Origin of the sequence: Laspinema olomoucense D3b (assembly GCF_025370785.1) — a bacterium.
GTDB lineage: Bacteria > Cyanobacteriota > Cyanobacteriia > Cyanobacteriales > Laspinemataceae > Laspinema > Laspinema olomoucense.
Map to the genome: position 1 here is coordinate 1 of NZ_JAMXFA010000007.1, position 228,603 is coordinate 228,603.

The following is a 228,603-nucleotide window of genomic DNA, read 5'->3' on the forward strand; positions in this document are numbered from 1 at the left end:
TCGTTGCCTTTCCTCACCGCGCTTTACTACTTTAACTAACCCACCCGGGTTTGTCAAGCGTTTTTGAGGATTTTTTTTGACTTTTTTGGAAAAAAGTCTGAAAGCCATACAGGGAAGGAGTTTCAGGTGGAAAATTTTTTGATGATTCCTGAGTCAGGAAAGTCCAAGGGGGCGATCGCAGTCAATTCTCAAGCGGCCTTGCCCCCTTGGATTGTGTTGGACCCTCTATTCCAGGGTTGGTTATTAGAGGATATTGGTCGAGGCGATCGCACCACTAGCGCTATCTATATAGAGGAGATAGAGGAAGCTCCCCCTGCTCGGGCCGAATGGATTGTTAAAGAACCGGGTGCTGTGGCGGGATTACCTTTCGCGCGTCGCATCTTTAGTCTTTTGGACTCCCGGGTTGAGTTCACTCCCACGATTGTGGAAGGGGAGTATTGCCAACCCGGACAGGTGGTGGCTCAAATCAAAGGCCCCGTGAATGCTCTCCTCAGCGGAGAACGAGTTGCTCTTAACGTGGTGATGCGTCTGAGTGGCATTGCCACCCTAACCCGGAAGTATGTGGAAAAAATTGCAGATTTGCCGGTGCAACTGGTGGATACGCGCAAAACTACACCGGGACTGAGACTCTTAGAAAAATATGCGACTCAGGTTGGGGGAGCTAGAAACCACCGCATGGGATTGGATGACGCCGTAATGATTAAGGACAACCATATTGTGGCGGCAGGAGGAATTGGAGGGGCGATCGCCCGAGTCCGTTCCCAGATTCCCTATCCCTTAACGGTAGAAGTGGAAACAGAAACGTTAAAGGATGTGAAAGAGGCCCTCGAACATGGAGCCGACATTATTATGTTGGACAACATGAGTGTTGAGCAGATGAGTAAAGCGGTCCCCTTGATACGTCAGCATAACGAGCGGATCTCCATTGAAGCCTCAGGCAACATCACCTTAGAAACAATCCGTGCAGTGGGAGAAACGGGAGTAGACTACATCTCCACGAGTGCGCCAATTACCCGATCCACTTGGTTGGATTTGAGTATGAAAATTAGAGGGTAAACCTAAAACAGGCGCTTCAAGCGCCTGTTTTAACATGAGGGAGACTAAAATTTGTCTGGGAGTCTTTCTTCATCTCCTATAGAGAAGTCATCCCTAGAGGAATTGCCTGGGAATCTAGACGGCGAATCGCGACAACGGCTGGTATCGGAGGGTCATTCGGTTGTTTTGTGGGCCAGTTTGAACCCAAGGGGACCTGACGAGTCTGGGTAAATTTCTCTCCCTCTACAGTGAGCATGGCGAACTCCCGAGTTTCTACTGCGCCATTGATCCGGATTCCATTCGTTTCACCGGGATGTTGCACTGCTAAAAATAAGGTTTGTTCATCTGGGGTTAAAAATGGCCCCGTTGTTTCGCACTCCATTGGCCCCAAGCCGAATAAATAGGCTTTTCCCGCATCAGGTCCCGATGTGGGAATGAACCAGATGGAATTATTGCCAAAGATACCGATTTGCTTGGAGAGGGCGATCGCCTGTCCTGAATCATCAACCCGCGTGGGGAGGGCACTATTGAGCCCGCCGGTACTCATATCGGTCACCATCCAGAGATTACCCCCGCGATCAACTAACAAGTTATCTGGGTTAGAGAATCCGACTCCCCCTTGGGTGGGTTCGCCACCTAAAGCCAATTTTTCCCAAGTAAAGCTGAGGGAAGCGGGTTCGTTGTTATCTTCCTTAAGGCGGAAAATCCAACCCAAAGGATAGGGGGTTTCACCGTTGGGTCCGGTAAAGATACGGTTATCGGGGCCTCCTTCCGGTGCAGACCCTCCCGCAGTAAAGGCGATATAGAGGGATCCATCGGGAGCAATGATGGTATCTTCTGGACGGGCGGTGCAGGTGACACCAGCGGCATTAGCCGCATAGTGAGCATCGATTAAAATGGCCCCTTGTTTTTCTTCCGGGTTGCCTACATAGAGGTCATTGAGGGTTTTGAACTGCTGTTTAAAGGACTGGATCTGTTCGTCGCGATCGCTAATAAAATAACCACCTTGGCGTTGATTCTGTTGACTTGCTGGGGTTATTGGTTCTCGTTTGGGTAAAGAGATGACATTCCCGACTAGCTGACTAGGGAGTTGGGGGTCGATCGCCGTTTCTGGAGTTAGGGGAATCCAAGCGCCAGTTCCATCGGGGTTGAATTTCGCCCCATAGAGTTGACCCTCAGCCAATAACTGGGAGTTCGTTTTATCTGTGGGATTGCTGACAACCCCTTGACTGACAAACTTATAAAGATGACCCCCTTGGCGATCGCATCCCGAATAAAACGCCAGGGGTTTTCCCGACTCCACGCGCACTCCTACCGCTTCATGGCGATAGCGTCCCAACCAAGTATGCTTAGTCCCATAATCGTTGGGATCCGCCGGGTCAATTTCTACAATCCATCCATATTTATTCCCGGCTAAACCAAATACATTGCCTTGTCCGTCCAGGTTATCAGCAGCCAAATCAAAGGGTAACTCCCCTGGATCGAAAGAGGTCCCATCAGCATAGACGGGTTCTGTCACCTGGGATTGGAAATTTTCCTCGGCACTCAATACCGTTCCCCAGGGGGTTGTACCACCGGCACAATTTCCAAAAGTGCCAATGATGCGATCGCCCAATCCATCGCGATACCCAAGCACCTGCTCTTTCTGAAAAATCTTCACCCCAGGACCCGTTACCTTTAAATAGCGGCCATCTTTTAACCCAGCAATCCCGGAAATGCGTCGGTCTGCTGGAGAATAGGTGCGTTCCCATTGGCCCTCCGGGGTTCGTCGTAGAGAAATCACCCCGAGTCCTTGATCAATTAAGGCTTCTTCACAAATTTTTTGAATTTGGGCTTTTAAGGGGTTGTTGTCAGCCAGTGCAAAGGCATTAATCCTGGTGGCTGTTTCTCCCTGGGAAGCTTTAGACATTCCAGACTTAACGGCTTCCAGGGGTAAGGGTTTCTGAATGACTAAAGGATAGGTCTGCATCCAAGTGGCAGCACTAATATATTCAAAATTAATGGTGAGATAGCCTTGATTGGGGGCTGTTTCAATGAAAGAGAGATAATCATTGTTGTAGCCAAAACGAGAATCGCCCACAGGGTCTCCCCATTGGGCGATCGCATCATAAGTAAACCCCTCGGGAAGAACCAGATCGTCGAGGATTTCATAGTTCCGGTAGGCTTCAATTTGTTGAGCGGGTGCAATGCCATCGGTGGGAACGGGCAGAGGACCTTTGATCGGCTTAAAATTGAGACTCTTGGGTGATGACTGTAATCCTGGTAAATTGCAAGATTGCAGGGAACTCAGGGCAACAGTACCGGCAAATCCACTCAAAAACAGCAAAAATTCCCGACGTTTGATATTGATCATCGATGACCTGTGACGATATAGGAGACTCGCTGTCCAATATTGGTGGCATGATCGGCCATGCGTTCGAGGTGGCGAATCAGTAATGCCATTAATAACAGCGGTTCGACTACGCCTTTAATATCTCGCTGATTGGCGAGGATGTGATAAAGGTTATGGTAGGCATCATCTACAATCGAGTCTAGTTGCTTCATCCGTTGACCGACTTCGGCATCGAGATCGGCTAAGGCGACGAGACTGGTTGCCAGCATTGCTCTAGCTTGGTGGGACATTTCCTCAATTTCTGCCATACAAGGATGGGGTGGATAGGGAAAGAGTTTGACGGCAATTTCCGAGATATCCTGAGCATAGTCCCCAATGCGCTCTAAGTCTCGCACTAGCTGCATAAAGGCCCCGAGTAAACGGGAATCCATTGCGGCTGGGGCTTGCAAGGTCATGAGCATGACACATTCGGATTCGATCTGCCGATAAAAGCGATCGATTTGTTTGTCGAGTAAGGGAATGGCTTCGGCAGCGGATAAATCTCGGGCAAATAAAGCTTGATGACTTAGACGGAAAGAATTTTCCACTAAGGCACCCATCCGCAAGATATCCCGCTCTAAGCGTTTTACTTTCCGCCTAAAATGAGTCAATCTAGAATTTTTGTTATAGGACGAAGCAGAGAGTTCGGCTTGATTAGCCATTGGTTCTAAAAATAACGCTACAAATGGTTAATGATTTGAGCAAATGGGGTTTTAAAACGGTATTAGAGCATACGATTAAAATCTTGAGAGTGGCAGACACAGAATTTTAAAGGTTTGGATTGAGCAAAGCCCGATCGCAGGGGAGTCGCAGTTGCAACCAGGCTCCCCCAGTCTGGGGATGGTTGCTGGCTTTAATGGTTCCTCCGTGGGCGGTGATGATTTGTTGGGCGATCGCCAAGCCTAGACCCGATCCTGGACTGGTGGCATAGGCTTTCCCCGAGCTTTGAGTCGGGTCAAGGGACTGTCTAGCGCGGGCTGGATCCCCTCGGTAGAGGCGATCAAAGATATATGGCAGATCAGACAGACTAAAGCCTGCTCCTGAATCGATCATATCAATTTGGATGATTTCGTGTTCCAGGGTGGGCTGGGGATGAGGGCTACGATCGCCCACAATTTCAGTGGCAATGATGGCTTGAATTTTGCCCTGGGGTGAACTGTACCGAATACTATTATCGAGGATATTCAAAAAGACGCGATAGAGTTTAGACTCATCGGCTTCTAGGAATACCTGTTCAGGTCCAGAATACTCAAAATTGAGCTGTTTCTGACGGGCTAACGGTTCTAGAGTTTGCCAGACGGACTGAATTAAGGCACAGATATCCACGGATTTGAGGACCAGTTTATTCCCGGGATCGACTTCCAAATGAGTCAGTTCCAGCCAGTCTTGCACCAGTTTAATCAGGCGATTGGTTTCTCCGGATAACCGTTCGACGCGCTGACTCCAGGGAGGCTCCAAGCGGCCTTGTAAGGCTTCGGCAACTAAGCTAATACTGGTGAGGGGGGTTTTCAGTTCGTGGGCTAAATCGTTCATCCAGCGATCGCGATTTTGCGCCAGGGTGACTAAAGGTTGACGATTTTCTAAAAATACCCCTACTTGTCCCTCGCCTAGGGGCCAACTATAGCCTCGTAAAGTTAGCGATCGCGTTTTTCCCATTTCTGACCCATTTTGACAGGCGGGATGAAACACCCACTCGCGCACCTGGGCTTTTTGTTCTTGTCGAGTCTGCTCAATTAGGTGATCCAATTCATAAGACCGCACGAACTTCAGTAACAGACGCGGGGAACTCGGTTCCCACTTGTGAATCTGGAGGATTTCCTGTGCCTGGGAATTGCACCAGACTAATTGATTTTCTTCATCGACTTGGAGATACCCGACTGGAGCAACTTGTAATAATTGTCGTCCCTCTTCTAGCTGGGCTTCTAGCTGTTGTCGCTCTTGTTTCATCCAAGCGATCACTCTGCGCAATCGAGACATGATTGGCATATAGGAGCCAAAGGAATCGACTGTCTGCCCCCCCAACCATTGCTGTAACTGCTGACGCATCCAAAACTGCTGGCACAGCCAAAATCCAATTCCCACAGCTAGGCCTAGGAAAAATGCGACTATAGCCATTTCGCTTCCTCGATATAGAGCGCTTTGGCGTAAGAATGATTGACCCTACAGCGCCATCGGGTTCCGCCATGATAAATCCGGTAGGCTCCAGTGGTTGATGATTTGCTATCAACTTAGGCACTCATTCGGGATGATAGGAATTTCCCCGAACTATCAGGTCGGCGCAATCGCTCTTCGTCTCATGATATAAGCAATGGGGGGAACGCGGCCAGAGGGAGCTTGGGGATACACCGGGTTTAGGCGATCCCGGCTTTTAGCCTAAGCGATAACCAAATCCCCGAACGGTAATGATGTACTCTGGTTGGGAGGGATCCCGCTCTAATTTTTCGCGCAACCACCGGATATGAACGTCAACGGTTTTGCTGTCTCCCACAAAATCCGGACCCCAGACGCGATCGAGCAACTGATCTCGGGACCAAACCCGACGGGGATAACTCATAAACAGCTCAAGCAGACGAAATTCTTTCGGAGATAAGTTAACCTCTTCGGTGGAGACCATGACTCGACACTCTTGGGGATATAACGTAATCTCTCCAAATCGCAAGACTTGCGGATCCATTAACCCATTCAAGCGTTGACGACGAAACAAAGCCCGACATCGAGCAATAAACTCCCTCATGCTAAAGGGTTTGGTCAAGTAGTCATCCGCCCCTACTTCTAAACCTAACACCCGGTCAGTTTCGCTCCCTTTGGCACTCAAAATCAAAATGGGCACGGGGTTGCCTTGTTGACGGAGGAGACGACACAAATCCAGTCCGTTGACTTGGGGCAGCATGATATCTAACACAATTAAGTCAAAGGGAAAATCTGTTGAGACAGGTTCGGCTCGATACAAACTGTTGAGGGCGCTCTGCCCATCTGCGGCAATGCTGACTTCATAACCTTCCTCCTCTAAGGCTAAAACTAGCATTTCCCGAATCAGGTCTTCATCTTCTACTACTAAGATCCGATGATTGTTACTGAATTCTGCCCTAGGAAGGGTTTTGGTTGCTTCCACAGAAAACATGGTTAATGATTGTTGTGATTAATATCATTTCCATTGTTACAACAAAACGGCCATGAAATTTGTTTCGGTCAGGGTATCCAAATTTACCGCTCCAAGGTTAAGGGAGCGATCGCCATTTTCCCTGGCGCTATTTAGCCCTAAAAATGGTAAAATATCCAGGCTTCTGGGAATAAAGGTTTAAATCCCGGGCATCGATTCAACTTGCACTTTTATCACTTTACCCCGCACCCTCATGTTATTGCACTTAAGTACCTGGCCTGAAGTCGAAGCCTATCTCAAAGATAAGAGTGGAATTATTCTGCCGATTGGTTCGACGGAACAACATGGCCCTACGGGACTAATTGGCACCGATGCGATTTGTGCTGAGGCGATCGCCCGAGGGGTTGGCGAAGCAACCCAGGCGATCGTAGGTCCTACAATTAATGTGGGAATGGCGTTGCATCATACCGCTTTTCCCGGCACGATCAGCCTCCGTCCCAGCACCTTAATTCTAGTTATTCAGGACTATCTCACCAGTTTAGCTAAGGCAGGATTTACTAAATTTTTCTTTATTAATGGTCATGGCGGAAATATCGCCACTCTCAAAGCAGCCTTTTCGGAAACTTATCATACTATCGGTGGTTTAAACCTCCCCAATAGCGACTTGATCCAGTGTCAAATCGCTAATTGGTTTACTTGCAGTTCGGTTTATAAACTCGCCAAAGAGTTATATGGAAATGAAGAAGGTTCCCATGCCACTCCCAGCGAAGTTGCACTCACCCAGTATGTTTATCCCGAATCCATTAAAACTGCTCCCTTATCCAAACAAGTTGCTTCCGGTTATCCCATTTATGGGGCGGTAGATTTTCGTCGCAAATATCCCGATGGTAGAATGGGTTCTAATCCCGCTTTAGCCACTCCTGAACATGGGAAGCAATTTTATGATTTAGCGGTTCAAGAGTTAACGCAAGCTTATTTAGACTTTATCAAGACCGAATAATTAATAAAAAGGTCGCCAAATCTTCACGGTTTTATCATGAGATCCACTGGCTAGGAAATGACCATCTGAACTAAATGCTACGGCATTGACGGAATCAAAATGGCCGGTGAGGGTCCCAATCAATTCGCCGGTTTCCAGATGCCAGAGCTTAATGGTTTTATCATGAGAGCCACTGGCTAATACCGGCGATCGCGGACTAATAGCTACGCAAAGCACTTCAGCGGTATGACCCCGCAAGGTCCGGGTAGGAGCGGCTCTTGTGCCTCCTTCCGAAGGGCTTCCCTGGATTTGCCAGAGTTTAATGGTTTCATCCCGACTGGCACTGGCTAAAACATGACTATTAGGGCTTAAAGAAACAGATGTTACTGGGGAATTCCCAATCAAGGTCCGGACTAATTGCTGAGTTTTTAACTGCCAGATCTTAATAGTTTTGTCCGTACTTCCACTCACTAAAAGCTGACCATCGGGACTAAAGGTGACGGAATAAACAAAACTAGAATGTCCGATGAGGGTTGCTAGTAATTCTCCGGTAGAAACCTGCCAAAGTTTAATGGTTTGGTCTCCACTACCGGAGGCCAGAATTTCTCCATTCGGACTAAAGGCGACGGAATAAATGGGGACAGAATGGCCGGTTAAAATATGGAGCCGTCGATTAGTTGGAAGATGCCAGAGTCTAACGGTGGAATCGGCACAACCTGTAGCTAAAAACTGGCGATCGGGACTAATCGCAACGGAATAAATTGAGGCTGAATTATCCGTAATGCTATTGGGTAATCCCTGGGATTGTTCTAAATTTGTGAATTGCCAAATATTGATGCTTTTATCCCAACTTCCACTGATCACCAAATAAGGCGATCGCCGTTCCGGGTCACTATTTTGCTGCCCGAAGGCTACAGATACCACGGAGTCCGAATGACCGATCAGAGTATTGACGCATCGCCAAATGGGGCGCATCGCATTTAGACTCTGCTCTCCACGAGGAACCGGGAGTCCTGTCAGCACCACTGATGCTACAGGTATCCGTTTTCTCTCCGGATTATAACGGCTCGGGGAAAAATTAGGGGGATTTGCTAGATCTTCTTCTACTCTGTCCTGTTTAGGGGGCGAGTCTTCCACGTCCCGACTATTTTCTAACAGTTCTAAAACTTTTTCTACCTTGGGATCCGTTAGAGAAATCCGTTGACTATTGCTCTTTGAAACATCTTCTATCAGGCTAGATAACCCTGAATCTTTATTGTCTAATTTTTGGACCTCTTGATAGAGGGATTCGGCATCAAAATCAATAATTTGAATAAAACTTAAATAGTTTTGAGGGTAATTTAATAGCCTCCTAAGTTGATGAATAACTTTCTTAATATCTTCTATAGTAGAAATTATATCCCATTGAAAAGCTGCAAAATTTTCCGTTTCATCTTCTAAGAAATCTATAAATTCTTGATTATTTTGAACAGTTTCTGATAAAATTAAACTAACACACGGCAACCAATCGGAACGGAAATTATCTCTAATTTTTTCAGGTAAGGCATCAATATAAAGTTCAGACTCAATCTGTTTTTTGAGGTCCTGAAGTTGGCGACTCTGAGTCCGGATATCCAAACGATAAATTTCTTCGGCACTCCCACAAAGCATGGGACTTTGAGTAATATTTTTTAGCCAACATTTGCTTTCATAAGTGCCAAATGCCTCTTGCTGTAAAGCAGTTACCCGCCGTTTTAGCCATGCCTGAACTTGACTGTATTCTGAGCCTTTGATGGGAGCATCCGAGGAAAACAAGTCAGTTTGGTGAAACTTAGAAGGGTGGAGGGCTACAATAATCCCCTTAATCAGGGCTTCGATGAATACCAGACGCACGCGAGAATTTTGGGGAAGAGATGTAGCATTCCGCCAAATGATAAATAAATGGCTTAATTGAGCAAGGGAAAGCTGGCCTAAAATCCCAGAATTTAAAGCACCAGTAATTTTACCTCCTAATAAGGAGGTTCCCCAGATTAAGGCGCTTAGTTCGTCTAGCACGGATTTGTTGCTATTACTCAAGGTGTTGCCATCCAAGTCATTCACGGTTTCGTTCAAGGGAACGATTTACCCCTATTGATGAATTCGGGAAAGGTCACTGCCCCATCTGTGTTAGGGATCAGATGAGCGATGGGATTGAAGTTAGGGGGTTGGCACCGCCACCTTATGGTTAGAGATAGAGAATAGATCTCGCGGTTGCCGATCGCCCCCTCTCTCCTGCCCGGGTTGGAGATCGCATCCAATAAAGCCAGCGATCGCATCGGTTCTCTAATCCGGTAGCCATTCTGGACCACCTATTAGATTAAAAAACGGGATTTTCTGAATCAAAGTCATCATCAAAATCATCGTCAAACTCATTTACAAAGTTGTCAACGTTGGTCTCACCCGGCAGGAGGGTGCTAGACTCGGGGGAACTGGGAGTTTCATCAAAAGCTTGGTTCACCGGACCCGGAATGGCTTCAATGATAGCGTCTAGCACTTTAGAGACAGAAATCACTTCCAATCCCAGATCAGGAGGATTTTGGCCGTGGGGAACGATCGCCCGTTTAAATCCTAGTTTGGCTGCTTCTCGCAGGCGCAATTCTAATTGAGAAACAGGCCGAACTTGGCCCCCCAGGCCAACTTCTCCAATTATCACCGTATGGGGATCGACAATGCGATCGCGAAAAGACGCAACCACGGCGATCGCTACCCCCAAATCAGCCGCCGGTTCACTGACATTCAAACCCCCCACGGAACTAACATAAGTATCCAACTTAGACAGGGGGACCCCCACTCGTTTTTCTAAAACTGCTAAAATTTGCACCAGTCGATTGCTATCTATCCCGGTGGTGGCACGACGCGGAGACCCAAAACTAGCGGGACTGACTAATGCCTGCAACTCCACCACAATCGGGCGGGTGCCTTCACAAGCCACAATCGTAGAGGAACCGGAGGAAAATTCCTCGCGACTACCAATAAACAGCTCAGACGGGTTCGCCACTTCTTTGAGTCCATTCGCCACCATTTCAAAGACGCCGATTTCATGGGTTGCACCAAATCGATTTTTCATGGAACGCAACAGACGGTGACTGGCAAAGCGATCGCCTTCAAAAAACAGCACCGTATCCACTAAATGTTCCAAAACCCTCGGTCCGGCAATCCCCCCTTCTTTCGTGACGTGACCCACAATAAATAAGGTAATATTTTCTCGCTTGGCAACCTGCATCAGCGCTGAGGTGCATTCTCGGACCTGGGCGACGGATCCCGGTGCGGAAGTTAAAGAGGGAAAGTAAATCGTCTGAATACTGTCAATTACCGCCAAATAGGGTTTTAAAGATTCCAGTTCCCGCAGTATTTCTTCTAGGTCCGTTTCCGGCAATAAATAAAACCGAGGTTCTTCTTGCGATTGAGCCGTTTTAGCTTGTTTTAATGATTCCGGTGGCGTTTCTAGAGTCGCCTGGGTTTGCTCTAGTGGCTCTATCTCCTCTGGCTGCTCCATCAGTTGATTGTCATTTTCCCGTAAGGGTTCTGGTACTAAGTCAGGTCCAAAGGGATTTTGAGGGAGTCCCGCAGAGAGGGAGAGCATTTCCTCGTCGTTGCTATTAAATTGTTCTATGTCTACCGTTTCATCGGCGATCGCCGCAAGTTGGGGGGGTTCCTCCTCCAGCACTCCATTGTCCACTCCACTGATTAAGCGCTGAGCACGCAATTTGACTTGCAGTCCCGACTCCTCCCCCGAAACATACAGGATCCGATGGTCTAGGGCCAAGTTGCTCGCCACTTGCAGCAACAGAGTAGATTTCCCAATTCCTGGCTCCCCACCAATCAAGACCAAGGATCCCGGGACAATCCCACCTCCGAGGACCCGATCCATCTCTCCATATCCTGAAGAACACCGAGCGATGCTCTGTTCGGCAATCTGAGATAATTTAAACGACGATCGCGGCTGTCCCTCGGATTTGTTGTGATCTCCCCCGCCCTCGCGCATCCAGGAATTTCCACTTAAACTAGGCCGGGAAGGGTTGCTGCTCGATGCCGGAACTACCTGTTCCGTGAGAGACCCGTAAGTATCGCAGGCGGGACACTTGCCAAACCATTGGGGAAATTCGGCTCCGCACTCGTCACAAATATATTGAGTTCGCTGCTTAGGCATTCGTTATTAATATTGACCCTGAGTAGTGAGTAGAGGCAAAAAACGCGCTTAATGAATGAGCCATGAGCCGTCAGATTACTCTGCTGGCTAAGAGCAAGACAATCCAAATGGTACAGTATTAAAAATTAAAGATTAGATAAGACGCTTAAGGAGCCTTGAGTATCTTGGAAAACCATAAGGAAAAAATACTCGTAGTCGATGACGAAGCTAGTATTCGTCGAATTTTGGAAACACGGCTTTCCATGATTGGCTACGATGTGGTCACAGCGGCAGACGGGGAAGAAGCACTAGAAACCTTTCGGACGGAGAATCCAGACCTAGTGGTACTGGACGTGATGATGCCGAAGCTAGATGGCTATGGCGTCTGTCAAGAGTTGAGAAAGGAATCTGATGTCCCTATCATCATGCTAACAGCCCTGGGAGATGTGGCCGATCGCATCACCGGATTGGAGCTGGGAGCCGATGATTATGTGGTCAAGCCGTTTTCACCCAAGGAACTTGAAGCCCGGATCCGGTCAGTATTGCGGCGAGTTGAGAAAACGGGTGCTTCTGGGATTCCCAGCTCGGGCGTCATTCATGTGGCGAATATCAGAATAGACACGAATAAGCGCCAGGTTTATAAGGGAGACGAGCGCATTCGTCTAACGGGCATGGAGTTTAGCTTGTTGGAATTGTTGGTGAGCAAGTCCGGGGACCCGTTTTCGCGATCGGAAATTTTGCAAGAGGTGTGGGGATACACCCCTGAGCGCCATGTGGATACTCGGGTGGTGGATGTGCATATTTCTCGTTTACGCGCCAAGTTAGAAGATGATCCGAGCAATCCGGAGCTGATTTTGACGGCGAGGGGAACGGGATATCTGTTCCAGCGCATTATTGAGGCAGAGGAGGCGTAAGGAATTGAGGATTTAGAATGTTGAGTTCTAAATTCTCAAGAGTTTTTCTGGCTCTGTTCCCAATCTCTGATGGGATGATTTTTTGAGTATGGCTAAACCGGATGGAAATGTAGTATTGCGGCGCTTACCCCTAGTTGCCGGTGGATTGGGCGGGGTGCTTTTTTTTGCCAATCGGGTTTTAACTGTTGAAGTTACGGATTCCCAGGCGCGATCGGATGTCTTGGGGGTGATTTTAAGTGCGTTGTTAATTTTAACCGGGTTACTTTGGCAACAGGTTCAACCGAGAGTGCCTGAATCGGTGGAGTTGATTGGGGAAGAGGGGTTTGAACTGGCACCGGATTTGCCGGAACGAAGCAAAACGGAACTGGCATGGGCGTCGCTGATGTTGCTGACGAATACGGTAACGCGATCGCTGGTGGTGTGGTATGACGGGCGAGTGCTGCTGCGCCGGGGGATTTTAGGGCCGGAAAAAGAGGTCAAACCTGGGGCGATCGTGCAACGGGCGATCGCCCAGCAGAAGCCGGTTTATTTGGTGGCGCTGAAGTTATATCCCGGACGGATTGAGTTTGACTATTTACCGGAAAATACCCAAGGGGTGATTTGTCAACCCCTGGGCAGTCGCGGGGTGCTGATTTTGGGGGCGAATGCTCCGCGTAGTTACACGAAACAGGATGAACGGTGGATTGAGGGGATTGCTGAGAAAATAGCCGAGAATTTGAGTCATTATTTAGAGAGTGACTAAAAATGGCTCACGAATCACCGTTGAAAATAGCCTTGCAGCCGCATTCATTTAAGAGCTTATGACAATTTTGTATTGGGTACTGATTGCCGTGATGATTTTGGGCGTCATCGGCGCTGTGGTTCCGGGGGTTCCGGGATCAAGTTTAATTTTGGGATCGATTATTGTTTGGGCGATCGTCCAGGGTTTTGGGACCGTCGGTTGGGCATTAGGGGTGGCGATCGTCGTTTTGCTGCTCAGTGTTTGCATCGACTTACTCGCCACCTATTTCGGGGCCAAACAAGGCGGGGCCAGCAAGTGGGGACAAATCGGGGCGATCGTGGGCTTTCTCTTGGGCTTTTTAGGCCTACTCCCCGCCTTACCCATTGGCGGACCTTTACTCGGCATTCTTCTGGGTCCTCTGCTAGGAGCAATCATCGGAGAATACCTCTACCGAAAGGATCTCACCATTGCCGTCAAAGCCGGGATTGCGGTTGTCGTGAGTTCCGTCATCGGCAATTTTATCCAAGGAATCCTTGCCTTAGCGGTCGTTATCTTTTTTGTAGCCACCACCTGGCCGCCCCCGGGCTTAGGCTTATAGAACAAATTGGGAAAAGGACCGAAAACTCCTGTTCTCCGGTCCCTTTCCCCTGATTCCCAGGTTTACCGCGCCCAACCCGTTCCCCGCCAAATCATAAAAAATAGGACACTAGCAACCAACGCCCCCAGATTCCACTTCACCGAATTTTTGAGTAAAGTCTGGCGCTGATTTTGGAGCTGTTGTTGAGATTGAACCTGAACTCGTTCCTTCGCCGTCGGAATATTGGCCAGAATGTCTGCTTTAAGCTGTTCCGTATTTTCTCCATCCACTGGCAAACCCAATCGATTCAATTCCAGGGCCAAAGTTTGCAGTTGTTCCGTAGTTCCCGTCTGAACTTGTTCCTCAATTTGTTGTAATAGAGATAACTCTTGTTGAGCTTGAGCGTTAATTTGAGTGGTCGTGTTGCTATTAATCCGCCCAGTATTAATAATACCTAACGGAAGCATTAGTAGTGATAATACCGCCAGCAGCAGGGTTAACCAAGACAGCAATTTTAAAAGAATATCTTCTAATCCCCTGCGGTTATAGTCTTCCCCAAAAAAAACAAGTGCTAGGCCCAATAAGGGTACAGGCACTCGCTCAACCAAACCTCCCATTGTTTGTAATTCCCAAGCAGGATTCATGAAATTGGGAGCAACAAAAAGCTGGATTGTATCAAATAAGGCTAATACTAACAAGCCATAGCCAATCAACCGAAGCCGACCAATAGATCTCAATTGATCGGCGCTAAACCGCAACAGTTCATCAACGGAACGAGTCAGATCGAAACCTTCAGATTTAGTCATAAATTTTGCATCCCTGTTGAGAAGAGGGTTAAAAGAATTTAAGGCTTAGGAAAACGCGGTTGCCACCAAGCATACCAAGAAACCCAAGCATTTTCCAAGACTGGATAGGCTTGCTCGGCAGTAGTATCCTCTAAGGACACCGACAAAATGGTCCACAGGCACCGGAAGTCTCGTAGTTCTTGCTGTCCAAGCAACCAAGGGACCAAACGAGCAATCTGCAAATCATAAGTATTGCGGTTATTCCGGAATTGTTCCGCAGTAACGGTACTCCCCCCGTATGGGTTGATACAGGAACTGAGGTAGGCTCGCTCTGCTGTTGCTGCAAGACCGTAGAAACCGATTCCTTCTTGGTGATGTATTGTTAGTGTACCAGGGGAAGTCTCGGAATTGAGATGCTTGTTTAGCATAGTTTTGATATCACCATCGGTATCAATGACGTAGCGCATCTCAATATCTAAGGGAATTTTATTTTCCTGATGCTGATACCGATAAAGTTTCGCTGAGACTAAGTTTGTGGCCTTTTTATCTTCAAATGACTCACTTCCTAATGGCTGCCACTCTGCTAGGGGAATGTCTGGGGGGAAACTAAAGTCAGCGGATGGACCTTTTTCGGGACTTGAATAAAGTAGAGATTTTCCTACAACGGTGAGGACGCTGCCGAAGGTCAGAGCTAATAAAAAAATCCGCAAGGGTTTCCAGTACATTTTTTGCATGATCTGCCGATCTAAGGATCGATTTTTAGATTTTCTGGCTCATTTCGCAGGATGAAGAACCAGCAAAATAACCCCAGAAGGAAGACGCCAAACATTGAAAAAATGAGTGAACCGTCTCCATAATGCCAATATTCAAAAGATTCTTTAGTGGAATAGGCAACCAGTAAGGCCATGAGTGCGACCCGAATTCCATTAACAATAAAGCCCAGAATGATAGCGGCCAGGGGAATATATATTTTTTGTTTCACTGTTGTCGGAAACATAAATAAAAATAAAATAGATAATCCCAATAATTGCAGAATGGCACTGTACCCGGAACAGCCGGAGTAAACTTCAATACTTCCCGTGGGTAGGTTAACATAGATTCCTTGGCGAGTCACTGGAAATCCTAAGTACCACAGAAGTAGGGCAGAAAATTTAGCGGTTAAGGGAGAAATATCGAAAATTCGTAATAATAAGCCGGTCGAAATCGACATAAATCCTAAAATAAAGAGTTCCTGCCAGTATTGCCTGAGGCCTTTAATACCGGAAGCAAGTAAGGCTAGGCCGATTCCTGAGATAAACGGAGAAAGACGCAGAAAAATATCATAGCTATTTAAGGTGGCACTTTTAAGAAGGATTAAGGCAACGATCGCCGCTCCTAAAAGGCTAGAAATCGGCCCACTTTGCAGTTTAAAGGATTGGTATCTTTCCCAGATTAAAAATGCAGCACCCCCCCAAAAGAGTAGACTGGTACCTACCACATCTACGGGAGCGTATTTCCACATCAATGTGATGTTGATTGTCATTAATCCGGCGGCGATTCCCAATAACCAATATTTGGGTTCTTGTAGCGTTTGTACAAAAGACATTGTGAATTCCCCACAGCGCGTTAATGTAGGATGAATGCCGAATGCTACCGATGATTGAGCAGGCGATCGCCGTGGGATACAGTCTTTGAATGGCCGATGGCGATCGCCCTTTAAGCAAAAGCAGTTGACACCATTGCCAACTGCTCTATTCTACTAAATTGACCGCTCATTTGGAGAACTTTGTCCTCTCGTGACTGACTTAGGCTTCAGTAGTGCGGCGTTTACGAGAGCGACGAGCGGCAGCTAGACCCGCAGCACCTAATGCTAGTCCACCCATTGTCAAGGGTTCAGGAACTGCTTCTGCGGTCACCGCGAAATCGTTAAAGTCGTTATCAGCACGGGCCCACTTGATATCTTCAAAGCCAATTGAGACAGGTCCACTAAAGGGATTCGCCAACTGGAAGGGAGTGGCCTCAAAAGCTTTGGCTTCTTTTGCTGAACCCGTAGCTCCAAAGACAGTACGCTGTAAGCCGGTATAATTCAGGCTAGATGTACTGTAAACAGTTCCAGCGCTCGCTCCCTTGTAGGTACTGACCAGTCCGAGTGTGTAGATTCTACCGGCCAAAAAGGTAAAAGTCTTGTTGACCTCTTGAACGGCATTGCCTAATGTTCCCAGGAAATCATTTTTAGAACCATTATCCGTCCCTTTCACTTCTTGATAGAGGGCGCTTTTCTCTTCTAAGGCTCCACCCTCTAAGACTTCAAAGATTTTCAGGGTAGATTGGAAAGCCCCCTTAGAGTGGACAAAATTAAATCTTACGTCTTGGTTGGTGTCAAAGCTGATTCCATTCGTACCAAACGTAAAGGCACTGGCAGGACCAGCAACTCCGAACATTGCTGTTGCTGTTGCTGCTGTTATTCCGATAATTAGTGTCGTCTTCACTTGTTGCACTCCTTTGTTTTTAGTGTTGCCTGATTGAAACTTAAAGTTTATATAGCAATCTAATGCGATTAAAAGAGATGGGGTAGTGTCCCTATTTCCCCAAAAAGGGTGGTTTCTAAACTTGCCAACCACTGAATTCCTGTAACAACTGAGTTAGGATTGCTATATCTGTTTCTATAATGACCTACTTTGGGGTCGTCGGCTAGAGGCTTTATGGAATCTTTACAATAATCGGTGGCCTCATAGTTTTTGAGTTGGATAGGTTTGCCCTTATTAAATAATATACTCTCATCCGGGGATAAAAACTGCGATCGCTGCGGCCTGACTTTGTGATCTCGATCGCAAGCTCAGAACAGGCATTTCGGAGTTTACTGACTGAACGAAAAGAGTAGGGAAAATCTCCGCAAAAGTACGGAGATTTACTCACGAAATATTTAGAGTCTTAATCCCTCAATAGGTTTGAAAATTCTGTCCGATCGCCTTTGGGTAGTGAAAAACCCCTGTAAAACTACAGAACTGCTGATAGCGATCGCCTCAGCCATCTGAGAACCCTCACCCCTTAATTCGCGTAAACCTGCCGATAATAGTCCTGGTACTCCGCCGAGAGTAGAGGACGCCACCACTCTTGATGAGTCAAATACCATTGGACCGTTTCGCGCAGCCCCTCTTCCACCGTCACCGTAGGGGTCCAGCCTAACTGAGTCTTAATTTTCGTGGCATCGATCGCATAGCGGCGGTCATGGCCTGGTCTATCCTTGACAAAGGTCATTAAGGTCTCGCAAGGGCGAACGGGCAAATCTGGAGCCAACTCATCCATCAACTGACACAACATCTTTACCAAGTCAATATTTTTGACTTCATTATTCCCCCCAATATTATATGTTTCCCCCGGCGTCCCCTGGTGAATCACCACATCTAACCCTCGGCAGTGGTCCTCCACATACAACCAGTCGCGAATATTTTGCCCATCTCCATACACAGGTAACGGTTTACCCAGTAGCATATTAATGCACATCAGGGGGATCAGCTTTTCTGGGAAATGGTAGGGCCCATAATTATTTGAGCAATTCGTAATCAGGGTGGGAACACCGTAGGTGTGATAGTAAGCACGGGCTAAATGATCACTTCCTGCTTTGGAAGCAGAATAAGGACTATTGGGTGAGTATGGAGTCTGCTCTGTGAACCCGGGATCCTCTGGCCCCAGACTGCCATAGACTTCATCGGTGGACACATGGAGGAAAATCGGTCCCCGTTCTCCCAAGTTAGGAACCGGCAAAGTTTGCCAGTGATTCCGAAAGGCTTCTAACAGGGTAAAACTCCCCACTACATTGGTTTGAATGAATGCTGCAGGCCCTAAAATAGAGCGGTCTACATGGGATTCGGCGGCAAAGTGGGCGATGGTATCGATCGCCTCCTCTTTGAGCAGATTTTCCACCAAGGGGCGATCACAAATATTCCCCTGAACAAACCGATAGTTCTGGTTGCCTTCGAGACTGGCTAAATTGTGGGGATTACCCGCATAGGTGAGGGCATCAAGGACCACCAGGCGATCGCCGGGATAACGCCGAGACCAGTAATGAACGAAGTTAGCGCCAATAAACCCGGCACCGCCAGTCACCAATACTCGACGGGACTTTCGATTTTGAGGGGAGTTCAGACTAGAGGTCATGCAGATAGCTTCTCTATTTCTTAGCAGACTTCTTCAAAAATACCCTGAAAATCGCCGAGAAGAGTGAACCCGATCTTGTAATAGCTCAGTATCTGCACAGTATTGACTATTTCCAAGGGGTTTGAATACAGAGGTGGACTCTAAGCGGATCAATCGCCATTTTCTTAGGGGCCTTACTCTGTCCAACTTCTACCCCTAACATTACCAACTCTATTTATTTGTGTGAGGAGAGGGATTTTGGACGCGCAAAATATCGTGAGTTTAGCAAAGCAAGGAGATCCAGCGGCGATCGCCGTATTGCTGAATCAAGCATTAGGAATCAGAAATATGACGGCCCAAGTGGTTCGTAACGACAATCGGCTGCATATCCTCTTAGAAGCCGATCGCATCCCTGATCGCCAAGCTTATATCACCTACATTCAGGATGGATTAACTCGTCTCAATGTCCGTTCCATTCACTCTGTCCGGGTTTATGCCCGACAAATTGGGCAAAAAGTTCCGGCATGGGATGAAGCCTTTGAGTTCGGTAAAGCCACCATTAGCCCCCTCTCTTCTCCCTCTGGGGTCCCGGAGGAACCGGCTTCAAAACCACTCCCCACTCCCGAATCCTTGCCGATTGCTAAGGACAAACCCCCCATTTCCCCGAATCCTTCCGTGACTCCCATAGAGGCATCGGTACAGACTCCCAGGGAAAGTAGCAACTCTGAGCGCGATCGCCCCCTCGCTGATCCAGTGATTCCCCAACCGGCGATCGTCGCGAGAGACAATCCACCACCGCCAAAGAGAGTCCCGTCTAACCGATCCCGGGCGATCGGTAATACCATCAAAATTGTATTACCCACCGTGGGAATCATGAGCCTGATCCTGGGTACAGGTTGGGATTTCTTCAGAAACGGTGAAAAATTCCATCCTGCTCTTCTTTTATCCAGCGCATCGGAAACTCTAGCCACCGTCAAACTGCCCGAACCCCCAGAATTTCCCTCTTTTGCAACCCGTTCCAACTCTCTCCAACCCTTACAAACGGACAACATTCTCAGCAACTTCCAACAACTCTCTCAACTGGTTGAATCCTCCATTCCCAACCAGCCTATTACTATTAAAGCTGTTGGAGATATTATTCCGGGAGTTGACTTCCCTAGTAATAAACTCCACTCACAGCCTGAGCAACTTTTTGAGGCAGTCACCCCTTATTTACAAGGAGCTGATCTTGTTTTTGGTAACTTTGAAAGTACCTTGACCAATCATCCTTATTCCGGCAAAGATGTCAGTCGTCCCAATGTTTTTGCATTTCGCACTCCTCCCACTTATACCCGCCTATTAAAAGAGGCGGGTTTTAACATTTTAAGTGTCGCCAACAATCATTCATTGGATTTTACTGAACAAGGGTTTGAAGACACTATCAAAAATATTGAAGCGGCGGGAATGGTGGCCGCCAGCCGCAAAGGGGAAATTGCTTATACCACGGTGAATGATATCCCTATCGCCTTTATTGGGTTTAGTACCTATTCCTATCACAACTCCATTCTTGATTTAGAGGCAGCAAAAGCGCTAGTTGCTGAAGCTCAGGAGAAGGCTACTCTAGTTGTAATTTCCTTTCATGGCGGTGCAGAAGGAACCGGCGCTCTCCATGTTAAGAACCGCACCGAAACCTTTTTTAGCGAGAACCGAGGGAATTTGGTAGAATTTTCTCGGGTGATGATTGATGCCGGGGCAGATTTAGTCTTAGGTCATGGTCCCCATGTGCCCCGTGCCTTAGAGGTTTACAAGGGGAAATTAATTGCTTATTCTTTAGGGAATTTTATGGGATATCGCAGTCTTTCCACGGTAGCGGAATTGGGATATTCTTTAATTCTGGAAGCCGAAATTGATTTAGAAGGGAATTTTATAGGGGGTCAGATTATTCCAATTCATTTGAATAGTCAAGGAATTCCTAGCTATGATGCCCAAAATCGCACGGTGAAGTTAATGCAAAAATTAACCCAAAGCGATTTTCCCGAAACTCCGCTCTCTATCGAAGCTGATGGAAAGATTGTAAAGGTAGATTCTCAGTAAAAGGGGAGAGGTAAGAGGGAAATAATCGCTCTGCTAATAGGAGGGAGAGGAAAAGAGGGGATGGGGGTTTCAGATGAGGCCAAATGAGAGGGTTTGCTTCGGGAGGAGCGGGGGCGGGATAGAATTTCAGCGTAGCCAGTGGCGCTCTACAATGAAGAGAGTTGTTTGTATTTATGACAAAAAATTGTATTAAGTGATGCAGGTAACCTCGTCAATCAACACTGAGCCGATACCGGGTGCATACTGGCAATGGGGCGATCGCGCTATTTATTACGTTCGTGCAGGCGATCGCCATCCCGATAAACCCCCCCTGCTGCTGATTCATGGTTTTGGGGCCTCGACGGATCACTGGCGCAAAACGATCGCCGGGTTACAAACGGACTTTGAAGTTTGGGCGATCGATTTGTTGGGATTCGGGCGATCGGCTAAACCCAACTGCATTTACAGTGGAGAACTCTGGCGGGACCAATTACAAAACTTCATTCAAACCCATATCGGCAAACCTACGGTGGTTGTTGGGAACTCCCTGGGAGGATATGCCGCATTATGTTTAGGTGCTCAATGTCCCGAATCCGTTGCCGGGGTTGTTTTACTCAACAGCGCTGGTCCCTTCACAGAAACGGAACCCCTCCCAGAACCTCCATTGCATCGGAAAGCGCTGAATGTTGCCTTGAAATCAGCATTTCGCCAAAATTGGGTGAGCTTCCTGTTGTTCCAATGGACGCGCCGCCGTGCCACGATTCGGAAGACCCTAATGAAAGTTTATCTGGATCCCTCAGCTGTGACCGATCAACTGGTGGAGGAAATTTATCGTCCTTCTTGCGATCGCGGTGCAGCACAGGTATTCGCGGCGATTTTTAAAACGCCACCGGGGGAAAAAGTAGATAGATTGCTCTCTCAGCTTAAGGCCCCCCTGTTAACCCTGTGGGGAGAAGGAGATCCTTGGATGAAAATTCAGGAACGCAGCGATAAGTTTCGCCAATATTATCCCCAGGTTACGGAATATTTTCTCAATGCAGGCCATTGTCCTCATGATGAAATTCCCGATCGCGTCAATGAATTAATTCGCGAGTGGGTTCTGTCTAAAGTGAAGTAATCATCCCCAAAAAGGGAGCGCGTCACCGGCAGTCGCCTTTTGATCCAGGAGAGTTGCGGCGATCGCCCCTTCCTCGTGCGGTGAGCTAAAACGAAAATTTCAAGTGAATTCTGGGGTTGAGCAGAGCATCCACTGGCTCACCGTTTTCTAAATGTTGAACTACAATCACAGGGACATCTGCCGGTGTGACTCGACAATACCAAACATTATCAGGGTTGACTTTAACCGTGGGACCTGAGCTACATTGTCCCAGACAACCCGTACCATTGACGGTCACTCCGGGGGGAAGTGCCGTCTGCTGAAAGGCTTTCAGAACGGCGGGGGATCCGTGGCGCTGGCAAGATTGGTGCTGACAAATCGAAATATTCCGATACAGAGGGTCTGGGGAATTGGGGGGTGTCATAGCCTCCTGGGGAAATAAATCTTTACAATACTGATTCTAACTGCCGCAGTCTGTGGTTTCCAGATGGAGTAACGATCCACCAGAACTTTGACCCTCCTGGTGAAACATCGACTTTTGTCCGGATATCTGAGAAAATCTCCCTTACGGTCACTTAAATTTATAGGTGACCTGAGCGGGCTACAAGTTGGGATCGGGGGAAAAAACAGATCAGGCTGGGTTTAAGCCATCAAGTTCGACCCCACAGATGCATTAGGACTAATAGCTCAATGTTTTAGATGACGGCCACAAATTAGCTTGAGATAAAGATAAAAGAAAATGGCGAAAACAGTTGCGGAGATAATGACCCACGAGCCGATCGTCGTGACTTCAGAGACTTCTTTGGATGAGGCGATTCAGATTATGGCCGAACGGCGGTTCAGTGGACTTCCCGTGGTGGATGCTACCGGAAATTTGATCGGGATTATTTCCCAGGGAGACTTGATGTGGCGGGAAAGTGGGGTGACACCGCCGCCCTATATTATGGTGCTTGATAGTGTGATTTATTTAGAGAATCCAGCGAAATATCAGCGGGATTTACATAAGGCTTTGGGACAAACTGTGGGGGAAGTAATGACAAAAAATCCTCAAACGATTAGACCCGAAAAGTCTTTACGAGAGGCGGCAGAATTGATGCATGAAAAGGGAGTACATCGCTTGCCGGTAATCGATTCAGTGGGTAAGCCTATCGGAATTTTGACTCGGGGCGATATTGTCCGGGCAATGGCAACGGAGGAAGGGTAAGAGTTGACATTTGGAGGGGATAGGTTTGAGGTCAGAAAGGACCAAAGATGGTGAATAATCATCAGGAAGTGACGGATCAAGGGGACTGAAGATCCGGTAAATTTTGATTAAGGAATATCAGATAAGGAACAGATCATAAAAAATGAACGTTACTCCAGAGTCAGTGAGGGAATTACTGCATTCAGAAACAATGGGCGATCGCCTACGCGGAGTGAATCAACTTCGACAGCTTGAACCGGCGATCGCGTTAGAACTGATTTTACCGACGATTCAAGATAGTAGTGCTAGGGTGCGGTATGCAGCGGTGAGTCAGATGGCGAGTTTGGGAAAGATGGATCGCGATGTGGCTTTAACGGTCCTGCGCGATCGCCTTTTAAATGATTCCGAAACGGATGTACAAGCGGCAGCAGCGGACTCTCTGGGAGGTTTGCAATTAACAGAAGCATTTGAAGAGTTGCAACAGATCTATGAGAATACCTCGGAATGGCTGCTGAAACTCAGTATTGTGGCGGCATTAGGAGAATTAGGGGATATTCGGTCTTTTGAGATTTTAGAAGATGCCCTGAATTCTTCAGAAAGTCTTATCAAAACAGCGGCGATCGGCTCTTTTGGGGAACTCGGCGATCAGCGAGCCACTGCATTATTAATTCCCTACGCCAGCGATGCCGATTGGCAAATTCGCCATCGCGTTGCTCAAGCTCTGGGAAGGCTTGGGGGTCCTGAAGTTCGTCCGATCTTAGAAACATTAGCCCAAGATGAAATTCCCCCGGTGGCACAAACGGCACAAGTAAGTTTATCCGCCGTGGTTTGAAGAGGAAAAGGGTGGGAAATTCCCACCCTTTTTCTATCTCTATTAATTAAATGAGGCTCACCCAACCATTCCCGTATCCCTACCCAATTAGTTTGCAGTGATAGCTTTCTCTCAATTTTTACGTCACTGAAACAAAGCAAGATATTCGGGAAAGATTAATTTTGGAAGTTGCCTTACTTGGGCAAAATAAAAATTTTTAGAATCAGGCGATCGCGCCCCGATTCTTTCGCCTGATAGAGCGCTTTGTCCGCAATCGAAATTAGCTCAGAGGGAACCGTACTCGGACAAGGAATCGTAGCAGTCACCCCCAAACTCACCGTAATAAATTCACTCACCGCAGAAGTGGGATGGGGAATCTGTAAATTGCGGATTTCAGTCCGAATTTTTTGGGCCACACTCACCGCCCCTGCTGCATCTGTATTCGGAAGCAAAATCGCAAATTCTTCTCCCCCGTAACGCGCCACCAAATCCCCGGGACGTTGCACCGAGCGAGTCAGAGCCTCTGCAACTTCTTGTAAACATTCATCCCCGGCTAAATGCCCGCAGGAATCGTTGTAGCGTTTAAAAAAGTCTACATCACACAAAATCAAAGACAGAGAGGAAGGATTTTGGACAAAATGAGTATCTGTCCCCGTGTTTTTCGCCGCAACACTTTCCCGAATCAGTCGCCGCCACTCATGTTCTAATGCTTGGTCAAAACCGCGACGATTAGCAACCCGAGTCAACCCATCCAGAAATGCCAGACGCTGCAACTCCTCATTTGCCGCTTGTAACTGTCGATACAGCTGTGCTTGTTCCAGCAACCGTCTAACCCTTTGACGCAAAACTGCCCAGTGAATCGGTTTGGTGACGAAATCCACGGCACCCACCTCGAATGCATGGTCCACCGATTTACTATCCTCCAGACTGGTAATCATTAAGATGGGGGTGTGGGATGCAAAGTCATAGTCCCCGGAAGAATCATCCTCAAACATGGCTTGCAGCCTAGTACAGCAGGTAAAACCATCCATAACCGGCATGATGGCATCGATCAAAACCATATCGGGATGCAGGCGAATATAGGCCTCTAAACCCTGAAGGCCATTTTCCGCCTCGGCTACTCGGTAGCCCTCTTTTTCCATGACTTGACGGAGGAGATCCCGCATAAAACGGTCATCATCGACGACCAAGATCAGCGGCGGTTCTTTATCCGGAGTCGATGATTTTTTACTCACGCCAGCTATCGGATTCTCCATAGGCCTATCATTGACTGCCCTAGTCCATCCCCTTGTGAGTCCCGTCGTTTGGTATTTTAACGATGGCATTTTTATTAAATAACTTCCTTGAGTGTATTATCAATCATCGGTTGCTACCTCGTGAGCGATCGCTGTAGCTGCCGGAAGTGACCCTCCGTAATAGAGCCGGGTGATTTCTATCACCTACACCCGACCCAAACCCAGTGACTTGACCTCGGCAGCAGGGACCCGACGACCCGGGGTTGAAGCCCGAATCAATGGGTATTTCCCCTCCACCGAGAGTGTCTTCCCCAATCCGGTTGTCAAAGACCTGCGTTTAGAGCAGTCATACCTATCCCATTGAGTTTCTTCCTACGTGAGGAAATCAGCACGCCCAACGGTTGGTGACTAAGCTGGCCCGCTTTTATCGCACTGAGTGGCTAGTTGGAGGGTATTTTCACTTCTGTGAGAGCGAGATTCTTTTCTGTCTTTTGGACAGAAAGGCCCTTTAATCTCTTTCCTATAATAAATAACTTAATGGCCAGAAACCTTCTACTATAGGTAGATTTATCAGCGGCTCCCGGGGGTTGTTCTTTGATATTACGTTTCGGCTGTTAATTGGGCTTGATAGGATTACCAATTTTTTCTTTGAACGAGGATCTGTCGCGGAAATAATTAGACCTCTAGCAAAATTCCAAAAAGCCGATATCCTCTTTTAAAAATCAGGGGTGAGCCTTGCCCGGTGGAATTCCCGGGCCAAACCGTCCCCTCATAGGGTTTAAAACGTTGCGCTATGCAAATCAGCGGGAGTGAGATGAGATTGGATGACCTCTCCATCACGAAACATGACAATTCGTTTAGTGGCGCGGGCGACTTCCGGTTCGTGGGTTACCATCACGATCGTCATGCCACTAGCATTAAGTTCTGAAAAAATATGAATGACTTCTTCAGTGGTTTTGGTATCTAAAGCGCCGGTGGGTTCATCCGCTAATAGTAAAACGGGCTGGTTGACGATCGCCCGGGCGATCGCCACCCGTTGTTGTTGTCCCCCAGACATTTGATTGGGCTTATTATTCATCCGATTTTCTAAGCCGACCCGCGTTAATGCCTCCATCGATCTCGCCCGCCGTTCCGAGGGAGAAACTCCCGCATATACCATTGGCAACATGACATTTTCTAAGGCGCTCAGTTGAGGTAATAGATGATACTGTTGAAAAACAAATCCTAACTTTAAGTTCCGAATTTTAGCTAGATTCGCGTCTTCCATTTTTGTAACATCAACCTCATCCAGATAATAATATCCGCTACTGGGTCTATCCAGGCAGCCAATAATATTCATTGCAGTCGATTTCCCAGAACCAGAGGCCCCCATGATTGAGCAATATTCCCCTTCATAAATGGTTAAATTAACCCCTTTTAGGGCTTGGACTTCTGTATTACCCGATCCATAAATTTTGTAAACATCTTTCAGTTGGACGATCGCCGCTTTTTGTTCTGGAATCGGTAGAGTAGATTGGAGTTGATTTTGAGAGTTCATAGTAATCTTTAATTCCCTAAATTCACTGATAAAACAATGACCAATGACCAATGACTAATGACCCAATTCAATTACTCACTTCTTAATGCTACAATCGGGTCGAGCTGGGCTGCACGACGGGCAGGAACTACCCCAAAAAATAAGCCGATGCCTCCAGAGACACTGGTTGCCAGGGCGATCGCCATTCCCGAAACTCCCGCCTCAAAAGGCGTGACTAGGGCAATCAAAAAAATACCCCCCACCCCAATACCAATGCCGATTGCACCCCCCGCCACCGCTAGAATCACTGCTTCTATGATGAACTGAATTAAAATATCTTGCTCAGATGCGCCGATCGCCTTGCGCAACCCTATCTCCTGAGTTCGTTCCGTCACCGATACCAACATGATATTCATAATTCCAATCCCACCCACCAGCAGGGAGATACTCGCCACCGCTGCGAGTAACACCGTTAACGCACCTGTAATCGCATCAAAGGTATTCATTAAATCTTGCTGATTCTGAACGTAGAAATCGTCTTCGTCCGTAATTCGATGCCGTAGACGCAGCAAATTTTCAATTTGAAACTGGGCTATTCCCATCCCTTCTTCATTGGCGATCGTCACCCAAATGAAAGAAAGCGATAGTCCATAAGGCGATTGCCGTCCCAGGATTCTATTCGCCATTGTCGTGATGGGAATTAAAGCGGTTTCATCGTAGTTTGTCCCAAAAGATGCTCCTTTGGGTTTCATCACCCCAATCACTTCTAGGCTGACATTTTTGATGCGGACTTTTTGTCCAATGGGGTTGCTGTCTCCAAATAAAGCAATGGCTAAATCTGAACCTAACGCCACTACTGCATTGCTGCGCTGAACATCTAATTCATTTAAAAATCGTCCCTTTTCTACCTCAAAGCTGCGGACGGTGAGAAAATCGGGCATCGTGCCAAATATCAATGCTGAAAAGTTCTGATTGCCATAGCGCACCAGTTCACTGCCGTTGAGTTCGGGGGAGACTCCATTAATACCGGGAACTTGGGAGGCGATCGCCTTTGCATCCTCCAAAACCAAGGTTTGGGGCGGTCCTCCTAATCTGCGGCTATTCCGATTCCCCGGGGCAATAATCAGCACATTTGTTCCCAAGGATTCTATTTGTCCCCCAATAAAATTTTGCGCGCCTGAGCCAACCCCAATCGTAGCAATCACGGCAGCATTCCCGATAATAATCCCCAGCATGGTGAGGGTACTTCTAGTTTTGTTGGCCACTAGGGTCTTCGCAGCCATGTCCAGGCTTTCCCATAAGTTCATTTTTCTCTATCCTTTCCCTAAAATAAATTTTTGATGTTTTAAGTGTTATTTAGCCTAAAAAAATGTTTATTCAACTTCAAAATATAAAGATGCAGTAAAAGCCGGGATGATTTTCTTTCCAGTTGGACGGCATAAAGAGGGGAAGTTTCCTAGCTTTTATAAAGAAAATTCAACGGCTGCCAAGCTGGAGAAATATCCCGGGTTTTTCCTGGAAAATTGACCCAGTTTATTGAACGGCTCGCCAAATTTTAATCGTTTGGTCCGCACTGGCACTGGCAAGGGCCTGTCCATCGGGACTAAAGGCAACGGAAAGAACTCGCCCTTGATGATTGTTGAAGAGGGTTCGCAGGGAACCATTTTCCACATTCCACAGGCGCAGGGTGCGATCGGCACCCCCACTGGCAAGCAGTTGACCATCGGGGCTAAATGCCACTGCTAAGACCCAATCTGCATGACCCGTTAAGGTACTTTTCAAAGAGCCGGTGTTGAGGTCCCATAACTTGATGGTGTGATCGGCACTGGCACTGGCGACGGTTTGTCCATCGGGACTAAAGGCGATCGCGGTAATGGGGCTAGAATGCCCTTCAATGGAGCGCCACTTTTTCCCCTTGGGCATTCTCCAAAAGCGGATGGTGTTATCGTAGCCCCCACTCACTAAGGTATTGCCATCGGGACTGACGGCAACTGCCCAGACAAAGCTGGAATGCCAGTTTAGGGTTCGCCTTTCTCGTTCCGTGTTGACATCCCACAGGATGATGCTGCGATCGGCACTCGCAGAGGCTAGAGTTAGTCCATCCGGGGTAAAGGCGACACCCCGAACCGCAAAGGTATGACCTAATCGCGTCCCGGTTAAAATGCCCTGATTTACATCCCACAATTTGACGGTGAGATCGGTACTGCCACTGGCTAAACCTTGTCCATCGGGACTAAAAGCGAGGGAATTTACATCAGCGGAATGTCCCAGCAGGGTGCGAATCAATTCGCCAGTGGACCAATTCCAGAGATTGATTGTATGATCGCGACTGCCACTCGCTAGGATGCTGCCATCGGGACTAAATTTTATGGCTTCTACCCAACTGGTATGTCCTTCCAGGGTTTTATCTAAAATAAAAAGGGGTCCGGATTCCTGGTTCAGGCTCTCGCTGGAGGGAGGCTCGATTTGCGAATGGGCCACTTGCGACCGATCCTGGAGGGCGATCGCGAAGGTTAAACTCATTAAGCTAGAAAGTAAAAACCAGCGCCAAGATAATCTCATGTTCAGGGTCCGATCCTCTATATTTCTTTGGGTTGCGATCAAGAAGATACTCTTTTTTTTTGAAAAGTTCATCTTTAATCCATATTTATACCCTTAGAGGGGTTAGTTTTGTGGCATCGGCTCGGTCTTACGGCTCCGCCCTCCCCCCTTCCTTCGTCGGCCTTGTGGATGGGGTAAAAGTTAGACAGTCCTCCTGGATGACCCAGCACCTATCCCTACCTCCTCAAGTGGTTTTTCACCGGCGAACCTTGGCTCTTTTTAGGAGTCTTTAATTCCAATTTCCTATTTTTTATTGTATAACAAAATATGGGAATTTGGGGAAGTGACTATTATTTATTCTGACTAAATAGCTGATATTTAAGGTGAAAATTTGAGTTTTATCCCTTCACTCAATTATGCTCTTTCTAATTTAAGTTAGTCATAGAAACCCCCTCAAATTCATCCAAAATTCACCCTTCATAAGCGCTAGATGCGTTCCAATGGCGAGGGCTTGGATATGGTTTATTTCCTGAAGTAATGGTTTGCCGGTGGTCCTGTGCAGGAGTGAGTGCCTTCACAGGAAGGACTTCTGAGGCGATCGCTGCGGGCTCAGTCCGTAACCCACTCATTTCTTAAAGTCAAAAAGGCCCCTTCAACACCGGATAGTCAAAGGCAACTGATTGAGTCTTTTTCCTCAACAGAATGGATGCCGATCTAAGATCTTCGGCGAATTCTCCGTTTACTTTTATAAATCAAGCTTTGAATGGACACAACTGGACTCGAACCAGTGACCCCCACGATGTCAACGTGGTGCTCTAACCAACTGAGCTATGCGTCCTTGCCAACAGTTTATAAATGTAGCACAAGGTCTCGGAAAAAAGCAAGGGTTTTTTGAAATTTAGGCGATTTTTTCTGAAATCCTTACGGCAACTCGATTTGAGCGGAGTCCTATCCCCATTTACAAGTTACCAACTTATTATATATGAATAATGCACCCGACAGTGAGACAGCTACGGCCCTGTTAACCGCCTATTCCGGGCGCTGTAGGAATTAAAAAAAACACTTGCTTTTTTTTAGCTTTTCCGATAATGTTAATTTTCAGTCAAACAACGGTATCTTGACCAAGTTACCGTAGATTAGAGAAAGGAGGGTATATGGGTCAATGGCAACCGAGCGCAGAGGGAAAAAACCCCTTGGATCAAAACCGCACATTATGGAGTGGGGGGTTTAGGCAAGGGACCCTAGTCCGTTGGTGGAAAGAATTCTTCACCAGTCGAGGGAAGTATCGACAAATCCAAAAATCTGTTTCATTGTTTCTCGTGGGCCTCACTATGAGCGCGGCGATCGCAGCTTGTGGAGGTTCCACAGGTACAGCAGGCGGTGAAAACGTCCAACTCACCCTGGTGTCTTATGCCGTCACTCGTGCCGCGTATGAGCAAATCATTCCGCAATTTGTACAGCAGTGGAAAGAAGAACATAACCAAGAAGTCACCTTTACCCAAAGCTATGGGGGGTCCGGTTCCCAAACCCGAGCTGTCATTGATGGATTAGAAGCCGATATCGTTGCCTTAGCGCTGGCATTAGATACCCAACAAATTGAAAAAGCTGGGCTGATTCAACCGGGGTGGGAACAAGAGACTCCCAACGATGCGATCGTCCATAAATCCGTTGCTGCTTTAGTCACCCGAGCCGGTAATCCCAAAGGCATTAAAACCTGGCAAGACTTAGCCAAAGATGATGTCAGCGTCATTACCGCTAACCCCAAAACTTCGGGCGGTGCGCGGTGGAATTTCTTAGGTCTTTGGGGTGCAGTCACCGAAACCGGGGGGAATGATACGACTGCCACCGAATTTACTCGTAAAGTCTTCCAAAATGTCCCCGTCCTCCCCCGCGATGCTCGCGAATCCAGTGACGTCTTTTTCAAACAGGGTCAAGGGGATGTATTAATCAACTATGAAAACGAAGTGATATTGGCTAAACAAAACGGCCAAGAACTTCCCTATGTGATTCCCGAGGTAAATATTTCTATCGATAATCCCGTTGCTGTAGTTGATGCCAACGTGGATAAACACGGGACCCGGGAAGTCGCCGAAGCCTTCGTCCAGTATTTATTTACCCCAACTGCTCAACGCGAATTTGCCAAAGTGGGCTTCCGTCCTGTGGATCCTGACGTTGCCACGGAATTTAGCAGTCAATTTCCCCAGATCCGAACTTTGTTCACCATTGAAGACTTGGGGGGCTGGGATGCAGTGCAAAGTAAATTTTTTGACGATGGCGCTATCTTTGACACAATTTTGAGCCAAGTCCAGCAATGAAAGTCCGTTATAGTTCACCAAAACAGTTTCTTCCCAGCTTTATGGACGACTAGATAAAATTAGCTCAAGTGGAGAAATTTATGCCGACTCACCCTAATTATCACGCTCAAGTAAACCCGAGTTATCCAGGTTCGCAACCGCCGTCTTTACACCTCTCAACCGATGACTCCCGACCCACACACCTGCGAATTCGGATTCGGGTTCCGAAAGAGTATCAGGAAGAACCCATCATTTCTCGCCTGATTTCTGAGTATGGATTGACCGTTAACGTGAATGCAGCCTTGTTAGCAGCTAATATCAAAAATGATGGGTGGTTTGACCTCGATCTCCGGGGAAAAAAATGCCAGATTGATAGCGCAATGATTTATTTGAACGACCTCGATGTAGAAATTTGGAGTAAGTCAACGGACCCTGATGAGGAGAACTGGTAATTGCCAGGACATCAATTCACGGAATATGATTGTGAGCAGGGGATAAGGTGGACTTACTCCACCTGCCCTTGGCTCGATCGCACTTCTTCATTCTCCTTATCCTTGCTCAAATACCTAGGCTGTCGGTGGAAATGAGTCGCTTTTTGTCCCCAAATTTATTCATCCGGTGGGTCGTTGCTTTCCTATGGGGAGTTAGTCTGAGTTGGGCGCTCGCCGCCTGCACAGGTAATCTGAGCAATCCCAATCCCCTGGAACTGACCCTCGTCTCCTACATGGTGACCCCTTCGGCGTATCAAGAAATCATTCCCCAATTCCTAGAAACTTGGAATCAGCAGCACGATCGCAAGGCAGTGATTCGCCAAAGTTACGGCCCTTCCGGGACCCAAACCCGCACTGTCCTCCACGGACTGGATGCTGATGTCGTCGCCCTAGCTTTAGCCTTAGATATTCAACAACTGGAAAAAGAGGGACTGATTGAACCCGGTTGGGAACAAGAAGCCCCCAATAATTCCATCGTTACTCGTTCTGTCGCTACAATTGCTACTAGACCCAATAATCCCAAAGGCATTCAAACCTGGGCAGATTTAGCCAAAGAGGACGTCCAGATTGTTCTGGCTAACCCGAAAACCTCTGGGGGTGCGCGGTGGAGTTTTCTTGCGCTTTGGGGTTCCGTCACCCAAACCGGAGGAACGCCAGAGCAGGCGCGAGCTTTTACCCAGAAAGTCTATGAAAATGCAGTGGTTTTATCTAAAGACTCCCGGGAAGCGACCGATGCTTTTGTGGAGCAACGTCAGGGAGATGTGTTGGTGAACTATGAAAATGAAATGATTTTAGCGGGACTCAACGATCGCCCCGTGGCTTACCTTGTCCCGCAGGTCAATATTGCGATCGAAAATGCGGTAGCGGTGATTGATGAAAATGTGGATAAACATGGGAATCGGGAACTGGCTGAAGCATTTGTCCAATATTTATTTACTCCCGAAGCCCAAACTGTTTTTGCGCGCTACGGGTTTCGGCCTGTAGAACCTACAGTGGAGAGCAATCAAGGCGATCGCTTTCCTATTGTTAATACCCCCTTTACCATTGAAGATTTAGGCGGATGGGATACCATACAACGACAATTTTTTGACGAAGGAGCAGTTTTTGATGAGATTCAAGCTAGTTTATACCGTCCCTAACATCGCCTCAGTTTGAACGGCATCTGTTCAATCACATGATGCTCTCTAATCCAGCCTTTTATTGACTTCACCCCGCAAGTTGTAATCATGGGAATCTTAATTCAGGACGTTTCTAAAAATTTTGGTTCATTTTTGGCCCTTGATCAGGTCAACCTTGACATTAAGAGTGGATCTTTAGTTGCCCTCTTAGGACCTTCTGGGTCCGGTAAATCGACCTTACTGCGACTGATTGCCGGATTAGAAGCACCGGATCAAGGTGAAATCTATTTAACCGGAGAAAATGCGACCCAAGTCCGAGTCCAAGAGCGAAATATTGGCTTTGTGTTTCAGCATTATGCGCTGTTTAAACACATGACCATTCGCAAAAATATTGCCTTTCCCTTGGAAATTCGTAAGGTTCCCAAGCTCCAAGTGCGGGAGCGGGTGGAACAGTTGTTGGAGTTGGTGCAACTGCAAGGGTTAGGCGATCGCTATCCCGCGCAACTCTCTGGGGGTCAACGCCAGCGGATTGCCTTAGCCCGAGCCTTAGCCGTACAACCGAAAGTTTTGTTACTCGATGAACCCTTTGGTGCATTAGATGCCAAAGTCCGTAAAGAACTGCGGGCTTGGCTTCGACATTTACATGATGAAGTTCATGTCACCACTGTTTTTGTCACCCACGATCAAGAAGAAGCGATGGAAGTCGCCGATGAAATTGTGGTGATGAACAATGGTCGGGTGGAACAAGTGGGGACAGCCAGCGAAATTTATGATCAACCCGCCAGTTCGTTTGTTATGAGTTTTATTGGTCCGGTGAATGTTCTTCCTATTAATTCAGGACTCTGTAAAACTCAGTCTCAGGTTTCATCCTCAGACCAAATATTTTTGCGTCCTCATGATTTATTAATTAGAACCAACCCAGAACCTGAGTTTGTTTCGGCGCAAGTAACCCGCCTGGTTCATTTAGGATGGGAAATTCAATTAGAATTAGTGCTGAAATCGGGGTCAGTATTGACGGCACAATTAAGTCGGGAGCGGTATGATGAACTGCAACTCGAAGCCAATCAGGAGGTGTACGTCAAACCCAAAGAAACCAGAATATTTGCTCCGGTTTGTTAACCCAAGCGCCCAACTTATTCAACCGAATTGTTTCTTATTCTCCAAACCTTCAAATATCCCAAAACCCTCGTTCATCCAAAAACGAAAGCTTTTGTAATGCTTGAGTCTATCAATAAAGAGTAACAATAATTCCCAGGTTATTATGGCAATTTCCTTCAATAATCCTCCCAAAAAATTACTAACCTCCCTCGGTGGCCTCCTCCATCTGTCTTGGCCTTGGCGGATCACGATTGGCTATCTGAGTATCATGCTGTTACTGCCGATGGCAGCCTTGTTGTGGATGTCGGCAACAAAAGACCCCAGTGAGTTTTGGCGAATTGCGACCAGCCCCGTAGCCATTTCCGCTTATGACGTCACCTTTGTTACCGCTTTTGTTACTGCCCTAATTAATGGCGTATTTGGTACTTTAATTGCTTGGGTTTTAGTGCGCTATGACTTTCCTTTTAAGCGGATTATTGATGCAGCAATTGATTTACCATTTGCCCTGCCCACAGCAGTGGCCGGTTTGACGATCGCCACGGTTTATAGTCGAACGGGTTGGATCGGTTCCCTGCTGGAACCCTTTGGAATTCAAATTGCTTTTACCCGTTTCGGAGTAGGCATTGCCATGCTCTTTATCTCCCTTCCGTTTGTAGTCCGAACAGTGCAACCTGTTTTAAGGGAAATAGAGCCTGAAGTCGAAGAAGTTGCCTGGAGTTTGGGTGCTTCTAACTCTCAAACCTTTTGGCGAATTATTATTCCCCAGTTGATTTCACCAATTTTAATTGGTGTAGCTTTGGGGTTTTCCCGGGCGGTGGGAGAGTATGGGTCAATTGTGATTGTGGCCTCAAATATTCCGTTTAAGGATTTAATCGCCCCGGTCTTAATTTTTCAACGACTGGAACAATATGACTACTATGGAGCAACGGTGATAGGGGTTGTACTGTTAGCAGTTTCTTTAGCCATTTTATTCGCAATTAATCTCGTGCAAGCTTGGGGAAGACGGTATGCTTAAATCTATCAGTGATCAGCCAGTTGAGAAGAGTGGCAATTCTAAAAAGCAAGAACAATGGGTGCCGCGGATTGCCATTGGGGTGGCGATCGCCTACTTAGGGCTGGTTCTTTTCATTCCTGCACTGAATGTCTTTTATCAAGCATTTAGAAACGGGTTCGGCCCCTTCTTTACTAACTTTAAGGACCACGACTTTTTAGAGGCGATTAAGTTAACTGTCATCGTTGCCGCGATTGTACTCCCGATTAATACTGTCTTTGGATTATGCGCAGCATGGGCGATCGCCCGCCATAAAATTCCCGGTCGAGCGTTTATTGTCAGCATCATTGACTTGCCTTTTTCCATCTCCCCCGTTGTCGCTGGGTTAATGATTGTTCTACTTTATGGAAGAAATGGCTGGTTTGGTCCCCTGATTCAATCCGCCAATCTTCAGATTATTTTTGCCCTACCGGGAATCATCCTTGCCAGTTTATTCGTGACCCTCCCCTTTGTCGCTCGTTCCGTGATTCCCGTCTTAGAGGAAACCGGACCCGAACAGGAAGAAGCAGCAAAAACCCTGGGAGCAAATGATTGGCAAATCTTCTGGCGGATTACTTTACCCAATATCCGCTGGGGACTGATGTATGGAGTCATTTTAACCAATGCCCGAGCAATGGGAGAGTTTGGTGCGGTTGCCGTCGTCTCTGGCAACTTGATTGGAAAAACCCAAACGTTACCGTTATTTGTAGAGGAAGCTTATAAGCAGTATCAAACCCAGTCGGCATTTTCCGCAGCGGCACTATTAGCCTGTCTGGGATTAATTAGTTTAGTTGCGAAAGAAATTTTAGAGCGTCAACAGGGGAGTTTGCGGCGAAGCGGCCCTCGCAAAGCTTGAGTTTTTTCACCCGATCGCCCGGTCACTCCCTACGCTCAATTCTTTACCTTAGAAACTCGCTTTAAGAGGTTTAATGGGGCTTTTCCTCCCTTCTCAATTATCAAAAAAATCCAGTTTCTCAACTCGTTCCTGCCTCGGTTAAATGCCGAAGCTTTTTTTTGTAAATCCCCAATATTTCGCCCCTATAAAGGGGCGTTAAAGGAGATTTATAGATTTTAGACTAGATTGATCCGAAACACACTGATTGACGCTTGAAGCAGAGGGCATTCCTTCCCCATTCAGCAATGATTGAACCAGGGGAAGCCGGATGCTACTCTAGGACTCTTCTTGAGGACCGAATACCATCTGGAGCAACGTGGGTTCACCCCCCTCCTCGTGATAGCGATCGGCCCACTGGCGGATGACTTCATCCAACTCTTCCATCGCTTGGTCCATGCGATGAGAGGGGATATCCAATTCCTCCAACAGCCGCATCGTTTTAGGTTGCCGTTCCGCCCAATCCTTCATCAGGCGGAAGTATCGTGCGGTATCCTCCACCATGACGTAGGTGCGCTCTTGATCATCTACGGGAGAATAAGAGGCACGAGTCAGGGCGTAAAAGGGCATTCCCCAAGGGGAATTAATCCGCGTTACCGTTCCGGAGTAAACCAACCTCCGCTTGATATGTTCTGCTAAGGCTTCAGAAAGAGGCATCCGTCTGTCTGCGGAAAAATCCTCCTGGGAGCGAGCGTGCAGAAACTCAATCAATTCCATAAACTGGAAGGAGTTGATCAGTTGAGCATCGGGAATATTGTTCGGAAGCTGGCGTTCAATTTGACGTTTTTCTTCACTCGTCAGATTGTTTCCCGGAATGCGAGGCCGTCCCGGTCTCCACGGATACTGTTCCAGCCACACATAAGGAAACTGGATCAGATAGCGAGGCTCCTGGGAACCCAACATCTTCAAGAGCTTGCCTTTTGTTAAGGCTTCTTTAACTTCCTCAACAATGGCTTTAACGCGCTTCGGCTCAATATGGTGCAGGTGACCTGTCATTCGCAGGTTTTCATCCTGCTCCAAATAGGTCATGTAAATGGCACATTTGGCTGCTGTTGCCGCTGCATCCAAAAATGCTCCGTGCCGGTGCCCACTGGTTCTCATGGCACTGAAGGCCAGATATATCATGATCTGATCCATTGCGCTGGGGCTAAGGCTTTTGATCAGATCTAAGTCGTTGCTCATCACATTCCTCAATTACGGATAGGTCAAGGTAGTTGCACCCTTCTCCGTTTATTGTTGTCCATGATGGTTGCAACTCACCGGACAATTGTTTTTGCCGGTTAGGGCTGACTGGACTGCAGCCAAACTCGCAACCTCCGACTCCTTCTGTTGAAGGATTAGGCTGTCGATGAATAACAGTAGCTTACCCTATTCCCCGGGGTAAAAGCATCACCACACTGTCAACTCGCGATCGCTGCTAGAAAGTAGCTCTTGCAAGCCGGGGAGGTACTCATCACTCCCAGGGTTGACAAAGGGTGCGACAGAAACCGCGATAATCTCCCACGCCACGGCCATCGTTGTCAAGACCAACAGATCTTTCCACTCCTGCCGCCTGTCCACTTTAGGAAAAGACGTCTTTTCTAGCCATAAAACTCCATTGTTTAGATGGCTTGGCGATCGCTTCTTGATTGATTAACTGCTTAAAATTATATCTTGCCCTGAATAATCATGGCAACAGAAACTTTTGCTGCTAAAAATCTTGAGCCAAGGGTTGAGCGATCGCATCAAATCGGTTAGGCTTCTATCCGTCTTCCTCATCCTTGAGAAAAATTGGATTCAATCTTATCCCTAATGCTTGAGGAAGACAATAGAAAATTAAGCTCTTAGTTCTTCTACGATTATCCAATTTCCCGAGGAATTCTGGCGGCCCCAAATATTTAAGCTTTGCTCATCCTCGCACTTTTCTAATTGACAGTCTATTTCTGCACGCAAGGTGACGAGACTCCAAGTTTGCCCCGCCATTTCTACCGGGTGAGTCAGAATGAGCGCATACTCTTGCAATCTTTTCTTCTGAAACAAGCCCATAAATGGTTGGCAATTGTTAATAAATGGATAGTGAATTGAGGATTTGATATCTGTTGAGGATGCAGTGTGAGTTTTAGAAAATTCTCCCTGGTTTGGCCGATCGCCACTGAGGGGATAGTGTTCTGGATTTTCTAAATAAAATTTTTGACAATCCAACCAGTCGCCATGTTCAGGAGTCAGATTAAACAGAGGAACCAAAGCTGCTGGGGCGATCGCATCCTGTAATAACGCAATCTGCAATATTCGGACAGGCAAATCCCTGGGTTGACAATTTTTTTCCACACAAAGGGCCGCTGCCAGTCCTGCCGCTTGTCCAATTCCCATCACCACAGGTTGTAGACGAGTGGCCCCATTGGCAATATGGGATACAGAAATATTTTTTTCACAAACTAACAGTCCATCTGTTGCCAACGGCACCAAAGAACCATAAGGAATCGTAAAAGGCGTCCCAGTCCAGCGCCCACCCCAGCGAATGGATTTGGGGCCCAGCTTAAAAGAAGGGTCCAGACTTTCTAAATGGGGATAATGATGATCATTGGCATAATTCCCCAAGGCGATCGCATCGCAGACTCCTGATTCATTTACAGATAAAGGAGCGACGCGCCCCCCAACCGCAGGCAAAATATCCAGTTCTGTAATCGTTTTCACCCCCACCAACCGCCTGCTTTCTCGATAATAAGGATGTAAAGCGTAGGCCCCACCGCCCAAACCAGGGGTTTTAAAAAAATTGCCGTCCCCTTCGACTCCTTTTATAGAGACAGGAAAAATATCCTCAGCCAACCCATAACGAGGTCCCAACTGAGTTTGGATAAACCTTGCAAAACTTTGGGAATGCGATCGCGCCTCTTGGAGAAACTCTAAACGTGATGCGTCCGTTTCCACCAGTCGCCCCACCCCTTCGCCATAATCATTGCCCTGAATTGGCCAATTAATCATGAAGCGATTTCCAGGCAATCTGCCGTAATTGAGAAAAGATTCAGGGCCATAGTTGTCCCAAGCCCCTAAAAAGCGACTGCAATCCTCAACAGGAGGTGCAGGAATTTCCGGGGCAGTCGCCCCTTCCCCATAATCCTGCATCACCACCACCCAAGTAGGCGCTTGTACTGGATATCGTTCTGTTAAAAGATTGGAGGCAACAGGGGCGCTGGGTTCATTCCACTCCCCTTGAAATTCCCAACCCCAACGATAGGGAATTTCTGCCAATGCCAGTAAATCGCCCAGTTCTGTGCCATCTAGAGTAATTTTCGCTTTGATAATCACATCTTGAAAACGAACCCCTGCGATCGCATTTCCATCGCGCAACACTTCTACGGGAACTTGCCCAGAAATCCAGTGCAGATTCGGCAGTTCTTTCACCCAGTTCGCAAAAATTTGGGCCGCAGTGCGTGGATCAAAGGTAAAAAAACTCACCCATCCGTGATCTAATCCGCCCTCTTGCTGACATTGCAGAGATTGCAGGAGTGAACCCCATAGACCTGTTTGAAACGCGGCCAACTCATTCCCATCAGGGGCCGAAACCCCTGCCGCTGTCAGCATTCCTCCCAACCAAGGAAATTCGCTGACTAAAACCGTTTGAGCACCGCAACGCGCCGCTTGAATTGCCGCAGCGGTTCCTCCCGTACTGCCACCCACCACCAACACATCAGATTGGAGTTCATTCATATAGATAGAAAGCAAAAGTAAACATAGAGAGTCTTAGGGGCGATCGCGTCCCAGTTATAGCATTCGGGTAGGGATGCGATCGCCCAGACAAGTCCCAACTTTTCTGTAGGGGAGCGTCAAGTCGATCGCACCTGCGGGAACCTTAGCCCTCGTGTTAGGCTAAATTCATCCAAACTGCCCACCCAACAACCTTTCCGGAGGTAAAAATGTCCAGTTCAAGCACCCAAAGTTTAATTGAATCGGCGATCGCCCAACTGCAACAGCTACCCCCTCAACAGCAGCAACAAGTCTTAGACTACATTGAATTTCTGGCTCAAAAATACATTGAACCCCAACCCCCTCAACCTCGCATCCCTGGCTTGCATCGCGGGATGGGGTGGATTAGCGATGATTTCAACGACCCCATTCCCCCTGAATATTGGAGTGAGCACTCATGAACTTGCTGCTAGATACCCATACCTTTATGTGGTGGTCTTTAACACCTGAAAGGCTTTCCGAACGGGTTAGCAGCTTATTGGCCGACCCCAGCAATGACTTGATTCTCAGTGTTGCCAGCGTTTGGGAAATGCAAATCAAATTGCAACTGGGAAAATTAAATCTAGAGTTGCCCTTGCGGGAGTTAATCGAAACCCAACAACAAACAAATAACCTGCAACTTCTCCCCATCGAAGTCACCCACGTTTGGGCGCTGGAGAATTTACCGATTCCCCACAAAGACCCTTTTGATAGGATTTTAATCGCTCAAGCCACGGTAGAACAGCAAACACTTCTAAGTATTGATGCTATCTTCGATGCTTATCCCGTGAATCGAGTCTGGTAGGGCCTTGTTATGTCCCTCACAACCTTGACGGAGGTCAAAATGTCCACTTCAACCACCGAGAGTTTAATTGAATCGGCGATCGCCCAACTTGAACAGCTACCCCCTCAACAGCAGCAACAAGTCCTAGACTACATTGAATTTCTGGCTCAAAAATACATCCAACCTCAAACCCCTCAACCTCGCGTCTCTGGGTTACATCGCGGTAAAGTTTGGATGAGTGAAGATTTCAACGACCCCATTCCCTCTGACTACTGGAGTGATACCAAATCCAGGTAAAAGTTTTTATAGAGTAGCCTGCGTAGGCAGGCTTTGTCCGTATAGCCCCAGGCTTGACGCTGCGGGTTTTTATTGCAAGTAGGCGTGAATCGAGTCTGGTAGGGTAAGTTAGAGTTTTTTAACAATCACCAACGATGAAAGCACAGGTTTTTAGAGGAGTCAACCAACTCAGTTATGAAGACATCCCCCTGCCAGAACTCTCTTCTGATGAGGTTTTGGTACAAGTCCGGGTTGTGGGGCTATGTCAATCAGATATTAAAAAAATTCGGTATCCACTCTATGAACCCCCGCGAATTTTTGGACATGAAACGGCGGGGGTCATTTCTGCAGTGGGAGAGGCGGTAACAGGATGGCAAGTGGGACAGCGAGTGGTGGTGATGCACCATATCCCCTGTATGCACTGCACTTATTGCTTGAATGAAAACTTTTCTATGTGTGAGGTTTATAAAAATATCACCACCACTGCGGGATTTGCTCCTAGTGGCGGTGGATTTGCCGAATATGTGAAAGTCCCTGGACATATTGTCCGGAATGGGGGGCTGATTCCCATCCCAGATTCCGTCACATTTGAGCAAGCGAGTTTTGTGGAACCAACAAACTGCTGCTTAAAAGCGGTGAAAAAGGCCCGAGTGGAACCAGGACAGACCGTGTTAATTACGGGGGCGGGTCCCATCGGACTGATGTTTGTGATGCTGGTGAAATATTTTGGTGCGAGGGCGATCGCCACAGATTTGCTCCCCTCTCGCCTAGAGAAAGCCTCGGAATTAGGGGCAGAAGCTGCTTTTGATGCTCGTAACCCAGACTTAGCCAGTCAGGTGAAAGAACGAACGGGGGGAATGGGAGTGGATACGAGTATCTTGGCAGTTCCGAGCGAAAAAGCCTTTTTCCAAGCCCTCGACTGTACCCGCAAAGGGGGGAAAATTCTATTTTTTGCCGAATTTCCCGATGAGGTGGAAATTCCCCTTAATCCCAATATTTTATATCGCCGCGAAATTGACTTGATGGGAAGCTACAGTTCCAGCTATCGAGTTCAAGGGTTAGCGACAGATATTGTCTTTAATAAGAGGATTGATGTGGATAAATTGGTGAGTGATAAATATCCACTTAAGGAATTAGCAGCCGCTGTAGAAAGAGCAGTTCAGCCGACCCTTGACACTTATAAGATTTTGCTGTATCCGTAACGGCTATCCCAGCAAATCGCTCTTACATTGAGAGGGCGATATTTTTCTGGGGGTAGGGGTAAGCCACTTATCATAGAAATTAAAACTGTAGTCGCGATCGGTGAGGTATCATGTCTGCTCCTCAATTTGCATTGACAGAACCGACGGAAATTCCCCTTCCACCTACCCAAGATGAACTGCCCTGTGATGACGGTGTTCCAATGGAAACCCTGCGGCATAAACTGCAAATGGATTTATTAGTTGACCCCCTGTGGACTTGGTTGAAAGACCGGGATGCCTTTGTGGGGGGCAATATGTTTGTTTACTATAGTCTCGCCCAAGTGCGCGATCGCGATTTCAAAGGTCCCGATGTGTTCGCCGTCCTAGACGTCCCTCGCGGCGAGCGTAAAAGCTGGGTCCTTTGGGAAGAAGGAAAAGGGCCCGATGTGGTCATTGAACTCTTGTCCAGCAGTACCGCCAAACAGGACAAAACCGAGAAAAAGCAGATTTACCAAAATCATATGCGGGTCACTGAGTATTTTTGGTACGACCCCTACAATCCCGAAGATTGGGCAGGGTTTGTCTTAACAAAAGGAGTCTATGAACCCTTGGCAGCAGACGAACAAGGACGGTTACTCAGCCAAAAACTCGGATTGGCCCTTGTCCGGTGGTCTGGACAGTACCGGGATGTAGAGACTGTTTGGCTACGCTGGGCCACTTTAGACGGAGAATTACTGCCTTCTAAAGATGAACTGGCTGAAACCGAACACCAACGGGCTGAAACCGAGCGCCAACGGGCCGAAACCGAGCGCCAACGGGCGGAAACTGAGCGTGAACGGGCTGAAACCGAGCGTGAACGGGCTGAACGAGCCGAACAACGAGCGCAGGAGTTAGCAGAACAGTTACGGGCGATGGGGATAGAACCGAATCCATAACCCCATCATCCAAAGAAGCCCGCTTAGGCGGGCTTTGGCATTCAAAGGTTCTGGGATTCTTTTGTTGCGGATTACTCCGACAATTGCTGAGATTTGCGGAGAATTACCAGAGCATCACCACGCTCCACAAGTTCGACTGATGATTGCCACAGCGATCGCATATCATGCTAGTTGATGTCCTCAGACAGCAAGTTCAAGCAATATGCAGAACTCCAGGGTAAGTTGTTTTGACGGGACATTTGTTTGGGCGTCGATTCTTAATCTTTTTTATGATAGGCTTTGGGAAATCCCCCTGAGTGCAAAAAAAAATCTGAGCGATCTCCTTTGTTCACTCCAGGCGATCGCCTGCGAAGCCCTCTGTGTCACGCACCACCTGGAAATTCACAAGCTGGCATCATCGACAAAAGTTCTGTAATTTATATCATCCAATTTCAGACCCACCACTGATGATATGACTGAAATTAAAATTCTCGTTTTAGACCTCAAACCCTAGTACGAGCAAATCAAGGTTGAAGTTCAAGGGGCGATTAACGGCGTTTGAGAATCAGGTCAGTTTATTGTATGGCCTGATGTGAAGCTGTTTGAGCAGGAAGTGGCTGAGTATTGGGGGGTGAAGCACCTGATAAGTGTAAATTAGAATCCAGATGCCCTCGTGATTGGCTTGGGGGCGTTAGGAATTGGGGAAGGGGATGAGGTGATTACCACGCCATGCCTCTTTTTTGGCGACAGCGGAATCTATTAGCAAAGGGGGAGCAAAGCCAGTTTTTCCGGAGATTGACCCCAGAATGGGCACTCTTCATGCCCAGGAGATTAAAGCGAAAATTACCCCTTGGATGAAAGCCCTGATGCCTGTCCATCTGTAGGGGCAAGCCGCCGCGATCGGGCAGATTATGGAGATGGCTCCAGAGTAGTGTTTAAGAGTGCTTGTAGATTCTGCTTTAATGCCAGATATTGGGGAACTTGTTCGTCTGGCCAAGGTCATTGCCAGGAATCCACTCTGGAATCCCTGCGAGGGGAATTTATAGAAACCCTTGGCGATGTGGGCGCTTAGTCCTTTTTAGGGTTGCCCCCTTCAATCATCCGAGATATTGTCCATAAACCTGAAAAAAGGCGAAAATGTCATAAGTCCTTGCTTAACGTGAAAAAATTAGGGCAAATTTTAAATATTAACCATTCATCCAGTCCAGAACAAGGTAAAAATGTAATATGTACCCATGCCCAAGTTTTGAGAACATATCCAGAGGAGTCTAGGCGTGCAAGCCAGTGATAGAAAAATTATTATTCGTCCAGGCAATCAGTCTTTAGTGCAAGCAGTAAGGGAGTTTTGGGATTACCGCGATTTACTGTATATCCTGGCTGCTAGGGAAGTTAGTGTTAGGTACAAGCAGACGGCGATCGGCATTGCTTGGGTAGTCTTGCAGCCATTGATGACTACACTCATATTTACTTTGATTTTTGGTCGCTTTGCGAAAATTCCCTCTGATGGTATCCCTTATGCTGTCTTTGCTTACTCAGCATTGGTGTTATGGGGGCTATTCTCTCAAGGACTGACTAGAGCAGGAGAGAGCATCATTGCGGATGAAAGGTTAATTACCAAAGTTTACTTTCCTCGTCTGGTAATTCCCTTCGCAGCGGTGGGTTCCGCGTGGATTGACTTTGCCGTATCCCTGTTTATCCTTTTGCCCCTGACATATCTATATGGACTTAGACCCACTGCCAGTCTTGTGCTAATTCCTGTTGTGATGGTTGTGGTGATGATATTGGCTACGGGTATGGGAACATTATTGGCTAGTCTGAATGTCAGGTATAGAGATTTTCGCTATCTCACCCCATTTCTCATCCAGATTTGGCTATATGCTTCACCCATTGTCTATCCAGTCAGCATTGTTCCCGATTCTGTCCGAATGTGGTACTATCTTAATCCAATGGCAGGGTTGATTGAAACCTTTCGCTTTGCGGTGACTGGACAAGGAAGTTTTAGTGGGATAGGATTTGGGATTAGTGCCTTTACCTCTGCTGTTATGTTTGCTATTGGTTTAACAGTGTTCAGGCAGGTCGAGCGAAGTTTTGCAGATTTTATTTAGGGATGAGCATGAAGCCAATTATCTCTGTTAGAGACTTGGGAAAAATGTATCGCATTCGTTCCGAGGAAAAGAAGCAATATCTAACCCTTCGGGATGAGTTAGCTGAGGGGTTTCGGAAACTTTGGAATGGTAAAGTGGGTCAATCCACAACGGAAGAATTTTGGGCCTTAAAAGATATTAATTTTGATATTTATCCTGGTGAAATAGTTGGTATTATTGGGGGAAATGGTGCGGGAAAAAGTACACTATTAAAAATTTTATCGCGGATTACGCCACCCACTAAAGGAGAAGCCATTTTGGGAGGACGAGTGGGTTCGCTTTTGGAGGTGGGAACTGGGTTTCATCCAGAATTGACAGGCAGGGAAAATATTTATCTTAGTGGCGCCATTCTGGGGATGAGCAGGGCGGAAATTAGAAAAAATTTTGATGAAATTGTTGCATTTGCCGAAGTAGAAAAGTTTATTGATACGCCCGTCAAGCGCTATTCTTCAGGGATGTATGTAAGATTAGCATTTGGAGTAGCGGCTCATTTGGAACCAGAAATTTTGATTGTTGATGAGGTTTTAGCAGTGGGGGATGCTGCCTTTCAGAGAAAATGTTTAGGAAAGATGGAGGATGTAGCTACTACTAAAGGTAGGACCGTATTATTTGTAAGCCATAATATGGGTGCGGTTGCTAGTCTTTGTAAAAAAGTTATTTGGCTAGATGCTGGAAAAATAAAATCGATAGGTTATCCTGCTAATCAAATAGCTAAATATACCGCAGCTATATCATCCTTTTCTGTAAAAGACTTAATGACTCAATCTAATCAACACTCACTGGCCATTATACAAGATATTCGGATTACTAATATTCATAGACAAGAGTGTGAATCTTTTGATTTATTTGAGCCTTTAAGCATAGAAATGGATATTTTACAAAGAGAACTTCTAACTCCACTTCGTATTGTTATTAGAATACGGTCAGAATCAGATAATTCTGTTGTACTTGCAACTACAGATTGGGATAAGGGGAAGCCAATTAACTGCTTAAAAGCTTGTAAATATACGGTTGAATGTCTTATACCAGGTAATTTACTAAACAGTGGTGTATATTTACTATCTGTTGGTATTGATGAACCTCGTGGTTCTATTCATTTTAGACTCGATAATGTTAAACAAATTGTGATTGTGAATAATTCACCTCTGGGAGAAGGAATATATGGTGATAGGGATGGAATAATATCCCCTTATAGAGAATGGAAATTACTTAATATCGCCCCATAGACCAATTAAACCTTATGAATTATCAGAAAACAAGCATTTGTAAACTCTGTAAGGGAAAAACAAACTATCTATTTTCCTTAGAAATCGCTCAATCTATTAACGCTGATTATTATGAGTGTGAAGTATGCAAGACCCTGCAATCCTACCATTTAGATGATATGTCTTCCAACGAATTAAAAAATTTTTATGAATCTACTGATAGTTTAGGTTTAGATAATGGGGCAGCGTGGAGACAATATTGTATTGTCAATCGTTTACAAACTCTTGTTAGACTCAAACTAATTCGTTCTTTCTCATTAGAAGGTTTTAAAGTATTAGATTTTGGTGCTGGTTCAGGATTTGTGTCAAGTAGTTTAAAATTCAAATTAGGCTGGGATGTTTATACATATGAACCATACATTAAACCTTATTTCTCAACGGTTAAGTTTTTAAAAAATATAGATGAAGTAATTGCCAATAAACCTTATAACTTAATCATAGAGAGTGAAGTATTTGAACACTTAAATAAACCTGCTGATACATTGAATATGATGCGAGATATTTTACATAAAGATTGGTTTTATGTTTTTGTTACTACAGGTTTATATATTCCAGGTAAAAGAGATAAAAGTTGGGCTTATTTAGCACCTATGACGGGTCAACACACTACATTTTATTCAACAGAATCTATGAAAAAAGTAGGCGAAATTTTAGGAAGTTCTAGGATTTATCAGATAGGGGCTGAATATGAATGGCTTTTTGCCAAATATCCATCAAAAATGCCCCTATTACATGATATAACCAATATATTTTCTCTAAAATTTTTACAAATGCAAGTAAAATGGGGATTCTTACCCAAAATTGAAGAATAAAAATCACATTAGAGAATAAAATTATGAAAATTTTAATTTGGAATCCCTATCTTAGTCTGGGTGGTGGTTTACGTTTATTGATAAAGTTGACAGAAGCAATATCATGTCAGGCCGATGTTAAATTAGTGAGATTGGCACTTCCTTCTGGTTGTATAAATAACCCTGAAATGCTTAATAATAAAAAAGTGGAAATTCTGGAACTAAATCAGTTCTGGCTAGAAAAACATCAAATAATTTTAGGGATTAAAGGTACAATAAGGATAAAATCACTATTACGGCGTTTATTACCTCAATTTTTAGCTCAAGGTAAACAAAAACAATTTCAAAATGCAGTTGCAGACTGTGATTTAATTTACTGCCCTTGGCCTCACCGACTCACCTTTCCCCTTACCGATAAACCAGTAATTTGTACTTTTCAAGATGCTACACTATTAGAATTTCCGGAAATACTTGGTGGTCAAGTAAGCTATTTAGAATGGCAACTGTCAAAAGTATGGATGGAAAAATCTACTAGGATAGTTGTTTCATCAAATTCCACTAAAGAAAAATTGATTAAGCAATTTGGAAAAATCTGTCAAAAAGCCGATCTAATTCATCATGCTATATTACCCGAAACCCAACAAAACTTACCTTTAGATTGTTCTAAGTTATTAGATAACCTTCCTAAAAAATATGTAATTTTTCCTGCTAATATAACAACACATAAAAATCATTATAATCTGCTTATAGCGTGGTCACGATTTCAACGGCGCAAAGAATTTCCTTTAATTTTGTTGGGTAATGGGATACAAGATTTAAACTACTCCAACCCTTATTTCCCAGAATATTGGTCAGCCGCAAGACTTACTGGAGTGATTTATCGAACTAATCTAATTTTAAGAGAAGATATTTATGCGTTAGGTTATGTTGATGATGCTGATGTTATCAGTCTAATTAGTCAAGCAACAGCATTAATCATGCCCACTTTAGCAGAAGGTGGTGGTAGTTTTCCAGTTGAAGAAGCTTTGACTTTTGGAGTGCCAGTTTTGTGTTCCAATATACCCGTAATGCAAGAGCATCTTTCTTATAGAAGTGCTAAAATTGCTTGGTTTGATCCTGACTGTCCTAGTTCTATTGTTGAAGCTTTGAATACTTTTTTTGAGAATTATGCAGAATATAAGCAATCAGCTATTAAGGGCATGACAGATCCTCGTCCTTCATGGGATGATATTGCTAGTCAATATGTTAAAGTCTTTAATGAAGCATTAAATTAAGTGGTTTTTGAGAGTGTAGTATCCCAATTACAATTATGCACAAAATTCCTGTTTATCAACCATCTTTGGTGGGAAACGAAAAAAAATACGTAAACGATTGTCTAGATGCTAACTGGATTTCTTCAAAGGGTAAATATGTTCAACTCTTTGAAAAAGAATTTGCTAGTTATGTTAAAGTCAATTATGCTACGGGAGTATGTAACGGTACAGTGGCTTTACATTTAGCTTTATTAGCTTTAGGAATTGGTCAAGGAGATGAGGTTATTGTTCCTACTTTAACCTATATTGCTTCAGTAAATACTATCACTTATACCGGAGCAATTCCGGTTTTTGTAGATTCACTTCCTGATACTTGGCAAATCGATCCTGAAGATGTTATTAGAGCGATTACACCGAAAACTAAAGCCATATTAGCAGTTCATCTTTATGGGCATCCTTGTGATCTGTCCGCCTTAAAAGAAATAGCCAAGAAACATCGGTTATTTTTAATAGAAGATTGTGCTGAAGCTATTGGTTCATTATATCAGAATCAGCACGTTGGTACTTTTGGAGATGTGGCTACTTTTAGCTTTTATGGTAATAAAACCATTACCACAGGTGAAGGAGGTATGGTCATAACTAATGATCAAACAATTTTTGATCGTGCTGTTCATTTTAAAGGACAAGGTTTAGCCAAATATCGAGAATACTGGCATGACGTTATAGGATATAATTATCGTATGACTAATCTTTGTGCAGCCATAGGATTAGCTCAATTAGAAAAAATTCAGACAATTATTAAGAAGAAACGTCAAATTGCTGAACTTTATAAAGAGTTACTTCAGGATACAAATTTTAAAGTACATCCTGAAATTGGCGATGTTTTTCACTCCTATTGGATGGTATCAATTCTAGTGGATCAAGCCAATCAACGAGATACAGTTAGAGAACATTTAGCACAAGCTGGAATCGAAACTCGTCCTGTATTTTATCCTGTTCATACTATGCCAATGTATTCTCAAAAATATCAGAAACATCAAGTAGCTGAGGATATTGGATGGCGAGGAATTAATCTTCCTAGTTATCCTGATTTATCCGAAGAACAAATTAAATATATTTGTGATACTTTGAATAAGACAAATTATTAATATTGAGCATAATAAATTAATTTTATGAACTATATAGGTTTTAGATTATTGCACAGTTCTGATGCACAAGATTTAAGTAATCTATTACTAAATAGTTTATCAGAATATGTAAAATATTTTCATCCTTTTGATTTTGAACTATTATCTATTCAAAAAAGACTTGATATTGCTATTAATGATAAATTCTTTGGCATAGAAGTTAAAGATAATAGTTTAGCTCATTCTAAATTAATTGGCTTTTATATGTTAAGAGGTATGGATGAAGGATACACAGAACCGATGTATGGAGTTTTTATTGATCAACAATGGCAAGGTAAAGGAATAGCTAAATTAAGTCTTTATCATGCAGAATGCTTTTGTAAAATCAATTTATATCAACGGATATTACTGAAAGTCCATCATAACAACGACCGCGCCCAAAAACTATATAAGTCTATAGGTTTCCAATTTTTAAGAGAAGATCCGAAGATTAATAATGTAGTTTTATACAAAGATATACCTTAAAAAGGTTCAATTCTTATGAAAATAGGTTATTACTTAGGTAGTGCTAGTTTAGATGGTGGAGGAACTGCTCCTTATGGTTGGCGACTTCTTGAGTTATTATTAAATAATAGTAAAAATTATGATATAGAAATTGTCATTTTATGTACTGAAGAAGTGCAAAAAGGTTCTCTTGAATTAATAACCAAATATCAAGCACAAGGAACAACCGCTATTATCAAATCTTATAATTTTAATTATGTTGAGCGTATAAGTAGAATAGCGGGAATTGCTTTAGCTAAAATTTTAGATAAATTAAATATCGATCAAAAATTCGCATTCTACTTAAATCCTCTTTATCGTTGGTTTGCTTCCTTAGATATTGATTTACTTCATGTTCCTTATCAAACAGCACCTATTTATGATTTTTATGCTTTACCATATCCATTTATTATAACAATGCACGATGTTCAAGAGTTACATTTTCCTGAATTTTTTACTCCTGAAGAACGTGCTTTTAGAGCAGAACATTACTGGAAATCTCTTAAATATGCTAGTGGTGTAGTTGTTTCTTTTAATCATGTTAAACAAGACTTAATCAAATATTTTCATTTACCAGAATCAAAAATTTATGTTTGTCCACCACCTTATACCCAAATAAAATTAGTTTCTTCTACAAAAGAAGAAACTGAAGTTTATAGCAAAAAATATAGTAATTTTCAAGATTTTATCCTTTATCCTGCTCAAACTTGGGAACATAAAAACCATCTATCTTTGATTAAATCTGTTGAATTAATTAAAGCCAAATATAATCGCTCTATTACTGTAATCTTTACTGGTAAAAAGAATGATCGTTTTTTTCCCAAAATAGAGAAATTTTTAATAAAATCAACAGTATCACAACAGGTTATTTTTACAGATATCGTACCTGAAACTGAACTGCATTGGTTATATAAAAATTGTGCTTTAGTAGTTGTTCCTACCTTATACGAAGCCGGAAGTTTTCCATTATTAGAAGCTATAGCTTTAGGTGTTCCCGTTATCTGTTCTTCTGTAACTTCTTTGCCAGAGACTATAGGAGATTCACGATTTATTTTTAATCCCCTTGATCTTGAAGCAATGGCTAATTCAATATTACAAATGATTGATGGGGAGGAGCTTCGTAATGACAATATACTTAATAGTAAAAAGAGAATTCAAGAATTACGAGAAATTAATTCTGCCCCTGCTTTTATTAACGCTTATCGCCAAGTTTTGCGTAACTAAATAATGGCTTTACGGTAGACTGTGATGGCATTTGCAGCACATAATTAGACTTACAAGCCAAGCGGCAGTATATAAAAATCATCAATCAATCCTATTACAACTTGGTAATTGAGTATCGCATCCAGGGCATAGCCAGGGTTTAAAACCCCTGTCTCAAAGCTGAAGCAGTTGAAAACTTGCTCGATGACCAGGATTTTACTATAATTTCAGCAGCAAATATCAGATTCACACTCCTACGTCTGACAGCCAGTGGAGTAATTTTAAAACTAATTAAGGACGATCGCCTCCGAGAAACAATGAGTCAGCAGTGTAGAGCGATCGCTCTTAAAGAATACTGTCTTGAGTTACAGGCGCTTAGATATATCCAACTATATCAGAACGCCTTGAAAACAACTTGTGCTTTCAATAAAAACTGATATTACAATTTGAGTAATCAAGATGTAGCAGCAAATCTTTCTAAATCTCTATTAAGCAAAAAACAAGCAAACAACCGAATTATATTATGATGTTAAAATTGTCAAAAACATATATTAAAAAGGTTTTCTACAGTTTAGGGATAGAAATCCGAAAAGTTGAAAATTACGGGCATTCATATCCCAGAGATTTTATGTATGGGTGTCTGTATCAAGCTGCTAAAAATGGTTTGCAGCCCAAAACTATAGTAGATGTTGGTGCAGCAAATGGTACACCTGCACTATACCAAATTTTTCCAGAAGCTAAACATATTTTAGTTGAGCCTCTCGAAGAGTTTTCTTCAGATTTAGAGCAAATCGTTTCTCAACTTAAAAAAGCTGAATATATAGCTGCGGCAGCATCAAATCAAACAGGGACAACAGTAATTAATGTTCATCCAGACCTTGTAGGCTCATCAATTTATCAAGAAGAAGAGGATTCAGATGTTAATGGATTCGATCGAATAGTTCCTACCGTAACGCTGGATGAAATATGCACAAATGCAGTCGAACCGTTTTTGATCAAAATTGACGCTCAAGGCGCGGAAATAGATGTTTTAACAGGAGGACTACAAACCCTAAAAAAAACAGAATGCGTTATCCTTGAAGTCTCTTTATTTAATTTTTTTAAAGGTGCGCCTGTGTTTGATGAGTGCATAGATTTTATGAAAGAGCGAGGGTTCGTCGTATATGACATATTTGACTTGAAATATCGTTTGCTTGATGGAGCGATGTCTCAGATTGATATAGCTTTTGTTCCAGAAAAAAGCGAACTGAGAAAATTTCATTTTTATGCAACCAGAGAACAACGGAAAAAACAAAATCAACGCTTAAAGAAAAGTGTAGGGAAGTAACTCCATAGCAATTTGATCAACGCATACCTTTCAAAGTTTAATTATGAATGTTCCCAAAATATCTATTGTTACACCATCTTTCAATCAAGCTGAATTCCTAGAGTCAACCATCCAAAGCGTTTTATCACAAAATTATCCAAATTTGGAATATATTATCATTGACGGGGGCTCATCAGATCACAGTTTAGCACTTATAAAAAAGTACGAAAAATACCTACACTTTTGGTGCAGTGAACCTGATGGTGGGCAATATGATGCGATCGACAAAGGGTTTAGCCACTCAACAGGTGAGATTATGTCATGGATTAACAGCGACGACCTATACTATCCGTGGACTTTTAAAACAGTAGCCAGTATTATGTCCGAACTTCCTCAAGTTGAATGGCTAACAACACTTAACCTGGGGGAATGGGATTGGCACGGTTTTTGTAGCGGCTTCACATCTTCTCCCGGATATTCAAAAGAAGCATTTCTTGATGGTCTTTATTGTCCGCAAAACAAAAATTATAGTGGTTTTGTAATCCAGCAAGAATCTACTTTTTGGAAAAGAAGTCTTTGGGAAAAATCTGGAGGTCATCTTTCAACTGAATTTAAACTGGCAGGTGATTTTGAGTTGTGGTCACGCTTTTTCTATTGTGCAGAATTATATAACGTCAAATCACCATTAGGAGGATTTCGCAGACAAATCAATCAGAGAAGCCGTCAAATTGATTTGTATGCCGAAGAAAGTCAGAAAATCTTATTAAAAATGAGTAAAAACCTAGATTATCATTCAAATTTTTTAAAATTTCTTGCCCATCATATGATGATACATAGATTACCAAAAAAAACCAGATCAAAAATTCTTTCAATACTTAGCTTCTGTGGTTATACAGCCAACGAGGTAGTCAGAAAAAATGCAGATTCATCAGAAGCTTACTGGGATATAGAACAGTACAATTTTTAGTTTAATAATTGTATGATCAAATAAATATATGCCTTGAAACCACAAATAACACAACAATGAAACAAAATATTTATTTTACAGGCTACTTACAAATGAGCATTAATAGACATTAACCAATAAATTATCTCTGTTTTTTCGTTGAAGAATCCAAGGTGATTTCCCATTAGAATCCAGAACAATATAAATGGATTACTAAATGTCCCTATTGAAGTAAGATCATTACTGACTAAAACAATAATAAAGAATTAACAAATGTCAGTAAAGGAGATTCTGGTAACACAATAATTTCCTAAGATGTTGCTCAAATAAGCCAATGACTCATGCTCATCACCAATCAAATAAGGATAAATTATATTTACATATGTCAATTCCCAAAATCGAATATTACTGCACAAAACTAGAAAGATCCCAACCTTATTTAAAGGGGGGCAGACGTCTTTTGCCTAATTGTAATAATGAAGAAAAGTGCCATCCTGAAAAGCCTCTGGTCAGTATAGTTACTGTTGTTTACAATGCTGAAATGTACCTGGAGAAAACTATTCAGAGTGTGATTAACCAGACTTACGAAAATATAGAGTATATCATAATTGATGGGGGAAGCCAAGACTTGACTTTAGAAATTATCAAAAAATATGAAGAAAAAATAAGTTACTGGATCAGTGAATCTGACTTGGGTATTTATGATGCGATGAACAAAGGGATCGCATTGTGTAAAGGCGATATTATAGGTATTATGAATGCAGGAGATATATACACAACTGAAGCCGTATCAACTGTAATAAATAGTTATGAAAATAGTCCTATTTCACAAATTATAGTTGGAAACTGTAAAGTAACCCTAGATTTTGAACATTCAAAATGGGTAGTAGTATCTGGAAAAATCGATAAACTTCCATATAAAACCTTGCCTCACCCCTCAGTCTTCGTCACCTTGTCCGTCTATAAGGAACAAGGGCTTTACAATACTTCTTTTAGAATAGCTGGTGACTATGACTTTTTATGTCGCTGCTTTAATAAAAAAGTTAAATTCATTCATGTAGATACAGTTATAGCTATTGCAAGTCAGCCAGGACTTTCCAGTAATTATTATTTAAATGAAGCTGAATGCTTAAGAGTCCGTTTACAGAATCATTTACCTTTTTATTTATCAATTTTTATGAGTATATTTTCATTTGTAACAATTACCCTTCATAAAATTTTAGCGAATTTAGGTTTATGGGCTGTAGTCGAAAGTCGCAGACACGGAACAATCCGTTAATATGATTATAAAATGATTTTCGCTATGACTAGGATAAATACCCTATGAGACATATAAAATATGCATAAAATATTATCTTTATTGTCTTTGTGGACTCTGTTTTCAATAGATTTTTTAGGGTTTTCTCTTTATCCGTCATATCTGCCTATTCTTTTGTTATTATTTAAAATAAAGATTAAATATACTAAATCCATAAAAATATTTATTGTCTGTTTTTTATCCCTATCGTTAATTGCTATAGTTACTAAGTTGCACTTAATTGTAGATGTCGTAAGGGCAATAGTTATGGTGTGTTACTTTATCTATTTAAAAAATTTTTTTACCAAGGATAAAATTTTTGATATAACCGATATATCAGTAGGCATTTTGGTAGCATATGGATGCTTTCAGTATATTGCTTTTTTAACTGGATATGGGGAATACGGAGCCTGGTTACATAATCAAATCGGTTATGAAGGATTAGGGGGGCCGTATGATGCACGAGGTGGCATACCAAGGGTTTCTTCCCTTACTTCAGAGCCTTCATACTTTGCTTTTACCGTTGGAATATACTTATTTATCACAAAAAAAATATTAGTCAAAGTATTATGCATTATTGGGTATTTTATAAGTTTCTCCTTTATTTCAATATATGGTGCATTAGGATTGATTGGTTTTTATATATTACATAAATTATTGAAAATAGATTTGTTTTTATATATGATATTGATATTTATAGTTCAGGTATTATTTGTATATACTTACTACGCAAATTTGGCATATATTGAAACATTTACCGCAAGATATACAGGTTTGAGTGAATATTTAGCATCTTCAAATATTGTTGAACTACTGATTGGTATTCCTGATACCGCTGGTCAAATAATCACGATAAAAAGACCATATTCAAACATTTCTTCTTTAGTCGTTAATTTTGGAATTATTGGCCTAATCGCATATCTTTACTTTATAGCTAAAATAGGTAAGAAAAATAATATGGCTGCCCTGGCAATGTATCTTTACAGCTTTAATTACTATTATTTGACTGGCTGGCCTTCGTTCGTAGTTTTCCTTTACATGATCTATATCGATGGAAAAAGTACCAGTATCAGCAATCGTACCTTGCTTCAATTCAGAAAAGACCATTCTGCGATCACTCAACTCAATCAAAGAACAAACTTATCCAGTTCAAGAAATAATCTGCATAGATGATTGCAGTACAGACCATACCACAACAGTCATAGAGGAATTTATAAGTGATAATCCTTATCTTCCTATCAAACTCCTGAAAAATAATTCCAATCAAGGTCCTAGTTTTTCCAGAAATCGAGGTTGGGATGTAGCTCAGGGTGACTATCTAGCTTTCTTGGATGCTGACGATGCTTGGCATCGACAAAAAATTGCTATTCAATACTCTTGGATGCTTACGAATCCTCAAATATCGGTTTGCGGGCACGCCTATTTGTTAATCAGTTCAGAAGACAGTGAGGATTACTTTAAAATTAAGCCTAACTTTAAAACCTATATCTTTAGTCAAGATGAAATTATCTTTTCCAATCCATTTGTCACTCCATCTGTGATGCTTAAAAGAAACCTAAACTATAGGTTTAACCCCAACCAACGATATTGTGAAGATTACTTATTGTGGCTGCAAATATGCCTGGATGCTCATCAAATTTCTATGCTTGATGTTGAACTAACTTATATTTACAAAAGCTTTGGAAAAAGTGGATTAACTAGAAATTTATGGCAAATGAAATGGGGAGATACTAAAAACTATTGGCAGTTATGGAAATCTAATAGAATAAGTTTTGGTAAAGCAATTTTTTTGATAATGTATTCTTTAATCAAGGTTATTCCACTGATTATTTTCGGCCCTGAATATTATGCAGGGTTAAAACAACGTATGATTATGAATAAATTTGAAAGTTAAGTTATTAAGTAATTATTGAAAAATCTAATTAATTAATTTTTGGTGATGACGCTTAAAATATCAATCATATTGGTTAGCTTTAATAGCCAAGAACTTTTATCAAAATGTCTCACTAGCTTATACTCCTTTTTGGCCGGAGGGGATAATTTTTTTGAAGTAATCGTAGTGGATAACTGCTCGTCCGATAATACCTGTAAAATGGTTATTTCAGATTTTACCAAAACCATATTAGTTCAAAATCCAGTTAATTTAGGATTTGGTGCCGCAAACAATCTAGGATTTAGGCACGCCACAGGAGAGTACATCCTCCTGATCAACCCAGATACAGTTGTAGATGGCAACATTTTAGATGAAACTTTTAAATTTTTTGCCAAACATTCTGATAATAAGAGTGCGTTTGGGGGAATTCTTTTAAACCCTGATGGCAGCGAGCAGCGGGGTTCTCGAAGAAGTTTTCCCAATTTCTTAAATGTGTTCCTTCACTTTACAAAGCTATATAAAGTCTTTGGGTATAAAAAATCCTACGACTTATCTTGGTTGCCCGTTGAAACCCATCAAGTAGATTGTGTTTCTGGTGCCTGCATTGGGATGCCTAAAGCCATGTATGAAGACCTTGGGGGTTTTGATGAGCAGTTTTTCTTACACTTTGAAGATATTGATTTGTGCAAAAGAATTTGGCAAGCTGGTTATCAACTATGGTTTTATCCTAAAGTTAGATTATTTCATGTAAAGGGCGGTAGTTCTAACACTTCGGAAACCATTAAAACTAAAGTTAATAAATGGTTTCTTGACTCTCTGGGTAAATACTTATGGAAATGGGATAAACCTAGTGCAATTATCTTTAGTCCAATATTGGGTGCTTTAAAGTTAGTAGCATGGATTAAAGGCCTATCATTAAAAAACGATTAATTTGTATGAAGATAGTATTTTCTGGTTCAACCTCGGATACTGGTAATCGAGTTTTAAGAAAATTGGTAGAAAAATTTGGGAGTGATGCTCTTACTTGCTTGATCCGACCTACCTCAGATACCAGGTATGTCGAACAACTCCAAGTTAGAACTGTAACAGGCGATGTTACCCAACCAGAAACCCTAAAACAGATACTCAATCCTTCAGTAAGGTATCTAGATATGACACATCCTAAACATTACCACAAATCCCTTGAAGCGGTTGTAAATTCGGGGATAGAAAGAGCATATTTTGTAACCACCACTGGGATTTTTTCTAAATACAATCAATTTTCTCAGATTTATAAAGACAATGAAGCCAAAATCAAAGCTAGTGGGATTGTTTATACCATCTTGCGTCCAAGCATGATTTACGGATCTATGCAGGATAAAAATATGCACAGACTGATTCAGTTTCTAGACCGTTATCCTGTTTTTCCTCTATTTGGTGCGGGCAAAAGCTTGATGCAGCCAGTTTATGGAGAAGACTTAGCAGATGGGATAGTGGCTGCTATTAACCAATCGACTACGGAATACCAAGAATACAATTTAGCAGGACCTACACCTATTAGTTATGAAGAAATTGTTAATACTATACTATTCAAGCTACAACGGCAGGTGTTAAAAATTAATGTGAACACCAAATTAGCTGGTACAGTAACTAAATGGGTTCACCGATTCCCAGGATTTCCAATTACAGAAGAACAAGTATTAAGATTACAAGAAGACAAAACATTTGAGATATTCAAAAGTCGCAAGGACTTAGGCTTTAATCCTAGAAGTTTTTATGAAGGAATTGGTTTGGAAATAGAAGAAATGCGTAGCCTAGGAGTAATTCGTTAAGCGATAAATTTAGCAGGAAATTATTAATCCTTCTGGCTCTGGTTTTAAGTAAAATATTTTTTAGGCATTGTGAAAAATTTAATTTATAAAAAATTATTTTCGTTTCTATTTTTGCTTTTAATTGGTATTTTAGTTTCAAAAATAGCAGTATCTAAAGCGCTTAACGCATCGGAAAACTTCCGCTTTAGTTTAAATGCGGTTCAGTCAGTCTATCAAAACGGTGTTCCCCATACAGATAAGATGGGACGATCACTTATAAACTTTGACGCGGAGCGATCTTTCTTTCCTATCTGCATTTACCATGCTCTTACTGGGGAACACCACGGGCGCAGGTATTCATTAGCTTCTTTAAAAAATGCGAGATTTAATTGCGTTCATACCTGGGAGGGACAAAAATTAGACTCCATCATAGAAGATTTAAGAACCAATGATTTACAACTGATATATCACGGAACCCAGTATTTTGGGCCAACCGATGAAGAGCTGAAAAAATACGCAAATGACCCTAACATCCTTGCTTGGTATCTTGATGAAGAACCGACCGGATCGTACTGGGGTTCTAACATGAATGCCAAGTTTGCTGCATTTCAAAAACGGATGCAGGAAATCAAGGAAGTAGACCAAATACACCCTGTTTTTATCTTGGACGTTGCTTGGATCACGCCTCCTGCAACCGCATGGTGGATCAAGTGGAATACGGCAGGAGACGTATCCTCCCACGACAATTACCCACTCATGCTTCCTGAAACTACTTCCTTGAGCGGCCCTAGAGGAATACCTGAAAGCGTATCATTAGCTGTCGCATCAAACAAGGAGTATAAGCCAGTATGGTTCGTTCCACAGGCCTTTGAAACACCTGGTAGATGGTATTTACCTGATGCGCGAGAAGAACGAGCAATGGTTTATTCTGCAATCGTTCACGGATCCACAGGGATTATCTACTTTGCTTTAGATAGCTGGGTAACTCGTAACGGTAGCGTGATAGGTATAGCACCGGATACACTCATTGAATATCAAGGTGGGGGCGATTCATGGTTGGTTGCCTCTGAGGAATTGCTGAATCAAAGTACCAATCTTTGGAATGAAGTGGTTAGCCTTAACGATGAACTCCAGCAACTTAAGCCTATAATTCTTTCTCCAACTTCTCACCAGGAATACAAAGTGTACATAGAAGGAGAAGGGTACTCAGAAGATCCCATTCGGTCTATGTTAAAGGAAGTTGACGGTCAATTTACATTAATAACAGTTAATTTAGATAAAAGACCGCTACGAGTTAAATATCAGTTTCCACAAAATATTATAGATATACAAACTTTATTTGAAAAAGAGCGAAAGGTAGAAGAAATGAGAGATAAATTTTGGGTAGATACCTATGAAGAATTCGGGGTACATATATATAAGTTTAAATTAAAATAGAGAGACATACCCCTCAACACCCCCACCATCGATCGCCTTCTGGGTTCCCTCGTAGTGGATAGCAGCAAAATCCGCAACACCCTAAACTGGCAACCACCATTTACGATAGATGAGGGTCTCCAGCAAACTTTGCGTCTATAATGCAACTCCCAATTCTATCTTTAATCACCCTCCTCCTCAGCCTCCTCACCACAGGCTGGCTCAAACAACGCTTCAGCCAAAACCTCCTAGACATCCCCAACGATCGCAGTTCCCATAGCCAACCCACCCCACGGGGCGGCGGCTTAGGCTTCATCATCGCCTTTGCCGCCATCACCCTATCAACCCCTATCTTCTCAACCTATTTCCCCAAACTTTTCCCAGAAAACCTCTTCCCCCTCACCGCTTCCCAACCCTTTTTACTGCAACTTTGGGCCATCCTCACTCCCCTCGCACTCATCGGCTTCCTGGACGACAAGCACAACCTCCCCGCCAGTATCCGCTACCTAGTCCAACTCACCGCTGCCAGTATCGCCATCTTCTGTTTCGGACCCTTTCCCCAACCCTGGCTCACCCCCTGGGGAACAGCGGGCCGCATCATCGCCATCCTCCTCACCCTCATCGCCATCACCGCCCTGATTAACTTCTACAACTTCATGGACGGATTAGATGGCTTAGTTGCCGGAGTCACCACGGTGCAACTGGGCTTCCTCGCCCTCTACCTTAACCAACCCCTCTGGTGGCTGCTCGCTGCTGCCCTCCTTGGCTTCCTGTGGTGGAACTGGTCCCCGGCCAAAATCTTCATGGGGGATGTGGGCAGTACGGTCTTAGGGGCTGCTGTCGCCATTGCTCTGCTCAACGCCGATCGCCCCACCTCAGCCTGGACCGCCCTCGCCATCACCCTCCCCCTCACCGCAGACGCCATCTCCACCCTAATTCGCCGCCTCATCTGCCGGGAAAACATCTTCAAAGCCCACCGGAGTCACCTCTATCAACGATTGCAGCAATCGGGGTGGAGTCATGGACAGGTTGCGAGTACCTATATCGGCTGTACCCTGGTGATTGCCCTGAGTATTTTGCTGTGGGGTGGCGTGGGGGCTTGGATTGGATTAGCCCTGGTGGTGGTGGGAATGGCTGGGGGAGAGATGTATTTGGGGAAGGGGTAATCTGGGGGGGGAGAAACCGGGTTTCTTATTCCATTCCCCTCTCCATAATCGGCAACCCTGCGCGATATTGCATCGGCAACCCTGTACGGTCGCCGTTCCTTCAGTCAACCCAACCGTCGCGGCAGCGGTTAGGCTTAAGCATCGCCTTTGCTGGCGATCGCCTCAAAACTCCCCACTGTTCCTTGAGCAACCTAAAATAAAACCAGAACCTTGTCCCGTACAGATTTTAAAATAACTGGTGGCATCGCTATGAAATCAAAATTACCCTTATACGACACAGACTATCAACTTTGGTTAGAGCAAACCATTGCCCAGTTGCAAACTCATGATTTCAGCCATATCGACCTTGAGAATTTGATTGAGGAAATAACAAGTTTGGGCAAAAGAGATAAACGGGCGATTTGTAGCTACCTGATGCGACTGTGCGAGCACTTGCTCAAAGTCAAATATTGGCAACAAGAACGAGAAACTTGTATCCGAGGCTGGACATTAGAAATTAGAAATTTTCGCTTGCAAATTCAACTCATCCTCAAAGATAGTCCCAGTCTCAAAAACTATCTCCAGGAAAACTTTATTCAGGAATATCAGAATGGGCGGAAACTATTTTTCGATGCCACCGGGCTCAATTCAGACCTCATTCCCGAAGACCCTTGCTTCCGTTTAGAGCAAGTTCTGGATGAAGACTGGTTACCCTAATGCGTCGGTTCAAGGGACAAAACACTAGGTTTTTACCCATTGCCAAAGAGGTTTTCAAGAAACCCGGTTTCTAACCAATGGGCTACCAGATTTCTAGGTAGCATCATCATTGGCACAGGCGAGCAAAAAACCTACATAGTCCTCCAAATCTTTGTCAATCAAGGGCTGCAATCGTTCATAAACTGATTTCAAATAATCCAACCGAGACCAGTCATAATCGAAATCATAATAATACCTTTTAAAATGCCGAAATCGTCTTAACTCATCCAGCAGGGTATAAGAGTCCCGAGATAAAACAGCCTTGCGAATACCAGGAACCTCAATCCGCATTTTTCGCAACAACTCCTTATGCCATTGATGAGCATCTAAATGATTCTCAAACACCCTTGATATTCTGAACAAAATAGTTTCGACACAGGTGTAGGTATTGCAAAAAATATCCGCCAACATCACCGCATCCCGGATATCTCGTTTCTGTTCATCCCGGAAATCCGGTTCGTATGCCGCATACAAACCCTGGATATTACCCAGTACAACCCTACTTTCGTGAATCTCGCCGACGAGCAGCAAGAGTTCATCCCTGTTCATAAATAACTTGTCCTTTCATGAGAATAATTTTTTGAAAAGAGGGATGAAGATCCTCCCATCGGATTAAGTCTAGGGGAAAATCAGTCAGGTCCTCAGCCTCTCCCACCAGATTCATAAATGATCTAAAATCTAATCCGGCGATCGCCAAGTCAATATCCGAAGCCTCAGAAAAATGCTGAGGTGCCAAGACCGAACCCCACTGGATAATTCGTTGGGGAGCATATCGGTCGATAATCATTGTTATAATAGTTTGGGAATCTGCTCTAGCTTGCTGCCATAAGCCCAGCCGTTGAGCTTGTAATGCCTGTTGTTTGGCTTGCAAATATTGCCGCGCCGCAGAATAATCAAACATCCTCTCCCCCCAGGTATCCATACAATTCATTATAGACAAGGAGAAGAAAGCGGGTATAGGGGGTATCATGGGGTTGCCAATCTCCCTTCTAACTTTTCATGAAATTGCGATCGGCGCACACCTCAGATTTAATTCATGTTAGTTGGCCTGATTCTGGATAGAGGGTCAGAAACCAGACTTCTTAACCTCATCTGGGTGATTTGCCGCAATTTAGGACAGAAACCCGGTTTCTTGGTTTTGGGTCAAGGTTCAGAAACCGGGTTTCTTAACCTCATCTGGGTGATTTGCCGCAATTTAGGACAGAAACCCGGTTTTTTAGGGCATGAAGTGAGCGGGGGAATTAGGGGCTTTACTCTAACAAAAACTTAAGAATTCCAGGGGATGAAATCGTCAGGTGTTGTTGATGGCCCGAAGGCGATCGCAATTTAATCGTGACAGTATTGCTATTGGGGACACCTGAGATATTTTCAATCCTATACCCTTGCAGGTTGGGACATTTACCCGTTCCCGACTCAGAAAATTCCTGGGATTGTTTTTTGAGAAACTCGTTCCAAAACCGGGAGTCTTCATGTCCTATTAATCGATATTTACAAGCATTTCCTTTAATCCGTTCGGTTTCAATCAAATATCCCTTCTCCTTGGCTCGGTGCATCGTATCCCCAAAGCGATGGCTAACGGTTACTAGATCACTCGGGTAGTGCCACTCCCCATCACTCATCAAAGCCAGCAGTAAATCAATTTTAGTAACTTTCGGTTCGGTCATCTTGTGCCTCGTTGCACCCAGGACGTTTCTGGATCTAGTTTTATGTCAACTAGATTATCGGAACAGGGGTCATTTCAGTCGAGGGAAGAAAAGCGCTCACTCGTGCGTTATTAGGAAGCCCCTCATTTTGGATCTGCCAGAAGGAGCCAGATGAATTAAGTTTATTGACTGACGACGAACACCGGAGGGGATAACGACTGAAGTCGTTACTACGAAAACCGGAGGGGAACGACTGAAGTCGTTACTACGAAAACCGGAGGGGAACGACTGAAGTCGTTTAGGCGGGAATACCTAAGTCCTGATGTAGAACTAACGATGAGTGGGATGAGCCTGTGTCAAAGAGGCTCGGTTCTGATGGCTCCACCTCAGCGGGATAGGGTGCAGGCAAAAGTTCCCAACCTAGTAACAATCCCCTATAATCAACAGAGTTTTAAAGATTTGTTGCAAATCGCCCCTTACCCCCACGTCTGGATCCGTTAATCGGGGATTGAGGGAACTCTCAGCAATCCGGGAAATTCATAGATCTCTATGAAAGTTGCTCTCAAATCCCACGGATCCCAGTCCAAGCATAACGAGCGTTATGGAATTTATACTGTTCCCATGACCCAAAACTGGCTGATAAACAACCTAGGGACTGCCTTTCAGTCCGCCGCTGCTTCTCTCTCAAGGCCCCAGAAACGTCTGATCCTGTTGAGTCTGGATACAGCAGTCTTTCTGGTCGCCATTTATGGGGCATTTGGACTCCGATTCAGCGATCTGTTTCCTGTTCAACAAACCTGGCCCTATCTGTGGCTGATTCTGCTTCTAATCGTGATCAAGCCCTTGGTCTTCCTGGTGACGGGAATGTACCGCCCAGTGCTGCGGTATGCAGGCTTGGAATTTTTATTAACAGCTACCAAAGCGGTCCTGTTCAGTTCGGGAGCCTTTGTCCTGCTCGCCTATTTATTTGAGTTCCTACAACTCCCGAGATCGGTACTCCTCAACGATGCCCTACTCACCCTATTGTTGGTGGTTGGAGTGCGTCTGTCTCTCCGGTGGTTGGTGAATGCCCTTATCGGTCTACCTCGGCAAAATCAAACCCCGGAAAGGATTGTAATTTATGGCGCTGGTTCGGCTGGGTCGCAACTGGCTCAATCCCTCGCTCATCACCCCAGCTACCAACCCGTTGCTTTTGTGGATGATGACCCCTCTTTAGCCAATCAGAATATTCAGGGGCTCCCGGTTTACTCTCCCACCACATTACCAAGACTCCAACTCCAAAAGCCTTTTGATACTATTTTATTAGCAATGCCTTCGGTCGATCGCATCAGAAAGCGGCAAATTTTAGAAGGCTTACAGTTTCTATCCCTGCCGGTCAAAACCGTTCCCTGTATTGGCGAAATTTTATCCGGTCAGGTCTCCATTAGTGAAATTAGAAATATTGATATAGCGGACCTCCTCGGGCGGGAAGAAGTCATCCCCGATCCAGAATTGCTGCGGATGAATATCACCGGCAAAACGGTTTTGGTCACTGGGGCTGGGGGGTCAATTGGCTCGGAATTGTGCCGTCAAATTGCTCAACAACAGCCGAAATGTTTGGTGCTTTATGAATTGGGCGAATTTGCCCTCTATAGCATTGATATGGAATTAGCTGAAGCTTATCCTACCCTCAAGCGTGTGGCTTGGTTGGGTTCAGTCAATGATGAGAAGCGGCTGACTGGAGTGCTGACAAAATATCAGGTGGATACCATTTATCATGCAGCAGCCTATAAGCACGTTCCCTTAGTCGAAGCGAATCCTTCTCCGGGAATTATCAATAACGTGGTCGGGACCTGGACCACAGTTCGCTGTGCGATCGACTGTGGGGTCGCTAATTTTGTGTTGATTTCCACAGATAAAGCCGTTCGTCCCACTAATATCATGGGGGCCAGCAAACGCGTGGCGGAACTGATTGTCCAAGCTTTAGCGGAGCGATCGGGGATTTCCACCCGCTTTACCATCGTGAGGTTTGGCAACGTTCTCGATAGTAGTGGTTCAGTGGTTCCCCGATTCCGCAAGCAAATCGCTGAGGGTCAAGCCATCACCGTCACCCATCCGGAGATGACTCGTTATTTTATGTCTATCCCCGAAGCCGCCCGCTTAGTGATTCAGGCAGGAGCAATGGGAAAACGCGGGGAAATCTTCTTGTTAGATATGGGTGAACCTGTGCGGATTTATGATTTAGCCCTGCAGATGATTCAGTTGAGTGGGTTAGTCCCCGGAAAGGATATTGATATTAAAATTACCGGCTTAAGACCGGGAGAAAAACTACACGAAGAATTATTAGTCGATAGTGCTAAAGCCAGACCGACTCAACATCCTAAAATCTTCTGCGCCCAAGAAGCGAAAATTCACTGGGAATTTTTACAGCCCCTTTTAGAGGCCCTGGTGCAAAAAACTCGCACCGATGATGTGGTAGCCATTCGCGCCGAATTGCAACGCTTAGTTCCCGAGTATCAGCCTTCCTCTCTAGCTTTTCGGTCTCCTCGGTTAACATCCCGCTCCCCTTTAGAAGAACCCAAGGGGATTGGCGCTTCCAAATTGAATGGCTCTGGCAAAAATGAAGCAACGGTGTTATCGAGTCTACCTGTAGACGGAAGAGGGGCTGGCAGTGATAGCGTTACTCTACCGTAACAGTCCTACAGGAATTACGCATCGTTTGAGAACCTATCTTCAAGCCTAGGCTTCAGGAGGGAAAAATCGTTGACTGTAGAATGGGATGAAACCGTCGATCTGGGTCAAATTAAGGGTGTTCAAGTCTGTGATACCGATCGCCCTGTGTTCCCCGGATTTGGCTATCCGACCTCCCCCGGGTTGAGGTCACCCCATCGATTCCCCGAGTTAATTGCTCGGGCATGACCCCAGAAAACAGCAGGGGTTCTTATATCCCCCATCGTTGCTCAATTCCGATTTCCCTACATAAATTCTTAAGCGACAATCCATTTTAAAAAATATGGTCAGTGCAGAGTCCTTTTCTACTCCATCTCATTCCCATCCCTGGTCTAGCACACAGGACCTCAGTCAGCCGATCGCCCACTCAATCTCCGGGTTGACCTTCTCAATGTTGATCGCCCTGACCACAGCACTCCCAGCGATTGCGCAGCCCTCCGTACCACTGGGACAAGAACCCCTACTCTTAGCCCAGGGAGGAGTCTTCCAAGAAGCTTATACCCTCGGTCCTGGCGATCGCATTCAAATTGATATTTTTAACGTCCCCGAATACAGCGGAGAAAATGGTCAACACCAAGTCTTAGTCGATGGCACCTTAAATCTCCCCTTGGTCGGCAGAGTTTCAGTAGAAGGGCTAACCTTAGAGCAAGCAGCCAGTAGACTTAGAAACCTCTATGCCCCCTACCTGCAACGACCAGAGTTCCTGACTATCTCCGTAATGGAGCGTCGTCCTGTTCAAGTGGGAATTTCTGGAGAAGTCAGAAGACCTGGTTCCTATATCATCGGCCTAAATGAAGCCGGTAGCCCCAGGCCCACAATCACTACGGCGATTGAACTGGCCGGAGGGATTACCTCCACCGCAAATATTCGCCAGGTGCAGCTTCTACGACGGACTAGAGGGGGGCCAAATCAACTCATTACCATCGACCTCACTACCCTAGTCCAGTTGGGGGATCTCAGCCAAGATGTGACGATTCGTGATGGTGACACTATCTTTATTCCTCCGGATCCCAACATTAACGCCAACGATGCGCGTCAGCTTGCCGAGGCCAGCATTTCCGGGGATTCCTCTCAACCGATCAATATCGCCGTAGTCGGGGAAATTAATAAACCCGGTTCCTACACCGTAGCGGGAGACGCTGAAACCGGGGGACTCCTGACCCTAACCCGGGCCTTACAAACTGCTGGAGGGGTGACCCAATCGGCAGAGGTTGGTCAGATTCAGGTGCGACGACAACCGAAATCTGGGCCCGCCCAAATCCTATCGGTGAACCTGTGGCAACTCCTAAATGGAGATATCAGCCAAGATATTATTCTCCAACAAGGGGATACGATTTATGTACCCACAGGCAGTGGATTTAGCCCAGTCGAATCCTCGCGGTTAGCCCAGGCTAATTTTGCCGGGGACCCCACCCAACCTGTCAATATTGCTGTAGTCGGTGAAGTGAGCCGACCCGGTTCCTACACCGTCACCCGAATGGATGAGACAGGGGGACTGTTAACCGTAACCCGAGCTTTAGAAACTGCTGGTGGCGTTACACAATCAGCACAGCTAGGCGAAATTCAAGTTTTGAGGCAACCCCAGGCGGGTCCAGCACGACGGATCCCGGTCAACCTCTGGGCCTTGCTCCGGGAAGGAGATCTCAGTCAAGATATCATTCTCCAACAAGGGGATACCATTTATGTCCCTACGGGCACGGGCTTTAATGCTACAGAATCTACCCTATTAGCTGAAGCCAGTTTTGCAGGAAGTCCAAATCAACCTGTCAATATTGCAGTGTCCGGGGAAGTTGCTCGTCCAGGCTCCTACACTGTGACCCGAGTGGATGAGTCGGGTGGACTCCTCACCGTCACCCGTGCCTTGCAAACTGCCGGGGGAGTCACCTTATCCGCAGATATTCGCGAAATCCGAGTCAACCGTCGCCCAAAAGCTGGTTCTCCGCAAACGATTGTGGTGAATCTGTGGGAAATGCTCGATCGCGGGGATTTCAGTCAGGATATCATCCTCCAACAAGGGGATACCATTGAAGTGCCAACGGCGAGTAACCCCAATCAAATAGAAACCGTTCGCATCGCCACAGCTAACTTTGCCGCGAATACCTCTACCCCCCTGAATATTGCGATCGTTGGAGAGGTTAACCGTCCAGGAACTTATACAGTTTCAGGGGAAGATGTCAGCGCTACCGGAGAAGCGCAGAATTTGACTACAGCCAGTACGGGAGGTGCAATTGTAGGACTTCCTACGGTTACCCGAGCCATTAAAATTGCGGGAGGCATCACCCCAACTGCGGATATTCGGCGGATTCAAGTGCTGCGGCAACGCAACAATGGCACCCAACAAATTATTGATGTCAATCTTTGGGAACTCTTGGAGAATGGTAATCTAAACCAAGATGTTCTTCTGCAACAAGGGGATACGATTGTAGTACAAACGGCCACGAATATTGATTTAGCAGAAGCCCCCAGAGTGGCGACAGCCAGTTTCTCGCCCAACCGGATTCAAGTCAATATGGTGGGTGAAATTCAGCAACCAGGGTTGGTGGAATTACCCCCGAATGCTTCCTTAAACCAAGCAATTTTGGTAGCGGGAGGATTTAATAATACCCGGGCAGCAAAAGATGAGGTGGAACTGATTCGTTTAAACCCCAACGGCACCGTGTCTCGGCAAACCATTCCCATTGATTTTGCTCAGGGACTTGATGAAGCGACTAACCCCATCCTCCGAAATAATGATGTGATTGTGGTTGGGCGTACCGGTTTAGCCAGATTCGGAGATAGAATCGGCCCCGTCGGGCAGGTGACCAATTCTGTATTTTCGCTGTTTGGAATCTTGCGATTTTTTAATCTGTTCTAGGGAGTCGGGACGGTATTGGGACGACAAAGCGGGTTTTTTGACCAAATCTCTGCTAATCAGCAACCAATCGGATCAAGAAACCCTATTTCGGGTCCCTTTTATCTCATCCCCTACAAGGGTTTTAGGAACTTTCAAGGGAGGGTTGAGTGCTGGCTCTCTCCAGTTCTCTAATAACCTATCCTGATTCATGGCACAATCCTCTAACGGGACTGCTACGATACGAAGGAATACACCATCACCAGAGATTGACATGGAGAGCGCACCCAATCCTCAGCCGTTAACTCTTCACCACCCAGGCAATCCGTCACAGTTCGTGCCGATGCCTTATATGGCTGAATACCAGGATCCAGATGAGGAAGAGTTGGACCTCGGTCAGCTATTTGCCGTGATTCGTCGTCGAGCCTTTGTGATTCTGGGCGTTGCGACTCTCGTCACAGGTGGTGTTGCTGTCTGGACTGCTAACCAAACCCCAGAGTATGAAGGCAATTTCCAAATTCTAGTGGAGCCAGTCACCAGTCAGGATGATAATTTTTCTCGGATTTCATCTATGGTCGGGGGTCTGGGAGGACAGCTTGTCCAAGGGCAAGGTTCGGGCTTAGATTATGAGAGCCAACTAGCGGTTTTACAAAGTCCCAAGCTGATGGACCCCATCATTCAGCAGATCCAAGCTCGCTATCCCGAACTGGAGTATAACTCGATGATCGGTGGTGAAGGCTCGCCTCTATCGCTCGATCGCTTCAATAAAACTACTAAAATTCTCGAAGTCCGGTACCGAGATGCTGAACCGGAGAAAATTCAATTTGTCTTGGAAACGCTCCAAAATTCTTACCTGCGATACAGCTTAGAAGACCGCAAGAGCAATATTAGTCAGGGGATTCAATTTATTGAAGACCAACTCCCGCAACTGCGGCAGCGGGTGGATACCCTGCAAGAACAACTCCAGAAATTTCGGCAGCAGTACAACCTTATTGAACCCGAGTTACAAGGGGAACAACTGGCTCAACAACTCACCAAACTAGACGACCAGCTTTTAGACGCCCAAGCTCAACTGGTTCAACAGCAACAACTCTATGAAACGTTGCGCCGACAAATCGGACTCGAACCCGGTACAGCGATCGCCGCTTCAGTTCTAAGTGAAGCTCCCACCTATCAAGCTCGACTCACTCGCCTCAAAGAACTCGAAAATCAAATTGCCACTGAATCAACGCGGTTTACCCCAAACTCACCCCAAGTTCAAGTTCTCTTAGAAGAGCGACGAACTATTGAGTTACTGTTAGGACAGGAAGCTTCAGAAGTGTTAGGGAGTCAGTTACCAGGCGGCGTAGTGGGTAACCCCCAAGCTCCCTTCCAAAACTCGGTTCGCACGGGCTTGATTCAGGAAATGGTCAAAGCTGCCAGCCAAATTCAAGTCCTCCAAGTCCGAAATCAAGTGCTTGGGGAAGCAGCGAAAATGTTAAGCGAATACCGCGAACAATTTCCGATTATTCTCCGCCAGTACACGGATTTGCAACGAGAGCTCCAAATTGCTAACACCACCCTCACCGAATTATTAGCCCGTAGGGAAGGGTTGCGGGTGGATGCAGCAGAACGAGAGGTCCCTTGGGAAGTGATTTCCCAACCGACGATTCCTCGGGATGCAGATGGAAATCCAGTACCCGTTTCTCCGAATATGCCCCGGAACCTGGTTTTAGGGGCAATGTTGGGATTAATGTTGGGATTTGGGGCGGCATTATTAGCAGAGCGCTTGGATAATGTCTTCCATTCTCCTGAAGACTTAAAAGATGCGACGCGCTTGCCGATTTTAGGGCTGATACCTGCGAGCGATCGCTCCGTGGCCCTCCCCTCTGCTGATGCTCGTGGGGGTGCTGCCTTCCAAGATGTCCGCGATTTTGGTTTTTTAGAAGCATTCCGAGCATTGAATGCCAATATCCGCTTCTTGACTCCTGGTAAACCCCTGCGCTCAGTGGCGATCGCCTCTGCGATTCCCGCAGAAGGTAAATCCACGGTGGCAGTCAATCTCGCCGAAGCTGCTGCCTCAATGGGACAGCGGGTTTTACTGGTGGATGCAGACTTGCGCTGGCCCCAAGTCCACAAACGATTGGGATTACCCAACCGTCAAGGGTTAACCCATTTGATTGCTACGGAAATGGATATGAATGAGGCCATTCAGCGATCGCCTGTGGAACCCAATCTCTTCATCCTCACCGCCGGTGCTACACCCCCAGACCCCATCCGGTTGTTGTCCTCTGAAAAGATGCACAACCTGATGCAGCAATGGCACAGTTTATTTGACCTGGTGATTTATGACACCCCACCGCTGCTGGGGGTCGTAGATGGTCGAGTGTTAGCCGCCTATACCGATGGAATCGGTTTAGTCGTCAGCATGGGTCAAACCGAAAAACCCGCCATCCAACAAGCGATCGCTGAACTGCAAACTGGCAATACTAGAGTCCTGGGGATTATTGCTAATGGTGTTCAAGGACAAAACAGCGCCTGGGACTATGGCAGGCACTACAATAATGGAGGCAGTCGGGAACTAGAAGCACCGGAAGAAGAGGCGATTTCTCTTTAATCCAAAAGGTGGTAGAGGGGAAGATGGGGGAGATGGGGGAGATATCCTCGTAGAAGAAAGCTGAAGCCGAGTCACGCCCCTTTGGAGGCTCGGCCTTCAGTCCCCCAACCAGGCAGGCGCTTAAGCGGCAAATGGTCGGTGCTACGGCAGAGCCATGACATGAGAAGCACTTCTAGTCCCATCTTCCCCATCTTCCCCATCTCCCCCATCTTCCCCATCCACCCCATCTTCCCCATCTTCCCCATCTTCCAAACTACCCATTAAACAACTCAAAAGTTTGCTGGCAAAAGGTTTTTAACTTGTCCTGGACCTCGGCCACTGGCTCCGTGGCCCCTACAAAGCGCCAGTTTTCCACCGTTGAAAATCGCCATTGTTGTCCTTGATGGTCATAACCGGCTGATTCGACTCCGATCGCCCTGTGATCGCCATCCAAGGGGTCTTCATGGAAGCGAATCTGAACCAAAATACTTCGACTTTGCAATGAGCGACTCCACCCGGGAAAGTGAAATCCAATATCAATGGAATCCGGATCCACCAGTTCTTGGGTATTGGGATCATTGACCCAGGGTTTCAAATCCGCCCGCACGTCAGGAAACTGTAACTTAAAAAGATTAACGACTGCCGCAATCTTGCTGGCGAGTTCAAAATTTTTAACCTGTTCTGCTGCATTCACGCCCAATCATCCTCCACTCACGAATAGATATCGATGTTAAAACGGCTATATTGAGGGTCGTCTTTTACGACTTGGTAAAAATTTCATCGGTTTAAATGAACGGCACGGGGTGGCTTTAGGCCAAAATATTATGTTGATAACGGTATCGCAAGTCTTGACACCGTTTCCGAACGAGTAGGAATCACACCCATGTCTATACCCTGTCAAATCGTTGTAGAAGGAAATCCGGCCATTATCTATGCCAGTAGAAATGGAGCGCCGGAGAAAGTTCGACGCATTCTCAAACCGTTTCTGGGTAAATTTTGCCAAGAACGAGAGGCGGCTGGAGAATACCACGATACACCGGAGTGCTTAGTAGCCCAGATTGTAGTTCGTTTCGGCTTTGAAATCTGTGAAGATGATTTCTCTAACCTCAAAGTCAGCATGACTTACGACCCCAATGCAGAATACATCTACTCGGTAGGAGCTGATTTAACGGTCCATGTTTGGATTCCAGAAGAAGAGTATCGTCAAAATCCCGCTGTGGGATTGAAAGGTTGCCGTCTATTACCCGAGGAAGGTTGGAAAATCGACTAAATGTCAATCGCTCAGACTTGAGAGGAGCGTTACGGTTTACCCCCATCCTGAGGTTAGGACTTCCGCACTCATCCTAGGGAGAGGGGGAACCCTGTGGGTCTCAACCCTTGATGCCTCATGGGTCATGGATGATTCTGTGTATGTTCGCTCTGGCACAAATTCAAGGAGTCTGGGGGTAAGCTGTTCCATCTTTCCTCTGGATCTTTTCTGCCCTCCTAAATCATCAGTACAGTTTTAGATCCCAGGGACCAAAAACCCGGTTTTTGCTCTTTGATACCAAATCCGGTACTCGTAGGTTAAAGCAAAAACCCACAGGCTCAACCGGCGTTCTAGATCATCGGTACAGGGAGAGAAAGAGGACCAGAAACCCGGGTTTTGGCCTCTATTTGTGGCGAAGGGGTCAAGAGAGGAGGAAGAAACCGGGTTGTTTTCCCTCTAGGGTGTCCAGAGGGGGGTGGAATCGGGAACGGCGATCGCCATCCCCTCACTCACCCGGGGATAGGGAACCATTGAGTGCCAGATCCGGTAATGAATTCGGTGCAGGAAGAATACGAACCCGGGCGAATTTGAGGCCAGAGACTCCGGGTTGAGGTTCGACATTGCCAAAGTCAATCTTCTCGGCCACCCAACCTTCCCGGGCTAAATAGCGTAAATACTGTTCATATTCTTCCCATTCCTTGTTGGTTGCGTAGACTACGGTTAACATTCCCGGTTGGGTAATCCGATCGCCGGTTTGCACTTCTACTCCCTTGTCAATTCGTTTTTTGACAATTTCATACCGAGTATCCCGGGTTCCCCTAACATCAAAAAGTCTCTCTGTCTTTTCATCATGAAAAATATCCACAGTGCAATCTTGTACCAAAACCAAATGAGTCACTTCCAGGGTCGTTTGGTAATCTGCTTGTATTCTCAAGGCCACCCGAGCACAATCACAAATTGCCCGAAGTTGTTCATAGCGTAAACTGTGCAAATGAAAGCGCGAAAAGGATGGATTAATCGCTGCTCCTGCATAAATCATGTGATCAATGCCATCGCTACACTCCACATCACAGTAATGAGGAATGATTTTCTGCATTTTCTCTTGCCAAATCTCCCAAGTATCTCGTAAGCGCGCATTAATTTGATTCACGGTCTCGTCATACCGCGATCGCGCCACATAAACGCACTCCTGTTCATTATCACAAGCGGCTCGATAGGTCGCCACGGCCTCGGCTGCTAATGGCGAACAGTTACAAAAATAGTCAAAATACCCTTCCAGATGCTCTTTCAAATACTCGATCGCCGTGACTTCTCCATCCACGGTGACCCCACGTTGGATCGCCTCAATTCGTTCCAGCAGATCCAGCCTGAGTTGTTCAACAAAACTCTGTTCCTCTGCGGCACAAACTGCTTCCACCACAGCTAAACCTAAGTGAAACTGCTCGATTAAATCCGCTTCAATCGCTCGGTTACGCTCGTCGGAGGAGCCGCGAATATCCGAGATGCCATACAAAGGATAAAGTTCGGCAAAGACGATCGCCTCCGGTGGTAATCCCCAGCTGCGCCGTTCTAACTCTTGAATAAACCGCCATTCTACAGATGGATGAATGTTGGTAAATTGGGTCAACTGTTGTTGGACAATTTGTCGCAATGCCACCGTAAACGGCGCAATCAGTTCCTCTCCTCGGCGCATATCGATGGGATGGAAGTGATGGGGATGAGTCTTTGTTAACCCCACTAATCCCACCATTTGCTGAGATTGGGAAGGCGATCGCCGAGCTAATCCGGAATCATTGCCACTCACCTGCACCACCAGAGGAATCAATAATAAGGAACGCACCCCCGCCTCTACCAGTTGCTTTTCACAGGGACCGGTCCAATCTGCACTTAAATCCGTGACATTCCATATCCGATTAGCTTCTGCGGCTTGGCGGAAGTGGGACCCTTGGAGGGAGTCCAGCGCATAACTGGTGACGCTCAAGTTTCTGGATTCGGTTTCTACAAAAAGGCGGACGGGATCTCGTTCGGTACTCAGGATAAAGCTGTTGTCACATCTAAACAGAGATTTGAGGTGCTGATTAATTTGCCGAAAGCGATCGGGACGTAAAATCGAGTGGGTACTAATCAGTAATCGGGAAATCTGCCGAATGCTCTCCCGAATGGTCACATCTATCCCTTCTAGCAGAAGTAATCCCTCGACTCGATAATTCTCCCAGCAGACTCGTTGTTCCAAGCTTTCTAGGGTAGAGAGGTTCGTCAAGCTTTCTGAATTTTCGGGTCGGGAGTGCTGTTCTAGGCGTAAATCTGCAAACTCGTCTTGATCGGGATCGAGGGGGATAATTTTGAGTCCTGCCGCATTCACCCAAAACTCGATCATTCTCGGTTCTGCGTAGTTGGGGCTATGAAAGCTGACGATCGCCGGTTCATCCCCTCCCACCTGAGTGTTGAGGTCAATTCCATAGCGATCGCGTAGAATTCGCAACCGCACCTGACGCCGATATAACTGTTCCAGGCCCTGGCGATCGCGTTCACTCAGACGCTCCTGTAGCAAGTGATGCAACAACATTTGGCGATCGCCCCGGCTGGGTTGATCCAGACTCGGCTGAATTCCCGCCAGTTCACATAACGCGGGGTTCCCATAACAGAGGGTGAAATTTTGGGGTTCAACCGCTGCGATTAACAGTTTCGTCCCCCGCCCCCATCGGCTGAGACACTCTAAATTGTCCTTCCAAATTCTAATTTTTTCCCCTTCCGACGACGCCGGTAAATCCCCAAACAGGCTCTGCCACAGTGCATCCTCCTCGGACAGGGATTCCTGATTGGCAGTCGGAGAAATCTCACCTGAAAGCGGGTCTATCTCCCCATAGGAGTTTATACCTCTATTGAAGATTGACGTAGAATCATTCATGATTTTGGGATAGATGCGGTTTGGGTCTGGTTGTCTTCACCCTAATGCTGTTGGCTGGACCTTAGTTATTTTTTAACCCTGTATTCCCCAGCTTGTGGAGAGACTCCCCTAGTTATTATTGGGTAACTCTGCTCCACCGAACCGGCGTTTAAATTAACCCTGACTTTAATTTATTCTTCTTGACCCAATGCCATTTTCTCACCCAAGTGATATGACCAGCCCATTATATTTTCTTTCTAAGAATGATGATATCCGATTTCGAGGGAAGTGCCAAGGTAGGGTCTTCACTCTGTCGGTAGGGGTCCGCTAAAATTTTCCGGTTATTTCTATTTTGCCCATTTTATTAAGAATACTTGAGCAGCTTAATCCTCAATCTAGCTGTAAAATATTTTTTTAATTAGCCCGCACAGGCGGGCCTTGTTTTTAAAGCTTACACTGTACAGAAGTCAGGCAAGTTTTCATCCTCCAATTTGGTTGAATTTTACACCATTACTTAATTTCATATCCAAATAAGTTGGGATTAACTTCGGCCAATTTTAAATCGGCTAAACCATACTCGGCCCAACGGCGATTAACCATTGCAGCGACCTCGGGATCTGACTCTAACGGTTCTCCCCATTCATGTTCTGTTTCGGGAGGAATTTTGGTAGTGGCATCGATACCCATGCGTCCGCCTAAGCCAATTTTTTCACTGGCAAAATCTAAACTATCAAAGGGAGTATTGGGTAAAATAAAGACATCGCGCACGGGGTCAACTTTAGAGGAAATGGCCCAAACCACTTGTCGGGGGTCACGAATATTAATATCTTTATCCACCACAATTACAAATTTGGTGTAAGTAAACTGGGGTAAGGCACTCCAAAAGGCTAAGGCGGCCCGTCTAGCTTGGCCCGGATAGGCTTTATCAATGGAAATAATCGCCGCTTTGTAACTCAAGGCTTCCATTGGTAGGAAAAAGTCTACAATTTCTGAGACTTGTTGTCGCAAAATTGGGGTATAAATGCGATTGAGGGCGATCGCCATCATGGCTTCTTCTTTGGGAGGACGTCCACTAAAGGTGGTTAGATAAACCGGATTTTGACGATGGGTCATACATTGAAAGCGGACCAGGGGGGAATCTTCAACCCCACCGTAATAGCCCATGTGGTCGCCAAAGGGTCCATCGGGGAGGACTTCTCCCGGGGTAATGGTTCCCTCTAGGACAAATTCTGAGTCTGCTGGGACTTCTAAATCCACGGTTTTGCATTTAGCCAAAGCAACCCCAGAACCGCCATAGAGTCCGGCAAATAGCCATTCGGAAAGGTCTACAGGAATGGGGGTGGCAGCGGCCATAATGATTAAGGGATCGACACCGAGGGCGATCGCAATTTCCAGTTTTTTACCCTGTTCGGCGGCTTTTCGCAAATGTCTGGCCCCACCGCGTACCGATAGCCAATGCACGGTCATTGTATTGTGAGATTGCAACTGTAAGCGATACACCCCGACATTAGGAGTTCCCGTCTCACAATCTTTGGTAATCACTAATCCCAAGGTGATGATTTTCCCCGCATCTTTGGAATAGGGACGAATTAAGGGCAACTGGTTTAAGTCTAAGTCATCCCCGTGAATGACAACTTGCTGACAGGCGGGGAAAAAGTCCCGTCCAGGTTTTGCTTTCAGGACGTCAAAGAGCACTTTGCCAAACTCTACCGCCTGGGCAATTTTTTTCGGGGGTTTAGGCTGTTGTAAGAGGGCCAGTTTTCTGCCGAGTTCCTCTAATTCCAGGGGTTTTTCCATGTTCATCGCCCAACAAACCCGTTCCTCGGTCCCTAACAGGTTGATTGCTACGGGATGGGTCGATCCTTTAACATTCTCGAACAGGAGTGCTGGTCCTCCGGCTTGTAGCATCCGGTTGGAAATCTCGGCTATCTCTAAATCCGGGTCAACGCAGGAGGTAATCCGCCGGAGTTGTCCCCTATTTTCTAGGAGGTTCAGGAATTCCCGTAAATCTCGTGCCATGTTTATCCATCAATCGAGCTATCGTCTTTTATTATGATGGAATACTGTCACTTTCTACGGGAATCGCTATGCGAGACGATTCGAGTTTGACTGATAATCAGGTATTAGAGGCGATCGCGCCATTAAGTCGTTTGATTTCTAAAACCCTTGTAATAGCCTATCAGCGCCATCCCGAATGGCTCAATGAAAAATTTAGAAATTACTCCTGGCATCGCCCCGAATTCCCAGCCAAGTTAGCCGAAAAAATTGCTATCCAACTCCACCACAATAATCAGAATATAGCAACTTTAGCTCATAAGTTCATGAAATTGTTAGAAGCTTTCATGAAGCCTCCATTTTTTGTATCTTATGAATTTTTAGAATTAATCCAAAATTTTCAAACCTTACTTACATTGCCCGATTCAATCCCCCCTGCTGAATCAGCCCTTTCACCTGGGACTCTTACGGTTCAATCAGACCTTGAAACTCAAAGCTTGGAACAATTTGCCCTGCGCTTAGGCTTTAATCTGCCCGAAGCCCTGTCTTTGGGAATGGCTGCCCAATTTAATGCGCTCAACAACTGTGCGGTGGGGGGGATTGCTATTTTACTTTTAGATGCGGAAAATTTATCTTTAGATGAAGAAGCAGAAAAATTTTTAAAACAAGTTTGTCAATATGATTTGCAAATTAAAATTGCTTTTGCCAATTGGCAAAGAATGGGAAAAAAAGATATTCAACTCCACAAACGTCATTATGAGCTGATTCACGTTCCGCCTGGAAAAGATAGTGCAGATGTGAAAATGGCAACGGTGGGGTCATCTATTTTTGTTCACTATCCCAATGCAAAAGAGGTGTTGGTTTGTTCTTCGGATGGGGTAATGACTCATTTATGTACGACGCTTCAAACCCATGGTTTAACGGTCTATTTAGTTCGCAAACAAGGGAAACTTTTAACGGTTTTAAACACGCAGACGGGTAAAACTCAGACTTATGGAATGGAACACATTAGCCCGGTTCTTTCTGTAGAGGAATGCGTTAAAACGTTCAAGGGGATTCTCCAAGGGGAACAGAAAAGAAGTGGCAAACAGTGGATTAAATTTTCCCGGGTTTGTGCGGTGTTCGAGGACCGTTATCAAATCCCCTTGAGTCAAGTGGCGATCGCCTCGGAACCGGGGAAAAAAGCCCGGGATATCTTTTGCGATCGCCCGGATGATTTTGTCGTTCATCAAGTCCCGGGAGATCCCGAACTTTACATTGCGTTATTCGATTATTTAGAGTTCAAATCAAGTCCCGGACTTGACTCTCAACCCATAAGTTTAAAAACCCCTACAATGCCACAGGGTTCCCTTCACAATGGGTTTAATGGCACAGAAGAAGTCGAACTGGCATTAGAACGGGCGATCGCCTCCATGCACCAGAAATATCCCGGAATGGCTATTTCCACCGGAATGCTGGGTTCAGAATTTAAAGAACTCTACGGTCAAAATATCAATTGGATTATTAAAAAATTAGGACTCGGGGGAAATTTTAGTAAATTTTTACAGTCTAGTTCCAGATTTACCCTAACCCCATCTCCCCAGACGGGTGAAGTAATCATCCGGGAAAAACACCCTCATACGCCTAAAGCGTTCTCCCTGACCCCGGGAATAACTTCTCCCTCTTCTTCGGTCATCAATACAGCGGCAGACTTAGAGCAATGTTTAATAGAGTTACTGGTCAGATTAACCCAAAATTCTCCAGGAAATTCTATTCCTCTGTCTTCCCTGGCGAGTGAATTTAATGCCCTCTATGGAATTCCCATTACCCAGCTTATGAAACACTTGCAAATCAAGGGAAAATTAACCCATTTTATAGATTTATCTAAAGCATTTAAATTAAAAAAAATGGGAAAAGCATATCAAGTCGCCCTACTGTCCAGAACGCCTTAATCCCTCCGTTTTTTGAGGAAACGAGTAAAATTAAAGGGCATTAAAGTCATTGAGGGCAGTGATATCGGATTCATGGAAATCGAGCACATTCACTTTTACGTTAAAGATGCTACGGCACAACGGGACTGGTTCGTAGATTGCTTAGGATTTGAAGCGATCGCCAGTTTCACCCACAGCGACACTCACACAGAACTGATTCAAAGTGGTTTAGTCCGGTTTGCACTCTCTTCACCCTTGTCTGTTGCTTCTCCTGTGGCGCAATATCTCGATCGCCATCCTTCGGGAGTCGTGGATATTGCCTTTGCCGTTCAGGATTTAGCATTCTGCTTGGATCAAGCGACTGCTGCCGGTGCAAAAGTCTTACAACCCATACAGGAACACCCCTTCTCTTTTCCGCCCTTAAAATGGGCAAAAATTGCCGGATGGGGAAAACTGAGTCATACCTTAATTCAACGGGGTAACTCCAATGGGGCGATCGCTAGTCTTCCTCATGAGATTTATCCATTCTGGAACGAGGAAAACACGGAAGAGTCAATCTACTCTGATCCCCAAAATACCCTTCACCCTAACTCTCTCCCTATCCCACTCCATAATAGCCTCTATCTCCATATTGACCATTTTGTTTTAAATGTGGAACAAGGAGATTTAAAACCTGCTCTTTCCTGGTATGAAAAGGTTCTCGGATTTCAAGGGAAGCAAACCTTTGATATCCAAACAAAGCGCTCTGGATTGCACTCTCAGGTAATGATTTCTCCCCAAAGTTCCCTGCAGTTTCCCATTAATGAACCCACTTCTAATACCTCTCAAGTCCAAGAATTTTTAGATCTCAATCGAGGCCCAGGAATTCAGCATATTGCCTTAAAAACCCATAATATTCTGGCAACAGTTACTCAGTTACAAAAAAATGGAGTTTCATTTATTGATGTGCCACCGACCTATTATGGAACCCTGCGCCAACGTCTTGGTTTTGATGAAAGATCCGCCGAGTGGCAGGACATTCAAAGGAAAAAAATTTTAGTCGATTGGCATCCTGAAACCCCAGATTCCTTATTACTGCAAACCTTTACTCAACCGATTTTTGAACAACCCACTTTCTTTTTTGAAGTAATTGAGCGTCGAGAGGGGGCGGCAGGATTTGGAGAAGGAAATTTCCAAGCTTTATTTGAGGCGATCGAACGAGAACAACTGAAACGAGAGAAACAACATTCGGCCTAATCTCCCCCAGCGAACGAGGTTTAGATCCACCGTCCAAGAAACCGGGTTTTTGGCCTCAATTTGTGACCCATGGGCAAAGATGGGGGAAAAAACCCGGTTTCTAACCTAGATTGAGCTGCCCAGGAGAAGAAACGGGGTTTTTAGCCTAAATTTGGAAGGCATGGGCAAAGAGGGGGTAAAAAACTCGGTTTCTCACCCCCTGTTAAATCGCCCGGTAGATAAAGCTCAGAGTGGCCCAGTGATCTACATGAAGCGCCCAACGGTCGGGGGAAGTGCTGGCATTGGGGAGACTGGCAATGCTGGCGGTATGGAGGTCCTGTAAAATTGCTTGGGCGATCGCCAGGGAATTGGTTACTGGCATCAGGGGTTGGGCATCTCCCTGGGGACGCAGGACACCGGATAAGGCGGAAAAGGTTTTAGCAAAAGGACTGGATGAAAAAATCACCTGAGTTTCGGTTAATCCCGCTTGACCATGAACCACCCAGGATCCCGTACCCGAACCTGTAGGAATCGTCAGAGTTTCCCCGGGAAGCAGCAGATTTTGTTCTAAGCTGGGCTGAGTTTGTCCCGTAGTGGAACTGTTCACCTCATCAGAGGGATAGAGAACCACTGCATTACCACTGTTATCTAAGGAAAACAACAGGCAGTACAGGGGGCGATCGCTATAATTAAAAGCTCGATAGCGAATCCGACTCCCCAAAGGAATCCCTAACGGACTATTCCCATTGCGCGATCGGGGAACCGCAGATAACTTGGGGGCTTCCCAGGGGGCGCGAGGGGTTTCCCTTTGCACGATCGCCTTCGCTTCGGGTCCCAGGGTTTCCAAGTTAACCCGCACTCCCAAGCGGGAAGACCCTTCATTGGCCGTCAACCGCAATAATTTGTTGGCCAGTAACGTTTGTAGTTGCGGAACTAACCTTTGCGCAGAAGATTTAATCGCTTCTCCTTGTTCTCCCATTGTATTCAGCAGCAAGTTTTTTCCCAGGGAAAACAGCGCATAACTGCCGGGGGGAATGATGGGTAAAGCCGAACTGGGCAGTTGGGCAAACATCGCCTCTTGAGCTCGCCCAAATAAATAGTCGGCGGGTTGTTCGGCGGCAATCACAGTGGTCACTCGGGGAATTGCTGCAAAGGCACTGGTGGCGTCCACTCGTTCAATCCGTTGCAATCCTGCATCTAAGGCAATGGTCAAGTTGATGTTCCGGGCGATCGTCCGGACTTCTTCTTGAACGACTTGACCGACTTCTAGGGGTTGAGAAGACTCCGGTGTTGATTTCTCAATCCCTAAAAGTTGCGCTTTAACGGTTAATCCATCTCGCGATCGCACCTGCAAGCGGTAGGATGGCGCATCAGTTCCGCCTAAAGGAACCGGGGTTAAAATTGAACTGACTTCTAAGGATTCGATCGCCTGGATCGGAAGTCCTCCCAACCACAAAACTGCGGTTTGACCGTTGTCTTCTAGGGCAGTAATTGCACCCTCGGCACTGGGTTGATTAAAGGCAAAATCCGGTAAGGTTTCATCGGGAGGATTGTTCCTTTCCCCAGACGGTGGCGCTTCTAAGGTTTTTAAAAGTTGGGGTTGTTGCAGGGGAAAACCCGCAATCTGCTGGACCGTACCAGCGGCTTTCTGCAGGCTGGATTGCAGGGTATTAGCTGGGGTTGCTAACCACAATTGCTGAGTGAGGGCATAAGTAAAGACTCCGGCACTAAACCCATTCCATCGCCCTTCCGTGGCTAATTGATTAGCACCGGAGGCCGCTAAAACCACCCCTTTCAGGGAGGAGGGCGATCGCGGAAACAATAAGGTAGGTTTGGGGCTAATGCTTTCCAAAAAGGCGAGTTCGGCATCACTGGGATTGCCTGTGGGCACCCCTTGCTGGGAGCGAATTCGGAGATTTCCCTGAAGGTTGGTCCCCGGATAGCTGTAGCTGGTATCCAGGACGGCGATCGCCCGGTCGGTTTTGAGCGATCGCAACAGTTCCCAGAGGGTCGCCTCTAAAATGTCATTGGCCGGTTGTCCCCCACTTCCGCTTCCCCCATCCACAGGCATCAAACTCGTTTGCAATCCCGTGGTGGATTGGTCCCAATTAATCCGACGACCATATCCACTAAAGTGGAATACCACCAAATCCCCGTTCGTGGCTTGCTGTCCTAAGTGATTGACAAATGCCTCTTCAATATTGGCACGAGTGGCTTGTCCATCGGTGAGGGTGACGATATCCCGAGGATTAAACCCAAACCGATATATCAAAAGTTGCCGTTGCAGTTCCACATCGGTGACACAACCGGAAAGGGCATTTAAGCCCGGATAGGCGTTGATTCCCACTAACAACGCCAACTTGCCAGAGGTGGGTGCTGCCAAAGCTTGGTAATAGCGCTGGCTAGATTTCCCGATGATGGACTCACTAATTCCCAACCCGGCTAGGATGCCGCTTGCCCTGCGTAAAAATTCTCGTCGCTTCAGTCCCATTCCCTAACTTGTCCTTCTTACCCTTATAACGCTTATTTTTAAACCGGAATTGACTTGTGGCAATCCGAGGAGCAGCTTTTTTGCGGGGGTGACTCATCCCGGTTGGATCTGGGTCTAATCCTGGGGAGTCCATTCCCGGAGTTAGGTCAGGAGAGGCCCTTGATACCGGGATCCGTTGCGATCGCCCGTGGGGTCTTCCTTCCCGTCCTGTCTCTCCACCGCTCTAGGGTTCAGTGAGGTATATCCTCTCCGGGAACCCGAATTTTTTATATTCTGTTGTTAAGAGAGTCCCGCAAACAGAGCTAAACTTGGCATTTTCTATTGGGCAATTTTGCCCCTATCTTCTTGGCACTTGCCAGTTTTCTTCTAATATTTTCCGGAGGTTCTTTTGCTCTGTGTGTTCCTGCGGTTTCTGTCTCCCCATAAGAACCAAGCGGCCAAATTTTAGCGATTAGTTCGCCATTTTGATGGCGAAAATTATTTATTCTCTTTGTATATGATACCCGTTCCATCGCGCTCGGTCAAAACCACAAGGAGGAATTTTGCTGGCCCTTGCTCTAACTGCGGTTTCATGGTTCGGCGATCGCCCCTGACGGTGAGGGGAGAACAAGGCAGCGCCTTGTCCCTAGGTCCGAGGACCAGAAACCCGGTGATTTTCCCCTCCCACCCCGGCGATTCCTCTAACCGGGCTTACTTAGTAAGACTCCACTGCCACCCGCATCGCCCGGGCGAGTTCAGCCGCCACTTCTGGACGGGAAAACTCCGGCGGAGGTAACTCCCCATTCCGCAGCATCTCCCGCACCTTAGTTCCTGACAGGTGAATCCGCTGATCCGGGGTACTTGGACTCGTTTTTGTCGTTGCCATACTCTTGGTCAACTTACAGAAGAAAGCGTGCTCAAACTTCATCGGCACGATTCCTAATTCCCCGGGTTCAAACTCATCAAAAATATATTGAGCATCATAGGTGCCGTAGTAATCTCCGACGCCCGCATGATCCCGACCCACAATAAAATGGGTACAGCCGTAATTTTTCCGTAACAAGGCGTGGAAAATCGCTTCTCTAGGTCCGGCATAGCGCATCGCTGCGGGGTTAATTGCCAAAATTACCCGGTCTTTGGGATAATATTTTTCCATGAGAATTTCATAACAGCGCATCCGGACATCGGCGGGAATATCATCCCCTTTGGTTACGCCGACTAAGGGATGTAGGAATAATGCATCCACACTTTCCAAGGCGCATTTTGTAATATATTCGTGGGCGCGGTGGATTGGGTTGCGGGTTTGGAAGGCAACGATGGATTTCCACCCTTTTTCCCGAAACAGTTCACGAGATTGAGCCGGGTCGATTTGGTAATTAGGAAATTGGGGATGCGCTTCGCGATCGAGTAACCAAATCGGTCCTGCTAGATTGATAGGTCCTTGTTCGTAGAGGACTTTGACCCCGGGATGATTGTGATCCTCAGTGCGATAGACGTTAACTGCTTCTAAAGCCTTGTTGTAGCGATATTTTTGGGTGAGTTCCAAGACACCTACAAATTTGCCTTCAGTGTCATCTAAGCGCACCCAACTGCCTTCTTTCAAGGGTTCAGCGATTTCTTCGCTCACCGGCAGGGTGATGGGAACGGACCAGGGGAGACCATTCGCCAAGCGCATATCGGTGACGACGGGATCATAATCTTTTTGATCCATGAAGCCCGTCAGGGGGCTAAAACCACCAATAGCAATTAGGATAAGGTCACAGAGTGCGCGATCGCTCAGTTGCAGGCGAGGCATGGTCTCGGCTTGGGCGAGAAATTCCTGCTTTTGAGCGGCGCTGACGATCCGATTAATCAGGTGACCGCCGTGGGGGGCGATCGCATCTGGATGTTGAGTCAAAACGATCCCTCTTTTAAGATATAGTTCAATTCTTAAGCTTTGCTAATTTTTTATCATACTGGTATCTGGGACGTTTGACACGCCTCGATTCGGTGCGATCACCTTCATCCCAAGATTGCCCTAATATCAATAACCCGGCTTTGTTGAAAAACCGGGTTATTGATATTAGGGCTTTTAAATTTTTGATGCCACGAGTAGCAAGATGGGTTAGAAACCGAGTTTCTTCACCCCATCTGTGGCAATTTGCAGCAATTCTGGGCAGAAAGCCGGTTTGGTCCTTGGGGTTAGAAACCGGCTTTCTTCACCCTATCTGTGGCAATTTGCAGCAATTCTGGGCAGAAACCGGGTTTCTGGTGCGATCGCCACAGGATTTTCCTAGGACAACTGTTCGATAATCCCGCCACCGAGGACGCGATCGCCGTCGTACCAAACCGCTGCTTGTCCGGGGGTTACCCCAAACTGCGGTTCATCAAAAACAATTTTGGCGCGATGTCCCCGATCTTCAGGAATCACCGTTACCGGAACTGGCGAGGTCCGATACCGAATCTGAACTTCTGCCCGAATCGGTGCAGTCGGAGGGGCGATCGAGACCCAATTCACCCGATCAACGGTGAAACTCGGTTCTGTCGCTGACTCGCGATCGCCGACAATCACCTGATTCTTCACCGCATCCAATGCCACCACATACAAGGGTTCCGCTGCTGCCACCCCAATCCCTTTGCGCTGTCCAATGGTGTAGCGATGGATTCCGTCATGCTGTCCGAGGACCTTCCCCTGAACATCGACAATATCCCCTTTTTGGGGTTGAATGTACTGTTCCAAAAAGGTCTGCATTGACCCGTGGGCTTCCACCAAGCATAAATCTTGACTTTCCGGCTTTTCAGCCGTTTGCAGCCCATATTCCGCCGCAATCCGCCTGGTTTCTGTCTTGGTGATTTCACCCAAGGGAAACATACACCCCGCCAGCAATTTTTGCGTTAAGTCGTACAAAAAGTAGGATTGATCTTTATTGCGATCAATGGCCCGCAGTAATTCATATCGTCCGGTTTCTTCGTTATAGTTGACTCGGGCGTAGTGTCCCGTGGCAATTTTGTCAACCCCTAGCTCTTCGTGGGCATAACTTAACATGGGACCAAATTTTACAGCCCGATTGCACTGGGAACAGGGTAACGGGGTAAACCCGGCACTATATCCCGCCACTAAGTAATCGACGATTTTTTCTTGAAATAACTGGCGAGTATCGACGATGTGATGAGGAATGTCCAACTCTTCACAAAGCGAAGCAGCATCGACCATCCCCTCAGAGCAGCATTGACCTTTCCCCTTCATTAACCATAGGGTAAGACCAATGACTTCATATCCTTGATGATGTAGGATGGCGGCTGCGGTAGAACTATCCACTCCGCCGGAGAGGCCAACGACGACTTTGCTCATAAAATCCTATAAAAGGCCGCTATCTACACAATTCGGCCAGACAATAATAATCTATTTCTAGGCTAACAGATCGCGTTTGAATTCATGGTCAAATTCCTGTAGATTTTTGGTGCTTTTGGAAAATGGCTTTAATTTCCTGTGCTACAGTGGCTAAAAACCTCATGATTGTGCTTGGTGAGTGGATATCCCTGTATGGAAAATCTACGATTCGGTTCGTTCAGTTCTAGGAATCGTGAAAGGAGTTCGGCGCGATCGCCTTACGACTGGTTAGGAGCGATTTTAGGGCTGGGGTTAACGGTGGGAATCGCTGCTGAGGTGCTACTGCCCTCTAAAGGGGCGATCGCTCAATCACCCCTCCCCCAACTTCCCTCTGTTCAACAATTTCCACTACAACAGCCGCAACAATTCCTCCAACTTCCGGTTCCCGCGCAGCAACCCCCTTTCTCCCCGGGACCGATTCCCCCGTTTGATCTCCCTCCTGCCCCACCCCCGCTTCCTGCGCTACCCAGTTCTAAGCGTTATGTAGTCTATATCCCCACGAATAACCCGGTGGTACTCGCCCAAGTCCAGTTAATCGAACCGGAGGCATTTATCAAGGAGTGGGATGGAAAAGCGGTGATTCAAGCGGGGATGTTTCTGAATAACTCCAATGCCTATCGACGGGCGCGAGAATTAGAGTTATTGGTGGGAATTCGCTCGGCGATCGCCACTATTGAGCCAATCTCTCCGGCGATCGCAACTGCTGTTAGTCCCGGTGACCCTTTGGGCATTTCTAATCCTTATTTTGTGGTAATTCCAGGTAACGCTAATGACTTTTCCCGTATTACTACTCAATTAACCACTGCCGGAATTGCCTTCCAAGAAATCTCTGTTCGGACAGATCCCTTTGGACCCCATTTGGCGATCGGACCTTACCCCAATCGCATCACGGCTCAACAAGAAAGCGGTTATATTCGTAATTTTGGCATTGATGCTCGGGTTCATCAATATGATTGATGGCAAGGCAAATTGGGAGCATCTGGCTCCCAATTTACCTTGAACCCCTAGCTTTCAAACATCCGGGAAGTTCCCCCTTCATTCACAAAATAGGACCGTGACCTCACAACAAAGCCGCCAAAATCAGCTTCATCAATTCATCGTGACTTCAGCGCAAATGAGCGCTATTGAAGGACGACTCTTTGCAGCGGGAATGCCTGTAGCTGCTTTGATGGAAAAGGTGGCCCAAGCTATTTTTAAGCGGGTGATTGCCCTATATCCTCATCCCCGAGTCCGACGAATTGGCGTTTTGGTGGGTCCGGGTCACAATGGCGGGGATGCTTTGGTGGTGGCCCGAGAGTTACATTTTGCTGGATATGAGGTGCTGATTTATCGACCCCTTTCTAAAGGTAAGGAGTTAACGGGTCAGCATGGGGAATATGTGGCGAGTTTGGGGGTTAAATTTCATGACCAAATCGAACCGCTTCTGGATTGCGATTTGATTGTCGATGGATTATTTGGATTCGGATTAGAACGGTCTATTTCTGGGGAGATAGCTGAGGGAATTAACCGATTAAATGCACAGTCTCAACCCGTGATTAGTATTGATTTACCCTCGGGGTTGCATACGGATACGGGAGCAGTTTTAGGAACGGCAATTCAGGCGAATCATACCTTATGCTTGGGGTTATGGAAGTTAGGTTTATTTCAGGATCAAGCGTTGGCTTATGTGGGAAAGGCGGAATTAATTGATTTTGATATCCCTTTGGCGGATATTCAGGCGGTGTTAGGCGATCGCCATCCCATCCACCGGATTACCTCAACGGTGGCGATCGCCCATCTCCCGCTTCCTCGTCCCCAATTGACCCATAAGTATAAAGAAGGACATCTCCTGGCAATTTGTGGTTCGCAACGATATATGGGTGCGGCCCTATTATGCGGGTTGGGTGCTAAGGCATCCGGTGTGGGAATGTTGACGATCGCCGTTCCCAACTCGCTCAAACCTTACATGAGTCAGCAATTAGCCGATGCCTTGGTTGTCGGATGTCCAGAAACGGCATCCGGGGCGATCGCTCATTTGCCCGATAGCATTGATTTGAGTTCCTTTGGGGCGATCGCCTGTGGCTGTGGCTTGACCCTGGATGGGATGGGAGTCGTCCAAGCGGTATTAGAAAGCGATCGGCCCTTGATTTTAGATGCCGATGGATTAAATGCTTTGGCGCAATTGGGGACTATTCCCACCCTCTGCCAACGACAAGCTTTTACCCTGTTGACCCCCCATCCCGGAGAATTTAAGCGGCTGTTTCCCCCGGATCAGGATGAATCTGAGGATTTGGTGAGGGCCGTGCGTCGGGCTTCTGAGCAAACTGGCGCTGTGGTAATGCTCAAACAAGCTAGAACAGCGATCGGCTATCCCGATGGATCGGTTTGGATTAACCCCGAAAGCACCCCGGCATTAGCACGAGGTGGCAGTGGTGATGTTTTAACGGGGTTATCCAGTGGCTTAATCGCTCAGGCGATCGCCCGAAAAATTCCCGTAGAACCCCTCGTGCAAACCGCAGTATGGTGGCACGCCCAAGCTGCTATTTCTGCTGCCCTGGCTCGCACTGAGTTAGGGGTGGATGCGGTGACTTTAAGCGAGTTTTTACTCCAGGTATTGCCGCAGTTCACGCGATCGGGCAATTAGGAATTTCACTCCAATTAAAAATCGGGTTTCCTGGCAACTAACATCCACACCAAACAACACCCAAGACTTACTCGCTGAGTGATTTCCTCTTTTTTGCAATGTTCGCAGTTTCCCTAACTTAAACAGTTTAGGATTATTTCTGCCGAGTCCACTATTTGAGGAAATATCAGCCCTTAGTTTGGGTGTTGTTCGGGTTTTGGTACGAGACAAATGTTAGATTAAACAGCTTGAACCTCTTTAAGCTAATTTGAACTTGGCTGTTGTAATCTGCCAAGGAAGCTCTTTCCGCTTCCATATATTTAATTTAGCACGCTTTTGAGTAATGGCAAGGGAATGATATAAAACTTTACTTAATTTACCCGAGGCTGGGTTACCTCGTAAGTTTATCTGAATTCCGGGCAGAACATGGGATGAATGCTTGTTTCCGGAGTAGATTCTGATTAGGGAGCAGCGCGCTCGCCACTTCTCCTATTCTTCACGAGACTCCATGCGATCGCCCCCAGAGGGATTTTAAAAATTGAGACTGACGGGCAACTGCCCGCCAAACAAAACAACACCCAAGACCGACTTGCTGAGTGATTTCCTCTCCATTTCAATGTTCGCAGGCTGCCTAACTTAAAAAGTTTAGGAGTATTGCTGCCGATTCCACGATTTGAGGAAATATCAGACTTTGGTTTGGGTGTTGTTCGGGTTTTGATACGACGAGACAGATGTTAGATTAAACAGCTTGAACCTCTTTAAGCTAATTTGAACTTGTCTGCTGTTTTCTGCCAGGGAAGCTCTTTCGGCTTCATTTATTAATGTATCATCATTTTTCGGGAATGCAAGCCTTAGAAATAAAGGTTTACATAAATCTGAGCAAAGTATCTCCAAAGTATGAATTTAAGTAAACATTTCTTTCCCACCCGGGATCACTCCTGTGCAAAAGGGTTGCGGCTACCGAGTTGGAGACCTTTCTCTAAAGTATTGGTGTATCAGATGCAAGGCACAGGAAATTGGGGTTCTGCCCTAAAATTTAGGAAGAATCAGCAGGGAGTTATCACCAACAAGGCTCCAGTGGGAGAAAACTGAGCACCCGGCCCCACTCCATTGCTCCAAACCACTCCAAACCGCAGAAATATCAAATATCAGGGGACCCACTCCAGCTATCTACTTCTAAAGAAAGATGCGCTATCCCTGAATTTTTTCCTAGAGTAAGTCCACTTATTATCAACGATCGCGCGGGTTAACTTTGAGAATGGGGATACCCGTGGCAACTTTGTTTTCAGGGTCAGATCAATTCTGACCGCTTTTATTTGGAGGTTTCACAATGTTAAATAGATTTAATAAGACATCCCTTAACAAACGCAGCCCTCTGGTTCGCGGATCTTCCCTGTTTGGAAAGGTTAACGGTGCGATCGCCTTAGGACTGATGCTCCTGGTGCTGCCTGCTTGCGAGGCGGCGGATCAAACAACGACTACAACCACCACAGAAACCGGAACTGATGCCACCACAGAAACCGGAACTGACACCACCATGACTCCCGCGCCGGGAACTGACACCAGTATGACTCCTGCGCCGGGGACTGAGACCACCACAGCAGCGGGAACTGACACCACCATGACTCCTGGGTCGGGAACTACAACCACTCCCGGCATGGAGAGTACCGGAATGACTACGGAGCTAGAGGAAGTTTCAGACAATCCTGACCAGTTTATGGGTCAAACGGTGACTCTCAATGGTGAAGTCGCAGAAGTGCTTGGACCTAATGTTTTCCGGATCCAAGAAGATGAGGCTGTTGGGGGGAGTGATCTGATTGTAATTACTACTGATTCCCAAATGCCGGTGACGCAAGATAGCCAAGTCCAGGTGACGGGAGAAGTTCGGGAACTGGTGATGACTGAAATCGAACGCGATTACAAGCCGGGTTGGGATGATACGACTCGGACTCGCATAGAACGGGAATACACCGATCGCCCTGCAATTGTGGCTCAGTCTGTGGAGCAAGTGACGACTACTCCTTAAATTAGGCTGAGGAGATCGCCTGCGGAGTCTCTAAATAAAAAGAGAAGAGAACCGGAGTTCTCTTCTCTTTTGTGTTGGTGGGGTTTTGGGATGGGTGGCGATCGCCGCATAAAGATTGCCCTTTTAATTTCTTCCGCAACATCTGCTGCTGCTTCTTGAGTTGTCGTTGCCTTGCACTGCCGCCTTTGCCCTTGGTATTTCTCCCCTGACTCCGAGGAGACTCCCAGCTTTTGAGCCGTTGAGCCATTGTCTTAGTCCTTCTGTATGTAATCTTGATTAATCAAACTATCTTACCATTTTAGCTTGGCTTTCCTCGGACTTGTCAAGTCCGCAGTTGAAAAATTGGAACAATCGGTGGTTCTGGAGTTCATACGCAATTCGGTTGTGACAGGTCTATCAAAACCCGCACCCTGAAGGGTCTGGCTCCAGGGACGTAGACGCGCTAGCGGCTTCGGTGAAGGGTAGCCTGCCTGCGCAGGCTAAAAGAGAAAATCGACTTCTACCAACCGGATTTGGTATCAGGTCCCCACCCGCTTGCAGAAAACCACAAAAATAGGGGTTCCCAGCTTTTGACTAAGAACCCCTATTTTATTCTTCCGATTTTAGAGAGTGGGCGAGGCGAGAGTCGAACTCGCACGACCGAAGCCGCCACATTTTGAGTGTGGTGCGTCTACCAATTTCGCCACTCGCCCTTTTTCTCGGTTTCACTACTATAACACATTTTTCCCTTTTGCAACAAAGTTTCATAATCTTTGCTGCTGGCCCAGCGATCAATCTCTCTAGCCCTTAATACAGGCAGAGGATGGGTGAGTTGGCCGGTTTGGGCTTCCCTGAGCAGAAGGCCCAGTTCGGTACTGCTGCTCTCATCGTAAGCCCGCGCTTGGGCGAGAAAGGCATCCAAATTGAGTTGGGGAGCCAGAGTCGGGGAACCCCCGGCCAATTTCATTAGGACCGAGCTCACGACTCGCGAGTCCTGGGTTGCTAATAAGGCGGCGCGATCGCAGCTAAACTCGGCGCATCTGACCCACTGCAAAATTTGACTTTGGAGAGTTTGGGCAATCAAAGCCCCCACCGTCGAAAGTTGTCCTGCCGCTAACATGATCAGATTCGCCAGGGTCAAATAAACCCCATGTTCGCATTTGAGATGTCCGAGCTCATGTCCGATCACCGCCTGGATTTCTGCCGGTGTCAGCAATTCAATCAGCGAGGTGTGAATCACCACAAAGGGTTTTTTGCCCCGCATCGCGAAGGTATAAGCATTCGGCATCGGATGTTGACGAACATAGAGTTCCGGGGTCTCCAAATCCAAAACCTGGCAGGCTTCCTTGAGCAACTGATGCAACTCGGGCAACTGTTGCTCACTGACCAAAACGCTAGAAGCAATATTATCCAGGTAAAAAAATTGTTCCCCAATCGAACCAAGCAACTGGCGGACGATCAGGTCCAGTCCAGGGAGTTGCTTGAGGGATTGGGTTGCTTCTAGATCCAGAGGATGACGAAAGCCATCTGCTTTGAGTCCGATCAGGGTTGTTTTTGGGAAAGCCATACCAGTTTAGGGACTAACGTCTGATGACAGAGAATTTAGAGGTTTTCTTGGCAGAAAAGAATTCCGGAAACCTCATTGCCCTTTCATTTTAGTGCGGATTGAGAAGATTGGATGGGGCTGGAGTTCCCTTCGCTCTCCGGAGGAGCCGGTTCGCGCTTGATCCGAACTCCGAGCTGTTGGAGTTTGAGATCGAGGTTTTCGTAGCCGCGATCCAGGTGCTGCAACCCTTGAATGGTTGTTTTACCCTGAGCGGCTAAAGCGGCGATCGCCAAGGCTGCCGAGGCGCGAAGGTCTGTTGCCATAACCGGAGCACCTGTCAGATGGGGTACACCCCGAACGATCGCCGTATGGCCTTTAACGCGAATATCGGCTCCCATGCGATTTAACTCAGCCACATGGCGCAGGCGATTTTCAAAGACGGTTTCGCTAATCAGGCTATCCCCATTACTCACCGTCAGCAAGGCCATAAATTGAGCCTGCATATCCGTGGGAAATCCCGGATAGGGCAAGGTTTCGATATCTGTTGCCTGAATGATATCTGGTCCAATTACCCGCAGGCGATCGGGGCCTTCGGCAATGATTTGCGCGCCGGTTTGCCGCAGCTTGGAAATCACCGGAGTCAGATGGTCGCTGATCACGGGATACAGACTGATATCCGAGCGAGAAATTGCTCCAGCGACTAAAAAAGTCCCGGCTTCAATGCGATCGGGAATGATGGGATAGTCAGCCGTATGCAGCCGGGGAACCCCTTCAATCACAATGGTTTTAGTTCCGGCACCGCGAATTTTTGCGCCTAGAGCGTTACAGAAGTTAGCCAAATCGATGACTTCTGGCTCTTGGGCGACATTATCCAGGATGGTTTCTCCATCAGCGAGGGTTGCCGCCATCATCAGGGTTTCGGTGGCACCGACGCTGGGATAGTCGAGGTAAAATTTAGCGCCTTTTAAGCGGCGATCGCGTCCCGGGACGGACGCATGAACCATACCATGCTCGATATAAACATTGGCACCGAGGGCTTGTAGTCCGCGAACGTGGATATCCACAGGTCGGGCCCCGATCGCACAGCCCCCGGGAAGGGGAACATGGGCTTCTCCCAATCGGGCCAATATAGGTCCAATGGCAAAGAAACTGGCCCGCAGTTGGCTGACTAATTCGTAGGGGGCTTCTGAAGTCGTGATATCGCGAGCGTTGATATCCAGGACATCGCCATTCCATTGAAGATCGACGCCGAGGGCCGACAGCACTTGACCCATGCGAATCGCATCGACCAGGGAGGGCACGTTCCGTAACCGACAGGGTTCCGGACAGAGCAGGGACCCCGCCATGATGACTAAGGCGGCATTTTTGGCCCCGCTAATTTTGACTTGTCCTTGCAGGGGATGGCCTCCCCAAATGTGCAGGACCGAGGGATCAGATTCGTGAGCGTTGGTGATGTTGAGCGAACCGAGAGAGGCAGTAATAGGTCTATCCTCCAAAATCAGTGGATGTGGTACACCTTTCGATTTGGTTTTGATTCTACCGGAAATATTTTAGTTGTCCAGATTTATACCTAAAAAAATCAATTCCGGTAATCCCTGATCCCAATAAAATCTTACCGTCAGCTATTTTGTGTCCAGTGATGCAGGTTTCACGGCGAGGAGCTCCTCACGGCCCGCATCATTTTGGAGAACAATTTTAGTGGGTGTCTTCTGGTGTACCTTAACTGGACATTCCTCAAAAGTGTAGTAGGTAGATGACGTAATTGGGAAAAAACTTTTTTAAATTGACCCCTTGACATCTAGGAGGAACTGAGGCACTATGGTAAATCGCAGTGCAAAACTGCTTTTTCGCGGAACTGGCGGAATTGGTAGACGCGCTAGATTCAGGTTCTAGTGTCCGCAAGGACTTCCGGGTTCAAGTCCCGGGTTCCGCATCTACACTCCATTTAATAACCCAATGTTGACGAGCCTTCAGAATCCTCTGGTCAAGCAGATGCGGAAGTTGCACGCCGCAAAGGAGCGCGATCGCCAGCAGATGTTTTTGTTGGAAGGGACGCACCTACTGGAGGAAGCCTGTGGGGTGGATTATCCCCTAGAGGTGGTCTGTTTTACCCCGGAGTGGCAAGGGCGGTATCCTGAATTATGGGAAACCGTGACCCAGCGATCGCCCCGGTGTGAACTCGTCAATGAAGCAGTCCTCAAAGCAATGGCGACTACAGTCCAACCCGATGGGGTCGTGGCAGTCGCCAAACGGCGCCAGTCGGCGGTCCCCTCGATTCCCCAATCCGGGTTGACCCTCGCCTTGGAAACCCTCCAAGACCCCGGTAATCTCGGCACCTTGATTAGAACCGCTGCTGCCACTGGAACTCAAGGCATTTGGCTGAGTGCTGATAGTGTGGATGCAGCATCTCCAAAAGTGTTACGCGCCTCTGCGGGACAATGGTTTCGCTTGCCGGTTTCCGTCAGTGCGGACTTGAAAACCGATGTCATCCGCGCACAACAACAAGGGGTGCAGGTCATTTCTACCACCGCCGATGCACCCCTAACCTATTGGGAAATTGATTATCGTCAGCCCACTTTAGTCTTACTCGGCAATGAAGGCGCAGGATTATCCGCCGACTTACTCTCTACCGCTGATCATCAAGTTCGGATTCCCCTGCATTCTGGGGTGGAATCTTTAAATGTAGCGATCGCAGCCGCCTTGATTTTATATGAAGCCCTGCGTCAAACCAGCCATTCGTCCTCGGTTTCTTAAACTGAGGCGATCGGACTCAACATCCTAAATTGATGAATCTTCCGCTTCTGGTTTGTGCAATTCCTTAAAAAATTCATCAATATCAGCCACTGCCTCTTCCAGATCATGGAGGGTAAAAGTCGCCTTCTCTTCTTCTGCAGTCTTAATGGCTTGCCGTTCAGCTTCGCGAGCAGATGCCGCTTTCTGGTCCTCAACCAATTGCAAACGCTCTTGCAATGCATTTAGAGAATCTAAGAATGCTTTCTCCGCTGCCTCCCGGTCTTCGTGCTGATGGTTACTCATAACAAATTGACTCCCAATTGAATATGCACCACCCCAATTACCTCCGATTCCGGAGATGGGGACGAGTCCAAATACTATGCCCTCGGTTGTACAGTGCAGATGCATCCCTAAATTTCTAGAGCATCGGTACAGTTTTAGAGAACAAAAGACAAGAAACCAAGGTTCTGGCCCTCATTTGTTGCTCTGAGGTAGAGAGTTTGTAAAAAACCTGGGTTCTAATCTCTACTGTACCGGCACTCTAGCAGGGTTGGGCAAATTGTTTTACCCCACTGTTGGGAATGTTGCCCTACCCATCTTCTCAAGCCTGATCTAATGATCCCCATTGGGTCCGATTCCGTTCCCCAAATCAAGCTGAGTTTATCGCTTTTTGAGAAAAGTGGTTATTTTGCGATTGCCATCAAGCTACAGTAAGTCGTTAAGCCGGATAGGTGGAGGAAGGTAAAATATCCCTGGGGTAAAAACCACCGCCTCCCCTGGATGTCAGCAATGGGTTCAGGTTGAGTACAAGTTAGCCACCCATTCCCCATAGCCGTTATAAGGAAGGGTGGGCTGATGTTTCCAGGATAAAGCTGGTCCGCTGTCTACAATCCGTTCTGTTGCCTGGGACCAGCGCGGATGAGGCTTAGTTGGGTTAACATTCGCCTCAAAATCGTACTCGCTTGGCACTAAAGTATTCCAATAAGTCGCCGGTTGTTCTGCTAGAAATTCGATTTTAACAATAGATTTTGCCCCCTTAAACCCGTATTTCCACGGGATTACCATCCGTAAAGGTGCTCCATGTTGTTTGGGAAGGGTCCGACCGTAAATTCCCGTAGCAAAAAAGGCCAGTTCATTGGCCATTTCTTCAATGCGTAAACTTTCGGTGTAAGGCCAAGGTAAAGTTCCTAAATGAAACCCGGGTCCGGGCGTGATTTCTGGATCATAAAATGAGGTAAATCGTACAAATTTAGCAGTGCTGGTGGGTTCCACAGCTTCGATGAGACGCTTCATCGGGAATCCAATCCAGGGAACAACCATTGCCCAAGCTTCTACACATCGGAAGCGATAAATGCGTTCTTCTAGGGGAAATTGGGTTTGAATTTCATCAATATCATAAATGCGGGGATTTTTAACCAGTCCACCGACTTCTATTTTCCAATTTTCCGTAGGCAAACTTTGGGCGGATTTCCAAATCGATTTGGTGCCGCCAAATTCATAAAAGTTATTGTAACGAGAGGCAAAGGATTGTTCGGTGATGGGCCGATCGCCTTCTATGAAATTAGGGTTGCGCGAGATATTGGCTAAGGGAGTGGTATTTTGGATGAGTTCGCTTAGGGAATCGGAGTCCGTTTCACTTTTACAGCCAGCGATCGGTAAAACTGTCGCCCCGATACCAGCGGCGATGGCTGTCTTCAAAAAGCGCCGACGGGACAAAAAGGCGGTTTCTGGAGTGGTTTGGTGTTCGGGAATTTCCCAGGATTTGAGAATGCGGATGAGAACCATGATTGATAAAAGTGGCAGTTGCCTTTAGTGTTTTGGAGTTGAATTATCAAGAAAACATAGAACAATTATAGGGTAAACTTAGCAGCCACTGGAGGTGCAATTGATGAATTATCCCTCCAGTGGCGCTCAACAGTGATTCTAAGGTAAAAGTTTAGGGCGATCGCAAGTCGGTGAGTTATCCGAGTAAATTAATCCCTAAATCTTCTGCACTGACTAATTGGACAGAATTCACCAAGTTAAACTGGGAAATATCCACATTCATTACCACGCCCAAAACTCGATTATTAGAATCAATGATGGCAGTATCTCCAATCCCATCGCCATTGACATCTAATGCGCCCAGGGTAAGTTGAGCAATATCAGCAACGTTGACTAATTTAATGAGATCGCCTTCTGCGGCATTAAAATCTAAAAGGCGATCGGCAGTGGCAGCATTTTGATCCGAAACATCACCCCGCAGGATAAAATCATCAGCATCAGCACCGCCGGAGAGAAAATCGGAACCCATATCCCCAATTAGAACATCTCGGCCCGCATCTCCAGATAAAATATCATTCCCTTGACCTCCTCGGATCAAGTCATCTCCTGCGCCTCCTTGGACGGTATCATCTCCTAAATTGCCATTGAGGACATCATTTCCAATTCCTCCATCAATCACATCATTTTCTCTGCCACCCCGGAGAAAATCATCGCCCTCTCCTCCAACTAGGGTGTCATTTCCTTGGTTTCCATTGGCGATATCCGAACCACTACTGCCGAGGATGCGATCGTCCCCCGCCAGGGCCCGTAATCCTCCTTGCCAATTGATATCGTCTAGGGTCATCTCAATTATGTTATTGACGGAATCAGCATCAATAAATCGGCCTAATTGACTTCCCTGAGAGGCTAAATTAATTAATTGAGAAAATCCGGTTTGTAAAGCTCCATTTTGAATGAAGTTAGTATTGACAAAATCGGTAATTTGTGTAGGTGAAATTCGCGAGGTAATTTCGCTGCTGTTGATAAAGTTTTGAAGTTGTCCTGCAACGGAATTAATCAATTGAGTGGGATTGATGTCGGTGGGATTAGATTCAACTAATTGAGTAACTCGATTGAGGAGTTCTGAACCGACTTGGTTGATGTCAATATTATTCACTAACCGAGAAAATAGTGAACTGAGAACAAACCCAGTGGGTCCTAGAGTGATAAATTTCGCTGTTTGGATGGCAATATCTCGGGCCGCCTGATTTTCTTCGTCATTATCTTCTCCGACTCCCGGTAGAAAATCCAAAAATCCGTTAGGAATAACGTTGTTCAAGAAATTCATTGCTATTCTCCTTGAATGGGGTGATTAAAACTATAGTATAGAACATTTTTAAAACCAGCCATCGGGACGATTTTACCTTTTTCTGCAATTTTTTCCTCTAAAGATTCACTCATCCCAGGCGATCGCCATCAATCAGTACCTGCCTTATTTTACATCCCCCTTTTTAGCTGGCTTAACTAGACTAGAACTCAGAGGGCATAACAAAGGGGGCGTTGCCTTTCGGTTTCCATCCCCCTTTTTTTACTCTGGATAAAGTCTAGTTAAAGAATGGGACAACCTCTATCCCTAGGTTCGGTGCGGGGTTTTAGCGGACTGAGTTGACCAGAAGTCTCTCGACTTTAGTGCGATCGCCAACCTTGACCATTTTAATTCCTCCTGCCGGTGATAAAGTAACACCCCGGCGCTGGGGTTTTACGGGACTCTTTTCTTCCAATTTTAAATCATAGCCTGATAAAATGGTGGCTAACACTAACTTCATTTCATAAGCTGCTAATACTGCTCCAATGCAGCGGCGTTTACCTCCACCAAAAGGCATAAATTCGTAGGGAGAAAATTGCCGTTCTAAAAACCGTTCTGGCTTAAATTGATAGGAATCGGGATATAAATCTTCCCGATGATGGAGTAGATAAATACAACCGACTAAATCCGTTCCCACTTCCAGTGAGTATCCTAATAAGTCTATCGGTTCTTCGACTCGCCGGGGAAAGGTTAACATACCCACCGGATAAAGTCGGAGCACTTCATTACAGACTGCGGTCAAATAAGGGAGACCAAAAATATCCATCGGTGCGGGATTATCTCCCAGAGTAGCCATTTCTTCCCGCAGACGGTTTTCTACTTCTGGAATAGCATGAACCCAATATAGGGCCCAAGACATGGCACTGGCAGTGGTTTCGTACCCAGCAAACAGTAAGGTCAGCAATTCGTCCCGTAGTTCTTTATCGGTCATCGCTTCACCTTCGGCATCCCGCGCTGAGATTAACAGGGAGAGAATATCAGAGCGATCGCTCAGGTCCTGTTGACGGCGATTAGAAATTTCTGCATAGAGTAATTTATCAATTTTTTCTCGCATTCTGAGAAAATATCCCCAAGGACTCCATCGGCCTAAGTCTACTTGTAATTGCTTGAAAAACAAGAGACTGGAAGCAGCCGGAGTGTTAAAAACCTCTAACATTAACGTCATTAGCTTTTTTAGTTTATGATAATTTTCTCCGTTTAAATCTAATCCAAAAACGGTTTGTAGCATCACTTGTGATGAAATTTGCGCCATCACTGAACGAGCAATAAAAGGCTGTGAGGTTGGCACTTGGCTCAGGACTGCTACAGCAATTTCGCGAATCATTTCGCCATAAGACTTCATGCGATCGCCATGAAACGGAGGCATCAATAATTGGCGCTGACGACGGTGGCGATCGCCTTCTAACATAATAACCGAATACTCTCCCACCAAAGGTTCCACAATTCCATTCACCTTCCCAGGGACGCTCAATTGCTTGTTTTCATGGGTTAAAATATATTGAATAGCTTGGGGATGAGAAACAAAGACAAGGCTATTCCCAAACCCAACAACCTCCGCCTGAAATAGGTCAGGATAACGTCGAGCATGGCTTTCCATATATCCAACCGGATTCATCACCCACTGTAATTTTTGCAACAAGCGGGGGGTCCCAAAATGAGGAAGTTTCATCGGTCGAGTTCCTGAACGAGTATTTCTATAAATTTTAAAGGATTTACTGAAAAAAGTGCCAATATTTACGGATAACCTGATAATCAAACGTTAAATTTTAAAATTTTTAACTCCTGGAGAAAACGCCAATGAGAGGTCCTCAAAAACAACCCGTTATCGAGGCGATCGCCTACTCCCCCCTAGAAATCATCCTAGAAATTACCGCCTTGCTGGGTGTGGTTGCCAGTCTGGCGATCGGTTTCTACTATTGGCACAGCCTTCCTGCTTCTGTTCCCCTGCACTTTGGCATCACAGGGGAACCCGACTTATGGGGACCTAAACTCACATTCTGGTTGATTCCCGGCATCGGCATCATCAGTTATCTAGCCATGACCCTGACTAATTTTTTTCCCAATACCTTTAATTATCCCGTCCCCATCACCTCTGAAAACTTACAAAATCAGTATAAAATAGCCCGTAGAGTGTTGCTCTGGATGAAAGTTGAAGTGATGGGAATCCTACTCGGGATTGAATGGGGGATAATTCGAGTGTCCTTAGAAAAATCCCCTCGATTATCCGTAGTTTATCTGTTAGGAGCTTTAATTATGCTATTTCTAACCATCGGATTTTATTTAAGGCAAGCCTATCGCGATCGGTAGGAAGCCTGCTGTAGCGGAAAGTAGGGCGCTAAATCAGAGTAAGTGGGCCAGCTATTCTTTTTTAAGAATTTGTGATTTCATATACTCTTTAATTACGGGTGGAAGATTAAAGGTTGATCCTCCATTCCCCAAATTTTTGTTAACTAAAAAACGTCTGCATAAGGACTGCAAAGCCTCTAAAAAATCTGCATGAGATCCAGTAAAATCAGTGGGTTTGTTGGTAACATCTAAGGATTGCACCCTAGCCAAACAAAACATCACTGATTTTTCTAACTCTGACAAGCGCAGATAGGTTTCGCTCAAGATCGTTTTTAAATCTCCTAAGAATGGCATTGGGCAAGATAAAAATTGAGTGACGCTGCCGTTAAACAAGTCCAGTATGGTCGTAGAAATTATATTTAACCAGTATGGGTTTCCATCGTAAAGAGTAATGAGTTCCAACCATTTCTCTTCATCGGTTAATCCTCTGGTTTTAAAAATTTCCCCTGCCGAGTCTCCCAAGCCAGTCAGATTTAAGGTTCTACAGTAAAGGCTTTCTGCTTCTAATGTTGCCATACCTAGGGGTTTCTCTGAACTGATTAGGACGAAGCAACTGTTGTGGGACAATGCAGCTATTTTCTTGAGGAATTTACCATAATTTTGGTAAGCTGGTAGATATTTTCCTGCTAATTCTCCCCGGGTAAAAATTTCTTGGAGATCATCAAGGATGATCAGGCAGCGATAGGAACGTAAATATTCAAGGATAGAGGTTAATTTAGGTTCTTGATATTGAGATAAAACCTCAAGTAAATTATTTTCTAAGGATATTTGCTGGAGAAATTGATTATGACTGCGCCAAATGACGATATCGAAGCGGTCTTTAATTTGTTCCAGAAGTTCCACTGCCAGCGCAGTTTTGCCAATTCCCGATAATCCTATAAGGTTAACAAGGCGAATATTTTCCTCTACTATCCATTGCTTGAGGGTGGTTAGTTCATCAGTGCGATCATAGAAGTGATCTCGTTCAGGGGCATCGGTTATATCGTAGTGTTTGTCTGTGCTAGTCTGGGAGGGCGATCGCTGGGGGGTCGTTTCCGCAGAATGCCAACTTTCCCCACAAAGGTTGATGTTACCGCCCACCAAATTACTCTGTACGAAATTACCCACACTTGAAACATTAGAGATATGATACCGTTCCATTGTGGCGCGAAGGTTGGATTTCGTCACTTGTTTGCCTAGTTCTTGGGATATCAGTTGTAATAAAGCCCCAGAAGCTTTTTTGACATTAGCTTCAGTACAGCGATAATTCTGTGCAATTTCCCTGTACTTTTGGTGATCCCACACCCCCAATAATACCGCTTGTTGCAAATTGGTTAAGTGTTTTCCGGTTCTCTCGAAGACTAACTCATCCGCCCATTGCAGAACTTGTTGAACATCCATAGGGAACTCATTGATTAATTCTGGGAGGATTGTACTACTTTTTTAACCCTTTTTCAACCTTTGGGTCTTATTTTATACTTTTTAAGCTATTTCCGCTTAATTATTTTAATCAAAATGTGGCCTAATTTCTACGTTTTAAGACTGGACAAATATCGGTTTAATTCTCTACTATGTAGAGATAGAACTCTCCTAAATTAGTTATCTCACGAATCCAGGTTTCCAACCTGGTTAGTGCGGTAATCGTAGCTCTGCCGTCAGCTTTGCATCTTACTCGATAGTTTTTTACAAAGCATTTAGGATGGGCATACAGGATAAATCAACAAAAAGACCAGACACTCCAGATTTTAAAACTGACTTTAATAGAATGCAAAACTTTCTTTAGCCTCAAATTTTATAAAATAGAAGGGATTATAATTTCGTTCATATATTAGAATTTTCCAAATTACACAAACGCTCTTTAGGGGAAATATTGTTATGGTGGACCTATCACAAATTTTTGATTCTGACTACTATTCAGCTCTTTATCCAGACTTGGGATCCGCTGGATTAGTCAATCAAGAGCAATTGTTTAATCACTTTATTCAAAGTGGGATTGATGAGAATCGGAGCTTTTCTCCTCTAATTGAATTAAATTATTATCAATCAGTCAATCCAGACTTATCTATGGCTGGCCTCAACACCAATAGACAATTAATTGACCATATTATTAATTTTGGAATTAATGAAAAGCGTCGTTTCTCTCCCAATATCGATTTAAACTTTTATGCGAGCGCGAATCCAGACTTGATTGCTGCTGGTTTAAATAGTGGCGCTCAATTATTTGACCACCTAATTAATTTGGGGGTTCGAGAAGGGCGTCCGCTAGTTGCGCCTCCTGTTAGCTTACCTGAAGTGACTCCACCTCAACCACAACTTCCGACAGATGATCCAGACCCAGGAATTCCGGACGTTCCAGATTTTCCTGAATTCCCAGACCTACTCGGGGGTTTTTTAACAACCCGGGCTTTTAATTCTGATTCTAGTAATCTTGCTTTGAACAATGGATTTAATAACGTTCCAGGATTAACTGGTTTGAACTCCGCTGTAACAGCGAGTTGGCAAATAGCGGTGAGTTATTTGCAAAAATTTTTAATAGATCCAGATTTTGCAACAAAAATAACTACAGCTTTTGGGCAAGACGCCAATTTTGATTTGGCAAAATCTTTTGTTGAAGATTTAATCGGCGGGCAAACAGCCCCCACAATTCATATTGTGTCCCTTGATGAACTAGCAGGTGCACAAGGCGCTTTTGACCTGGTAACCAATACGATCTATCTTTCTCAAGAATTTATAGTTCAACACGCCACGACTCCAGAAAATATCGCCAGCGTTATCCTGGAAGAGGTGGGCCATTATATAGATGCTCAAATTAATTCCGTTGATGCACCGGGCGATGAGGGCGCAATTTTTTCCGACTTGGTTCGTGGAATACACTTATCTGACGAAGCGCTCGGTCAATTAAAAAGCAATGAAGACTGGGGTACTCTTCAATTAGGAGACTTTACCATTCCCGTAGAGCGAAGTAAACGCTGGTCTTTGTGGACTTATGACTTGAATAATTTTCAAGGGTGGAATCGGTTTGTCGGTTCAACGACAGTCAATTCAAATTCCACTGGCATCAATCTGGATTGGGGTTTTGATTCTGCTGATAAATTCAATTCGGTCTATTTGGGCAATCAAAAAGATAACTTTGTTGCTTTAGTTGGTACTTTTGCCCATTTTGAAGCGGGGAAAAGTTATACATTTAAGGCCAATGGGGATGATTCTTTATTCCTCATGGCTCAACCTCAATCTAATCGTAATAATTATTCCTGGATAACTCCTCAATGGGAAGTGTTTGATCATGGACAAGGTCGGCCCGCAGATAAAACTTATAATTTCACAGCGAAAGAAAGTGGGTGGCATACAGTTTATGCAGGATTGATTGAAAAAGGAGGCAGGGCTTATATTGATGTAAACTGGCAACCTTCCGACGGGCGCTGGACTATACAAGCCAATAAAAATGGAGAAAGAAGGCCTATTCACATTCAATCTATTGATGGTCAGCCTATTACCGACAAACCTACATGGCTGGTGATTCATGGAAATGCTAATAGTGCCAGTCATATGGAGAATTTAGCGAAAGCTATTAAAAGTAATCAACCGAATGCTCAAGTTCTAACTCTTGATTGGGGAAGTGCTGCAAATAATGTATCCTTCGGAGATGAAGTCAATCGGGCTCTTCAAAAATCCACAGAATGGATCCAGCCAGTTGCTCAAGCTGCCAAAAATCTTTTAACAGATTTTGGAATTTCTAATAAAAACATTAATCTTGTGGGTCATAGCCTGGGAACTTATGTTTCCTGGGAAATTTCTAAAAGTATTCCCCAAGGAGTCAACAAAATTATTGCCTTAGATCCAGCCACTCAAATACCTGGATGGTATAAAACCAAAAACATTAATTTTTCAGAATACTCAGATTGGTCTTGGGCATTTAAGGGGAGTGCATTCGGAGATGATACAAAAGCTGGAACTGCTGATGAATTTTTCCAAATGGCTTTTCCGAGTTTGAATCCAGATACAAATCATAGATCGGTCCATGAAGCCTTTGCTGCTTTGCTTTACCAAAATAATTCTTTATGGAGTTTGAACCAAATGAAACCTTCCGGTAAGTTGTGGAATATTGATTATGGCCCTAAAGCAGAAGCTTTTATCTCTTTTTATAAGAATGGAAGCCAATGGCAAATTTCTCAATGGAGAGATGACAGAGGAGCTTTGATTGCTTCTTAAAAAAATAATAGGTTTCATACTTTGTGGTTCGCTCATTTTTAAGCGGATTTATAAAATTTGAAAGTGCCTACGAGATCATAAGAGATACAAACTTCATGTTCTTCACTTGACAAAATTACAGGGATATGTATGAAAAATCTATTATCTGTTTTCTTCTCGTTAGTCCGCTAAGTAGGATACCTACAGCGTTTTAAAATGTTAATGATCCCTAAAAAAATGAGCAAACGATAAGTTATTTCTTCGGTAGATGCCAGGATTAATACCTAAAATCTAGCGATATCTAAGAGAGATGCATTATCCTGCAACATAAAAAACCTCCGCTGTTCCTAAAATTTCTTTGCGTCGAATCCAATTTGGACTTTGGGCGATCGCCTCCTTATCCACACAGTCCACTTCTCGGCCAAAAATGGTTTCTAATTCTTGCTCCATGCGGACAGAATCCAGTAAACTCCAATGAGCATCCGGTGCAAAGGTCACCAAGACATCAATATCGCTATCCGGTCGAAAATCCTCCCGTAAGACTGAACCAAATAAGGCAAATTCAGTGATTTTCCACCGTTGACAAAATGCCTCTATTTTCTCTTTGGGTAGTTCAACTTGAGTTCTGACCATCTTTCCTCCTTTATTCCTGATTTTGCAATTGCTCTTTTACCCATGTTCTAAAAGCTCGCAATGCTGCCATTTCTCCCATGTTGGGGCTTTTCTGAATAAATTCTGGAATCGCAGTCGTAACGGCAATCGGTGAGAAGGTGGGGCTGAAATCTCGCTGTAGGTATTCCTCACCCTGCAACTCAAATATTTCCAACCCTCTGCGCCGGTAGCGCCAAATTTCGGGAATTTTCAAGGATTGATAAATTGGAAATTTATTTAGAGACCCACTGGTAATATCCACTTCAACGATTAAATCTGGAGGCGGGTTTAAACTTAGGTCAATTTTGAGTTTATTTCTCACCCGAGGCTCATTCTGAATGTAGTAGCATTGATCCGGTTCTAATCCTCGCTGAATATCTTCTTTTTTCAAGGTGGTAGAGCCTAACTGCCTTAAATTGAGGGCGAGTTCATCGGCTAAAATCACAATAAAATTGTGAATCGAGAGACTATACCCTTCGTGTTCTTCTGATGGAGCCATAATTTCTAACGTTCCTTGGTCATAGGTAACCCTCACCCTACCAGTATCTTTTAAGTCCAATAAGAGTGCTTCGTAGGTTTGCCAACGGATATTGGGTAAAATAAGGGAGGGGGTCCCCTCTGCATCGCCTAATTCCGGGGTGATTGTCAGGGTTTCTCCGGTCAGGTTTTGTGAAATTCTTACCATTCTTTTTCCTCCAGATATTCGGGTTGCGCCTGAATCGACTATTCTAATTATTATGAGCCTTAGAATTTATGGTAATCGGTTACTGAAAACTTTACCCGGTGAGCAAACTCGACCAACTGCGGCACGGGTGCGCGAAGCGGTGTTTAATGTTTGGCAAGGGAGTATTGCTGGCTGTCGCTGGTTGGATTTATGTGCCGGTGCGGCTACGATGAGTGCAGAGGCGTTATGTCGAGGTGCTGTAGAAGTGGTGGCGATGGAACAGTCCCCTCGGGCACTGGCGATTATTCGGGAAAATTTGCAACGGGTGAAGCAGGCAGATCAAAGGGTGGAAATTCTGCGCGGGGATGTGATGGCGCGGTTGAAATCTTTGCAGGGTCGGCAATTTGACCGGATGTATTTCGATCCGCCTTATGCCAGCAGTCTCTATCAACCTGTGTTGGCGGCGATCGCCCAGTATGAGCTCCTGGCCCCTGATGGGGAAATTGCGGTAGAACATCGCAGCGATCGCCTCGCCATCGAACCCATTCCCACCCTGGAAATCCTTCGGGAACGGCGCTACAGCAATACTACCGTCACATTCATCGGGTTATCCGATGAGTCATTCAATTAAAACAGCGATCGCCTCTGGCGGGTTCAGGACCCGAAAGCGGCGATCGCTGTTGTTTTAGTCAGGAATTGGCGATGGGTTTACAAACCCAAATCGCTCCCGCGCTTGTACTGCTGGTAAGCGGCGACAAACAAACCAGCTAGAGTCACCACAACCAAACCCAACACGATGCCAGACAGTAACGGTTCAACCACGTCTATGAATCTCCTTTGCAACTAGGGTTATATTTTAATATGTAAAGGTTTCTTGCAATTCTCTCATCTACAGATAGTCTGCATCAAAATGGCCTGTCCAAGTTTCGCGACCCGCAGAGTTCCTGATCATGCCTTCTGTGCCAGTCGCCCAGGGCTCCCCAGAAATTGCCAATCCAGGCCCATTCTGATCCGAAGTTTTAAGATATGTTAGAAAATAATACAATATTTGTACATCACCTGAAAACCCCCTTACCCTTGACTAACGATCTCGCCAAACCTAAAGCAGTAGAACCTTGTCCCCTCACAAGTGGGGCGATCGCCGTTGGTGCGCGAAGCGCAGTCATTGGATTTATTCTGGTGGGTATCGCCCTTGGGATGATTCTCGCCCTACAATTACAAGTTTCGGATCCTTATGTGAAAACCGTCCTAACCCTTGATGGAGACTCCCTGCGGGGTCATGCCATCTTCCAAATGAACTGTGCCGGTTGTCATGGTATCCAGAATGGACGGCAGGTGGGACCCAGCCTCACCGGGGTTTCTCAACGGAAATCCCCCGTCGGTATTATTAATCAGGTAACGGGGGGGAAAACGCCGCCTATGCCGCAATTTCAACCCAATCCTCAAGATATGGCGGATTTATTAGAATATGTTCAAAGTCTTTGAACGGAACAACCCCCGAAGGTTTTAAATCTTCGGGGGTTTTGAGTTAGGGAACTCCATAAAATAAAATATCCAAAAAACCCTCACCCTAAAGGGTGGGGCTATAAGGACGAAGCCCGCCTGCGCGGGCTAATTGAGTCTTGTGGGGTGCTTAATTATCAGATTTGGATGATTTATTTGTAGGAATACCCTTATCCCCTCTCAAATTGTTGGGCGTAAAATTTCGCATATTGTCCCTCTCGTTCCAACAGTTCCTGATGGTTTCCGGATTCGATAATTTGTCCCTTTTCCATGACTAAAATGCGATCGGCGCGACGCACCGTGCCCAGACGGTGAGCGATAATAAAAACTGTGCGATTTTGCATTAACCGTTCTAATGCTTCTTGGACTAACGCTTCCGATTCTGAATCTAAGGCTGAGGTTGCTTCATCTAAGATGAGGATTCGGGGATTCAGAAGTACCGCGCGGGCGATCGCAATTCGTTGGCGTTGACCCCCGGATAAATTAACCCCTCTCTCTCCTACCCAACTCTGATATCCATCAGGCAGTTTTTGAATAAACTCATCCGCATTAGCAATTTTTGCCGCTGCTTCAATCTCGTCTAAGCGATAATCCAGTTGTCCAAAAGCAATATTTTGAGCAATCGTTCCTGTAAATAAAATCGTTTCCTGGGGAACAATACCAATTTGACGGCGTAAACTGGAAAGGGTAACCTCCCGAATGTCAATTCCATCAATCAGAATTTGTCCCGATTTCACATCATAAAACCGAGGCAAAAGATTGACTAACGTGGTTTTACCAGCACCAGAAGCACCCACGAGAGCGATCGCCTCTCCCGGTGATGCCAGTAAACTTAACCCCCGCAATACCGGCACTTCTTCTTGGTTTTTGGGGTTGAGAATTGGTTGAGTGGCGTAGGCAAAGGAAACATTGCGATATTCCACCTTTCCCGTTACCGCAGGTAAGGCGACTGCACCGGGTTTTTCCACTACCGTTGCTTTCACCGCAAACAATTCAAAAATTCGGTCTACCGATGCCTCTGCCTGTTTAAATTCATTATAATTATTCGTCGTCAAGGCAATGGGATTAATCACCAATGCCACTGCCGCTACATAACTGACAAATTCCCCTCCCGTGAGATTGCCTTGGGAAATTTGCCATCCTCCTAGGAAAAATAGCAATAACACACTTAAGGCTTCTAAAAATCCCACCACTGGAAATTGAATCGCCTTTAATTTTTCCGCCCGATATTTCATCCGGCGATTATGTTCGGCTTCTTTAGAAAATCGCTCAATTTCATAGTCTTCAGCCGCAAAAGCTTGAACTAAGCGAATTCCACTAAAAACTTCAGAAATTAATGCTGATAAATTAGAAATTTGGTTTTGACTACGCCGGGAAACTTTTAATAATTTGTTACCAAACCAACTGACAATAATAGCCATAAAAGGGGCGATTAACAGAGTGGCAAAGGTGAGTTGCCAATTCAAATAAATCATATATACCACCACCACCAGCAGTTGCAAAACGCAGGGGACAAATTGATGGAAAAATTTATTGACTACTTCTCCAATTCGGTCAATATCTTCCGTGAGGCGATAGGAAAGGTCGCCGGTTTTGGCGGTTTCAAAAAAGCCGAGATTGAGCTTATGGAGGTGGCTATAAATGGATTTGCGGAGGTCGAGAGCGATGGAGAGGGCGGCGGAAGCCATGAGGGAATCTTGACCATATTGAACGATTCCTTGACCTAGGAAAATCAGCGCACCAATCCCCGCAAATCGGGCGATCGCCACCACATCCCCAGCCCCGATAAAATTAGCAATCCGGCCCGCTAACCAGGCTTGCAGAGGCCAAAAGATGGTAAAAATCAATGTACAAATCAGCGCCCGGATGATGGTTTTCCAGTGGGGACGCAGGTAAGGCAGCAGTAACCAATAATGCGATCGAGACAATTTTAGGCGTTAATATTGAGGGTTAATCTTACTTTACTCGATTGGCGTCGCTAAAACCGATACCCTTAAAGGGATGCGGGTTTTGCAGACCCATAGTTACCGAATTGAGTATTATCCTCTTAGCCCGCGTAGGCGGGCTTCGTTCGTATAGCCCCACCCTTTAGGGTGCGGGTTTTCTATCGTTTCGCTGTAGCAACCGGGGATAATTCTAATTGATAGCGATAAAGGGCGATCGCCTTGCCTCCGGCAGCAAAGTAATCGGGGTCTTGGGGTGATAAATAAATCGCCGTGATTTGATTAGCGGTAATTTTATCCGGGTCATCCTTCAACCGTTGATAGTGGGTAGTCGTTTCCACTTCATTGAGATAAATCTGCGGTTGGCGGCGAAAAATTTGCTGGGTGATTTCTGTGGCGATAAACTGATCCGGTGCCGGAATTTCGCTGCCTCTGCCCGTTACTAGGGATACCAGTTGCCGATCGCCCTTTAAAACCGTAATCTGCCGGTTCGGATCCCCTGGATCAACTTTCACTGATTCCACCGCCGGAGTGCCTAAATAAGCTTGGGCAATCTTTAACCCATTAAAAGCGCGATCGGCAACCACCCCCGGATTCTGAGTAACCCCAATCGGGATTCCCCGCCATCCCCCCGGATTCAGTCCCGACCCCGCCACAAATCGCACCTGAAATTGTACCGGCTGATTCAAATAGGCTTGATTTTTTTCAAATCCGGGTGTGACAAGACTTGGCGCGAGGGGGGCAATCTGTTCAATTAGGGTACTCGTCACATCCCAAGTCCCTTTAATCCACTCCGGGTACATCAAATCTCCCTCTGCCACAGAGACAGCAGGTTTACTCTGCCAATGAGGAAAGGCTTGCAAACGGTCCGCCAGGGGTCCCGCTAGAGCATTTCCAGGGGTCAACAGCAGAATTATCACCATCAAACAGAGGGATATTCCCCTATTTATCATGGCTTTCGTATGCGGCGACGATACGCTGAACCAGAGGATTGCGGACCACATCGGCTTGAGAGAGGTTGCAAAAGGCAATACCTTCGACATTTTGCAGGATATTTTTGGCGACGTTTAAGCCAGACTGCTGATGGAAGGGTAAATCGGTTTGGGTGATGTCTCCGGTGACTACCATGCGGGATTTAAATCCGAGGCGGGTGAGGACCATTTTCATCTGGGCGGGGGTGGTGTTTTGCGCTTCATCGAGGATGACGAAAGAACGATTCAGGGTGCGTCCCCGCATATAGGCAAGGGGGGCAACTTCAATGATGCCGCGTTCCATGAGGTTTGCGATTTTTTCGGGTTCGATGACTTCATAGAGGGCATCGTAGAGGGGGCGCAGATAGGGATTAATTTTTTGCTGCAAGTCCCCGGGAAGGAAGCCGAGTTTTTCCCCCGCTTCTACCGCAGGGCGGGTTAAAATCAGGCGTTCATATTCATTGGCGAGGAGGGATTGGGCAGCGAGGATGGTAGCGAGGAAGGTTTTGCCGGTGCCTGCTGGACCGATGCAAAAGGTGAGATCATGGCTACGAATGGCTTTGATATAAGAACGCTGGCGAAAGGTTTTGGCGCGAATTTCTTCCCCCCGGCGGTTTTTGGCGAGGATGTCTTGGCGCATTTCGCTGAGTTCGTCTTGGCGTTGGGTATCCAGGGCCTGACGGGCGGTGAAGATATCAACGCTGGTGATGGGTTTGCCGTGAATCCAGAGGTCCGAGAGCGATCGCACTAAGCGAGTGCACAGTTCAATTTGGTTGGGGGTACCTAGGATGAGTAAATCTTGTCCGCGCAGGACGACTCGGGCCCCGGTTTGTTTGGATAAGAGTTTGAGGTTTTCCTCGCGATCGCCACTGAGGGCTAAGGCGCTTTCTTGAGAAGGGAGTTCAATCGTGGTGTTTTCTTCCATGCCATATCCATTACAGGTAAAGTTTTAAAAAATGCAAAAAGACGCCTTTTTTGCACATTGAGCTGCAAACAGGCGTCTTGAAAGAGGACTCCGGCAATATCTTTGTTTGTTCAAGGGATAAATGTTGAGGAAGCGGGGCTGGAACAAGACTGCGATCGCCCCACTCCAGACTCCAGAAACTTGGGGCGATTTTCCCCAAAGATGCTGCGCGATCGCATCTCTTAAGAGCGATCGGCGCGTTTTGGTGCAGGACGAACCGGACCATTTTTTACCGCAGGACTCGTCGTGGTTTTAGACCCAGGTCCCTCGGATGACGAAGCGCGATCGCTCGGCCATCCCCCATAGATATCTAAATAAATCGCTTCCCCCGCATCCCTCGCCGCTGCTTCTAATATGGTTCGCACCGCGTGCATATTGCGTCCGCCACGCCCAAACACGCGCCCTTTTTCTGGATCCTCAAACGCCATGCGAATCCAGACTTTCGGTACGCCCACCAATAACTCGCAATCCACTCGTAAAGATTCCGGCGTTTCTAACAACGGTTCCACCAGAAAACGTACCAACCCGCCATAATCCGGCCTAGACGTTTTTTTCTCACCCGGCGACGCTTCTTGGGGAGTCAGTGGTTCGTTGATGGAATTAGGAAGGGGTTCTGGCATTGACCTGTTCAAAGATATTAGCTTTCTCAAGAAGGTGACGCACCGTATCGGTAGGTTGAGCGCCCTGTTGCAGTCGCTTGACCAGCGCCTCTGTATTCAGCTTAATTTCGTCATTTCTGGGATTGTAGAATCCCAACTCTTCTAAAGGACGTCCATCCCGGCGAGTCGTGCTCTGCATCGCCACAATCCGATAGCTGACTTCTTTTTTCTTGCCGAATCTCTTCAATCGAATCTTGATCATCTTGCTCCTACTTCTTTTTCGTAACCATTCTAGGCCATCAAATTACAGCTTACCTGGTTCTGGGGGTAAGCACCTACAGCGTTCCATCTACAAAATTTCCGCTGCAAAGTCATTCATTATAGCACCTTGCAGGGCATCGCTACAACAGCAAATACGGTGTGGGGAAAATTTTAGAAACAGCCCTAACACCCTAAAGGGTCTGGCTCCACGGACGAAGCCCGCCTGCGCGGGCTATGGAGAAAACTTTTCATACCCGGAGTTGGGATAAGACAGGGGTTAAAATCCCAGACTGTAGGGATAGGACTTACGCATTACCTCTAAATAATCTAGAGGCGAGAAAGAGAATCGCCTCTACATTTAGGGCAGGTTTTCAAAATATGCGAGGGATTTATTCCCCGCCGGTTGTTGCTTTATTCGTTCGCCCGCGCAGGCGGGCTAATTCCCTGGAGCCAGACCCTTTAAGGCGCGGGTTTTTACGACAAGTAACCGATTGCGAAGGATAAATCCCCCGCCAGTCGTTGCTTTATTCTTTAGCCCGCGCAGGCGGGCTTCGTCCGTAGAGCCAGACCCTTGAGGGTGCGGGTTGTGACGACAAGTAACCAATTAGGAATTACAACTCCCCAAACCCCTTTTTCTTCTTGGCCTTCTTTTTCTTCTTGCCCGGACCCCCAGGATAGCCTCCTCGTCCCGGTTGTCCCCCACCGGGTCCGAACATTCCCCCCATTCCAGGCATCCCAGTCAAGTCCCCTTGACCCATGCGCTGCATCATCATTCGCATTCGGGAGAAATCCCCCACCAGCTTAGTGACAGCCGCATCATCATGACCCGAACCCCGGGCCACCCGTTTGCGCCGGGAAGGAGAACCCGCCAACAAATCAGGATTTACCCGTTCCTGGGCCGTCATGGAATTAATCATCGCCTCAGCACTTTTAAGCTGAGACTCGCCCTTGGACAACTGCTCATCGGAGATTTTCCCAACGCCGGGAATCATTTTCAGCAATCCACCCAACGACCCCATATTCTTCATCAAGCGCATCTGCTTGAGGAAGTCGTTAAAGTCAAATTGCGCCTGCAAGATTTTTTGCTGCATCTTTTCGGCATCGGCAAGGTCCACTTGCTCTGCCGCCCGTTCCACTAGGGTGAGGACGTCACCCATCCCCAGAATCCGAGATGCCATGCGATCGGGATAAAAGGGCTGTAGGGCCTCTACCTTTTCCCCGACCCCCACAAATTTAATCGGTTGTCCAGACAGTTGCCGGACCGATAGGGCAGCCCCCCCACGGGTATCCCCATCCAATTTGGTCAGAATTGCCCCAGTAATGCCAATTTCATCATTAAACGTCCGGGTGAGATTCGCCGCCTCCTGACCCGTCATGGCATCCACCACTAACAGGGTTTCATGAGGTTGGATCGTCTCTTTAATCCGGGCCAACTCCGCCATCATATCTGCATCAATTTGCAGACGACCGGCAGTATCGACAATTACCGTATCCACCCCGATCGCCACGGCGTGTTGAATCCCCTGCCGTGCAATTTCCACCGGGTCCGCATCGGTCCCCAGTTCAAACACCGGGACATCAATCTGTTTCCCCAGGGTCAGCAACTGGTCGATCGCCGCTGGTCGATAAATATCCGTTGCCACCAGCAGGGTCGTGCGATTTTGCTTTCTTAAATGTAGGGCCAGTTTAGCCGTAGCGGTGGTTTTACCTGTCCCTTGCAATCCAGCCATCAACACAACCGTGGGGGCTGTCTCAGCTTGCGCTAGGGGAACGTTACTTTCCCCCATGACTTCCACCAGTTCATCGTAAACAATTTTGATGAACTGTTGGTCCGGTCGCACCCCAGAAACCACTTCCGCACCCAGCGCTTTCTCTTCAACGTCAGCAATAAAGGCTTTGACGACCTGAAGGTTGACATCGGCTTCTAAAAGGGCGCGCCGAACGTCCCGCAGGGCTTCTTGAATGTTGGATTGGGAAATTTTGTCCTGCCCTCGAAGTTTCTTCCAGGCTCCTTCTAAGCGTTCAGCAAGCGCGTCAAACATGAATTTATGGTTACTCTCGAATGTGACTAGGAAATCAGTTGTAGTTGTGTCCTGGCAAGGGATTGGTCCAGGTTCAGCCCCGCCTAGTTTAACATATTGCGGTCTTCTTTCGAGGATAAATTGACGGGGGGAAAACTCCCAGGTGTCAAGGACGTTGAACCCCCCTCTTCCCGTCAGGATGGGATGTTTACCCTTTACCTATCCGATAATTTTGATAACAATCTCTTGAATGGTGAGCTTTTTTTGAAAAATTAATTTAATATTTGTTTAAATTAATCAGATTAATTTTTGTTTTATTAAGCCCATTTAGCACCAATTTAAAATTGTTTTATAAGTTTTAAATAACCGTTTCATCCCTCATCGAAAAAAATACGACTTCAGTCGTTATCTCCTACGCCTACGGAATTGGTTACCAAAAGTGTAACCCTCTGACTATTTCTCGAAGTCTGTGCCATCCTAGAATCCATTCCATTTTCCAATCCTCCTCAAAATGAGGTTTCTATGAAATTACTCTATATTTTTCCAGCCTGTTTAGTCCTGGTGATGGCAGTGGGAACAGTCGCCCATTTAACCTTAGCCCAAAATTCGCGATCGCTCCCCAGTTCCACCCTCTCTCAGGGCAATCATACCCAGACTTCTTCGGACTCCCAAGATGTGGGGGGCTTGTATGTTTTATCCCCGGAAGGAGAAAAACAAGCCTTTACCCTCACCCATACCGATGTGAAAGCCCGGATTGATGGCAATGTCTCCCAAGTTGCGGTAACCCAACGGTTTCAAAACCCATTTGATGAGCCACTAGAAGCCATTTATGTCTTCCCGCTTCCCGATGAAGCGGCGGTTTATGATATGGAAATTAAAATCGGCGATCGCATCATTAAAGGCGATATCAAACAACGGGAAGAAGCACAACAAATTTATGAAGAAGCAAGAGAACAAGGGCGCACAGCCGGATTATTAGAACAAGAACGGGATAATATCTTTACTCAATCCCTTGCCAATATCAAACCAGGTGAAGAAATTGAGGTCACCATTCGCTACAGTGACAGTCTTTCCTTTGAAGGAGGAAACTATGAATTTGTCTTCCCAATGGTAGTCGGTCCGCGCTATATTTCCGGGACTCCAACTAACCCCGGAACAACTAACACAGATGCAGTTCCTGATGCCTCACGGATTACGCCTCCCGTCCTTCGTCCTGGCACAAGGTCCGGTCATGATATTAGTGTTGCCGTTGAGATTAATGCCGGAGTTCCAATTTCCAATATCCAGTCACCCTCTCATAAAATTGTCACTTCTCAATCGGGAGAAATGGTTCGGATTGACTTAGCCAAAGCCGATTCTATCCCCAACAAAGATTTAATTCTGCGCTATCAGGTTTCAGGCGATCGCACCAAAGCAACGGTCCTCACCCACAGCGACGATCGCGGAGGACATTTTGCCATTTACCTCATTCCCGCCTTAGATTACAACCGCAATGAAATTGTCCCCAAAGATGTCATCTTTTTAATGGATACCAGTGGGTCCCAATCCGGTGACCCCCTGATTAAATCCCAAGAATTGATGCGCCGCTTTATCAACGGCCTAAATCCTAATGACACCTTTACCATTATTGATTTTGCCAATACCGCGACTGCCCTCTCTCCGCAACCGTTAGCCAATACTCCCGCTAATCGCAAAATGGCAATCGATTATATTAATCAATTGGACGCCAATGGGGGAACAGAGTTATTAAATGGAATTCAAACCGTTTTAAATTATCCTGCCGCTGAAAATGGCCGATTGCGGAGTATTGTCTTATTAACCGATGGCTATATTGGCAATGACATGGAAATCATTGCTGAAGTCCAACAAAAGTTACAAGCAGGAAACCGTTTATATAGTTTTGGAGTGGGGAGTTCAGTGAATCGATTTGTCCTCGATCGCCTTGCCGAAGTGGGACGCGGAACTTCCCAAGTGATTCGTCAGGATGAACCGACAGAAGAGGTAGCGGAACGGTTTTTCCGACAGATTAATAATCCAGTTTTAACGAATATTGAAGTGACTTGGGAAGGGGGTGGGGAACCGGCAGAAGTTTATCCTGGGTTACCGCCAGATTTGTTTGCGGAACAACCGTTAGTCTTGTTTGGACGGAAAGGCGATCGCGCTCGGGGACAGTTACGAGTTAAGGGAATTACTGCCAATGGCGATCGCTATGAAGAACTATTTCGGATGGCATTTGAGGAAGATGGCAACCCGGCGATCGCGCAATTGTGGGCCCGCCATCGGATTAAAGATTTAATGACTCAAATGTATGCAGGAGAAACCACATCCGGGGTAACTGCCGTTACCAATACCGCCCTCGCCTATCGGTTGCTGTCTGCTTACACCGCCTTTGTCGCCGTCAGCGAAGAAGTGCGAGTGGATCCCGATGGCACTACTCGCCGGGTCCAAGTTCCCGTGGAATTACCCCAAGGAGTCAGTTACGAAGGGATTTTTGGGGAAGAAAGCGAAGCAGATGCAGCAATAGGGATGCGGGGTCGGACTACCAGCGCATCTCCCCCACCGCCACCCTCTGCGGTACCTGTTCCCTTGTCTGGGGGTGCTCGTTCCGCTCCCGGTGGAGTCCAACCGCTGGATGAATCTTCCAACCAGGAAGGAGTTATGCCATTTCCCGAAGGTAGCGATCGCATTCAAGTGATGGATGCGGATCAATTAGATGCGGAAGCGACTACAGATTTAGAAGAATTATTCCAATATGTGTCCCTCTCCCCAGGAGTGACTGGGGAAGTGGTTTGGGAAATTGTAGTTCGTCAGGGTCAAATAGTGCGCGTGATGTTAGACGATCGCGCTTCTACCTTAACTGATCAAGGGGCGATCGATCTAATTCGTCAAACATTACAGACTTGGCAACCCCCTGAATCTCTCTCCGGAACCCTCCGGATTAAATTGCAAGTTCAGCCTTAATTGATAATCCACTTAGGGAATTGAATCGTTAGGGAATATCCCCGGGAATGTCAAAGCCAGTGGTAACCTAATAGAGAGCGCATCTTGTAGAAAGTAAACTGTTCTTTTGGCAGTGGGACCATTTTTTGCCCCGTCAGCATTAGGCACTAAGATGTTCCCACGCCTTAAGGGTATTTCCAGGCTAATTTAGAGTCCCGATCGTTTTAATGAACCCTGGCTTTGACGCCCCTTACAGGTTGAGCAGTTCATGCTTAGATCTGACCCACCTTGCCCTAGGTCATTTGAAAATGAATCAAATGTAAAACAGTAGAGACTCAGGGGGGAAAGAACCCAAACCAAGAAACCGCCTTAAAAAATTAAACAATGAGTCATTTATTTAGGCAATCTACCAAATCACTTCCCTTACAGCTTATCTTAATTGTTCCCTTTGTTTTACAAATTGCTGTTGCCGTTAGCTTGGTAGGCTATCTTTCTTTAAAAAATAGTCAGCAAGCCGTCAATGAACTCGCGAACCGCTTATTTTATAAAACAGCAACCATCGTTAATCAGCATTTAGATAGTTATTTGTCTGTTCCTCATAAAATTATCCAAATGAATGCTGACGCCATTCAAATGGGAGTATTAGATGTGACCCAAAAAGATAAAATCGGTCATTATTTTTGGAAACAGATGCAAGCCTATGACTTAAGTTATATCGGTTATGGTTTAACTACCGGAGAAGGGGCGGGTGCAGCTCGGTATGATGGAAAAACAACCGTTATTGACGAGTGGACTGCTCAACTTCCTAACAATACCCGCACTTATGCAACGGATGCCCTCGGAAATCGGACCCAATTACTTGCTCTATCCGATTATGATTTATTAAATCAATCCTGGTATGTAGACCCTTTGAAGGCGGGTAAACCAATTTGGTCTCAAATTTATATTTGGGATAATCCCATCAGCCCTTTTATCACCCTTTCTGCGGGCCGACCGATTTATGATTCAAATCAAACCCTGCTGGGGATGACAGGGGCTGATATTCACTTACTCAAACTGAGTGATTTTCTGGCTCATTCTAATCCGAGTCAGAGTGGAGTTATTCTGGTTGTAGAGCGCAATGGATTATTAATTGCTATTTCTGATGGGACAAAACCTTATAAGCAAGTGGATGGACTCACGAAACGGATTGCCGCCCGAGAAGTTGCCAATCCTTTGGTGCAAACTCTCTCTCAAAAAATTGAATCCTATTATCCGAATGGATTTAATTCTATCCAAGAAACTACTCGGTTAGAATTCATCATTCAAAAGAAAAAATACTTAGTTTATTTAACTCCTTGGACTGAAAAAAATGGCTTAGACTGGGTTGTAGTCATTAGCATTCCCGAACAAGAATTTATGGGTAAAATAAATGCTAATAATCGGATCACTGCCTTGCTGTGCCTAGGGGCCGTTATTGTAGCCATAGCTCTGGGTATCTTTACCAGTCAATGGATTGCCCATCCCCTGCGCAAATTAAACCGGGCGAGTCAAGCAATGGCAAGCGGTAATTTAGAGCAAAGTGTTGAAACCAGCCCGATTTTTGAAGTTCAAGCTTTATCGCGATCGTTTAATACGATGGCAGAACAGTTACAAAATTATTTTTTAGCCTTACAACAAACCAATTTAGATTTAGAACATCGGGTAGAAGAACGGACCCTAGACCTCAAAAATACTTTAGAGGAGCTACAGCGTACCCAAGAACAAATTGTCCAATCTGAAAAAATGTCAAGTCTGGGTCAACTCGTGGCGGGGGTAGCCCATGAAATTAATAATCCCGTTAATTTTATTCATGGAAATATTACTCATCTGGATACCTATACTCAAGATTTAATTAAAATACTCCAACTTTATCAAAATTTATATTCTCCCCCTGCCCCAGAGATTGCTGAGTTATCTGAAGACATTGAATTAGATTTTATTGTGGAAGATTTACCTAAAATGCTCAGTTCTATTCAAATCGGAACCGAGCGAATTCGGAAGATTGTACTGAGTTTAAGAAACTTTGCTCGCATGGATGAATCTCCCGTTAAAGATGTCAACCTTCATGAAGGGCTGAACAATACTGTGATGTTATTAGTCCATCGTTTAAAGTCAAATGATGAGTTGTCTCCGCCGATTAACCTGATTAAAGACTATGGAGAATTGCCTAAAGTTGAATGTTATGCAGGCCAAATTAATCAAGTTTTTATGAATGTCATTTCTAATGCGATTGATGCCATCGAAGAACGCTATGATTCTCAACGGGAAAACGGCCTGATTCCCGACGGGGGAACCATTAAAATTAAAACGTATTTGACTGAGGAGGAAATGATTAATATTTCTATTATTGATAATGGTAAAGGCGTTGATAAAGCTTTAATTAATCAGGTTTTTAATCCTTTTTTTACCACCAAACCTGTGGGCAAAGGTACAGGATTGGGTTTGTCGATTAGTTATTCAATTGTCCAAAAACATGGGGGAACTATTTTGGTGGATTCTGAACTGAATCAGGGAACTCAAATTACTATTTTGATTCCTCAAAAAATTAAAAGCCCCGTCAAAACTTAAGAAAGTTCAGTTCTTGAATTCTTGGACACTAAGTTTTCATGCCTATTTCAAGGGGTGCATCCCGCTTTTCCAGTGGTCCTTGGTCGGGGAAACGCTATAAATGTGTTTGGGAACCGTTCTAATCAAGTCAGGGGTAGGAGAATGTTAGGTTTAGCAAGGTCTTGGTCTTTTGAGGAATTGATGCACTCAACGCAAACCTGACGATTTAATAATTGATCTACATTTTACGGCTCGAATTAATTTACTTGATACAAAAACCACCAATTTTCGTGATTTAATTGGCAATGGTAACATTTATCCAGTCTTCTTTACCCATTTCGATCCATTGATCTAATTTGGCAAGATATTCACGAGATTGTTGATTCATTTCTGGCTCTTTAATTTTTAGTACCCAGTTGGAATCTTGTGAGCACATGATCTATTACTCCACAGCTAACTTAATTTTTGAGGCGATCGCTCTATTTAAGAATTTCTGGATAATTTTAATTCCCCACCACAGGATCACTCCGACTACTAACGCAAAGATAATATGCAACAAAAGACTACCTATATTGTCAGTTTTGTCAATTCCTGTGACATTCTTGAGGAGAATAAAGGCAGCCATATGGGTCACGTAGATAGAATAGGATGCAGAACTAATCAGTTGTATCGGCTGTTTTAATATCTGCGGTACAGAAACATATTGTTTCCATAGAACAATCATCCCTCCCACTAATATCCATAACTGAATTGACAACTGTTGCTCTGGCCACATAAATACGGGGAGCGGCAATATGATGCTAGTAACCACCTTTTGATACTTAGATTTGGCAAAATGGGCAGACCAACCGAGCGCAAAAAGCCACAGTAACATATAGGGCAAACAAAGGTTAGTGTAATAACTTACTGGTTGGTCAGGCGCAGGCATCCAGAAATAGGGCACTATCTGATTAGTAAATACACCCACCCCGAAAATCATCAAGCCAAATTTCCACGGGGATAAGTTGGCCAGATTGCGAATTTGTGGAATAGAAAATAGTAGTAAGAATATCACAATCAACTGGGCAAGCACCTGAATAAACCAAACAAAAAACACTGAGCCTTTTCCTGGAGCTAAAAAGTTACTTACCAATAGCAGAACTGGAAAATTCCAGTAACCATACTCTGGATGATTTAATATTTGAGCATATACCTGAAAAACCCACACTATAGACACATAAGGAATTATTATGTTGCTTAAAAGTGAATTGAAGGGTTGCATTAACCGACCGGCGAGCAAACTGGCACCATTAAATCTCGCTAAGTTTTTTCCAGCAATTAACAGCATTAGATAAGCTCCACCTTTAAGGTAAATACTCGTCAAACTCGCGTGAAAAATTACTACTGCACAAATTGCTAAAGTCCTCAACAAAATGCTAGTTTCAATCGTCCTATTTTTTCGCTCCTCTGGTTCTTGTTTCTCTAGCTGACTAACAGTCATTTCTTCCCAAACTGGAGGTAGATATCCCAAATAGCGCTCAAGTTTCATGGAAAATTGAATATAAGATAGGGAATTACCTCCCAAGGAAATAAAAGTATCCTGAGGCTGAACTTGACGCAGATTTAAGGCTTCACAAAATAGCTTTTTAATTTCTGTGTCAGCAGAATACTCACCGTCCCCGGGTTGATTGTCCAGAAAGCTAGGTTTTGGTAAAGCAAGACGATCTAATTTTCCATTAGGAGTCCGAGGAAATACCGCCATTTCCATGAACACAGCCGGTAGCATATAATCAGGGAGTTTTTGAATTAAAAACTCTCGCAATTTATGATGCAATGTAGACTGATCGCGATAACTTTCAGCCGGTTCGGGGATGATATAAGCCACCAGGATATTTTCTCCTGATGGTTTTTGGTGGGCGACAACTGTGGCTTGTCTAACGGTGTGATGTTCTTCTAAGATTGTGGCAATTTCATCGAGTTCTACCCGCATACCGCGAATTTTTACTTGAAAGTCAGTGCGACCCAGCACTTCGATACTTCCATCGGGTAATTGCCGCACCACATCTCCGGTTTTAAACAGTTTGGGCAGAGGGCGATCGCTGGTAGAATCTCGTTCAGCCCAAGGGTTAGGAATAAATTTTTCTGCGGTCAGGTCATCCCGATTCAAATAACCCCGACAAACACAACCTCCAGCCATCATTAGTTCACCCACTTCTCCCGTTGGGATTGGGTTGAGATTTTCATCTAAAATGTAGCAATGATTGTGAGGATAAGGATAACCCACTGGAAAATGTCCTTCCTGACCCTCGAAGTCTGGAGGCATTTCGTAGGCTAAGTTGCCAATGGTTTCACTTTGTCCATATACATTGAAAAAGCGGATCTGTTTGCCCAGAAAATGTTTAATTTTTTGGACTAAAGCACAGGTGGTATTTTCTCCTGATAGCACCACAAATCTGAGACGGAGTTTTGACGGATAAAATCCCTGTTTCTCTTCCTCAGCTAAGATTTCTAAAATTGACCGCCAAATCGAACAAACTCCATCAGATATCGTGACTTGCTCTTGACCCATTAGGTTCAGTAATTCCCAAGGATTTTTGGTTTGTTCTCGCGTGGCGATTAGCACTTTGGCTCCCTGAGACAGTGGCAGCATTAATTGTCTAATGGAAGAAGAAAACGAGAAGGATGCAACGTGCAGATAAATATCCTCCGGCTGGACTGTCACCACCTGACTTAATGCCTGAATGTATCGGACTATATTAATATAGGGCATCTGTACCCCTTTTGGCTGTCCAGTGGAGCCAGATGTGTACATAATGTAGGCTAAGTTTTCCGGTAATATTTCTGTGGGTAAATTCTCCCGACTATACTGAGCAATGGTATCCCAGTTAGAGTCTATATAAGATATTTTCGCCGAGGATGGAGGCAGGCGATCGCACAAATGTTTTTGCGTCAACAATAGAGAAAATTGTGTTTCCTGGGCGATATATGTTAATCGTTCCTGCGGATATCCTGGATCTAGGGGAACATAAGCTGCTCCGGCTTTAAAAATCCCCAGAATTGTCACAACGATTTCGATGGATCGCTCCATGAATATCCCAATTAATTGCTCACAACCCACTCCCAAATCTTTCAGATAATGGGCGAGTTGGTTCGCTCTTTGATTGAGTTCTGAATAAGTTAATTGCTGACCGTTACAAACAACTGCGCTCGCCTCTGGAGTCTTTTGGACTTGGCTCTCAAAGATTTGATGAAAGCTCGTCAGATGTTGAGTGTTTCTTTTCTCCATCTTTTATGCTCTCCTGGGAGTAATTATTTTTTAAGAATTGTCCAGCAGCACCCAATTTTTTTCAATTGTAACCTACATTCCGCAGGTAAAATAGGAGAGGATGGAATATTGTAAAACCATGACAGACATAGCATTCAGCCTTATTTTACAGGATATTGACCACTGTGGCATAGTAAGAAAGCATCATTGATGAGATCGGGCTTGTCGAGCTGATTAACCGGGAACTATCGCCCCACCCCAAACCCCCTTGTGAGTCCAGGAATCATCGTCAAAGCGATAATTCTCATTAGACTTGGTGAGCGCCCCGTTGTATTTATTTTCCCAATTCTTTGTCGGCAAAGCCACAGAACATTTGCGTTGGATTAGGTATAACACCACAACACCTCAATGATGACGTTGTAGGTTGAGTCCTAGATTAACTCTATGAAGCAGGCATCACTGAGCTATTTGTCAAAATTGCCTTGGCTGCCGCCCACAGGTCTAGAGTAAATACCCAAAGCCTACACCTCGATTCAACATCGTTTCCTGTTCATGGACAATATCTTCGGGAACCTAAGCCAACCGTCGAACCCGTTTCGATTGAGATCAATTATGGATACTCAAGAGAGCACCGTCCTGACTTAAAGCAATTTATCATGGACTTGATTTGTAGTTCAGACGGCGATGTTCCGTTAAATAAGGGAAAAAGTGTCCGACTGGACCAGGACCTTGCCCAATCTCTAAGGCAAATTGTAGAGCTTCGGTGACATAGTTCTTGGCATTTTTGACCGATGTCAGGGGGTCTTGACCTAATGCTAAATTGGCAGCGATCGCTGCTGACAACGTACATCCAGTCCCATGAGTATTGCGTGTTTCTACCGTTACGGTTCTCAAGGTTTCTAGGCAGTCCCCATCAAACCAGACATCTACCCCGCGCAATTCTCCCGCCATGCCGCCTCCTTTGACCAAGACGCCAGAAACTCCACATTTATGGATTCTCTGAGCAGCAGCGCGCATATCATCCAAGGTATTAATTTGTAACCCGCTCAGAATTTGGGCCTCATAACGATTGGGGGTGACGATCGCCCCTAACGGCACTAAAACATCCCGCAATAATGTCACCGCTTCATCATCAATCAGTTGTGCCCCCGTCCGAGACACCATCACCGGATCCACAACTAAATTCCGGAGGTTGAGGGACTGCACCCGTTCCACCACCGCTGCAATAATCTCGCGATTGAGCAGCATCCCAGTTTTGACCGCCTGCACCCTCATATCCTGGACCACGGCATCAATCTGAGCGGCGATCGCCTCCACCGGCAACCCATCCACCCGCGTTACCCCCATCGTACTTTGAGCCGTAATGCAGGTGAGGGCGCTGGTGCCATGCACCCCATGAAACGCAAACGTTTTCAAATCCGCTTGAATCCCGGCCCCCCCACCACTATCGGAACCGGCGATCGTCAAGGCGACTGGGACTATCGGCGAGAGGGAAATTGCTTGTAGATCAGACATCGTTCAACCCTAAACCCTTAACATTGCTCAAAAAAATCAACTGCTCACCCAGTCGAAGGGTCAGCAGTGATCAATCCCAATTCATTAATCCTGGCTATTTATCGCGGAGGGCGACGCTTTTGCAGGAAATCAGGAATATCTAATCCCGGTGGTTTACCACCACGGGAAGGATCCGGAGTCGGAGGCGGTGGGGGGGATGCGGCGGGAGGCTTAGGAATGAACCGTTGGGGTTGCACTTGAGGAACCACCCGGGCAACCTGGGTTCCAGGTTGGGGGGGGTCTGAGGAAAAGCCAGTGGCAATCACGGTGATGCGAATTTCTCCTTGGAGGCGTTCGTCAATCACGGCACCAAAAATAATATTGGCATTGGGATCAACCACTTCGTAGACCGTTTCCGCTGCTGCATTCACCTCATGCAACGTCAAATCCGTGCCGCCGGTAATATTCAAGACAACGCCCTTGGCCCCTTCAATCGAGGATTCGAGTAAAGGAGAAGAAATAGCACTCAAGGCCGCTTCTCTGGCCCGGGATTTACCTGAACCGACACCAATTCCCATTAACGCCGACCCGGCATCGGCCATCACCGCTCGCACATCGGCAAAGTCCACATTCACCAGACCTGGAATCGTAATAATATCTGAAATCCCCTGAACCCCTTGGCGGAGGATATCATCAGCCACTCGAAACGCTTCCTGTACCGGAGTTTGTTCCGAAATCACCGAGAGCAACTTATCGTTGGGGATCACGATTAGGGTATCGACCCGACTTTGGAGGGCAGCGATGCCTTCTTCCGCTTGGTTCGTGCGCCGACGGCCCTCGAATATAAACGGACGGGTGACAACCCCTACAGTCAGCGCCCCAACTTCCTTGGCCGCTTCGGCGACGATGGGGGCAGCCCCGGTGCCGGTCCCACCCCCCATACCTGCGGTAATGAACACGAGGTCAGAATGTTCTAAGGCATGAGCAATCTCATCGCGAGACTCCTCTGCGGCCTTTTGACCGATGGCGGGATTGCCACCTGCGCCGAGACCTCTGGTCAGTTTTTGTCCGACTTGTAGGCGTTTGGTTGCCGTGGATAGGACTAGAGCTTGGGCATCGGTATTCACCGCCCAAAATTCTACTCCCGAAACTTCACTTGCAATCATGCGGTTGACAGCATTGCATCCACCGCCGCCTACGCCAATGACTTTAATTTTGGCTATGCTACTCGGCACAATATCGTTACTCCTGGTTTCTTCCCCGGGGAGCCGGTTATCGCGATTTTGACCCAATATTAACCCTGTGTTGTTAAAAGGATTGGAGTTATCTACTGCCACGGGAAAACCTGTCGGTTCTTCAGAATGAGGGCTTTCATTTCCAACCCCTAGTTTACTATTAAGTGTCATTGGTATTGGGAACGGTAGAGATACAACTTCTGAAATGAGGGCAGATCAAAGTCAACTATAGGCTATGTTGCCCAAGATTACCAACTTTAGCACTGATTAGTTTTGCCAATCTGTCAAGGGTAATCATACTGACCCTCTAGTGAACCCAAACTTGAACCGGACTTGTCTTGGGTTTGAGTTTGGGTTTTTTCAAGGAATTTCAGGGGTGGGGACGGTTTGAGGGGCAGTTACACCTACGCGTTGAAGGGACGGGCGATCGGGATTGGTCAGGTCAATATAAGCAATTTGAGCTAAATCAATCTGGTTCGGTAAATCTCCCATCTGACCCAACCGGGTCACCTGTTCAGCAAAGTGAGGGCTGTAAGGGCCACAATGAACCACTCCTAGTTCGGTTTTTAAAATCAAATTCGCCGGGTCCTGCCAGTTGATTTCTTGAATTTTTATGGGACTGCGACGAATGGCTTGATAGACAGATTTCCACTCGGAACGGTACTGCTCCAAAGGGCCGACTGCCCGGAGTTGGGGCAGTTGAGCGGTGGGATCTAGGGCGGTATAGCTTTCCAAGGGCATCCACATTCCCTGTTCATCGAGCAAACCCACTGATGGCATCCCGGGGGACTCTACTGCTGGAGTCGCGCTCAGTCCGGGGGGGGTATCGGTGGGGAGCCCTGGGGCGATCGCCACACTACTGGCGATTGCCACGGGATAGCGTTCGTGGACCGTCACCTTTAGTCCCAGGGGAAAAAGCTGCCGAGAAACGGTTGCTTTGGCGATCGGGCCTTGGGATTCTAACTCCCGGGCTAGTTCTTGCGGTCGAACTTGCAGCATAGAGAGGGGGTAAGTCAGTGGCAGCAGGGAGCGAATCGCCCGGTCGGACAAAAATTCATTCCCGTCGATTTCGACTTGTTCAGGGGCGTCAATCACTAAAGCTGGTGAGGTGGTCGTCCATAATAAAAATCCCGCCAGGGAACTGACCGCTAACAGTTGCCAACCGGCTTGGAAAACTTTCTGACTTCGCGATCGCCTCAGTTGACGACGGCGACGCGCTAACTCGGACTGAGAGACCGTTCCGATGGTATCCATCCTAACCGTTTAAGCTAACTGGGACACAACTAGATACACCCAAACTTTACCTCTTGTCAAGGAATAACCTTGACCCTTTTGCACTGACAACCCTCACAATTCCGACTCCCTAAACCCACTGGGGAATCCTTTGGTGATGAAATCCAGACTTACTATTCCGCCTCGGGCTCTAAAATTAGCAGGTTTCGGGATGGAGAGGGCTGCTCCACCCTGTTTTTATTCACTTATTTTAACCTCGCGATTTGGGCTTTTAATCCAGGCTATGCCCGGTCGCGCGTCTGTACCCTCCCCCACTTACCTCCGGTGCTGGGATTCAATTGGATTCCAGGCCCCCAACTTGACGCCCCCGCTTCTTCCGCCGGAGTAGGACTTGCTGGAGGGATCCAGCATTTCTATTGCAGCGGAGGGACAATTCATAGACTGCCCCCTGCGATCGGGTTACCTCCGACTCAACCCTGTAAGTCCTCTGTTATAGGGGCGATTTTCTAGGATACTACTTCCGGCCTGTTCAAGTTGGGACCCTTGCCAGGGGGTGATAAACTCCTAACTTCTAAAGACAACCAACAGGATTGCAGCCCTGTTGTCTAAAGTCTCCCCTAAACACAAGGGCCGCAATCCTGCAAAGATTCTAATGGCGGGGGTAGTGAAAACTCAATTATTAATCCGCAATCAGCCCTCCTTTGGGTCCTCAGTGGGGGGATGGTCAGTCGAGCTCTTGCCAACTTCTCTTAAGCCGATTGGCGTTAATTAGGGGGTACAGGGGAAGCAATCCGTTTTTTTGCAAGAGGTCAGTAAAGATCACTCGGGCAATTCTAGGTTCATCATCATAAGTAACTCTAAGTCATGCAAATTGTTACGGAACGAGAACCTATACTACAGAAATATTTGAAGAAGGGATCAACAGTTGGGGAGAGTTAATTAACATGAAACTAGATTTGCCGAGATTTTATAAAGCTTGTAATCCGAGTAAAGTATTGGATATGGCGAATGAGGAGGATCGAGAATACTATATTGATTTTTCTCCAGTTCGCGGCGGTAATATTATCCGAGAACTGGGGAGAACTATTAGTTTGCTCTCGGGAGATGAACCTACCTGTCAGCTCTTTACGGGACATATTGGCTGTGGGAAATCCACTGAATTATTTCGGCTCAAAAAAGACTTGGAAGAGGAAGGATATCATGTAGTGTATTTCGAGTCTTCTCATGATTTGGATATGGCTGACGTAGATATTACTGAAATTCTATTGAGTATTGCCCGTCAAGTTTCAGAAAGTTTAGAGAAGATTAACCTCTGCGTTGAACCCCAACGGGGGTTTCGAGATTTACTGAAAGGCGCTGCAGATCTGTTGCAAACTCCTATAGAACTGAGCGGGGAAGCCTCCCTTCCCGGGATTGGAACGTTTAGTGCCAGCACTGAGGGAGAGGTGGGCTTTTCCTTGCCTGGGGGCATTGGTTCAATTACGGCTAAAGCTCGACATAGCCCCCGTTTAAGGCAACAGTTGCGGCAATATTTAGAGCCACGTACTAATAATATTTTGGAAGCGATTAATAGTGAATTGCTGAATCCCGCGACGGAGATTCTCAATCAGCGCGGCAAAAAAGGATTGGTGGCGATCGTGGATAATTTAGACCGGGTGGATAGTGTTAGAAAACCCTCGGGACGCACCCAACCGGAATATCTCTTTGTCGATCGCGGGGAGCAATTGCGGAAGCTGAATTGTCATGTGGTTTATACCATTCCCTTGTCTTTAATTTTTTCCAATGACTTGGGCCGCTTGAGTTCTCGATTTGGGGTTAAACCGAAGGTTTTACCAATGGTTCCCATACGAGAACGGGATGGGAGTGTCTATGCTGAGGGGATGAAGTTACTCAGAAATATGGTCCTTGCCCGGGCATTTCCCCATATTCCCGTATTGGAACGAGAAGAGATGATTACCTCGGTGTTTGATTGTTCGGAAACCTTAAATCGCTTGTGCAGTGTGAGTGGGGGTCATGTTCGGAATTTACTGGGGCTGCTTTATAGTTGTCTACAGTTACAAGACCCTCCATTTTCCCGCCACTGTCTTGAAAATGTGATTAAAGAATATCGGGACGATCTGATTGCGGCGATTACGGATGAGGAGTGGGAGTTATTATTTCAAGCGTTGGAACAGAAGCACGTCCAAGGGGATGAGGATTATCAACTGTTGTTGAGAAGTATGTTTCTGTTTGAGTATCGCGATCGCGATGGACGGTGGTATTGGATTAATCCAGCTTTGGCTGAAGCCCCTAAATTTAAGGAATGGATGTCAGAATATCCAGCCTAAATCCAGGTGCTCTACCTTTGTCCCGATCTTTTTTATCTTCATCTGAACACTGTTAGGGCTTAGGTGGAAGTCTCACCGGGCAATTGAAAAAAATTCCCCAACTGCAGGCGATCGCCCCTCTACTATCCCACCCCGAGTTGGGCGATCTCTTGAGTCCTATAAAATGGTGCGAATTTTACCCCAATTTTAGCTCCAGATCGTCGCGACAAACTGCTATCCCCCGGGCAATACAGATGGAACCCTATTTGTCAAGAGAGGAGTGAATCTTTCACTCTCTCTCCCATCTGAAAAATGACTTAAAAAAGCAGGATGAACACTAGCAAACTTTATCCCCATTGGTTTAGCGCTCTATTTTATCCGCTTGAGTGGTATCCCCTTTAAAGGGAATCGGTTTACGATATTTTTCTGGGATTTTTTGGCCTTGGGGTTCCCGTCGAGTTTTTGAATTTGACAGAAGCTAAGAAACGTTTATGATTAAGACCCAAGTCCTGTTAAAACAGTGACTCATTTCCCCGAAAGCACCAACTCCAGTAACCCTTCTTAGGATGGAAACGGAGCTAAAAGGTAGTTAGGATCATAGAAGCGATCGGGATTTTTTATCCCCAACCAAACTGATAGAGCAAATCTCCCCGGTTCGCTCAGGGGTGTAGGGTCTATCCCCCCAAGGGGTTACTCCCTCCCCCCTTGATCTAAATGATTTGGAAGGACTATATCATAGAAAGAGCAAACCAATCGGAAGGGAATGATCATGAAAAACCAAAATTAGGATTAAGTTATCTCGTCTGGGCATTCCTCCTGACCCAAATCGGGAGATTATTATCCAACCCGAGAAAATTATCGGTCTGTTGAGCGCAGTTCGCCAGTAGTGGAATCCAGGGGAGGAGGTGCAGGGGAACAATCCTAAGTTACCAAGAAAGATAGGGTCTTTTATCTGTACAATAAGAACCGGATCGTTGAGGCGAAGTTGCCCCAGATAAAATTAGGAGATCGGGGGTGGATCGTTACTGCATCTGGGCAAAAAGTAGGTAACAAGGAGATTAGGCTCCCCACCCAAACTGATTACTCAGGGGATAAAAAAATAAGCATAAGATAGTTTGGGGTGGTGACTATGGTATTGATTTGGCTTTTGAATAGAGCAGAACGACAGAAGTTATGACTGACCTAGACCCACCCATTGAATTTTCCCTCTATAACGATCGCTCCTTACAGAAGTTGGTCAGAGCCATTGCTCTGTCTGAGGGAAATTTTTCTTTAATTTTAGTCCGGTGCAATTATGTGACATTGCAGCGGAGTATGCTCCAACGTCTTGAATCTCTGTGTCAGGAAATTTCCGAGGAAGGACGTTCTGTACATTCTATGGTTCTCCCCAAAACGGTCAGCACCCTTTACAGCACGGTGAGGGACTCTCTGGATCAGAAGCAACCCCTGGCGGTGATGATTTTTGGGTTGGATAGCACCAACGGTTTGGAACAGTTGCTGGTATCGGCCAATCAGGTGCGAGATGAGTTTCGCAACAGTTTTTCTTTTCCCCTGATTTGGTGGGTGACGGAGGAGGTACTCGCTTCTTTGATTCGGTTTGCACCGGATTTTAAAAGTTGGGCGGCCACCTCGATTAAATTTGAGATGGAAACGAATAGCTTGCTGGATTTGCTGCACCAAGAGGCGGGGAGTCTGATTCCGCAGCTCTTACAACCCGGACCGAAAGAAGGCGGATATGAAAGGTTTATCCCCAGTCCCCTGGAGTCCAACCGGCGCAAGGAACTGGAGTCGGCGGTTAAAGATTTACACAGTCGCGGGGTGACTTTGGATGGGGAACTCTGTGCCAGTGTCCAGTTTGTCCTGGGTCGTGATGAGTTTTGCCGCGATCGCCTGGATCTAGCTGAAGTGCATTATCACGAAAGTTTGACATGGTGGCAGCATATCGGTCCGGGTTCACCTCTCACGGACCCGGAACAGCAGGCCCCAGAAATCTGCCTCCAGGAGGTTTCCTCCCCGGACCTCGAACGCCTGGGTCTGTTGTGGTTTCATTTAGGATTGTTGTATTGCCGCAAAGCCGAACTCTACCAGGCTCAAAGTCAGCAACACCTGATGGAAGCGGAATCCTATCTCGATCGCGCCTTGAATCTGTTTGAGTCCGGGGGGCGATTAGATTGTGTGGCGCAACTGAGCCCCCTCTTAGGAGAGGTCCTCGCAAGGCTACAGCGCTGGGATCGCTTGCAGGTGCAGGTGGAAAAAACGGTGGATCTCCATGAAAAACACCCGGTTCAACTGGCCCGGGATTATGGATTTATGGCCGAAGTCGCCCTGGCGCGGTTGGAGTGGGAAAAGTCGAAAGAGTATGCCCAAAAGGCGATCGCTGCTTTAGCCTTGGCCCCTGTCACCCAGCGCCAAGAACAAGGATTGTATTTGTACTTACTCGCCCGGGCCACGGTCCCTGAGTTGAGCCTTCAGGAGCCAAAAGAGGCGAACTGCAAGTTAAAGGATTCGGCCCCCTCGTGGTATCAACAGTCCCAAGCGGCGATCGAAATTCTCAATTTAGCCCAACAAGTCAGTAAACCCGAACGGGACCCTCAACTTTATATTTCAATTTTAAAGCTGCTGCGATCGCTTTATTTTGAGCATCAGGAGTATGTAGAAGCTTTTCGCCTCAAACAAGAACAACGCTCGATTGAAACCCTCTATGGGTTCCGGGCTTTTGTCGGGGCCGGATTGCTGCAACCCCAAACCAAGGCGCATCTGCAACTCTTAAATCAGACGGACGATCGCCTCAATAATCCTCCTCATTCCGAATTTTTAGGTCTTCCCCAAGAAATCGCGGCGGCGGGTCGTCGTGCCCATATTGAATGCTTGCTCGAACGCATGACTCGCGCCGATAAAAAACTTACCATTTTGTATGGAGACTCTGGGGTGGGCAAATCCTCCTTGGTGAATGCCGGATTTGTTCCAGCATTAGTGGGACGGGCCATCGGCGATCGCCTTGCTTTGCCCGTGGTCCTGCGGTCCTATACCGATTGGGTTGCCACTCTCTCCAAACGCCTCCATGAAACCATCTGCCAAACTCTGGGAATTCCCCTAGAACCCGCTATGGAGTGGGCCGAACTCGATGGGAACCTAGAGCCCGCTAAAAGCCTGAACCCACAGAACTCCGCTGACCTTGGAGAACCCGAATCGGCTTTATCCATGCTGCGGGCCAACGTTAATCGCAATCTGTTAACGGTGATTGTTTTTGACCAGTTTGAAGAGTTTTTCTTTGTTCATAAAACTCAGGAAAGTCGGCAAGAATTCTATCGCTTCTTACAAATCTGCCTCGATATTCCCTTTGTTAAAGTCATCCTGTCCCTGAGAACAGATTTCTTACATTATTTATTAGACTGCGAACGCTTATGCTATCTCGATGCGATTAATAACGATATTCTCAGTAAAGAAATTCGCTATCAACTCAGTGATTTTTCCGCAGTCCAGGCGGTTGAGGTGATTCAGCGCTTAACAGAACGGTCCCAATTTTACTTGGAAACTGAACTGATTGAGGCATTAGTTCGGGATTTGGCGAATGAAACAGGTCAGGTGCGCCCCATTGAATTGCAACTCGTCGGCGCTCAACTGCAAGATGATGAAGAAAAAATCACCACCCTAGAACAGTACCAAAAGCTGGGCGATCGCCCCAAGGAAATCCTGATTGCGCGATCGCTCGTCCAAGTCATTCGCGACTGTGGACCGGATAATGAAAAACCGGCTTGGGAAGTCCTGTACCGTCTCACCAATCAAAACAATACCCGACCCCTGCGCACCCAAGAAGAACTAGCCGCATCCGCACAGATCACCCCGGCACAACTGGACTTAATTTTAAAAATTCTCGAAGGAGCCGGTTTAGTCTTTATTCACCGAGAAGAATCCGGCGATCGCTATCAACTCGTCCATGACTATCTCGTTCACCCCGTCCGCCAAAAATACGAAACCGATTTTGGTCCCGAAGCCCGGTTAGTCAAGGCCGAAGAAGCAAAAAAAATGACCCAAGTGCAACTGGAAAAAAGCAATAAAACCCTCAAACGTCAGCGGGGATTTTTAGGCTTTTTCGTCGGGTTACTAGCGGCTGCCAGTGTGTTCGCCATCGCTCAAAAAGAACAAGCCTCCATCGGCGTGGAAAATGCTCAAATTACTGCGATTAGTGCCTCCAGTGAAGCCCTCTATGTGGCCGATCGCGAATTTGATGCCTTGGTCGAAAGTTTAAGAGCATGGCGAAAACTTTCAAGCGCTAAAAACCCGGACTCGGAAACTAAACTGCGGGTGGCAACCGCCTTACAACAAGCCGTCTATGGGGTCCGAGAACGCAACCGCCTGGAAGAACATGGTGCAGAAGTCTGGAGTGTCGCCTTTTCTCCTGATGGTCAGTTGTTGGCCTCCGGAAGCAATGACACTCAGGTGTTGCTGTGGAATCGCAACGGCAGTCTCCATAAAAAATTGGTGGATTATAGTCTGGATGCCACGGGGGTCAGTCATGCTTCCGAAGTAACGAGCGTCGCCTTCTCGAACGATGGTCATTTTATTGCTTCAACTTCTAAGGACCGCACCGTTAAACTCTGGAAGCGCGACGGCAGTCTGTATAAAACTCTCAACGGCCATACCGATAGCATTTATAGCGCCAGTTTTTCCCCAGATAGCCAATTTTTAGCCACGGCAAGTCATGATCACACCGTCAAGCTCTGGCGGGTATCCGATGGCAGTTTGGTCAGAACCTTTAAAGGTCATACGGATTCCGTGAACTGGGTTATGTTCAGTCCCGATGGTCAAACCCTCGCCTCCGCTTCCGATGATAAAACCGTTAAACTTTGGACCCGGGATGGTACAGTCCGGAAAACTTTAAGGGTCCATACGGATTGGGTGACGGCATTGGCGTTTAGTCCCGATGGTCGTTATCTGGTTTCATCCGGTGTGGACCATACCATTTCGGTGACGGACCTGGAGGAGGACAGGACCCAAACCTGGAAGGCTCATGATGATATTGTGTTTAGCCTAAGTTTTAGTCCCGATGGTCGCTGGTTTGCATCGGCGGGGGATGATAATGCGATTAAAATTTGGAAGTTAGATGGGACGCCGATTAAAACCCTGAAAGGTCATAGTGGTCGAGTGACGAGTGTGAATTTTAGTCCCGATGGTATGAGTTTAGCTTCTGCCAGTTGGGACAAAACGATTCGCCTTTGGACTCTGAAAGATACGTTCTTGAAAGTGTTAGCTGGAGAGGTGGGTCACAAGGGGAGAGTGTCGAGTATTAGTTTGTCTCCCACGGGAAAACAGTTGGCGTCGGCGAGTTGGGACAAAACCGTGAAAATTTGGAGTCTGGACCCGGGTCGCACGACGGAAGCGGTGACGACGTTACAGGGCCCGGATGGACATGGCGATCGCGTGTTTGGGGTGAGTTTTTCTCCCGATGGTCGGGCGATCGCCTCGGTCTCTCAAGATTGTACGGTCAAAATTTGGAATGCCACCAATGGCACCCTGCTCAAAACTTTAGTAGATCCCAAGTTAACCGGCGACCCGTCCAAACATTCCGATTGTCCCGTGGAAAGTAGTCACAGCGATCGCGCTTATTCCGTCAGTTTCTCCCCGGATGGTCAATTAATTGCCTCGGGTTCTCGCGATAAAACTGTCAAAATTTGGCGGATCGATGGCACTTTATTGAAAGTTTTAGAGGGTCATACCGAACGGGTTAATAGTGTGGCTTTTTCCCCCAATGGTCGTCTGATTGTCTCCGGTTCCGATGATAAAATGGTCAAACTCTGGAACAAGGAAGGTGAACTACTCCAAACCCTCTGGGGTCGCTATCCTCATCAGTCTTACGTTACCAGTGTGACCTTCTCTCCCGATGGTCAACGGATTGCCTCGGCTAGTTGGGATAATACGGTGAAAATTTGGAATCTGGATGGAACCCTCGAAAAAACCCTGTTGCAAGGGTATAGCGATAGTGTGGAAAGTGTTCGCTTCTCTCCTGATGGTCGCCTGCTGGTTTCGGCCAGTTGGGATGGCACGGTTAAGCTTTGGAGTCTCAAAGATGGCACGTTATTAAAAACTCTCCAAGGTCATACTTCCGGGGTTTTAGATGTGGAGTTTAGTCCCGATGGAGAAATTATTGCCTCGGCGGGAGATGATAATACGGTAATTTTGTGGAATTTGGATTTGGATGATTTAACTCGGCGCGCTTGCACTTGGCTGCATGACTATTTCCAGTATTCCCAAAATATCAGCGAGAGCGATCGGGCGCTTTGCGAGGAAGCAATTAAGGAACAACGATTCCCTAAATCTAGCGTTCTTTCTTTACAACGGTTGAGCCGTTCTCGATAAGGATGAGGGCTGAACCACGGATTGCACTGATTGTCACGGATGGGGGAGGATTATGATATGATTTTTTGAAGTAATCTGATGATTTATTTTCGTTCTCTCAAGGCTTATGTCTGAATTACCTCCCCTCAACTCGGAGACGATTTGGGATATTCTCAATGACAAAATTGATGATTTGACGGCTAATCGCTTGGTTTGGCATTCTTTAGGGTATCGCTATGAGGAAACGACCCAAATTTGGAATACTGATGGGGTTGAGCCTCTCTGGCGGGAAGAGTATCCCGAACCTCCTGATTTTATCGCCAGCCGACCGGCAACGGTGAAATTGACTCGTTCTATTCCTAAAGAAAACAAGCAACTGCTAAAGGAAAAGTTGGGATTTTCGGGTTACAAGGTGGGTGAGTTGGTTCCCCGTTTAACCCGTCGCGCTACGATGGCGAATTGGTTATTAAGTTATTTAGAATCTCAACCTTAGATTGGGGGGAATCCAGTCTTTCTTTGGCTATTTTAGTTAACCCGTTGATTCATCATTGATGATTAGTAACGGGCCATCCGTCCATTAAGCCAGCCGCATTGAGATTGGATAAGTGTACTCTATAAGTTGCAAGTTGTCAACCTGTTAATTTTTAAAGGTAAACCGGGGCTAAATCTGCCGGAATTTTGATTGACGGCATTGGGGGTATAGGGCTTAATATTAAGGGAAGGTCAAAACTGTAAACAAATATTAAGATTATGAATGGCTTGGGGGTGGAGCCTTCCGTCATGCCACCCTGGTTGGATGAATCGTGAAAACTCCTATAGAGACTGCAATGCAATCAACATTTCCCAAAAAACTTCTAATATCCGTGGCGGCCTTTTTCCTGGTGGTATCAGCTTGGGCGATCGCCCCGATTTCTGCTCAAGCTTATGACAATCCAGAGTTACTGCCGGAGATCCAAACCCCGATTATTGACCTCGCCAACTCCCTGACGAGCGTCCAGGAAGAGAACTTAATCCAAGAGTTAGAGAATTTTGAAGCGGAAACCGGCTGGAAACTGAGGGTCCTGACCCAATACGATCGCACCCCAGGTCGTGCAGTTAAGGACTATTGGGACCTCAATGATAAGAGCGTCCTGCTGATTGCTGACCCTCGCGGAGGCAATCTCTTGGGATTCAATGTGGGGGATGAGCTATACCCCTTACTGCCGAGAACCTTCTGGATCGAATTACAAACCCGCTTCGGCAATCAATTTTTTGTTCGGGAGAATGGAGAAGATCAAGCGATTCTGAGCGCATTAAATAGTGTGGAAAATTGTCTGCGCCAGGGGGGATGCCTGGTGGTCCCCGGGTTGCCGAGGGAGCAATGGATCCTGACCCTGATTACTTCAACTTTGGGTGGCATCATCTTTGGATTTGCTGCACATCCCAGAAAAGATCGACAAGCGTTTTCCTGGCAATGGGCCTTAATGTTTTCACCTCTGTGGGGAATTTTATTTATTGCCTTTGGTCTGGGACCTGTGATTTCGCGAACCAGCGATTTTTTACCCTTACTGCGGAATATCCTGGGGTTTCTCCTGGGTGCGCTGGTTGCTTATTTAACGCCGATTTTAAATGGGTCCTCAACTTCTGAAACCTAGGAATTCAGAGGACAAGAAACCGGGTTTCTGGCGCTTTTTGGTGCGAATTGCTACAGATTTTCTCAAGAAACCCGGTTTGTCTTCCCCATCCTGTATTCCCGGAAGAGAGTGGCATTGGGCTGATTTGTCGGTTAATTTACTGCCATTGTCTGGGTTCTTCCCAACCGGGCTGATAGTGACGCAATAAGCTGGCATCAAGGGTGGGTCCCTCGGAGTCGATCGCGAAGGTAATGGTGGGGTCTGGATGACCTGTCAAAGTTCGTAAGAGGTCGCCCGTATCCACACTCCAGAGTTTAATCGTCTTTTCCAGACTGCCACTGGCGAGGGTTTTGCCATCGTGACTCAGGGTAACGCCGCGAACGATCCCGGAATGCGCGGCGATCGCCCGAATCAAACCACCGGATTCTAAATCCCAAATTTTAATCGTCCCATCCTGAGAACCACTGACTAATAATTGACCATTAGGACTAATTGCCAGAGAAATCGCTACATCGGTATCAATATTAAACGATCGAATTAATGCCCCGGTTTGAAGATTCCAGAGATTGAGCTTTTTATCAATGCCTCCGGTGGCGAGGATGGTCCCATCGGGACTGAGGGAAATCGGGCGAACCGTTCCAGAATGCCCACTGAGGGTCCGCATCCGTTGCCCTTGGACGAGATCCCAAATCTCAATGGTGCCATCGTAGCCGCCACTGACTAAAATTTTGCTATCTTCACTAATGGCAATGGCACTGACTCCGCTGGTATGTCCGGCTAGGGTGCGAATAAAATCCCCGCGACCCCGTTGCCAAAGATTCAATTTTTTTTCCGTACTGCCACTGGCGAGAGATTGTCCCCCCTGACCCCCAGCGATGGGATAAAAGGACCAAGAATGTCCGCAGAGGGCTTGAGTAATTTCGCGATCGCGCAGTTTCCAGAGTTTAATCGTGCCATCGTAACTGCTACTGGCAACTAGACCCCCATCGGCACTGATGGCTACGGGATAGACATAGTTCGAGGATCCCGTGAGGATGCGTAACCATTCTGTAGAAACGGGGATAGAACTTAGGGATTCCAGATAGAGATTCAGTCCGCCCATATAAAAGAGGTCATCGAGGCAGAGGCGGGCGCGACCCTCGCTCATGGCGATTAAATGGGTGGGTAAAAATCCCGCTAAAATCGGGTGATATTCTGACTGGGAGGGGTGAATCTGTTCGGGAATCAGGACAAAAATGATGGCAGATTGGTGCTTAATTTGGGAGAGGTCCAGATCCCAGACTAAGGGGGAAGTGGACTGACAAATAGCCTGAACGGAAAGGGCGATCGCCGGATTCGCTTTGAGGGTAAAATCTCCAGGGCTTTGGGATGGTGGTTGATGATCGGAGCCAATTTGAGTGACCCGGTGATCTAAATAGGTGGCGACGGCTTCTACCCCAAGCTGATGGCGCAGGCGATCGCGAAACCGTTCCGAGATGAGGGGCTCGGATTGAGCGGCGGAAAGTCTCTGTTCACAGGCGGCGTGAATTGCCCGGAAGTGTTCACCGGCGATCGTCACCTGTTCGCCATGCAAACCCGGCGACTGGCAATGCAGCAGTTGGGTACTCTTGTGATTGAGCCGTTTAATAAAATCCGCTTGTTGAAATGTTAGGGGTGTCGTCCAGTCCATTGGTTGCTTTTATCGTTCTTCCCAAAATTGTACATAGATTTTCTGAGTGGACCTTTGGCAATTGCCCTGATCGGCGATCGCCTCGGAAACAAAGCACCCTAAAAATATGAACCCACAATCACCCACTGTCGATCGGTAACTGATAACTTTCTGGCTTAAATCCAATCTAAACTATAAAATCTGTGCCAAAAAACCCGGTTTCTGGCTTCAATCTTGGATTTTAACCGAGATGAGTGTCAAGAAACCCAATTTCGTGAAACGCTGTTTCCTAAAACCAAACGCCGCTGAATTTCTAGAGGCGGGGTCAGGGGAGACACAATTAAGGTCACTGTAAAATTAATCATCATGCCAACGGTCCCGATACCTTCAGCGGAAATGCGAACTCACCAGGTCCATCCCCTAAGCTAACTGGATCCGTCATACCCGAGGACGGAGCTCAGTCCCGCCATTGAGATCCAGTGGGTAGCCGTGACGGATATGAGCTGTACAGGATAAAGGAGAGAATGACCCGTATGGTTGTCCATGCTTCTAGCGACATCAGTTAGTCTCTTTGATTGCTGTTGTGGTATTGGCGATCAAGTTTAGCCAGTGGAATGGCATAGATAAAAATAAAACCCACGAAGATTAAGATGGATCCTGGCTCGGCCATAAGCCGAAGGGTAAACCTCCAATCCGAATCAAGTTGAGGGGTTGACTGAATAAAAGGCTGTACCGAATTGAGGCTACTGCCTAAACAATGACCAGGTTGCTGATTAAAGTTGCTGATTTTGTATTAAGGGGAGTTTTGCCAAAGAAGTTTACGGTGGATACAGGAGGATGCTTTGGCTAGGGGAGATGGAGAGATATTTTTCCTGGGGAAAATATCCACAGGGTTTTGCGATCGCCAGGTGAGTAAAAGTGTGAGATATTATGGCTACAGATACGGATACAGTTTTTTGGTGGGGATCGCTGATCCAGAGTGAGGGAAAATCCTGGCGATCTCCTTCGTCTGAATCATTTTCGGCTGGGGCGTTACAAGGGCTGATTCTTGATCCCCCGGCTTAAATAACGATCGTAATTTCTTTTTTAGGGTTCTACATCCGGCAGTGGGTTGGCAACTTTTCTGCTCCTGTTCTCGTCTGGTGAGATTCACCCTAAGAGAGAATTTTTATCGGCTTTTTGTGGGTGAGTCCCGTGCATCTGTGCCGCGTGAGGTAGAGTGGGAGGAGTCGGTGGTTAATCCGCTATTCCTATCAGGGGAGATTGTCTTATTGTGATTTGTATCACACCTATGCTCAGAACTCAAACGCTATAACCCTTAGAGGACAGTCATTTAAAAATTTATTACGGAAGCCGTCCAAAAGTTTATGAAGAAATATTGCAGTTGCTTGATTTAACTGTTAAAGTATGCTCAAGGGCGACTTAAGTCCATACTCGTATCTAGGAGGCCAGCCCACCATGTACAAGAACCCAGTGGATACAGTTCGGGACTAAGAATAGGACCGAGGGGGAAATGGAAGCGTGCTACCGCGTAACATTCAACATCAAAATGCGCGAGGGCAGATTGTCAATTTCAATAATACTTGTGGATTGGGTTTCCTCAGAAGAATTGGCATCTGCGGCGTTGCATCCATCATCCTGATTAGGCTTTGGAGTATTTTCAACGGGCATTTTGTTGAAGGGGTCAGCAATTGTATAATGTACCAATTCTGAACCCCATTCATCAAAGTCTCTGCTGCTACTGATTGCATTTAACTTATCTTTCTAATCGCCCACAGGGGTGACTCTGTGAAGTGCCAAAAAATATCAACAGACTTGGCATGGAAGGAGTGGAGGGATAAGACCTCAAATATGGAGGCTTCATTTATGAACATTCAAGACAAGACGGCACTCATTACTGGCGCGTCCCGGGGAATTGGGCGGGCGATCGCCCTGGAGTTGGCACATCAAGGCATGAAACGGATCATTATCGTGGCCCGCGATCGCGACAAATTAGCGGAAGTGGAAGCCGAGATTGCTGCGGTGGGGGTAGAGGTGGTGAGTCTACCTTTAGATCTCACGCGACCTGTGGAAGTGGACATTGCGATCGCCAAAGCGTGGAAGCATCATGGGCCCATTCACCTCTTGGTCAATTGTGCGGGCGTCGCACATCAAACCCCATTTTTGCAGTCGAAATTTCCGAAAATTCAGGAAGAACTTTCCCTGAACATTATGGGAATGTACGAGATCACTCGTATGGTTGCCAAGCGCATGGCGGCAAGGCAGGAAGGCACAATTGTCAACGTTTCCAGCTTAATGGGGAAAGTAGCTGCACCCACTATGTCTACCTATTCTGCAACTAAGTTTGCTATCCTCGGCTTCACCCAAGCCTTGCGGGGGGAACTGGCGGAACATAATATCAAAGTAGTCGCACTTCTGCCCACTTTGACCGATACCGACATGGCGAAAAACTTACAATTGTTTCGCTGGGTTGTGCCGATGACACCGCAGCAGGTGGCAAAGGCATTGGTATCAGGACTCAACAAAGACTCTTCAGAGATCTTAGTGGGATGGCAAAGTCATTTAGCTGTTTTGTGCCAACGAATTGCGCCGTGGCTATTGGATAAAATGCTCTTGATGGCTTCTCCTTTATCTGGGGAGCTAGTGAAGCGCAATTATCGCCGAAATCAAGCCAGCGATCGCCTACTCACGGAGGCTGCTGCCGCATCCCGTTAGGGGGTTCCTAAAAAATTAGGTTGGCACTATTGAGGAGGGGCGATTCACGAATCGCCCCTCCTTTTGGCGTGAATTCTCAAAATGCTTCAGTCCTGTTCGGTAAACAGGGGGTGAGTTATCTTACCATAACCGCTGCCATCCGACCCATCTTGCCAAAGGCATAAAACACAGAGTTGGGCCGACCCGTTGGACCCTATCCCCTCCCCCAAATGCCTCCCCGTCTGGATTCCGTGGCTTGTTGACCCGGGACACTCGGGAATCATGTCCGTAAATTTATAAAAAATGAATTCATTGATACAATAATCCCACCACTCATGCTAGACTCATACCAATTGGAGAATAAATTCGGCGGGTAACCGAGTCAAAAGCATCAGCCAACTGTTTCGGCTGCCCCGGGATCCAAATGCTCTACGCTTGGGCAGTTATTTTTTTGACCTTTCCAAAATCTTCATTCCAGAAGAATTTAATTTTTTTGGGATGATTGTAATGACCGCTCATCATCTGTAAAATACAAACCCAATAAACATTATTCGTCTAGCGGCGAGGAGGTTGATCCCATGTTAAATGCACAACACAATTCCAAGGGAAACTTCATGGTGGTTGATTTGGCTGAGGGAGTTTTAGTCGGTTCTCTCATGCCTAAAGATAACCTCCCCGCACTGCGATCAGGTTTTGCCGGATATCCAGCCAACCCCCGATGGAATGTTATCAAATATCGGGCCTGGAAAATGGGACGGCAGTTGCGGCAGTCTCTGGATGAAGGGAATTTGGTGGTCCGTTCTACGGATTTGATGTTAGTTCCGGCGCAAGAAAGTTCCGCAACTCAGATTGGGAAGGTGAAGGCACAGAGCGATCGCTTTCTAACAACTCCAATGGTCCTGGCTTAACTCAAATTCATGAATTCAGAATCTTTCCCTAGAAGGAGCGATCGCAGTTAAAGCGATCGCTCCTTCTCATTTTATCTGGGCTTTAACCCGGAGCCGTAATGCGATCAATTAAAGCTTGCTTCACCTGTTCCGCATTGTCATTTTCAACTTGGCAAGTGCCTGCATTGGCATGACCCCCACCGCCATATTCCAGCATCAATGCTCCAATATTGAGATTTGAGGTGCGGTTTAAAATGGACTTACCCACGGCAAACACCGTATTTTGTTGTTTGAGTCCCCACAGAACGTGCATGGAAATATTGCAGGCGGGATACAGCGCGTAGATGGTAAACCGATTCCCCGCATAAATTGTCTCTTCATCCCGCAAATCCAGGACCACTAGGCTGTTATAAACCGTGGCACAGTCTTTAAGTTGCTGATTAAATTTATCTTGGTGTTCAAAATACAGTTCAGACCGTTCTTTGACATCAGGAAGCTGCAAAATTTCATGAATGCTATGATTTCTACAGTAATCAATTAATTCCATCATTAATTGATAGTTAGAAATGCGGAACTCTTTAAATCTCCCTAAGCCGGTTCGAGCATCCATCAGAAAGCTCAAAAGCACCCATCCTTGAGGATCTAAAATCTCAGACCGTTCAAATTGAGCCGAGTCTGACTTATCTACCGCTTCCATCATTTCGGTGGAGATGGTGGTAAATTTTTCCGGTCCGCCAAAGTAGTTGTAGACTACTCGGGCAGCAGAGGGAGCCTTTGCATCGATAATATAGTTATCTTGAGCGTCTTGGTTGCGGATGGTTTCGCTTTCGTGGTGATCGAAGACTAAATGAGCAGTTTTGACGTAAGGTAAATTGGTGGTAATATCGCGATCGCTGATTTCAATTTTGCCATCCTGCATATCTTTGGGATGGACGAATTTAATCTCATCGATGAGATTCAGTTCCTTTAACAGAACAGCACAGACTAACCCATCAAAATCACTACGGGTTACTAATCGGTACTTGTGGTCGTCACTTGTCATATTTCCCCCAGTTGGATCAGTATCGGTTTATTTTCGCGATGTTTCTCTATTGAAACCGATCTGTTCTCTACTGTCTAGGACGTCCGTACAGAATGAGGAAGACAAACCGGGTTTCTTGACAAAATCTTTGCCAATTTGTAACAAATTAGGGTCAGAAACCCGGTTTTTTGTCTCCTGGATTGAGTTAGGGACTGTCTGAGGCGATCGCATCTTCATTGGGCCCTATGCCACCCCGCCACAAGTTGACGATTCGGTCTAATCCCCCGGTGGCGAGGGTTAGTCCATCGGGATACCAGGCGATCGCCTGTGCCCAATCAGACTCGGCTGAAATAAACCCGACTGCCTCTCCCGTATCAAGATTCCAGAAGCGAATACCATCCTCAGAGGCACTGGCAAATAGTTGACCATTCGGGTTAATTTTCAGCGACTTAATCCAAGTGGGATGATCCACCAAGCTGTAAAGCAGTTCTCGGTTCACTAAATCCCAACATTTAATCGTGGCATCAAAACTCCCGGCAATTAAGCGATTGCCATCGGGGGTAAAATCTAAGGTGGTAATTCCGCGATCGTGTTGAAAGGAAGTCGTGAGGGGATTGCCGACAATGGCGGTTCCTTCACTGGGAATTACGGGCCATAAAATAATATTACCCTGATGAGTTCCGGCGGCGATCAGTTGTCCATCCCCGCGAAAAGCTACGGAATAAATCGGTTGTAAATTTAATAAGACTCGGATGAGTTGGCGATCGCCCAAATCCCAAAAGCGAATTCCATCTAAACCGCCACTGACTAAATTACGTCCATCGGGGGAAATTGCCAAGGAAACGACGTTACTTCGATGTTCTAAAAATCGATGTAATAATTTACCTTCTTGGACATCCCACACTTCGATCGCCCCGCCATCTGCGGAACTGACGAGGGTATTTCCATCGGGAGAAAAAGTCAGGGCAAGGACGCGATTTTGAGAGGTTTTCCAGTGGCGAATTCGTTTTTCTTGTTGTAAATCCCAGATTTCAATTCTCGGATCATTTCTACCACCGCCCAAGGCAATAAATCGGCCATCGGGACTAAAGGCTAAAGATTGAATTGTAGCGGATTCTCCTTCGATCGCCAGCAATAATTCTGGGTTGTCCCAACTCAGGGGAATGGGGCGATCGCCTTGCCCTTGGAATTGGGGATTAGCGGCTGTACCTCGGGATAATGGGGACTGCACAGAAGAGTTAGGCATCTGGGGTTGAGGAGTCGCCAGAGTTCTGTCCCCCAGGGAAAACAAGGCAGTTCCCAGCAGCAAAGGGAAGGCCGGAATATAGGCAAGTAACCCAGCAATTAAACCCTGAGTTAGGACAGGGTTTTTTAATCTGAATCTCTCCATTCAGGTCACCACTAATCGATTCAGAACTTATGACTTAACAGTATTAATTCAAACTCTCCCTCAGTCATCGGATCGAGATTTTGGTTAGAAATCAGTCTTGATGATGATGACAGTCTGGCTGAATATTCGGGCATATCGTATGAGCAATTTGGTCATCGGGGGGGTGTTCTTGCCAGCCCTTGAGGATGCCTTGCAATTCCGAACGGAGGGTTTCTAAAGACCGAATTTGTTCATCAATTGCAGCAACTTTGGCCTCTAAGTGATGGCGAACTTCTCCACAAGGCAACTCGCCGCGATCGTGAACCTGCAAAATATCTTTGATTTCCGTTAGAGTTAAGCCCAAAGATTGCGATCGCTTAATAAAAGCCAACCGATTCAGAACCGTAGAATCGAAGATTCGATAACCCGAGTCTGCCCGTTCTACGGTGGGTTCCAACAGACCAATTTCTTCATAGTAGCGAATCGTCTTCACCGGCAATCCTGAAGTGGCAGACACTTCGCCAATTTTTAGGGATTTTTCACCCACCAGAGTTTCCATCATCTTGCGGTTGAGGTGAACGGTATTACGACCCCCCAACAGTTATTGCGGGGGATATTTTTTAGCCGTCATTAATAAGGGGAGGGGTTGACGAGAAGAAGCCGGGGGGAGATAATGTTCCGGCACTCGTTCCAGATCTAAAGGCTGACTGCGCTGGAGTTGCCACCATCGTAAAGCCAAAGCCACGCTGACCAAAACAATACCAAAACTAAATAGAGAAACGCTTTGGTCAATTCCTCCGAGGGCTGCATCTACGGCACCGACAATCACGATAAAGCTAGTAATAGGTTCTTGACGGTAGGCCGACTTTAGAAATCTAATCAATCCAGGATTCATCATAGTTACTGTTTTTTCTGCGCGGGTAATTTTTCTCTATGGTTAAGATTTAAAGTTGACCCCCAAGTTTAGGCCGAGGGCAATACCGCTTCCCCTTGTCATTGTAACCTTTCAAGGGCTGATTGTACTGTACGGTTTGGGGGGTTTAGCTCAAAAGGGCGATCGCCTCCCCCGACAATCGGTGGGTGAAACGCCGAGTCCAATGGGGTCAACCTACTGATGGTTTCTGCCCCTGGCGATCGCATTCCGGAGTTCTTTCAATTCCCCCGGGAGGTTTTAAACCCTAGCGGATTAGCGATCACCGACTCCAGGGGTCGGATGGGGATTGCCCATCCGAACTGTTTCAGGAGATGACCTAATTGAGGCCCAACCAGGACAGCAGTCCTTGTCCCGTGAGGTATTCGATCAGCAGAGTCAGGGCAAAACCAATCATCGCCGCCCGACCATTCAAGCGTTCAGCATACTGATTAAAGCCAAATTTTGGTTCTTCCAGCTTCGGGGTAACGGTAGGTCCGATAGGTTGGGGTTCTGTCATGGTGAGTCGGTTAATTTACAATTCTTAACGATTTATCATCTTCTATTGTAGGGAGGCGGACTCATTCGTCAACAACAATCCTTCTAAAATTTCCTAAATTAAGGTATTACAACGGAACCACAAGAGGTGATTCATGGAAATCGGTGTCCCAAAAGAAACAAAAGATCGGGAATATCGGGTAGGGTTGAGTCCGAGTAGCGTCAGAGTGCTCACGGAACATGGACATTCCGTATTTATCGAAACCCATGCGGGAGTGGGTTCGGGATTCAGTGATCAAGAGTATGTGCATAGTGGGGGGAAAATTGTCTCCACGGCGAAAGAGGTATGGAGTCGGGAATTGGTGGTGAAGGTGAAAGAACCCTTACCGCCGGAATATGGGTATTTGCACAAAGACCAACTGCTGTTTACTTATCTCCATTTAGCTGCCGATCGCCAATTAACCGAGACCCTGATGGAATCTGGTGTCTGTGCGATCGCCTATGAAACCGTCGAACTACCAGATAGACGACTCCCTCTACTCACCCCCATGAGCATTATCGCCGGTCGTCTCTCCGTGCAGTTTGGCGCGAGATACCTCGAACGGCAACAAGGGGGACGGGGAGTCTTGTTGGGAGGCGTTCCCGGCGTCAAACCGGGCCATGTGGTGATTTTAGGCGGCGGAATTGTTGGGACAGAAGCGGCAAGGATGGCAGTCGGCATGGGGGCACGAGTGCAAATTTTGGATGTCAACATCGATCGCCTCGCCTATCTCGAAACATTATTTGGGTCCCGGGTCGAACTGCTGTATAGTGAGTCCTTACAAATCGAGGCAACCGTTCCCGATGCCGACTTACTCATTGGTGCAGTCCTCGTTCCCGGACGTCGTGCTCCGATTTTAGTCCCGCGTCACTTGGTGGAAACCATGCGTCCCGGGTCAGTAATTATTGATGTCGCAGTGGATCAAGGCGGTTGTGTGGAAACCTTGCGTCCAACTTCCCATACAAATCCTACTTATATTGAAGCCGGAGTTGTGCATTATGGCGTACCTAATATGCCCGGTGCCGTCCCTTGGACAGCAACCCAAGCCCTTAATAATAGTACCTTACCTTATGTGGTGAAATTAGCAAATCAGGGTATCAAAGCTTTAGAACTTGATGAGGCTTTAGCCAAGGGTTTGAATGTCAAAAACCATCAACTGTTGCATCCTGATGTCCAGCATGGTTTCCCTGATTTAGTTCCTTAGAAATCAGAAAAAGCTAGAGGATTTTGAGAAACTCCTCTAGCCGAAGGTGTGGGAAACTGAGACAGAAAAGGGAAAAAAATGACAATTTTTTTGGAAACTGAGCGTTTAATCCTGCGGTATTTTAACAAAACTGATGCTCATCACCTTTTAGAATTAGATAGTGACCCAGCGGTGATGCGCTACATTAATGGCGGGATTCCCAGTAATTTAGCCGATGTTGAAGCATTGCTAGACAGAATTTTAGACTATTATGAAAAGTATGAAAATTTTGGGTTTTGGGCCACTCATGAAAAAGTCAGCGGAGAGTTTATCGGCTGGTTTCACTTTTACCCCGTCACCACCAATCCCTTTGGGATACCCGAGAATCTCTTCCGAGAGGGGGAGACTTCTCTAGGATATCGATTCCGGCAGTCCAGTTGGGGGAAAGGATATGGCACAGAAGGAGCGCGATCGCTTCGCAATAAAGGGTTTAATGAGTGGGAGGTAGAGAGAATCATCGCTTGGGCATTACCAGCCAATCAAGCCTCTATTCGAGTAATGGAAAAAGTCGGCTTAAAATTTGAAGGTAGTTATCAATTGAAGCTTGAGCATTTACCGGCCTTAAAACACCCCGAGGAACGGCTGCTTTTCAAGTATGGGTGTGATAACACTAAACTTTTATCCAGAGAATAATCCAAATTTTCTCCTATTCTGCCGCCAAGAAACCGTTTTGTGAAGCCTGTGATGTGTGGTATAGTCAACCGGAACGAGTCGGGAATGTTAAGGGTCGATTTTATCGGCATTTTTTGATATTAATTTAGGATGAAAACTATTTCAAAGCAGCAGAACTGGTGAAGGCAAACACCCGCCTTTACAGTCCCAGTATAGAAGTAGAATTTCAGCGTTGTCCCTATTGTCAAACCAGCGAGGTGGTCATGAAATTGAGCCGAGTTGGGTTAGATTCTCAGGGGGGATTGACCTTCAAACCAATTCAAATCGGCATGATAACTCAGCGTCAAGCTCAACAGTTTATAGAATGGTCTCATCTTCAATCATGGCAAAAACCACCAGATTCGGCGGCAATTTTAGCAGAGGAAAACCCAGCGATCGTCCAAGAGAGTGAGCAGTTTTTGTTCCACGGATTGCGAGATAATCAAATCCAAGATATCATCGAACAACTGGCACAGTATCGGGCGATTAAAACCGCCTATTTTTTGCAAAAAGAGGCGCAAACTTTGCCAAAAAAGCCTTTGTATATTTTAGGAGTCGTTCGTCGTCGCCCTCTGGGGTATGAGTCAGAGATAGCGGATATCATGATAGTCCATCAACTTTATGGTGAGATGGAATTACCGGAAGAAACCATGATTGTGGCGTTGAATAAAGATAAAAAACTTGAAAAAAAGATGAAACAAATACCAGGGTCTATCATTTACAAATCTTAGCCAGTGAGCCTCGATTGAACCCTTATTGATGAGGGAAGGACGAGGAATCACTTAAGTTGGGTCGGAGGTATGGCGCAGGGGCAGGGTAATTTCAAAAGTAGTGCTAACTCCTGGTTCTGAACGACAACTGAGCGTGCCGTGATGCTTTTGGACAATCATCTCATAACTGATATACAACCCTAATCCGGTCCCATGCCCTACAGGTTTTGTTGTAAAAAATGGGTCAAAAATTTTATTTTGAACTGCCGGAGGAATACCGCCACCATTATCGGTAATAGTAATCTGAATTTGCTCGCCTTCTAGTTCCCTTGTCTGGATGTGAATCCTTCCCAAATTATCGGGTGTATTGGCTTCGATCGCATCAATCGCATTGCTGAGAAGATTCATAAACACTTGATTGAGTTCCCCCGCCAAACATTCAACTGGAGGGAGTTTACTGTAGTCTTTGATTACTTCAATATGGGGAGGTAGAGACTCGGAACCCTGGATTCGATGTTGTAAAATCAGCAGGGTACTTTCCAATCCTTCGTGAACATCTACCGCTTTCAACTGAGCTTCATCTAACCGGGAAAAATTCCGGAGACTCATGACAATCCGCTGGATGCGATCGGCCCCGGATTTCATAGAATTTAGGAGTTTAAATAAATCTTTTTTAACAAAGGGTAAATCAATCTGAGCTTCCATCTCTACAATTTCAGGGTCAGGTTCGGGATGTTTTTCCTGATACAGGGACAACAGATCCAGGATATCGCGGAAGTAGTCTGTAGCGGGAGAAAGGTTGCTATAAATAAAACTCACTGGATTATTGATCTCATGGGCAATGCCCGCGACTAACTGCCCCAAACTGATCATTTTTTCATTGTGAATCAATTGACCTTGGGTTTGCTGGACTTGGCGTAAAGCAGTGGCGAGAGACTCGGCTTTTTCTTTTAAATGAACTTCTTGCCTTGTGAGTTGTTCGTTCGCTTGGGAGAGTTGCTGGGTGCGTTGGATGACCCTATATTCTAGTTCTGCTTTGGCTTGTTGTAAGCCTTCTAAAGCATGACGGCGTTCTTGGAGTACGGCAATTAGAACCAGGGTGGTGACTGAGATGACGCCAATAAAGGATTCTAAGAAGAGGAGAGAGGCGTTGAGATTGTCGCGGACAAAGGAACTGCGATTGAGAATGGTTCCGGCGATCGCCATTAATCCCGTCAAGGCGATCGCTAATGTGGTCCAGCGTTCCGAAAACCGAAATGCCGCCCAACCTAACAAGGGAATCATTAAATATTCCACGGGATATCCATACCAAAAGGCTAAACTCACCACTCCATCAAAAAGCAAAAACCAAGTCAAACTTTCCAGACGTAGAGACTGCAATTCCTGCCCCACAATTTTCCCCAAGTGAGAGAAAATTCGAGTCCCGTTGTTCTGTGGGCAAGTCTGGCTTAAAAAGTGGTGCCAAGTCAACAAAACCGGCGTAAAAATTAGCACACCGGCCACATTAGACACCCACCAAGTCACCCAAGCCTGTGCAAAATTTGACCACTCTACCCATTGCGCCACACAAAGGGCCAAAATGCCCACGGTGGCACTAATAATTTGAGCGGCGATCGCCCCACAACCCACAAAAATAAACACCTCATTCGCCCGATGAAACGGATACCGCGTGTGAGTCAAGCGGCGAATCAAAGCGCCCCCCCACAGTGGAGTGAGGGTATTTCCCACCGCTGTGACTCCGGCGATCGCCAGACTAACCGGGGAGGGATCCACCAGTACCGAAATGCCAAAAGAACCCAAAGTAATACTGGGCCAAATCCGGTTTCCCCAGACCAGAACTGCCCCCAAACCCACCCCGGCGGGAATCCAAACTGCGGTGACACCCCCGGGGAGAACGGCTAACTTGAGTCCAAGGATGCCTAAAACACAGTAAACAAAGGCGATCGCAGCAATTAATATGAGATTTTGCCGCAACTGAAGCGGGCCTAGTCTTCTCTTCATCTGACACTCCGTGGAGGAACTCTCATTATCAAAGACTCATTAATTTTTGAAATCGCAAATTCTGAATAGGCCCAAATTTTTCTAGTTTTCTGGCCTAGTTTTTGAGGCTAGTTCAAGGGTGACATTTTCATAAACTTCAGCCCAAGAGACGGTTAACTTTAAATTTTTCAAAATAAATATTTCTTCCGTAAGAGTATAAGGTAAAAAAAGCCATCCCCCTTCTTCAATCTTCCCAAAAAGTTCAAATCGCTGGTGCTTGATATTGACTAAAACATATTCTTGCCGACTGTCTAAGGTTTGGTGATCGTTGAATTTATCCCCTCGTTCAAAAGCTTCACTACTCGGAAAAAGCACTTCAATCATCAATTTAGGAAAGCGCTGATAGGTATAGTTTTCTCTGTCTTTAAGGTCACAACTAAGCAGGAAATCAGGATAATAAAAGTAGTTTCCTTGTTGCAAATAAGCGGTAACGTCAGCAATATACAAGCGGCAGTCTGTCCCCCGCAAGTGGTTACGAATCAGGGCAAACAAATTTCCCGCGATCGTTCTAGGGGTGTCTGTCGTCCCAGCAATCGTCAGAATTTCGCAATTTATATATTCATGTTTGATGGGGCTTTTAATTTCTCCTTCCAGATATTGTTCTGTGGTTAAAAAATGAGGGTCCGAAAGAGTTCTCATATTTAGGGTTCCTCAAAGTCACCTTATGGTCAAAGCGGATTAGGAACGAACCCCGGTAAAACGGGCAAGAGTCCAATCTGCCGCTAAGTGACTATCTGGATCATAACAGGGGATTGGCAGTAATCAAACGGGGGATTCATCAAACTGATCGGTCCTTAGCGACTGCTATAATTTATGACAAATCCCGGCTTTGGTTGGAATGGTGCAATTACCGGGGCTAATTGAGGAGTGACCCCCGCCTTTTCTGCCCACCCGGCTAATTAGAAACCCTAGGGTTTTATACCCGTTCAGATTGAGTAAACTGTGGTCAGCGCTGGGTGGTTTTTATCCCCTGTTAAGACTTTCGGGAAACAGTCTAGGGAATTAAATTCCCACCGGGGAAAAGTTTCCTCCCCAAAATTCTCATTTACCCCAGTGGGTGCGATCGCCTCATTTTCCTTCCTGTGAAAATGTTAAGTTTTGGTAATTTTAAGCCCCCTTGCGGTGAGTTAGCCTCGATCAGCTTGTATCATTAGAGTTAGACCACTTAAGTCTGCTTTTGTCCTTTAAACTTATAAACATCAATCCCAATCCAACGGGGTTCACCGGCTTTTATAGTTCACCCTAAAACTTCCCCAGGAGAGTAACACTAGATTTCATAGGAAAAAATGGGATAAACCTCCCTTCTTTCGGTTGTGCAAATCACTAATAAAAAGGCGTTGCCCGTGGGCGATTTATAATCACTTGTGGAACGGGTAAAGTAGGGTGGTATAGAGCAATTCTTAAATTTTTTTCTTTATTTATCAATTGTTTAGTCAGTGAATGTAGCCCTCTAAATCTTATAAATGGAGCAAAGTTAAATCATGAATATATTCGCTAATTTGCCCGGTTATCAGATTATTGAAACTTTGTACAACGGGAGTCGGACGGTAGTTTATCGAGGGATCCGGACCTGTGATCACCAATCCGTTGTCATCAAAACTTTACAAAATGAGTACCCAAATTTTAATGAAATAATTCAGTTTCGTAATCAATATGTTATAGCAAAAAATCTCACTTGTTCGGGTATTATAAAAATTATTTCCCTAGAAATATATCGGAATGGCTATGCTTTAGTTATGGAAGATTTTGGGGGAGTTTCTTTAGCTCATTATGTACGAGCTACTACGAAAAAAAATCCCAATTCTCCATCCTTTAGTTTATTAAAGTTTTTAAAAATTGCTATTCAAATCACAGAAATTATTCACGAATTACACCAGAATCGAGTGATTCATAAAGATATTAAGCCCGCCAATATTTTAATTAACCCAGAAACTGACCAAATTAAATTAATTGATTTTAGCATTTCTTCTTTGTTACCCAGAGAAGTCCAAGAAATTGAAAATACCAATGCGTTAGAAGGGACTTTAGCCTATCTCTCTCCGGAACAAACCGGCAGAATGAATCGCGGGATAGACTATCGGAGTGACTTTTATTCATTCGGAGTAACTTGTTATGAACTCTTGACGGGAAAATTACCTTTTATTTCAGAAGATGCAATGGAGTTGGTGCATTTTCATTTAGCTAAACCCCCAATTCCCATCCATGAGGTCAATCCCAGCATTCCCCTGGCTTTATCTAAAATCGTCATGAAAATGATGGCCAAAAATGCCGAAGACCGTTATCAAAGCGCATTAGGAATTAAGCAAGATTTAGAAAATTGTTTAGCGCAATTAGAACAAAGGGGGCAGATTCAGAATTTTGAAATCGGTCAGAAAGATATTAGCGATCGCTTCATTATTCCCGAAAAGCTCTACGGCAGAGAAGCGGAAGTTACTCAACTCCTAAATGCCTTTGAAAGAGTCAGCGAGGGTGCCAGTCAAATGATGCTCGTCGCTGGATTTTCCGGCATCGGCAAAACGGCAGTGATTAATGAAGTTCATAAACCCATTGTTCGGAAACGGGGTTATTTTATCAAAGGTAAATATGACCAATTTAACCGCAACATTCCGTTTTGTGCTTTTGTGCAAGCCTTTCAAGACTTAATTGAGCAGTTGCTATCTGAATCTGATACTCAACTGCAAACTTGGAAAACAAAACTGCTTGAAGCCCTGGGCGAAAATGGACAAGTTTTAATTGACGTGATTCCCGAATTGGAAAATATCATCGGAAAACAGCCATCCTCCCCAGAATTATTAGGAACTGCGGCCCAAAATCGGTTTAATCTACTGTTTCAAAAATTTGTGCAAGTTTTCACGAGCAAAGACCATCCGTTAGTGATATTTTTAGATGACTTGCAATGGGCCGATTCCGCTTCCCTTGATTTGCTAAAATTATTGATGGATGAGACCGAATATTTATTAGTCTTAGGGGCTTACCGGGATAATGAAATTTCTGCGCTCCATCCTTTTATATTAGCCCTCAATGAAATGCTCAAAAATGGAGCGACTATCGATACCATTACCTTGTCGGCCTTAAGTTCAAACAATCTCAATCAATTGGTTTCAGAAACATTAAATTCTGCGCCCTCTCTAACCGAATCTTTAACAGAATTAATTTATCAAAAAACCCAGGGTAATCCTTTTTTTGCCACTCAGTTCCTGCACGCCTTGTATGAGGATAAGCTGATTACTTTTAACCGCCATCAGTCCCCCCGGACTTCAGGACAAATTCAAGGGGGCTGGCAATGCGATATTGCCCAAGTCAAAGCCCTTGCTATTACGGATGACGTGGTAGAGTTTATGGCATTGCAATTACAAAAATTGCCGATAGAGACTCAGGATATTCTCAAACTAGCGGCTTGTATTGGGGCAGAGTTTGATTTGAATACCTTAGTCATTGTCAGCGAAAAATCCCAGGGAACGACAGCAACCGCTTTATGGCAAGCCTTGCAAAAAGGGTTAGTGATTCCCACCACCAAAATTTATAAGTTCTTTACTGAATCGGAGAGTGAGGAACTCTTCACGATTTCAGCGAATCCGACTTATCGATTTTTACATGATCGGGTTCAACAAGCGAGCTATTCTCTAATTCCTGAACCGCAAAAAAAGCAGACCCATTATCATATTGGCAAACTCCTTCAACAAAACTTGTCCCAGATAGAACAAGAGGAGAAACTATTTGATATTGTCGGACATCTGAATTTAGGACAAGAGTTAATCACTCAACCTGGAGAACGGGAAGCCTTAGCTCGGATTAACTTAGCCGCTGCGCAAAAAGCCAGGAATTCCACAGCCTATTCTGCCGCTAGAATTTTTGTGGAGATGGGACTAAATTTGCTGGATGCAGACTGCTGGCAAAGCCAATATGAATTAGCCCTGAATTGTTATGTAACTGCAACGGAACTGGCCTACTTAAATGCTGATTTTGAAGGCATGGAAGTTTTAGCAAACCGTGTTTTAGAATCGGCTAAAACCGTACTTGACCAGGTGAAGATTTATCAAATTAAAATCAGTGCTAGAACCACCCAGAATCGGATGTTAGAGGCGATCGCGATCGGTCAAAAAGCCCTCAAACAATTGGGGGTAGAGTTCTCTGCTGAACCCGATCAAGCCTTGACGGACGAAGTATTAAACAGCTTAGCGGTTCAACTTCAGGATACCCAGATTGAGGAGTTGGTTAATCTGCCGGTGATGAAGGAGCCTCAGACGATCGCCGCCGTAGAACTGTTAGCCTTATTATTTCCGCCGGTTTATCAAGCCAGTCCAGGGTTACAACCGCTGTTATGTTCCACCCTCGTGAGTCTATCCCTAAAATTTGGAAATGCACCGGCATCAACCATTGGCTATGCCAGTTATGGCATGGTGCTCTGTGCTTTTTTGGGCGAGGTAGAAAAAGGCTATCGTTTCGGACGCCTCGCACTAAGTTTACTGAATCGGTTAAATGTAAGAGAATTCAAGCCTCTCACCTTGCTCTGGTTTGGGTTTTTTCTCCAACATCGTCAAGAAGCCTTAAGAGCAACACTCCCCCATGTAAAAGAAGGTTATTTAGTGGGAATGGAAATCGGAGATTTTTTGACCGCTGGTTATAATATTGCGGTTTATTTTTATAATAATTTCTTCGCTGGTTTAGGACTAGAAGATTTGGAGGCGGAAATAGAGAGTTCCTGCGTTGTTTTAACTAAAGCCAAGCAAAATTCTCCCGTGCTTTACCTAAAAATGACCCAACAAATGCTTCAAAATTTGCTGGGAATCGCTCCAAAGCCTGAACTTTTAACGGGGACATCTTATAATGAAACTGTGATGATTTCTCAGTACCAAAAAGATAATGAAATTTCAGGGCTGGCTTATCTTTATACCTATAAGCTAATTCTGGACTATCTATTTCATCAGCCGGAAAATGCCCTCAGCTACATGGTCGAAGCTAACCAAGCTTTACAGGCCGTTTTTGGCTCCATTCACACCCCGATTTTTCATTTTTATGGGGCGCTAACTTATTTAGCGGTTTACGGTAATCAGTCAGAAACGGAGCAAGCTAATACGCTCAAAATCATAGAAAATCATCAAAATATTATTGAGCAATGGTCGCAGTATGCACCGATGAATTACCATCATAAGCTTTGTTTGATTGAAGCAGAAAAACACCGAATTTTAGGGCAGAAGTCCGAAGCTATCAACCTTTATGACCAGGCAATTACTGGCGCTAAACAAAACCAATATCTCCAAGAAGAAGCTTTAGCAAACGAACTGGCTGCTCAATTTTATTTAGATTGGGGTAAAGAAAAAGTGGCGGCAGGTTATATCCAAGAAGCATACTATTGTTATATCCAATGGAGAGCTAAAGCCAAGGTTACCGATTTAGAACAACGTTATCCCCAACTCCTCTCGCCTATCCTAGAACCACCTCACTCGACTGGCTTCTTGCCTCAAAATATCACGGGAGAAGTCATTGCAGCTCACCACACCTCTAACCGGATCTCGGAGGCGTTAGATTTGGCAAGCTTACTTAAAGCCTCTCAAGCCATTTCCAGCGAAATTCAACTCGACAAACTTTTAACAACCGTATTAGAAATCGTTATTGCCAATGCTGGGGCAAATAAGTGTGTTTTTCTCTTAAAAGAAGAGGATACTTTAAAAGTCAGAGCTTTGATAGAATTCGGCAAATCCCCTCAAATTGTGTCTTCAATTCCCCTGGAATCCAGCTTAGATGTTCCCATTACTTTAGTGAATACGGTCAAGCGGACTTTAAAACCTCTGGTCCTGACAGATGCGCGCATTAATCCTCGGTTTATGACGGATAGTTATATTCAAACATCCCAACCCAAAAGTGTGCTTTGTAGTCCGCTTCTCTATCAAGGGCAGTTGTTTGGAGTTTTATATCTGGAAAATCATCTGACGGTCGGTGCGTTTACGAGCGATCGCGTGGAAGTCCTCAGTCTCATTTGCGCTCAAGCTGCTATTTCTTTAGAAAATGCCCGCCTTTACCAAACCGCACAGCAAGCCTTAACTGAACTTAAAGAAGCACAACTCCAAATTGTGCAAAGTGAAAAAATGTCAGCCTTGGGAAACCTAGTTTCGGGAATCGCCCACGAAATCAATAATCCCGTTAACTTCTTAAGTGGAAATATTAATCCAGCCTTGGATTATATTAATGATTTGTTTGATTTACTTACTTTGTTTCAAGAAAAACATCCCAATTTAGATCCGGAAGTTCAAGAAAAAATAGAAGCCATTGAGCTGGATTATATTCAAGAAGACCTGCCCAAATTAATTGATTCTATGCGGGAAGGGGTCAAACGGATTAATGATATTAGTAATAGCCTGAGAACCTTCTCTCGCGCTGATACAGAGCATCCTGTTGCCTGCAATATTCACCAGGGGCTCGATAGCACCATGATGCTACTCAAACACCGCCTTAAATCCAATGAAAACCGCCCGGAGATTCAAGTAATTAAGGACTATAGTGATTTACCCCTCATCGAATGTTATGCCGGACAATTAAATCAGGTATTTATGAATCTTTTGAGTAATGCGATCGATGCCCTAGAAGAATCCAATCAAGGACGTAACTATGGTGAAATTGATAATCAAATTATTATCAAAACTGAACTTTCCCGGGACCAGCAACAGGTAATTATTCGGATTCAAGACAATGGGGTGGGGATGAGTGAAGCGTTGCAATCCAAAATTTTTGAGCATTTATTTACCACCAAAGCGGTGGGAAAAGGGACCGGACTAGGATTGGCGATCGCCCGTCAGATTGTCGTAGAAAAACACTCAGGGACCATAGAAGTCAATTCAACGTTAGGCCAAGGAACAGAATTTACAATTTCCCTTCCCTACTGTCCGAAATCTAAATCAGAGCAAGGCTGAATTCAACAAATAACGGCTCCTAAACCCTTAAAGAACAGCAAGCTTATTCACGATAAAACCCTAACCTAACTCGGTTCTAAATCAGGCTCCGCATTCACTTCTTCGGCTACCAAATCGACTTTATCATACAAATCAACCAATGATAGGGAGAATTCAAAGGATTGAAAGGAGACCGTTGATTCTAGGCTATCATACTCACGAAATAGCCAAGCCTGGTCCTCAGTTTTGGTGTAATGTTCAATATGGGCCGTGTATTGGTCAATCAACAAATACTCCCGAAAACTGGAAAGACTCCGATAAGCTGCAAATTTTTCATCTTTATCGTAACTGCGAGTAGACTGGGATAACACTTCCGCAATAACAATCGGATTGGTAATGGTATCTTTGCGTCCTTCCTGCAATTCTACCGGCTGACCCACAACCATCACATCAGGATAAGTATAAATTCTCCGGTCCGGAATCCAAAGGCGTTGATCGGCGATAAAGACCTGATAAGGTTGGCGTCGCAACACCAAATTTAAGGAACCAGCCAAATTCAAGGTAATTTGATTATGATTGGGAGTACCACCGGGCATCAGAACAAGGGCTCCATTACGATATTCATGACGATCCTGAGAGGCAATTTCTTGGGCTAAATATTCATCAACCGTATAGGTGCGTTGGCTGAGGGTAGAAGTCATAGCAACTCGCAGGTTAGGTTTGGTTTGATTATACCCCAAATTTAGAGGGGTATGGTCCTATTAACCCCATAAGCTATCAAAAAAGGGTGCGTTATTTTCCTCTTCACGCACCCTTAATTCAGGGGTTAACTCTTTTTCTTCGCCGTAGAAGTTGTGGATTTCTTCTTAGTTGTCCCCGTTTTTGACTTGGTGCTACTGGTTTTGGATTTGCTACTACTCTTACTCTTAGAAGTAGAGGCTTTGGCCGCCAGCAGTTCGATCGCTTGTGCCAGGGTGACATCTTCTACAGTGGTGCCTTCGGGTACAGAGGCATTGGTTTTCCCATGTTTGACATAAGGTCCGTAAGGACCGTCGTAAACGTTTACGGGTTCGTCATCTGCCGGATGTTTGCCGAGTTCCCGCAGGGGTTCTTTGGCTTTGCTGGTTTTGCTGCTACTGCGGCTTTTTTTCGGTTCGGCGAGTAACTCTAAAGCCCGCGATAGGGTGATGCTGAGGACATCATCTGCGGCTTTTAAGGATCGATATTCTTTGCCCTCTTCTTTCCCCCGATCGCACACCACATAAGGTCCAAATCGCCCTAAACTCGCTTGGATTTTCCCGCCATTTTCGGGATGAACTCCCAAGGTTCGCGGTAAGGAGAGGAGTCCCACTGCTTGTTCTACGGTCAAGTTTTCTGCGGTGACGCCTTTGGGGAAAGAAGCCCGTTTCGGTTTTTTATTCTCTTCCGTAGCTTCTCCGAGTTGGACATAAGGGCCATATTTGCCAATCAGGATATAAATCGGCAAGCCGGTATTGGGGTCGGTACCGAGTTGGTCCGGTCCCTCGGTTTTTTGCTTGAGAATCAGTTGGACTTGTTCGGGGTCCAGGTCGGAAGGGGTGAGGTCCTTGGGAATGGAGGCGGTGACGACCCCACTACCATTGTCGGCTTCAATATAGGGACCATAGCGCCCGATGCGAACTTTGGCGTCTAGGTTCTCCAATTCGACGCTACGGGCTTGGTTGGGGTCGATCGCACTTTCCTGTTGCTTGACTTGGGTTTCCAGGCCATTTTCCCCGAGATAAAACTTCTGGAGATAGGGCAACCAAGCGGCTTCTCCGGTGGAAATATCATCCAGAGTTCGTTCCATTTTCGCCGTAAAGCCCGGATCTACCAATTCAGGGAAGTATTTTTCCAACAAATCGGTGACGGCAAAGGCGGTAAAGGTGGGGACCAAGGCATTCCCTTTAAGAATGGAATAGCCGCGATCGATGATGGTACTGATGATGCTGGCGTAGGTACTGGGACGTCCGATGCCTTCGCTTTCTAGGGTTTTGACCAGGGAAGCTTCGGTATAGCGGGCCGGGGGTTGGGTTTCATGGCCGACTGCTTCGATGTTTTGGCAGTTGGGGCGATCGCCCACTTTTAACGCCGGTAAAATCACCTCTTGGTCCTCTAACGCCGCATCGGGATCGTCCGACCCTTCCACATAAGCGCGCAAAAATCCTGGGAAATCAATCCGTTTACCACTGGACCGAAATCCGGCATTCTCCACCTGCAAATCCACCACAACGATGGTTTGACGGGCATCGGCCATTTGGCTGGCGACAGTGCGTTTCCAAATCAAATCATACAGTTGTAATTCCCGTCCCGAGAGGGGAGTTTGTTGCGGGGTGCGGAAGCTGCTTCCCGCCGGACGAATCGCTTCGTGGGCTTCCTGGGCCCCTTTGCTCTTGGTGGCATATTGCCTGGGTTTGGGGCTGAGATACTCTTTCCCGTACATTTCTGCCACACAGGTCCGCGCTGCAGTGAGGGCCTGTTCTGACAGATGCACCGAGTCAGTTCTCATGTAGGTGATGTACCCATTTTCGTAGAGACTTTGGGCAATTTTCATCGTATCCCTTGCCGATAACCGCAGTTTGCGGTTGGCCTCCTGTTGGAGGGTGGAGGTGGTAAAGGGAGGGGAAGGTTTCCGGGTGGTGGGACGTTCCTCAACTTTAGCGACTTGCCAAGGTTTGCCCGTGAGTTGGGTAACCAGGGCCCTGGCTTGTGCTTCGTTGAGGAGGACGACATTGCGACCGGCGATAATTTGGCCAGTGGATTCATCAAAATCGCTACCCGTGGCAACTTTGCGATCGCCTAGAGTGACCAGTTTGGTTTCAAAGGGGGTTTTGGCCTGAACTAAGCGGGCTTTTAAATCCCAATAGGACCCTTGACGGAAGGCGCGCCGTTGCCGTTCTCGTTGTACCAACAGGCGCACCGCCACGGACTGCACCCGACCAGCAGAGAGTCCCGAGGCGATTTTTTTCCACAACAGGGGCGAGAGGGTATAACCGACCAATCGGTCTAAGATCCGCCGCGTTTCTTGGGCGTGGACCAGTTGGTGATCAATCGTGCGGCAATTGTTGAGGGCATCACGGATCGCCTCCCGGGTGATTTCGTGAAACACCATGCGCTTAATCGGCACCTTGGGCTTGAGCACTTGTTGCAGATGCCAACTAATACTTTCTCCTTCCCGGTCTTCGTCCGTTGCCAGAATCAGCTCATCGGCGTCTTTGAGAGCATCTTTGAGGGTTTTGACGACTTTTTGCTTCGTTTTGGGGATGACGTAGAGGGGCTCAAAATCGGCTTCTACATTGACCCCAAGCTGCGCCCATTTTTCCCCTTTGACTTGTTCGGGAATTTCATCGGCAGAGGAGGGCAGATCGCGCACGTGACCCATCGATGCCTCTACGCGATAGTCGTTCGGCAGGAAGTTCCGAATCGTGCGGGCTTTGGTTGGAGATTCGACGATAACGAGGGTTGACATGGCACCTTTTGGGGATAGCAGCTTTGTAGAACGTCAGCTTTAGAGCTTTTTGGGGGAGATGTCAAGGGGCATCGGGAAAGGGGGCATCAGTCTCGCTGGCATCTAGCTGGAGTCTGGCTGCCTCTGATTCAAGAGGAGGGATGCCCGGTCTTTGCAGTGGATGGCTGCCGGGGAATCCGTGCCGATCGCGATTGATATCCGATTTCGCCACCCTGATCGAGTTGCGGTATCGGGAGATGGGCCGTTCGGTCCTGGGGACTTGAGGCAGGAGGCTGAGAGTGACTTCTACCCGGACGGAGGACTTGAACGAGGCGATCGCCTCGGTTCTGGATCGCCCGGGTTCCCGATCTCCTCTATATCTATGATGGGGTTGATCAAGGGCGACTTAACATCCCACTCGGATTAGAGTTTTTTCCATCGCCGGTCCATAGCTTTGGGGAGAAGCTCCCTAAATTGACCCTAGCACAAGCGGAGAAAACCGGAGGCAAAAATGAGGAAGGGGGTGAACAAGTCGCCCATAGGACTTCGGCTTTATCCCAGGTTGCAAGGGGTTTTAGGCGTTGCTCTCAACGGAAACCCGTCCGCTCAAATGAATCAATGCCCTCAGGGATCACCGGGCTTGAGCTAGAGGAGTTGGGGCAATTCGAGGGGTTGGGGCGGATATCAAGGTAAGATGCAAGAGGTAAAGAATTCCTAATGCACGAACTGCACCAACTTGATGCTGAGTGATTGTATTGTATCTGCCCATAACTTCCTATGAACTTTGCTAATCTTGCCGCCCAGTTAAATGCTGGAATAATTTTGCCAGAGGGAATTGTGATCGTGACCCTGCTGGTGGTCCTGGTTTATGACCTGATCGTGGGGCGGGAATCACTGAAGGTGACCCCCTACATGGCGATCGCTGGTCTATTGGCGTCCCTGGTGGCGCTGGTTTATCAATGGGATGCCACGGACCCGATTTCGTTCCTCGGTGGGTTCAATGGGGACGCCATGAGCGTGATCTTTCGCGGGATTATCGCCCTGTCTGCGGTGGTTACCGTTTTGATGTCGATCCGCTATGTGGAAAACTCTGGCACCGCAATGGGCGAGTTTCTGATGATTTTGCTCACCGCAACCCTTGGAGGAATGTTCCTCTCCGGGGCAGATGAGTTGGTGATGATTTTTGTGTCTTTAGAAACCCTGAGTATTTCATCATATCTGCTCACGGGTTACATGAAGCTGGATCCCCGTTCTAATGAGGCGGCTTTAAAATATCTGCTGATTGGCGCTGCCTCTTCGGCAGTGTTTCTCTATGGGATGTCTCTGTTGTATGGACTTTCGGGAGGAGAAACTCGCTTAAGTGCGATCGCGGCTGGGATGGCGGCTTCTGGAACCGGCCCCTCCATCGGACTGGTGATTGCCCTTGTCTTTGTGATTGCCGGGATTTCTTTCAAAATCTCTGCGGTTCCCTTCCACCAATGGACCCCCGACGTTTACGAAGGCTCTCCCACCCCGGTTGTGGCGTTCTTGTCTGTGGGTTCTAAAGCAGCAGGGTTTGCCTTGGCGATTCGTCTGCTAACGACAGCCTTCCCCCTCGTCCAAGAAGAGTGGCATTTTGTATTTACCGCCCTCGCCATCCTCAGTATGGTCCTGGGTAATGTGGTGGCCCTGGCTCAAACCAGTCTCAAACGGATGCTTGCCTATTCCTCCATTGGACAAGCAGGTTTTGTGATGATTGGTTTAATTGCCAATACCGATGCCGGATATGCCAGCATGATTTTTTATCTGCTGGTTTATCTATTCATGAACTTGGGTGCCTTCACCTGTTTGATTCTCTTCACCCTCCGCACGGGAACGGATCAAATTAGCGAATATGCGGGGCTGTATCAAAAAGACCCATTGTTAACCTTGGGGTTAAGTATTTGTTTACTTTCCCTCGGTGGAATTCCTCCCCTGGCGGGATTCTTCGGAAAGATTTATCTGTTCTGGGCCGGTTGGCAAGCGGGTCTTTATGGCTTAGTGTTGCTGGGCTTATTAACCAGTGTGGTTTCGATTTACTACTACATCCGTGTTGTCAAGATGATGGTGGTTAAGGAACCGCAAGAAATGTCCGAGGCGGTCAGAAATTATCCCGAAATTAGCTGGAATTTCCGGGGAATGCGATCGCTCCAAGTGGGTTTAATCCTCACGGTGATTGCTACTTCCCTCGCTGGGATTCTGTCCAATCCCCTGTTTACGTTGGCGAATAATTCCGTTTCTAGGACTTTCATGTTGCAAGCCTCTATGGGGAAAACCGTCCCCGCTGCCACCTTAACCAGTCCGGCGGACTTGACTGCTTCCAACACCCCTTAATAAAAGCCCGTTCAATCATCAACGGTCATATTTTGTAGAGGCAATCCCGGTGGGGTTGCCTCTCTCCTATTTTTAGGGGGTTTGCTCCCACCCCACTGGGAATCAATTGGGGTTAAGTCCAAATTAATTGCAGTAACCGAATCACCAGCCAAGTCAGTAATCCATAAATTGCGATCGCAATTAAAGCGTTAATTTCAAAAGCAGAATTTCCAAAGGTTGGGGTTATAAATAGCGTTTCAAAGGGCGTGACAAAGGGAGAGGATAAGGCATAAATAAATCCGGCAAACTGGTTGTCTGGGTTAGCACCTAATAGTCGCAATACGACCCGCAAAACTAATAAAACTCCCAGTGCTCCCATGAGATAGTAAATCACTTGATTGGTCTTGCTTAAAGCCAGTCGGTGTCTAATGTCAGCAATGCGCCGTTCCTCTTCTTCTAATTGGATTCCTTCAATTCGTCGGTTGATATATTCTTCTTGTTGTCGTAAGTCCTGAAGCTGTCGGCTTAATCGCGCCTCTTCTTGTCGCAGTTCCCCCAGGTTTTGAAGGTGCCGTTCCTGTTCCCGTCGCAGTTCATCAATGGCAGGGTTCCGGGATTGTTCAGAGGGACTATACGCGCGATCGCCTCTGGGAATGCCAGGATTAGGGGGTGTTAACGGTTGTTCTGGGATTCGAGTGGGGTATTCTTCATCGGCAAGCCCGGATGGGGGTTGGGTCGCATTTTCGCGATCGGGTCGGTTATAATCTGGGTTCATCTTTTCCCTCCCTACAAAATAGTCTTAATTCCTTATGCTATCAATCTGTTTATCCCGTGAGGGCGATCGCCCCTAAAATCTCCGCCGATTTCGGCGTTGGGAAATCACGGGCTATTCGTCAGTAATGCCGCTATTGTTTCTCACATTGTGTTAAAATCGGAGATTGGCGCTATTTTGAGTTGATTGAGGGCGGGCGATATTTAGGGCGATCGTCCCAGGAATTATCCTGAATTTTATCCTCCTGCACCCACTTCAATTAGAGTCAGGTAGTCTGATCTCATGTTTGCTCGCTCTCCCACACTACCCTAACCGCCTTTCCCCCCGAACCACCCCTCCTCAGACCCTCCTCTAAGAGGAGAGGGAGAAGTGGGTATTTTAAGTATAAAAAATATAATTAAGCGAACTCTAAAAAATAAAATCTTCTCTCAGAGATCCCCCCAACCCCCCTTTCCAAGGGGGGCTTTTCCAATTCTGCCAAACCTATAATGCAAAACTTTTTTTAGGAAAATTCCTAATTAAATCCAAACCAGACTTCGTTTTATGTAAAGATAGAAAAGATTTTGCAATTTTTAGACTGGCCGCGCCAACTTGAATGAGTATTTTAGGTAAAGGTTTCGTCCAACCGGATTAACTCAATATTTTTGCAGAACAGATAATGCCTTTTGAGGTATTCAGAAATTGTTTGAGCCTGATTGATATTTGTAAAGGGAATTTCTCAGGCTAACCGGGCAAAACGAGCTAAGTCGGAAAGGTTTAAAAGGGCGAATCCTTGAGGGACCGAATCCGGTAAATAAATCCTTGTAAACGAAAGTCGTAAACCCCCGAACAAGTTTGGCGAAGTTCGTTAAATCAATAGATCCCAGGGGTTGACATTTCATCTCAATGGCAATCCTTTACAATAGACTTCTTGCAAAATTATAAAAAGCCGATTGGCGTTACCAAGGGGGGGAAAGGGGGAACAATCGGTTATTTTGCAAGAGGTTTAATAAATCCCTTTGAATGGGTAGCCCAAAAGTGAGCCCAGAGCAAAATTTTAGTCATCGCTGTTGTCTTCGGGAAGGAACTCTAAAGGACTGTGATCACCGGAGTGGGGATTCGGTATCCCTCGCGGTGACCCGGGTTGGGTTGGGTTGGGTCCCTTCAGGGCGGAAATATTCCGAGTTTTAAGGATTGAAGTTATTGAGGAATAAGGGATTAAGGTTTGTTTACCCCGGGAAAAAAGGGGGCCCACATCTGATGCATCCCTTTGGCAAGGGGAGGGGACTGGAAGTGGACAACCCGGTTTGGGAGTACATAGCCCTAATCCGGGACGCGAGCGATCGCCGGACCATCCCAGAACACCAAAACTTTGCCCAGTCCAAAAGCGGTAGCACGAAAACGAAGAGTTTTGCTATGCTTAAGGTCAAAGTACCAAAGGGATGGCGGGATATTGACTCAAAGCCAACGGGCTTCGGCCTTCAAATCCTCCTTCCGATCCCCTTCCGAATCCCCTGCTTTTCTCAAGAGTCGAGAGTTAACGATTGCGATACCCAAACGCACAGTATAACTCAAAACTCGTAACTAGGGCAACTCCTCTAGGACAGAGAGATTAAAGGGTTCAGAGATGGTGGAATGCTTCTGAAGGTGCTATTCAAACCATAACGGTGAGGAAATTACCAGGGACTTGAGCTACTCAAAAGAATACTCTTGAGGGGCGATGTGCTTGTAGTTTTATCTCAGTTAGGGTAGAAAGCAGGTTCTTACGCGCCAAATGTGTCGGTAAAGGGATTAAGCCATGTTTGAACGCTTCACAGAAAAAGCTATTAAAGTGATTATGCTGGCCCAGGAGGAAGCACGCCGCCTGGGACATAACTTCGTCGGTACCGAACAGATCCTCCTGGGTCTCATCGGAGAAGGTACCGGGGTTGCAGCAAAAGTGCTCAAGTCAATGGGGGTTAATCTCAAAGATGCCCGCATTGAAGTCGAAAAAATTATTGGTCGCGGTTCCGGTTTCGTGGCAGTGGAAATTCCGTTTACGCCTAGAGCCAAGCGGGTTCTGGAGCTTTCACTAGAAGAAGCGCGTCAACTGGGCCATAACTACATCGGCACTGAACACCTGCTACTGGGATTGATTCGCGAAGGCGAAGGAGTGGCAGCTAGGGTCCTAGAAAACCTGGGGGTTGACCTCTCGAAAGTCCGCACGCAAGTGATTAGGATGCTGGGAGAAACCGCTGAGGTGACCTCTGGAGCCAGCAACGCCCGGACCAAGACTCCCACCCTGGATGAGTTTGGGGCGAATTTGACCCAAATGGCTGCCGAAGGCAAGCTGGATCCGGTTGTGGGGCGTCAGAAAGAAATTGAACGGGTGATCCAGATTCTGGGTCGTCGGACTAAGAATAACCCGGTGCTGATTGGGGAACCGGGGGTGGGTAAAACGGCGATCGCCGAAGGATTGGCCCAACGGATTGCCAACAACGACGTGCCGGATATCCTGGAAGATAAGCGGGTCGTCACCTTAGATATCGGGTTACTGGTCGCCGGAACCAAATATCGAGGCGAATTTGAAGAACGCCTGAAGAAAATTATGGATGAAATCCGCTCGGCGCGGAATGTCATCCTGGTCATTGATGAAGTGCATACCCTGATTGGGGCCGGTGCAGCCGAAGGGGCGATCGATGCGGCAAACATCCTCAAACCGGCCTTAGCCCGGGGTGAATTGCAATGTATCGGGGCGACCACTTTAGATGAGTATCGCAAACATATCGAGCGGGATGCGGCCTTAGAACGCCGATTCCAGCCGGTGATGGTGGGCGAACCGACGGTGGATGAAACTATTGAGATTCTGTTTGGTTTGCGCGATCGCTACGAGCAACACCACAAACTGAAAATCTCCGATGAAGCCCTGGAGGCTGCCGCCAAACTGTCCGATCGCTACATTAGCGATCGCTTCTTACCCGATAAGGCGATCGACTTGGTAGATGAAGCCGGTTCCCGGGTGCGGTTGATTAACTCCCAACTGCCTCCAGCAGCGAAAGAACTGGATAAAGAACTGCGGCAAGTGCTCAAAGAAAAAGACGATGCCGTGCGTTCTCAGGACTTTGACCGCGCTGGAGAACTGCGCGATCGCGAAATGGAGATTAAAGCCGAAATCCGCTCGATCGCCAGTAACAAAAAAACCGGCGTCAGCGACAGCAGCGAACTCTCCCCCGTCGTCACCGAAGAAGACATCGCCCAAATCGTCGCCAGTTGGACCGGCGTTCCGGTGAACAAACTCACCGAATCCGAATCCGAGAAACTGATGCACATGGAAGACACCCTGCATCAGCGTCTCATCGGTCAAGAAGAAGCCGTAAAAGCCGTCTCCCGCGCCATTCGTCGCGCCCGGGTCGGCCTGAAAAACCCCAACCGCCCGATCGCCAGCTTTATCTTCTCCGGTCCTACCGGCGTCGGTAAAACCGAACTGACCAAAGCCCTCGCGTCTTACTTCTTCGGTTCAGAAGAAGCCATGATTCGCTTGGATATGTCCGAGTACATGGAACGCCACACGGTGTCCAAACTCATCGGGTCACCTCCGGGTTATGTCGGGTATAACGAAGGCGGACAACTGACCGAAGCTGTTCGGCGTCGTCCCTACACCGTGGTGCTGTTCGATGAAATCGAAAAAGCTCACCCCGACGTCTTCAATATGCTCCTGCAAATCCTCGAAGACGGACGCCTCACCGATGCCAAAGGTCGCACGGTAGACTTCAAAAATACCTTGCTGATTATGACCTCGAACATTGGGTCTAAAGTCATTGAAAAAGGTGGCGGTGGACTCGGATTTGAATTCTCGGAAAACCAAGCTGATGCACAGTACAACCGCATTCGCAGCTTAGTCAATGAAGAACTCAAAAACTACTTCCGTCCGGAATTCCTCAACCGTCTGGATGAAATTATCGTCTTCCGTCAGTTGGTCAAGGACGAAGTGAAGTTAATCTCGGAAATTATGCTGAAAGAAGTCTTCAGCCGCTTAACCGAGAAAGGAATTACCTTACAAGTCACCGATCGCTTTAAAGAACGGTTGATTGAAGAAGGTTACAACCCAGCTTATGGTGCGCGTCCTCTGCGTCGTGCCATTATGCGTCTGTTAGAGGACGTTTTAGCCGAGGAAATCCTCTCGGGTCGGGTTAAAGATGGGGAGACGGCGATCGTAGACATCGGCGAAGAAGGTCAAGTGATTGTCCGACCCGGTGAACAGCGTGAACTCCTGCCTCAAGCGGCGGAATAGGTTTGTAAAAACCCGCACCCTGAAGGGTGGGGCTACAGGAACAAAGCCCGCCTGCGCGGGCTAAGATCGAACCAACTTGAGACAACTGCATGGAGTATTAAGGGTTAAACGACTGCTCCTGATACCCATTTCAAAGCCTCACAAAAAAGGTAGAGAATTCCATTATTCTCTACCTTTTTTATTTGAGTATTCAGGGTGAGCAGATTACCGTAAAAAACTACTAACCAACCACAATACAAAAAAGGTAAAACTCGCGGCTAAACCATCGGCAGGGAACAGCACACCCAAACTGGTTAACCAACTGCCTAGGGGCGCACCAATCAGTAATCCCCCCAGCAAGGCAATCACGGTGATCGCCAAAGCACGACCGAATTTCTTTTCTTTACGATTGAGAAAATAAAGACCTACACCAACGCCCAGTGCTAATGCTAAAGGTGCGGAAGCGGGTTGCAATAAACTCAAAAGACTCAAGGCAAAAAAACCTCCCGCAGGCCAGATAATATCAGACCGGGAGGGGGTATCTAACAGTCCTTGTAACCAAGCTGGACCCTCTTTTGTCGGCGTTGGGGGTGCAGCAGGCATGGTGCGGACTTCCCGTTCAGCAAAGCGAATCCGTTCCGGGACTTTAATTTTGCCCTCTTGACGCTGCCGCAGACGCTGCATCAGAATTTCATCATAAGCTGCTTCAATGAGATCAATTTGTTTGCGATCGCCACTATGCAGTTCGCTCATGCGAGTGCGGGCTTCTTGGATTTCCTCAAACGAAGCGTTTTCTGAGACTCCTAACTGTTCGTAGCAACTTAATTCGCTCATCTGATTTTTTTCTACCTCTTATTTAAACTACCATTAACGGTCACCTGTCCACAAGTCCCTAGCTTTAATCACCCGGACCCGAGTCAAGCGACTTAAAATAAAGACTTGTAGACCCAATCATGATTATATTTTTTCCGAGATTGCGTGGCAAAATCGGGGATGAACTGGGGCGTTGCAAAGAGTCCCTCTGTCAAATCGAGCCACCATCGAAAAATGGGTGTTCCCTGGGAGTAATTACTAGAATAACGTGACTGCTTTCGCCTCTTTAACTGGGGCGATCGCAGACATTCCCTAGACAATCTGCCCAATGGTGTCTCAACTGTAACCTAACCCCCCAGATATTGGGCATTCCTCTTTAGTGTATCTTGCCCATCTGTGCCTCAGAGATATCCCCTCCTCTGCGCCAGTTGCACAGGGGATCACCCAGAGGGCGATCGCGAATTCAGCAGGGGTCAGGGGTCATGCCGTCTCAACGCGAGCTCCGAGTTCACACCCTTTGTCAAGACATACGCATATATTCCCCTATCCGCCTTCCCAGGGCCAGTCTAGGTCCTGAATGCCTGAATCAATCACTCTCCATCAAGACAATGAGCTTTTTGGGTGAAAACTAGCGGCTATCAAACCCCCATTTTGTCCCAAAGCTAGAACAAATTTCTCCTACGAGTTGCGCTTCAATATTAATAATACCCATCCGATGAACTCAACTATGAATCAATCCCAGAATGCTTTGATTATTGGTGCCAGTCAAGGAATCGGACTGGGGTTTGTGAAGAAATGCTTAGAAACCCCGAGTATTTCTACCGTTTTTGCCAGCTATCGCCATCCCGACACTGCCGCCGAATTATTAACCCTGAGTCACCAACATTGCGATCGGCTAATTTGCATACCAATGGACATCACTGACGAAATACAAATTCAAGAGGCAACGGCTCAAATTCAGCAACATACCGATTCCCTCCATTTCGTCATTAATTGCGTCGGATTGTTACATGATTCCACCTTGCAACCGGAAAAAAGTTTGAGGCAAATCAACTCAGAAAACTTAATGCGGTACTTTCAAGTCAATAGCATCGGGGCCGTCTTATTAGCTAAACACTTACTCCCCCTATTGCAACATAATCAGCGCAGTATTTTCGCCACCATTTCCGCCAAAGTTGGCAGCATCGGCGACAATAAACTCGGGGGTTGGTATGGATATCGCGCCTCAAAAGCTGCTTTAAATATGCTCATGAAAACTGTGGCGATCGAATACCCCCGCAAAGGTGCAAATGCGATCGTCATCACCCTCCATCCCGGCACCACCGACACCCGCTTATCCAAACCCTTCCAGCGCAACGTCCCCCCAGAAAAATTATTCTCCATAGAAAAAACCGTCTCTCAACTCTGGAGTGTTTTAGAGAACCTAGAACAAACCGATACAGGGGAGTTTTTCTCCTGGGATGGAACTCGTTTACCTTGGTGAATTTATAACCTCTTAATTTTACGGCACAGCACAAGTGATAATTTTTTACTGGATATATCGAGGCAAAAGTTGCTCAAAAACAAAGCAAAATTCTTGAAGTTTCCCCCCTGAATTAGGCTTGTCAATAATTGTCAATAGCGCTTTAGCCTCTCGCTGACTTAGTTCCTTCGTTTTGCGTTTACTGCTAAAGCCAAAGAAACCCACAATTGCTCTGTAACGCCTTTTTTGTAACGGGTTAGCATTTAATTCTAGGATATCAATCGTTGTATTAGCAGCCGTGTCATTCTCCTGAGAGGGAGAAACTTTACCACCCCATCCATAGATAAATCTTCTTTCACAATCTTCTTGACAGGGTGAAACAAATTGTTCCTCATTCCACCATCCTCCTTTGATTGGCGCACCATAACCATGAGAGACATCGCCGCCATCTTTTGGGAAGCAAGCGACCATATTGCGATATTCAACATCCTCTAAATAGGTCTTTCCTGGATTGGGGACTGTTCTACATACGGATTGAGGCTTAATATGTTCAATATGAGAATCTTCCTCAGATATGCTTACCCCGGTATAAGCACAAAGAAATCCCTGTTCTTTTAACAGATGATTTTTTAAAACTGTATGTGCTTCTTTTCCTTGGAGTGCTGCATAACTACAGTCTAGCCCTTCATTTTCCTTGAGCCACTCTAAAAATTCTCTAGGGGGATGGGTTTTTCTAATCCGTTTCATAGTCTTTTAAGAGTTCAAGTCTATCTAAAAATGAAGTAGCTTCTTGCAGTTCAGGAAAGTCCCCCACTTTTTGGTTGAGGGTTTGAATCAGTTCTCTAGCTTGGGAATAGTTCTCGGCATCAATTGTATCAAATATTTGCTCTAAATCCTCTTCGATTTTAATATCTCTGGCTGAGGCTCCCATGAGATTTTGTAAAATCCATGAGCTATCCATTCCTAATCCTTGCTTAGGGGTAATGGTACAGATTTTACCTGTATTGTCTTCATAGAGAATCCGTAGACATTCCGGTTCAATTTGACCAATAACTTGGGGGGAATGGGTGGTGCAAACAAATTGAATAGAAGGAAAGGTGGTTTTCAGGTCATTAACAACCCGCCGCTGCCATTTAGGGTGGAGATGCACATCAATCTCATCAATCAGGACTAACCCCGGTGTTTGTTGCAGAATAGGGGGAATTATTTCGGGATTAGGGTCCACGACTTCGGACAAAAATTTAGTATTTTGGTTGACGACTTTGATGGCAATATCAGCAATTAGAGCAACCATCATTTTTTGTCCTGCACTGAGGTTGCTGAAGGGGATGGGTTCATTTTCCAAAGAAACGACGATTTCAGCCCGATCGCCATCAAACCAAAGGTCATCCGCTCCAGGAATGCAGCGTAAAATGGCCCATTTAACAACATCATAGCTAGGGCGCATTTTTCCACGCTGTAAAGCTGCGATCGCCTCTTTCTGGAACCAAGTTTGCAAGTCAGCCAGTCTAATTCGTTCTTCAAAGCACTCATAAAAAGCATCCCATCTGCGAGAAATCTCTTGCTCCAATTTTGCGGTTTTGCGCTTCGTGTTAGAAGGTAGCCAAGTTCGACCCGCTCCATAATAACCAATCACCGGGAACCAAATCATTTCGCCTAATTGATCTCTTTTAAAAAGGCTGCTAATAAAATCTATAACTTGTTTGGCTTCTGCATTTGATGTTCGAGAACCGTTTGAGTAAATTTTTCTACACCATTCATAGGAACAATCATTAATATATCCTAGGGCTTTAACTTCAACGGGTTTATATTCAATAAATAGGGTAACTCCCGCTGCTTTTATAGCTTGCAAGCGAATCTCATTCCGCAATATATTCCTTTTGCTATGAGAAAGAGTGCTATCCGGTGGATTGACCAGCCATACGCCAGCCGCAATTGCCAATGCATCTAATAGGCTGGTTTTACCCGTCCCATTGTCGCCTATGAGTAGGGTGAATTGGGGATGAAGTTTTAACTTATAATAGGAAAACTTTTTAAAATTATAGATAATTAATTCATCAATTCTCATGGTTTTGCAATTTTAGGTTGAAAAATCAAAATTATAGCATAGATTACCGATATTATTCTCTAACCTCTAAGAGTAAAACCCTGTGGATTAATTCGAGTCAGTCGAATCGGGGGGAGAGGCTAACACGACTGAGAAAAATTATTCCATGTATTGAGGTTCAAAGTTGATGCAGAACCTCTATCGCTGGAGGGGCAATTCACAAAATATGCCCCTCCATTTCAGATTACCTATCCCAAGAAAGCGTCAGTTCGGGGACAGTTTTTTGTAGGCTTTGGTGGAGTACAATCCTAGGTCACAAGTCAAAAAAAACTGAATTACTGTGAAATAATTCCTGACCATTGGACTTTTTTGAGTCCGTCTCGACGGTAGGAAAAGAAGTTTTCGGGGTCTTGATAGGTGCAATGGGGGGAAATGGCAACTTGTTCGGAAGTTATCCCCAATTGCTCTAACTGTAACTCAATGGTTCTTCGGACATCTAGCCGTGCTTTTCCGGGTTCGGAATCAGGTAAGATGGGGGAATTATCGAAGTCTTGAATAGTTTTTAAAATGTCTTCAGGATTGTCTAAATCAACGAGACTGGCACAGGTTTGGATGGCAACTTCGGTGTTGACTTGATACACTGGGCCGGAAATGGCGGGCCCGATCGCCACTCGTAATTGCTCTAACTGACTCCCTTGGTTCACCATTTGGGCGATCGCCACCGCCACGATATTTGTCGCAGTTCCTCGCCATCCCGAATGCAACGCCGCCACCTGTCCCGTTTGCATATCCCCAATCAATACCGGCGAACAATCTGCACTACAAACCCAGATTGCCTCCTTGGACCCTGCACTCATCAACCCATCCGCCTCTGGTTTCTGTGGTGTATCCTCTTCTAACCCTTCTTCCCGAACCTGGGGGGTCAAAGTCTGGGTACTTAACACCACATTCCCATGCACCTGTTTGACGCGATACACCGAGGCGGTGGGTTGCAACACCTCCACCAACTCCTCGGGCGATCGCGGCCAAAATTGCTGAGTAAAAAACCCGTGAGCCCAAGGTTCCAGTAAACTACAAGTCAAATAGGGCAGTCCGTTCCAATTCCGCCAGCGCCAAGTATGCATCTTTGGTTTGAAGATAAATAATTAATCAAGGAGTGATTCAGGGGAGGAGCGACCGCCTCAGACTACAATCCCAACTGGAAAAAATCCCAAAAATTTTCAGCCTGTATTCGCATTTTATGCTACCTTAGACCACGGACTCTTTATGCGAACCGCTCCTGTGGGCCTGAATCAAGACTGCATAGAAAATATTCTGCGGTGTCTGCGATCGCAGCACCCGGTTAATCCTGGAATGAGTGACGGAGGTTTCGCCTCATTACCGTCCTTGTCTCCCTCATCCCTTGACTTTTCTATCCACATCTTGGAGCAAGTCTCCTCCACCAATGAAACCCTTTGGACCCTCCTAGCTGCCGGTGCACCCCCTGGAACGGTAGTCATCGCCACCCGTCAAACTGCGGGAAAAGGACAGCGCGGACGCCAGTGGGACTCATCACCGGGGGGTCTTTATCTCTCCCTAGCCCTAACCCCGAACCTCAATGCTCGGGATGCACTACTGCTGACCCTTTGTAGCGCTTGGGGACTGGCAACCACGTTGCGCGCCTACAATATCCCAGTCAGCCTAAAATGGCCTAACGACTTGATTCTGGAGGGCTACAAATTGGGGGGCATCCTCACCGAAACCAAAATCCATCAGGGACAAATTACTAAAGCAGTCGTCGGAGTGGGCATTAATTGGTCCAACCCAGTCCCCGAAACCGGGATTAATCTCCAAACCTTCCTTGGCGATCGCCCTGATCCTGGGATCACCTCTCTGGAAATGTTGGCCGCCCTAACCCTGTGGGCCGTCGCCTCCGGATATCAAACGTTTAATGAGAAAGGAGTAGGGACTTTACTGCCATCCTACCAAAACCTGATGGTGGGCATCGGTCAACCCCTTGCCGTAGAAGGTTCGGCAGGGATTGTCCTAGGCGTCAGCAATACCGGAGAACTGCGCGTTCGTCTGAACCGATCGCCGGTACCCGATCCTAACTGTACTTTTACAAGTGCTTCTACTACCGAAGAAATTGAGTTGATGCCCGGTACAATTAACCAGGGGTATCCCATTCTCAGGGCCTAACTGCGCGGTGTTTGCTGTGTAGAACCCTGCTTTGAAACCGTTAATCCTTCTAGGAATCTATAGCGAAGAGCGAATTAAAATGAGCCAGCGAAATCAATTTTCCCGCACTCCTTTAAGTATTATTTGTCAGGTTTCTCTCCTGGTGCAGGGACTCGCGTTGATTCCCTCCCTCAGCGTGATCGGTGGAGACACAGATGCTAATGCGCAGACTCCATCGGATGCAGCAGACCCTTTTGGTCAAGCTGAAATGGCCCCCCCGCCCATTGAATCACGGCCCTCGGAACCGGAAGTCTCCACGGGCGCGAAACTCTTACAACCCTTACAAGGTGCTGATTATCCAGCTTCGGAACGGGTTGAGAAAACCCCTGCTGACCCTGAGTTTGCCGAGGATGCCTCTCCAGACCCCTTAGATAGTGCCGGGGTGAGCCCTTGGTCTCCTGAATCGGACTCAGCCGAGCAGACCCTGATGGCGCAACCGGACCCGATTGGAGGATACAGACGAGAGGCGATCGCCCCACCGGAAGATTACCCGACCCCGGAAACAGCCAACGGGGAACCAACCCTCCAAAACATCCACCAAAGCAATCTTTACGTCGATCCCACGGAGTATAGTCTCCCCTCCCCCAATAATGCCCCCGCTGCTGAAGCGAGTGCCGTAGCGACACAGACACCGGAAGAGTCGGACTCCTCCAGTGCGATCGCACCCCCTCCACCGGAAGTCGTAGAAGAGGGGGCCTGGGTTGAAAAACCCCTCCCCCAAGCATCTCAGGAGATGGAAGAGCATCGTTACGCCGAGGATCAGCTACCGGTTCCGGCATCCATTCAGCAAGCCCAACAGGCGAACCTTTACAGTCCCGCCTTACAACCCCTGGAACCCCCGGCGATCGCTGCTCCAGTGGGCGCTTCCTCTGCACAACCTGAACCCGTTTACTATCCAGAACCCGAAGCCTCCTACGCCACACTGTCCCAAGTCCCAGTTAGGACTAGCCCTGTCTACCCGGACGCCTCCGTTCAAGCTGACATTGACGGCATCCACTATCGCACCAAAGCCGCTGCCCGTAACTTTGACTGGAAACGCCTGGGACGGTCCTCGGGTCGTCAGGGGAACGGCAACACTAACATGATCTTCCCCCTGGCAATTCCGGCGGAAATTACCTCCTTATTTGGCTGGCGGAACCATCCAATTTTTGGAGATAGCCGTTTCCACTCCGGTATGGACTTCGGTGCACCGACTGGAACTCCCGTTGTCGCTGCCTATAGCGGGACCGTCTCCATTGCCGATTGGATGGGAGGGTATGGTCAAACTGTGGTCCTGCAACACCAGAATTCCACCCTGGAAACTCTGTATGCTCACCTCTCCAATATCTTTGTCCAACCCGGAGAAGTTGTGGAACAGGGTCAAGTCATTGGAGAAGTCGGCAGTACCGGAAACTCCACGGGCCCTCACCTCCATTTTGAACTGCGCGAGTTAACTCCTGAAGGGTGGAGGGCAATGGATCCAGGCACTCAAATGGAATATGCTCTAGCACAATTCATTCGCTCTTTAGAGACGGCCCCCCAAATAGCCACTCCTGCTTCGGAGAACTCCATGCTCACGACTCTACCGTCTTTAGAGATGCCTGCACCCCCGCCCCCCCTGGCCTTGTTGAACTCTCCCATCAATCTGGAAACGGCTTCAACAACCTTACTGGATGTTCCTAGCGCCCCCCCAGTCCCCCTCCCTCCGGTTCCAGTCACCTTAGAGGTGACTATTCCCGCTGCGGAGTAACCCTCTTTTGTTTGGAGTAACGACAGCCGGTGGTTACTCCAAACTGGGGTTTGCGATCGCTGTTTTTTTAGGCGATCGCCCCATTGGGAACTGGGTTTATTTTCCCTAAAACTCCCGAGAACAACTGAGGTTATTCGTTACTACAAACTGGGGAACGACTCGTTTTGGCTTAAGAATTCTTTACAGCGTCGGCTAAAAAAAAATAGGCATCAGGGCTTGTATTGTTGCACCCGATGCTCTATTATGTAATAATGGGAACTTTGACTGAAATAAAATTTTTGAGTATATTTCCATTATAACATAATATATCAAACTCCCGAAACAAATGCAACCCCGCAATGAAAAAAAAATGCGCCGGGGTGATATTGAACTTTAAAATTAATTAAAGATAGCCATGTTCTGCCAGAAAAGAGGGGGAAATCTGCTCCAAACTGGAAAGGGAGGGAGTGACATCATCAAAGGGGATGTCAGACACAGCAGAACCGAAACTTGAACGGATGAATTTACCGACATATTTACCTAAAATATCGGCTTCTAAATTAACCCAGTGACCGAGTTGGAGATAGCGGAGGTTAGTTTCGGCATAGCTGTGGGGGATGACGGCAGCGGTAAAGTAAGTGCCTTGTTCATCACAGTGGGCGATGGTGAGACTGATGCCATTGACAGCAATGCTCCCTTTGGGAACGATATAAGGGGCAATTTGGCGCTGCCATAGCTGTTGGGAAGAGGGGGGTGCAGTAAAAGTCATTTCCCAGGAACTAGCGGTTTGGATGGACTGTTGCAGACAGCCGATCGCATCCACATGACCTGTGACAAAATGGCCGCCTAATTTGCTGCCAACGCGCAAAGAGGTTTCGAGATTGACGTAGGTATGGGAGACAGTCCCGAGGGTGGTGCGATCGAGGGTTTCCGGGGAGGCGATCGCCACAAAACCTCGGGGTAAAATCTCGACGACGGTTAAACATACCCCATCGACGGCGACGCTATCCCCTAATTCTAAATCCGAAAGCACCACCTCAGCGCCCGAATGACAGGAAATTTTGAGATTTTCTGTCCCGATCGCCTCAATGGTGCCTAACCCCTGAATTAATCCGGTAAACATGGCTTTTTCCTTGAAATTGCATAAATTATCGACAGGTCCTTACCATTTTTGCCAGTGTCCTGTCAAATTTTTTATTAAATTCCTGGCATAAGAGGGAGCTAAGGAAGCAAAGAAGGAGGCATACTGGAATTTATAAAGGTAAAAAAGCACCGTGGCTGATCTGAAGGGAGGTACCATGAGACTGCACTTCTGGTTGAACCTAAAGGTTTTGCCTTAACGTTATAGTGAAGCATGGACCTGCCTGAAACCGGAGAAAGAGACTTACAAAAGAGGTGCCGAGTTCATTATCCCCCATAGCGTGTTCTAAAGAGGCCGAGCCGATGATTGAGATGAAAGTCGCTGGAATTGCATTGGATGCAGCAACAAGGAGTCCCATAGTGCTGCTCAGAGACGCCGGAGATCGACGAGCTCTGCCGATCTATATAGGCCAAGACCAAGCTAGGTCAATTATTAGCGCCCTCGAAAGCCAAAAACCGCCTAGGCCCTTGACCCACGATCTCATGGTGAATATCCTAGAAGAATATGAGATCAGTTTAGACCGGATTATTATTCATACTTTACAAGACAATACGTTCTATGCAGTCCTGAAGCTTCGTCATGGAGAAGCGCTTAAGGAGATTGACGCCCGTCCTTCGGATGCGATCGCCTTAGCACTGCGGACCAATAGCCCGATTTGGGTGATGGAAGAAGTGGTGGCGGATGCCTCGATTCCCGTGGATCGAGAAGCAGATGAAGCAGAACGACAAGCATTCCGTGATTTTGTTTCTAACATTAGCCCGGAAGATTTCATACAACGTAAGGAATTTGGTTCGGGTAGTGGAGAAGTTCAAGAGTCGTAGAGCGTTCCTGGGGAGTTGGAAGCAAGGGAAATCAAGAATTAAGAATCAAGAGAAACTTGGTGATCTGTGCATTCTAATCTCTCAACTCCCGGCCTCCCTCTCAGGAACGAAATATGAGGAGAAAATGTAAATCGTGTACTACCGCCGATTTGGAAAAACCAATTTACATCTCTCGGTTTTTTCCCTGGGAACGATGCGATATTTGGCTTCCCCGGAAAATGCGATCGCCACGGTGCAAGCAGCGGTAAAACGGGGAATCAACCATCTCGAAACCGCCCGAGGATATGGCAACAGTGAAGAATATCTCGGACTAGCCCTGAGGGAACTGTTACACCCGAACTCCCCCCAGTGCCGAGAACAGTTGTACATCACAACTAAACTCCCTCCTTCAGGGAATGCGGATGAAGTTGAACGGTGCATTGATGAATCGTTAGACCGGCTGAATGTTAATTATCTGGATGGGTTGACCATTCATGGCATCAATACTCACGAACATTTAGAGTGGGTGTTAAATGCTCAGGGCGGAATGCAGGGGATTAACCAAGCACTGCGCGATCGCCGAGTTCGACATCTCGGATTTTCGACTCATGGCAGCTTAGACTTAATTTTAGCAACCCTTAACACCGATTTATTTGAATTTATCAATCTGCATTATTACTATTTCTTCCAGCGCAATGCTGCGGCTCTTGCCCTAGCCCATCAAAAAGATTTAGGCATTTTTATTATTTCCCCCGCCGACAAAGGGGGAAAACTACATACCCCACCCGAGCAACTTTCCCAACTCTGTCATCCCTTAACCCCCCTAGAATTTAACTATCAGTTCTTGTTAAGCGACCCGCGCATCACCACCTTAAGTTTTGGTGCCGCCAACCCCCAAGAACTCACCCTGCTCGATCGCCTGTCCCTTCTGAACAATCCCCTAGACCCGGATGAGAGCCAACTTATACCCATCCCCCAAGACACCATCAACCGCCTAGAAACCCATTCCAACGAAGTTTTAGGTTCAGATCAATGCAGTCAATGTTATGCCTGTTTGCCTTGTCCGGAAACCATTAATATTCCCGAAATCTTACGATTAAGAAATCTCGCCGTTGCCTACTCCATGACCGATTATAGTCAGTACCGATATTCCATGTTTGAAAATGCCGGACATTGGTTTCCCGGCATGAAAGGAAATCGATGTACCGACTGTGGAGATTGTTTACCCCGCTGTCCAGAACAACTGAATATCCCCGCACTTTTAGCAGATACTCACGATCGCCTCAAAGGCAAATCCGGTCGGCGATTATGGGGGTAATCTAGGGTACTTTTGTTAAACCTATTGAACCGAAGGACCAGGAACCCGGTTTCTTGCCCAAATTAGCTGAAAAGATCCAAAATTTTGTTAAGAAACCCGGTTTCTAACCGTTACGGTGTCCTCAGACTAGCAGCTACTTAAAATTAAAATTATGACTTCGGAACGCGCTAAAAATCACCTAATACCAAATTCGGTTATTAAAAGTCGTTTTCATGGAGTAGCTGGCGTCGGCAGGCTTTGTCCGTATAGCCCAACCCCATCGGGTGCGGGTTTTTACCTCTTTTTGCTCCTAGTTGCTTTAATTCCCCTGTGGACGAGAGTTGGGTTAACTCAAACTCCCGCGCCAGCATTAGAAGCAGTAGAGGACATGGTACCACCGGACGAGCGCGAACAACCGCCTTTAGAACTGCAGCAAATGCCTCCGGAAAAACCCCCCTTACAGTTCCTAACCATCCCACCGGAAATCGATCCTGCCCAATTTAATATCACCACGAATTACACCATTTCCCAAAGTGGGGTAACGGTTCCTTCCTTATGGTGGGTTAACGAACAGTTTGGTTATAGACTGGTCGAGAACTGGTTAGCTTACCCCCGGAATGGAGGGGATACAGGCACGGTGGATGTGATTGTTAACCGTCAAAGCTGGGGTTTGCTGGATTACCTGCAACGCTATGAGTTTCTGAATCATTTCGGGCAAGTGGGGAGGGATTACGGGTACAACATCCGGGTGTTTACTCGTCAGCAAAAACTTTTGGGCAGTTATACCTGTACCTCCGAACCGATCGCCTGCAACTTGTGGTTGGATTCCGAGGAATTAGACAGCCAAGCGCCGTAAACCTGGGGCCATTCCAACCTTTAACTCAGACGGATTTCCCGCCAGAGGGCCTGATATGTTTCCGCAATCTCTGGGGTGAGGGGTTCAATAAATTCGCTCTTGGCGATCGCCTCGGCAGTGGGTAAGAGTATCCCATCAGTTTGTAAGGCGGGGGGTAATTCTTCTCGGTCCCGGTTCAACAACATCGGAGAAACAGCTTTACCCAATTGAGAAAGCTGAACCGCCATTTCCGGGTTCCAGCAAAAATTAATCCATTGTTTTGCCAAAGATGAGGCGGGGGGTGGTGTTTCTGTGTTCACCGGATTGGGTCCTGCCGGTCGGACCCACAATTCTGACCATAACGCCGTTCCCGAGGGAGGAACCACGGCGCGAATTTTAGGATTGCGCTGCATGGTTGCCAGGATATCCGTGGACCATCCTACCGCGACCCAAGTATCCCCCAGGAGTAAGGGTTGGAGATAGGCATCGTTACTATAAAGTCTAGCTTGGCGATGGAGTGCGAGAAGTTTTTCCTTGAGTTCGGGGAGATCCGCAAGGCGATCGCGATTGTAGGAGTGACCGAGGGTTTTGAGGGTTAAACCAATCACTTCCCGGGGACTATCGAGTAAGGAGAGGCGATCGCGCAGTTCCGGACGCCATAAATCACTCCAATCTTGGGGAGTCCAACCTAAATTTTTGACTTTATCTGCCCGATAGGCAATCACCGTAGTTCCCCACCGATACGGTGCGCCCCACACTTGACCCTTGGGGTCCAATTTTCCCGCAGCATTTCGTCGGACCAGGGTTTGCCATTGGGAGGGGAGGTTGTCCCATTGCTCTAGGGTGGTGGGGTCCAGGGGGAGAATCAGTTTTTGGGCGATCGCGCGTTCTAACCAGTAATTTCCTAACGTCACCAAATCAGCCAAGTTTGAAGGTCCCGCATCCCCATTACTCCCAGGCAGATTCCATCGGCGATCCGAGTTGTTGGATGGGGGTTTTTTCCACTGTTGCAGGAGTCGAAACAACTCGTCTAAATGCTCCGCCGGGGAAAAGTTTAAAACCGCCCCCTTGTCCAGTTGCTTGCGGAATGCCCCCATTGCTTGGGCAGGAATGGAACTTTTCAACAGCCTAATTTTGAGAGTTTGGCGATCAACAGTCCCACATCCGCTCAACAACTGGGCAACGGCTAGGGTACTGAGGCTCACTAAAAAAGATCTTCGATTCACACGCTTAATAATAGGATTTTGTTCAATCACACCCGTCCCTAGGGGAAACTGGACGACTTTCATCAGGTCTAAGGGTTAGAAATTAACCGCTTCCCGTTTCCCGCTTCTCTCTTATTTTAGCGGTCAAATCCTATTCCTCGATGCGTTTTTCTAAATACTGACCGATGGTTTGTTGTTCTCCAGCCCGAGAGATGATGGTTTGTCGGGTCCGGTAGCGATCGCCAATCAGTTTTAATTCTTCCTCGAAGACCGAGCCATTATATTCAGTTTTCAGGCACAAAGTTTGAGGATTGGCAAAGTAAAAGGTAGCTTGTACCGGGTCTTGAGTTAAAAAGCCCAGATCGCGATAGAGGATATTTTCTCTCGCGCCAAACAGGGTACTGCCCGCAGATTTCTTTTTGCCGGAAACCGAGTCGCTACTTTCCCAAGAGACTTCACTGCCGCAGGTAAGAGCATTCTGTTCCGGGAGTTGGTGTAGCTTTGCCAGTTCTATAAGTTCTGGACTCCCCGGTTCTAAAAACCGTACTGTAATTAAGCTCACCATTTCCAGGGTTTTCCCCTCGGGTAAGGTGTAGTACCGGCGATCGGAATGCCATCGGCCCTGGGATTTTTGGAAAAAATCCGCAATCAGGGATTCCTGGGTCGATTGGGCTAGGTTTATGGAAGTCATCAGCGTTTTTACCTCCTCCGGTGATGGATTGATAGCCTATCAATCGGACCCGGAAAGTTGTTGTCAATTTTGTTACTTTTCTTAATATATCTGGACAACTTGGGAGAGCCATCAAACCTGGGATGGATTTTCCATCGGGGAGAGATTAAACATAAAACTGCCTTTAGTCCCTTAGCGACCCGCTAACCGGATTGGCGGTTTTCAAGGGGCAAGGGTGAAATCAGAGGTCGTTACAGCAAGGGAACAAAACCTAAATTTTACTGGGGTTTGGAGGGAAATAGCTTTAAACATTAAATAATCTAAAAAGAATTCCTATTTTGGGCAAAACTATATCTAAGATTGAGGAGAAAAATACAGCCCTAAAAATAGGGGTCTAAATATGGAATCCTTACAAAACCAGGTGTATGTCTTAAACCATAAAGTAGATGAGTTATATCAAACCATCGAACAGCTTAATAGAAAAATCTCTCTGTGTTTGGGACAGCAGAGTTTGAACGTACCACCCCCATCCAGTGAGTCCCCCGAAGCCCTGCTGCGAAAGCGGTATGCTTACGCGATCGGGAATTTAGTCTCAACCACCTTAGAAGAGTCGGAAGAGTTAGAGCATAAAGACGTACTCAAGGAGAAAAATGGCCGAAATGAACGTGAGAAAACGGTGCAAAATAATATTGACTCAGAATTAAGCCCAGAGATTCAAATCCGGCGATTAACTGCACAATTAACCGCTGCCTACCACCGGATAGCGGAGTTAGAAGAACAGCTCATGGCTAAAAGAGTATGATTTAATCTAGGATTAGTTGAATATCTTAGGGCAATGCGGTATAATAACCCAGAAGAGTTGAGGATAAACCTATTGCCAGATATGTCAAGCCCAAGGAAGCGGCCCAAATCCTTGGCGTCCATGAAAGAACACTCCGCAGATGGGACGAAAATGGCTCAATCGAGACCATCAGAACTCCTGCTGGGCAACGACGATATAACGTTGAGTCTTATGCTGCCAAATCAGGCAGTGACAAGCGTAAAGTCGTTATCTATGCCAGAGTCAGCAGTCGCGCCCAGCAGTCCGACCTCAACCGACAGGTTGCTGCCTTGTCTAACCTGTACCCCGAAGCCGAAATCATCTCAGAAATCGGAGGGGGACTCAACTTCAAACGAAAAAAAATGCTGGCCTTACTGGGACAGGTCTTGTCAGGAGATGTCCGCATGGTTGTCATTGCCCACAAAGACCGATTGGCAAGATTTGGATTTGACTTGTTTCGATGGCTCTGTGAGCAGAACAGGTGTGAACTCATGGTTCTCAACGAGACAAGTCTCAGTCCAGAACGAGAAATGGTTGAGGACATCCTCGCCATTCTCCACTGCTTCAGTTCCCGACTCTACGGACTGCGTAAATACAAAACTCAGGTCAAAGAAGATCCGGATTTACCCCAGTCCCGAGCTAAATAAAGTCTGGCGCAAATGGCTGGCAGCTTGTCGGTACTGCTACAACCAGGCAATTGCAATGTCTAGGAGTGGCAAACGACTAAGCAAGTTGAAATTACGCAACGAAGTGATGCAGGGTGAATTACCCGCATGGGTTAAGGAAACACCCTGCCATATTCGGCAAAATGCTATCTTTGATGCCCATCTGGCTCTTACTGCCAGTCCTGATGCCCGGTTTAGAAGTTGCAGGGATAGTTCTCAAACGATTAAGTTTAATGATGCCAATTTCTCTTCAGGAAGTTGGTATCCAAAACTGACCAAAGGATTAACTTTCACGGCGAGCGAACCCATAGACAATGCTTGTGACCAAGGAACTCAATTAGTCTTTACCAAAGGGCGATGGTTTGCGGTATTTCCTGAACCTGTTGCCATGAACCCAACTAAATCCACCGGAGTAATTGCATTAGATCCGGGTGTCCGAACTTTTATGACCGGGTTTGATGGCTCACGATTCTTAGAATTTGGCTCCGGGGATATTGGACGCATTACTCGGCTATGCCAACATTTGGATGATTTGATGAGCCGAATTGCCTCATATTCCAGCCGTTCAAAGCGACGACGGATGAGACAAGCGGCTCAACGAATGAGAACCAAAATCCGGAATTTGGTGGATGAAGCCCATAAGCAAATTGCTCATTACCTAACTCGCAACTACAGCCTAATTTTTCTGCCCGCCTTCGAGACTTCCCAAATGGTTGCCAAGGCCAAGCGGAAAATCAGGTCCAAGACTGCCCGAGCAATGCTAACTTGGGCGCACTATCGATTTAAACTAACCCTGAGACATCAAGCCGAGATAACTGGAACCACAGTTGTGGATGTGACTGAAGAATACACCAGCAAAACCTGTACCCACTGTGGTCATGTTCACTCTAAGTTGGGCGGCTCAAAAGTGTTCCGATGTCCTGAGTGCGGGTTCACTCTACCACGGGACTGGAACGGTGATGCATGGAATCTTTCTAAAAGCTTTGCGGGATACCGCCTCTGTTACCTTAACGGGTGATAGTGCTATCGTCGCATTGTCCGGCAATAGCCGGATAAATGTCGCGTAAATGTATCAGTGCATTCTTAGAGCGCAACCAGAGGCGAACGGTTAAAGACTCAGGCGAGCATACCGCATTGTGAGCGCTTCAATGGCCTGTAAGAGTTGAGATTGATTCCAGTTTTTGTAAAGATGTGCAGCGATCGCGCAACCTCCGGCACCCACCCCTTCCTTGACGAATCCGCGCTCATAAGCACTCAGTTGAGGATAACGAGAATCGGCAAAACTGAGTTGAGTGGCCAATAAGGGGACAGGGCCGACCGCTTGAGCGAGTCCTACCGTGTCTCCAGTCGGGTCTTCAGCAACCCAGCGGGTAGTCCCGACCACAATGCGATCGCCATTCCAGGGGAGGGCATGATAAGAAGCCACAGCCTGAATTAAAGCATAGACCGCCAGCATTTGCGTCCCACCGGCCAACAGCACACCACAGAGACGACTGGCGGCGATCGCCATGCCTGCGGCTACCGCTTGCATGGGGTCTCCCACTGCCGCGATCGTCATTAAAGGGTCTAAATTATAGCCCGTGATTCCCCCCGCCATCTGCCTCAAAGGGGAGCGATTCCGGTTAGCCTCTGCCAAACCCGCCTGTACCAAGGCCAACTTTTGCTGATGATTGCACAGGGGATGAGAACTATTCACCTTACCATCGGCATCAATGCCTAAATCCATCAACACCGACAAAGCCGTTGTCGTGCCACCGACGACACATTCCCCCACAATCACATAGCCCTCTGGATGCGCCTGGGCGAGTTTCTGACCCCAATGGAGTCCCGCTTCAAATAACCGTTGCACCGTTGCCGCCTCCAAAGCCTTCCCGGTACTCAGACAGCGTGCGGGAGTTCCCTCCAATTCCACCGCAGGGACTGCGGGGGGGTGGGGTAAACCGGCATTAAAGACAGTCAGGGGAATGCCTTGAGCTTCTAAGACAGCCCGAGAAATTAGGACCGGCGAGGCTCCCGCTTGCAGAGGAGGGAGGGGATATTGGGGATGGGGACGGGGACCGGAGTAGAGAAATTCTGCATCCGCGATCGCTGTATATTGGCGATCGCGTGGGGTCGCACCAGCAGCGGAAATTCCGGGAATTAAACCCGTTTCAGTAAAGCCGAGAATGCAGGCAAAGTGGGGTTGCTGTGCGCGATAGCGATCGAGCCACTGTTGTCCCTGTTCAAGCTGTGTGTAAATTCGGATCACGAGAGGCAAAAGAGGGGAAGACTTTAGGGATGGGGGTGGGGTGGAATATTAATCTAGGGGAGTAGTATAGCCTCACCCTGGCGGGACTCTGTAGGGTGGGGTCGGCTTATTCTTCATCCAGTAAAACTTGTACCCAAGGGGGTGGGGGTGGAATGGGATTTCCGACTTTTTCCAGGAGGAGAGAGGCGGCTAAATGCACCGCAAAGAGGTAGATGAGATTCTGAACCCACACCAAAATTGCAGCTAAGGCTTGAATTACATACAGACTCGGCTGAACCAGCAATCCCATCTTCAGAAATAGCCAGTCTGCAATCTCGGTAATTTGAATCGTCAGGTAAACCCACAGATCTTCCCCGACGAGAATTCCTAACAGCCACAGGCGAAAGAAGAAGCCAAAAGCACCGAGGAGAGAACCCAGAAGGATGGCAACTTCCCAACTGGCGCGACGCTTCCAGAGACATCCGAGCAAGACCCCCAGAAGACCAAACGGGACCACAAAGAGAATGCTGCGCGTGGGTCCCATGAGAACAGAGAGCAACAAACCTGAGACGACAGCACCCATCCAAGCGGCGCGATTCCCCCAGCGCAGGTAAACCAGGGCGATCGGGACTGGAAAAAAAATCCGCAGAACGGGACCGAGAGGAAAGTAATAATTGATTAGCCAAATCAAGCTGGCGGTACTCGCAAAAAAGGCGGTTTCGACCAGGATTAAGGCATTATTAGGGAGTCGGCTGGGGGCAACGGAGGGAGCAGAGGCACGCACAGGGGCTGGGGTTTCCCAAAGCTCCTCATTGAGGGAGTCCGGTAGCCCCGAGGAATCGGGAGGACCTAGGGGTTCTGAATTGCGACTGGGATTAGGAGAATTGGAAGAGGAATTCGGGTTACTGTCTGCAAAATCAACCATCAAATTGTGTCCAATCAGTTAACCGTTAACGATTTAGGGTGAAGCGTTAACGGTTGAATTTGGGTGTGGAGAATGGGGTCAAGAGTGCGATCGCCCCTTAAACAAGGGAATGGCGATCGCGCTTACTCATTAAGGGTCCTAGACCATGAGACGTTCCAGAGCGTTGAGATCGGGGATACAGAGGATCTCGCGATCGCGCTTAATCAAACCCTTCTTCTCTAGTTTACTCAATACCCGAGTGACCGTTTCCCGAGCCAATCCACTCAGACTACTTAATTCCCGATGGGGTAAATTAGGAATTTCGATCCCTTCGGGAGATTCTTTTCCTTGTCCCTCGGCTAAAAACAAGATAATATCCGCTACCCGAGAGGTGCTATCAGATTCTCGCAACCGCAATCGCCGGTTGACTTGGCGCAGGCGTCTTGCCATCAACTGGGCTAACCGAATTCCCGCTAAGGGTTCGGTATGAATTAACTGCACAAAATCCTGGGCGGGGAGATTGCCAATTGTGGTAGGGGCCAAGGTAATTACATCGGTCGATCGCGGCACTTCATCCAAGGCGGCCATTTCGCCAAAGATTTCACCGGAGCCTAAAATATTGAGGGTGACCTCCTTGCCATCCAAGTTATAGGTGCGAATTTTGACCCAGCCCTCTAATAAAAAATAAACTGAACTTCCCCAGTCATTTTCCAACAAAATGACTTGATTCGGGGGATGGGTTCGGCTAACAATATGCGCCGTTGCACGTTCTACAACTGAGTCCGGTAATCCATTAAAAAATGGAGTTGCGCGAATTAATTCTTCAACGTTGGGTACAGAATCACGAGAGGTAAATCTTTCATCCATTAGGCCATCCTCTTATAAACACGCCAGGGGTAAATCGATGTTTTTCATAAATCGGGTTGTATGGAAGCAAGAGATGACCGATTACATTCTTTTAGGGACTCTTTTAGGGAACAGTATAGACCAGACAGTTGGCATTGACTGGATACTGTCCGAAACACTATTTAGAGACAACATAAAAACATAAACCAATTTGTACTTTTAGGAGTTTAGAAGTTTAGGGGTTGGCTGTTGTTGTCAATGGGCAAGGGAGGAGAAGCGGCGCCTTTTGCTGCTGAAATCATGCGGCAGCCTGGGATAAACCTCCACTGATGTTGCACTAAGAGTAGACTGGGTGTTTTCTACCCCTAATTTATCGCATCTGGCTCACGGGCCTATCCAAGGGTCTGATTCCTGTAGTCCTTGCACCGGGGGAGGTTGGGTCTTCAATGGATGATAGGGATTTAGAACTGGAAAAATAAGAGGGCGATCGCCTTGTCTCTTGAAAGTAGTGTACGGACTACTTTAACTATATCTGGATTGGGGGCCTCTCCCACAGGAATTTTAAGCCGTTTCCCGGGGTGATCCCGCGCAGTTTTAGCTCCCTGCCGCCTAGCTGACTCATCCATGACGAAGGGAGGCATCCCCAATTTAAAAACCCGGGTTTTAAGGTCCCCAGATACCCATTGAGTCCGACTCGACTAGAACCATAAATTTTTAATAAGATCCCAGAAAACACTTAGCCATAATAACCTATTCGGGAGTCTGACCCCACAGACCCTCAACAATATCCCGGAGGGTCTGCTTTTTTCCCCCATCGCTTTCAGGAGTGACCCACCTCCAGCCCGAACCTGGGTTTCTCTATCCTTATTTTTACTGAATTTTTACGGAGAGCATCTCATTTTGAATAGTGGGCCCTCCTACACCGATGCCCTTTCTCCCGGATGGGGCCGCCATCGATTTAGGGTGAGGGCGACCCAAAGGGGATGAGCCCTTTTGACTCAAGCCCTGACCCCTTGCGTAGAAATGCGGTTTCAAAGGCGTCAGTCCTGCCCGGGTTAGCGCCTCCTGAGGTCTGGTTTATCGGGAGCATCTCAAGAACGAACACACCCCCCTCCCCAAGAATCAGGGGAGGGGGCTGGGGGGTGATCTCAGGTCTTCGTGCCTTTCAGGATTTGTAATACACTTCTTGCAAAACAAGGATTGATCCCCCCAACCCCCCTTAAAAAAGGGGGGCTTTTTAGAATGTGGCAAGAGGTCTAATAAAATGGGGTGAGGGCATCGTGATCAAAGGTGGGAGGAATGTGCAACGGTGTTTCTGACCCTTTCTTGGGGCTTCTATTTGGGATTAATTTGTGGGGATTAATTTGTCCCTCAATCTGGGAGCGGCGATCGCCTAATCCTTGCTCCAGGACTGTTGTGCGTGAAGCCTCCCGAAAAGAATGAATTCAGCCGAAACCGTCGGAAATCAAGCCTAATCGTTTTCTTCTTTGAGAATGCCGGTACAGTATTGGGAAAACCTACCGGGTTTGTTCAAAAATCTGGGCTTTTGAACGCACCCAATCTGCGCCAAACACCCGGTTTTGGTCCCAGGGAACTCAAACAGTACCCCTGGGCTAGTAGCAACAACCCCAGTGAGTCTCCCTTGCCTGGATTCGAGGCATATCGATTGGAATCGTCCGAAAATGAATCAAAAAATTGCCTCGGCACAAGCTACGATACGTTAAAAGTACCAGTATTTTCGGGGCAACGGGGAAGTCTGTGCTGTTCTTATCGCCAGAGGTTCTATGGTGAGTTCTAATCGGGATCAACTACAAGCACTGATTGCAGACATTGATGGAATTCTGCGAAAAATGAACTCCCGCCTCGCGTGGTGGAGTTCGGGAGAGACTCGGCGGGTTTTGGAGCGAGTTCGTCTCTATCTGGATTCTCAGCTAGGCTCGGAGGGCAACCGGGGAATGGCGGTGAGTGCGATGCCGCCTTATGCGATCGCCCCAGGAACGCTCAGTGAAGCCGCCGAAGCTCAAGCGGTTTTGCAAGCCCTGATGCAAGATCTAAGCGGGTTACGGACTAACCTGATGCAGCCCTTACAGGAAGAAATCGCCACGTTACGACAAGAGCGGTATTCTTTGATGGAAGAAGTGCGGCAGTTGGAGCAAAGACAACGGCATTACCAGACCCTCGCGGGAGAACAGGCTCATCAACAGCAAGCGATCGCCGAGTTTCTCCAAGCCTTACTTGGCCCCCTCCAAGACCGCCTCTCCCAGCAGGTTTCTCAGGCGATCGGACAGATAGAAACCCAACTCTTAACTGAGGGTACTGGCGATCGCCTCGAACGAACCACTCTCCAATCTAAGTTCGCCGAAGATCTCAACGCCTTCACTGTAGAGAATTCTGGACTGTTATCCCCCGAAGCCCGATTAGAACAGTTACAGCGGTTACAGGGGGAATCCGATCGCCTCTTGATGTCCCTCGACTCTACCCTGCGCGTTGTCTTTGAAGCCCTCGAACGCAACGTTAACAGTTACAATGACTCCCTGGTTCAAGGCTTAGACAAGATGCATCGCCTCGGACAACAAGGGGAACTGATGTTTAGCGCCTTGGTCAATCACCTGGCCCAACTCTTAGGTCAAGAGACCTCCTCCTATTTAAAATCCTCCCTGAGACTGCTCTCTTCCACTCAAGCGGCGATCGCTAAAGAGCAGGATTCTCCCCCGAAATCAGACCCCGAACCCTCTAACCTAGACTCTCCACCCACTCCACCGCCACCTCCCACGCCATCTCCAAAAACTACTCCCGTCCCCTCTGTCCAACCTGACCCCCCGGTGGAATCTCCCTCCCAAAAGCGGCCTAAACCGCCCCAAGTTTCTGCCCCGGCATCACCGTTTGAACTCTCTGGGGAAGAGGACTCTGAACTGCTCACCTTCCCCTTTGCGGGAGCGGAATTAACCCCGTCACTGGAGGCAGCACAGGAGGACATCACCGAGGCATCTGCGGATCCGGACAAGGCAACGGTGAGAACCCCTCACCCAGTCTCTAAGACTCGGTTGGAAATGTCTCAAGACAACTTTGAACTGGCCGCGCAATGGGCCGAGGGTGCTCCAGAACAGGAGGAGTTTTCCGAGGCGATCGCTCCGGAAAATAGCCCCATTTCTCCCTCGGATCTGGACTTCGAGGATCTACCAGAATTAGGTCTGGAGGGGTGGGTTACATCGGATGATGACCTGCCCGAAAATTGGGAGTTCTCCGAGGGTTTGGATCGGGAAGAAAATCTCCCTCCCCCATCGCCGTTGATTCCGGAGTCGGGGGATGCAGATTTATTCGCCCTGAGTGAAGAATCGAACAGTAATAAGACTCAGGAGACTTCCCCCTATGGCGAGGATGACTTATTTGCGGACCTGGAGAGTCGCACGGATGCCCCAGGAATGGGGGGGGAGTATTCAGAAGACTATATGGATGAGTTTCTGTTTGGCGATCGCCTAGAGTCCCTACTTACGGAGTCGGACGATTCACCTTCCATCCCACCAGAAATATCCAACCCGCGATCAGTTTCAGAAACCAACTCTCCACCGCAGAAGACCGAACCCCCCAGGGAACCGGAACCCCCAGCAACCCAAACCGAGGAACCGACAGAGGATTTGTTTGCGGATTTTGAGACAGTTGCGCAAGCAAGTGGAGTGTCCCCACAAGCGGCAGAGTTACCGGACCCAGAACCCGAAATGGTCGAGGATCCAGCCGATGCCCTCATGGAGGATTGGCTTCCCGAACTCGGGAATGAGGCGATCGCCTCTGACCTCAATTTAGACGCCGACTGGGAAGAAAGCGCCTATATCCAAGCTTCCCTCCAGGAAGATTTACTCCCAGAAGCGGACCGGGAAGAAGACCTGGACAATCTCTGGCTGAGTAATACTGGCATCAAACGCTTAGATGAGGACCTCTCTAAATTAGAGGAAGCAGAACCCAAGGGCGCAAGTCCAGACCCCTCGGACTGGCAGGGGACCGAGTTAAGCGCTGAACAATGGCTTGAGGAACTCGCCGCTGAACCCCCCTTATCCGAGTCAGGCAGCCTAGAGGAGTTGGATAGCACCCTGCCTTGGGAAGAGAGTGGAGATGCTTCTTTAGATGATTTTGTGGGTCAATCGGACCTCACCCTCCAACCCTTCCCCGGCCCTCCTTTGGTAGGGGAGGGAAGTATAAGGAATGAAGAGCTTTCCCGCAAGGGGGCGCATCACAGCCCCTCCCCTACCACGGGAGGGGTTTGGGGAGAGGTTTCTTCCACGGATTCGCCGCAGAGGAAACCTCCCTCCCCAAATCAAACTGGGCAGAAACCGACGGGAAACCCGCCAGGAAAAGCGACTCCACCTTCTAAAACTCAGTCAACCTCGGTCAACTCCCAGAAAACCATCTCTAAACCAACCCCAGGATCCTCCACTCCCAACGGTGAAACCAAACCCGAGGCAACGGGGCGATCAAACAATGTTTTGCCCACCTTAGATGATATTTTTGCCGAACTGATGGCCACGAATCCGCCTCCGGTGGTCAAAGTCACAGCGGAGGAAGATGTCAACCATGAAACAGTGGAAGATTTTTTCGCTGACTTTATGGATGATCAAGATGAAGTCACAGCATCGGTAGATCCCGAACCTGAGCCAGATCAGCCAGAGGACCCCATCTCCCCGGATGATGACCTCGCTAATCCCACCCTGGATAATTTCTTTGAAAGTTGGTCTGATGCTCCCAGTATCTGATTCAACGGTTGAGTTTTTCCGGCGAATACCTGCGCGTTTAGGATAGTAAACGGTTAAACTCATTTTGGGACGGCAACCAGCTAAGGGGGAAACAGAAGAATGGCAGTGCCAAACGGATCAGCAGGGTTCTGGTATTTGGGAATTGATCTCGGGACGACTCACCTTTCGGCAGCTTTGTTCGATCGCCTCACCTGTCAGTTATACCCCCTCTACTGGTATCCCCTGGGTTCTCCGGGTTCGGACCCGACGTTTCGCTTACCTTCCCAAGTTTATCTGCGGTCCCAGGGATGGTGGTTGCATCAGTTTAAACCGCTGTTGTTGCCGGGGATTGCGGGAACGAATCTGCGGGAAAACCCTTGGGACCCAGGAATGCACCCGACGGTTGTGCCCCTGGAGTTGCTGAACCGAAAGCGGGCAAAACGCGAGGTGGTGTTACGATCGCATGGAAGGTCCCTCGGATTAAGTGACTTGCTCGATGGGTTGAGTGGGCTGTTGGCGACGATCGCCGCTGCTGGGGTGGCTCCCCTGGCCCAGGCGGATGGGTTGCCGGTGGTGGAAGTGGCATCGGGTTCGGGGCGATCGCGATTGTTGCCCTCGGCTTCTTCTCCTCGCCGTCACGCCGTTGCTACTCTGTCATCGGCCCTGACGATGGCGACGCCTTCTGCTGCTATTGGTGGCGCTGCTGGGTTAGAACCGGAGCGGTTTCACGAGGCGATCGCGCAGTTACGCGGGATAATTGTGAGTTTTCCCGGCAGTTGGCCAGATAGTTATTGTTTTAATATTCGAGAATCTATATTAAGTGCCAAATTAGTACAAGAACCTTCCCAAGTGCTATTTGTGGAAAATGCGATCGCCGCATGGCTCTCGGTCCTTCCGGGAGTCGGAGGGGAACGGGTGACGATTCCTTCGGTCTTATCGCGACAATTTCACCCCCAGGAAGGACCGGGAGCAAGCTGGCACCGCTCGCGGGCTGTGGGTACGCGCTATGGGTTGGCGATCGATTCCGGTGCGACGATGACAGAGTTGGCGTTGGTTGCTGTGCCAGAAAACTTGGAACAATTAAGTGAGTCTCACTTTAAAACTCGCAGTTTTCCCTATGGGGGGCAAGGGTTAGATCAAGATATAATTTGTCAGCTATTTTGGACCGAGGCAGTCCGGCGCGAAAATCGAGGATATTGGTATCTGGGGTGCGATTTGGAGTTACCCCGTCCGGGAGAGCCTGATGGCGTGCGTCGAATGCAGTTACAGCAGCGATTACTCGAACATCAGGTGGGACGAGAATTGTTAGCGGCAGCAGAAGCGGTGAAGTTGGCGCTGCAAGAGCGAGATGTATATCCGGTTACGGTGGGGGAGTTTCGCTGGACGTTCGCTCACCGGGAGTTACAAAGCTTAGTGGTTGAGCCGTTTCTCAACTTTTTGAATCAAGCACTAAATGAGTTATTGATTGAAACGGGTTTATCGGCGATCGCCATTGAGCGGGCAGTCTGTACCGGGGGGACGGCACAATCGCCCTCGTTAAGGGGTTGGATGCGGCAAAAACTCCCCAATGCGACGTTAATTGCTGATCCTCCCCGGGGTAATCGGGGTTCGGGTTCGAGTCGGATTGCTTTCGGGTTGGCGGCGTTGCCTTTGTATCCTCGGGTTCTGGACTTGAATCGGCAGCAGTATGGGGATTATTTTTTACTGGCGGAGTTGTTACGGGCAATCACGGACGAGCGCCCCCGGTCCTTGGGAGAAATTGTGGCATTGGTGGAACGTCGCGGGATTCACGGGCGATCGCTGGGCAGTCGGATTCAAGGGTTCCTACAGGGGGATTTGCCTCCGGGGTTGAGTTCCCGGGTGAACTCGGCAGTCCCGATGCCGTCGGTGGCGGCAACGACGGAATATCCTCTCACGCCAGAAATTCCCCTGTTTGAGCAGATTGAGGGCACTTATCGGGTTAATCGGGAACAGTCGAGGCGGTTGTTACAGTATTTACAGGCGATCGCCACAACGACACATCAACATTTTGAAGAACCTTTACTCCTTTATTTAAGTGAATTTTTAACCCCTCAACGCCATCATTCCGAAAATTTTTATCGATAATGCCCGAAAAATGTATTGAAAAATACAGACAAAAGTGAAAATATTGAATATTTGAGGAAACCCACGATCCAGATATAGCATCCTTGGCCGATCTCACCGGAGCGATCGCCTGATGATGGGGTCGCGCCCCTTGACCTTATTTCTAAAAATTACTTCACAGAGTCAAAGAGCAGGGCGCAGGCGTTGGGAAAGACTAAGGGGTCCTTTCAAACAACACGAAAACTTTACAAAACTAACCAACATTTCAAAGTTTAAGTAAATATCCGGAGATCCCTATACCGAATTTTTCAAAAGTTGAGTAGAGTCGGAAAAGAATAAGGATAACCACCCCCAACCCAACGGGAGAAGCTCGTGTTAACTGCCCATCAAATTGATATATCTATTCCCTTTACACTTAATCAAGCCACTAGCGCCACTATTGAAGAGACTTATTCTGATCCAACGATTCAGCAACAGCACCATCCTTCCCTTGACAGTAAAACAAAGCGTCTGATTGATATTGTCGGAGCAGTAGTCGGGTTAGCAATCACTGTAGTGATTGCTATTCCCCTGGTAATCGCCATGCAGTTGGACAATCCAGGACCTTTACTCTATAGCCAAATTCGCTGTGGTTACAAAGGGCGTTATTTCAGAATGTGGAAATTCCGCTCAATGGTCGTTAATGCTGAACATCTCCAGCATCTGGTGAACAACGAAGTCAAAGGGCATCTTTTTAAAAATGAAAATGACCCTCGCATCACCCGAGTAGGCAGGTTTCTACGTCGCACCAGTCTGGATGAACTGCCTCAATTTTGGAATGTTCTGCGGGGGGAAATGAGCTTAGTAGGCACTCGTCCACCTACTCCTGGGGAAGTTAAAGACTATCAACCCCACCATTTAGAACGCTTGAACGTTAAACCGGGTCTAACGGGAGAATGGCAGACTCATGGACGCTCTAGTATTAAAGATTTTGAACAAGTAATTGAGCTAGATTTGGAGTATCAGCGCAAGTGGTCCATTCTTTATGACCTACTCCTCATTTTGAAAACCTTCCAGGTCATTTTTAACCAAAAAGGAGCCTGCTAAAAGCAGCTTCTGGGGACAAGACAGAACATTGAGAGCCAAATTATGTTAACCTAGGGCCAATCCTTCGGTCGGCCCTAGGTTTTTTATTCTGTTCTCGTGAGCTATTTATGACGCTCTCAACTTGGATTACTTTCTCCCGCTTATTGGGGGTGCCTTTTCTACTGTATTTCCTGTCAGACCCCACGCCGAGATTGCGATGGATCTCCGTGGTGATTTTTTTGGTGGCGGCAGGAACGGATTGGTTAGATGGCTATTTAGCTCGAAAACTGGATCAGGTGACGGAGTTGGGGAAGTTCCTCGATCCGTTAGTTGATAAGTTATTGGTATTGGCTCCCTTGATGTCCCTGGTAGAACTGGGACAGTTGCCTGCTTGGGGGGTATTTTTGATTTTGTTTAGGGAATTGGCGATCGCCGGATGGCGTATCAATCCGGCTTTAACGGGTAATGCGGCGATCGCCGGTGCCAATTTGTGGGGGAAGTTAAAAACGGTCAGTCAGATCCTGGCGATCGCCCTGTTGATCGCGCCTCTGCCTGGGGAATGGTCGGCGATCGCCTTAGTTGCCTTCTGGATTTCCGTGGCCCTGACCTGGATTTCCGGTGTGATTTACTTGTGGCCTCAATCGAGTGACTCTTAATCCTTAATCAAGGTTTAATTCTGAGGAATTTTCTTCCTAGAGATAGAGATCTCGTGAGCAAAAATGGAACAAGGTTTGTCATGATTCCATCAATCTCTTAAACTCAGTTCAAATGAGTGCAGGGCGATCGAGACCTGCTGCATCGGCTCGGGAAACGATCTATCGATAGAGGGATTAGCTTTATTTTGATCATAGCTAAACTAGGAAAAAAACTCAGCGCTGTAAGCTGTAGTTCCATATTTTCTTCCCATCGAATGACCCCAATATCCTGCAAACGCACCTTACAACATACCTTGAAAGTTGCTCCCCAACAGGGGATGCTATCTAGGATAGGCAGGGGACTGTGCTTTAGGAGGTGTGCGGTGTCATCGATTTCTAAACCGATTAGGATAGACTTGACAGTTTCCCAAAATAAAGTTTAACCTGTACTGGTTGAGCGATTTTTCAAGGCAACCTATTTAAGCTGGTATCTTGTGTTGTTTGGGTATTTCATTCGCTTCTTTGAGGGTAGGCTCGTTTGCGTGATTCCCCACGTCTGGGAACTTGACCCCATTAAGCTCCTCATGCCCTGCAAGCCTCTATTTCCGCTTGTACTACAGCAGCAGATATTTACAATCTGTTAGTAATCCTGTTTTTTAGGGCTGTCCTAAATTTGCCACACCCAGTAGTTGAGACCCCACTCAACACCAACACCTGTGTCAGGTCTAGCTTGGTTAAGCGTGAACAACCCTGACACAGTACCATCAAGAGTGATAATGGAGAAATTTGAAATGTTAAAACGAGTTTTAACTGCGAGTTCCATAGTGGTATTACTGCTGATTGGAATGCTCCCACCGGCGAGTGCACAAACCCCGGAAACCTCGCCACAGACTCCGCTAGAAAGTTTGGATGCCTCTCAAATTAATGATGAACAACTCGATAAGTTTTCCCAGGCTATCTTGCAACTGTTGACCATTGAACAACAGTTTCTTGATAGTATAGCACAAGCCATTGAAGGTCAAGGGTTTAGTCAAGAACGGTTTGCAGAAATTTATCAAGCTACCCTTCAAGCAGAAGGGAATCCTGCCGCTCAAGCTGATCTCAATATTTCTCCAGAAGATCAACAAAAATTTGCTCAAATTATGGAAGAAGGAAACCAAATTCAAGAGGAATCCAAGGCGAGACAAGATCAAGCGCTCGCCAGTCTCGGATTCAATATGGCCCGCTTCACTGAAATGAGTAGAGTCATTGAACAAAATCGCGAACTTCAACAAGAAGTCAAAACCCGGTTAGAAGAGCTCCTAAAACAATAAAAGGCTCGGTGTATATGACTGAGGTCGGATTAAGAGTTCGGTAATAGAGGTGTAAAAAATACACCTCTATTTTTTTATTTATCATGTTCGTAGTAACAACTAAAGTTGTTACTACGAACATGATAAACTAGGAATTAACTGAAGGTCTTGATAATTTCATCATCTACCGAGAAGTCTATTTCTGCTTTGTCTGAGCCATTGGCTAAATAATCATTTTGAAAAGAATCTTTTAACCCAGAAATTAGGTCATATTTGGGTTGCCAATTCAGGTCTTGCATGGCTTTCCTGACATCAGCAAAGAAGTGTTGGACCCTCATGGGAAAGGCTTTGCGCTTGCCAAAATCAAATTGTTTCGGGTCATAATGGATTAGCTTTATATCAGATTTTCCGGCTGCTTCTGCACAGGCGCGGGCTAATCCGTCAAAGGTCACATATCGATCGCCGGAAATATTATAAATCTGCCCGATCGCGGTTTCGTTACCCAGGACTGCTGCCATTGCATTGGCTAAATCGTAACAGTGACCGAGTTGGGTGATGTGAAATCCATTTCCAGGAATCGGGATCGGGCGATCGCGCACGATCCGGTCAAAAAACCACTCTTCTAAGGGATTATAATTCTGGGGCCCATAGATATAAGTGGGACGAATGGAAGTAAACGGCAATCCCTGCTGGGAAAGATAGGTTTCTGTATCATTTTTGCCTTTATGCCGACTCTTCGGGTCCACGGCATCCTCTTCTCGATGGGGCATTTGGTCGGACTTGAGATATACTCCTGCCGAACTCATATATACAAAATGTTTAACTTTGCCGTTAAACATATCAGCCAGGGGTTTGGTATCACTGAGTTCCCGTCCATTATTGTCGAAAATTGCATCAAATTGTTCTGAGGCGAGTTTCTCTTTCAGTTGCGATTCATCGGTGCGATCGCCATGAATTTGCTCGACTCCCTCGACGGGGGCGGGTTTATTGCCGCGATTGAAGAGAACAACGGAATGTCCTTGTTCTACTAAAATTTTAGTGAGATAAACCCCGATAAACCGGGTACCGCCCATCATTAATATCCGCATGATTGTTACTCTTTTTTGTTGTCAAGGCTTATTGTACCGTAGAAGGAGACTGCCCTTTTTTGTCTCCAGGTCGTCCTACAATCCTAAAAGGGTAACGGCGATATTCCCGGAAAAGCAGACATCGACATCGGTACCGGGGGTGCGATCGCGCAATCCGTAAACCCCTTCATAATAGTAATACTCATCTTCAATGCGATATTTAACCGGCAACGGTTGAGTTGAAGGTTGACAAAATACGATCTGGGGTTCCGGTTCGTCAGGTTCGAGAAAGGGTAGGTTTACATTCCAAAAAGTGCCGGGTTCAAGAGGGCGATCAAATAATTCCTGCAAGACGGTGATCGCTAACTGGGTCGTCCGTTCCCACTCCACCAGGCGTCCGCCTTTGCGATATTGAGAAATCGCGACGCCTGGAATGCCGTGGATGGCAGCTTCCCGGACTGCGGCAACAGTTCCGGAGAGGTAAACATCGATGCCGAGATTACCGCCGTTGTTGATACCAGACAGCACCCAAGCGGCATCGGGACAGAGACAAGAGAGGGCAATGCGAGTACAATCGGCAGGGGTTCCGCCGATCGCATATTCCGTTGTGGACCGGCGATCAACGTGAATGGGGCGATCGGTAATCACCTGATGACCACATCCCGATAATCCCTCTCGGGGTGCCACCATCACGGTTTTGTGATCGCTAACGGCATTCAGAAGGGCTTGAATACCAGGGGCGTCTATTCCATCGTCGTTGGTTAAAATCAGGGTCATTAATTTTTTCCTCGGGTTCGTTTCCTTCGCGGCGATCGCCATCAACTTTCTAGAATACCTGCAATTGCAGCCAACGCCTTTCACGCTCAAATTTAAGGTACCAGTCTTTTTTGTTTATCCCTCGAAAATCAGTAGCATCCTGGCTATAACCCGGGTTTCTTTACAAAGAGCTACCCCATTAGCAACCATTCTGGTCCAGAAATCCGGTTGCCTGTCCAATTATTTAATAGATAGCCGGATGCCCTAGGCTTAAAACTTTCAGCCAAATTAACCAATTTTGTGTTCTATTTAGCGGCGGTTAGATGCAAAAAAGGGATAGACTTAATAAGCTAACCTTAATCCGTTTTTTTGAAGTCTTCTATTATTCTTTTCCATTCACTCCAGGCCCCACCATCAGTGTTGACAAATATGCCATCTGCTCCCACTCTCCTCAGCCAGCTCCCGTATTTGAGTGATGAGACTCTAAAACGTGACTATCTCAACCGCTTGCAATGGACGGATTCCATTGCGAATACGCTGGCAAAGGTGGCCGATCGCGCGGAAGCCATTCGGATGGTAAAATTAGGCTTTGAAATTGATTTAAAACTGGGTACAAAACTCGCGGGTTCGGTTAAAAATCCTTTTCAGGAAGAAGCATTAGAATTGCTTGATCGCCAGGTCTTGCCGCCCACCTTAAAAATTCGACTGTTTGGAATCAGTGGTTCTAATTATGCGATTCCTTATTTAGAAAAAGCTTTAAATGATCCGGATTATCGGATCAGAGAAAATGCCCTAGAAGCGTTAGGGGCGATCGCCTCCTTAGCGGTGGTATTTCCCCTGATTCAAGGGATGAATGATAAAATGCCCAGCATTCGCCAAAAATCCGCCGAAATCCTGGGGAATTTGGGGTATAATACGGGAATTGATGCTTTGATTTTAGCCTTAGAAGACTCTGATCGCACTGTGCCATTAAGTGCGGCAGAAGCCCTGGGAAAAATTGCCACGCCCGTGGCGATTACGGCGCTTAAAAAAGTGTTTTCTAATCAAGATTATTCCCCTACTTGGTGGAGTGTGGCAGTTGCCTTGGGAAAACTGGGCGATCGGCCAGCCCTTGATAGCATTTTGGCCGCATTAAATCATTCTGCCACTAATACCCGAATTGCGGCAGCGGATGCCTTAGGAGAAATTGGTAGTGAAGAAACCATTGCAGCATTGCTTAATACATTAGGCGATTCCCATGAATTTGTGCGCACTCGTGCCGCCTATGGATTAGCTAAAATTGATCAGGATTCAGTCGTTGAAAAACTGATTTTGGCTTTAAATCATCCGCGATATTTAGTTCGAGAAAGTGCAGCGATCGCCCTGGGGGAAATTGGCACAACTGCGGCAGAAAATGCCCTCACTGCCGCCTTAACAGACCCGAATGAATGGGTGCAACTCCGCGCCCAACAAGGGTTAGAGCGAATCCAGGCTGCGATGATCGCACCCGCCGGTGGAAATAACCAAAACTCAGCGATCGAGCTATCTAAACCCCTAGAGGAAATCCTCGACAATCTGGCGGATACTTCGAGTTTTGTTCGGGAAAAAGCAGCTAAAATATTAGGCAAAATTGGGTCGGACCGGGCAGTAGAATCCTTGCTGAATGTTGCTTTAACTGATAATACTTATTCCGTGCGAAAAACGGCAATAGAGGCATTAGGAAATCTGGGAACTGCTGTAGCAGTCGATGCTTTACTTTATACCTTGAATGAAGGAAATAGTTTAGTGCGTCAACAGGTAGGGGAAGTGTTAGCCCAGATGGGTGAAGGGGAAATTGTGCCTCTACTGTGGCACGATTTATTCACGAATGGAGATTTATATTTACTGGATGCGATCGCCTCGATTCAAGCACGCTGTGGGTATTACAGTCCATTGAGTTTTCAAGACCCTTCCACTTAAAATTGGATCAAGTTTCATCCCTGAAAAAGTCGGCGCACAGGGGTGTGCGCCATACCCGAAAAGAAACTCAGAAAGGACTTACGCATCCCCTCCATAGGGAGTAGAGTCAGAACAGGACTGATTCTTACTATCTATGGAGTTAAATCTCCAAATTGGCGTAACTCCTATCCGGGATTGGGGACGAATTTATAACCCAGTATAGTTGCGCAGGGCAGTGTGAGTTTTTAACCCCACAACACCATCAGCTTCTAAACCGTAGTCTTTTTGGAACTGTTTGATAGCCGCTTCAGTTTCTTCATTAAAAACCCCATCCATTTTTTGATAATCGAAGTATTTTAATGAACTTAACTGCCGTTGAACTCTTAAAACCGTTCCGCCAGTGCTTCCGAGTCGTACTGTTGGTTGACTTGTCGGTTCAGGAGTTTGAGGATAGTCTTTTTCAAGGGCAGCTTTCGTTTCGGGACCAACAATTCCATCAGGAGTTAATCCATTTTTCGCTTGAAACTCCATGACGGCGTGTTTAGTCAAGTCGCCATAGTAACCGGATTTTTCAGGGGTAAAATAACCAAGTTCCTGCAAACGATATTGCAGTTGGGTAATTTCTGAACCGGCATCTCCAGGACGAATCAGTGCAACTGCGGGAAAACCCATCGCCAGGAAGGAGGTGACAGCACCCAGGGCCAGTGCTCCGATCCGGTTACCCCAGCCTTTTTTAGGCCAGTTTACCTGGATTGAGGGGATTTCTAACGGTTCATTATAGGCTTCAGCAAGATGGATGTATGCAAGAGACTCCATTGCGTTAACTCCTCGGGTAGATCTACCAAGATTTTAATCGCGATCGCCCCCTTTTGGGATCCCATATCTTGAAAATTTTTCTTAAGGAAACCGGGATGGGGGATGGGGGATGGGGAGGATGGGGGAGATGGGGGGATGGGGAGGATGGGGGAGACCGCCATCGAGATGGGGGAGACCGCCATCGAGATGGGGGGATGGGGGAGATGGGGGAGACCGCCATCGAGATGGGGGAGATGGGGGATTCGATTGACTTTAGGAACTCCTTGCGGTTCTTTCCTCTGGGTACGGGAGGGGACTGGGATGATTATTTTTAGAAATTATACAGTATAGATGATATGACAGAAACTCTTTTACCACCGCAACTGCCTCACGATGACAACTCACAACCAGGAGATATTCCTGTACCCAACCGTTTATGATTATGCTCACTATTCCCTTTGGGTTAAAGTGATCCATTAGGATTTCCCCGGGGTGTGGCGATCGCGTTGGGGTTAACTGCTTCTACGGCGATCGCCTTGCTGGTGGTTCCTGGGTTATATTTACTGCTGACTCCAAAATCCTCTGTAGCAGCAGAACAATTGGAATAAAGGTCCAAAAATGAGTCCTGATCTGGATAAAATGCAACAGAACCCCCGAATGTTTTAAAGGTACTGTGGAAGGATTTCTGAATCTCAATAAACCCCCTGGCATGACCTCTCATGACTGCGTATCCCGGATCCGAAGACTGTTGCGAACTAAGCGTGTGGGACATGGTGGAACCTTAGATCCAGCAGCAACGGGCGTCTTACCGATCGCCATTGGTAAGGCAACGCGCCTGCTGCAATACCTGCGCCAAGATAAAGCATATCAGGCAACTGTGCGTCTAGGAATCACCACCACCACCGATGATTTAGAAGGGGAAACCGTCACCTCGGCAGCAGTTCCCCAACTCACGCGGGAACAGGTAGCGGCGCAATTACCGCAATTTCTGGGGAAAATTTCCCAAATTCCCCCCGCCTACAGTGCGATTCAGGTGCAGGGGAAGCGGTTGTATGATTTAGCAAGAGCAGGGGAAACCATCGAAGTCCCGAGTCGGGTGGTAGAAGTGCATAATATCCAGGTGTTGGAGTGGCGGGAGGGGGATTTTCCTGAAATCGACCTGGCGATCGCCTGTGGACCCGGGACCTATATCCGGGCGCTCGCCCGGGACCTGGGTGCTGTCTTGCAAACCGGCGGTACTCTCGCACATCTCACCCGGACCGAAAGCTGTGGGTTACCCCTGAAGGAGAGTTTAACCTTTGAGGATATCGAAACTCAAACCAGTCAGGGGACATTTCAACTCATCCCACCAGCTACCGTGTTAGCGCATTTAAGTCAGATTCCTTTAAATTCTAACGATGGCCGTCGCTGGTGCCAAGGTCAACGAATTCCCCTGGCAGAGTTAAGAGAAATTGTCCCCCCTGTGCGGATTTATGCAGAAGATGGCACATTTTTGGGAATTAGCGAGATTGAATCAACCGATAGCGACTGGGTTTTAGTGCCGAAAATGGTGTTCGAGCCGGATTTTGGGAAAGATGAAGGAAGAAGTTTGTCCTAACGGTTTTAGTCGTTATTTGAACATTTAGTTATCTCTCAAACTAGACCCGTCGTATCCTGATTAGGCATTCCCAGGAGCTGCCTGGGAATGCCTGAAACGACTTCAGTCGTTCTTTCCCTTAAATGATAATAATTATAATGTGATTTTCTATCGTCTAAAATCTAAAACATTAGAACCTTGATTGGGGCGATCCAGCCCAGATGTGACCCACTGAATACAGGCTTGTTCTGACTTAAATATTTTAGGGGCGGCGACATTTTGTAAGTTATCGGGCTTATAATGGTCATAAAAAAACTTATCGGCCATTTGATAAATAATGATTAAATTTTCGCGATAAGTATAGCGATGTTTAAAGATATCCAGACTTTCTTCTACATCAGAATGAATAGATAAGTGTTCTTTGGCGATCGCGATAATTCCTTCGAGGCTAGAGGAATGAATGCCTGCCGGATTATGAGCCTTATGCAAATTCCCCCGATGTCCTAATTCGGAAAGCAACTGATAGGAATAGATTTGGTCCGTATCGACGGTGCCAAATACATAAGGAATAATCAAGTGACCGCAATCGGCGATCGAATATTCGTAAAGTAAACGAGTCATGATGGTGGGGTCAATGGGGTTGGGTAACCCAAATTTTATCACCTTGGGGATGGGGGATGGGGGATGGGGAGGATAGGGGGGATGGGGAGGATAGGGGGGATGGGGAGGATAGGGAGGATGGGGAGGATAGGGGGATGGCGGAAGTTCTGCTTCCCCATCTGCCCCATCTCCCCCATCTCCCCCATCTGCCCCATCTCCCCCATCTCGATGGCGGTCTCCCCCATCTTCCCCATCTCCCCCATCTTCCCCATCTCCCCCATCTCCCCCATCTCCCCCACTCCCCTACCGGGAGAGTTTAACTAAGGCATCTTTGACTGATTCAGGCAATTGACGCATAATTTTTCCCTTTTCCATATCCACGGTAACGAGGGTAACTACTCCGGTGAGGTACAAGTCTTGTCCATCGAGGGACTGAATCTGATATTCCCAATTGAGGCGGACCCCATCCATTTCTAGCATTCGGGTTCTGACTAGGGCCTGGGTGCCGAGTTTCATGGGTTTGTGGTAGCGCAAGGCTAACTCAACCACGGGTAAATCGCACCCCAGGGCGACTAAATCGGCAAAATTGACCCCGATCGCCCGCAAGGATTCGACTCGCGCCTCTTCCATCCAGGTTAAGTAGGTGCCATGCCAAACGATGCCCGCATAGTCGGTATGATGGGGATAGGCCCTGACGGGGTACTCAAACCATCCTTCCGGGGATTTTTCGCCAAGGCGGGCGATCGCCTGGGTTGGGGGGAGTTGGGGTTGTGTCTCTTTTTCCTCAGCCATGTTACAAATTGATCCAAAACTCTACATTTCTACAAATTTTCAGTAGGTAATAAGTCTTACATTAAAGATGAAATACCTAAATCGGGCAATCTCTGTGGTCGTTTACCGCGATCGCTAGAGCTTTCCCGAAACCGACTCAATTCAGGGATTCATCCCTACATATTATGCTGTTGTAGCCAGGAGCTAAACTTATGATCCAAAAAATATTAGTGGCAGTGGCAGGACGAGGACTCTGTGAAGAGATGGTTAAGATGTTGATGGACATCCCCTCGTTTCAAACCGCCTCAGTGACTGTACTGCACGTGGTGGCCCCGGAAGTAACCGCTGATGCGATGGCGGATAAGTTGGCAGAGGGTGGCAAAATCCTCGCTGATGCGGTCAAATTTTTGAATATCGACCCCAGCAAAGTTAATCCCCGTCTGAAGCAGGGAGACCCGAAAACCGTCGTTTGTGAAGTGGCAGAGGAAGAAAATGCCGACCTGATCGTAATTGGATCCCGCGCCTTGGGACGGTTGCAAGCAATTTTAGAAGGATCCGTAAGTCAGTACGTCTTCCAGCTTGCTTCCCGTCCGATGTTGCTGGTCAAAGATGATGTTTACGTTAAAAAAATTAAGCGAGTTCTCGTAGCGGTGGACAAATCCGACTCGGCGAAGCAATGTCTGGATTTGGCCCTGATGATGGTCAAAGATATTGATGGGGGACAGTTGGAGTTAGTCCATGTCTCCTCAAAACCTGTGGACAACCCAGAACAGGACCCGGTATTAGCTGCAGCGGTGGCGGAGGCGAAAAAATATGGCGTTTCCTATCGCTGCCATACGCCGAAAGGAAAAGCGGGAGAAGAAATTTGTCGCTTAGCGGATGATTTAAACGCGGATCTGGTGATGCTGGGTTCTCCCGATCGCCGTCCTAACATTGCTAAAAGCTTTGTGGACCTCGATCGCCTCTTAGGGGGGTCTCTGTCTGACTATGTGCGGGTTTATGCCAACTGTCCGGTGTTATTAGGTCGGACTTCTACCTAATCCCCAATCCGGTTAAGGGAACTACAAAAAATAAAATATCCAAAACCCGCACCCTCAAGGGTGGGGCTACAAGGACAAAGCCTGCCTACGCAGGCTAAAAAAGTCTTGTTAGTTCCTTAACCATCGGATGCAATAGCAATTTATTTGTTGGAATACCCTTAAAAACAGTCCGTTTTCTCTATAGCCTGCGTAGGCAGGCTTTGTTTGTATAGCCCCACCCTTGAGGGTGCGGGTTTTTTTATGAGATTCGGACGAAAAAGGTGCCAAACGTTGCGTTTTGGCACCTTTTATTCAGGAGACCCTCGCCGGTAATTGGATGCGATCGCATCCCTTCCCGGCGACTGTCGGAGTTAGAACTTGAAGAAAGCACCCGGAACGGTTCCGAGTGCCAGACAAAGCCGCCCGTTAATTTAGCTCTCTTTGCTTTTGCTGGCGGTTTGAATGTAGAGGATCAACAGGAACACGGCTGGGACGAGCACAAAAAGAAGGCTTGCCACAAATCCTAGGTCGTTAACTTGCATAGAACCCCACTATTTTCTCAATCTTAAAATTCAATAAGATCAGAATATCATTATTGCTTGACTACAGTGAGGCTGATCGACCTAAATTCTTGGAACCGACCTTTGGGGTGAGGGGACCCTATATTCAGGGCGGGGGTTAGGGCTTGGTTTTGACGCTCACGGGCCCATTCACCAGGGTTTGACAAGCCAGACGATAGCTGGGGGGCTTTTTCTTGAGTTTTTGATTTTCTACCGCCGTGCGATCGGAGAGATTTTCCATGCCTTCGACGACTTCGACAATGCAGGTGCCACATTGACCGTAACCGCCACAGTTCATCAATTTTCCGACAAACTTGTAGAGTTCGATTCCATTTTCTAAGGCTTTAAGCCGCAAGTTGGCTCCATCCGCCGCGACTACTTCCTTGTTTTCATCCACAAATTTGATATTAGGCACTTCTCTTCTCCATAGTTGCGATCGCGCGATACCGATTGGGGCCGATGAGTCGTCCAGGATTAAGCCAAGCCTGGGCACTGACTCAGGGCCGATGTTAGCTCCTCTCAAATTTTAGACTGTAATGTTAACTTCTGTAAAGACTGCCCCCATCCTGTAGGGGCAATTCACCAATTGCCCCGAGATTTCAAATCCAGGTTGCCCCTTCCGCGAACTTAGGGCGTAGAAATCAGCCCCTCATTCACATTCCCGATCGCCCGTTCCATCGCCGCTAATGCCCGATTATAGGTAACGATCGCCCGTAGGCGGTTATTCTGAGCACGCGTCAGTTCCGTTTCCGCCGTCAGCACGTCTGTCTGAGTCCCTACCCCGGCTTGAAACCGCAACCGCGCCAGACGCAAACTTTCCCGCGCCTGATCCACAGCAATATTCGAGGTTTGGATATTCTCAAAGTTCGATCGCAAGTTGAAAAAGGCTTGCTCCACCTGTAGGCGGACTTGGTTGCGAAACTGCCCAAATCGCGTTTCCGCAATCTCAATATTCCGCTCCTCTTGAACCGCTCGCGCTCTAGCGGCCCCCCCATCATATAAATTCCACTGCACCCTACCCCCTAAGTTGTAGCCATCAGCCAAATCCAAGTCATCTCCAAAGACTTCCACCACGTTATAGTTGGCAAACAAATTGACTTGAGGACCCAGGGCAGACAAGGCAATCTGACGCTGATAATCCGTGAGATCCCGCTGTAACAACAACTGCTCTAACTCGGCTCGATTTCTCAACGCCAGGACGATGCTCTCTTCCAGGGATAAATTCCACAGTCCCGAAATTTCCACAGGTTCGGCAGCGGAAATATCCACAACTTGCGAAACGTTTAAAATCCGCGCAATTTCCCGGCGACGGATGCGCTGCTGTGCCTGCGCCTGGGTGAGGGATTGGGCGGCATCGGCTAACTGGACCCTAGCTCTGAGCACGTCAAACCTGGTGCCCAATCCGGCTCGTTCCAAGGCTTCGGCATCTCGTAAGCTCTGTTCAGAACTGTCCACCGCAGAGAGGCTAATTTCAATTTGGTCATCGGCTTCTTGCAGGTTGTAATAAGCTTCTCGAACCTCTAAGCGCAAGTCGGCAAGCACCCGCTCTAGGTCTAATTCACTGACGAGTAGCTGGGTTTCGGCTAAGCCAATTTGACCCGATCGCCGCCCGGAATTGTACAGGTTGTAGGTGAGTTCCACTCCTCCATCTAAGCTGGTGCTGCCGCCTTCTGGGGGTGGGGCATTGTCTCCTAACTGTTGTCTTTGTCGCTGATTGGCTAAATCTGCCCCGGTGGAGTTGGATCGCGATAGGCTCGATTGCACGCCCAAGGTGGGATACAAGGCGGCACGAGCTTCTTGTAAGGCGGCGCGATTTCGGTCCACGGTTAAGAGGGCTTCTTGCAGTTGCTGGCTGTTCTGTTCAGCAATTTGCAGGGCCTGTTCTAAGGTCAAGGGTTGAGTGCCGACAATCTCAACTTCATCGGATTCCGTCGGAAACTGGAGGGGGTTAGGGTTAGGAGTCAGGTACTCCGGCACGTTTTCTACGGTAGGGGTTACCCCTTGGGCTTGTAAACCCGCTCTGGGGGCAGTTCTGCCCTGGGTTTCCCCGGAGGGAGGGGCGGTTTCTGGGGCGGAACTGGGGAGGCGATCGCCTGATGCCTCACTCTGTCCAAGACTCGCGCCGATATCGCTTAAGGCGATTAGCGTTCCCATACCCACAGTCATCAGATATCGAAAAGTTCCCATAAGTTTTTGATTCGGCGTGCAATTTAACAATACTTCCAGGTTCAGGCCAACACTTTTTAAGGTATAGCAGATCGCGATCTTTGCGATGAAATCTCATCTACATGACTAAAGGGCTGGAGATGCACCGGATTAGAATTCGCTACGGCGATCGCTACCTGGGGATCAAGGCTGCCCGGGCAAAGATCAGTGGCTTTGCTTGCCCATCCGCTACTGATATTCCGGTGATTGACGCACAATGCGGCTCCTGTGTTGCAGGTTTAATTTTAGCGGAGTTTTTTCGGTGATTCAAATGCAGTTGTTTTAATTTTTAGTTTTTTATCAGGTGTTAATCGGGTTTTCGGGGTGATTAAGTTGGGTTGATGTCTATAAGTTTTCCTCTCCTAATATTGGGTTGAGCATTTTAAGGGATGATGCTGATTTTTTTAGCCTCGGTTTTGTCCTTTTGGACGAGTTTGAAACCACATTATAATTCCGCTAACGGCAAGGGTGATTAATCCCAATCCGTTTAAAAGGGGATAAACCGGGGCTAAGTTTACGGGCCCAAATATACCCTGATGGAGGTCGAGCAACCCCGTAAATGGGGTGCGGTTCCCGCTAACTACAGCGATTTGATACAAGATTCCGGTGGTGGCGGTCAAGAGCAGGGGTAAAATGGCGATCGGGGCCAGGATTCGGTGCAGTTTCCGTAATCGGACTTTATTGATCGGCATGATTGGATAGGGACAGGGTAGGGAAGGACAGCAAGTGGTAACTTTGAACATCCGAGGGAATGCCAGCAAGTCGTTACTACAGTGAGGGAACGACTTAGAAGATATTATTGTAAAGGATTAAGGTAGGGTTTGGGGTTAAGAGCAGAAAGGACACGGGGATTCCGTGTCCAGAGGGAAGATGCGATCGCAAGATTGATTCAGGATTAGGAACTTTCGTTGTCTTCGCTTGCCCCTTGGGTTTTCTTTTTACTGAATAAAAACCACCAGAGTTCTAATCCTATTAAGCTAACACCTCCTACAATCACCCCAGCTTTTACGGGTAAGGGTTGTTCAATTTTTTGCAATCCCGGGGAGGGGTTTGTTTGGTGTCCAGGCATTTCTGGCATGGCTTGGACTCTTGCTGTTGTCCCCGTTGCCAAGACTGTTGCAACTGCCAGTAAAGGTATCCAAATTTGGAGTTTACTTAACATAGATTTCGCCTTTTGTCAAGAGAGTTTACAGATTGAATTGGCGACTATTTCACCTAGGAATGATGGGCGTTAAACTTGCGTAAGCGTAAGGCATTGGTGACGACGGAAACCGAACTCATTGCCATTGCTGCACCGGCGAGGATGGGATTGAGTAACCATCCGGTAAAGGGATACAGAATGCCCGCCGCAATCGGAATACTAGCCGTATTGTAAATAAAGGCAAAGAAGAGGTTTTGGCGGATATTTTGAATCGTGGCTTTACTGAGTTGAATCGCTGTGACAATGCTTTGCAAATCACCAGAAATGAGGGTAATATCACTGGCAGCGATCGCCACATCAGTTCCCGTCCCGATGGCAATTCCGACATCAGCTTGAGCCAAGGCAGGGGCATCATTAATCCCATCGCCCACCATTGCCACAATTTTACCTTCAGCTTGTAATTCCTTGATTTTCTCCGCTTTTTGCCCGGGACGAACTTCCGCAAAAACTCGATTAATACCCACTTCCTGAGCAATCGCTTGGGCAGTTTTTAGATTATCTCCCGTTAACATTACCACCTCTAATCCCAAGCGGCGCAATCCTCGAATTGCTGTAGCGGAAGAAGGTTTTAAAGCATCCGCTATTCCCAAGACACCTTCAATTTGTCCATCGACGGCAATCCAAGGGCTAGTTTTGGCTTCAGATTCCCAATTTTCTTGATAGGTTTGTAATGATTTGGTATCTATCCCCAATTCCTGCATCCAGCGGCGAGTACCAATTTGAACTAGGCGATTGCTGACGATCGCCTGAACTCCCATGCCTGCCACGGCTTCAAAATTCGTAACCCCTGGCAGCGGCATTTCTACCCCTTGGGCTTTGGCATATTCCACCACTGCCTCGGCTAAAGGATGCTCAGAATTACTTTCTACTGCTGCGGCTAATCGTAACAATTTAATCTCATTACTATGAGCCGTACCGCCAACGGTGATATAATCGGTTACCGTGGGTTTACCTTGGGTTAAAGTGCCAGTTTTATCTAAAACAATGGTTTGGATTTTATGAGCAAGTTCTAAACTGTCAGCACTTTTGATTAAAATGCCGTTTTCCGCCCCTTTTCCCGTTCCCACCATGATAGAGGTGGGTGTTGCTAAACCGAGGGCACAAGGACAGGCAATAATTAAAACACCCACAGTAGTAATAATAGCAAGGGTGAGATTTCCCATGATGGCAAACCAGATTACAAAAGTGGCGATCGCAATGGCAATTACCACCGGAACAAAGAATCCAGTCACGCGATCGGCTAACCGTTGAATGGGCGCTTTACTCCCCTGTGCATCTTGCACCAACTTGACAATTTGTGCCAACACCGTATCCTTACCCACCCGCAACGCTTTTAACTTAAAACTACCCGTTTTATTCATCGTTGCACCAATCACTTCATCCCCGGTTTCTTTCTTCACCGGAACCGATTCTCCCGTAACCATTGACTCATCAATTAAGGAAGAACCCTCCAAAACCGTCCCATCCACCGGAATTTTTTCCCCGGGACGGACTAAAATCACATCCCCGACTCCCACCTCTTGAATGGGAATATCAATTTCTTGACCCTGGCGAATCACCCGCGCAGTTTTCGCCTGCAATCCCATTAATTTTCTAATCGCTTCCGAAGTTTGCCCTTTTGCTCTATTTTCAAACAACAATCCCAGCAAAATTAAACTGATAATCACTGCGGCAGTTTCATAATAAACTTCCGGCATCACCCCTTGGATTGTAAAAAAATTAGGGAAAATTGACACAAGCAAAGAATAGAGATAAGCAGAACCCGTTCCCAACGCCACCAGGGTATTCATATCCGCATGATGATGTTTAAATGATTTCCAGGCTCCCACAAAAAAGGATTTGCCACACCAGATAAAAACCGGAGTTGTTAACGCCAATTGCACCCAAGGATGGTGCAACCAATCAGGAATAAAGGGCAACGAAATTCCCGTCATCATCGGTAGGGAACCCACCACCAAAATCGTGCTAATAATTCCCCCAAAAATTACCTTGCGTTGTAATTCTTGTTGTTCCGCTTGTCGGGATTGTTGTTCCGCATCGATGTCCCGCATCCCCAATTCTTGCAGCGGTTCAGCGGTATATCCCGCCTCAGAGACAGCAGTTTGGATGCGATCGAGTTCCGTCTTTCGGGGATTATACTTCACTCGCGCTTGTTCCGCACTAAAGTTGACGCTGCATTCTTCCACACCGGGAACACCTTGGATCGCCTCTTCGATTCGGGTTGCACAAGAGGCACAACCCATCCCTTTTAATCTCAAATTAACCGTTTCCATCATTCCAACTCTCTCGTTACAAGGGTTGCTTAAGCTTTCTGACTTCAGCATAAACCTTCCCCTCAACTGGAGAGTCCATCCACCGTAACAAAACTTCACATTTTACCCGTGCCCCATGTTCAACGTCACGACTTCTGTAGTGATCTGGATAGTTTTAAGTCTGCCTCAAAGGTTAGAAACCGGGTTCCTTACACAAATTTGGGCTAATTTCCCAAAATTATGGCAAAAACCCGGTTTCTTGTCCCTCAGACAAACAGAAATTGCTACCGATCCCAATCGGCAACTTCATAGAGGAACTTCGTACCCCCCAGCAATTTGCGATTAGAAGAGGTACTTTGCACAAAAACGAGATACTTCTCTAAATTAGCTGGTTTAATTCGCACAGTTTCCCCCGGAGGTAATCCTAACATTTCTCGGGCAGATTCTCCTTCAAACAAATCCCCCGTCGCCCGATCCATCAAAATAATTTCTTTCTTCCCTTGAATCGTTTCAGTTTTTGTAAACTCATAAAATCCCCGCCCCCGTTGGAAAGTTAGCCCATTTTCAATTACAAAATCTTTGATGGCGCAATTTTTATCAATATCCAACACTTGAAATCGCCCCGGAGTCACCGCCCGCAAATCTGCCGATTCATCATATAATTTTCCTTCCCGATTGAGCATGGTATTAAACATTTTGTTTAACCCGCGACTCATCCGACCCTGTTCGGTGACTTCGGCTTCATAAGCTTGCAGTTGATCATCAGAAGATTGCTGATAACAAACTGCTAAAAATAGGTCTGTAATATAGGCAAACTGGTCTAAATTAATATGAAATCCCCCAGATTTTTCCGCTAACTCTTTATAGAAAAGCGTGGCATGGGAGCGATTGAGGGCTTGTACGCCATAAACGGGAATTCCCATTTCAGCTAATTTATCCACTTCCTTGCGCCAGTTCAATTTTTGAGGATTTTGAGCCGGTGCATGGGGAATATCATCCCCAATTAAAACTAGGGATTTGGTACTAGCTGAACTCCAGGACAAAGATTGAGCTTCATGTAAAACTAATTCATAACATTCCGGTGCGTCTCCCCCTCCAGTTGCTTCCACATTTTGCACAAAGTCGCAAATTTTATCCGCATCTCCTGATAAGTCTAAGTGTTTTGTAACGTAGGTTTTGCCCTCGTCGCAGTAGTCACCGTGGGCAATGATTCCAATGCGAATACCGGGGATTTCATCCAGCAATCGGGTGATGCTTTGTTTGAGGTTCCGGCGAACTTGGGTGAGGCAAGGGTACATACTGCCCGTTGTGTCAAAACTGAAAATAACATCAATGGTTTTAACGCTCATTCGGGTTTCTCCTATAGTCGTTGAGTGGGATTTATAGGTGAGGGGATAGCCGTTTGGGGGAAAAATTTGTTTGGGGTAAAGACCAGATTTGGCTGTGTCTTTACCCGATTTTTCCACCCTTATAGTCTCATGATATTTTATGTTGATGTTTTTGTCAACACTCTTTACTCCCTGAGTTAGGCCCAAGATAATTGGCAGAATTAATGCAGGATTTACTAGACATAAATCTTTGGTTTTTGTAGGGTTAGGTCGGGTCTTTTTCCCTCATTTTCAATAGAAAAATCTGCCTACTGGAGGAGGGCGCTAATGATTGAGCTGAGGATCCAGATGCCAACACCCACGATCGCCAAGACGGCAACCATTAACCCACCCAACAGCAGCACAATAAATAAAGTGTCAGCTTTTTTGTCTGAGGTGGGGGCATCTAAGTGAGTTTCCAACAGTTCCATATTGCGGACATTGGCTTTCCAGGTGGCATCAAATACATCTCCAACAATTGGGACGGTTCCAATCAGAGTTTCTAGGAGAATGTTGGAAACCATTTGCACTAAACTGTTCCGGGGGACTCCCAACTGGGCAGCGCTGAATATAATGTAAGCGGAGAGTAACGCACCGGCAATATCCCCCCCTGCTGGCAGGAGTCCGAGGATGGGGTCGAGTCCAAAGCGAAAGGGGGTTCCGGGGATGCGAATGGCGCTATCGAGGAGATGACTGAGGCTGCGGAGGCGTTTGAGGGTCTTGAGTTTTCGGTCCGTTGGAGTAATCATGGGCGAGGGTCAATAGGGGGTCGGTAACTAATTTCCAATTATGACGGAAGAAAGGGGCGACTGAGTTGCGCGATCGCCGCCTAGGAAGAAATCCCCCGAGGATCGGGTTGTGGTGACTGTGGCTATTTTGTATAGAAATATAGCGGTTTTACCCAGGAATGAGCCAGAGGAGAATAGGTCCGGCGATCGCTCAATCCCACAGGATCACCCTCTCGGTAGATTACAACGGCAGGGGGTATTTTGCTATCCTCCAAGTGGTGAATCAGCCCATAGAAAACCTGATAAGGAACTTAAAAATGTCTGAAGTCTATAAACCACAACGCACTGTTTCTGCTATTTTTCAAGAACAACAGCAAATTGATAGTGCAATCCGCCGTCTCATCGATCGCGGGATTCCCCAGGACCATATTTCTGTGATGGGGAAAAATTTTCAATCCAATACTCGCATCACCGGATTTATTACTAAAAAAGATGTGATTTTAGGAGGGCTCAGAAGCGGGGCGATCTTCGGGTCTCTGTTTGGTTCATTTTTGAGCTTACTCACCGGCGTGGGCGTGTTATTTATTCCCTTTCTCGGTCCCGTGGTAGCGGCTGGACCCCTCTCTGCGGTGTTATTAGGGGCAGCATCCGGGGCGATCGCCGGAAGTGCAGGCGCTGGATTAGTTTCCCTTTTCGTTGCCTTGGGAATGCCGGAAGAAAAAGCAGCCGTTTATCAAACTCGTTTAGAAGCTGGGGAATTTCTTGTTATGGCTGAGGTTCCTGAAGGAAAATCTGGCGAAATTCAACTGCTTCTCGAAAGTGCCGGAGGACAAGAAATTGCCATTAATACCATGACTTTACCTCGTCCTTGTGCTGGGTCCTGCAACAGTCCAGAAGATTTATCACCGGAAGTCCGCACCCATCTATCTCCGGATGCTCAAACCACTTTTATTCAACGATATAATGCGGTTCTCACCGAAACTGCCGATGCTATGAAAGCTGAACAAGCTGCATGGGAGACCATTCATCAAGAGTATGAAGAAGATGAAAATGGAGTGTGGTCTAAATCCAAGGTTACTGTCTAGGATATCACCACCGTTTTAATGATTCAATTTTTGCACAGTCGGTCTAATAATTGGCAATTTTTAGGCGAATCTATAGCGGAAACCCGAGGGGGTCGGGACCCTATCGCTTAGAAACCGGATTTCTTAAAAAAATCTGGGGCAATGAGTCATAAAACAGGGACAGGAATCCCGTTTCTTGTCCCTGTTTTATTCCGGGAACAACCTCGAAGGGCGCACTCTTGTGCGCCCTTCGTCATAGGCATTGCTGGAATTTAAGGCAGAGACTTTGTTAAATTTTTCTAATGAATTGAGAGAACTTTCGGTTTATATGATTCCATCAGATCAACCGAATATCATCAAGAGGAGAAAACCATGCAACAATATCGCTGTAATACTTGCGGCTATGTTTATAATCCCGAGGAGGGAGACCCGGAGTCGGGAATTTCCCCGGGAACGGCGTTTGAAGATATCCCCGAGGATTGGGTTTGTCCGGTGTGCGGGGTACATAAAGAGGATTTTGAACCCAGTGCAGAGTAAATAAAGAGAAACTTTTTCGGGTTCATGAAAAAACTTTTAATTACTGGATCGAGTGGATTTTTGGGCTGGAATCTCTGTCAGGTGGCTCAATTAGGCTGGGAGGTTTGGGGAACCTATTGTTCTCATGAAATAACTATTCCCGGTTGTCAGTTGATGCCGGTTGATTTAAGGGATTTTCACGCCTTAAAATCCCTTTTTGATGAAGTTCGTCCTGATGCAGTGATTCATGCAGCAGCTCAATCTCAGCCGAATGTTTGTCAAACCTATCCCCAGGAATCCTACAAGATTAATGTCACGGCTTCGAGTCATCTGGCGGGATTATGTGGAGATGCTGAAATTCCCTGTATTTTTACTTCTACGGATTTAGTCTTTGATGGGTTCAATCCGCCTTATTCTGAAACCGATGCCGTTTGTCCGGTGAGTCGGTATGGAGAACAAAAGGTGCAGGCGGAGATAGAAATGCGCGATCGCAATCCGCAAACGATTGTTTGTCGAATGCCGCTGATGTTTGGTGACGGCGGACCCGCTGCCCAGAGTTTCCTCCAGCCGATGTTACAAACCTTGCGATCAGGGCAAGAATTAGCCTTATTTACCGATGAATTTCGGACGCCGGTGAGCGGAAAAACTGCTGCCCAAGGGTTATTATTAGCCTTGGAACAGGATGAGAAGTTGCTGCATTTAGGAGGAAAAGAGCGAGTTTCGCGATATGGTTTTTTTGAGCAAGTGATTGAAGTATTGGAGGTTAACCAGGGGCAGATTAAACCTTGTCGGCAACAAGATGTAAAAATGTCCGCCCCCAGACCGCCAGATGTGTCTTTGGATAGTTCTAAAGCCTTTAGTTTGGGGTATAATCCGTTACCGCTGCGCTCCGAGTTGTTAGCGTTACGGGGACAGGTTTAATGAGTTTAATTGGGGGTAAGAGATTAAAACAAGAAACTGGGTTTTTGACCTTAATTTATTGCTAATTATCAGAAATTTGTGAAGAAACCCGCTTTCTGAACTGGGTAGAGGGCTAGAAACCGGGTTTTTGAACGGGGGTACTTCTCAAGGTTGGGTCTGCGGGAGTGAACCGCTGGAAAAAGAGGACAGTCTATGGGATAATAGAATTTTTTAATGGCAATGCAAGGATTTACGGTGGTGAACGATCGCCCAGTGAAGGTGGTTGTGATTGGTGGGGGTGCAGCAGGTTTTTTTGGGGCGATTAATTGCGCTCAAAACCATGCACAGACTGAAGTGACAATTTTAGAAGCGGGACGGCAACCCCTGGCGAAGGTGAAAATTTCCGGGGGGGGACGATGCAATGTGACTCACGCTTGCTTTGATCCTGAGATGTTGGTGACCCATTATCCCCGAGGGGGTAAAGCGCTGCGTGGGACATTTTCACGGTTTCAGGTGCAGGATACGGTGAACTGGTTTGAAAGTCGGGGGGTGAAGCTGAAAACTGAGGAAGATGGGCGGATGTTCCCCACCACGGATGATTCGGAAACCATTATCCACTGTTTGATGCAGCAGGTACGAGAATCAGGGGTGAGACTGCGGACTGGGGTTTCGGTGGTGGAGGTGCGTTGCCTGTCTCCCTCGGAAGGTGAGAGCGGCGGGGGATTTGAGATTGTCTTGAAGTCTGGGGAAACCTTGAGTTGCGATCGCCTGCTGTTGGCAACGGGTAGCAATCCCCAGGGGTATAAAATTGCCCAATCCCTGGGACATACAATAGAACAACCCGTTCCTTCCCTGTTTACCTTTAATGTCACTGACCCGCGCTTCCAGGATTTAGCGGGGGTTGCCGTGAAAATGGCGCGAGTCCAATTACGAGATGCTAAATTGACCCAAACCGGACCCCTTCTGATCACCCATTGGGGTCTGAGTGGTCCGGCGATTCTGAAACTTTCGGCATGGGGTGCCCGATATTTATATAACCACCAGTATCGGGCGACTTTAACGATTGATTGGTTACCGCAGTATAATCCGGAACTGTTGCGAGAACAGTTACAAGCGGTGAAATCACAGTTACCCAGAAAGGCAGTTGTGACGAGTTGTCCCTTTCCGATTCCTCGCCGCTTGTGGGAACGGTTGCTAGAAGCAGCGGGACTGGATAGCGAAACTCGATGGGCGGAAATTTCTAAAAAAGCTATCAATCAGGTTGTAGAAGAGATCACCCGAGGTAAGTATCAAATCACGGGCAAAGGGGTGTTTAAAGAGGAATTTGTCACCTGTGGCGGGGTTTCCCTGAAAGAGGTGAATTTTAAGACGATGGAGAGTCGTTGTTGTCCGGGGTTATATTTTGCGGGGGAAGTGCTTGATATTGATGGGGTGACGGGAGGGTTCAATTTTCAAAGTGCTTGGACGACTAGCTGGTTAGCAGCGCAGTCTTTGGGGAGTTGAACCACTGATTTCACTGATTTTCACGGAGGTTTTGGGGATGAGGGAACAGAAGGATATTTTTGTGTTTTTGGAGATTTTTTCCCGGGAGGGTGGGATTCAATCTTATGTGAAGGATATTTTGACGGTTTATGGGGATTGGGCGTCCTGTCAAGGGAGGGTGGCACAGGTGTTGTTGTTGCGGGATAGTCCGGATTGTGAGAATCTGTTGGAGGGGAATCCGGGGTTCCGATTTCAGTATTTTAAAACCTTGCCGCCGATGTGGGGACGGGCGAAGTTGGCTGGGGGGTTGGGGAAGCAGCTTGTTTTGCACCGTCCGAGGCGGGTGTTTTGTGGTCATATTAATTTGGTGCCGTTGGTACAAGTTCTCTGTCAACCGTTGGGGATTCCTTATACGGTTTTGACCTATGGGAAGGAGGTGTGGGAACCTTTGCCGGGGATGGCACAACGGGGATTACAACAGGCGAGTCGGTTATGGACGATTAGCCGATACAGTCGCGATCGCGCTTGTGAGGCGAATGGATTACAACCCAGTCGCTTTGAGTTACTGCCTTGTGCGGTGGATGAAAAGCAGTTTACCCCGGGTCCGAAACCGCCGGAGTTGCTTGAACGCTATGGGTTACAGGGCTGTAAGGTGTTGATGACAGTGGCGCGCCTGTGGTCTGGGGATATCTATAAGGGGGTAGATGTGACGATTCGGGCATTACCACAGATAGCACAAGCCCAGCCGGATGTCAAGTATTTGGTGATTGGTCGGGGGGATGATCAACCGAGGTTGCAGGGATTGGCGCAGGAGTTGGGGGTGAGCGATCGCGTGGTGTTTGCGGGGTTTGTCCCCACGGAGGAATTAGCCCGTCACTATCGGGTCGCCGATGCCTATATTATGCCCTCTCAGGAGGGATTTGGCATTGTTTACCTAGAGGCAATGGCTTGTGGAAAACCTGTGCTGTCTGGAGATGCCGATGGGTCAGCGGACCCGTTGCAGGATGGAAAACTGGGCTGGCAAGTGCCACATCGGGACCCCCAGGCGGTTGCGGCTGCCTGCATTGAAATGTTGCGAGGAGAGGACCGACGCTGTGATGGGGACTGGTTGCGCCAGGAAACGATATGGGGGTTTGGTACGGATGCCTTTACCCAGCGCGTCAAACAACTGATAGAGTTTAGTGATTAGGATAGAGGTATTGGCGATTTTCTGTGGGAGTCAATTGTGAATCAAAACAGTTACAAATCCTTGCTGCTGAACCTATCGGACCTGAGTCGATGGTTGATGCCGGTGTTTATCGTGTGGGTGTTGATTTCGATCGGGTTGGGATGGGTCGTGAAGTCGATTTTAATCTTAATCGTGGCAGTCACCCTGCTGCCGGTGATTGGGTTTTTTGGCTTGCGGTGGTGGTTGAGTCGGAACCTGATTGTGGATCAGTGTCCGGTGTGCAGTTATGAAGTCACGGGACTGAATCAGACCCAACTTCAATGTCCCAGTTGTGGGGAACCCCTGATGGGAGAAGGGGATCATTTCGTGCGGTTGACCCCCCCGGGGACCATTGACATTGATGCGATCGAGGTATCGGCTAAGGTGATCGAGGAATCGAAGTGAAGGGGGCGATGGGGGCTTACAACGGTAGGTTTTTTACGCTCATGGTGATTTGGTTTTTTATTAACTGCACCTCCGGTTCCCTCCCCTTGGCAAGGGGAGGGGACCGGAAGTGAGCTTAAATGGATGGAGTGGTGATAGCGTTTAGGGTGTCGCTTCCCATTGGGGTCCCGTTGGGGTGGTCCGCAACCGCCAAATGCCCAGTTGCGGTTCCTTAACTTCTAAGAATCCACCATTGAGGGGTTGCCGAACATAGGGACCCTCTAATACCGGCCAATTTTCCAGTTGACGGGGTTTCCCATTAATGGTGGCGATCGCGATCGCACCCTGGGGTTTGTAGGTCATGGTAAGTTCGTCCCCGGCAACACTTTTATACTCTAACCTCCCCTCAGTTTCCCAAGCGGCATCCCTCACTTCAGTTCGGTCCAAGGAGCGAATCAAACTATCAAAAGTGGGATACTCTGCAACCCTCGCCACATCGACGATCCAGGCTGTTTTACGGCCCTTGGCAGCTAAGGCTTGATAAGCCGCGTGTTTCTCATCAACCGGGATTTTTAAGGCAATGTCATCTCCCCAGACCCGGGCTACAACCCAAGTTTCTTGAATGCGCCAGATATACCAATTTTCATGTCTGCGGGGTTCTCCATACCCCATCGGTAAGACCAAGTGCGACTGCGCCGGGACTCCTGCCTTCAAGTCGGACTCAGTGAGAATTTGCTGATAAATGACCGCACTTCGTTCTTGCAGATATTGGTCCCCGGGGGTTTTTCCCGTTGCCATTGGCGAATGATAGGTTCCTCCCAGACTGACTACGGGATTATTCACCCCGTTAGGGTCGCGGATCACGAGTTTATAGGTGGCATACTGCGCCCGGATTGTACCTTCTACTTGATAGTCGCGAGAGCCTTCTAACAAAGTACCCACCGTATAATCAGGGGTGACGTAAAAGGTTTCCCAGAGGTGATTGTCAGCATGGTAGCTGTAATAGACTGGATGACTGGCTTGGACCGAGAACGGGAGGGGAACTTGCTTGAGAGCAAGGGCCCGTAAATGTTCCGGAGGACGATAGGAACTCAGACTCGGGGCCAGGGCCAGTCTAGCAAAATTGAGCTGCATTCCATCGGCGATCGCCTGATCATCCGTGCGATTCGGAGTTCCCCACCAGATCCAGGCTACCGCACTCAATCCATTATTCCAAGTATTGCGATCAAACCCGCGACTTTCCGCCCCGCCCGAGGTTCCCCAACTCAGGCGCAAAGCCATATTCGTGGCATACCAGTCCAATAAGGCAGTCGCCAGTTCGCGTAGTTCGGGAGTTTTCGCAAAATCATATAAATTTAGTAAGCCAGCGATGCTGTAGCCATAATAGATCGAGGAATGAAATTCGCCCTGACCAATTGTGAGAAACTTATCAAGCTGCGATCGCAACCAAGCCTCATTAGTTTCCGCCACATGGGGGAGTTCCACCGGAAACCCGCTGCCATCCATCAGGGCCAAACCCGATACCCGTTGCATAAACCCATGATTTTCCGTACCCCCTTCATTCCACTCCTCTACCCGAGGGCTGAGTAACATACTTTGGTAAGATGCCTTTACCGGGTCCGGGAGACCGTTGCGATGCAGGAAGAAAATGCGAACATCCAGCATACTGCGGAAATGATACAAGTCCGGGCGATCGCGCTCCAATTTGAGTAACATATCCCAATTAGGTTGGGCTGCGTAATCCTCCGGCAAACTCAGGCGGGCTAAAATAATAGGCAGCAAGTATTTATGAGGGTCGCCAATCTTGTTTCTGCGCCACCAGCGATCGCGTTCTTCGAGATTTTGACGGGCAATTCTTTGTCTGATTAATAAACTGCGCCGTTGAAATTGCACCTCAGTTTCATCTAAACTGGAATAGGGAGAAAGGCGTTGCGTCTGGGTGCTTCTTTCCCGCAGTTCTTCTTTTTGTGCGTTGGTCCATTGGTTGAGCTGTTCTCGGGATTCAATGGTAGGGTTTTTCGAGGGAAGAGTCGCGCAAGCATTCAGTGCGATCGCCAGACATAGATTAACGACCCAATAACGCATTTTAATTTTAAAATAAATGATCAACGAGGGACAAGTCTGTGCCTATTTTAAAGGGGAAAGGGTAGAGTTGGCTCAAATCACCCCATTTCCCGTTTTTCTGTGCAGGGGATGCCCAGAAAGCCGATTTCCTCCCCGATCATAAATGCCTTTCATGTTCTGCCCCTCGTAGATAGAACTGATGCCTAAGACCCGACTCGATTAAAACCCTCAGATCCACAGCACAGGGTTCCAAAAACCTTTGCTATAAAGCTTCCTGGACTCATGAGGTTTACCCGAGTGCCAGCTAGAAATATAACGAAGCTCGATGTAACTGTACCAGCCACAGGCCGTGGGCAACGCACTCCCAGAAGCCCGATGTGAAGCTAGAGGGCATCGCCAAGCACAGAACACTGCCAAAATGTACGTTTCATCCCAGTAGGCAGCCCTATAAACCCCGATTCCCGCAGAGAAGGGAAAAAAAGGATAGACTAATTTTTGACCCCAAAAACTCCAAACCCAGGGAAAAGGTCCCCCTCTAATCCCTAGAAAAACCCCTCAATTCAAACCCTAGTGACAGCCCATAATCTATGCCCACCCAACCTCAAAAGAAACCCTCAAAAAAGCGATCAAATTTAGGCAATCCAGCCCATTATATGGGATTTTTTAGCCGATCGCCGGATTTACTCTGTCTACTGGGGTTAGAGGGGAATTTTCAAGAGGTTAATCCCGCATGGGAACAAACCCTCGGTTTGACTCCAGAAGACCTGGTGAATCGCCCCTTTATTGTAGGGGTGCATCCAGAAGACCGAGAGCAAACTGCTGGGGAAATTGCCACTCTATCTGAGGAAATTGAGCGGGTGAGTTTTCAAAATCGCTATCTTCAGAAAGATGGCGCTTATCAGTGGGTTGAGTGGGAAATCAGCCAGTCCACAGAAGAGGGGGTGATGTATGGGTTGGGTCGAAAAATCCCAGACCCTCGCGATCGCCCCAACTTAGAACCGCCGCCAACCCCGCACAACCACCACAGCATCCAATCGCTACAAGAACGTCTGCGCCGGTATCAAGCGATCGCCTCCCTCTCCCCCATCGGCATCTTCCAAACCGATACCGAAGGAAAAGCCCTCTATGTCAATCAAAAATGGTGTGAAATTGCCGGACTCTCCCCCCAAGAAGCAAGGGGGTATGGATGGACCCGGGCGATTCATCCTGAAGATAGCTCCTTCGTCTTTGCTCAGTGGTCCCAATTCGTCCAAAACCCCGGGGAATTTCGCATGGAATGCCGAATGCTCCGTAAAGATGGGGTGGTCACCTGGGTCATGGTCCAAGCGGTGATCCAAATCGGAGACAGGGGAGAAATCACTGGGTTTGTGGGAGCCCTGGCCGATATCAGCGATCGCAAACAGATGGAAGAAGCCCTCAAACAGGCCAATGAAGACCTAGAAAGCCGAGTCGCCGATCGCACCGCTGAACTCCAAAAGGCGATCGCGCAGTTACAAGGAGAAATCACCTCCCGGACCCAGGCAGAGGCAGCCTTACAGAAAGAACGGGAATTCCTCAATGCCATGCTCAATAACCTCGCCGATGGCATAGTCGCTTGTGATGCCAACGGCATTTTAACCCTGTTCAATCGGGCCACGAAAGAGTTTCATGGATTGCCGGAATATCCCATCCCCCCGGAACAGTGGGCCGACCATTACAGTATCTATCGGCCCGACGGGACCCCGATGCCCTTTGAAGAGATTCCCCTGTTTCGCGCCCTTGGCGGCGAAACCGTTAAAAATGAAGAAATGGTGATCGCGCCGAAACATCAGAAACGCCGCACCCTCCTCGGCAGTGGTCAACCGATCATTGATGCTTCCGGGAACAAGCTAGGTGCCGTGATCGCCTTGCGGGACGTGACCGATCGCCAAGATGCCGAAGCAGCACTCCAGGAAAGCCAATCCCGCCTCAACAGCATCCTCAACTCCCTCGATGATATGGTCTGGTCCATTAATCCCCATACCTTCGAGCCGCTATTTTTGAACCCCGCCACCGAAACCCTCTACGGGCGTCCTCTCCAAGAGTTCTATGAAAATCCGCTGATTTGGCAAGAGATGGTTCACCCAGAAGATGGCCATCTGGTTGAGCGCTACAATGCAGAAGTGATGGAAACCGGCAGCAGCGAAGTTGAATATCGCATCATCCGCACCGATGGCAGCATTCGCACCATCCAAGCGCGGACTCGGCTGATTTATGATGCTAACGGTCAAGCGATCCGCATGGATGGAATTGTCACCGACATCACCGATCGCAAAGAAGCCGAAAAAGAACGGGAACGACTGATCACAATTTTGGAAGCAACCCCGGATTTCGTAGGGATTTCCGATGCAAAAGGAGGCGTTCTCTACCTCAACCAGACAGGGCGGCGCTTGGTGGGGTTAGCCGAAAGTGATGATATCACAACCCACCATATCTCAGAATTTATGCCACAATCCTGCCAGTCCTTCATCTTTAATGAAGCCTTGCCCACCGCAACCCAAGCCGGGGTTTGGAGCGGTGAAACCCTTTTTCTGGCTCATGATGGTCAGGAAATGCCGGTTTTACAGGTGATTATGAGCCATCGGTCCGAAAACGGCATCTTGGAATATTTTTCCACCATCATCCGGGATATCACCGATCGCAAACAAACGGAAGAAGCCCTGCGGCGTAACGCCTTGCAATTGGCTCAAGCTCAACAAGTGGCTCATATCGGGTCCTGGGAATTCGATTTGATCACCTATCACGTGGATTGGTCCGATGAACTCTTACGGATTTATCAGGTTGAGCAGCCCGAATTAGGACTAACGTATCAGGAATTTTTGCAACTGGTGCATCCCGAGGACCGTGAATCCCTCAAAACTTTGATTGAAGAGGCGATCGCCCAACAGCAACCTTATGAACGTAAACACCGAATGCTGTTTCCCGATGGTTCTATCAAATTTATCTCCTCCAAAGGCCAACCGATTTTTAACGACGAGGGTGAACTGATTAAACTCATCGGTACCGCCCATGATATCACCTCAAGTCAGACAGCCGAAGAAGCCCTGCGCCGCAGTGAAGAACTCTATCGGGCGATCGCCCGCAACTTCCCCAATGGTGGCATCTGTCTGTTTGATCAAGACTTGCGCTATACCTTGGTAGATGGACGGGAATTAGACGAAATCGGCTTTTCTAAAACCGAAATGGAAGGCAAAACCCTCTGGGAATTCTGGCCCCCGGAAACCGTTGCCATCTTAGAACCCATCTATCGAGCCGCCTTTGCTGGTGAGATAGCAGTCTTTGAACTACCCTTTCGCGAGAGAATTTATTTGGTCCACCTACTGCCGGTTACCCATACTAATGGGGAAATCTTTGCCGGAATGTTAGTCGCTCAAAATATCACCGCCCTCAAAGAGGCAGAAACTGCCCTCAAACAGCGAGAAGAATCCCTGCGCGGCATCCTAGATAATATGCCCGTGATGATGAATGCCTTCAATGCCGAGGGACTATTTGCCGCCTGGAACCGGGAATGTGAACGAGTCACCGGATATAGTGTCGATGAAATCGTCGGCAATCCCCAGGTGGTGGAAATGTTGTATCCCATTCCGGAAGAAAGAGCAGCGATGCTGACTGAAATGGTTGAATTAGACAATCATTACCGAAACTGGGAACTGGATCTCACGGCCAAAGATGGCACAATTAAAACCATTGCTTGGTCTAATATTTCTAAGCAATTTCCGATTTCCGGTTGGTCCGGCTGGGGGATTGGCGTCGATGTGAGCGATCGCAAACAAGCTGAAAAAGCCCTGCGCCAATCCGAAGCCGAATCCCGACAACTCGCCAATCGAGAATCCCTGATCAACCGGATTTCTAGTGATATTCGCAACTCCCTAGACGTGAATACTATCCTGGAAACAGTAGTTCAACAGCTATATCAGTTATTGGCACTGGATCGCTGTAGTTTTATATGGTATCGCTGCTGTAGTACCCCCCCTTTCTGGGAAATCGTCACGGAAGTAAAAAACCCTGAACTCCACAGTCGCATCGGGCGCTATCCCGTTCAGGGGACTCCCGTGGAAGTTAAAATTGCTAACACTGAACTGATTCAGTGCGATGAGTTGGGCGATGACTCCGATCCAGAGGTCCAATCCCTTTATACAGTGTGGGGGTATCGCGCCGTTGTCATTGTTAGCATTCAAACCGCTTCGGGAGATATCGGTTGCCTGGTTTGCGGAAGCCACTACCAAGCCCGAAATTGGAACGAATGGGAAGTAGAACTGTTGCAAGCCGTTGCCGAACGATTGGCGATCGCCCTGTACCAAGCTGACTTATACCGCCAAGCCCAAGATAGCGCCCGCGAAGCCCAAAAACAAGCCGAACAATTACAGAATACCTTAGAGGAGTTACAACAAACCCAATCCCAACTGATCCAGACGGAAAAAATGTCCAGTTTAGGCCAATTAGTCGCCGGAGTCGCCCACGAAATCAATAATCCGGTGAACTTTATTCACGGCAACCTCACTCACTTGAGCAACTATACAGATGATTTGTTGAGTATCATTAACCTGTATCAGGAAACCTATCCCACCCCCGAGGCAGAACTGCAAGAGGCAATTTCCGACCTAGAATTAGACTATATTACCGAAGATCTGCCTAAAATTCTCGCCTCGATGAGAATGGGCACCGATCGCATCCGCAAAATTGTCTTAAGTTTACGCAACTTCTCCCGCCTAGACGAAGCGGATATGAAAGCAGTAGACATCCATGAAGGGATAGAAAATACCCTATTAATTTTGCAAAATCGCTTCAAAACCAAAGGCGATCGCCATAGCATAGAACTCATCAAAGAGTATGGGGAATTGCCCTTAATTGAGTGTTATGCGTCTCAGATGAATCAAGTGCTGATGAACATTATTAACAATGCGATCGATGCCTTAGAAAGCCACCCATCAGAAACCTTGCCCACCATTCGGATTAGCACCGAAGTTCGAGGCGATCGGGCCATCATCCACATCGCCGACAACGGACCCGGCATGACTGAACAAATCAAAGCCCGCCTCTTTGACCCCTTCTTCACCACCAAACCCGTCGGCAAAGGCACCGGACTCGGATTAGCTATCAGCTATCAAATTGTCGTAGACAAACATAACGGTAGTTTAGACTGCATCACCGAACCGGGCAAAGGTAGCGAATTTATCATCGAAATCCCCATTGCCCAGAGGAAAAATTAACCTAATTTCATTGGCCCCGCAGCCTAAAGGCTGGGGCTACACAAACAGAGCCCCTCCTGCGCGGGCTAATCCATGAAATTTCGTTCAAACTATCAGTAGTTTTACCGGGTTTGTAGTAACGACTGAAGTCATTTCCTCCTGTTCGTAGTAACGAATTCAGTCGGTTCAGGCTTTTGTTCATAGGGACAGACAATTCACTCATTGCCTAGTCAGTTCCCAAATTCTTAGTAATATATGAGACCAAGCATTTTTAAAAATTACCTAATAAAAACTGGCCATGTCGTGCTAATATAGGGCTTGCTGAAAAGAAGCAAAAAGCTTACCGTACAAGGGTTGTAGGAGTATTGCTCGAACACAAAAGACAGGAAAA

The 228,603-nt window shown here is 46.8% G+C and carries 182 protein-coding genes, 3 tRNA genes and 2 pseudogenes; 98 read left to right on the top strand and 89 right to left on the bottom strand.

Annotated elements, in window-relative coordinates; translation table 11 throughout:
* Positions 1–141: 141 nt before the first annotated feature.
* Positions 142–1,056, top strand: coding sequence for a carboxylating nicotinate-nucleotide diphosphorylase (gene nadC, locus NG792_RS06570; protein ID WP_261234992.1), 915 nt, complete (start codon positions 142–144; stop codon positions 1,054–1,056).
* Positions 1,057–1,132: 76 nt separating this feature from the next.
* On the opposite strand, the gene NG792_RS06575 is transcribed toward nadC, so the two are convergent.
* The 4 genes from NG792_RS06575 to NG792_RS06590 form a co-directional block, all read right to left on the bottom strand.
* Positions 1,133–3,388: a PhoX family protein gene (locus NG792_RS06575; RefSeq protein WP_261234903.1), complete on the bottom strand. Its 2,256-nt coding sequence runs from the start codon at positions 3,386–3,388 to the stop codon at positions 1,133–1,135.
* Positions 3,385–4,068, bottom strand: coding sequence for a phosphate signaling complex protein PhoU (gene phoU / locus NG792_RS06580; RefSeq protein ID WP_261196529.1), 684 nt, complete (start codon positions 4,066–4,068; stop codon positions 3,385–3,387). The genes NG792_RS06575 and phoU overlap by 4 nt, the downstream gene beginning before the upstream one ends.
* Positions 4,069–4,174: 106 nt before the next feature.
* Positions 4,175–5,521, bottom strand: a complete 1,347-nt coding sequence (locus NG792_RS06585; RefSeq protein WP_261234904.1) for a sensor histidine kinase — start codon at positions 5,519–5,521, stop codon at positions 4,175–4,177.
* 253 nt (positions 5,522–5,774) lie between these two features.
* A complete protein-coding gene (locus tag NG792_RS06590) occupies positions 5,775–6,527 on the bottom strand; it encodes a response regulator transcription factor (RefSeq protein ID WP_261196531.1) in 753 nt (250 codons plus the stop codon).
* A gap of 232 nt (positions 6,528–6,759) precedes the next feature.
* On the opposite strand from NG792_RS06590, the gene NG792_RS06595 reads away from it, so the two are divergent.
* On the top strand, positions 6,760–7,506 hold the full coding sequence (locus NG792_RS06595; RefSeq protein WP_261234905.1) for a creatininase family protein: 747 nt from the start codon (positions 6,760–6,762) through the stop codon (positions 7,504–7,506).
* On the opposite strand, the gene NG792_RS06600 is transcribed toward NG792_RS06595, so the two are convergent.
* Together NG792_RS06600 and radA are read right to left on the bottom strand one after the other, a co-directional pair.
* Positions 7,507–9,564, bottom strand: coding sequence for a WD40 repeat domain-containing protein (locus NG792_RS06600; RefSeq protein ID WP_261234906.1), 2,058 nt, complete (start codon positions 9,562–9,564; stop codon positions 7,507–7,509).
* Positions 9,565–9,820: 256 nt separating this feature from the next.
* Positions 9,821–11,653, bottom strand: coding sequence for a DNA repair protein RadA (gene radA / locus NG792_RS06605; protein WP_261234907.1), 1,833 nt, complete (start codon positions 11,651–11,653; stop codon positions 9,821–9,823).
* A gap of 164 nt (positions 11,654–11,817) precedes the next feature.
* Between radA and rpaB the strand changes: the two genes are divergently transcribed.
* The 3 genes from rpaB to NG792_RS06620 all read left to right on the top strand — a co-directional run bounded on the left by rpaB (position 11,818) and on the right by NG792_RS06620 (position 13,865).
* Positions 11,818–12,546, top strand: a complete 729-nt coding sequence (rpaB, locus tag NG792_RS06610; protein WP_254565506.1) for a response regulator transcription factor RpaB — start codon at positions 11,818–11,820, stop codon at positions 12,544–12,546.
* 88 nt (positions 12,547–12,634) lie between these two features.
* The gene (locus tag NG792_RS06615) at positions 12,635–13,288 is read left to right on the top strand and encodes a cofactor assembly of complex C subunit B (RefSeq protein WP_261196535.1); all 654 of its coding nucleotides are present in this window, start codon (positions 12,635–12,637) and stop codon (positions 13,286–13,288) included.
* A gap of 58 nt (positions 13,289–13,346) precedes the next feature.
* On the top strand, positions 13,347–13,865 hold the full coding sequence (locus NG792_RS06620; RefSeq protein WP_261196536.1) for a DUF456 domain-containing protein: 519 nt from the start codon (positions 13,347–13,349) through the stop codon (positions 13,863–13,865).
* 62 nt (positions 13,866–13,927) lie between these two features.
* Here the strand turns inward: NG792_RS06620 and hpsJ-A are convergent, their stop codons facing one another.
* From hpsJ-A to rfbB, 5 genes are all read right to left on the bottom strand, one after another.
* Positions 13,928–14,650, bottom strand: a complete 723-nt coding sequence (gene hpsJ-A, locus NG792_RS06625) for an HpsJ-like protein, cyanoexosortase A-associated (RefSeq protein WP_261196537.1) — start codon at positions 14,648–14,650, stop codon at positions 13,928–13,930.
* A gap of 38 nt (positions 14,651–14,688) precedes the next feature.
* A complete protein-coding gene (locus NG792_RS06630; RefSeq protein WP_261234908.1) occupies positions 14,689–15,363 on the bottom strand; it encodes a cyanoexosortase A system-associated protein in 675 nt (224 codons plus the stop codon).
* Positions 15,364–15,374: 11 nt separating this feature from the next.
* Entirely contained in the window at positions 15,375–16,214 is an 840-nt protein-coding gene (crtA, locus tag NG792_RS06635) for a cyanoexosortase A (protein ID WP_261234909.1), read from the bottom strand.
* A 199-nt stretch (positions 16,215–16,413) separates the two neighbouring features.
* Positions 16,414–17,097, bottom strand: coding sequence for a PEP-CTERM sorting domain-containing protein (locus tag NG792_RS06640; RefSeq protein ID WP_261234910.1), 684 nt, complete (start codon positions 17,095–17,097; stop codon positions 16,414–16,416).
* A gap of 559 nt (positions 17,098–17,656) precedes the next feature.
* Positions 17,657–18,766, bottom strand: a complete 1,110-nt coding sequence (rfbB, locus tag NG792_RS06645) for a dTDP-glucose 4,6-dehydratase (protein WP_261196541.1) — start codon at positions 18,764–18,766, stop codon at positions 17,657–17,659.
* Between the two features lie 237 nt (positions 18,767–19,003).
* Here rfbB and NG792_RS06650 point away from each other — a divergent pair, with 237 nt between their 5' ends.
* Both NG792_RS06650 and NG792_RS06655 read left to right on the top strand, forming a co-directional pair.
* A complete protein-coding gene (locus NG792_RS06650) occupies positions 19,004–20,818 on the top strand; it encodes a CapA family protein (protein ID WP_261234911.1) in 1,815 nt (604 codons plus the stop codon).
* A gap of 196 nt (positions 20,819–21,014) precedes the next feature.
* On the top strand, positions 21,015–21,914 hold the full coding sequence (locus NG792_RS06655) for an alpha/beta fold hydrolase (RefSeq protein WP_261234912.1): 900 nt from the start codon (positions 21,015–21,017) through the stop codon (positions 21,912–21,914).
* Positions 21,915–21,999: 85 nt separating this feature from the next.
* On the opposite strand, the gene NG792_RS06660 is transcribed toward NG792_RS06655, so the two are convergent.
* Positions 22,000–22,317, bottom strand: coding sequence for a (2Fe-2S) ferredoxin domain-containing protein (locus NG792_RS06660; protein WP_261196544.1), 318 nt, complete (start codon positions 22,315–22,317; stop codon positions 22,000–22,002).
* 315 nt (positions 22,318–22,632) lie between these two features.
* Between NG792_RS06660 and NG792_RS06665 the strand changes: the two genes are divergently transcribed.
* Both NG792_RS06665 and nblB read left to right on the top strand, forming a co-directional pair.
* Positions 22,633–23,097 carry a CBS domain-containing protein gene (locus NG792_RS06665; RefSeq protein WP_261196545.1) on the top strand — a complete coding sequence of 155 codons (465 nt, stop codon included), beginning with the start codon at positions 22,633–22,635 and terminating at the stop codon, positions 23,095–23,097.
* A gap of 142 nt (positions 23,098–23,239) precedes the next feature.
* Positions 23,240–23,908, top strand: a complete 669-nt coding sequence (gene nblB, locus NG792_RS06670; RefSeq protein WP_261234913.1) for a phycobilisome degradation protein NblB — start codon at positions 23,240–23,242, stop codon at positions 23,906–23,908.
* Between the two features lie 173 nt (positions 23,909–24,081).
* Here the strand turns inward: nblB and NG792_RS06675 are convergent, their stop codons facing one another.
* Complete coding sequence (locus NG792_RS06675; RefSeq protein ID WP_317619385.1) at positions 24,082–25,122, bottom strand: diguanylate cyclase domain-containing protein; 1,041 nt, start codon at positions 25,120–25,122, stop codon at positions 24,082–24,084.
* A 190-nt stretch (positions 25,123–25,312) separates the two neighbouring features.
* Here NG792_RS06675 and NG792_RS06680 point away from each other — a divergent pair, with 190 nt between their 5' ends.
* A complete protein-coding gene (locus tag NG792_RS06680) occupies positions 25,313–25,486 on the top strand; it encodes a hypothetical protein (RefSeq protein WP_261234914.1) in 174 nt (57 codons plus the stop codon).
* Between the two features lie 414 nt (positions 25,487–25,900).
* Here the strand turns inward: NG792_RS06680 and NG792_RS06685 are convergent, their stop codons facing one another.
* The 4 genes from NG792_RS06685 to NG792_RS06700 form a co-directional block, all read right to left on the bottom strand.
* Positions 25,901–26,659, bottom strand: a complete 759-nt coding sequence (locus tag NG792_RS06685; RefSeq protein ID WP_261196548.1) for an ABC transporter ATP-binding protein — start codon at positions 26,657–26,659, stop codon at positions 25,901–25,903.
* 71 nt (positions 26,660–26,730) lie between these two features.
* Positions 26,731–27,945 (bottom strand): ABC transporter permease, encoded by a 1,215-nt coding sequence (locus tag NG792_RS06690; RefSeq protein ID WP_261234915.1) that lies wholly within the window; start codon positions 27,943–27,945, stop codon positions 26,731–26,733.
* Positions 27,946–28,171: 226 nt separating this feature from the next.
* Positions 28,172–29,200, bottom strand: coding sequence for a WD40 repeat domain-containing protein (locus tag NG792_RS06695; RefSeq protein ID WP_261234916.1), 1,029 nt, complete (start codon positions 29,198–29,200; stop codon positions 28,172–28,174).
* 743 nt (positions 29,201–29,943) lie between these two features.
* A tRNA-Val gene (locus tag NG792_RS06700) sits at positions 29,944–30,017 on the bottom strand.
* 316 nt (positions 30,018–30,333) lie between these two features.
* Between NG792_RS06700 and NG792_RS06705 the strand changes: the two genes are divergently transcribed.
* The 6 genes from NG792_RS06705 (at position 30,334) to cysW (ending at position 36,066) form a co-directional block, all read left to right on the top strand.
* Entirely contained in the window at positions 30,334–31,494 is a 1,161-nt protein-coding gene (locus NG792_RS06705; RefSeq protein ID WP_261196552.1) for a sulfate ABC transporter substrate-binding protein, read from the top strand.
* An 80-nt stretch (positions 31,495–31,574) separates the two neighbouring features.
* Positions 31,575–31,925: an NIL domain-containing protein gene (locus tag NG792_RS06710; protein WP_261234917.1), complete on the top strand. Its 351-nt coding sequence runs from the start codon at positions 31,575–31,577 to the stop codon at positions 31,923–31,925.
* Between the two features lie 47 nt (positions 31,926–31,972).
* Positions 31,973–33,103, top strand: a complete 1,131-nt coding sequence (locus NG792_RS06715) for a sulfate ABC transporter substrate-binding protein (protein ID WP_261234918.1) — start codon at positions 31,973–31,975, stop codon at positions 33,101–33,103.
* Between the two features lie 87 nt (positions 33,104–33,190).
* Positions 33,191–34,201, top strand: coding sequence for a sulfate/molybdate ABC transporter ATP-binding protein (locus NG792_RS06720; RefSeq protein ID WP_261196555.1), 1,011 nt, complete (start codon positions 33,191–33,193; stop codon positions 34,199–34,201).
* Between the two features lie 142 nt (positions 34,202–34,343).
* Positions 34,344–35,195 carry a sulfate ABC transporter permease subunit CysT gene (gene cysT / locus NG792_RS06725; RefSeq protein WP_261234919.1) on the top strand — a complete coding sequence of 284 codons (852 nt, stop codon included), beginning with the start codon at positions 34,344–34,346 and terminating at the stop codon, positions 35,193–35,195.
* Positions 35,188–36,066, top strand: coding sequence for a sulfate ABC transporter permease subunit CysW (cysW, locus tag NG792_RS06730; RefSeq protein ID WP_261234920.1), 879 nt, complete (start codon positions 35,188–35,190; stop codon positions 36,064–36,066). Before cysT ends, cysW begins: the two co-directional genes overlap by 8 nt.
* A 315-nt stretch (positions 36,067–36,381) precedes the next feature.
* Here the strand turns inward: cysW and hetR are convergent, their stop codons facing one another.
* The 3 genes from hetR to NG792_RS06745 form a co-directional block, all read right to left on the bottom strand.
* Complete coding sequence (gene hetR, locus NG792_RS06735) at positions 36,382–37,284, bottom strand: heterocyst differentiation master regulator HetR (protein WP_261196558.1); 903 nt, start codon at positions 37,282–37,284, stop codon at positions 36,382–36,384.
* A gap of 207 nt (positions 37,285–37,491) precedes the next feature.
* Positions 37,492–37,662 (bottom strand): hypothetical protein, encoded by a 171-nt coding sequence (locus NG792_RS06740; protein WP_261234921.1) that lies wholly within the window; start codon positions 37,660–37,662, stop codon positions 37,492–37,494.
* A gap of 255 nt (positions 37,663–37,917) precedes the next feature.
* Complete coding sequence (locus NG792_RS06745; protein WP_261234922.1) at positions 37,918–39,789, bottom strand: FAD-dependent oxidoreductase; 1,872 nt, start codon at positions 39,787–39,789, stop codon at positions 37,918–37,920.
* Positions 39,790–39,995: 206 nt separating this feature from the next.
* Here NG792_RS06745 and NG792_RS06750 point away from each other — a divergent pair, with 206 nt between their 5' ends.
* The 23 genes from NG792_RS06750 (at position 39,996) to NG792_RS06865 (ending at position 61,775) form a co-directional block, all read left to right on the top strand.
* Complete coding sequence (locus NG792_RS06750; RefSeq protein ID WP_261196561.1) at positions 39,996–40,226, top strand: DUF2281 domain-containing protein; 231 nt, start codon at positions 39,996–39,998, stop codon at positions 40,224–40,226.
* Positions 40,223–40,609 (top strand): type II toxin-antitoxin system VapC family toxin, encoded by a 387-nt coding sequence (locus NG792_RS06755; protein ID WP_261196562.1) that lies wholly within the window; start codon positions 40,223–40,225, stop codon positions 40,607–40,609. Before NG792_RS06750 ends, NG792_RS06755 begins: the two co-directional genes overlap by 4 nt.
* 39 nt (positions 40,610–40,648) lie before the next feature.
* Entirely contained in the window at positions 40,649–40,885 is a 237-nt protein-coding gene (gene vapB / locus NG792_RS06760; RefSeq protein WP_261196563.1) for a type II toxin-antitoxin system VapB family antitoxin, read from the top strand.
* Positions 40,886–41,019: 134 nt separating this feature from the next.
* On the top strand, positions 41,020–42,066 hold the full coding sequence (locus NG792_RS06765; RefSeq protein ID WP_261196564.1) for a zinc-dependent dehydrogenase: 1,047 nt from the start codon (positions 41,020–41,022) through the stop codon (positions 42,064–42,066).
* A gap of 110 nt (positions 42,067–42,176) precedes the next feature.
* Positions 42,177–42,980 carry a Uma2 family endonuclease gene (locus NG792_RS06770; RefSeq protein WP_261196565.1) on the top strand — a complete coding sequence of 268 codons (804 nt, stop codon included), beginning with the start codon at positions 42,177–42,179 and terminating at the stop codon, positions 42,978–42,980.
* Positions 42,981–43,699: 719 nt separating this feature from the next.
* On the top strand, positions 43,700–43,843 hold the full coding sequence (locus tag NG792_RS06780; RefSeq protein WP_261196567.1) for a DegT/DnrJ/EryC1/StrS family aminotransferase: 144 nt from the start codon (positions 43,700–43,702) through the stop codon (positions 43,841–43,843).
* Positions 43,844–44,233: 390 nt separating this feature from the next.
* Positions 44,234–45,064, top strand: a complete 831-nt coding sequence (locus NG792_RS06785; protein WP_261196568.1) for an ABC transporter permease — start codon at positions 44,234–44,236, stop codon at positions 45,062–45,064.
* A gap of 8 nt (positions 45,065–45,072) precedes the next feature.
* On the top strand, positions 45,073–46,329 hold the full coding sequence (locus NG792_RS06790) for an ABC transporter ATP-binding protein (protein WP_261196569.1): 1,257 nt from the start codon (positions 45,073–45,075) through the stop codon (positions 46,327–46,329).
* Between the two features lie 14 nt (positions 46,330–46,343).
* Complete coding sequence (locus tag NG792_RS06795; RefSeq protein ID WP_261196570.1) at positions 46,344–47,180, top strand: class I SAM-dependent methyltransferase; 837 nt, start codon at positions 46,344–46,346, stop codon at positions 47,178–47,180.
* A 23-nt stretch (positions 47,181–47,203) separates the two neighbouring features.
* Positions 47,204–48,433 carry a glycosyltransferase gene (locus NG792_RS06800; RefSeq protein ID WP_261196572.1) on the top strand — a complete coding sequence of 410 codons (1,230 nt, stop codon included), beginning with the start codon at positions 47,204–47,206 and terminating at the stop codon, positions 48,431–48,433.
* 35 nt (positions 48,434–48,468) lie between these two features.
* Entirely contained in the window at positions 48,469–49,560 is a 1,092-nt protein-coding gene (locus NG792_RS06805; RefSeq protein ID WP_261196574.1) for a DegT/DnrJ/EryC1/StrS family aminotransferase, read from the top strand.
* A gap of 24 nt (positions 49,561–49,584) precedes the next feature.
* On the top strand, positions 49,585–50,064 hold the full coding sequence (locus NG792_RS06810; RefSeq protein ID WP_261196576.1) for a GNAT family N-acetyltransferase: 480 nt from the start codon (positions 49,585–49,587) through the stop codon (positions 50,062–50,064).
* A 15-nt stretch (positions 50,065–50,079) separates the two neighbouring features.
* On the top strand, positions 50,080–51,306 hold the full coding sequence (locus tag NG792_RS06815) for a glycosyltransferase family 4 protein (RefSeq protein ID WP_261196577.1): 1,227 nt from the start codon (positions 50,080–50,082) through the stop codon (positions 51,304–51,306).
* 502 nt (positions 51,307–51,808) lie between these two features.
* A complete protein-coding gene (locus NG792_RS06820; protein ID WP_261196579.1) occupies positions 51,809–52,612 on the top strand; it encodes an FkbM family methyltransferase in 804 nt (267 codons plus the stop codon).
* A gap of 43 nt (positions 52,613–52,655) precedes the next feature.
* On the top strand, positions 52,656–53,558 hold the full coding sequence (locus NG792_RS06825; RefSeq protein WP_261196581.1) for a glycosyltransferase family 2 protein: 903 nt from the start codon (positions 52,656–52,658) through the stop codon (positions 53,556–53,558).
* Positions 53,559–53,871: 313 nt separating this feature from the next.
* Positions 53,872–54,816: a glycosyltransferase family 2 protein gene (locus NG792_RS06830; RefSeq protein ID WP_261196582.1), complete on the top strand. Its 945-nt coding sequence runs from the start codon at positions 53,872–53,874 to the stop codon at positions 54,814–54,816.
* Positions 54,817–54,876: 60 nt separating this feature from the next.
* Positions 54,877–56,007, top strand: coding sequence for a hypothetical protein (locus NG792_RS06835; RefSeq protein WP_261196583.1), 1,131 nt, complete (start codon positions 54,877–54,879; stop codon positions 56,005–56,007).
* Positions 55,943–56,728 carry a glycosyltransferase family A protein gene (locus NG792_RS06840; protein WP_263011568.1) on the top strand — a complete coding sequence of 262 codons (786 nt, stop codon included), beginning with the start codon at positions 55,943–55,945 and terminating at the stop codon, positions 56,726–56,728. Before NG792_RS06835 ends, NG792_RS06840 begins: the two co-directional genes overlap by 65 nt.
* 45 nt (positions 56,729–56,773) lie before the next feature.
* Positions 56,774–57,637 (top strand): glycosyltransferase family 2 protein, encoded by an 864-nt coding sequence (locus tag NG792_RS06845; protein ID WP_261196584.1) that lies wholly within the window; start codon positions 56,774–56,776, stop codon positions 57,635–57,637.
* A 5-nt stretch (positions 57,638–57,642) separates the two neighbouring features.
* Complete coding sequence (locus NG792_RS06850; RefSeq protein WP_261196585.1) at positions 57,643–58,518, top strand: SDR family oxidoreductase; 876 nt, start codon at positions 57,643–57,645, stop codon at positions 58,516–58,518.
* Between the two features lie 69 nt (positions 58,519–58,587).
* Positions 58,588–59,934 (top strand): glycoside hydrolase 5 family protein, encoded by a 1,347-nt coding sequence (locus NG792_RS06855; RefSeq protein WP_261196586.1) that lies wholly within the window; start codon positions 58,588–58,590, stop codon positions 59,932–59,934.
* A gap of 140 nt (positions 59,935–60,074) precedes the next feature.
* Entirely contained in the window at positions 60,075–61,079 is a 1,005-nt protein-coding gene (locus tag NG792_RS06860) for an MraY family glycosyltransferase (protein WP_261196587.1), read from the top strand.
* A gap of 249 nt (positions 61,080–61,328) precedes the next feature.
* Complete coding sequence (locus NG792_RS06865) at positions 61,329–61,775, top strand: DUF29 domain-containing protein (protein ID WP_261196588.1); 447 nt, start codon at positions 61,329–61,331, stop codon at positions 61,773–61,775.
* Positions 61,776–61,868: 93 nt separating this feature from the next.
* Here the strand turns inward: NG792_RS06865 and NG792_RS06870 are convergent, their stop codons facing one another.
* From NG792_RS06870 to NG792_RS06880, 3 genes are all read right to left on the bottom strand, one after another.
* Positions 61,869–62,363: a ribonuclease toxin HepT-like protein gene (locus NG792_RS06870; RefSeq protein WP_261196589.1), complete on the bottom strand. Its 495-nt coding sequence runs from the start codon at positions 62,361–62,363 to the stop codon at positions 61,869–61,871.
* On the bottom strand, positions 62,350–62,715 hold the full coding sequence (locus NG792_RS06875) for a nucleotidyltransferase family protein (RefSeq protein WP_261196590.1): 366 nt from the start codon (positions 62,713–62,715) through the stop codon (positions 62,350–62,352). The genes NG792_RS06870 and NG792_RS06875 overlap by 14 nt, the downstream gene beginning before the upstream one ends.
* A gap of 349 nt (positions 62,716–63,064) precedes the next feature.
* Positions 63,065–63,478 (bottom strand): hypothetical protein, encoded by a 414-nt coding sequence (locus NG792_RS06880; RefSeq protein ID WP_261196591.1) that lies wholly within the window; start codon positions 63,476–63,478, stop codon positions 63,065–63,067.
* 528 nt (positions 63,479–64,006) lie between these two features.
* Between NG792_RS06880 and NG792_RS06885 the strand changes: the two genes are divergently transcribed.
* From NG792_RS06885 to NG792_RS06900, 4 genes are all read left to right on the top strand, one after another.
* Positions 64,007–66,130: a polysaccharide biosynthesis protein gene (locus NG792_RS06885; protein ID WP_261234923.1), complete on the top strand. Its 2,124-nt coding sequence runs from the start codon at positions 64,007–64,009 to the stop codon at positions 66,128–66,130.
* A gap of 69 nt (positions 66,131–66,199) precedes the next feature.
* Positions 66,200–66,355 (top strand): hypothetical protein, encoded by a 156-nt coding sequence (locus NG792_RS06890; RefSeq protein ID WP_261234924.1) that lies wholly within the window; start codon positions 66,200–66,202, stop codon positions 66,353–66,355.
* A 94-nt stretch (positions 66,356–66,449) separates the two neighbouring features.
* Positions 66,450–69,020 (top strand): SLBB domain-containing protein, encoded by a 2,571-nt coding sequence (locus NG792_RS06895; protein ID WP_261234925.1) that lies wholly within the window; start codon positions 66,450–66,452, stop codon positions 69,018–69,020.
* A gap of 328 nt (positions 69,021–69,348) precedes the next feature.
* Complete coding sequence (locus NG792_RS06900) at positions 69,349–71,592, top strand: GumC family protein (RefSeq protein ID WP_261234926.1); 2,244 nt, start codon at positions 69,349–69,351, stop codon at positions 71,590–71,592.
* Positions 71,593–71,845: 253 nt separating this feature from the next.
* Here NG792_RS06900 and NG792_RS06905 read toward each other — a convergent pair whose 3' ends face one another.
* Positions 71,846–72,265: a Tery_1686 family protein gene (locus tag NG792_RS06905; protein ID WP_261196599.1), complete on the bottom strand. Its 420-nt coding sequence runs from the start codon at positions 72,263–72,265 to the stop codon at positions 71,846–71,848.
* Positions 72,266–72,454: 189 nt separating this feature from the next.
* Here NG792_RS06905 and NG792_RS06910 point away from each other — a divergent pair, with 189 nt between their 5' ends.
* The gene (locus tag NG792_RS06910) at positions 72,455–72,841 is read left to right on the top strand and encodes a histidine kinase (RefSeq protein ID WP_261196600.1); all 387 of its coding nucleotides are present in this window, start codon (positions 72,455–72,457) and stop codon (positions 72,839–72,841) included.
* A gap of 484 nt (positions 72,842–73,325) precedes the next feature.
* On the opposite strand, the gene NG792_RS06915 is transcribed toward NG792_RS06910, so the two are convergent.
* Entirely contained in the window at positions 73,326–75,728 is a 2,403-nt protein-coding gene (locus NG792_RS06915; RefSeq protein WP_261196601.1) for a GAF domain-containing protein, read from the bottom strand.
* Positions 75,729–76,217: 489 nt separating this feature from the next.
* Complete coding sequence (locus tag NG792_RS06920; RefSeq protein ID WP_261196602.1) at positions 76,218–77,726, bottom strand: UbiD family decarboxylase; 1,509 nt, start codon at positions 77,724–77,726, stop codon at positions 76,218–76,220.
* A gap of 68 nt (positions 77,727–77,794) precedes the next feature.
* Between NG792_RS06920 and NG792_RS06925 the strand changes: the two genes are divergently transcribed.
* Both NG792_RS06925 and NG792_RS06930 read left to right on the top strand, forming a co-directional pair.
* The gene (locus NG792_RS06925; protein ID WP_261234927.1) at positions 77,795–79,633 is read left to right on the top strand and encodes an NYN domain-containing protein; all 1,839 of its coding nucleotides are present in this window, start codon (positions 77,795–77,797) and stop codon (positions 79,631–79,633) included.
* A gap of 72 nt (positions 79,634–79,705) precedes the next feature.
* On the top strand, positions 79,706–80,848 hold the full coding sequence (locus tag NG792_RS06930; RefSeq protein ID WP_261196604.1) for a 4-hydroxyphenylpyruvate dioxygenase family protein: 1,143 nt from the start codon (positions 79,706–79,708) through the stop codon (positions 80,846–80,848).
* A gap of 202 nt (positions 80,849–81,050) precedes the next feature.
* On the opposite strand, the gene NG792_RS06935 is transcribed toward NG792_RS06930, so the two are convergent.
* On the bottom strand, positions 81,051–83,318 hold the full coding sequence (locus NG792_RS06935; protein WP_261234928.1) for a caspase family protein: 2,268 nt from the start codon (positions 83,316–83,318) through the stop codon (positions 81,051–81,053).
* Between the two features lie 694 nt (positions 83,319–84,012).
* Positions 84,013–85,194, bottom strand: coding sequence for a sulfate adenylyltransferase (gene sat / locus NG792_RS06940; protein ID WP_261196606.1), 1,182 nt, complete (start codon positions 85,192–85,194; stop codon positions 84,013–84,015).
* A gap of 185 nt (positions 85,195–85,379) precedes the next feature.
* On the opposite strand from sat, the gene NG792_RS06945 reads away from it, so the two are divergent.
* Positions 85,380–85,589, top strand: a complete 210-nt coding sequence (locus NG792_RS06945) for a hypothetical protein (protein ID WP_261234929.1) — start codon at positions 85,380–85,382, stop codon at positions 85,587–85,589.
* On the opposite strand, the gene mnmA is transcribed toward NG792_RS06945, so the two are convergent.
* On the bottom strand, positions 85,570–86,628 hold the full coding sequence (gene mnmA, locus NG792_RS06950; protein ID WP_261234930.1) for a tRNA 2-thiouridine(34) synthase MnmA: 1,059 nt from the start codon (positions 86,626–86,628) through the stop codon (positions 85,570–85,572). The two genes, NG792_RS06945 and mnmA, sit on opposite strands and share 20 nt — an antisense overlap.
* 192 nt (positions 86,629–86,820) lie before the next feature.
* On the opposite strand from mnmA, the gene NG792_RS06955 reads away from it, so the two are divergent.
* From NG792_RS06955 to NG792_RS06965, 3 genes are all read left to right on the top strand, one after another.
* Positions 86,821–87,624 carry a hypothetical protein gene (locus tag NG792_RS06955; RefSeq protein WP_261196611.1) on the top strand — a complete coding sequence of 268 codons (804 nt, stop codon included), beginning with the start codon at positions 86,821–86,823 and terminating at the stop codon, positions 87,622–87,624.
* Positions 87,625–87,721: 97 nt separating this feature from the next.
* Positions 87,722–89,290, top strand: a complete 1,569-nt coding sequence (locus NG792_RS06960) for an NAD(P)H-hydrate dehydratase (protein ID WP_261234931.1) — start codon at positions 87,722–87,724, stop codon at positions 89,288–89,290.
* Positions 89,291–90,599: 1,309 nt separating this feature from the next.
* Positions 90,600–91,295, top strand: coding sequence for a hypothetical protein (locus NG792_RS06965; RefSeq protein ID WP_261196614.1), 696 nt, complete (start codon positions 90,600–90,602; stop codon positions 91,293–91,295).
* A 1-nt stretch (position 91,296) separates the two neighbouring features.
* Here NG792_RS06965 and NG792_RS06970 read toward each other — a convergent pair whose 3' ends face one another.
* From NG792_RS06970 to murA, 4 genes are all read right to left on the bottom strand, one after another.
* The gene (locus tag NG792_RS06970) at positions 91,297–91,542 is read right to left on the bottom strand and encodes a hypothetical protein (protein ID WP_261234932.1); all 246 of its coding nucleotides are present in this window, start codon (positions 91,540–91,542) and stop codon (positions 91,297–91,299) included.
* A 363-nt stretch (positions 91,543–91,905) separates the two neighbouring features.
* Positions 91,906–91,987, bottom strand: a tRNA-Leu gene (locus tag NG792_RS06975).
* Positions 91,966–92,841: a M48 family metallopeptidase gene (locus NG792_RS06980; protein ID WP_261196616.1), complete on the bottom strand. Its 876-nt coding sequence runs from the start codon at positions 92,839–92,841 to the stop codon at positions 91,966–91,968. Before NG792_RS06980 ends, NG792_RS06975 begins: the two co-directional genes overlap by 22 nt.
* Positions 92,842–92,924: 83 nt before the next feature.
* On the bottom strand, positions 92,925–94,316 hold the full coding sequence (murA, locus tag NG792_RS06985) for a UDP-N-acetylglucosamine 1-carboxyvinyltransferase (protein ID WP_261196617.1): 1,392 nt from the start codon (positions 94,314–94,316) through the stop codon (positions 92,925–92,927).
* Positions 94,317–94,669: 353 nt separating this feature from the next.
* Between murA and NG792_RS06990 the strand changes: the two genes are divergently transcribed.
* Positions 94,670–94,753, top strand: a tRNA-Leu gene (locus tag NG792_RS06990).
* Between the two features lie 23 nt (positions 94,754–94,776).
* Positions 94,777–95,574: a TrmH family RNA methyltransferase gene (locus tag NG792_RS06995; protein ID WP_261234933.1), complete on the top strand. Its 798-nt coding sequence runs from the start codon at positions 94,777–94,779 to the stop codon at positions 95,572–95,574.
* 24 nt (positions 95,575–95,598) lie between these two features.
* On the opposite strand, the gene NG792_RS07000 is transcribed toward NG792_RS06995, so the two are convergent.
* The 4 genes from NG792_RS07000 to NG792_RS07015 all read right to left on the bottom strand — a co-directional run bounded on the left by NG792_RS07000 (position 95,599) and on the right by NG792_RS07015 (position 100,331).
* Positions 95,599–95,856, bottom strand: a complete 258-nt coding sequence (locus NG792_RS07000) for a hypothetical protein (protein WP_261196619.1) — start codon at positions 95,854–95,856, stop codon at positions 95,599–95,601.
* A gap of 492 nt (positions 95,857–96,348) precedes the next feature.
* Positions 96,349–97,338, bottom strand: coding sequence for a protein-methionine-sulfoxide reductase catalytic subunit MsrP (gene msrP / locus NG792_RS07005; protein ID WP_261234934.1), 990 nt, complete (start codon positions 97,336–97,338; stop codon positions 96,349–96,351).
* 175 nt (positions 97,339–97,513) lie between these two features.
* Positions 97,514–98,644: a calcium-binding protein gene (locus tag NG792_RS07010; protein ID WP_261234935.1), complete on the bottom strand. Its 1,131-nt coding sequence runs from the start codon at positions 98,642–98,644 to the stop codon at positions 97,514–97,516.
* A 304-nt stretch (positions 98,645–98,948) separates the two neighbouring features.
* The gene (locus tag NG792_RS07015; RefSeq protein WP_261234936.1) at positions 98,949–100,331 is read right to left on the bottom strand and encodes a cytochrome P450; all 1,383 of its coding nucleotides are present in this window, start codon (positions 100,329–100,331) and stop codon (positions 98,949–98,951) included.
* 128 nt (positions 100,332–100,459) lie between these two features.
* Here NG792_RS07015 and NG792_RS07020 point away from each other — a divergent pair, with 128 nt between their 5' ends.
* Entirely contained in the window at positions 100,460–100,969 is a 510-nt protein-coding gene (locus NG792_RS07020; protein ID WP_261234937.1) for a DUF1648 domain-containing protein, read from the top strand.
* Between the two features lie 51 nt (positions 100,970–101,020).
* Here NG792_RS07020 and NG792_RS07025 read toward each other — a convergent pair whose 3' ends face one another.
* The gene (locus tag NG792_RS07025) at positions 101,021–102,388 is read right to left on the bottom strand and encodes a helix-turn-helix domain-containing protein (RefSeq protein WP_261234938.1); all 1,368 of its coding nucleotides are present in this window, start codon (positions 102,386–102,388) and stop codon (positions 101,021–101,023) included.
* A gap of 474 nt (positions 102,389–102,862) precedes the next feature.
* On the opposite strand from NG792_RS07025, the gene NG792_RS07030 reads away from it, so the two are divergent.
* Positions 102,863–105,196, top strand: a complete 2,334-nt coding sequence (locus tag NG792_RS07030) for a PGAP1-like alpha/beta domain-containing protein (RefSeq protein ID WP_261234939.1) — start codon at positions 102,863–102,865, stop codon at positions 105,194–105,196.
* A gap of 294 nt (positions 105,197–105,490) precedes the next feature.
* Here NG792_RS07030 and NG792_RS07035 read toward each other — a convergent pair whose 3' ends face one another.
* Entirely contained in the window at positions 105,491–105,808 is a 318-nt protein-coding gene (locus NG792_RS07035) for a nucleotidyltransferase family protein (protein WP_261234940.1), read from the bottom strand.
* A gap of 10 nt (positions 105,809–105,818) precedes the next feature.
* Positions 105,819–106,511, bottom strand: coding sequence for a Uma2 family endonuclease (locus tag NG792_RS07040; RefSeq protein ID WP_261234941.1), 693 nt, complete (start codon positions 106,509–106,511; stop codon positions 105,819–105,821).
* 52 nt (positions 106,512–106,563) lie between these two features.
* Here NG792_RS07040 and rsmD point away from each other — a divergent pair, with 52 nt between their 5' ends.
* Positions 106,564–107,121, top strand: coding sequence for a 16S rRNA (guanine(966)-N(2))-methyltransferase RsmD (gene rsmD, locus NG792_RS07045; protein WP_261196623.1), 558 nt, complete (start codon positions 106,564–106,566; stop codon positions 107,119–107,121).
* Positions 107,122–107,198: 77 nt separating this feature from the next.
* On the opposite strand, the gene petG is transcribed toward rsmD, so the two are convergent.
* A complete protein-coding gene (gene petG / locus NG792_RS07050; RefSeq protein ID WP_261196625.1) occupies positions 107,199–107,312 on the bottom strand; it encodes a cytochrome b6-f complex subunit V in 114 nt (37 codons plus the stop codon).
* 255 nt (positions 107,313–107,567) lie between these two features.
* On the opposite strand from petG, the gene NG792_RS07055 reads away from it, so the two are divergent.
* On the top strand, positions 107,568–107,975 hold the full coding sequence (locus tag NG792_RS07055; protein WP_263012725.1) for a c-type cytochrome: 408 nt from the start codon (positions 107,568–107,570) through the stop codon (positions 107,973–107,975).
* 188 nt (positions 107,976–108,163) lie between these two features.
* Here the strand turns inward: NG792_RS07055 and NG792_RS07060 are convergent, their stop codons facing one another.
* From NG792_RS07060 to NG792_RS07070, 3 genes are all read right to left on the bottom strand, one after another.
* Positions 108,164–109,921 carry an ABC transporter ATP-binding protein gene (locus NG792_RS07060; protein WP_261234942.1) on the bottom strand — a complete coding sequence of 586 codons (1,758 nt, stop codon included), beginning with the start codon at positions 109,919–109,921 and terminating at the stop codon, positions 108,164–108,166.
* Positions 109,922–110,097: 176 nt separating this feature from the next.
* Positions 110,098–110,859: a DUF6816 family protein gene (locus NG792_RS07065; protein WP_261234943.1), complete on the bottom strand. Its 762-nt coding sequence runs from the start codon at positions 110,857–110,859 to the stop codon at positions 110,098–110,100.
* A 19-nt stretch (positions 110,860–110,878) separates the two neighbouring features.
* Positions 110,879–111,832: a PhoH family protein gene (locus NG792_RS07070; RefSeq protein ID WP_261196631.1), complete on the bottom strand. Its 954-nt coding sequence runs from the start codon at positions 111,830–111,832 to the stop codon at positions 110,879–110,881.
* A gap of 102 nt (positions 111,833–111,934) precedes the next feature.
* Between NG792_RS07070 and NG792_RS07075 the strand changes: the two genes are divergently transcribed.
* The gene (locus NG792_RS07075) at positions 111,935–112,057 is read left to right on the top strand and encodes a hypothetical protein (protein WP_261196632.1); all 123 of its coding nucleotides are present in this window, start codon (positions 111,935–111,937) and stop codon (positions 112,055–112,057) included.
* On the opposite strand, the gene NG792_RS07080 is transcribed toward NG792_RS07075, so the two are convergent.
* The 3 genes from NG792_RS07080 to ffh all read right to left on the bottom strand — a co-directional run bounded on the left by NG792_RS07080 (position 112,054) and on the right by ffh (position 114,773).
* A complete protein-coding gene (locus NG792_RS07080) occupies positions 112,054–112,491 on the bottom strand; it encodes a KH domain-containing protein (protein WP_261234944.1) in 438 nt (145 codons plus the stop codon). The genes NG792_RS07075 and NG792_RS07080 overlap by 4 nt on opposite strands.
* The gene (gene rpsP, locus NG792_RS07085) at positions 112,472–112,732 is read right to left on the bottom strand and encodes a 30S ribosomal protein S16 (protein ID WP_261234945.1); all 261 of its coding nucleotides are present in this window, start codon (positions 112,730–112,732) and stop codon (positions 112,472–112,474) included. Before rpsP ends, NG792_RS07080 begins: the two co-directional genes overlap by 20 nt.
* Before the next feature lie 610 nt (positions 112,733–113,342).
* The gene (ffh, locus tag NG792_RS07090; RefSeq protein ID WP_261234946.1) at positions 113,343–114,773 is read right to left on the bottom strand and encodes a signal recognition particle protein; all 1,431 of its coding nucleotides are present in this window, start codon (positions 114,771–114,773) and stop codon (positions 113,343–113,345) included.
* Between the two features lie 501 nt (positions 114,774–115,274).
* Between ffh and NG792_RS07095 the strand changes: the two genes are divergently transcribed.
* Together NG792_RS07095 and NG792_RS07100 are read left to right on the top strand one after the other, a co-directional pair.
* Positions 115,275–117,713 (top strand): VIT domain-containing protein, encoded by a 2,439-nt coding sequence (locus NG792_RS07095; protein ID WP_261234947.1) that lies wholly within the window; start codon positions 115,275–115,277, stop codon positions 117,711–117,713.
* A gap of 363 nt (positions 117,714–118,076) precedes the next feature.
* Positions 118,077–120,281, top strand: a complete 2,205-nt coding sequence (locus tag NG792_RS07100) for an ATP-binding protein (RefSeq protein WP_261234948.1) — start codon at positions 118,077–118,079, stop codon at positions 120,279–120,281.
* Positions 120,282–120,555: 274 nt separating this feature from the next.
* Here the strand turns inward: NG792_RS07100 and NG792_RS07105 are convergent, their stop codons facing one another.
* Both NG792_RS07105 and NG792_RS07110 read right to left on the bottom strand, forming a co-directional pair.
* A complete protein-coding gene (locus tag NG792_RS07105) occupies positions 120,556–120,696 on the bottom strand; it encodes a hypothetical protein (protein ID WP_261234949.1) in 141 nt (46 codons plus the stop codon).
* Between the two features lie 6 nt (positions 120,697–120,702).
* On the bottom strand, positions 120,703–123,525 hold the full coding sequence (locus NG792_RS07110) for an amino acid adenylation domain-containing protein (protein ID WP_261234950.1): 2,823 nt from the start codon (positions 123,523–123,525) through the stop codon (positions 120,703–120,705).
* A 118-nt stretch (positions 123,526–123,643) separates the two neighbouring features.
* Between NG792_RS07110 and NG792_RS07115 the strand changes: the two are divergent.
* A pseudogene (locus NG792_RS07115) lies at positions 123,644–124,199 on the top strand (IS1634 family transposase); the annotation flags it as partial.
* On the opposite strand, the gene thiD reads toward NG792_RS07115, so the two are convergent.
* The 3 genes from thiD to NG792_RS07130 all read right to left on the bottom strand — a co-directional run bounded on the left by thiD (position 124,159) and on the right by NG792_RS07130 (position 127,487).
* The gene (thiD, locus tag NG792_RS07120) at positions 124,159–125,019 is read right to left on the bottom strand and encodes a bifunctional hydroxymethylpyrimidine kinase/phosphomethylpyrimidine kinase (protein WP_261234951.1); all 861 of its coding nucleotides are present in this window, start codon (positions 125,017–125,019) and stop codon (positions 124,159–124,161) included. The pseudogene NG792_RS07115 and the gene thiD overlap by 41 nt on opposite strands.
* Positions 125,020–125,117: 98 nt before the next feature.
* Complete coding sequence (gene ftsZ / locus NG792_RS07125) at positions 125,118–126,404, bottom strand: cell division protein FtsZ (protein WP_261234952.1); 1,287 nt, start codon at positions 126,402–126,404, stop codon at positions 125,118–125,120.
* A 189-nt stretch (positions 126,405–126,593) separates the two neighbouring features.
* Positions 126,594–127,487 carry a cell division protein FtsQ/DivIB gene (locus tag NG792_RS07130; RefSeq protein ID WP_261234953.1) on the bottom strand — a complete coding sequence of 298 codons (894 nt, stop codon included), beginning with the start codon at positions 127,485–127,487 and terminating at the stop codon, positions 126,594–126,596.
* A 923-nt stretch (positions 127,488–128,410) separates the two neighbouring features.
* Between NG792_RS07130 and NG792_RS07135 the strand changes: the two genes are divergently transcribed.
* The 4 genes from NG792_RS07135 (at position 128,411) to NG792_RS07150 (ending at position 137,742) form a co-directional block, all read left to right on the top strand.
* Entirely contained in the window at positions 128,411–129,793 is a 1,383-nt protein-coding gene (locus NG792_RS07135) for an ATP-binding protein (protein WP_261196642.1), read from the top strand.
* A gap of 1,152 nt (positions 129,794–130,945) precedes the next feature.
* Positions 130,946–136,129: a WD40 domain-containing protein gene (locus NG792_RS07140; RefSeq protein ID WP_261234954.1), complete on the top strand. Its 5,184-nt coding sequence runs from the start codon at positions 130,946–130,948 to the stop codon at positions 136,127–136,129.
* Between the two features lie 106 nt (positions 136,130–136,235).
* Positions 136,236–136,601: a DUF1823 family protein gene (locus NG792_RS07145; protein ID WP_261196644.1), complete on the top strand. Its 366-nt coding sequence runs from the start codon at positions 136,236–136,238 to the stop codon at positions 136,599–136,601.
* A 334-nt stretch (positions 136,602–136,935) separates the two neighbouring features.
* Positions 136,936–137,742 carry a TPM domain-containing protein gene (locus NG792_RS07150; protein ID WP_261196645.1) on the top strand — a complete coding sequence of 269 codons (807 nt, stop codon included), beginning with the start codon at positions 136,936–136,938 and terminating at the stop codon, positions 137,740–137,742.
* Positions 137,743–137,878: 136 nt separating this feature from the next.
* Here the strand turns inward: NG792_RS07150 and NG792_RS07155 are convergent, their stop codons facing one another.
* Complete coding sequence (locus NG792_RS07155; protein WP_261234955.1) at positions 137,879–139,390, bottom strand: WD40 repeat domain-containing protein; 1,512 nt, start codon at positions 139,388–139,390, stop codon at positions 137,879–137,881.
* Positions 139,391–140,893: 1,503 nt separating this feature from the next.
* On the bottom strand, positions 140,894–141,076 hold the full coding sequence (locus tag NG792_RS07160) for a hypothetical protein (protein ID WP_261196647.1): 183 nt from the start codon (positions 141,074–141,076) through the stop codon (positions 140,894–140,896).
* A 159-nt stretch (positions 141,077–141,235) separates the two neighbouring features.
* Here NG792_RS07160 and NG792_RS07165 point away from each other — a divergent pair, with 159 nt between their 5' ends.
* Positions 141,236–142,084 (top strand): SDR family NAD(P)-dependent oxidoreductase, encoded by an 849-nt coding sequence (locus NG792_RS07165; protein WP_261196648.1) that lies wholly within the window; start codon positions 141,236–141,238, stop codon positions 142,082–142,084.
* Between the two features lie 557 nt (positions 142,085–142,641).
* A complete protein-coding gene (locus tag NG792_RS07170) occupies positions 142,642–142,971 on the top strand; it encodes a hypothetical protein (protein WP_261196649.1) in 330 nt (109 codons plus the stop codon).
* A gap of 82 nt (positions 142,972–143,053) precedes the next feature.
* Here the strand turns inward: NG792_RS07170 and NG792_RS07175 are convergent, their stop codons facing one another.
* The 5 genes from NG792_RS07175 to NG792_RS07195 all read right to left on the bottom strand — a co-directional run bounded on the left by NG792_RS07175 (position 143,054) and on the right by NG792_RS07195 (position 146,770).
* Positions 143,054–143,992, bottom strand: a complete 939-nt coding sequence (locus NG792_RS07175; RefSeq protein ID WP_261196650.1) for a DHH family phosphoesterase — start codon at positions 143,990–143,992, stop codon at positions 143,054–143,056.
* A gap of 184 nt (positions 143,993–144,176) precedes the next feature.
* Complete coding sequence (locus NG792_RS07180) at positions 144,177–145,217, bottom strand: WD40 repeat domain-containing protein (RefSeq protein WP_261234956.1); 1,041 nt, start codon at positions 145,215–145,217, stop codon at positions 144,177–144,179.
* Between the two features lie 235 nt (positions 145,218–145,452).
* Positions 145,453–145,902, bottom strand: a complete 450-nt coding sequence (locus tag NG792_RS07185) for a heavy metal-responsive transcriptional regulator (RefSeq protein WP_261196653.1) — start codon at positions 145,900–145,902, stop codon at positions 145,453–145,455.
* A 39-nt stretch (positions 145,903–145,941) separates the two neighbouring features.
* Entirely contained in the window at positions 145,942–146,238 is a 297-nt protein-coding gene (locus NG792_RS07190; protein ID WP_261196654.1) for a hypothetical protein, read from the bottom strand.
* Between the two features lie 352 nt (positions 146,239–146,590).
* Complete coding sequence (locus tag NG792_RS07195; RefSeq protein WP_261196655.1) at positions 146,591–146,770, bottom strand: hypothetical protein; 180 nt, start codon at positions 146,768–146,770, stop codon at positions 146,591–146,593.
* 133 nt (positions 146,771–146,903) lie between these two features.
* Here NG792_RS07195 and ald point away from each other — a divergent pair, with 133 nt between their 5' ends.
* The 3 genes from ald to NG792_RS07210 all read left to right on the top strand — a co-directional run bounded on the left by ald (position 146,904) and on the right by NG792_RS07210 (position 149,413).
* Positions 146,904–147,992 (top strand): alanine dehydrogenase, encoded by a 1,089-nt coding sequence (gene ald, locus NG792_RS07200; RefSeq protein ID WP_261196656.1) that lies wholly within the window; start codon positions 146,904–146,906, stop codon positions 147,990–147,992.
* A gap of 78 nt (positions 147,993–148,070) precedes the next feature.
* Complete coding sequence (locus NG792_RS07205) at positions 148,071–148,664, top strand: GNAT family N-acetyltransferase (protein ID WP_261196657.1); 594 nt, start codon at positions 148,071–148,073, stop codon at positions 148,662–148,664.
* Between the two features lie 158 nt (positions 148,665–148,822).
* The gene (locus NG792_RS07210) at positions 148,823–149,413 is read left to right on the top strand and encodes a hypothetical protein (protein WP_261234957.1); all 591 of its coding nucleotides are present in this window, start codon (positions 148,823–148,825) and stop codon (positions 149,411–149,413) included.
* Positions 149,414–149,464: 51 nt separating this feature from the next.
* Here the strand turns inward: NG792_RS07210 and NG792_RS07215 are convergent, their stop codons facing one another.
* Positions 149,465–151,393 (bottom strand): MASE1 domain-containing protein, encoded by a 1,929-nt coding sequence (locus NG792_RS07215; RefSeq protein ID WP_261234958.1) that lies wholly within the window; start codon positions 151,391–151,393, stop codon positions 149,465–149,467.
* A gap of 81 nt (positions 151,394–151,474) precedes the next feature.
* Positions 151,475–152,071, bottom strand: coding sequence for a Uma2 family endonuclease (locus tag NG792_RS07220; RefSeq protein WP_261234959.1), 597 nt, complete (start codon positions 152,069–152,071; stop codon positions 151,475–151,477).
* Positions 152,072–152,913: 842 nt separating this feature from the next.
* Here NG792_RS07220 and NG792_RS07225 point away from each other — a divergent pair.
* Positions 152,914–158,340, top strand: a complete 5,427-nt coding sequence (locus NG792_RS07225) for an ATP-binding sensor histidine kinase (RefSeq protein WP_261234960.1) — start codon at positions 152,914–152,916, stop codon at positions 158,338–158,340.
* Between the two features lie 65 nt (positions 158,341–158,405).
* Here NG792_RS07225 and NG792_RS07230 read toward each other — a convergent pair whose 3' ends face one another.
* Positions 158,406–159,020: a Uma2 family endonuclease gene (locus NG792_RS07230; protein ID WP_261196663.1), complete on the bottom strand. Its 615-nt coding sequence runs from the start codon at positions 159,018–159,020 to the stop codon at positions 158,406–158,408.
* Between the two features lie 125 nt (positions 159,021–159,145).
* On the bottom strand, positions 159,146–161,806 hold the full coding sequence (topA, locus tag NG792_RS07235; RefSeq protein WP_261196665.1) for a type I DNA topoisomerase: 2,661 nt from the start codon (positions 161,804–161,806) through the stop codon (positions 159,146–159,148).
* Positions 161,807–162,562: 756 nt separating this feature from the next.
* Between topA and NG792_RS07240 the strand changes: the two genes are divergently transcribed.
* The gene (locus tag NG792_RS07240; protein WP_261196667.1) at positions 162,563–164,137 is read left to right on the top strand and encodes an NAD(P)H-quinone oxidoreductase subunit N; all 1,575 of its coding nucleotides are present in this window, start codon (positions 162,563–162,565) and stop codon (positions 164,135–164,137) included.
* Between the two features lie 112 nt (positions 164,138–164,249).
* On the opposite strand, the gene NG792_RS07245 is transcribed toward NG792_RS07240, so the two are convergent.
* Positions 164,250–164,891: a YggT family protein gene (locus NG792_RS07245; RefSeq protein ID WP_261196669.1), complete on the bottom strand. Its 642-nt coding sequence runs from the start codon at positions 164,889–164,891 to the stop codon at positions 164,250–164,252.
* A 1,774-nt stretch (positions 164,892–166,665) separates the two neighbouring features.
* Here NG792_RS07245 and NG792_RS07250 point away from each other — a divergent pair.
* The gene (locus NG792_RS07250) at positions 166,666–169,137 is read left to right on the top strand and encodes an ATP-dependent Clp protease ATP-binding subunit (RefSeq protein ID WP_261234962.1); all 2,472 of its coding nucleotides are present in this window, start codon (positions 166,666–166,668) and stop codon (positions 169,135–169,137) included.
* A 204-nt stretch (positions 169,138–169,341) separates the two neighbouring features.
* Here the strand turns inward: NG792_RS07250 and NG792_RS07255 are convergent, their stop codons facing one another.
* Positions 169,342–169,950: a CPP1-like family protein gene (locus tag NG792_RS07255; protein WP_261196673.1), complete on the bottom strand. Its 609-nt coding sequence runs from the start codon at positions 169,948–169,950 to the stop codon at positions 169,342–169,344.
* 706 nt (positions 169,951–170,656) lie between these two features.
* Here NG792_RS07255 and NG792_RS07260 point away from each other — a divergent pair.
* Positions 170,657–171,412: an SDR family NAD(P)-dependent oxidoreductase gene (locus NG792_RS07260; protein WP_261234963.1), complete on the top strand. Its 756-nt coding sequence runs from the start codon at positions 170,657–170,659 to the stop codon at positions 171,410–171,412.
* A 45-nt stretch (positions 171,413–171,457) separates the two neighbouring features.
* On the opposite strand, the gene NG792_RS07265 is transcribed toward NG792_RS07260, so the two are convergent.
* From NG792_RS07265 to pgeF, 3 genes are all read right to left on the bottom strand, one after another.
* On the bottom strand, positions 171,458–172,138 hold the full coding sequence (locus tag NG792_RS07265; RefSeq protein ID WP_261196675.1) for a retron system putative HNH endonuclease: 681 nt from the start codon (positions 172,136–172,138) through the stop codon (positions 171,458–171,460).
* Positions 172,125–173,459 (bottom strand): AAA family ATPase, encoded by a 1,335-nt coding sequence (locus tag NG792_RS07270; protein WP_261234964.1) that lies wholly within the window; start codon positions 173,457–173,459, stop codon positions 172,125–172,127. Before NG792_RS07270 ends, NG792_RS07265 begins: the two co-directional genes overlap by 14 nt.
* A 314-nt stretch (positions 173,460–173,773) precedes the next feature.
* Positions 173,774–174,562 carry a peptidoglycan editing factor PgeF gene (pgeF, locus tag NG792_RS07275; protein WP_261234965.1) on the bottom strand — a complete coding sequence of 263 codons (789 nt, stop codon included), beginning with the start codon at positions 174,560–174,562 and terminating at the stop codon, positions 173,774–173,776.
* Positions 174,563–174,704: 142 nt separating this feature from the next.
* On the opposite strand from pgeF, the gene NG792_RS07280 reads away from it, so the two are divergent.
* Both NG792_RS07280 and NG792_RS07285 read left to right on the top strand, forming a co-directional pair.
* Positions 174,705–175,616, top strand: coding sequence for a biotin--[acetyl-CoA-carboxylase] ligase (locus NG792_RS07280; RefSeq protein WP_261196678.1), 912 nt, complete (start codon positions 174,705–174,707; stop codon positions 175,614–175,616).
* Between the two features lie 79 nt (positions 175,617–175,695).
* Entirely contained in the window at positions 175,696–177,384 is a 1,689-nt protein-coding gene (locus tag NG792_RS07285; protein ID WP_261234966.1) for a M23 family metallopeptidase, read from the top strand.
* Between the two features lie 382 nt (positions 177,385–177,766).
* Here the strand turns inward: NG792_RS07285 and NG792_RS07290 are convergent, their stop codons facing one another.
* Complete coding sequence (locus NG792_RS07290; RefSeq protein WP_261196680.1) at positions 177,767–178,486, bottom strand: riboflavin synthase; 720 nt, start codon at positions 178,484–178,486, stop codon at positions 177,767–177,769.
* A 320-nt stretch (positions 178,487–178,806) separates the two neighbouring features.
* On the opposite strand from NG792_RS07290, the gene NG792_RS07295 reads away from it, so the two are divergent.
* The 3 genes from NG792_RS07295 to NG792_RS07305 all read left to right on the top strand — a co-directional run bounded on the left by NG792_RS07295 (position 178,807) and on the right by NG792_RS07305 (position 181,457).
* On the top strand, positions 178,807–179,325 hold the full coding sequence (locus NG792_RS07295) for a bifunctional nuclease family protein (protein WP_261196681.1): 519 nt from the start codon (positions 178,807–178,809) through the stop codon (positions 179,323–179,325).
* 133 nt (positions 179,326–179,458) lie between these two features.
* A complete protein-coding gene (locus tag NG792_RS07300; RefSeq protein ID WP_261234967.1) occupies positions 179,459–180,622 on the top strand; it encodes an aldo/keto reductase in 1,164 nt (387 codons plus the stop codon).
* Between the two features lie 151 nt (positions 180,623–180,773).
* Positions 180,774–181,457, top strand: coding sequence for a hypothetical protein (locus tag NG792_RS07305; RefSeq protein ID WP_261196684.1), 684 nt, complete (start codon positions 180,774–180,776; stop codon positions 181,455–181,457).
* Positions 181,458–181,477: 20 nt separating this feature from the next.
* Here NG792_RS07305 and NG792_RS07310 read toward each other — a convergent pair whose 3' ends face one another.
* Together NG792_RS07310 and NG792_RS07315 are read right to left on the bottom strand one after the other, a co-directional pair.
* Complete coding sequence (locus NG792_RS07310; RefSeq protein WP_261234968.1) at positions 181,478–182,662, bottom strand: extracellular solute-binding protein; 1,185 nt, start codon at positions 182,660–182,662, stop codon at positions 181,478–181,480.
* Between the two features lie 130 nt (positions 182,663–182,792).
* Positions 182,793–183,332 carry a phycobiliprotein lyase gene (locus NG792_RS07315; protein ID WP_261234969.1) on the bottom strand — a complete coding sequence of 180 codons (540 nt, stop codon included), beginning with the start codon at positions 183,330–183,332 and terminating at the stop codon, positions 182,793–182,795.
* Between the two features lie 379 nt (positions 183,333–183,711).
* Between NG792_RS07315 and NG792_RS07320 the strand changes: the two genes are divergently transcribed.
* The 3 genes and pseudogenes from NG792_RS07320 to NG792_RS07330 all read left to right on the top strand — a co-directional run bounded on the left by NG792_RS07320 (position 183,712) and on the right by NG792_RS07330 (position 185,863).
* Positions 183,712–184,113, top strand: coding sequence for a hypothetical protein (locus NG792_RS07320; protein ID WP_261196687.1), 402 nt, complete (start codon positions 183,712–183,714; stop codon positions 184,111–184,113).
* 71 nt (positions 184,114–184,184) lie between these two features.
* Complete coding sequence (locus tag NG792_RS07325; protein ID WP_261234994.1) at positions 184,185–184,778, top strand: IS607 family transposase; 594 nt, start codon at positions 184,185–184,187, stop codon at positions 184,776–184,778.
* Between the two features lie 16 nt (positions 184,779–184,794).
* Positions 184,795–185,863: pseudogene (locus NG792_RS07330) on the top strand (RNA-guided endonuclease InsQ/TnpB family protein).
* 41 nt (positions 185,864–185,904) lie between these two features.
* Here NG792_RS07330 and cobT read toward each other — a convergent pair.
* The 3 genes from cobT to NG792_RS07345 all read right to left on the bottom strand — a co-directional run bounded on the left by cobT (position 185,905) and on the right by NG792_RS07345 (position 188,794).
* A complete protein-coding gene (gene cobT, locus NG792_RS07335; protein ID WP_261196688.1) occupies positions 185,905–187,044 on the bottom strand; it encodes a nicotinate mononucleotide-dependent phosphoribosyltransferase CobT in 1,140 nt (379 codons plus the stop codon).
* Positions 187,045–187,150: 106 nt separating this feature from the next.
* Positions 187,151–187,948: a DUF2232 domain-containing protein gene (locus tag NG792_RS07340; RefSeq protein WP_261196689.1), complete on the bottom strand. Its 798-nt coding sequence runs from the start codon at positions 187,946–187,948 to the stop codon at positions 187,151–187,153.
* Between the two features lie 138 nt (positions 187,949–188,086).
* The gene (locus NG792_RS07345; protein ID WP_261196690.1) at positions 188,087–188,794 is read right to left on the bottom strand and encodes a Crp/Fnr family transcriptional regulator; all 708 of its coding nucleotides are present in this window, start codon (positions 188,792–188,794) and stop codon (positions 188,087–188,089) included.
* 1,763 nt (positions 188,795–190,557) lie between these two features.
* Here NG792_RS07345 and NG792_RS07350 point away from each other — a divergent pair.
* From NG792_RS07350 to NG792_RS07370, 5 genes are all read left to right on the top strand, one after another.
* On the top strand, positions 190,558–193,518 hold the full coding sequence (locus tag NG792_RS07350; protein ID WP_261234970.1) for a hypothetical protein: 2,961 nt from the start codon (positions 190,558–190,560) through the stop codon (positions 193,516–193,518).
* Between the two features lie 99 nt (positions 193,519–193,617).
* The gene (locus NG792_RS07355; RefSeq protein ID WP_261234971.1) at positions 193,618–195,603 is read left to right on the top strand and encodes an acetate and sugar kinases/Hsc70/actin family protein; all 1,986 of its coding nucleotides are present in this window, start codon (positions 193,618–193,620) and stop codon (positions 195,601–195,603) included.
* Between the two features lie 351 nt (positions 195,604–195,954).
* The gene (locus NG792_RS07360; RefSeq protein ID WP_261234972.1) at positions 195,955–196,668 is read left to right on the top strand and encodes a sugar transferase; all 714 of its coding nucleotides are present in this window, start codon (positions 195,955–195,957) and stop codon (positions 196,666–196,668) included.
* 107 nt (positions 196,669–196,775) lie between these two features.
* The gene (gene pgsA, locus NG792_RS07365) at positions 196,776–197,303 is read left to right on the top strand and encodes a CDP-diacylglycerol--glycerol-3-phosphate 3-phosphatidyltransferase (protein ID WP_015147834.1); all 528 of its coding nucleotides are present in this window, start codon (positions 196,776–196,778) and stop codon (positions 197,301–197,303) included.
* 770 nt (positions 197,304–198,073) lie between these two features.
* The gene (locus tag NG792_RS07370; protein WP_261196695.1) at positions 198,074–198,595 is read left to right on the top strand and encodes a DUF4168 domain-containing protein; all 522 of its coding nucleotides are present in this window, start codon (positions 198,074–198,076) and stop codon (positions 198,593–198,595) included.
* Between the two features lie 134 nt (positions 198,596–198,729).
* Here NG792_RS07370 and NG792_RS07375 read toward each other — a convergent pair whose 3' ends face one another.
* Positions 198,730–199,662, bottom strand: a complete 933-nt coding sequence (locus NG792_RS07375) for an NAD-dependent epimerase/dehydratase family protein (protein WP_261234973.1) — start codon at positions 199,660–199,662, stop codon at positions 198,730–198,732.
* Between the two features lie 75 nt (positions 199,663–199,737).
* Positions 199,738–200,418 carry a 5'/3'-nucleotidase SurE gene (gene surE, locus NG792_RS07380; RefSeq protein ID WP_261234974.1) on the bottom strand — a complete coding sequence of 227 codons (681 nt, stop codon included), beginning with the start codon at positions 200,416–200,418 and terminating at the stop codon, positions 199,738–199,740.
* A gap of 408 nt (positions 200,419–200,826) precedes the next feature.
* Between surE and NG792_RS07385 the strand changes: the two genes are divergently transcribed.
* Positions 200,827–202,335 carry a HEAT repeat domain-containing protein gene (locus tag NG792_RS07385; RefSeq protein WP_261234975.1) on the top strand — a complete coding sequence of 503 codons (1,509 nt, stop codon included), beginning with the start codon at positions 200,827–200,829 and terminating at the stop codon, positions 202,333–202,335.
* Positions 202,336–202,521: 186 nt separating this feature from the next.
* Here NG792_RS07385 and NG792_RS07390 read toward each other — a convergent pair whose 3' ends face one another.
* Entirely contained in the window at positions 202,522–203,130 is a 609-nt protein-coding gene (locus NG792_RS07390) for a peptidoglycan-binding domain-containing protein (protein ID WP_261234976.1), read from the bottom strand.
* Positions 203,131–203,198: 68 nt separating this feature from the next.
* On the opposite strand from NG792_RS07390, the gene NG792_RS07395 reads away from it, so the two are divergent.
* Positions 203,199–203,444 carry a hypothetical protein gene (locus NG792_RS07395; RefSeq protein WP_261234977.1) on the top strand — a complete coding sequence of 82 codons (246 nt, stop codon included), beginning with the start codon at positions 203,199–203,201 and terminating at the stop codon, positions 203,442–203,444.
* A gap of 128 nt (positions 203,445–203,572) precedes the next feature.
* Here NG792_RS07395 and NG792_RS07400 read toward each other — a convergent pair whose 3' ends face one another.
* Positions 203,573–203,725 carry a hypothetical protein gene (locus NG792_RS07400; protein WP_261234978.1) on the bottom strand — a complete coding sequence of 51 codons (153 nt, stop codon included), beginning with the start codon at positions 203,723–203,725 and terminating at the stop codon, positions 203,573–203,575.
* A 57-nt stretch (positions 203,726–203,782) separates the two neighbouring features.
* Here NG792_RS07400 and truB point away from each other — a divergent pair, with 57 nt between their 5' ends.
* A complete protein-coding gene (truB, locus tag NG792_RS07405; protein ID WP_261234979.1) occupies positions 203,783–204,706 on the top strand; it encodes a tRNA pseudouridine(55) synthase TruB in 924 nt (307 codons plus the stop codon).
* Positions 204,707–204,853: 147 nt separating this feature from the next.
* Here truB and NG792_RS07410 read toward each other — a convergent pair whose 3' ends face one another.
* Together NG792_RS07410 and NG792_RS07415 are read right to left on the bottom strand one after the other, a co-directional pair.
* Positions 204,854–205,306: a hypothetical protein gene (locus NG792_RS07410; RefSeq protein ID WP_261196718.1), complete on the bottom strand. Its 453-nt coding sequence runs from the start codon at positions 205,304–205,306 to the stop codon at positions 204,854–204,856.
* Between the two features lie 282 nt (positions 205,307–205,588).
* The gene (locus NG792_RS07415; protein WP_261196722.1) at positions 205,589–206,077 is read right to left on the bottom strand and encodes an acyl-CoA thioesterase; all 489 of its coding nucleotides are present in this window, start codon (positions 206,075–206,077) and stop codon (positions 205,589–205,591) included.
* A gap of 191 nt (positions 206,078–206,268) precedes the next feature.
* On the opposite strand from NG792_RS07415, the gene NG792_RS07420 reads away from it, so the two are divergent.
* Positions 206,269–207,096, top strand: a complete 828-nt coding sequence (locus tag NG792_RS07420) for a universal stress protein (protein ID WP_261196724.1) — start codon at positions 206,269–206,271, stop codon at positions 207,094–207,096.
* Positions 207,097–207,506: 410 nt separating this feature from the next.
* Here the strand turns inward: NG792_RS07420 and psbM are convergent, their stop codons facing one another.
* From psbM to NG792_RS07435, 3 genes are all read right to left on the bottom strand, one after another.
* Complete coding sequence (gene psbM, locus NG792_RS07425; RefSeq protein WP_015147816.1) at positions 207,507–207,617, bottom strand: photosystem II reaction center protein PsbM; 111 nt, start codon at positions 207,615–207,617, stop codon at positions 207,507–207,509.
* 136 nt (positions 207,618–207,753) lie between these two features.
* On the bottom strand, positions 207,754–208,050 hold the full coding sequence (locus tag NG792_RS07430) for a (2Fe-2S)-binding protein (protein ID WP_261196726.1): 297 nt from the start codon (positions 208,048–208,050) through the stop codon (positions 207,754–207,756).
* 212 nt (positions 208,051–208,262) lie between these two features.
* Positions 208,263–209,822, bottom strand: coding sequence for a TolC family protein (locus tag NG792_RS07435; protein ID WP_261234980.1), 1,560 nt, complete (start codon positions 209,820–209,822; stop codon positions 208,263–208,265).
* A gap of 101 nt (positions 209,823–209,923) precedes the next feature.
* On the opposite strand from NG792_RS07435, the gene NG792_RS07440 reads away from it, so the two are divergent.
* Positions 209,924–210,106: a hypothetical protein gene (locus NG792_RS07440; RefSeq protein ID WP_261234981.1), complete on the top strand. Its 183-nt coding sequence runs from the start codon at positions 209,924–209,926 to the stop codon at positions 210,104–210,106.
* Positions 210,107–210,244: 138 nt separating this feature from the next.
* Here the strand turns inward: NG792_RS07440 and NG792_RS07445 are convergent, their stop codons facing one another.
* From NG792_RS07445 to NG792_RS07465, 5 genes are all read right to left on the bottom strand, one after another.
* The gene (locus NG792_RS07445; protein WP_261234982.1) at positions 210,245–210,532 is read right to left on the bottom strand and encodes a PepSY domain-containing protein; all 288 of its coding nucleotides are present in this window, start codon (positions 210,530–210,532) and stop codon (positions 210,245–210,247) included.
* Positions 210,533–210,735: 203 nt separating this feature from the next.
* Positions 210,736–211,002, bottom strand: coding sequence for a hypothetical protein (locus tag NG792_RS07450; protein WP_261234983.1), 267 nt, complete (start codon positions 211,000–211,002; stop codon positions 210,736–210,738).
* A 53-nt stretch (positions 211,003–211,055) separates the two neighbouring features.
* Positions 211,056–213,314 carry a heavy metal translocating P-type ATPase gene (locus NG792_RS07455; RefSeq protein ID WP_261234995.1) on the bottom strand — a complete coding sequence of 753 codons (2,259 nt, stop codon included), beginning with the start codon at positions 213,312–213,314 and terminating at the stop codon, positions 211,056–211,058.
* 263 nt (positions 213,315–213,577) lie between these two features.
* On the bottom strand, positions 213,578–214,642 hold the full coding sequence (locus NG792_RS07460; protein ID WP_261234984.1) for a vWA domain-containing protein: 1,065 nt from the start codon (positions 214,640–214,642) through the stop codon (positions 213,578–213,580).
* 287 nt (positions 214,643–214,929) lie between these two features.
* On the bottom strand, positions 214,930–215,409 hold the full coding sequence (locus tag NG792_RS07465; RefSeq protein ID WP_261234985.1) for a DUF4112 domain-containing protein: 480 nt from the start codon (positions 215,407–215,409) through the stop codon (positions 214,930–214,932).
* A 296-nt stretch (positions 215,410–215,705) separates the two neighbouring features.
* On the opposite strand from NG792_RS07465, the gene NG792_RS07470 reads away from it, so the two are divergent.
* From NG792_RS07470 to NG792_RS07495, 6 genes are all read left to right on the top strand, one after another.
* Positions 215,706–216,473 (top strand): ChaB family protein, encoded by a 768-nt coding sequence (locus NG792_RS07470; RefSeq protein ID WP_261234986.1) that lies wholly within the window; start codon positions 215,706–215,708, stop codon positions 216,471–216,473.
* A 351-nt stretch (positions 216,474–216,824) separates the two neighbouring features.
* Positions 216,825–216,989: a rubredoxin gene (gene rd / locus NG792_RS07475; protein ID WP_261196732.1), complete on the top strand. Its 165-nt coding sequence runs from the start codon at positions 216,825–216,827 to the stop codon at positions 216,987–216,989.
* 24 nt (positions 216,990–217,013) lie between these two features.
* Entirely contained in the window at positions 217,014–217,889 is an 876-nt protein-coding gene (locus NG792_RS07480) for an SDR family oxidoreductase (RefSeq protein WP_261234987.1), read from the top strand.
* Between the two features lie 213 nt (positions 217,890–218,102).
* On the top strand, positions 218,103–219,371 hold the full coding sequence (locus tag NG792_RS07485; RefSeq protein ID WP_261234988.1) for a BaiN/RdsA family NAD(P)/FAD-dependent oxidoreductase: 1,269 nt from the start codon (positions 218,103–218,105) through the stop codon (positions 219,369–219,371).
* Positions 219,372–219,408: 37 nt separating this feature from the next.
* On the top strand, positions 219,409–220,539 hold the full coding sequence (locus NG792_RS07490; RefSeq protein ID WP_261234989.1) for a glycosyltransferase family 4 protein: 1,131 nt from the start codon (positions 219,409–219,411) through the stop codon (positions 220,537–220,539).
* Positions 220,540–220,575: 36 nt separating this feature from the next.
* Positions 220,576–220,962 (top strand): hypothetical protein, encoded by a 387-nt coding sequence (locus tag NG792_RS07495; RefSeq protein ID WP_261196737.1) that lies wholly within the window; start codon positions 220,576–220,578, stop codon positions 220,960–220,962.
* 141 nt (positions 220,963–221,103) lie between these two features.
* Here NG792_RS07495 and NG792_RS07500 read toward each other — a convergent pair whose 3' ends face one another.
* Positions 221,104–223,026: a hypothetical protein gene (locus NG792_RS07500; RefSeq protein ID WP_261234990.1), complete on the bottom strand. Its 1,923-nt coding sequence runs from the start codon at positions 223,024–223,026 to the stop codon at positions 221,104–221,106.
* A gap of 566 nt (positions 223,027–223,592) precedes the next feature.
* On the opposite strand from NG792_RS07500, the gene NG792_RS07505 reads away from it, so the two are divergent.
* A complete protein-coding gene (locus NG792_RS07505) occupies positions 223,593–228,233 on the top strand; it encodes a PAS domain S-box protein (RefSeq protein ID WP_261234991.1) in 4,641 nt (1,546 codons plus the stop codon).
* The last annotated feature ends 370 nt before the right edge of the window (positions 228,234–228,603 follow it).

What these genes read in the sequence shown, in the direction of transcription:
- nadC (WP_261234992.1), top strand. Translation starts at nt 142, where the DNA reads ATGATTCCTGAGTCAGGAAAGTCCAAGGGGGCGATCGCAGTCAATTCT.
- NG792_RS06575 (WP_261234903.1), bottom strand. Translation starts at nt 3,388, where the DNA reads ATGATCAATATCAAACGTCGGGAATTTTTGCTGTTTTTGAGTGGATTT.
- phoU (WP_261196529.1), bottom strand. Translation starts at nt 4,068, where the DNA reads ATGGCTAATCAAGCCGAACTCTCTGCTTCGTCCTATAACAAAAATTCT.
- NG792_RS06585 (WP_261234904.1), bottom strand. Translation starts at nt 5,521, where the DNA reads ATGGCTATAGTCGCATTTTTCCTAGGCCTAGCTGTGGGAATTGGATTT.
- NG792_RS06590 (WP_261196531.1), bottom strand. Translation starts at nt 6,527, where the DNA reads ATGTTTTCTGTGGAAGCAACCAAAACCCTTCCTAGGGCAGAATTCAGT.
- NG792_RS06595 (WP_261234905.1), top strand. Translation starts at nt 6,760, where the DNA reads ATGTTATTGCACTTAAGTACCTGGCCTGAAGTCGAAGCCTATCTCAAA.
- radA (WP_261234907.1), bottom strand. Translation starts at nt 11,653, where the DNA reads ATGCCTAAGCAGCGAACTCAATATATTTGTGACGAGTGCGGAGCCGAA.
- NG792_RS06615 (WP_261196535.1), top strand. Translation starts at nt 12,635, where the DNA reads ATGGCTAAACCGGATGGAAATGTAGTATTGCGGCGCTTACCCCTAGTT.
- NG792_RS06620 (WP_261196536.1), top strand. Translation starts at nt 13,347, where the DNA reads ATGACAATTTTGTATTGGGTACTGATTGCCGTGATGATTTTGGGCGTC.
- hpsJ-A (WP_261196537.1), bottom strand. Translation starts at nt 14,650, where the DNA reads ATGACTAAATCTGAAGGTTTCGATCTGACTCGTTCCGTTGATGAACTG.
- NG792_RS06630 (WP_261234908.1), bottom strand. Translation starts at nt 15,363, where the DNA reads ATGCAAAAAATGTACTGGAAACCCTTGCGGATTTTTTTATTAGCTCTG.
- crtA (WP_261234909.1), bottom strand. Translation starts at nt 16,214, where the DNA reads ATGTCTTTTGTACAAACGCTACAAGAACCCAAATATTGGTTATTGGGA.
- rfbB (WP_261196541.1), bottom strand. Translation starts at nt 18,766, where the DNA reads ATGACCTCTAGTCTGAACTCCCCTCAAAATCGAAAGTCCCGTCGAGTA.
- NG792_RS06655 (WP_261234912.1), top strand. Translation starts at nt 21,015, where the DNA reads ATGCAGGTAACCTCGTCAATCAACACTGAGCCGATACCGGGTGCATAC.
- NG792_RS06660 (WP_261196544.1), bottom strand. Translation starts at nt 22,317, where the DNA reads ATGACACCCCCCAATTCCCCAGACCCTCTGTATCGGAATATTTCGATT.
- NG792_RS06665 (WP_261196545.1), top strand. Translation starts at nt 22,633, where the DNA reads ATGGCGAAAACAGTTGCGGAGATAATGACCCACGAGCCGATCGTCGTG.
- nblB (WP_261234913.1), top strand. Translation starts at nt 23,240, where the DNA reads ATGAACGTTACTCCAGAGTCAGTGAGGGAATTACTGCATTCAGAAACA.
- NG792_RS06685 (WP_261196548.1), bottom strand. Translation starts at nt 26,659, where the DNA reads ATGAACTCTCAAAATCAACTCCAATCTACTCTACCGATTCCAGAACAA.
- NG792_RS06690 (WP_261234915.1), bottom strand. Translation starts at nt 27,945, where the DNA reads ATGAACTTATGGGAAAGCCTGGACATGGCTGCGAAGACCCTAGTGGCC.
- NG792_RS06695 (WP_261234916.1), bottom strand. Translation starts at nt 29,200, where the DNA reads ATGAGATTATCTTGGCGCTGGTTTTTACTTTCTAGCTTAATGAGTTTA.
- NG792_RS06705 (WP_261196552.1), top strand. Translation starts at nt 30,334, where the DNA reads ATGGGTCAATGGCAACCGAGCGCAGAGGGAAAAAACCCCTTGGATCAA.
- NG792_RS06710 (WP_261234917.1), top strand. Translation starts at nt 31,575, where the DNA reads ATGCCGACTCACCCTAATTATCACGCTCAAGTAAACCCGAGTTATCCA.
- NG792_RS06720 (WP_261196555.1), top strand. Translation starts at nt 33,191, where the DNA reads ATGGGAATCTTAATTCAGGACGTTTCTAAAAATTTTGGTTCATTTTTG.
- cysT (WP_261234919.1), top strand. Translation starts at nt 34,344, where the DNA reads ATGGCAATTTCCTTCAATAATCCTCCCAAAAAATTACTAACCTCCCTC.
- cysW (WP_261234920.1), top strand. Translation starts at nt 35,188, where the DNA reads ATGCTTAAATCTATCAGTGATCAGCCAGTTGAGAAGAGTGGCAATTCT.
- hetR (WP_261196558.1), bottom strand. Translation starts at nt 37,284, where the DNA reads ATGAGCAACGACTTAGATCTGATCAAAAGCCTTAGCCCCAGCGCAATG.
- NG792_RS06745 (WP_261234922.1), bottom strand. Translation starts at nt 39,789, where the DNA reads ATGAATGAACTCCAATCTGATGTGTTGGTGGTGGGTGGCAGTACGGGA.
- NG792_RS06750 (WP_261196561.1), top strand. Translation starts at nt 39,996, where the DNA reads ATGTCCAGTTCAAGCACCCAAAGTTTAATTGAATCGGCGATCGCCCAA.
- NG792_RS06755 (WP_261196562.1), top strand. Translation starts at nt 40,223, where the DNA reads ATGAACTTGCTGCTAGATACCCATACCTTTATGTGGTGGTCTTTAACA.
- vapB (WP_261196563.1), top strand. Translation starts at nt 40,649, where the DNA reads ATGTCCACTTCAACCACCGAGAGTTTAATTGAATCGGCGATCGCCCAA.
- NG792_RS06765 (WP_261196564.1), top strand. Translation starts at nt 41,020, where the DNA reads ATGAAAGCACAGGTTTTTAGAGGAGTCAACCAACTCAGTTATGAAGAC.
- NG792_RS06770 (WP_261196565.1), top strand. Translation starts at nt 42,177, where the DNA reads ATGTCTGCTCCTCAATTTGCATTGACAGAACCGACGGAAATTCCCCTT.
- NG792_RS06790 (WP_261196569.1), top strand. Translation starts at nt 45,073, where the DNA reads ATGAAGCCAATTATCTCTGTTAGAGACTTGGGAAAAATGTATCGCATT.
- NG792_RS06795 (WP_261196570.1), top strand. Translation starts at nt 46,344, where the DNA reads ATGAATTATCAGAAAACAAGCATTTGTAAACTCTGTAAGGGAAAAACA.
- NG792_RS06800 (WP_261196572.1), top strand. Translation starts at nt 47,204, where the DNA reads ATGAAAATTTTAATTTGGAATCCCTATCTTAGTCTGGGTGGTGGTTTA.
- NG792_RS06805 (WP_261196574.1), top strand. Translation starts at nt 48,469, where the DNA reads ATGCACAAAATTCCTGTTTATCAACCATCTTTGGTGGGAAACGAAAAA.
- NG792_RS06810 (WP_261196576.1), top strand. Translation starts at nt 49,585, where the DNA reads ATGAACTATATAGGTTTTAGATTATTGCACAGTTCTGATGCACAAGAT.
- NG792_RS06815 (WP_261196577.1), top strand. Translation starts at nt 50,080, where the DNA reads ATGAAAATAGGTTATTACTTAGGTAGTGCTAGTTTAGATGGTGGAGGA.
- NG792_RS06820 (WP_261196579.1), top strand. Translation starts at nt 51,809, where the DNA reads ATGATGTTAAAATTGTCAAAAACATATATTAAAAAGGTTTTCTACAGT.
- NG792_RS06825 (WP_261196581.1), top strand. Translation starts at nt 52,656, where the DNA reads ATGAATGTTCCCAAAATATCTATTGTTACACCATCTTTCAATCAAGCT.
- NG792_RS06830 (WP_261196582.1), top strand. Translation starts at nt 53,872, where the DNA reads ATGACTCATGCTCATCACCAATCAAATAAGGATAAATTATATTTACAT.
- NG792_RS06835 (WP_261196583.1), top strand. Translation starts at nt 54,877, where the DNA reads ATGCATAAAATATTATCTTTATTGTCTTTGTGGACTCTGTTTTCAATA.
- NG792_RS06845 (WP_261196584.1), top strand. Translation starts at nt 56,774, where the DNA reads ATGACGCTTAAAATATCAATCATATTGGTTAGCTTTAATAGCCAAGAA.
- NG792_RS06850 (WP_261196585.1), top strand. Translation starts at nt 57,643, where the DNA reads ATGAAGATAGTATTTTCTGGTTCAACCTCGGATACTGGTAATCGAGTT.
- NG792_RS06860 (WP_261196587.1), top strand. Translation starts at nt 60,075, where the DNA reads ATGCAACTCCCAATTCTATCTTTAATCACCCTCCTCCTCAGCCTCCTC.
- NG792_RS06865 (WP_261196588.1), top strand. Translation starts at nt 61,329, where the DNA reads ATGAAATCAAAATTACCCTTATACGACACAGACTATCAACTTTGGTTA.
- NG792_RS06870 (WP_261196589.1), bottom strand. Translation starts at nt 62,363, where the DNA reads ATGAACAGGGATGAACTCTTGCTGCTCGTCGGCGAGATTCACGAAAGT.
- NG792_RS06875 (WP_261196590.1), bottom strand. Translation starts at nt 62,715, where the DNA reads ATGTTTGATTATTCTGCGGCGCGGCAATATTTGCAAGCCAAACAACAG.
- NG792_RS06880 (WP_261196591.1), bottom strand. Translation starts at nt 63,478, where the DNA reads ATGACCGAACCGAAAGTTACTAAAATTGATTTACTGCTGGCTTTGATG.
- NG792_RS06885 (WP_261234923.1), top strand. Translation starts at nt 64,007, where the DNA reads ATGAAAGTTGCTCTCAAATCCCACGGATCCCAGTCCAAGCATAACGAG.
- NG792_RS06895 (WP_261234925.1), top strand. Translation starts at nt 66,450, where the DNA reads ATGGTCAGTGCAGAGTCCTTTTCTACTCCATCTCATTCCCATCCCTGG.
- NG792_RS06900 (WP_261234926.1), top strand. Translation starts at nt 69,349, where the DNA reads ATGGCTGAATACCAGGATCCAGATGAGGAAGAGTTGGACCTCGGTCAG.
- NG792_RS06910 (WP_261196600.1), top strand. Translation starts at nt 72,455, where the DNA reads ATGTCTATACCCTGTCAAATCGTTGTAGAAGGAAATCCGGCCATTATC.
- NG792_RS06915 (WP_261196601.1), bottom strand. Translation starts at nt 75,728, where the DNA reads ATGAATGATTCTACGTCAATCTTCAATAGAGGTATAAACTCCTATGGG.
- NG792_RS06920 (WP_261196602.1), bottom strand. Translation starts at nt 77,726, where the DNA reads ATGGCACGAGATTTACGGGAATTCCTGAACCTCCTAGAAAATAGGGGA.
- NG792_RS06925 (WP_261234927.1), top strand. Translation starts at nt 77,795, where the DNA reads ATGCGAGACGATTCGAGTTTGACTGATAATCAGGTATTAGAGGCGATC.
- NG792_RS06930 (WP_261196604.1), top strand. Translation starts at nt 79,706, where the DNA reads ATGGAAATCGAGCACATTCACTTTTACGTTAAAGATGCTACGGCACAA.
- NG792_RS06935 (WP_261234928.1), bottom strand. Translation starts at nt 83,318, where the DNA reads ATGGGACTGAAGCGACGAGAATTTTTACGCAGGGCAAGCGGCATCCTA.
- NG792_RS06945 (WP_261234929.1), top strand. Translation starts at nt 85,380, where the DNA reads ATGCCACGAGTAGCAAGATGGGTTAGAAACCGAGTTTCTTCACCCCAT.
- mnmA (WP_261234930.1), bottom strand. Translation starts at nt 86,628, where the DNA reads ATGAGCAAAGTCGTCGTTGGCCTCTCCGGCGGAGTGGATAGTTCTACC.
- NG792_RS06955 (WP_261196611.1), top strand. Translation starts at nt 86,821, where the DNA reads ATGGAAAATCTACGATTCGGTTCGTTCAGTTCTAGGAATCGTGAAAGG.
- NG792_RS06965 (WP_261196614.1), top strand. Translation starts at nt 90,600, where the DNA reads ATGTTAAATAGATTTAATAAGACATCCCTTAACAAACGCAGCCCTCTG.
- NG792_RS06970 (WP_261234932.1), bottom strand. Translation starts at nt 91,542, where the DNA reads ATGGCTCAACGGCTCAAAAGCTGGGAGTCTCCTCGGAGTCAGGGGAGA.
- NG792_RS06980 (WP_261196616.1), bottom strand. Translation starts at nt 92,841, where the DNA reads ATGGCTTTCCCAAAAACAACCCTGATCGGACTCAAAGCAGATGGCTTT.
- NG792_RS06995 (WP_261234933.1), top strand. Translation starts at nt 94,777, where the DNA reads ATGTTGACGAGCCTTCAGAATCCTCTGGTCAAGCAGATGCGGAAGTTG.
- NG792_RS07000 (WP_261196619.1), bottom strand. Translation starts at nt 95,856, where the DNA reads ATGAGTAACCATCAGCACGAAGACCGGGAGGCAGCGGAGAAAGCATTC.
- msrP (WP_261234934.1), bottom strand. Translation starts at nt 97,338, where the DNA reads ATGGTTCTCATCCGCATTCTCAAATCCTGGGAAATTCCCGAACACCAA.
- NG792_RS07010 (WP_261234935.1), bottom strand. Translation starts at nt 98,644, where the DNA reads ATGAATTTCTTGAACAACGTTATTCCTAACGGATTTTTGGATTTTCTA.
- NG792_RS07015 (WP_261234936.1), bottom strand. Translation starts at nt 100,331, where the DNA reads ATGAAACTTCCTCATTTTGGGACCCCCCGCTTGTTGCAAAAATTACAG.
- NG792_RS07020 (WP_261234937.1), top strand. Translation starts at nt 100,460, where the DNA reads ATGAGAGGTCCTCAAAAACAACCCGTTATCGAGGCGATCGCCTACTCC.
- NG792_RS07025 (WP_261234938.1), bottom strand. Translation starts at nt 102,388, where the DNA reads ATGGATGTTCAACAAGTTCTGCAATGGGCGGATGAGTTAGTCTTCGAG.
- NG792_RS07030 (WP_261234939.1), top strand. Translation starts at nt 102,863, where the DNA reads ATGGTGGACCTATCACAAATTTTTGATTCTGACTACTATTCAGCTCTT.
- NG792_RS07035 (WP_261234940.1), bottom strand. Translation starts at nt 105,808, where the DNA reads ATGGTCAGAACTCAAGTTGAACTACCCAAAGAGAAAATAGAGGCATTT.
- NG792_RS07040 (WP_261234941.1), bottom strand. Translation starts at nt 106,511, where the DNA reads ATGGTAAGAATTTCACAAAACCTGACCGGAGAAACCCTGACAATCACC.
- rsmD (WP_261196623.1), top strand. Translation starts at nt 106,564, where the DNA reads ATGAGCCTTAGAATTTATGGTAATCGGTTACTGAAAACTTTACCCGGT.
- NG792_RS07065 (WP_261234943.1), bottom strand. Translation starts at nt 110,859, where the DNA reads ATGGTGATAATTCTGCTGTTGACCCCTGGAAATGCTCTAGCGGGACCC.
- NG792_RS07070 (WP_261196631.1), bottom strand. Translation starts at nt 111,832, where the DNA reads ATGGAAGAAAACACCACGATTGAACTCCCTTCTCAAGAAAGCGCCTTA.
- NG792_RS07080 (WP_261234944.1), bottom strand. Translation starts at nt 112,491, where the DNA reads ATGCCAGAACCCCTTCCTAATTCCATCAACGAACCACTGACTCCCCAA.
- rpsP (WP_261234945.1), bottom strand. Translation starts at nt 112,732, where the DNA reads ATGATCAAGATTCGATTGAAGAGATTCGGCAAGAAAAAAGAAGTCAGC.
- ffh (WP_261234946.1), bottom strand. Translation starts at nt 114,773, where the DNA reads ATGTTTGACGCGCTTGCTGAACGCTTAGAAGGAGCCTGGAAGAAACTT.
- NG792_RS07095 (WP_261234947.1), top strand. Translation starts at nt 115,275, where the DNA reads ATGAAATTACTCTATATTTTTCCAGCCTGTTTAGTCCTGGTGATGGCA.
- NG792_RS07100 (WP_261234948.1), top strand. Translation starts at nt 118,077, where the DNA reads ATGAGTCATTTATTTAGGCAATCTACCAAATCACTTCCCTTACAGCTT.
- NG792_RS07105 (WP_261234949.1), bottom strand. Translation starts at nt 120,696, where the DNA reads ATGTGCTCACAAGATTCCAACTGGGTACTAAAAATTAAAGAGCCAGAA.
- NG792_RS07110 (WP_261234950.1), bottom strand. Translation starts at nt 123,525, where the DNA reads ATGGAGAAAAGAAACACTCAACATCTGACGAGCTTTCATCAAATCTTT.
- thiD (WP_261234951.1), bottom strand. Translation starts at nt 125,019, where the DNA reads ATGTCTGATCTACAAGCAATTTCCCTCTCGCCGATAGTCCCAGTCGCC.
- ftsZ (WP_261234952.1), bottom strand. Translation starts at nt 126,404, where the DNA reads ATGACACTTAATAGTAAACTAGGGGTTGGAAATGAAAGCCCTCATTCT.
- NG792_RS07130 (WP_261234953.1), bottom strand. Translation starts at nt 127,487, where the DNA reads ATGGATACCATCGGAACGGTCTCTCAGTCCGAGTTAGCGCGTCGCCGT.
- NG792_RS07135 (WP_261196642.1), top strand. Translation starts at nt 128,411, where the DNA reads ATGAAACTAGATTTGCCGAGATTTTATAAAGCTTGTAATCCGAGTAAA.
- NG792_RS07140 (WP_261234954.1), top strand. Translation starts at nt 130,946, where the DNA reads ATGACTGACCTAGACCCACCCATTGAATTTTCCCTCTATAACGATCGC.
- NG792_RS07145 (WP_261196644.1), top strand. Translation starts at nt 136,236, where the DNA reads ATGTCTGAATTACCTCCCCTCAACTCGGAGACGATTTGGGATATTCTC.
- NG792_RS07150 (WP_261196645.1), top strand. Translation starts at nt 136,936, where the DNA reads ATGCAATCAACATTTCCCAAAAAACTTCTAATATCCGTGGCGGCCTTT.
- NG792_RS07155 (WP_261234955.1), bottom strand. Translation starts at nt 139,390, where the DNA reads ATGGACTGGACGACACCCCTAACATTTCAACAAGCGGATTTTATTAAA.
- NG792_RS07165 (WP_261196648.1), top strand. Translation starts at nt 141,236, where the DNA reads ATGAACATTCAAGACAAGACGGCACTCATTACTGGCGCGTCCCGGGGA.
- NG792_RS07170 (WP_261196649.1), top strand. Translation starts at nt 142,642, where the DNA reads ATGTTAAATGCACAACACAATTCCAAGGGAAACTTCATGGTGGTTGAT.
- NG792_RS07175 (WP_261196650.1), bottom strand. Translation starts at nt 143,992, where the DNA reads ATGACAAGTGACGACCACAAGTACCGATTAGTAACCCGTAGTGATTTT.
- NG792_RS07180 (WP_261234956.1), bottom strand. Translation starts at nt 145,217, where the DNA reads ATGCCTAACTCTTCTGTGCAGTCCCCATTATCCCGAGGTACAGCCGCT.
- NG792_RS07185 (WP_261196653.1), bottom strand. Translation starts at nt 145,902, where the DNA reads ATGATGGAAACTCTGGTGGGTGAAAAATCCCTAAAAATTGGCGAAGTG.
- NG792_RS07190 (WP_261196654.1), bottom strand. Translation starts at nt 146,238, where the DNA reads ATGATGAATCCTGGATTGATTAGATTTCTAAAGTCGGCCTACCGTCAA.
- NG792_RS07195 (WP_261196655.1), bottom strand. Translation starts at nt 146,770, where the DNA reads ATGACAGAACCCCAACCTATCGGACCTACCGTTACCCCGAAGCTGGAA.
- ald (WP_261196656.1), top strand. Translation starts at nt 146,904, where the DNA reads ATGGAAATCGGTGTCCCAAAAGAAACAAAAGATCGGGAATATCGGGTA.
- NG792_RS07205 (WP_261196657.1), top strand. Translation starts at nt 148,071, where the DNA reads ATGACAATTTTTTTGGAAACTGAGCGTTTAATCCTGCGGTATTTTAAC.
- NG792_RS07215 (WP_261234958.1), bottom strand. Translation starts at nt 151,393, where the DNA reads ATGAAGAGAAGACTAGGCCCGCTTCAGTTGCGGCAAAATCTCATATTA.
- NG792_RS07220 (WP_261234959.1), bottom strand. Translation starts at nt 152,071, where the DNA reads ATGAGAACTCTTTCGGACCCTCATTTTTTAACCACAGAACAATATCTG.
- NG792_RS07225 (WP_261234960.1), top strand. Translation starts at nt 152,914, where the DNA reads ATGAATATATTCGCTAATTTGCCCGGTTATCAGATTATTGAAACTTTG.
- NG792_RS07230 (WP_261196663.1), bottom strand. Translation starts at nt 159,020, where the DNA reads ATGACTTCTACCCTCAGCCAACGCACCTATACGGTTGATGAATATTTA.
- topA (WP_261196665.1), bottom strand. Translation starts at nt 161,806, where the DNA reads ATGTCAACCCTCGTTATCGTCGAATCTCCAACCAAAGCCCGCACGATT.
- NG792_RS07240 (WP_261196667.1), top strand. Translation starts at nt 162,563, where the DNA reads ATGAACTTTGCTAATCTTGCCGCCCAGTTAAATGCTGGAATAATTTTG.
- NG792_RS07245 (WP_261196669.1), bottom strand. Translation starts at nt 164,891, where the DNA reads ATGAACCCAGATTATAACCGACCCGATCGCGAAAATGCGACCCAACCC.
- NG792_RS07250 (WP_261234962.1), top strand. Translation starts at nt 166,666, where the DNA reads ATGTTTGAACGCTTCACAGAAAAAGCTATTAAAGTGATTATGCTGGCC.
- NG792_RS07255 (WP_261196673.1), bottom strand. Translation starts at nt 169,950, where the DNA reads ATGAGCGAATTAAGTTGCTACGAACAGTTAGGAGTCTCAGAAAACGCT.
- NG792_RS07260 (WP_261234963.1), top strand. Translation starts at nt 170,657, where the DNA reads ATGAATCAATCCCAGAATGCTTTGATTATTGGTGCCAGTCAAGGAATC.
- NG792_RS07265 (WP_261196675.1), bottom strand. Translation starts at nt 172,138, where the DNA reads ATGAAACGGATTAGAAAAACCCATCCCCCTAGAGAATTTTTAGAGTGG.
- NG792_RS07270 (WP_261234964.1), bottom strand. Translation starts at nt 173,459, where the DNA reads ATGAGAATTGATGAATTAATTATCTATAATTTTAAAAAGTTTTCCTAT.
- pgeF (WP_261234965.1), bottom strand. Translation starts at nt 174,562, where the DNA reads ATGCATACTTGGCGCTGGCGGAATTGGAACGGACTGCCCTATTTGACT.
- NG792_RS07280 (WP_261196678.1), top strand. Translation starts at nt 174,705, where the DNA reads ATGCGAACCGCTCCTGTGGGCCTGAATCAAGACTGCATAGAAAATATT.
- NG792_RS07285 (WP_261234966.1), top strand. Translation starts at nt 175,696, where the DNA reads ATGAGCCAGCGAAATCAATTTTCCCGCACTCCTTTAAGTATTATTTGT.
- NG792_RS07290 (WP_261196680.1), bottom strand. Translation starts at nt 178,486, where the DNA reads ATGTTTACCGGATTAATTCAGGGGTTAGGCACCATTGAGGCGATCGGG.
- NG792_RS07295 (WP_261196681.1), top strand. Translation starts at nt 178,807, where the DNA reads ATGATTGAGATGAAAGTCGCTGGAATTGCATTGGATGCAGCAACAAGG.
- NG792_RS07305 (WP_261196684.1), top strand. Translation starts at nt 180,774, where the DNA reads ATGACTTCGGAACGCGCTAAAAATCACCTAATACCAAATTCGGTTATT.
- NG792_RS07315 (WP_261234969.1), bottom strand. Translation starts at nt 183,332, where the DNA reads ATGACTTCCATAAACCTAGCCCAATCGACCCAGGAATCCCTGATTGCG.
- NG792_RS07320 (WP_261196687.1), top strand. Translation starts at nt 183,712, where the DNA reads ATGGAATCCTTACAAAACCAGGTGTATGTCTTAAACCATAAAGTAGAT.
- NG792_RS07340 (WP_261196689.1), bottom strand. Translation starts at nt 187,948, where the DNA reads ATGGTTGATTTTGCAGACAGTAACCCGAATTCCTCTTCCAATTCTCCT.
- NG792_RS07345 (WP_261196690.1), bottom strand. Translation starts at nt 188,794, where the DNA reads ATGGATGAAAGATTTACCTCTCGTGATTCTGTACCCAACGTTGAAGAA.
- NG792_RS07350 (WP_261234970.1), top strand. Translation starts at nt 190,558, where the DNA reads ATGGTGAGTTCTAATCGGGATCAACTACAAGCACTGATTGCAGACATT.
- NG792_RS07355 (WP_261234971.1), top strand. Translation starts at nt 193,618, where the DNA reads ATGGCAGTGCCAAACGGATCAGCAGGGTTCTGGTATTTGGGAATTGAT.
- pgsA (WP_015147834.1), top strand. Translation starts at nt 196,776, where the DNA reads ATGACGCTCTCAACTTGGATTACTTTCTCCCGCTTATTGGGGGTGCCT.
- NG792_RS07370 (WP_261196695.1), top strand. Translation starts at nt 198,074, where the DNA reads ATGTTAAAACGAGTTTTAACTGCGAGTTCCATAGTGGTATTACTGCTG.
- NG792_RS07375 (WP_261234973.1), bottom strand. Translation starts at nt 199,662, where the DNA reads ATGCGGATATTAATGATGGGCGGTACCCGGTTTATCGGGGTTTATCTC.
- surE (WP_261234974.1), bottom strand. Translation starts at nt 200,418, where the DNA reads ATGACCCTGATTTTAACCAACGACGATGGAATAGACGCCCCTGGTATT.
- NG792_RS07385 (WP_261234975.1), top strand. Translation starts at nt 200,827, where the DNA reads ATGCCATCTGCTCCCACTCTCCTCAGCCAGCTCCCGTATTTGAGTGAT.
- NG792_RS07390 (WP_261234976.1), bottom strand. Translation starts at nt 203,130, where the DNA reads ATGGAGTCTCTTGCATACATCCATCTTGCTGAAGCCTATAATGAACCG.
- NG792_RS07410 (WP_261196718.1), bottom strand. Translation starts at nt 205,306, where the DNA reads ATGACTCGTTTACTTTACGAATATTCGATCGCCGATTGCGGTCACTTG.
- NG792_RS07415 (WP_261196722.1), bottom strand. Translation starts at nt 206,077, where the DNA reads ATGGCTGAGGAAAAAGAGACACAACCCCAACTCCCCCCAACCCAGGCG.
- NG792_RS07420 (WP_261196724.1), top strand. Translation starts at nt 206,269, where the DNA reads ATGATCCAAAAAATATTAGTGGCAGTGGCAGGACGAGGACTCTGTGAA.
- psbM (WP_015147816.1), bottom strand. Translation starts at nt 207,617, where the DNA reads ATGCAAGTTAACGACCTAGGATTTGTGGCAAGCCTTCTTTTTGTGCTC.
- NG792_RS07435 (WP_261234980.1), bottom strand. Translation starts at nt 209,822, where the DNA reads ATGGGAACTTTTCGATATCTGATGACTGTGGGTATGGGAACGCTAATC.
- NG792_RS07440 (WP_261234981.1), top strand. Translation starts at nt 209,924, where the DNA reads ATGACTAAAGGGCTGGAGATGCACCGGATTAGAATTCGCTACGGCGAT.
- NG792_RS07445 (WP_261234982.1), bottom strand. Translation starts at nt 210,532, where the DNA reads ATGCCGATCAATAAAGTCCGATTACGGAAACTGCACCGAATCCTGGCC.
- NG792_RS07450 (WP_261234983.1), bottom strand. Translation starts at nt 211,002, where the DNA reads ATGTTAAGTAAACTCCAAATTTGGATACCTTTACTGGCAGTTGCAACA.
- NG792_RS07455 (WP_261234995.1), bottom strand. Translation starts at nt 213,314, where the DNA reads ATGGAAACGGTTAATTTGAGATTAAAAGGGATGGGTTGTGCCTCTTGT.
- NG792_RS07460 (WP_261234984.1), bottom strand. Translation starts at nt 214,642, where the DNA reads ATGAGCGTTAAAACCATTGATGTTATTTTCAGTTTTGACACAACGGGC.
- NG792_RS07465 (WP_261234985.1), bottom strand. Translation starts at nt 215,409, where the DNA reads ATGATTACTCCAACGGACCGAAAACTCAAGACCCTCAAACGCCTCCGC.
- NG792_RS07470 (WP_261234986.1), top strand. Translation starts at nt 215,706, where the DNA reads ATGTCTGAAGTCTATAAACCACAACGCACTGTTTCTGCTATTTTTCAA.
- rd (WP_261196732.1), top strand. Translation starts at nt 216,825, where the DNA reads ATGCAACAATATCGCTGTAATACTTGCGGCTATGTTTATAATCCCGAG.
- NG792_RS07480 (WP_261234987.1), top strand. Translation starts at nt 217,014, where the DNA reads ATGAAAAAACTTTTAATTACTGGATCGAGTGGATTTTTGGGCTGGAAT.
- NG792_RS07485 (WP_261234988.1), top strand. Translation starts at nt 218,103, where the DNA reads ATGGCAATGCAAGGATTTACGGTGGTGAACGATCGCCCAGTGAAGGTG.
- NG792_RS07490 (WP_261234989.1), top strand. Translation starts at nt 219,409, where the DNA reads ATGAGGGAACAGAAGGATATTTTTGTGTTTTTGGAGATTTTTTCCCGG.
- NG792_RS07500 (WP_261234990.1), bottom strand. Translation starts at nt 223,026, where the DNA reads ATGCGTTATTGGGTCGTTAATCTATGTCTGGCGATCGCACTGAATGCT.
- NG792_RS07505 (WP_261234991.1), top strand. Translation starts at nt 223,593, where the DNA reads ATGCCCACCCAACCTCAAAAGAAACCCTCAAAAAAGCGATCAAATTTA.